Source organism: Paraburkholderia phosphatilytica (assembly GCF_003443895.1).
Lineage (GTDB): Bacteria > Pseudomonadota > Gammaproteobacteria > Burkholderiales > Burkholderiaceae > Paraburkholderia > Paraburkholderia phosphatilytica.
Window position 1 is genome coordinate 171,376 of sequence record NZ_QQOA01000003.1, and the last position, 213,729, is coordinate 385,104.

At 65.2% G+C, this 213,729-nt stretch carries 180 protein-coding genes, 3 tRNA genes, 1 pseudogene and 1 riboswitch (1 of these 185 only partly in view); of the genes and pseudogenes, 81 read left to right on the forward strand and 103 right to left on the reverse strand.

Annotated features, from left to right (window positions below; translation table 11 throughout):
- The 6 genes from DVS29_RS04345 to DVS29_RS04370 all read right to left on the reverse strand — a co-directional run.
- Window positions 1–1,167: the 5' portion of a tryptophan--tRNA ligase gene (locus DVS29_RS04345; protein WP_118179205.1), read on the reverse strand. Its footprint begins 36 nt before the window's first position; 1,167 of the gene's 1,203 nt are visible here — the first part of the coding sequence; it begins with the start codon at window positions 1,165–1,167; its stop codon lies beyond the left edge, outside the window.
- Between the two features lie 9 nt (window positions 1,168–1,176).
- Window positions 1,177–1,839, reverse strand: coding sequence for a site-2 protease family protein (locus DVS29_RS04350; RefSeq protein ID WP_118179206.1), 663 nt, complete (start codon window positions 1,837–1,839; stop codon window positions 1,177–1,179).
- 109 nt (window positions 1,840–1,948) lie between these two features.
- Window positions 1,949–2,584 (reverse strand): L-threonylcarbamoyladenylate synthase, encoded by a 636-nt coding sequence (locus tag DVS29_RS04355; protein ID WP_118179207.1) that lies wholly within the window; start codon window positions 2,582–2,584, stop codon window positions 1,949–1,951.
- 165 nt (window positions 2,585–2,749) lie between these two features.
- Window positions 2,750–3,580: a 3',5'-nucleoside bisphosphate phosphatase gene (locus tag DVS29_RS04360; protein ID WP_118179208.1), complete on the reverse strand. Its 831-nt coding sequence runs from the start codon at window positions 3,578–3,580 to the stop codon at window positions 2,750–2,752.
- A gap of 148 nt (window positions 3,581–3,728) precedes the next feature.
- The gene (locus DVS29_RS04365; RefSeq protein ID WP_118179209.1) at window positions 3,729–4,613 is read right to left on the reverse strand and encodes an alpha/beta fold hydrolase; all 885 of its coding nucleotides are present in this window, start codon (window positions 4,611–4,613) and stop codon (window positions 3,729–3,731) included.
- Window positions 4,614–4,704: 91 nt separating this feature from the next.
- Entirely contained in the window at window positions 4,705–5,598 is an 894-nt protein-coding gene (locus tag DVS29_RS04370) for a ferritin-like domain-containing protein (RefSeq protein WP_118179210.1), read from the reverse strand.
- 167 nt (window positions 5,599–5,765) lie between these two features.
- On the opposite strand from DVS29_RS04370, the gene DVS29_RS04375 reads away from it, so the two are divergent.
- From DVS29_RS04375 to DVS29_RS04385, 3 genes are all read left to right on the forward strand, one after another.
- The gene (locus DVS29_RS04375) at window positions 5,766–6,290 is read left to right on the forward strand and encodes a gamma carbonic anhydrase family protein (RefSeq protein WP_118179211.1); all 525 of its coding nucleotides are present in this window, start codon (window positions 5,766–5,768) and stop codon (window positions 6,288–6,290) included.
- 141 nt (window positions 6,291–6,431) lie between these two features.
- Entirely contained in the window at window positions 6,432–7,385 is a 954-nt protein-coding gene (hslO, locus tag DVS29_RS04380) for an Hsp33 family molecular chaperone HslO (protein ID WP_118179212.1), read from the forward strand.
- A gap of 49 nt (window positions 7,386–7,434) precedes the next feature.
- Window positions 7,435–7,845: a hypothetical protein gene (locus tag DVS29_RS04385; RefSeq protein WP_118179213.1), complete on the forward strand. Its 411-nt coding sequence runs from the start codon at window positions 7,435–7,437 to the stop codon at window positions 7,843–7,845.
- Window positions 7,846–7,952: 107 nt separating this feature from the next.
- Here the strand turns inward: DVS29_RS04385 and ftsB are convergent, their stop codons facing one another.
- The 9 genes from ftsB to DVS29_RS04430 form a co-directional block, all read right to left on the reverse strand.
- Window positions 7,953–8,396: a cell division protein FtsB gene (gene ftsB / locus DVS29_RS04390; RefSeq protein WP_118179214.1), complete on the reverse strand. Its 444-nt coding sequence runs from the start codon at window positions 8,394–8,396 to the stop codon at window positions 7,953–7,955.
- A gap of 97 nt (window positions 8,397–8,493) precedes the next feature.
- Window positions 8,494–9,777 carry a phosphopyruvate hydratase gene (gene eno / locus DVS29_RS04395; protein ID WP_118179215.1) on the reverse strand — a complete coding sequence of 428 codons (1,284 nt, stop codon included), beginning with the start codon at window positions 9,775–9,777 and terminating at the stop codon, window positions 8,494–8,496.
- A gap of 311 nt (window positions 9,778–10,088) precedes the next feature.
- Complete coding sequence (gene kdsA, locus DVS29_RS04400) at window positions 10,089–10,943, reverse strand: 3-deoxy-8-phosphooctulonate synthase (RefSeq protein ID WP_118179216.1); 855 nt, start codon at window positions 10,941–10,943, stop codon at window positions 10,089–10,091.
- Window positions 10,940–12,601 (reverse strand): CTP synthase, encoded by a 1,662-nt coding sequence (locus tag DVS29_RS04405; RefSeq protein ID WP_118179217.1) that lies wholly within the window; start codon window positions 12,599–12,601, stop codon window positions 10,940–10,942. The genes kdsA and DVS29_RS04405 overlap by 4 nt, the downstream gene beginning before the upstream one ends.
- Before the next feature lie 178 nt (window positions 12,602–12,779).
- Window positions 12,780–13,583, reverse strand: coding sequence for an alpha/beta fold hydrolase (locus DVS29_RS04410; RefSeq protein ID WP_118179218.1), 804 nt, complete (start codon window positions 13,581–13,583; stop codon window positions 12,780–12,782).
- Window positions 13,584–13,617: 34 nt separating this feature from the next.
- Entirely contained in the window at window positions 13,618–16,308 is a 2,691-nt protein-coding gene (locus DVS29_RS04415) for a DNA internalization-related competence protein ComEC/Rec2 (RefSeq protein ID WP_118179219.1), read from the reverse strand.
- Between the two features lie 66 nt (window positions 16,309–16,374).
- Window positions 16,375–17,163 carry a TatD family hydrolase gene (locus DVS29_RS04420; RefSeq protein ID WP_118179220.1) on the reverse strand — a complete coding sequence of 263 codons (789 nt, stop codon included), beginning with the start codon at window positions 17,161–17,163 and terminating at the stop codon, window positions 16,375–16,377.
- Between the two features lie 49 nt (window positions 17,164–17,212).
- The gene (gene lolD, locus DVS29_RS04425; protein ID WP_118179221.1) at window positions 17,213–17,953 is read right to left on the reverse strand and encodes a lipoprotein-releasing ABC transporter ATP-binding protein LolD; all 741 of its coding nucleotides are present in this window, start codon (window positions 17,951–17,953) and stop codon (window positions 17,213–17,215) included.
- Complete coding sequence (locus tag DVS29_RS04430; RefSeq protein WP_118179222.1) at window positions 17,946–19,199, reverse strand: lipoprotein-releasing ABC transporter permease subunit; 1,254 nt, start codon at window positions 19,197–19,199, stop codon at window positions 17,946–17,948. Before DVS29_RS04430 ends, lolD begins: the two co-directional genes overlap by 8 nt.
- A 295-nt stretch (window positions 19,200–19,494) precedes the next feature.
- Here DVS29_RS04430 and DVS29_RS04435 point away from each other — a divergent pair, with 295 nt between their 5' ends.
- From DVS29_RS04435 to DVS29_RS04455, 5 genes are all read left to right on the forward strand, one after another.
- Window positions 19,495–20,664: a regulator gene (locus tag DVS29_RS04435; RefSeq protein WP_118179223.1), complete on the forward strand. Its 1,170-nt coding sequence runs from the start codon at window positions 19,495–19,497 to the stop codon at window positions 20,662–20,664.
- Between the two features lie 82 nt (window positions 20,665–20,746).
- Complete coding sequence (gene recJ / locus DVS29_RS04440) at window positions 20,747–22,462, forward strand: single-stranded-DNA-specific exonuclease RecJ (RefSeq protein ID WP_118179224.1); 1,716 nt, start codon at window positions 20,747–20,749, stop codon at window positions 22,460–22,462.
- Between the two features lie 129 nt (window positions 22,463–22,591).
- A protein-coding gene (prfB, locus tag DVS29_RS04445) for a peptide chain release factor 2 (RefSeq protein ID WP_118179225.1) occupies window positions 22,592–23,696 on the forward strand; the annotation gives its coding sequence in 2 pieces (ribosomal slippage) (window positions 22,592–22,672 and window positions 22,674–23,696; 1,104 coding nt in all).
- Between the two features lie 130 nt (window positions 23,697–23,826).
- Window positions 23,827–25,356 (forward strand): lysine--tRNA ligase, encoded by a 1,530-nt coding sequence (lysS, locus tag DVS29_RS04450; RefSeq protein ID WP_118179226.1) that lies wholly within the window; start codon window positions 23,827–23,829, stop codon window positions 25,354–25,356.
- A gap of 346 nt (window positions 25,357–25,702) precedes the next feature.
- On the forward strand, window positions 25,703–26,470 hold the full coding sequence (locus DVS29_RS04455) for an outer membrane lipoprotein (protein WP_118179227.1): 768 nt from the start codon (window positions 25,703–25,705) through the stop codon (window positions 26,468–26,470).
- A gap of 186 nt (window positions 26,471–26,656) precedes the next feature.
- On the opposite strand, the gene iscX is transcribed toward DVS29_RS04455, so the two are convergent.
- The 12 genes from iscX to DVS29_RS04515 all read right to left on the reverse strand — a co-directional run bounded on the left by iscX (window position 26,657) and on the right by DVS29_RS04515 (window position 36,057).
- Window positions 26,657–26,854, reverse strand: coding sequence for a Fe-S cluster assembly protein IscX (gene iscX, locus DVS29_RS04460; protein WP_118179228.1), 198 nt, complete (start codon window positions 26,852–26,854; stop codon window positions 26,657–26,659).
- 15 nt (window positions 26,855–26,869) lie between these two features.
- On the reverse strand, window positions 26,870–27,211 hold the full coding sequence (fdx, locus tag DVS29_RS04465) for an ISC system 2Fe-2S type ferredoxin (protein ID WP_118179229.1): 342 nt from the start codon (window positions 27,209–27,211) through the stop codon (window positions 26,870–26,872).
- A 162-nt stretch (window positions 27,212–27,373) separates the two neighbouring features.
- The gene (gene hscA / locus DVS29_RS04470) at window positions 27,374–29,245 is read right to left on the reverse strand and encodes a Fe-S protein assembly chaperone HscA (RefSeq protein ID WP_118179375.1); all 1,872 of its coding nucleotides are present in this window, start codon (window positions 29,243–29,245) and stop codon (window positions 27,374–27,376) included.
- Window positions 29,246–29,321: 76 nt separating this feature from the next.
- On the reverse strand, window positions 29,322–29,849 hold the full coding sequence (hscB, locus tag DVS29_RS04475; protein ID WP_118179230.1) for a Fe-S protein assembly co-chaperone HscB: 528 nt from the start codon (window positions 29,847–29,849) through the stop codon (window positions 29,322–29,324).
- A gap of 136 nt (window positions 29,850–29,985) precedes the next feature.
- A complete protein-coding gene (iscA, locus tag DVS29_RS04480; protein WP_118179231.1) occupies window positions 29,986–30,309 on the reverse strand; it encodes an iron-sulfur cluster assembly protein IscA in 324 nt (107 codons plus the stop codon).
- A 6-nt stretch (window positions 30,310–30,315) separates the two neighbouring features.
- A complete protein-coding gene (iscU, locus tag DVS29_RS04485; protein WP_118179232.1) occupies window positions 30,316–30,747 on the reverse strand; it encodes a Fe-S cluster assembly scaffold IscU in 432 nt (143 codons plus the stop codon).
- 111 nt (window positions 30,748–30,858) lie between these two features.
- Window positions 30,859–32,082 carry an IscS subfamily cysteine desulfurase gene (locus DVS29_RS04490; RefSeq protein WP_118179233.1) on the reverse strand — a complete coding sequence of 408 codons (1,224 nt, stop codon included), beginning with the start codon at window positions 32,080–32,082 and terminating at the stop codon, window positions 30,859–30,861.
- An 81-nt stretch (window positions 32,083–32,163) separates the two neighbouring features.
- The gene (gene iscR, locus DVS29_RS04495) at window positions 32,164–32,694 is read right to left on the reverse strand and encodes a Fe-S cluster assembly transcriptional regulator IscR (protein ID WP_118179234.1); all 531 of its coding nucleotides are present in this window, start codon (window positions 32,692–32,694) and stop codon (window positions 32,164–32,166) included.
- A gap of 94 nt (window positions 32,695–32,788) precedes the next feature.
- A complete protein-coding gene (locus tag DVS29_RS04500; RefSeq protein ID WP_118179235.1) occupies window positions 32,789–33,190 on the reverse strand; it encodes a low molecular weight protein-tyrosine-phosphatase in 402 nt (133 codons plus the stop codon).
- 168 nt (window positions 33,191–33,358) lie between these two features.
- Window positions 33,359–33,601, reverse strand: coding sequence for a hypothetical protein (locus DVS29_RS04505; protein WP_240655457.1), 243 nt, complete (start codon window positions 33,599–33,601; stop codon window positions 33,359–33,361).
- 204 nt (window positions 33,602–33,805) lie between these two features.
- Window positions 33,806–35,239 carry a lactate utilization protein B gene (locus tag DVS29_RS04510; protein ID WP_118179236.1) on the reverse strand — a complete coding sequence of 478 codons (1,434 nt, stop codon included), beginning with the start codon at window positions 35,237–35,239 and terminating at the stop codon, window positions 33,806–33,808.
- A 95-nt stretch (window positions 35,240–35,334) separates the two neighbouring features.
- Window positions 35,335–36,057 (reverse strand): (Fe-S)-binding protein, encoded by a 723-nt coding sequence (locus DVS29_RS04515; protein ID WP_118179237.1) that lies wholly within the window; start codon window positions 36,055–36,057, stop codon window positions 35,335–35,337.
- Window positions 36,058–36,247: 190 nt separating this feature from the next.
- On the opposite strand from DVS29_RS04515, the gene DVS29_RS04520 reads away from it, so the two are divergent.
- Window positions 36,248–37,069 (forward strand): IclR family transcriptional regulator, encoded by an 822-nt coding sequence (locus DVS29_RS04520; protein ID WP_118179238.1) that lies wholly within the window; start codon window positions 36,248–36,250, stop codon window positions 37,067–37,069.
- A gap of 109 nt (window positions 37,070–37,178) precedes the next feature.
- Here the strand turns inward: DVS29_RS04520 and pbpG are convergent, their stop codons facing one another.
- The gene (gene pbpG, locus DVS29_RS04525) at window positions 37,179–38,354 is read right to left on the reverse strand and encodes a D-alanyl-D-alanine endopeptidase (RefSeq protein WP_118179239.1); all 1,176 of its coding nucleotides are present in this window, start codon (window positions 38,352–38,354) and stop codon (window positions 37,179–37,181) included.
- 779 nt (window positions 38,355–39,133) lie between these two features.
- Here pbpG and DVS29_RS04530 point away from each other — a divergent pair.
- A complete protein-coding gene (locus tag DVS29_RS04530) occupies window positions 39,134–39,697 on the forward strand; it encodes a phasin family protein (RefSeq protein WP_118179240.1) in 564 nt (187 codons plus the stop codon).
- 441 nt (window positions 39,698–40,138) lie between these two features.
- Here the strand turns inward: DVS29_RS04530 and lpdA are convergent, their stop codons facing one another.
- The 3 genes from lpdA to aceE form a co-directional block, all read right to left on the reverse strand.
- On the reverse strand, window positions 40,139–42,190 hold the full coding sequence (gene lpdA / locus DVS29_RS04535) for a dihydrolipoyl dehydrogenase (RefSeq protein ID WP_118179241.1): 2,052 nt from the start codon (window positions 42,188–42,190) through the stop codon (window positions 40,139–40,141).
- Between the two features lie 325 nt (window positions 42,191–42,515).
- Window positions 42,516–44,174: a dihydrolipoyllysine-residue acetyltransferase gene (gene aceF / locus DVS29_RS04545; RefSeq protein WP_118179242.1), complete on the reverse strand. Its 1,659-nt coding sequence runs from the start codon at window positions 44,172–44,174 to the stop codon at window positions 42,516–42,518.
- Window positions 44,175–44,259: 85 nt separating this feature from the next.
- A complete protein-coding gene (aceE, locus tag DVS29_RS04550) occupies window positions 44,260–46,956 on the reverse strand; it encodes a pyruvate dehydrogenase (acetyl-transferring), homodimeric type (protein WP_118179243.1) in 2,697 nt (898 codons plus the stop codon).
- 276 nt (window positions 46,957–47,232) lie between these two features.
- Between aceE and fixL the strand changes: the two genes are divergently transcribed.
- The 4 genes from fixL to DVS29_RS04570 all read left to right on the forward strand — a co-directional run bounded on the left by fixL (window position 47,233) and on the right by DVS29_RS04570 (window position 54,017).
- Entirely contained in the window at window positions 47,233–49,746 is a 2,514-nt protein-coding gene (fixL, locus tag DVS29_RS04555) for an oxygen sensor histidine kinase FixL (RefSeq protein ID WP_118179377.1), read from the forward strand.
- Window positions 49,743–50,390 carry an oxygen response regulator transcription factor FixJ gene (fixJ, locus tag DVS29_RS04560; RefSeq protein WP_118179244.1) on the forward strand — a complete coding sequence of 216 codons (648 nt, stop codon included), beginning with the start codon at window positions 49,743–49,745 and terminating at the stop codon, window positions 50,388–50,390. The genes fixL and fixJ overlap by 4 nt, the downstream gene beginning before the upstream one ends.
- 381 nt (window positions 50,391–50,771) lie before the next feature.
- The gene (gene folD, locus DVS29_RS04565) at window positions 50,772–51,629 is read left to right on the forward strand and encodes a bifunctional methylenetetrahydrofolate dehydrogenase/methenyltetrahydrofolate cyclohydrolase FolD (protein ID WP_118179245.1); all 858 of its coding nucleotides are present in this window, start codon (window positions 50,772–50,774) and stop codon (window positions 51,627–51,629) included.
- Between the two features lie 279 nt (window positions 51,630–51,908).
- A complete protein-coding gene (locus tag DVS29_RS04570) occupies window positions 51,909–54,017 on the forward strand; it encodes a M3 family metallopeptidase (RefSeq protein ID WP_118179246.1) in 2,109 nt (702 codons plus the stop codon).
- A 62-nt stretch (window positions 54,018–54,079) separates the two neighbouring features.
- On the opposite strand, the gene DVS29_RS04575 is transcribed toward DVS29_RS04570, so the two are convergent.
- Window positions 54,080–55,375: an amidohydrolase family protein gene (locus DVS29_RS04575; RefSeq protein WP_118179247.1), complete on the reverse strand. Its 1,296-nt coding sequence runs from the start codon at window positions 55,373–55,375 to the stop codon at window positions 54,080–54,082.
- Between the two features lie 244 nt (window positions 55,376–55,619).
- Between DVS29_RS04575 and DVS29_RS04580 the strand changes: the two genes are divergently transcribed.
- Window positions 55,620–56,315 (forward strand): aspartate/glutamate racemase family protein, encoded by a 696-nt coding sequence (locus DVS29_RS04580; protein ID WP_118179248.1) that lies wholly within the window; start codon window positions 55,620–55,622, stop codon window positions 56,313–56,315.
- A 395-nt stretch (window positions 56,316–56,710) separates the two neighbouring features.
- Here DVS29_RS04580 and DVS29_RS04585 read toward each other — a convergent pair.
- Window positions 56,711–56,787 (reverse strand) — tRNA-Met (locus DVS29_RS04585).
- A gap of 258 nt (window positions 56,788–57,045) precedes the next feature.
- On the opposite strand from DVS29_RS04585, the gene DVS29_RS04590 reads away from it, so the two are divergent.
- Together DVS29_RS04590 and DVS29_RS04595 are read left to right on the forward strand one after the other, a co-directional pair.
- Window positions 57,046–57,291, forward strand: coding sequence for a hypothetical protein (locus DVS29_RS04590; RefSeq protein WP_118179249.1), 246 nt, complete (start codon window positions 57,046–57,048; stop codon window positions 57,289–57,291).
- A gap of 384 nt (window positions 57,292–57,675) precedes the next feature.
- Window positions 57,676–59,214 carry a methyl-accepting chemotaxis protein gene (locus tag DVS29_RS04595; protein ID WP_118179250.1) on the forward strand — a complete coding sequence of 513 codons (1,539 nt, stop codon included), beginning with the start codon at window positions 57,676–57,678 and terminating at the stop codon, window positions 59,212–59,214.
- 37 nt (window positions 59,215–59,251) lie between these two features.
- Here DVS29_RS04595 and DVS29_RS04600 read toward each other — a convergent pair whose 3' ends face one another.
- Complete coding sequence (locus tag DVS29_RS04600; RefSeq protein WP_118179251.1) at window positions 59,252–60,046, reverse strand: CHAD domain-containing protein; 795 nt, start codon at window positions 60,044–60,046, stop codon at window positions 59,252–59,254.
- Window positions 60,047–60,264: 218 nt separating this feature from the next.
- On the opposite strand from DVS29_RS04600, the gene xth reads away from it, so the two are divergent.
- Window positions 60,265–61,041 carry an exodeoxyribonuclease III gene (xth, locus tag DVS29_RS04605; RefSeq protein WP_118179252.1) on the forward strand — a complete coding sequence of 259 codons (777 nt, stop codon included), beginning with the start codon at window positions 60,265–60,267 and terminating at the stop codon, window positions 61,039–61,041.
- Window positions 61,042–61,112: 71 nt separating this feature from the next.
- Here xth and ntrC read toward each other — a convergent pair whose 3' ends face one another.
- The 3 genes from ntrC to glnA form a co-directional block, all read right to left on the reverse strand.
- Window positions 61,113–62,639 (reverse strand): nitrogen regulation protein NR(I), encoded by a 1,527-nt coding sequence (gene ntrC / locus DVS29_RS04610; protein ID WP_118179253.1) that lies wholly within the window; start codon window positions 62,637–62,639, stop codon window positions 61,113–61,115.
- 36 nt (window positions 62,640–62,675) lie between these two features.
- A complete protein-coding gene (gene glnL / locus DVS29_RS04615; RefSeq protein WP_118179254.1) occupies window positions 62,676–63,827 on the reverse strand; it encodes a nitrogen regulation protein NR(II) in 1,152 nt (383 codons plus the stop codon).
- 132 nt (window positions 63,828–63,959) lie between these two features.
- Window positions 63,960–65,375, reverse strand: coding sequence for a type I glutamate--ammonia ligase (gene glnA / locus DVS29_RS04620; RefSeq protein WP_118179255.1), 1,416 nt, complete (start codon window positions 65,373–65,375; stop codon window positions 63,960–63,962).
- A gap of 499 nt (window positions 65,376–65,874) precedes the next feature.
- On the opposite strand from glnA, the gene DVS29_RS04625 reads away from it, so the two are divergent.
- On the forward strand, window positions 65,875–66,339 hold the full coding sequence (locus DVS29_RS04625) for a rhodanese-like domain-containing protein (RefSeq protein WP_118179256.1): 465 nt from the start codon (window positions 65,875–65,877) through the stop codon (window positions 66,337–66,339).
- 149 nt (window positions 66,340–66,488) lie between these two features.
- On the opposite strand, the gene DVS29_RS04630 is transcribed toward DVS29_RS04625, so the two are convergent.
- The 4 genes from DVS29_RS04630 to hrpA form a co-directional block, all read right to left on the reverse strand.
- Window positions 66,489–67,313, reverse strand: coding sequence for a competence/damage-inducible protein A (locus DVS29_RS04630; RefSeq protein WP_118179257.1), 825 nt, complete (start codon window positions 67,311–67,313; stop codon window positions 66,489–66,491).
- A 23-nt stretch (window positions 67,314–67,336) separates the two neighbouring features.
- Complete coding sequence (locus DVS29_RS04635; protein ID WP_118179258.1) at window positions 67,337–68,167, reverse strand: EI24 domain-containing protein; 831 nt, start codon at window positions 68,165–68,167, stop codon at window positions 67,337–67,339.
- A gap of 196 nt (window positions 68,168–68,363) precedes the next feature.
- Window positions 68,364–69,371: a YVTN family beta-propeller repeat protein gene (locus DVS29_RS04640; RefSeq protein ID WP_118179259.1), complete on the reverse strand. Its 1,008-nt coding sequence runs from the start codon at window positions 69,369–69,371 to the stop codon at window positions 68,364–68,366.
- Window positions 69,372–69,499: 128 nt separating this feature from the next.
- A complete protein-coding gene (hrpA, locus tag DVS29_RS04645; RefSeq protein ID WP_118179260.1) occupies window positions 69,500–73,729 on the reverse strand; it encodes an ATP-dependent RNA helicase HrpA in 4,230 nt (1,409 codons plus the stop codon).
- Window positions 73,730–73,751: 22 nt separating this feature from the next.
- Here hrpA and argA point away from each other — a divergent pair, with 22 nt between their 5' ends.
- The 3 genes from argA to DVS29_RS04660 all read left to right on the forward strand — a co-directional run bounded on the left by argA (window position 73,752) and on the right by DVS29_RS04660 (window position 77,732).
- Window positions 73,752–75,155: an amino-acid N-acetyltransferase gene (argA, locus tag DVS29_RS04650; protein WP_118179378.1), complete on the forward strand. Its 1,404-nt coding sequence runs from the start codon at window positions 73,752–73,754 to the stop codon at window positions 75,153–75,155.
- A 119-nt stretch (window positions 75,156–75,274) separates the two neighbouring features.
- The gene (locus DVS29_RS04655) at window positions 75,275–75,550 is read left to right on the forward strand and encodes an oxidative damage protection protein (protein ID WP_118179261.1); all 276 of its coding nucleotides are present in this window, start codon (window positions 75,275–75,277) and stop codon (window positions 75,548–75,550) included.
- A 385-nt stretch (window positions 75,551–75,935) separates the two neighbouring features.
- Window positions 75,936–77,732 (forward strand): tetratricopeptide repeat protein, encoded by a 1,797-nt coding sequence (locus DVS29_RS04660; protein ID WP_118179262.1) that lies wholly within the window; start codon window positions 75,936–75,938, stop codon window positions 77,730–77,732.
- An 84-nt stretch (window positions 77,733–77,816) separates the two neighbouring features.
- Here the strand turns inward: DVS29_RS04660 and DVS29_RS04665 are convergent, their stop codons facing one another.
- Entirely contained in the window at window positions 77,817–78,236 is a 420-nt protein-coding gene (locus tag DVS29_RS04665; RefSeq protein ID WP_118179263.1) for a DUF3597 domain-containing protein, read from the reverse strand.
- A gap of 793 nt (window positions 78,237–79,029) precedes the next feature.
- Between DVS29_RS04665 and proP the strand changes: the two genes are divergently transcribed.
- On the forward strand, window positions 79,030–80,499 hold the full coding sequence (proP, locus tag DVS29_RS04670) for a glycine betaine/L-proline transporter ProP (RefSeq protein WP_118179264.1): 1,470 nt from the start codon (window positions 79,030–79,032) through the stop codon (window positions 80,497–80,499).
- Between the two features lie 94 nt (window positions 80,500–80,593).
- On the opposite strand, the gene DVS29_RS04675 is transcribed toward proP, so the two are convergent.
- The 4 genes from DVS29_RS04675 to DVS29_RS04690 all read right to left on the reverse strand — a co-directional run bounded on the left by DVS29_RS04675 (window position 80,594) and on the right by DVS29_RS04690 (window position 86,193).
- Window positions 80,594–81,100 (reverse strand): metallophosphoesterase family protein, encoded by a 507-nt coding sequence (locus DVS29_RS04675; protein WP_118179265.1) that lies wholly within the window; start codon window positions 81,098–81,100, stop codon window positions 80,594–80,596.
- A gap of 36 nt (window positions 81,101–81,136) precedes the next feature.
- On the reverse strand, window positions 81,137–82,045 hold the full coding sequence (locus DVS29_RS04680) for a hypothetical protein (RefSeq protein ID WP_240655458.1): 909 nt from the start codon (window positions 82,043–82,045) through the stop codon (window positions 81,137–81,139).
- 79 nt (window positions 82,046–82,124) lie between these two features.
- Complete coding sequence (locus DVS29_RS04685) at window positions 82,125–85,289, reverse strand: sensor domain-containing protein (RefSeq protein WP_118179266.1); 3,165 nt, start codon at window positions 85,287–85,289, stop codon at window positions 82,125–82,127.
- A 199-nt stretch (window positions 85,290–85,488) separates the two neighbouring features.
- Entirely contained in the window at window positions 85,489–86,193 is a 705-nt protein-coding gene (locus tag DVS29_RS04690; protein WP_118179267.1) for a hypothetical protein, read from the reverse strand.
- A 245-nt stretch (window positions 86,194–86,438) separates the two neighbouring features.
- Between DVS29_RS04690 and DVS29_RS36805 the strand changes: the two genes are divergently transcribed.
- Window positions 86,439–86,744 (forward strand): hypothetical protein, encoded by a 306-nt coding sequence (locus tag DVS29_RS36805; protein ID WP_124800594.1) that lies wholly within the window; start codon window positions 86,439–86,441, stop codon window positions 86,742–86,744.
- Here DVS29_RS36805 and DVS29_RS38245 read toward each other — a convergent pair.
- The 4 genes from DVS29_RS38245 to DVS29_RS04710 all read right to left on the reverse strand — a co-directional run bounded on the left by DVS29_RS38245 (window position 86,630) and on the right by DVS29_RS04710 (window position 90,053).
- The gene (locus DVS29_RS38245; protein WP_338069321.1) at window positions 86,630–87,097 is read right to left on the reverse strand and encodes a carbohydrate-binding protein; all 468 of its coding nucleotides are present in this window, start codon (window positions 87,095–87,097) and stop codon (window positions 86,630–86,632) included. The two genes, DVS29_RS36805 and DVS29_RS38245, sit on opposite strands and share 115 nt — an antisense overlap.
- Before the next feature lie 348 nt (window positions 87,098–87,445).
- A complete protein-coding gene (locus DVS29_RS04700; RefSeq protein WP_118179268.1) occupies window positions 87,446–88,867 on the reverse strand; it encodes an FAD-containing oxidoreductase in 1,422 nt (473 codons plus the stop codon).
- Window positions 88,868–89,011: 144 nt separating this feature from the next.
- On the reverse strand, window positions 89,012–89,218 hold the full coding sequence (locus tag DVS29_RS04705; RefSeq protein WP_118179379.1) for a hypothetical protein: 207 nt from the start codon (window positions 89,216–89,218) through the stop codon (window positions 89,012–89,014).
- 211 nt (window positions 89,219–89,429) lie between these two features.
- Complete coding sequence (locus tag DVS29_RS04710; protein ID WP_118179269.1) at window positions 89,430–90,053, reverse strand: glutathione S-transferase family protein; 624 nt, start codon at window positions 90,051–90,053, stop codon at window positions 89,430–89,432.
- A 154-nt stretch (window positions 90,054–90,207) separates the two neighbouring features.
- Between DVS29_RS04710 and DVS29_RS04715 the strand changes: the two genes are divergently transcribed.
- On the forward strand, window positions 90,208–92,730 hold the full coding sequence (locus DVS29_RS04715; protein ID WP_118179270.1) for a penicillin acylase family protein: 2,523 nt from the start codon (window positions 90,208–90,210) through the stop codon (window positions 92,728–92,730).
- 138 nt (window positions 92,731–92,868) lie between these two features.
- The gene (locus DVS29_RS37580) at window positions 92,869–93,297 is read left to right on the forward strand and encodes a hypothetical protein (protein ID WP_205962401.1); all 429 of its coding nucleotides are present in this window, start codon (window positions 92,869–92,871) and stop codon (window positions 93,295–93,297) included.
- A gap of 61 nt (window positions 93,298–93,358) precedes the next feature.
- Here DVS29_RS37580 and DVS29_RS04725 read toward each other — a convergent pair whose 3' ends face one another.
- The gene (locus tag DVS29_RS04725) at window positions 93,359–93,880 is read right to left on the reverse strand and encodes a hypothetical protein (RefSeq protein WP_118179271.1); all 522 of its coding nucleotides are present in this window, start codon (window positions 93,878–93,880) and stop codon (window positions 93,359–93,361) included.
- 742 nt (window positions 93,881–94,622) lie between these two features.
- On the opposite strand from DVS29_RS04725, the gene DVS29_RS04730 reads away from it, so the two are divergent.
- The 11 genes from DVS29_RS04730 (at window position 94,623) to DVS29_RS04780 (ending at window position 105,540) form a co-directional block, all read left to right on the forward strand.
- Window positions 94,623–95,051, forward strand: coding sequence for a DUF1810 domain-containing protein (locus DVS29_RS04730; protein WP_118179272.1), 429 nt, complete (start codon window positions 94,623–94,625; stop codon window positions 95,049–95,051).
- 74 nt (window positions 95,052–95,125) lie between these two features.
- Window positions 95,126–95,581 carry a thioesterase family protein gene (locus tag DVS29_RS04735; RefSeq protein WP_118179273.1) on the forward strand — a complete coding sequence of 152 codons (456 nt, stop codon included), beginning with the start codon at window positions 95,126–95,128 and terminating at the stop codon, window positions 95,579–95,581.
- Between the two features lie 190 nt (window positions 95,582–95,771).
- Window positions 95,772–97,001: an AAA family ATPase gene (locus DVS29_RS04740; RefSeq protein WP_118179274.1), complete on the forward strand. Its 1,230-nt coding sequence runs from the start codon at window positions 95,772–95,774 to the stop codon at window positions 96,999–97,001.
- A gap of 8 nt (window positions 97,002–97,009) precedes the next feature.
- Complete coding sequence (locus tag DVS29_RS04745; RefSeq protein ID WP_118179275.1) at window positions 97,010–97,564, forward strand: RloB domain-containing protein; 555 nt, start codon at window positions 97,010–97,012, stop codon at window positions 97,562–97,564.
- A 636-nt stretch (window positions 97,565–98,200) separates the two neighbouring features.
- Window positions 98,201–99,250 carry a LacI family DNA-binding transcriptional regulator gene (locus DVS29_RS04750; protein WP_118179276.1) on the forward strand — a complete coding sequence of 350 codons (1,050 nt, stop codon included), beginning with the start codon at window positions 98,201–98,203 and terminating at the stop codon, window positions 99,248–99,250.
- A gap of 200 nt (window positions 99,251–99,450) precedes the next feature.
- Window positions 99,451–100,503 (forward strand): ABC transporter substrate-binding protein, encoded by a 1,053-nt coding sequence (locus tag DVS29_RS04755; RefSeq protein WP_420816072.1) that lies wholly within the window; start codon window positions 99,451–99,453, stop codon window positions 100,501–100,503.
- The gene (locus tag DVS29_RS04760; RefSeq protein ID WP_118179278.1) at window positions 100,500–101,324 is read left to right on the forward strand and encodes an ABC transporter permease; all 825 of its coding nucleotides are present in this window, start codon (window positions 100,500–100,502) and stop codon (window positions 101,322–101,324) included. The genes DVS29_RS04755 and DVS29_RS04760 overlap by 4 nt, the downstream gene beginning before the upstream one ends.
- A 2-nt stretch (window positions 101,325–101,326) precedes the next feature.
- The gene (locus tag DVS29_RS04765) at window positions 101,327–102,268 is read left to right on the forward strand and encodes an ABC transporter permease (RefSeq protein WP_420816069.1); all 942 of its coding nucleotides are present in this window, start codon (window positions 101,327–101,329) and stop codon (window positions 102,266–102,268) included.
- A gap of 5 nt (window positions 102,269–102,273) precedes the next feature.
- Window positions 102,274–103,320: an ABC transporter ATP-binding protein gene (locus tag DVS29_RS04770; RefSeq protein WP_118179380.1), complete on the forward strand. Its 1,047-nt coding sequence runs from the start codon at window positions 102,274–102,276 to the stop codon at window positions 103,318–103,320.
- A gap of 36 nt (window positions 103,321–103,356) precedes the next feature.
- Entirely contained in the window at window positions 103,357–104,190 is an 834-nt protein-coding gene (locus DVS29_RS04775; protein ID WP_118179279.1) for a phosphodiesterase, read from the forward strand.
- Between the two features lie 138 nt (window positions 104,191–104,328).
- Window positions 104,329–105,540, forward strand: coding sequence for an MFS transporter (locus DVS29_RS04780; protein ID WP_118179280.1), 1,212 nt, complete (start codon window positions 104,329–104,331; stop codon window positions 105,538–105,540).
- 16 nt (window positions 105,541–105,556) lie between these two features.
- On the opposite strand, the gene DVS29_RS04785 is transcribed toward DVS29_RS04780, so the two are convergent.
- The 5 genes from DVS29_RS04785 to DVS29_RS04805 all read right to left on the reverse strand — a co-directional run bounded on the left by DVS29_RS04785 (window position 105,557) and on the right by DVS29_RS04805 (window position 107,794).
- The gene (locus DVS29_RS04785) at window positions 105,557–105,991 is read right to left on the reverse strand and encodes a response regulator (protein WP_118179281.1); all 435 of its coding nucleotides are present in this window, start codon (window positions 105,989–105,991) and stop codon (window positions 105,557–105,559) included.
- A gap of 31 nt (window positions 105,992–106,022) precedes the next feature.
- Window positions 106,023–106,655, reverse strand: coding sequence for a response regulator (locus tag DVS29_RS04790; protein ID WP_118179282.1), 633 nt, complete (start codon window positions 106,653–106,655; stop codon window positions 106,023–106,025).
- A 64-nt stretch (window positions 106,656–106,719) separates the two neighbouring features.
- The gene (locus tag DVS29_RS04795) at window positions 106,720–107,271 is read right to left on the reverse strand and encodes a ferritin-like domain-containing protein (RefSeq protein ID WP_240655459.1); all 552 of its coding nucleotides are present in this window, start codon (window positions 107,269–107,271) and stop codon (window positions 106,720–106,722) included.
- 91 nt (window positions 107,272–107,362) lie between these two features.
- Complete coding sequence (locus DVS29_RS04800; protein ID WP_118179284.1) at window positions 107,363–107,524, reverse strand: DUF1328 family protein; 162 nt, start codon at window positions 107,522–107,524, stop codon at window positions 107,363–107,365.
- A gap of 93 nt (window positions 107,525–107,617) precedes the next feature.
- Window positions 107,618–107,794, reverse strand: a complete 177-nt coding sequence (locus tag DVS29_RS04805) for a DUF1328 domain-containing protein (protein WP_118179285.1) — start codon at window positions 107,792–107,794, stop codon at window positions 107,618–107,620.
- A 292-nt stretch (window positions 107,795–108,086) separates the two neighbouring features.
- Here DVS29_RS04805 and DVS29_RS04810 point away from each other — a divergent pair, with 292 nt between their 5' ends.
- From DVS29_RS04810 to DVS29_RS04820, 3 genes are all read left to right on the forward strand, one after another.
- Window positions 108,087–109,481, forward strand: a complete 1,395-nt coding sequence (locus DVS29_RS04810; RefSeq protein ID WP_118179381.1) for a sensor histidine kinase — start codon at window positions 108,087–108,089, stop codon at window positions 109,479–109,481.
- A gap of 234 nt (window positions 109,482–109,715) precedes the next feature.
- Window positions 109,716–109,853, forward strand: a complete 138-nt coding sequence (locus DVS29_RS04815) for an entericidin A/B family lipoprotein (protein ID WP_118179286.1) — start codon at window positions 109,716–109,718, stop codon at window positions 109,851–109,853.
- A gap of 169 nt (window positions 109,854–110,022) precedes the next feature.
- The gene (locus DVS29_RS04820) at window positions 110,023–112,107 is read left to right on the forward strand and encodes an NADPH-dependent 2,4-dienoyl-CoA reductase (RefSeq protein ID WP_118179287.1); all 2,085 of its coding nucleotides are present in this window, start codon (window positions 110,023–110,025) and stop codon (window positions 112,105–112,107) included.
- Window positions 112,108–112,274: 167 nt separating this feature from the next.
- Here DVS29_RS04820 and DVS29_RS04825 read toward each other — a convergent pair whose 3' ends face one another.
- The 3 genes from DVS29_RS04825 to DVS29_RS04835 form a co-directional block, all read right to left on the reverse strand.
- Complete coding sequence (locus DVS29_RS04825) at window positions 112,275–113,213, reverse strand: EamA family transporter (protein ID WP_118179288.1); 939 nt, start codon at window positions 113,211–113,213, stop codon at window positions 112,275–112,277.
- 321 nt (window positions 113,214–113,534) lie between these two features.
- A complete protein-coding gene (locus tag DVS29_RS04830; protein ID WP_118179289.1) occupies window positions 113,535–114,476 on the reverse strand; it encodes a DUF1223 domain-containing protein in 942 nt (313 codons plus the stop codon).
- A 114-nt stretch (window positions 114,477–114,590) separates the two neighbouring features.
- The gene (locus DVS29_RS04835; protein ID WP_124800595.1) at window positions 114,591–115,160 is read right to left on the reverse strand and encodes a hypothetical protein; all 570 of its coding nucleotides are present in this window, start codon (window positions 115,158–115,160) and stop codon (window positions 114,591–114,593) included.
- Window positions 115,161–115,485: 325 nt separating this feature from the next.
- Window positions 115,486–115,603, forward strand: a riboswitch (TPP riboswitch).
- Window positions 115,604–115,712: 109 nt separating this feature from the next.
- Here DVS29_RS04835 and thiC point away from each other — a divergent pair.
- From thiC to DVS29_RS04855, 3 genes are all read left to right on the forward strand, one after another.
- Window positions 115,713–117,644, forward strand: a complete 1,932-nt coding sequence (gene thiC, locus DVS29_RS04840) for a phosphomethylpyrimidine synthase ThiC (protein WP_118179291.1) — start codon at window positions 115,713–115,715, stop codon at window positions 117,642–117,644.
- Window positions 117,645–117,896: 252 nt separating this feature from the next.
- Window positions 117,897–118,352 (forward strand): hypothetical protein, encoded by a 456-nt coding sequence (locus tag DVS29_RS04850; protein WP_164707842.1) that lies wholly within the window; start codon window positions 117,897–117,899, stop codon window positions 118,350–118,352.
- Window positions 118,353–118,668: 316 nt separating this feature from the next.
- Window positions 118,669–120,267: an L-lactate permease gene (locus DVS29_RS04855; protein ID WP_118179293.1), complete on the forward strand. Its 1,599-nt coding sequence runs from the start codon at window positions 118,669–118,671 to the stop codon at window positions 120,265–120,267.
- Between the two features lie 434 nt (window positions 120,268–120,701).
- On the opposite strand, the gene DVS29_RS37200 is transcribed toward DVS29_RS04855, so the two are convergent.
- Entirely contained in the window at window positions 120,702–120,857 is a 156-nt protein-coding gene (locus DVS29_RS37200; RefSeq protein ID WP_164707843.1) for a hypothetical protein, read from the reverse strand.
- A gap of 180 nt (window positions 120,858–121,037) precedes the next feature.
- Entirely contained in the window at window positions 121,038–122,264 is a 1,227-nt protein-coding gene (gene bamC / locus DVS29_RS04865) for an outer membrane protein assembly factor BamC (protein WP_118179295.1), read from the reverse strand.
- 343 nt (window positions 122,265–122,607) lie between these two features.
- Between bamC and DVS29_RS04870 the strand changes: the two genes are divergently transcribed.
- Together DVS29_RS04870 and DVS29_RS04875 are read left to right on the forward strand one after the other, a co-directional pair.
- Window positions 122,608–123,105: a DUF2844 domain-containing protein gene (locus tag DVS29_RS04870; RefSeq protein WP_118179296.1), complete on the forward strand. Its 498-nt coding sequence runs from the start codon at window positions 122,608–122,610 to the stop codon at window positions 123,103–123,105.
- A 27-nt stretch (window positions 123,106–123,132) separates the two neighbouring features.
- Window positions 123,133–124,446 carry a DUF3443 domain-containing protein gene (locus DVS29_RS04875; protein ID WP_118179297.1) on the forward strand — a complete coding sequence of 438 codons (1,314 nt, stop codon included), beginning with the start codon at window positions 123,133–123,135 and terminating at the stop codon, window positions 124,444–124,446.
- 39 nt (window positions 124,447–124,485) lie between these two features.
- Here the strand turns inward: DVS29_RS04875 and DVS29_RS04880 are convergent, their stop codons facing one another.
- Window positions 124,486–125,085 (reverse strand): hypothetical protein, encoded by a 600-nt coding sequence (locus DVS29_RS04880; protein WP_124800596.1) that lies wholly within the window; start codon window positions 125,083–125,085, stop codon window positions 124,486–124,488.
- Between the two features lie 67 nt (window positions 125,086–125,152).
- Window positions 125,153–126,694 carry a DHA2 family efflux MFS transporter permease subunit gene (locus tag DVS29_RS04885; protein ID WP_118179299.1) on the reverse strand — a complete coding sequence of 514 codons (1,542 nt, stop codon included), beginning with the start codon at window positions 126,692–126,694 and terminating at the stop codon, window positions 125,153–125,155.
- 171 nt (window positions 126,695–126,865) lie between these two features.
- On the opposite strand from DVS29_RS04885, the gene DVS29_RS04890 reads away from it, so the two are divergent.
- On the forward strand, window positions 126,866–127,309 hold the full coding sequence (locus DVS29_RS04890; RefSeq protein ID WP_118179300.1) for a MarR family winged helix-turn-helix transcriptional regulator: 444 nt from the start codon (window positions 126,866–126,868) through the stop codon (window positions 127,307–127,309).
- A 13-nt stretch (window positions 127,310–127,322) separates the two neighbouring features.
- Here DVS29_RS04890 and DVS29_RS04895 read toward each other — a convergent pair whose 3' ends face one another.
- On the reverse strand, window positions 127,323–128,756 hold the full coding sequence (locus DVS29_RS04895) for an MFS transporter (RefSeq protein WP_118179301.1): 1,434 nt from the start codon (window positions 128,754–128,756) through the stop codon (window positions 127,323–127,325).
- 270 nt (window positions 128,757–129,026) lie between these two features.
- Between DVS29_RS04895 and DVS29_RS04900 the strand changes: the two genes are divergently transcribed.
- Window positions 129,027–131,474: a TonB-dependent receptor gene (locus DVS29_RS04900; RefSeq protein WP_118179302.1), complete on the forward strand. Its 2,448-nt coding sequence runs from the start codon at window positions 129,027–129,029 to the stop codon at window positions 131,472–131,474.
- A gap of 50 nt (window positions 131,475–131,524) precedes the next feature.
- On the opposite strand, the gene DVS29_RS04905 is transcribed toward DVS29_RS04900, so the two are convergent.
- Window positions 131,525–132,685: a nickel/cobalt transporter gene (locus tag DVS29_RS04905; RefSeq protein WP_240655460.1), complete on the reverse strand. Its 1,161-nt coding sequence runs from the start codon at window positions 132,683–132,685 to the stop codon at window positions 131,525–131,527.
- Window positions 132,686–132,714: 29 nt separating this feature from the next.
- Window positions 132,715–133,320, reverse strand: coding sequence for a DUF1007 family protein (locus tag DVS29_RS04910; protein ID WP_118179304.1), 606 nt, complete (start codon window positions 133,318–133,320; stop codon window positions 132,715–132,717).
- Between the two features lie 359 nt (window positions 133,321–133,679).
- Between DVS29_RS04910 and DVS29_RS04915 the strand changes: the two genes are divergently transcribed.
- The 3 genes from DVS29_RS04915 (at window position 133,680) to DVS29_RS04925 (ending at window position 136,392) form a co-directional block, all read left to right on the forward strand.
- Window positions 133,680–134,339: a chromate transporter gene (locus DVS29_RS04915; RefSeq protein ID WP_118179305.1), complete on the forward strand. Its 660-nt coding sequence runs from the start codon at window positions 133,680–133,682 to the stop codon at window positions 134,337–134,339.
- Window positions 134,336–134,872 (forward strand): chromate transporter, encoded by a 537-nt coding sequence (locus tag DVS29_RS04920; RefSeq protein WP_118179306.1) that lies wholly within the window; start codon window positions 134,336–134,338, stop codon window positions 134,870–134,872. The genes DVS29_RS04915 and DVS29_RS04920 overlap by 4 nt, the downstream gene beginning before the upstream one ends.
- A 164-nt stretch (window positions 134,873–135,036) precedes the next feature.
- Window positions 135,037–136,392 carry an ATP-binding protein gene (locus tag DVS29_RS04925; protein ID WP_164707844.1) on the forward strand — a complete coding sequence of 452 codons (1,356 nt, stop codon included), beginning with the start codon at window positions 135,037–135,039 and terminating at the stop codon, window positions 136,390–136,392.
- Window positions 136,393–136,434: 42 nt separating this feature from the next.
- Here DVS29_RS04925 and DVS29_RS04930 read toward each other — a convergent pair whose 3' ends face one another.
- Complete coding sequence (locus DVS29_RS04930; protein WP_420816070.1) at window positions 136,435–138,261, reverse strand: S10 family peptidase; 1,827 nt, start codon at window positions 138,259–138,261, stop codon at window positions 136,435–136,437.
- 110 nt (window positions 138,262–138,371) lie between these two features.
- Entirely contained in the window at window positions 138,372–138,770 is a 399-nt protein-coding gene (locus DVS29_RS04935) for a VOC family protein (RefSeq protein WP_118179308.1), read from the reverse strand.
- A gap of 205 nt (window positions 138,771–138,975) precedes the next feature.
- Here DVS29_RS04935 and DVS29_RS36810 point away from each other — a divergent pair, with 205 nt between their 5' ends.
- From DVS29_RS36810 to DVS29_RS04950, 4 genes are all read left to right on the forward strand, one after another.
- On the forward strand, window positions 138,976–139,206 hold the full coding sequence (locus tag DVS29_RS36810; RefSeq protein ID WP_124800597.1) for a hypothetical protein: 231 nt from the start codon (window positions 138,976–138,978) through the stop codon (window positions 139,204–139,206).
- Between the two features lie 122 nt (window positions 139,207–139,328).
- The gene (locus tag DVS29_RS04940) at window positions 139,329–140,852 is read left to right on the forward strand and encodes an efflux transporter outer membrane subunit (protein ID WP_118179309.1); all 1,524 of its coding nucleotides are present in this window, start codon (window positions 139,329–139,331) and stop codon (window positions 140,850–140,852) included.
- Between the two features lie 168 nt (window positions 140,853–141,020).
- On the forward strand, window positions 141,021–142,184 hold the full coding sequence (locus DVS29_RS04945; RefSeq protein ID WP_240655461.1) for an efflux RND transporter periplasmic adaptor subunit: 1,164 nt from the start codon (window positions 141,021–141,023) through the stop codon (window positions 142,182–142,184).
- A 10-nt stretch (window positions 142,185–142,194) separates the two neighbouring features.
- Window positions 142,195–145,281 (forward strand): efflux RND transporter permease subunit, encoded by a 3,087-nt coding sequence (locus tag DVS29_RS04950; RefSeq protein ID WP_118179310.1) that lies wholly within the window; start codon window positions 142,195–142,197, stop codon window positions 145,279–145,281.
- Window positions 145,282–145,411: 130 nt separating this feature from the next.
- Here DVS29_RS04950 and DVS29_RS04955 read toward each other — a convergent pair whose 3' ends face one another.
- A complete protein-coding gene (locus DVS29_RS04955) occupies window positions 145,412–145,720 on the reverse strand; it encodes a hypothetical protein (protein WP_118179385.1) in 309 nt (102 codons plus the stop codon).
- Window positions 145,721–145,818: 98 nt separating this feature from the next.
- On the reverse strand, window positions 145,819–146,325 hold the full coding sequence (locus DVS29_RS04960) for a hypothetical protein (RefSeq protein WP_118179311.1): 507 nt from the start codon (window positions 146,323–146,325) through the stop codon (window positions 145,819–145,821).
- A 472-nt stretch (window positions 146,326–146,797) separates the two neighbouring features.
- On the opposite strand from DVS29_RS04960, the gene DVS29_RS36815 reads away from it, so the two are divergent.
- The 5 genes and pseudogenes from DVS29_RS36815 to DVS29_RS04985 all read left to right on the forward strand — a co-directional run bounded on the left by DVS29_RS36815 (window position 146,798) and on the right by DVS29_RS04985 (window position 151,932).
- On the forward strand, window positions 146,798–147,049 hold the full coding sequence (locus DVS29_RS36815) for a hypothetical protein (RefSeq protein WP_124800598.1): 252 nt from the start codon (window positions 146,798–146,800) through the stop codon (window positions 147,047–147,049).
- Between the two features lie 213 nt (window positions 147,050–147,262).
- Window positions 147,263–148,678, forward strand: a pseudogene (locus DVS29_RS04965) (aldehyde dehydrogenase family protein).
- 1,143 nt (window positions 148,679–149,821) lie between these two features.
- A complete protein-coding gene (locus DVS29_RS04975) occupies window positions 149,822–150,055 on the forward strand; it encodes a hypothetical protein (protein WP_118179312.1) in 234 nt (77 codons plus the stop codon).
- A gap of 132 nt (window positions 150,056–150,187) precedes the next feature.
- Window positions 150,188–151,174 carry an ABC transporter ATP-binding protein gene (locus tag DVS29_RS04980; RefSeq protein WP_118179313.1) on the forward strand — a complete coding sequence of 329 codons (987 nt, stop codon included), beginning with the start codon at window positions 150,188–150,190 and terminating at the stop codon, window positions 151,172–151,174.
- Entirely contained in the window at window positions 151,171–151,932 is a 762-nt protein-coding gene (locus tag DVS29_RS04985; protein WP_118179314.1) for an ABC transporter permease, read from the forward strand. Before DVS29_RS04980 ends, DVS29_RS04985 begins: the two co-directional genes overlap by 4 nt.
- Here the strand turns inward: DVS29_RS04985 and DVS29_RS04990 are convergent.
- Complete coding sequence (locus DVS29_RS04990; protein ID WP_118179315.1) at window positions 151,904–152,830, reverse strand: DMT family transporter; 927 nt, start codon at window positions 152,828–152,830, stop codon at window positions 151,904–151,906. The genes DVS29_RS04985 and DVS29_RS04990 overlap by 29 nt on opposite strands.
- Before the next feature lie 120 nt (window positions 152,831–152,950).
- On the opposite strand from DVS29_RS04990, the gene DVS29_RS04995 reads away from it, so the two are divergent.
- The gene (locus tag DVS29_RS04995; RefSeq protein WP_118179316.1) at window positions 152,951–154,387 is read left to right on the forward strand and encodes an aminotransferase-like domain-containing protein; all 1,437 of its coding nucleotides are present in this window, start codon (window positions 152,951–152,953) and stop codon (window positions 154,385–154,387) included.
- 39 nt (window positions 154,388–154,426) lie between these two features.
- Here the strand turns inward: DVS29_RS04995 and DVS29_RS05000 are convergent, their stop codons facing one another.
- The 3 genes from DVS29_RS05000 to DVS29_RS05010 all read right to left on the reverse strand — a co-directional run bounded on the left by DVS29_RS05000 (window position 154,427) and on the right by DVS29_RS05010 (window position 160,489).
- Window positions 154,427–158,116: a hypothetical protein gene (locus DVS29_RS05000; protein ID WP_118179317.1), complete on the reverse strand. Its 3,690-nt coding sequence runs from the start codon at window positions 158,114–158,116 to the stop codon at window positions 154,427–154,429.
- Between the two features lie 197 nt (window positions 158,117–158,313).
- On the reverse strand, window positions 158,314–159,324 hold the full coding sequence (locus tag DVS29_RS05005; RefSeq protein WP_118179318.1) for a sensor domain-containing diguanylate cyclase: 1,011 nt from the start codon (window positions 159,322–159,324) through the stop codon (window positions 158,314–158,316).
- A gap of 73 nt (window positions 159,325–159,397) precedes the next feature.
- Window positions 159,398–160,489: a hypothetical protein gene (locus tag DVS29_RS05010; protein WP_124800599.1), complete on the reverse strand. Its 1,092-nt coding sequence runs from the start codon at window positions 160,487–160,489 to the stop codon at window positions 159,398–159,400.
- A gap of 168 nt (window positions 160,490–160,657) precedes the next feature.
- Between DVS29_RS05010 and DVS29_RS05015 the strand changes: the two genes are divergently transcribed.
- Entirely contained in the window at window positions 160,658–161,452 is a 795-nt protein-coding gene (locus DVS29_RS05015) for a DUF899 domain-containing protein (RefSeq protein ID WP_118179320.1), read from the forward strand.
- A 28-nt stretch (window positions 161,453–161,480) separates the two neighbouring features.
- Here DVS29_RS05015 and DVS29_RS05020 read toward each other — a convergent pair whose 3' ends face one another.
- Together DVS29_RS05020 and DVS29_RS05025 are read right to left on the reverse strand one after the other, a co-directional pair.
- Window positions 161,481–162,626: a branched-chain amino acid ABC transporter substrate-binding protein gene (locus DVS29_RS05020; protein WP_118179321.1), complete on the reverse strand. Its 1,146-nt coding sequence runs from the start codon at window positions 162,624–162,626 to the stop codon at window positions 161,481–161,483.
- Between the two features lie 60 nt (window positions 162,627–162,686).
- The gene (locus DVS29_RS05025) at window positions 162,687–164,003 is read right to left on the reverse strand and encodes a serine hydroxymethyltransferase (protein WP_118179386.1); all 1,317 of its coding nucleotides are present in this window, start codon (window positions 164,001–164,003) and stop codon (window positions 162,687–162,689) included.
- Window positions 164,004–164,135: 132 nt separating this feature from the next.
- Between DVS29_RS05025 and DVS29_RS05030 the strand changes: the two genes are divergently transcribed.
- The gene (locus tag DVS29_RS05030; protein WP_118179322.1) at window positions 164,136–165,071 is read left to right on the forward strand and encodes a LysR family transcriptional regulator; all 936 of its coding nucleotides are present in this window, start codon (window positions 164,136–164,138) and stop codon (window positions 165,069–165,071) included.
- A gap of 33 nt (window positions 165,072–165,104) precedes the next feature.
- Here DVS29_RS05030 and DVS29_RS05035 read toward each other — a convergent pair whose 3' ends face one another.
- Window positions 165,105–166,673, reverse strand: a complete 1,569-nt coding sequence (locus DVS29_RS05035; RefSeq protein ID WP_118179323.1) for a methyl-accepting chemotaxis protein — start codon at window positions 166,671–166,673, stop codon at window positions 165,105–165,107.
- A gap of 326 nt (window positions 166,674–166,999) precedes the next feature.
- Between DVS29_RS05035 and DVS29_RS05040 the strand changes: the two genes are divergently transcribed.
- The 10 genes from DVS29_RS05040 to DVS29_RS05085 all read left to right on the forward strand — a co-directional run bounded on the left by DVS29_RS05040 (window position 167,000) and on the right by DVS29_RS05085 (window position 178,349).
- Window positions 167,000–167,776, forward strand: coding sequence for a DeoR/GlpR family DNA-binding transcription regulator (locus tag DVS29_RS05040; protein WP_240655462.1), 777 nt, complete (start codon window positions 167,000–167,002; stop codon window positions 167,774–167,776).
- Between the two features lie 194 nt (window positions 167,777–167,970).
- On the forward strand, window positions 167,971–169,128 hold the full coding sequence (locus DVS29_RS05045; RefSeq protein WP_118179325.1) for a 2-aminoethylphosphonate--pyruvate transaminase: 1,158 nt from the start codon (window positions 167,971–167,973) through the stop codon (window positions 169,126–169,128).
- Window positions 169,129–169,139: 11 nt separating this feature from the next.
- Complete coding sequence (phnA, locus tag DVS29_RS05050) at window positions 169,140–170,402, forward strand: phosphonoacetate hydrolase (RefSeq protein ID WP_118179326.1); 1,263 nt, start codon at window positions 169,140–169,142, stop codon at window positions 170,400–170,402.
- A gap of 26 nt (window positions 170,403–170,428) precedes the next feature.
- Window positions 170,429–171,877 carry a phosphonoacetaldehyde dehydrogenase gene (phnY, locus tag DVS29_RS05055; protein ID WP_118179327.1) on the forward strand — a complete coding sequence of 483 codons (1,449 nt, stop codon included), beginning with the start codon at window positions 170,429–170,431 and terminating at the stop codon, window positions 171,875–171,877.
- A 118-nt stretch (window positions 171,878–171,995) separates the two neighbouring features.
- Window positions 171,996–173,027, forward strand: coding sequence for a 2-aminoethylphosphonate ABC transporter substrate-binding protein (locus DVS29_RS05060; RefSeq protein WP_118179328.1), 1,032 nt, complete (start codon window positions 171,996–171,998; stop codon window positions 173,025–173,027).
- Window positions 173,027–174,181, forward strand: a complete 1,155-nt coding sequence (locus DVS29_RS05065) for an ABC transporter ATP-binding protein (protein ID WP_118179329.1) — start codon at window positions 173,027–173,029, stop codon at window positions 174,179–174,181. The genes DVS29_RS05060 and DVS29_RS05065 overlap by 1 nt, the downstream gene beginning before the upstream one ends.
- Window positions 174,174–175,058, forward strand: a complete 885-nt coding sequence (locus tag DVS29_RS05070; RefSeq protein WP_118179330.1) for a 2-aminoethylphosphonate ABC transporter permease subunit — start codon at window positions 174,174–174,176, stop codon at window positions 175,056–175,058. Before DVS29_RS05065 ends, DVS29_RS05070 begins: the two co-directional genes overlap by 8 nt.
- The gene (locus DVS29_RS05075) at window positions 175,042–175,839 is read left to right on the forward strand and encodes an ABC transporter permease subunit (protein WP_118179331.1); all 798 of its coding nucleotides are present in this window, start codon (window positions 175,042–175,044) and stop codon (window positions 175,837–175,839) included. Before DVS29_RS05070 ends, DVS29_RS05075 begins: the two co-directional genes overlap by 17 nt.
- 84 nt (window positions 175,840–175,923) lie before the next feature.
- Complete coding sequence (locus DVS29_RS05080; protein ID WP_118179332.1) at window positions 175,924–177,603, forward strand: Na/Pi cotransporter family protein; 1,680 nt, start codon at window positions 175,924–175,926, stop codon at window positions 177,601–177,603.
- Window positions 177,604–177,614: 11 nt separating this feature from the next.
- On the forward strand, window positions 177,615–178,349 hold the full coding sequence (locus DVS29_RS05085; protein ID WP_118179333.1) for a metallophosphoesterase family protein: 735 nt from the start codon (window positions 177,615–177,617) through the stop codon (window positions 178,347–178,349).
- A gap of 179 nt (window positions 178,350–178,528) precedes the next feature.
- Here the strand turns inward: DVS29_RS05085 and DVS29_RS05090 are convergent, their stop codons facing one another.
- Window positions 178,529–179,677 (reverse strand): GlxA family transcriptional regulator, encoded by a 1,149-nt coding sequence (locus tag DVS29_RS05090; RefSeq protein ID WP_240655463.1) that lies wholly within the window; start codon window positions 179,675–179,677, stop codon window positions 178,529–178,531.
- Between DVS29_RS05090 and DVS29_RS05095 the strand changes: the two genes are divergently transcribed.
- Window positions 179,667–180,776, forward strand: coding sequence for a cis-3-hydroxy-L-proline dehydratase (locus DVS29_RS05095; RefSeq protein ID WP_118179335.1), 1,110 nt, complete (start codon window positions 179,667–179,669; stop codon window positions 180,774–180,776). The two genes, DVS29_RS05090 and DVS29_RS05095, sit on opposite strands and share 11 nt — an antisense overlap.
- Complete coding sequence (locus DVS29_RS05100; RefSeq protein WP_205962403.1) at window positions 180,742–181,839, forward strand: ornithine cyclodeaminase family protein; 1,098 nt, start codon at window positions 180,742–180,744, stop codon at window positions 181,837–181,839. Before DVS29_RS05095 ends, DVS29_RS05100 begins: the two co-directional genes overlap by 35 nt.
- Window positions 181,840–182,026: 187 nt before the next feature.
- On the opposite strand, the gene DVS29_RS05105 is transcribed toward DVS29_RS05100, so the two are convergent.
- From DVS29_RS05105 to DVS29_RS05125, 5 genes are all read right to left on the reverse strand, one after another.
- Window positions 182,027–182,659 (reverse strand): LysE family translocator, encoded by a 633-nt coding sequence (locus DVS29_RS05105; protein WP_118179336.1) that lies wholly within the window; start codon window positions 182,657–182,659, stop codon window positions 182,027–182,029.
- Window positions 182,660–182,923: 264 nt separating this feature from the next.
- Window positions 182,924–184,051: an aminotransferase class V-fold PLP-dependent enzyme gene (locus DVS29_RS05110; RefSeq protein WP_118179337.1), complete on the reverse strand. Its 1,128-nt coding sequence runs from the start codon at window positions 184,049–184,051 to the stop codon at window positions 182,924–182,926.
- A gap of 148 nt (window positions 184,052–184,199) precedes the next feature.
- On the reverse strand, window positions 184,200–185,288 hold the full coding sequence (locus DVS29_RS05115) for a porin (protein WP_118179388.1): 1,089 nt from the start codon (window positions 185,286–185,288) through the stop codon (window positions 184,200–184,202).
- A gap of 169 nt (window positions 185,289–185,457) precedes the next feature.
- Window positions 185,458–186,168 carry a YczE/YyaS/YitT family protein gene (locus tag DVS29_RS05120; RefSeq protein ID WP_118179338.1) on the reverse strand — a complete coding sequence of 237 codons (711 nt, stop codon included), beginning with the start codon at window positions 186,166–186,168 and terminating at the stop codon, window positions 185,458–185,460.
- 189 nt (window positions 186,169–186,357) lie between these two features.
- Complete coding sequence (locus tag DVS29_RS05125; protein WP_118179339.1) at window positions 186,358–188,127, reverse strand: adenine deaminase C-terminal domain-containing protein; 1,770 nt, start codon at window positions 188,125–188,127, stop codon at window positions 186,358–186,360.
- 264 nt (window positions 188,128–188,391) lie between these two features.
- Between DVS29_RS05125 and DVS29_RS05130 the strand changes: the two genes are divergently transcribed.
- A complete protein-coding gene (locus DVS29_RS05130; protein ID WP_118179340.1) occupies window positions 188,392–189,294 on the forward strand; it encodes a LysR family transcriptional regulator in 903 nt (300 codons plus the stop codon).
- Window positions 189,295–189,588: 294 nt separating this feature from the next.
- On the opposite strand, the gene DVS29_RS05135 is transcribed toward DVS29_RS05130, so the two are convergent.
- The 3 genes from DVS29_RS05135 to DVS29_RS05145 form a co-directional block, all read right to left on the reverse strand.
- Window positions 189,589–191,070, reverse strand: a complete 1,482-nt coding sequence (locus DVS29_RS05135) for a hypothetical protein (protein WP_118179341.1) — start codon at window positions 191,068–191,070, stop codon at window positions 189,589–189,591.
- Window positions 191,071–191,298: 228 nt separating this feature from the next.
- Window positions 191,299–192,072: an SDR family oxidoreductase gene (locus DVS29_RS05140; RefSeq protein ID WP_118179342.1), complete on the reverse strand. Its 774-nt coding sequence runs from the start codon at window positions 192,070–192,072 to the stop codon at window positions 191,299–191,301.
- 37 nt (window positions 192,073–192,109) lie between these two features.
- Window positions 192,110–192,523, reverse strand: a complete 414-nt coding sequence (locus tag DVS29_RS05145; RefSeq protein WP_118179343.1) for an acyl-CoA thioesterase — start codon at window positions 192,521–192,523, stop codon at window positions 192,110–192,112.
- A gap of 113 nt (window positions 192,524–192,636) precedes the next feature.
- Here DVS29_RS05145 and DVS29_RS05150 point away from each other — a divergent pair, with 113 nt between their 5' ends.
- The 4 genes from DVS29_RS05150 (at window position 192,637) to DVS29_RS05165 (ending at window position 196,779) form a co-directional block, all read left to right on the forward strand.
- Window positions 192,637–193,341, forward strand: a complete 705-nt coding sequence (locus tag DVS29_RS05150; RefSeq protein ID WP_118179344.1) for a Crp/Fnr family transcriptional regulator — start codon at window positions 192,637–192,639, stop codon at window positions 193,339–193,341.
- Between the two features lie 144 nt (window positions 193,342–193,485).
- Complete coding sequence (locus DVS29_RS05155; protein WP_118179345.1) at window positions 193,486–194,853, forward strand: MFS transporter; 1,368 nt, start codon at window positions 193,486–193,488, stop codon at window positions 194,851–194,853.
- Window positions 194,854–194,914: 61 nt separating this feature from the next.
- Window positions 194,915–195,841, forward strand: a complete 927-nt coding sequence (locus tag DVS29_RS05160) for a beta-keto acid cleavage family enzyme (RefSeq protein ID WP_118179346.1) — start codon at window positions 194,915–194,917, stop codon at window positions 195,839–195,841.
- Window positions 195,838–196,779: a 3-hydroxyacyl-CoA dehydrogenase NAD-binding domain-containing protein gene (locus DVS29_RS05165; protein ID WP_118179347.1), complete on the forward strand. Its 942-nt coding sequence runs from the start codon at window positions 195,838–195,840 to the stop codon at window positions 196,777–196,779. Before DVS29_RS05160 ends, DVS29_RS05165 begins: the two co-directional genes overlap by 4 nt.
- 360 nt (window positions 196,780–197,139) lie before the next feature.
- Here DVS29_RS05165 and DVS29_RS05170 read toward each other — a convergent pair.
- From DVS29_RS05170 to DVS29_RS05245, 15 genes are all read right to left on the reverse strand, one after another.
- Window positions 197,140–197,216: transfer RNA gene (locus DVS29_RS05170), tRNA-Pro, on the reverse strand.
- A 49-nt stretch (window positions 197,217–197,265) separates the two neighbouring features.
- Window positions 197,266–197,703 carry a MerR family transcriptional regulator gene (locus DVS29_RS05175; RefSeq protein WP_118179348.1) on the reverse strand — a complete coding sequence of 146 codons (438 nt, stop codon included), beginning with the start codon at window positions 197,701–197,703 and terminating at the stop codon, window positions 197,266–197,268.
- Window positions 197,704–197,789: 86 nt separating this feature from the next.
- On the reverse strand, window positions 197,790–198,200 hold the full coding sequence (locus tag DVS29_RS05180) for an integration host factor subunit alpha (protein WP_118179349.1): 411 nt from the start codon (window positions 198,198–198,200) through the stop codon (window positions 197,790–197,792).
- Between the two features lie 66 nt (window positions 198,201–198,266).
- Complete coding sequence (gene pheT, locus DVS29_RS05185) at window positions 198,267–200,699, reverse strand: phenylalanine--tRNA ligase subunit beta (RefSeq protein WP_118179350.1); 2,433 nt, start codon at window positions 200,697–200,699, stop codon at window positions 198,267–198,269.
- 139 nt (window positions 200,700–200,838) lie between these two features.
- Window positions 200,839–201,852 carry a phenylalanine--tRNA ligase subunit alpha gene (gene pheS, locus DVS29_RS05190; RefSeq protein WP_164707845.1) on the reverse strand — a complete coding sequence of 338 codons (1,014 nt, stop codon included), beginning with the start codon at window positions 201,850–201,852 and terminating at the stop codon, window positions 200,839–200,841.
- A 232-nt stretch (window positions 201,853–202,084) separates the two neighbouring features.
- The gene (gene rplT / locus DVS29_RS05195; RefSeq protein WP_004192938.1) at window positions 202,085–202,444 is read right to left on the reverse strand and encodes a 50S ribosomal protein L20; all 360 of its coding nucleotides are present in this window, start codon (window positions 202,442–202,444) and stop codon (window positions 202,085–202,087) included.
- A 29-nt stretch (window positions 202,445–202,473) separates the two neighbouring features.
- Complete coding sequence (gene rpmI / locus DVS29_RS05200; RefSeq protein ID WP_004191477.1) at window positions 202,474–202,671, reverse strand: 50S ribosomal protein L35; 198 nt, start codon at window positions 202,669–202,671, stop codon at window positions 202,474–202,476.
- A 370-nt stretch (window positions 202,672–203,041) separates the two neighbouring features.
- Window positions 203,042–203,563: a translation initiation factor IF-3 gene (infC, locus tag DVS29_RS05205; RefSeq protein WP_118179352.1), complete on the reverse strand. Its 522-nt coding sequence runs from the start codon at window positions 203,561–203,563 to the stop codon at window positions 203,042–203,044.
- Window positions 203,564–203,614: 51 nt separating this feature from the next.
- Window positions 203,615–205,522 (reverse strand): threonine--tRNA ligase, encoded by a 1,908-nt coding sequence (gene thrS, locus DVS29_RS05210; RefSeq protein WP_118179353.1) that lies wholly within the window; start codon window positions 205,520–205,522, stop codon window positions 203,615–203,617.
- A gap of 313 nt (window positions 205,523–205,835) precedes the next feature.
- Window positions 205,836–205,912 (reverse strand) — tRNA-Val (locus tag DVS29_RS05220).
- 109 nt (window positions 205,913–206,021) lie between these two features.
- Entirely contained in the window at window positions 206,022–208,277 is a 2,256-nt protein-coding gene (locus tag DVS29_RS05225; protein ID WP_118179354.1) for a RelA/SpoT family protein, read from the reverse strand.
- A 52-nt stretch (window positions 208,278–208,329) separates the two neighbouring features.
- A complete protein-coding gene (locus tag DVS29_RS05230; protein ID WP_118179355.1) occupies window positions 208,330–208,683 on the reverse strand; it encodes a RidA family protein in 354 nt (117 codons plus the stop codon).
- Between the two features lie 115 nt (window positions 208,684–208,798).
- Window positions 208,799–209,677 carry an alpha/beta fold hydrolase gene (locus tag DVS29_RS05235; RefSeq protein ID WP_118179356.1) on the reverse strand — a complete coding sequence of 293 codons (879 nt, stop codon included), beginning with the start codon at window positions 209,675–209,677 and terminating at the stop codon, window positions 208,799–208,801.
- 276 nt (window positions 209,678–209,953) lie between these two features.
- Window positions 209,954–210,595, reverse strand: a complete 642-nt coding sequence (locus DVS29_RS05240; RefSeq protein WP_118179357.1) for a CoA transferase subunit B — start codon at window positions 210,593–210,595, stop codon at window positions 209,954–209,956.
- A gap of 2 nt (window positions 210,596–210,597) precedes the next feature.
- Window positions 210,598–211,302: a CoA transferase subunit A gene (locus tag DVS29_RS05245; protein WP_118179358.1), complete on the reverse strand. Its 705-nt coding sequence runs from the start codon at window positions 211,300–211,302 to the stop codon at window positions 210,598–210,600.
- Between the two features lie 280 nt (window positions 211,303–211,582).
- Between DVS29_RS05245 and DVS29_RS05255 the strand changes: the two genes are divergently transcribed.
- Window positions 211,583–212,158, forward strand: coding sequence for a PAS and helix-turn-helix domain-containing protein (locus DVS29_RS05255; protein WP_118179359.1), 576 nt, complete (start codon window positions 211,583–211,585; stop codon window positions 212,156–212,158).
- A gap of 28 nt (window positions 212,159–212,186) precedes the next feature.
- On the opposite strand, the gene DVS29_RS05260 is transcribed toward DVS29_RS05255, so the two are convergent.
- Window positions 212,187–212,618, reverse strand: a complete 432-nt coding sequence (locus tag DVS29_RS05260) for an acyl-CoA thioesterase (RefSeq protein WP_118179389.1) — start codon at window positions 212,616–212,618, stop codon at window positions 212,187–212,189.
- 14 nt (window positions 212,619–212,632) lie between these two features.
- Window positions 212,633–213,409, reverse strand: a complete 777-nt coding sequence (locus DVS29_RS05265; RefSeq protein WP_118179360.1) for an SDR family oxidoreductase — start codon at window positions 213,407–213,409, stop codon at window positions 212,633–212,635.
- A gap of 200 nt (window positions 213,410–213,609) precedes the next feature.
- Here DVS29_RS05265 and DVS29_RS05270 point away from each other — a divergent pair.
- Window positions 213,610–213,729: FAD-binding protein (locus DVS29_RS05270; RefSeq protein ID WP_118179361.1), on the forward strand; the 120-nt coding region annotated here is incomplete at its 3' end.

Here is a 213,729-nt window from a genome sequence, read left to right on the forward strand (position 1 = left end):
GCGCATCGTCTCGGTCGCGAAGCGGCGCGCCTTGTCGCAGCCGTCGGCAACGATCGCGCGCAGCAGCGACGGATCGTCCATGTACTTCTGTGCGCGCTCGAGCATCGGCTGCTGCTCGCGCAGGATGCCTTCGACCACCGGCTGCTTGCACTCCAGGCAGCCGATGCCCGCCGAACGGCAGCCCTTCTGCACCCATTCGTGAGTGGTCTCGTCGGTGTAGACCTGGTGCAGCTGCCACACCGGGCACTTGTCCGGATCGCCCGGGTCTGTGCGGCGCACGCGCGCCGGATCGGTCGGCATCGTGCGGACTTTCTTCGTGATCGTTTCGGCATCCTCACGGAGCCCGATCGTGTTGCCGTACGACTTCGACATTTTCTGGCCATCGAGGCCCGGCATCCGCGACGCTTCGGTCAGCAGGGCCTGCGGCTCGACCAGAATGATCTTGCGCGCGCCTTCCAGATAGCCGAACAGGCGCTCGCGGTCGCTCATCGAAAGACTCTGCGACTCCTGCAACATCGCGCGAGCCTGTTCGAGCGCTTCGTCGTCGCCTTCCTGCTGGTACGCGTTGCGCAGCTCGTGATACAGCTTCGAGCGCTTACCGCCGAGCTTCTTCGCCGCTTCGAGCGCCTTGTCCTCGAAGCCCGGCTCACGGCCGTACAGGTAGTTGAAGCGGCGCGCGATCTCGCGCGTCATCTCGACGTGCGGCACCTGGTCTTCGCCGACCGGCACGAGCGAGCCGCGATACAGCAGGATGTCCGCCGCCATCAGCACCGGGTAGCCGAGAAAGCCGTACGTAGAGAGGTCCTTGTCCTTCAGCTTCTCCATCTGCTCCTTGTAGGTCGGCACCCGTTCGAGCCAGCCGAGCGGCGTGCTCATGCCGAGCAGCAGCGCGAGTTCCGCGTGCTCCGGCACCCGGCTCTGGATGAAGAGCGTGGCCTGCGCCGGGTCGATGCCCGATGCGAGCCAGTCGATCAGCACGTCCCACACGTTCTTTTCGATCACCTCCGGCGTCTCGTAGTGCGTCGTCAGCGCATGCCAGTCGACGACGCAGAAGAAGCACGGGTATTCCGACTGCAGCTTGACCCAGTTTTTCAGCACGCCGTGATAGTGGCCGAGATGCAGCGACCCGGTCGGGCGCATGCCGGAAAAGATACGGTCTGGGTACATGGTTATGGTCTAGAAAAGCGTAACGAGGGGAGTCAGGATCGCGGTCACCACGCGGTAGCCGAATTCGACGAGCGGGCGCAGCCAGTAATTCGTCAGCACGCCGGACACGACGAGCGCCATCACGATGAAGAAGCCGTACGGTTCGAGGCGCGACAGCGCGATCGACTGGCGCGGCGGCAGCAGCGCCATCAGCACGCGGCCGCCATCGAGCGGCGGCAGCGGAAACAGGTTGAGCACGCCGAGCACGAGGTTCACGCCGACGCCCGCCGCGGCCATTCGTGTGAAGAACGGCTCGTCGACGCCCATCACCGCGAGGATCACGCCGAACACGCCCCACACGAGCGCCTGCACGAAATTGCAGGCCGGCCCGGCGAGCGCGACCCACAGGCTGCCCCAGCGCGGGTTGCGCAGATTGCCGAACGCGACCGGCACCGGCTTCGCGTAGCCGAACATGAACGCACCGCTCGTCGCGAAGTACAGGATGAGTGGAATGACGAAGGTGCCGAGCGGATCGATATGCCGCATCGGGTTGAACGACACGCGGCCGAGCACGTAGGCGGTGTTGTCGCCGAGGGCGCGCGCGACGTAGCCGTGCGCGGCTTCATGCAGCGTGATGGCGAAAATCACCGGCAACGCGTACACGACGATGGTTTGTATCAGGGAGGCATTCATAAGTGACGCTATTGTAGCAACGCGGCCGCGTTGCCCGGACGGCGCGCGAAACCTTCTCCTTGCCGCACGCCTGTGAAGCCTTGAGACGCGTCTGGCAACACCGCGTCCGTCACGCGGTCTCCTCGAGCCCGAACGGCGCGAGACTGCCCCGCCCGGCTCGCACCAGCACCGGTTCTTCGCCCGTCAGGTCGATGACCGTCGACGGCTCGCACACGCACGCGCCGCCGTCGATCACCAGGTCCAGCTGCTTCTCGAGCCGCTCGCGGATCTCCTCCGGGTCGTTCAGCGGCCGCGTCTCGCCGGGCATGATCAGCGTGGTGCCGAGGAGCGGCTGGCCGAGTTCCTCGAGCAGCGCGAGCGTGATCGCGTGATCGGGCACGCGCAGGCCGATGGTCTTGCGCGATGGATGCGACAGGCGGCGCGGCACTTCCTTCGTGGCCTGCAGCACGAACACGTACGGCCCCGGCGTCACCGACTTGACGAGCCGGTACTGTCGGTTGTCGACCATCGCAAAGTTGGCGAGCTCGGACAGGTCGCGCACAAGCAGCGACAGCAGCTGCTTCTCGTCGAGACCGCGGATGCGGCGCAGCCGCTCGACCGCCGTCTTGTCGTCGATCTGGCAGGCGAGCGCGTAGCTCGAATCGGTCGGCAGCGCGACGACGCCGCCGTCCCTGATGATCTGCACCGCCTGCTTGATCAGCCGCGGCTGCGGGTTGTCCGGATGAAGCCGAAAGTATTGAGACATGGCGGATGGAAGTCGCGAATGGGAGTCCAGTACGACGCTGATTTGCCGCTAATTTGCCACCTACCTGCCGACGATTCGCTGGGCACGATCGTGCCGCGTGCGGCGAATCGGCGCAACAGACAGCCGAACCAACCTATGCACGTTGTATGCCGTCACGTGACGGCGTCAAAGCCAGCGTTCCCAGACGGGTTTGAGATCGGACGGCAACGGCGGCAGGCTGCCGAGTTCGATGCGCCCTTCTCCCGGCGCATGGAAGTCGGAGCCGCGCGAAGCCTCGAAGCCGTAGCGGCGCGCGACGTCAGCGTATTCGCGATACTGGTCCGGCGTATGACTGCCGGTGATCACTTCGATCGCCTTGCCGCCCAGGTCGATGAATTCGCTGAAGAGCGCATCGAACTCGACCGGCGTGTACGCGTAACGTCCCGGATGCGCGACGATCGCCTCGCCGCCCGCCGCGTGGATCCACTGCACGGCGTCCGCGAGCTTCGCCCAGCGGTGCGCGATGAAACCCGGCTTGCCTTCGCCGAGATAGCGCGAGAACACGTCCTGGGTCGACTCCGCGTAGCCGCTTTCCACGAGGAAGCGCGCGAAGTGCGTGCGTGAGATCAGGTCCGGGTTCGACACGAACTTCAGCGCGCCTTCGTACGCGTTCGGAATGCCGAGCGCTTCGAGCGCCTCGCCCATCGCTTCGGCCCGCGCGGCGCGGCCGTTGCGGGTGCGCTCGAGGCCGGCGACGAGCGCTTCGCACGCCGGATCGACGTGCAGCCCGACGATGTGCACGGTGCGCGACGCCCACGTGACCGAGATCTCGACGCCGCACAGATAGTCCATGCCGAGTTCGAGGGCGGCCTGACGCGCTTCCACCTGCCCGCCGATCTCGTCATGATCGGTGAGCGACCACAGCGTCACCCCGCCCGCCTGCGCGCGGCGCGCAACGTCCGTTGGCGAGAAATAGCCATCGGAGACAGTGGAGTGGCAGTGAAGGTCGGCGTTCATCGTTGCGCTTAAGAGTTGTCCGACTATTTTACTGCAATGCGCAACAGCTACGCAGGGGTCGCTTAACGTCCTACGAGTGAAAAATATTCATCGGGCTGACCGGGTTAATCGAACGATCCCACCATAAAACGACCGTCACACGGTCACATTACGCGCAAAATGCTTCGATCAGCGCAGCAATCTGCTCAGGCTGATCGTGGTGAACCATGTGACCCGCCTCGTCGACAATTTTCTCGCGCCAGTCCGAAAACGCGGCGAAGCGGGCCTTGTATTCGTCGAGCGGAATTTCTCCGGCCAGATGCGACAGCGTCGGCGAGCCCGCGGCCTCGACGTGCAGCACCTTCGCCGTGACCTTCGACCAGATCGCCATCACCTCGTCGAGCCGGTACAAGAGCGGCCCGCGCTGCTTGTGCGCCGGATCGGCGAGCAGCACGTAGCCGCCGTTGCCGTCGGGCTTCGACCAGTGCTGCGCGAGGAACTTCGCGCGTTGCGGCGCGAGGCGCGGATTGGTCTTGACGAGCCGCGCGGCGACCTCGTCGAGCGACGCATACGGCTTCAGGCGCGGGGGGTCGCGCAGTTCGTCGAGCCATTCGCGCGTCCGGCGCGGCGCCTGCTTTGGATGCGCGGGCGCGAGCCCGAAGCCTTCCAGGTCGACCACGCGCCGCACCCGCTCCGGCCGCAACCCCGCGTACAGGCACACGACGTTCGCGCCCATGCTGTGCCCGACGAGGTTGACCTCGCCTTCGGGCGCGTAGTGGTCGAGCAGCGCCTCCAGATCGCCGAGGTAGTCGTGAAACCAGTAGTGGCCGCCGCCTTGCGCGGCGACCGGCCAGTCGGACAGGCCGAAGCCGCGGGCATCGGGCGCAAGCACCTGCCAGTCGCCGCCCAGCGCATCGACGACGAACTGGAACGACGCCGCGACGTCCATCCAGCCGTGCAGCATGAACAGCTTCGGCGCGTCGGGATTGCCCCAGCGGCGCACGTGCAGCCGCACGCCACGGACGGTAACGAACTCGGATTGGGAAGTGTTCATGGGCGACCCGCAAAAAAAGAATGGTCGTTCGATTATATCGAGATAGCGCCGCGATAGCCGACCAAGGGGTCGAGGCAACCCTCAACCATCCTCAACCATCGCCAGACGGCCTTGCCTGCGGCCCGCCCGCCTCGGCCATCGCGGTCAGCGCCGCGAGTTCCGCCTCGTCGAAGCCGGCATCCCTGCGCGCCTCGAAATTGAACGGCCCACGGAGTTTCGGCGCGCGATACTGGTCCGCGAGGCGCAGATACGTGTCGTGCGGATCGAGGCCACCCTGCTCGCACAGGTAGCGGAACCAGCGGTTGCCGATCAGCACGTGACCGATCTCGTCGCGCAGGATCACGTCGAGAATCGCCGCGGATTCGGGGTCGCCCGCCTGCTGCAGACGCGCGCGGATCGGCGGCGACGCGTCGAGGCCGCGCGCTTCGAGCGTGCGCGGCACGAGCGCCATGCGCGCCAGCACGTCGCCTCGCGTGCGGTCGCACATGTCCCACAGGCCGTCGTGCGCCGGGAAATCGCCGTACGCGTGTCCGAACTGTGCGAGCCGCGCGGTCAGCAGCGTGAAGTGATACGCCTCTTCGGCCGCGACCTTCAGCCAGTCCGCGTAGAACGGCGCGGGCATGCCGGCGAAGCGCCAGACGGCGTCGAGCGCGAGGTTGATCGCGTTGAACTCGATGTGCGACAGCGCGTGCAGCAGCACCGCGCGCCCTTGCGCCGACTGCATGCTGCGCCGGCCCAGACGGCGCGGCTCGACGAGTTCGGGACGCTCGGGCCGGCCGGGCAGCCCGGCGGGTTCGTCGAACGTACGCGCCGGATCGCAGCGCGTCTCCGCCGCCGTGAAGCGCGCGTAAAGCGAGCGCGCCGCGTCGGCTTTTGCAACCGGATCGCGGATCAGCAACGCATCGAGCGCCGCCGCGCGCATGCAGGGCCGCGGCGCCGGAGCGTCCGCGCGCGATGCGCCGCACGAAAGAAAACCGTCACTCATAACCTGCGAGACTTCGATCGAAGAGATTCGCCGTGGTCCCAGCCCTGAACTGAAAAGCACCGCTTGCCGGGACACATCGGGGTTTTTGCACAACCGTTTACAATACTTGATTCGATCAACTGGCGGGGATGCAGGTCATATCGGCCTGCCTGACTTCTGGAGACACTGTGGCAATCTACAAACTCGGCGACGCCGCCCCGACCATCCACGAAACCGTGTTCGTCGCGGACAACGCCGCCATCATCGGCGACGTCACGCTCGAAGCAAACGCGAGCGTCTGGTTCGGCGCATCGATCCGCGGCGACAACGAACCGATCCGCATCGGCGCCGGCACCAACGTGCAGGAAGGCGCGGTGCTGCACGCGGACCCGGGCTTCCCGCTCACGATCGAAGCCAACGTGACCGTCGGTCATCAGGCCATGCTCCATGGCTGCACGATCAAGGAAGGCGCGCTCATAGGTATTCAGGCCGTGGTCTTGAATGGCGCGGTGATCGGCCACAACTGTCTGGTCGGCGCCGGCGCCGTCGTGACCGAAGGCAAGGTGTTCCCCGACAACTCGCTGATCCTCGGCGCGCCCGCGAAAGTGGTGCGCGAGCTGACCGAAGCGGACATCGAAGGTTTGAAGCGCAATGCGGCGGGCTACGTCGAGCGCCGGGACTTTTTCAAGGCGAAACTCGTTCGCATCGGCTAGCAGGCCGGGCGCGTACGGGTGGCGCCGGAGCAATCATCGCATCATCAGGCGCATCGGCGCGCCTGCCCGCACCCCGCTGACACGATCGTCCGGCGTGGCGCCACGGGCCGGCCGCCACGCCATTCGACAGAAGGAAGAGTTGTGAACGACCAGCTGCAAAAATTCATGTTCAACAGCGCGCCGGTGCGCGGCGAGATCGTCTCGCTGCGCGACACGTGGCAGGAAGTGCTCACGCGCCGCGACTATCCGGCCCCGGTGCGCACGATGCTCGGCGAGATGATGGCGGCGTCCGCGCTGCTGTCCGCGAACCTGAAATTCGACGGCACGCTGATCATGCAGATCTTCGGCGACGGCCCGGTGCAGATGCTCGTCGTCCAGTGCAACTCGGACCTGTCGCTGCGCGCCACCGCGAAGTTCGCAGGCGATGCAGCCGCCACGATCGGCGACGACGCAACCCTCGCCGACCTCGTCAACGTGACCGGCCACGGCCGCTGCGTGATCACGCTCGATCCGCGCGACAAGGTGCCGGGCCAGCAGCCGTATCAGGGCATCGTGCCGCTGAACGGCGAGGATGGTCCGCTGAAGTCGATGGCCGAGGTACTCGAGCACTACATGCACCACTCCGAGCAGCTCGACACGCGGCTGTGGCTCGCAGCGGACGCGGACCGCGCGGTCGGCATGCTGCTGCAGAAGCTGCCCGGCGACGGCGGCATCGTCCCGCATCCGCACGAGCTCGACAGCGATACGTGGGAGCGCGTCTGCGTGCTCGGCAGCACGCTGTCGCGCGACGAGCTGCTGGCCGAGGAGCCCGACACGCTGTTCCGCCGCCTGTTCTGGCAGGAAAAGGTGCAGCGCTTCGAACCGGCCGTCGCGCGCTTCGAATGCACGTGTTCGCGCGAGAAGGTCGGCGCGATGCTGAAGATGCTCGGCCGCGGCGAGGTCGACGAGGTGATCGAGGAGCGCGGTCACGTCGAGATTCACTGCGAGTACTGCAACCAGCGCTACGAGTTCGATCCGGTCGACGTCGCGCAACTTTTCGCGGCGAGCGGACTCTCACAGGGCGTGTCGCCGGCGGATTCCTCGCAGCGTCACTGAAGCGGGCTACCCGGGCTACCAGGGCCATCAGGATCATCAGGAGACCGTCATGAATCCGTTCGCTCAGCTGCGGTTCGCTCAGCTGCCGCGGGCCGCACGCAGCGCGCTCGCGCTGGCGCTTGTCGCAGACGGCCTCGCGATGGCCGGCTGCACGCTCGACCCGCCCGGCCCGTCGCCGATCTACAGCCGTCTGCCGCCCGACCAGTCCGGAGTCGCCGCCACCGCGCATCCGCTCACCGAAGCACAGCGCAAGCAGTACGACGCGATCGACAAACAGGTGATGGCCGACCAGAGCCAGCAGATGGCCTGGGACGCCGCCGCGCAAGCCTGGTCGCGCTACTACGCGCAGCCGGTCACCGTGTACGGCGGCTACGGTGGCTACTATGGCGGCGGCTGGGGTCCGGGCTGGACAACGGGCGTCGGCGTGGGATATGGATATGGGCCGATGTGGGGCTGGTGAGCAGCGCTTCGGCACAGGCCGATGAGCGCATCGCCTCGACGCTCTGAAATGCAAAAGGCGCGGTCCTGGAACCGCGCCTTTTCGTATCTGTGGGCACCACGCATGCCCTAACCGGTGTGCTTGTCCTTGCCGGTCTTCTCGTTCGCGGCCTTCTTGCCGTGCTTCTTCTCCGGCTTCGGCATCGGCTGCGGGTTCGGCACGACCTTGACGGGCGCCGCCGACATCACGCCGCGCGTCGACGTGTTGTTCGCCGCCGGATTCGACGTCGGCAGCGGCGCGTTCGGCGACACGAACTGCACGAACACCTCGCTGTCCTTCACCATCCCCATCTCGTAGCGCGCCCGCTCTTCGACCGCGGCCGTGCCGGACTGCAGATCCTGCACTTCGCCCGCGAGACGTTCGTTGCGCAGCTTTTCGTCGTCGTTCTTCTGCTGCTGCGCCGCGAGTTGCTGCTGCAGCTCATGAACGCTCAGCCAGCCGCCATGTCCCCACCAGAGCGGATACTGGATCAACACCAGCAGGACGACCAGAACGACAGTAACGATGCGCATGAAAGACGCCGAGAGAATACGCGCCGCCCTGCGCTATACGCAGGGCGGCGAAGTCAAGCTGGAACGGAAAGGATCGGATGCAATGCCGGGTTGCGTCTTAGCGCAGATTGTAGAACGTCGACTTGCCCGGGTAGCTGGCGATATCGCCGAGGTCTTCCTCGATGCGCAGCAACTGGTTGTACTTCGAGATGCGGTCGCTGCGCGACAGCGAACCGGTCTTGATCTGGCCGGCGTTCAGACCGACGGCGATGTCCGCGATGGTGGAATCTTCGGTTTCGCCCGAGCGGTGCGAGATCACGGCCGTGTAGCCGGCGCGCTTCGCCATCTCGATCGCCGCAAAGGTTTCCGTCAGCGTGCCGATCTGGTTGATCTTGATCAGGATCGAGTTCGCGATGCCCTTCTCGATGCCTTCCTTCAGGATGCGCGTGTTCGTGACGAAGAGGTCGTCGCCGACCAGCTGGATCTTCTTGCCGAGCTTGTCGGTCAGCAGCTTCCAGCCGTCCCAGTCGCTTTCGTGCATGCCGTCTTCGATCGACACGATCGGGAACTTGTCCGCGAGCGTCGCGAGGTAATCCGTGAATTCCGCCGACGACAGCTGCAGGCCTTCGCCCGCCAGCTGGTACTTGCCGTCGTGGTAGAACTCGCTTGCCGCGCAGTCCAGTGCGAGCAGCACGTCTTCGCCGGCGCGGTAGCCGGCCTTTTCGATGGCCTGCAGGATGGTGGACAGGCACTCGTCGTTGCTGCCGAAATTCGGCGCGAAGCCGCCTTCGTCGCCGACGGCCGTGCTCATGCCGCGGTCCGCGAGGATCTTCTTCAGCGCGTGGAACACTTCGGCGCCGCAGCGCAGCGCTTCGCGGAAGGTCGGCTGGCTGACCGGCACGATCATGAATTCCTGGATGTCCAGGCTGTTGTTCGCGTGCGCGCCGCCGTTGACGATGTTCATCATCGGCACCGGCAGCTGCATCGCGCCCGAGCCGCCGAAGTAGCGGTAGAGCGGCAGGCCGGCTTCTTCAGCCGCGGCCTTCGCGACGGCCATCGAAACGGCCAGCATCGCGTTCGCGCCGAGACGCGACTTGTTGTCGGTGCCGTCGAGCTCGAGCAGCGTCTTGTCGAGGAACGCCTGCTCCGATGCGTCGAGGCCCATGATGGCTTCGGAGATTTCGGTGTTGATGTGCTCGACCGCCTTCAGCACCCCCTTGCCGCCGTAGCGGCCGGCTTCGCCGTCGCGCAGCTCGATCGCTTCGCGCGAGCCCGTCGACGCGCCCGACGGCACCGCCGCGCGGCCCATCGTGCCCGATTCCAGCAGCACGTCGCACTCGACGGTGGGGTTGCCTCGCGAATCGAGAATCTCGCGACCGATGATATCTACGATAGCACTCATGGTTTCCTCAACATGACATTGGATTCTGACGGCGACCACGCCCGCCATCCGCGCCGCCATTGCTGCCGGCTTCCGCATGCGCACGATGGCGCGATACGCGGCTGACGTGAGTCGGGTTCTTCTACGATGCGGACCGGCGGAGGGATCCGGTCCGCCGATGCATCGCGCACTATAACGGCCGGCTGTTGCAATCAGGTTGCCTGCTTCCGCATACGGCGCATCACACGCCGGCAACCGCTGGCAACCCTCAGGGCTCTCCTCCACCCGCGTCGCGCCACGATTCGCGGCGCCCGCGTGCATACCATCTGTAATTAGTTGAAATCGCTTTCGAGGAACGGCGTGCGCTTGACCGCCTGGTCCAGCGTTACGAGCGTCTCGAGCAGATCGGCCATGCGATGCAGCGGCACCGCGTTCGGGCCGTCCGACTTCGCTTCGGCGGGCTTCGGGTGCGTCTCCATGAAGAGCCCCGCGACGCCCGTGGCAACCGCGGCGCGCGCCAGCACCGGCACGAACTCGCGCTGGCCGCCCGAACTCGTGCCCTGCCCGCCCGGCAACTGCACCGAGTGGGTGGCGTCGAACACGACCGGCGCGGCCGTCTCGCGCATAATCGCGAGCGAGCGCATGTCCGAGACGAGGTTGTTATAGCCGAACGACACGCCACGCTCGCACGCGAGGAAGCGGTCATCCGACAGGCCGGCTTCGCGGGCCGCGTCGCGCGCCTTGTCGATCACGTTCTTCATGTCGTGCGGCGCGAGAAACTGGCCCTTCTTGATGTTGACCGGCTTGCCCGAGCGCGCGCACGCGTGGATGAAGTCGGTCTGGCGGCACAGGAACGCGGGCGTCTGCAGCACGTCGACCACCGACGCGACCTGCTCGATCTCGGCTTCGCTGTGCACGTCGGTCAGCACCGGCAGGCCGAGCTGACGTTTCACTTCCGACAGGATGCGCAGCCCCTCGTCCATCCCGAGGCCGCGGAACGACTTGCCGCTGCTGCGGTTCGCCTTGTCGTACGAGGACTTGTAGATGAACGGGACGCCGAGCTTCGCGCAGATTTCCTTCAGGCGGCCGGCGGTGTCGATCGTCATCTGCTCCGATTCGACTACACACGTACCCGCGATCAGGAAGAACGGCTGGTCGAGACCGGCCTCGAAACCGCACAGTTTCATGCTTTCTCCTCGACGCGCGCCAGCTGGTTGGCCAGCGCGGCTTCGACGAACGCCTTGAAGAGCGGATGCCCGTCGCGCGGCGTCGACGTGAATTCGGGGTGGAACTGCACGCCGACGAACCACGGGTGCATCTCGCGCGGCAACTCCATCATTTCCGGCAGGTCTTCGCTCGGCGTGCGCGCGCTGATGACGAGGCCGCCCGCTTCGAGCTGCGGCACGTAGCGGTTGTTGACCTCGTAGCGGTGACGGTGGCGCTCGTTCACGTCCTTGCCGTAGATCTCTTCGGCCATCGTGCCGGGCTTGATCGGGCAGCGCTGCGAACCGAGGCGCATCGTGCCGCCGAGATCGGATTCCTCGGTGCGCTTCTCGACCTTGCCTTCGCGGTCGTACCACTCGGTGATCAGCGCGACCACGCGGTCCGGTGTGTTCGGATCGAACTCGGTGCTGTTCGCTTCCTTGAGGCCGACCACGTCGCGCGCGAACTCGATCACCGCGAGCTGCATGCCGAGGCAGATGCCGAGATACGGCACCTTCGCTTCGCGCGCGTACTGGATCGCCTTGATCTTGCCTTCGGTGCCACGGCGGCCGAAGCCGCCCGGCACGAGCACCGCATCGAGATGCGTGAGGCTTTCGACGCCGTTCGCATCGACCTCTTCGGAATCGATGTACTCGATGTTGACCTTCGTCGACGTGTGGATCGACGCATGGCGCAGCGCTTCGATCAGCGACTTGTACGACTCCGTCAGATCGACGTACTTGCCGACCATGCCGATTGTGACTTCGTGCTTCGGATGTTCGAGCCGCTCGACGAGCGAAGCCCACATCGACAGATCCGCCGCCGGCGGCGCGATGCGCAGTTCTTCGCAGACGATCTTGTCGAGGCCCTGATCGTGCAGCATCTGCGGAATCTTGTAGATGCTGTCGACGTCCCACACGGAGATCACCGCGTCTTCCGGCACGTTCGAGAACATCGAGATCTTCGCGCGCTCGTCATCGGGAATGCGGCGATCGGCGCGGCACAGCAGCACGTTCGGATAGATACCGATCTCGCGCAGCTTCTGCACGCTGTGCTGGGTCGGTTTGGTTTTCAGTTCGCCCGCGGTGGCGATGAACGGCACGAGCGTCAGATGCACGAAGCACGCGTTGTTGCGGCCGAGGCGCAGGCTCATCTGGCGCGCGGCTTCGAGGAACGGCAGCGATTCGATGTCACCCACCGTGCCGCCCACTTCCACGATCGCGACGTCCGGCTCGCCGCACGTCGCGGAAGCCGCGCCGCGCTCGACGAACGCCTGGATTTCATTCGTGATGTGGGGAATGACCTGCACGGTCTTGCCGAGATAATCGCCGCGGCGTTCCTTGCGGATCACCGATTCGTAGATCTGGCCGGTCGTGAAGTTGTTGGCCTTGCGCATCTTCGTGCTGATGAAGCGCTCGTAGTGGCCAAGGTCGAGGTCGGTTTCAGCGCCGTCTTCCGTCACGAACACTTCGCCGTGCTGAAACGGGCTCATCGTGCCGGGGTCGACGTTGATGTAGGGATCGAGCTTGAGGAGGGTGACTTTGAGACCGCGCGATTCGAGGATCGCGGCGAGAGAGGCGGCGGCAATACCCTTGCCGAGGGAAGACACTACGCCGCCGGTGACAAAAACATATTTGGTCATCGCTGGATGCTCGCGGGAAAAACGGATTATACCGTAAAGCAAGGCTCCAACCCAGCGGCAGGCGGCCGTGTTGCACGTTTCGTTTTACCTTCGCGGCGCGCCGCCCCGGCCGCTTTGCCAGCGCGATTCGCGTCCCGCTATGTGCGCGGCGAAATGCTTTTTACAGTACGCCGCCCCGTCACGCCAGCTGTTCGAGCTGGTGCAGCATCCGCTGGATCGCGCGCGCCGTTTCGATCGGGCGCTCCATCGGATACAGATGGCTGCCTTCGATGTAATCGATGCGCCCTTCGGCCGCGCGGCGGGTCGCGTCGAGCCCGGCCTGGCGCATCTCCTTCGAGCGCGTGCCGGCGATGAAACCGACCGGCACCGGTGCGCCATGCGCGAGCCGCGCGCCGAGCGTGTGCGGCAGCGTCTTGTAGATCTGGTATTCCGTGCGACGGTCGAACGCGAGCGCGCGGCTGCCGTCCGCGCCCGCCTGCGGAATGCCGAAGTCGATGTAGTCGGACAGCACGCGCTCGTCCCAGCGCGCGAACGCCGGCTTCGCATGAAAATGGCGCCACGCTTCGTCGCGGCTCTTCCACTGCTGGCGGCGAGTGCGCGTCGCGGCCGCGGGCGACAGCCGGTCGTCGAGCCCCGTCCATTGCGACACCTTCAGCATGCTGCTGCGCCAGCCCGCGATCACCGGCGAGTCGAGCATCACGACGCCCCTCACCCACTGCGGTTTCTTCAGCGCCGCCATCAGCGACAGATAACCGCCCAGCGAATGCCCGACCAGATACACCGGCCGCTCGTACGCACGACCAATATCGTCGATCAGCTGGTCGACGAGATGCGGCCAGTCGCGCGTGACGGGAAAGCGCGCGTCATGGCCGATGCGTTCGATGAAGCGCAGCTCGTAGTCGTCGGCGAGTTCCGCGAAGATGGTCCGGTAGGTGGACGCCGGAAAGCCATTTGCATGCGAGAAGTGGATGATGTTTTTCAAATGTTTTTGTCTCCGTGTTGCGGACCGCCGCTCGTCACCGGCCCATCCAGTAGCGCCGGTGCGTGTCGCGATACCGCTCGAGCGACCATGCGGCGCCCTCCTCGCCGATGCGGACCGCGCCGTCCGTATCCGAACGCGCGAGCTCGATGTGCCGTGCTTCGTAGCGCGCCCACACGCCGGGGTTCGGATGATGAAAACGGTTGCGATAGCCTACCTGAAATACCGCGACGCGCGGCTCGACCGAGTCGAGGAAGGGCTCGGTCGACGAGGTCTTGCTGCCGTGATGCGGCACGAGCAGGATGTCGGCGCGCAACGCGTCGCGCATGCGGGCAACCAGCGCGCGTTCCTCGGGCGCTTCGTTGTCGGCCGTGATCAGTGCCGCGTGCGTGGCATCGCCATCTCGGCCCACTCGCCGTACCCGTAGTACGCAGCAGTGCGCGTTGGTCTTGCCGGTCAGCGGACCGGGTTGCGGCCACAGCACCGCGAACTCGACGCCGTCCCACTGCCAGCGCTGGCCGGCCGCGCAACGCACGGTGTCGGCATGGGCAGCCGTTGCGCGCTCCCATAACGGATGCCCAGGCGCCAGCGACGCAAGCAGCTGGCGCACCTCGATCCCGTCGAACACCGCCGACGCGCCGCCCGCGTGATCCGAATCGGCATGGCTGATGATGAGCGCATCCAGCGCGTCGATACCGCCTGCCCGCAGCACCGGCACGACGACCCGTTCGCCCGCATGAGTCGATTCGGGCCCGGGACCCGCGTCGAACAGCAGCCGGTGCTGCGCGGTCTCGACGAGAATCGATGCGCCCTGGCCGATGTCGAGCGCGGTCACGCGAAACGCGCCGGCTGGTGGCGTGTCGGGCAGCGGAAGGAGCAGCGGCAGCCACGCGAACGGCGCCGCGCCGCGCAATGGCCAGCCGCGCGGCGCGAGCGCCCAGATCACACCGAGCGCCGCCGCGGCGAGCGTCCAGCCGTCCGGCGCGCGCAGTTGCCAAACCGCCCACGCAGGCCCCGACACCAGGCGAAGCCCCGACATGAGCAGATCGAGCAAGCTGTGTGCGAGGCGAAACAGCAGCGCATCGAACGGCGCGGGCAGCGCGACACCCGCGAGCACGACCGGCGTCACCGACACGCTCACCCACGGTATCGCGAACGCATTCGCGAGCGGGCCGATCAATGGAATCTGCGCGAACCACAGCGCGGTCAGCGGCGCGAGCGCGATCGTTACCGCGAACTGCACGCGTGCGCCGCTCTCGATTCTTGAACGTATCCGGACGCCTTTGCGGCGCAGCCACGCGATGCAGGCTGTCCATCTCGATGCGCGTCGCGGAAGCCTTTCATCGCGGTCGCGGTCGTCGTACGGATCGACGTCGATGTCGACGTCGTCCACCGCGCGCGAAGCGGGCCGCGAACGCGGCGCCGCCGACGACATCGCGAACGCGATCGCAGCGACCGCGCAGAACGACAGCCAGAACCCGGCCGACAGCACGGCCCACGGATCGACGACGAGCACGAGCCCCAGCGCCCACGCCAGCACCACGGAAGGCGCGACGCTGCGTCCGCTGACGAACGCCAGCGCGACGACGCCGAGCATCCACAGCACACGCTGCGCGGGCACGTTGAAACCGGCGAGGCCCGCATGAATCGCCGCGAACAGCACGCCAGCAAGCGCGGACACATACGGCGCCGGCATGCGCAACGGCCAGTCGCGCCCGACGAAACACGAACGCCGCCACAACGCGCCGGCGAACCAGGCTGCGAGGCCCGTCACGAAACCGATATGCAACCCCGAGATCGCGACCAGATGACTCGTGCCGGTGCGGCGCATCAGTTGCCAGTCCGCATCGCTGACGCCGTCCTGCGCGCCCACCGCAAGCGCCGTGACGATGCCGCGGTGCGCCGAGTCTGGCAGCGCCTTCTCGATGCGCGCGCGGACTTTCGCGCGCCATCGGTCGAACCCTATGGACGGGCCCGTTGCCGAGCCGGGCAAGCGCATCGAGCTTGCCGCGTCGCTCACGTCGCCGGTTGCGCGGATGTTGCGCGCGAAGAGCGCGGCTTCGCCGTCGCGGCCGCCGAAGTTCGCGTAGCCGTGCGGCCGTTTGAGACGCACGCGCAATTGCCAGTGCTCGCCGGGCGTCAGTGAGGGAAGTGCTTGCGATGACGGTTGCGGCAAGCCGTCAGGCGCCTGTTCAGCGCCCGGTCGCACGCGCGGTTGCGACGGCAACGGCGACGCTTGCGAAACCTTCGCCCGCGCCGCAGGCTCGCGCTCCGCCACCCACGTCAATTGCACGAGCGGCGGAAAGCGTTCGGCCGTGGGCTCCGCCGATTCCACCGCAAACAGAAAGCGCACGCCGCTCGAATCGCGCGTGGGCAATCCCTTCACGTAACCGCGCACATCGATATCGCGACCTTCGAGCGCTGCCGGCAATTCGTATGCGATGCGCGCATCCGCCCGCATCGCTGCGTAGAGAAACCCGCAGCACGACGCGGCAAGCAGAACCGCGAGCCAGCCCGCGCCGGAAACTACGCGCGAGCGCCAGATACCATCCAGGGAATATGCTGCTGCAAAAGAAAAACGCGCCGACGAACGCAGACACCAGCGCGCAGCACCCGCCAGTACGCCCGCCATCGCACACACGGCGAGCGGCATCCAGCCACCCGGCAACACACCTTGCTGCTGCAACCACCACACGCCCAACGCAAACCCGCCCCAGACCGCCCGCATGCTCCCTCCGCCGCCCGCTCGCCAGATGCGGCGAACGAATGCTCAGGAATGGCCACCGCGAAACGATTATGCGGACAAAAGCGCGAGCCGCGGCAGCGCTGCGTGAGCGTTAGCCGTTGTGCCTAGTGCGAGCGCTTCGGGATCGAGATTGCGCAGTTCCGCGAGGATCGCGCCGATGCGAGGCACCTGGTCCGGCGTATTGCGTTCGCGATAAAGCCACGCGGGTGAGATATCGGGTGCATCGGTTTCGACGACGATCGCATCGAGCGGCAACTGGGTCGCGAGACGGCGAATCTGCTTCGCGCGTTCGAACGTCAGATTGCCGCCGAAGCCGAGATGCATGCCGTGATCGATGAACGCCTGCGCCTGCTGGAAACTGCCGTTGAACGCATGCGCGATGCCGCGATGCACCTGGTGACGGCGCAGGCCCTTCAACACCTGGTCCTGCGATTTGCGCACGTGGCAGATCGCCGGCAGATCGAACTCGCGGGCGAGCCGCAACTGCTCGTTGAAGAAAAACTGCTGACGCGCGTCGTCGAGCCCAACGACAAAGTAGTCGAGCCCGATCTCACCGATGCCGACGAAGCGCAGATCGTCGAGACTCGCCTCGATCTCCATGCGCAGCGCGTCGAGATCGGCGTCCTCGGCTTGCGGCGTGAAGAGCGGATGGATGCCGAGCGCGTAGGCGCCGCCATCGAGCGAATGGGCGAGCGCGCGAACCCGCTCGAAGTTGAAGCGCGCGACGCCCGGTATCACGATCCGCGCGACGCCCGCGGCACGCGCGGACGCGGCGACCTCATCGCGGTCCGCATCGAACTCGCCGGCATCGAGATGACAGTGCGTATCGATCCACATCGGCGCGCCTCGCCAGTCAGGTTGGCAACGAAAACAGCATGACGTGTGCCTAGACCGGCACCGGCGGCTCCTCGTGCAGCACGCCGTCGCGCAGACGCAGCGTACGGTCGCAGCGCGCGGCGAGATCGGGATCGTGCGTGACGATCACGAAGCTCGTATCGAGCGTCGCCGACAGTTCGAGCATCAGGTTGAACACCGTGTCCGCCGTGCCGCCGTCGAGGTTGCCGGTCGGTTCGTCGGCAAGCACGCAGGCCGGCTTCGTGACGAGCGCCCGCGCGATCGCGACACGCTGCCGCTCGCCGCCCGACAGTTCGCCCGGCCGGTGTTTCGCGCGATGCGCGAGACCGACGCGGTCGAGCGTTTCGAGCGCCGCGGCGCGCGCGGCTTCGGTCGGCATCCGGCGGATGCGCAGCGGCATCGCGACGTTGTCGAGCGCGGTGAATTCGGGCAGCAGATGATGGAACTGATAGACGAAGCCGAGCGCGCGGTTGCGCAGATCGTTGCGCTCGCGCTCGGACAGCTTCGTGAACGGCTTGCCGAGCAGCGACACCGCGCCGGCGCTCGGTTCGTCGAGGCCGCCCAGCACGTGCAGCAGCGTGCTCTTGCCCGAGCCGGACGCACCGACGATCGCGAGCTTCTCGCCTCGCCGCACCGAAAGCTCCGCGTTGTTCAGCACCGGCACGTTGAGGCCGCCCTGCACGAATGCCTTCGAGATATGGGTGGCTTCGAGTACGAACGGATGGAGCGCGGCGGCGTCGGACATGGCTTGCGGAGTGGAACGATCATTCATAGCGCAGCGCCTCCGCCGGGCGGATCTTCGCGCCGCGCCAGCTCGGGTACAAGGTTGCGACGGCCGATAGCGCGAACGCGATCAACCCGATGCGGATCACGTCGCTCGCCACCAGCTCCGACGGCAGCTCGCTGATGAAATACACGGAAGGCGGCAGGAACTGCACGCCGAACAGATGCTCGATCTGCGGCACGAGCCACGGAATGCTCCACGCGATCAGGCAGCCGAGCGCGACGCCGGTGGCCGTGCCGATGAAGCCGATCGTCACGCCCTGCACGACGAAGATTTTCATGATCGAGCGAGGCTGCGCGCCGAGCGTGCGCAGGATCGCGATGTCCGCCTGCTTGTTGGTCACCGTCATCACGAGCGACGACACGAGGTTGAACGCCGCCACCGCGATGATCAGCGTGAGGATGATGAACATCATGCGCTTCTCGATCTGCACGGCTGAGAACCACGTCTTGTTCTGCTGCGTCCAGTCGCGTATGTACAGGTCTCCGGACAGCGTGCCCGCCAGCTGATGCGCGACTTCCGGCGCACGCTGCATGTCTTTCAGGCGCAGCCGCACGCCGGTCGGCGCGGGCAGGCGGAACAGCACTTCGGCGTCGTGGATGTTGATCAGTGCGAGCGTGCTGTCGTACTCGTAGTGGCCGGACTCGAAGAGCCCCACCACGTTGAACTGCTTCAGGCGCGGCAGCATGCCGGCCGGCGTGATCGAGCCTTCCGGCGCGACGAGCGTGATGCGGTCGCCCACCTGCACGCCGAGGTTCGCGGCAAGGTCGGCGCCGAGCACGATGTTGAAGTCGCCCGGCGTCAGCGCGTTCAGGCTGCCTGCTTTCATTTCCTTGCCGATGTCGGACACCTGCGGTTCGAGCGACGGCTCGACGCCGCGCAGCGCGACGCCGCTCACCGAGTCGGCGCGTGTGAGCAGCGCCTGGGCGTCGACGTACGGCGCAGCGCCGATCACTTCCTTGTTCTGCTTCGATTCCTGCGCGGTGAGCTGCCAGTTCGGCATGGAACCCGTCGGCGAGAAGATCTCGACGTGCGCAAGCACCGACAGCATGCGGTCGCGCACTTCCTTCTGGAAGCCGTTCATCACCGACAGCACGACGATCAGCGCCGCGACGCCGAGCGCAATGCCCGACATCGACACGAGCGCGATGAAGGAAATGAAGCCATTGCCGGTCGTGCGTTTGCCGGCGCGCGTGTAGCGCCAGCCAATCTGCCATTCGTAGGGAAATTTCAAGCGAATCCTTTCTGCATTGATCTGCTGACTGCGACTGCAGGTGTCGGTCTGGCGCTTATCGTGCGATCGTCCCGTGGCGCGTGCCTGTCGCGATGATCGTTGGGCGCCCGCGCACACCGAATGGTTCCGGAAAGGCGCCTGGGCGGCCACTGCCAACCGCGTTACCACCTCTTTCGAACCGCGCGATGCGCTCCGATCAAGCGCGAAGTTTGCCACACAATGCCCTGCCGCTCCGGGAACGGGCCGGATGCCGCGAGCGTATACAATGCGGTCCATCACGCCAACGCGCAGCACCATGCCCGCCAACCTGCCTCGCCGTCTGCATCTCCTTCTGCCTTTCGCGCTGCCCGCCGCAGCCGATGCATCCACCGCGCTGCACCATCTCGACAGCCCTGCGCTCGACCGGCTGGTCGCTCGCGCGACGCTCGTCGAACGCGTGATCGGTGAAGACTTCCAGCGCACGCTGCCGCACGAGCGCTGGGTCGCGCGCCAGTTCGGCGCGGTGCCGGCGCATGCGGCAACCAGCGCGGCCGCGAATGCACCTGCCGGCGCGTCATCCGCGCTGAACGGCGGCGGCGCCGACGACGAAGCGCCGCTCGCGCCGTATATGCTGCGCGCGGACGGCGGCGAGCCGGGCGACGCCGTGTGGGCCTGCGTGCAGCCGGTGCACGTGCGGATCGCGCATGACCACCTCGTGCTGATCGATCCCGCCGCGCTCGAACTCGCCGACGACGAAGCCGCCGCGCTGTTCGCCGTCGCGCGTCCGCTGATCGAGGAAATGGGCGTACGGATCGAAGCACCGCAGCCGCGCCGCTGGTATCTGTCGAGCGCGTCGCTCGGCACGCTCGCGGGCGCGTCGCCGCTGCGCGCGAGCGGCCGCAACATCGAGATCTGGCTGCCGCACGAAGCGAAGTCCGGCGAACGCTCGCGCGCGTGGATGAAGCTGCAGAACGAAGTGCAGATGGCCTGGTTCCAGCACCCGGTCAACGAGGCGCGCGAAGCGCGCGGCCTGCCCGCCGTCAACTCGATCTGGTTCCATGCGCAGGGCGCCGCGCAGCCGGTGAAGAGTCCGTTCGCGCGGGTGCTGTCCGACGCGGCCGCGACCCGCGGTCTGGCGCTTGCGGCCAGCACGCCCGCAGGCGCGCCGCCCGCGACGTTCGCCGCATTGAACCAAGCTGGCCATTCAGATGCAACGCGCGCAGATGCAACGGGCGCGACGCTCGTCGAACTCGATCCGTTCTCGGTGCCGTTCATTTCGCAGGACTGGGCAAGCTGGAATGCCGCAGCCCACGCGCTCGAACGCGACTGGTTCGCGCCCGCGCTCGACGCGCTGCAAACAGGCAAGCTCGCGCAACTCGGCATCACGCTGTGCGGCGACACCGGCTCCGTCACGCTCGACATCACGCGCGGCGATCTGCGCAAGTTCTGGCGGCGGCGGATGCTCGCATCGCTGCTGATCGAATGACGCAAATGACGCGAACGATGCAAACGATGCAAACGATGCGCGCGCACTCCATGAACACCCTTCCGCTTTCCGGCCTGACCGCATGACCCGAATCGTTACGCGCCCCGCCTCTCCCGCCGACGCCGAAGCGCTGGTCCGCCACGGCCTGCATCCGGTGCTCGCGCGCCTCTATGCATCGCGCGGCGTCTGCCAGCCCGACGAGATCGAAACGGCGCTCGCGCGCCTCGTGCCGCCGGCCGGCCTGAAGGGCTGCGACGCCGCCGCCGCGCTGCTCGCCGATGCGCTCGAACAGGACCACTCGATGCTGGTCGTCGCGGACTACGACTGCGACGGCGCAACCGCCTGCGCGGTTGCCGTGCGCGGCCTCCGGATGTTCGGCGCGAAAGTCGACTACCTGGTGCCGAACCGCTTCGAGTACGGCTACGGACTCACGCCCGAGATCGTCGAGCTCGCGGCGTCCCGGCCGCTGGGCAAGCCCGACCTGCTGATCACGGTGGACAACGGCATCGCGAGCGTCGAAGGCGTCGAGGCGGCGAACGCGCTCGGCATCGACGTGCTCGTCACCGACCACCACCTGCCCGGCGACACGCTGCCGGTCGCACGCGCGATCGTCAATCCGAACCAGCCGGGCTGCACGTTCCCGAGCAAGTGCCTCGCGGGCGTCGGCGTGATGTTCTACGTGCTGCTCGCACTGCGCGCGGAACTGCGCGCGCGCGGCGCGTTCGGCGACGCGCGTCCCGAGCCGCGGCTCGACGGCCTGCTCGATCTCGTCGCGCTCGGCACCGTCGCCGACGTGGTGAAGCTCGACGGCAACAACCGCGTGCTGGTCGCGCAGGGCCTGCAGCGGATCCGCAACGGACGCATGCAGCCGGGCATCGCGGCGCTCTTTCGCGCGGCCGCCCGGGACGCGCGCGTGGCATCCGCGTTCGATCTCGGCTTCGGGCTCGGGCCGCGCCTGAATGCCGCCGGACGGCTGTCCGACATGTCGCTCGGCATCGAATGCCTGACGACGGACGACGTCGGCCGCGCGTGGGCGCTCGCGCAGCAGCTCGACACGATGAACCGCGAGCGGCGCGAAATCGAGGCGGGCATGCAGCAGCAGGCGCTCGCCGATCTGTCCTCGATCGACGCGACGGATCTCACGTCGCGCACCACCATCACCCTCTTCAACGCGGCGTGGCATCAGGGCGTGATCGGGATCGTCGCGGGCCGGCTGAAGGAGAAATTCAACCGCCCGTCGTTCACGTTCGCGCCCGCCGACGACAGCGGCGAGACCGTCAAGGGTTCGGGCCGCTCGATTCCCGGCTTCCACCTGCGCGACGCGCTCGATCTCGTATCGAAACGCGAGCCGGGCCTGATTCACCGCTTCGGCGGCCATGCGATGGCGGCGGGCCTCACGATCAGCGCCGCGGACGTGCCGCGCTTCACCGCCGCGTTCGAAGCGGTGGGCCGCGAATGGCTGACGGAAGACACGCTCGCGCGTATCGTCGAGACCGACGGCGATCTGGAAGACGCGTACTTCACGCCGCAGTTCGTGCAGCTGATCGACGCGGCCGTGTGGGGCCAGGGCTTTCCGGCGCCGGTATTTTCGGGCGAATTCGACGTGATGTCGCAGGCGCTCGTGAAGGACAAGCACCTGAAGCTGCAGCTGATGCGCGGCCGCCAGCGCTTCAACGCGATCTGGTTCAACCACACGGACACGCTGCCCGCCCGCGCAGTGCTGGCGTATCGCCTGACGAGCGACACATGGAACGGCGTGTCGCGGGTGCAGCTGATCGTCGAGCACGCGGCGCCTTGAGGTGTGAGATTCCGCGCGAAATCCCGTGCAATCCACGCTGTTCCTCGGCTCCGGCCACCCCTTCCCGGCCCGGATTCGCCCCTCGATCGGCTATAATTTCGTCTTTTGACGAAGCCACGAACGATCGACATGGAAGCGGAACGACTCAACGCGCTCGAAAGTACTCTCGCGGACCTGCGCCAGCGCGCGGGCGAGCTACGGGGGTATCTTTGACTACGACGCCAAGGCAGTACGGCTGATCGAAGTCAATCGCGAACTCGAAGACCCTGACGTCTGGAACGACTCGAAGCACGCGCAGGCGCTCGGCAAGGAAAAGAAGCTGCTCGACGGCGTCGTCGGCACGCTGAACGCGCTGGAAGCCGATCTCCAGGACACGCAGGACCTGTTCGAGATGGCGCGCGAGGAAAACGACGACGACACCTTCGTCGCGTGCGAGGAAGACGCGGGCAAACTAGAGGCGCGCGTCGCGGACATGGAATTCCGCCGGATGTTCTCGAACCCGGCCGATCCGAACAACGCGTTCATCGACATCCAGGCGGGCGCGGGCGGCACCGAAGCGTGCGACTGGGCGTCGATGCTGCTGCGCCAGTACCTGCGCTACTGCGAACGCAAGGGCTTCAAGACCGAAGTGCTCGAAGAGTCGGAAGGCGACGTGGCCGGCATCAAGAGCGCGACGATCAAGGTCGAAGGCGAATACGCATACGGCTTCCTGCGCACCGAAACCGGCATTCACCGCCTCGTGCGCAAGTCGCCGTTCGATTCGTCGGGCGGCCGTCATACGTCGTTCTCGTCGGTGTTCGTGTATCCGGAAATCGACGATTCGTTCGAAGTGGAAGTCAACCCGGCGGATCTACGCATCGATACGTTCCGCGCGTCGGGCGCCGGCGGCCAGCACATCAACAAGACCGATTCGGCGGTGCGGATCACGCACATGCCGAGCGGCATCGTCGTGCAGTGCCAGAACGACCGCTCGCAGCACCGTAACCGCGCCGAAGCGATGGCGATGCTGAAATCGCGTCTCTACGAAGCCGAGATGCGCAAGCGCCAGTCCGAGCAGGACAAGCTCGAGTCGAGCAAGTCGGACGTGGGCTGGGGTCACCAGATCCGCTCGTACGTGCTCGACAACAGCCGCATCAAGGATCTGCGCACCAACGTCGAAATCAGCAACACGAAGAGCGTGCTCGACGGCGATCTCGACGCGTTCATCAGCGCCAGTCTCAAGCAGGGCATCTGACGCGTCGACGCGCGGCCGCCTCTCATCACGGGCTGCCGCGCGGTTTCATACTGTCGCAAACCCAAGCACGCAGCATCACCCTGGCTTTCCCGCCGCGCATCGCTCGCGCGGCCACGACTACCGAACCATCATGACCGAACCGACCCAACCGAACGCAGCCGGAGCACCGGAGGACGACAACAAGATCATCGCGGAACGCCGCGAGAAGCTCCGTGCGCTGCGCGAGCAAGGCGTCGCCTACCCGAACGATTTCCGCCCGACCCACCACGCCGCCGATCTGCAGAAGGATTACGCGGAAGCGGATAAAGACGCGCTCGAAGCGAAACCGCTCGACGTCGCGATCGCGGGCCGCATGATGCTGAAGCGCGTGATGGGCAAGGCGAGCTTCGCGACGGTGCGCGACGGCTCGGGCCAGATCCAGTTCTTCATTACGCCGGCCGACGTCGGCGAAACGGCGTACGAGGCCTTCAAGAAGTGGGACATGGGCGACATCGTCGCCGCGCGCGGCCAGCTCTTTCGCACCAACAAGGGCGAGCTGTCGGTGCGCTGCACGGAGCTGCGCCTGCTGTCGAAGTCGCTGCGTCCGCTGCCGGACAAGTTCCATGGCCTCGCCGACCAGGAAACGCGCTACCGCCAGCGCTATGTCGACCTGATCGTCACGCCGGAAGCACGCGCAACCTTCCAGGCGCGCACGAAGGCGATGTCGTCGATCCGCCGCTTCATGTCGGACGCGAACTTCATGGAAGTCGAAACGCCGATGCTGCACCCGATTCCGGGCGGCGCCGCGGCGAAGCCGTTCGTCACGCATCACAACGCGCTCGACATGCAGATGTTCCTGCGCATCGCGCCGGAGCTGTACCTGAAGCGGCTCGTCGTCGGTGGCTTCGAGCGCGTGTTCGAGATCAACCGTAACTTCCGGAACGAAGGCGTGTCGCCGCGCCACAATCCGGAATTCACGATGATGGAGTTCTACGCCGCGTACACCGATTACCGCTGGCTGATGGACTTCACCGAACAGTTGATCCGCCAGGCCGCAGTCGACGCGCTCGGCACCGCGACGATCACCTATCAGGGCCGCGAGCTCGATCTGGGCAAGCCGTTCCATCGCCTGACGATCACCCAGGCGATCCAGAAATACGCGCCGCAATACACGGACGGTCAGCTGTCCGATACCGCATTCCTGCGCAGCGAGCTGAAGAAGTTCGGCGTCGATACGAACCAGCCGGCGTTCCTGAACGCGGGCGTCGGTTCGCTGCAGCTCGCGCTCTTCGAGGAAACGGCGGAATCGCAGCTGTGGGAGCCGACCTTCATCATCGACTACCCGATCGAAGTGTCGCCGCTCGCGCGCGCATCGGACTCGCTCGAGAACATCACCGAGCGTTTCGAACTCTTCATCACCGGCCGCGAGATCGCGAACGGCTTCTCGGAACTGAACGATCCGGAAGACCAGGCCGCGCGCTTCAAGAAGCAGGTCGAGCAGAAAGACGCCGGCGACGAGGAAGCGATGTTCTACGACGCCGACTACATCCGCGCGCTCGAATACGGGATGCCCCCGACGGGTGGCTGCGGTATCGGCATCGACCGCCTCGTGATGCTGCTGACCGACAGCCCCAGCATCCGCGACGTGATCCTGTTCCCGCATCTGCGTCGCGAAGATTAAAGGCGGCGCTCTGAGACGTGTCCGGCGCTGCGCTATGCCGACGCCGGACACCGCCATCGCACGATCGGCGCAGCGCAACGCTGCCTGTCCGTTGGTCGCGTTGATCATTTGTAACTATGGGTAAAAGCTGCACGCGCCATGCCGGTGCGACTTGCATCCGGCATTTGTTGCGACACCATTGAAGGCCGCGCCCATTGGCCGTTCGATACTTCCTGCGGGATCGCCGCGGTGCGCTGGCATAAAGCTTGTTACAAATAGATAAGCTTACATTCGAGGTTTGTCCGACAGTACGGTTTGACGGTCTGCCAGACCGATCGAACCGACTCTGCCAAGACGGAGGCACGAAATGGACAACATCAACGAACCACGCTCACCGAAACGACTTCACCCGCTGATCGCGACCGCCGCAGGCGCCGTGATCGTCGCGAGCCTCGCTGCGACCGCCGCGATCACCGGCGTGTTCCCGAAGGCATCCAGCACCAGCGCTCAATCCGATCAGACCACCGGCGCGCCGATCATCGCGTCGTCGCAACCGGTTGTGGATTCGGCCGCGCCGGCGGGGACGAATGCGCAGCAGCAGGCCCAGTTGCAGCAGCAACAGGCGGCAGCGGCGCAGCAGCAGGCTCAACAGCAACAGGCGCAAGCCCAACCGCAGCAGCCTGAACAGCCCGCGCCGCAGACGGCCCAGCAGGTGCCGGCACAGCCCTACCCGCAGCAGCAACAGCCTAATTACGCACAGCAGCCGCAGTACGCGCAGCAGGCTCCTGCACCCGCGGCGGTGTGTTCGTCGTGCGGCGTCGTCGAGGGCATCTCGGCGCAGCGGCAGGAAGGCCACGGTACCGGCATCGGCGCGGTGGGCGGCGCGCTGGCCGGCGGCGTGGTCGGTAACCAGTTCGGCAGCGGCGGCGGCCGTACCGCGATGACGATTCTCGGCGCGGTCGGCGGCGGCTTTGCCGGTAACGCGGTCGAAAAGCACGTGCGCAGCACGACGGTCTATTCGGTGCGCGTGCATATGGAAAACGGCCGCACGCGCTACTTCACGTATCACGAAGCGCCGCCGTTCCAGCAGGGCGAACGCGTGCGGATCCAGAACGGCACGCTGGTGGCTGGCTGATCGCGTGACCGCTGTGGCGCCTTCGCGAGTGGGCCACACCGACGCTCGCTCGCGAAGCGGCCCACAAACCCAGGCCCGCAAACGAAAAAGGCGACCCGCATGGGTCGCCTTTTTCACGTCACGGACAACGAGCGCCGTCGTACGCGCGGTGGACGTCACCCTCGCGCACCTGCGGCAATCGGAGCATCAATAATCCGCGTCCTCGATCCACGCGGCCTGGATCGCCTCGAGAATCCGTTCGCTCGATTTGTCGGGCGCGTCGTCGAAGCCTTCGAGTTCCGTCACCCAGCGATGCAGGTCCGTGAAACGCACGTATTGCGGATCGACGTCCGGGTGCGTGTCCGTCAGGGCCATCGCGATGTCCTGCGTATCGGTCCACTTCATGGCAGCTCGCTCCTGTTAGTGATTTTCCTTCGCGTGATTGATCGAGTAGCGCGGGATTTCGACGACGAGGTCGGCATCCTCGGGCACCATCGCCTGACAGGATAGACGCGATTCCGGCTCCAGTCCCCATGCCTTGTCGAGCAGATCGTCTTCGTCTTCCTCGGACGGCTCGAGCGCATTGAAGCCCTCGCGCACGATCACGTGGCAGGTCGTGCACGCGCACGACTTCTCGCAGGCATGCTCGATCTCGATGCCGTTGTCGAGCAGGTTGTCGCAGACGCTCTTGCCCGGCACGGCGTCGATTACCGCGCCCTCCGGACACAGTTCGACGTGAGGCAGCACAACGATTTGAGGCATACAGTTTCCGTTAGTCTGGGACCACGGCCGCCGCGTCCATCAGGGCGACGTGCCATGTCATTTTACTGGCGGCTTGCGCGCTGTCGACGCAGTTTTCCCCGCGTTGCGCGACCCTTGCCGTCCATGTTCGATCGAGCTTCGGCGAGCCTTTCAGGATCGCGCTCAGATCTCGTCGAGTTTGCGCCCTGAAAGCGCGCGGCGAATGCCCTTGTCCATGCGGCGCGCGGCGAATTCGTCGGTGCCTTCGGCGAGCGTTTTGGTCGCTGCTTCGATCGCATCCACGTCGTCGCCCTGCACGACGCCTTGCAGTGCCACGACGAGCGTATCGAGCTGCGCGCGTTCCGCGTCGTCGAGCAGTTCGCCGTCGGCGGCGAGCGCCGCATGCGTCGCTTCGATCAGCCGCTGCCCTTCGACCTGCGCCTCGCGCAGCGCACGCGCGCGCATGTCGATCTCGGCGGTCTTGAAGCTGTCTTCGAGCATCCGCGCGACATCGGCGTCGGCGAGTCCATACGACGGCTTCACCACCACCGACGCCTCCACGCCCGACAGCTGCTCGCGCGCGAACACCGACAGCAGGCCATCCGCATCAACCTGATAGGTCACACGAATCCGCGCGGCGCCGGCCGCCATCGGCGGAATGCCGCGCAGCTCGAAGCGCGCGAGCGAACGGCAATCGGAGACGAGCTCGCGCTCGCCCTGCACGACGTGAATCGCCATCGCGGTCTGACCGTCCTTGAAGGTGGTGAAATCCTGCGCGCGCGCGACCGGAATGGTCGAATTGCGCGGCACGATCTTCTCGGTGAGGCCGCCCATCGTTTCCACGCCGAGCGACAGCGGGATCACGTCGAGCAGCAGCCAGTCGTCGCCATCGCCGCCGCGGTTGCCCGCGAGCAGGTCGGCCTGGATCGCTGCGCCGAGCGCGACGACCTGATCCGGGTCGAGATTGGTGAGCGGCGGCTGGCCGAAGAACGCCTCGACCGCGCGCCGGATCACCGGCATCCGCGTCGCGCCGCCAACCAGCACCACGCCCTTGATGTCCGCGGGCGTCACCTTCGCGTCGCGCAGTGCGCGTTTCGTGGGGCCGAGCGTGCGTTGCACGAGCGCTTCAGTCAGCTGCGCGAAGGTCGCTTCGTCGATCGTCTGATCGAGGCGTGTACCGTTCGCGAGCGTGACGGCGAGCGGCGCATGCGGTTCGGCCGACAGCGCTTCTTTCACGTTGCGCACGCTGTCGAGGAGCAGACGCACGTCTTCGGGCGCGAGCGACTGCAGTTCGATGCCAGCTGTGGCGAGCACGTGGCGGAACAGCGCATGATCGAAATCGTCGCCGCCGAGCGCCGAGTCGCCGCCCGCCGCGAGCACTTCGAACACGCCCTTGGTCAGCCTCAGGATCGACAGGTCGAAGGTGCCGCCGCCCAGGTCGTACACCGCGTACAGCCCTTCGGCCGCGTTATCGAGCCCGTAGGCGATCGCGGCCGCGGTCGGTTCGTTGAGCAGACGCAGCACATTGAGGCCCGCGAGCCGTGCGGCGTCTTTCGTCGCCTGACGCTGCGCTTCGTCGAAGTACGCGGGCACCGTGATCACCGCGCCGACGAGTTCGTCGCCGAGCGAGTCTTCCGCGCGCTGACGCAGCGTCGCGAGAATTTCCGCGGACACTTCGACCGGGCTCTTCACGCCGTCGACAGTACGGATCTGCACCATGCCCGGCGCATCGACGAAGTCGTAAGGCGCATTCTCGGCGCCCTCCACTTCGCTCTTGCCGCGGCCCATGAAACGCTTCACCGAAACGATCGTGTTGCGCGGATCGATGACCGCCTCGGCCTTCGCCGCACGGCCGATGCGCCGCCCGCCCTCTTCGAGGTAACGCACGACCGACGGCAGCAGCACGTGGCCATCCTCGTCGGGCAAAACGTCCGGCGAGCCGCTGCGCACCGCGGCGACCAGCGAGTTTGTCGTGCCGAGATCGATGCCGACCGCGAGCCGCCGTTGATGCGGCGCGGGCGCCATGCCGGGTTCGGAGATTTGCAGTAAAGCCATCGTGATCTTCGTAGGGAGTTCGTTCGCCGCGCACGCGCGCGGCTCGTTCATCTGTTCGGTGCTGCGTCTGCTGCCTCTAAACGTCGAGCCTTTCGATCTGCGCGCCCACTTCGTGCGCGACCCGCTCGATGAACATCAGTTGCCGCACCGCTTCGCCGGCAGCCTGATCGGCGCCGCTGTCGAGCAGTTTGCCGAGCCGCTCGAAACGCACGCGTTCTTCGTCGCGCAGTTCGCCGAGCAATGCATCGAGCGCATCGACGTTCTTCGCCGCGGCGGCATCTTCGATGCTCTCGCGCCATTCCATCTGCTGCATCAGGAACGCCGGCTCCATCGCGGTGTTGTTCTCCGCGCCGACGTCGACGCCGCGCAGCGAAAGCAGATAACGCGCGCGCTTCAGCGGATCGCGCAGCGTCTGATAGGCCTCGTTCGCGCGCGTCGCCCATTGCATCGCTATGCGCTTCTGCGCGTCGCCGGCGGCCGCGAAGCGGTCCGGATGCACCTGCGCCTGCACGGTCCGATACGCATCGTTGAGCGCGTCCGCATCGATCGAAAACCGCGCGGGCAGATGAAACAGGTCGAAGTGGCTGTCTTTCAGCGAGGCCATGACAATGTTCGTTGCTGTGTTGCGATTGAAGTGCCGCCGCGGCGATCCGCGATCTCGCGCAGCGAGCCGCAGTTCAATCTACGCCGCACAAACTAAAAAGGCGGCACACGCCGCCTTTTGTCCGCTCGTGGCGGCGTTACACCCGGAACGACTCGCCGCACCCGCACTCGTCTTTCACGTTCGGGTTGTTGAAGCGGAAGCCTTCGTTCAGGCCTTCGCGCGCGAAGTCGAGTTCGGTGCCGTCGATGTACGCAAGGCTCTTCGGGTCGACGATGACCTTCACGCCATTGCTCTCGAACACCTGGTCTTCCGTGGCGAGCTCGTCGACGTACTCCAGCTTGTACGCGAGCCCCGAGCAGCCGGTGGTGCGCACGCCGAGCCGCAGCCCGATACCCTTGCCGCGCCGGGTCAGATACTTTTGCACGTGCTGTGCCGCTTTTTCGGTCAACGTAATGGCCATATCGCGTTACGCCGTTGCTTCGTTCGCGCCCGTGGCGGATGCAGTTGCCGGTGCAGCCGCGCCGTGACGCTGCTTGTAGTCGGCGACCGCTGCCTTGATCGCGTCTTCCGCGAGGATCGAGCAGTGGATCTTCACCGGCGGCAGCGCGAGCTCTTCGGCGATCTGCGTGTTCTTGATCGACAGCGCCTGGTCCAGCGTCTTGCCCTTCACCCACTCGGTGACGAGCGAGCTCGACGCGATCGCCGAACCGCAACCGTAGGTCTTGAACTTCGCGTCTTCGATCACGCCGTCCGCGCCCACGCGGATCTGCAGCTTCATCACGTCGCCGCAGGCCGGCGCGCCGACCATGCCCGTACCGACCGTCTCGTCGTCCTTCGAGAACGAACCGACGTTGCGCGGGTTTTCGTAGTGGTCCAGCACCTTGTCGCTATAAGCCATGATTGCACTCCTTCAATTCTGTTCGGTAGTTCGACGCTCGTGCTTCCGTGCGCGTCGACCGTCAATGCGTGCGTTCGTTTCCTTCGAGCCGTGCGCCCTTGAACGGCGCGATCAGTGCGCGGCCCACTGGATCGTCGTCAGGTCGATGCCGTCCTTGTGCATCTCCCACAGCGGCGACAGGTCGCGCAGCTTCGCGATCTTGCCCTTCAGCAGGTTGATCACGTAGTCGACGTCCTGTTCCGTCGTGAAACGGCCGACCGTGAAGCGGATCGAGCTGTGTGCGAGTTCGTCGTTGCGGCCGAGCGCGCGCAGCACGTACGACGGCTCGAGCGAAGCCGACGTGCACGCCGAACCCGACGACACCGCAACGTCCTTCACCGCCATGATCAGCGACTCGCCTTCGACGAAGTTGAAGCTGATGTTCAGGTTGTGCGGCACACGCTGTTCCATGTCGCCGTTCACATAGGTTTCCTCGATTTCCTGCAGGCCGCGCAGCAGCTTGTCGCGCAGCATGCGGATGCGTTCGTTCTCGGTGGCCATTTCTTCGCGCGCGATACGGAACGCTTCGCCCATGCCGACGATCTGGTGCGTGGCCAGCGTGCCCGAGCGCATGCCGCGCTCGTGGCCGCCGCCGTGCATCTGCGCTTCGATCCGCACACGCGGCTTGCGGCGCACGTACAGCGCGCCGATGCCCTTCGGGCCATAGGTCTTGTGCGCCGAGAACGACATCAGGTCGACCTTCAGCTTCTGCAGGTCGATCTCGACCTTGCCGGTGGCCTGCGCCGCGTCGACGTGGAAAATGATGCCTTTTTCACGGCAGATTTCGCCGATCGTCGCGATGTCCTGGATCACACCGATCTCGTTGTTCACATGCATCACCGACACGACGATCGTGTCCGGGCGCAGCGCCGCCTTGAATGCGTCGAGATCGATCAGGCCATCGGGCTTCACGTCGAGGTACGTGACTTCGAAGCCTTCGCGCTCGAGATCGCGGGTGGTGTCGAGCACGGCCTTGTGCTCGGTCTTCACCGTGATCAGGTGCCGGCCCTTGCTCTTGTAGAAGCGCGCGGCGCCCTTTAGCGCGAGGTTGTCGGATTCGGTCGCGCCCGACGTCCAGATGATTTCGCGCGGGTCCGCGTTCACGAGCGCGGCGACCTGCTCGCGCGCTTCCTCGACCGCGCGTTCCGCGGTCCAGCCGTACGCGTGACTACGCGACGCCGGGTTGCCGAACTGCTCGCGCAGATACGGAATCATCTTGTCCACCACGCGCGGATCGACCGGGGTCGTGGCGCTGTAGTCCATGTAAATGGGCAGGTGGGGAATATCGTTGTTCATCAATTGCTCCGGGGACATCGATGCTCTGGCCGAACTCGTCCGCGTTCTTTGCGCGCCAGCATGACCGGCGCGCCGCGCGGATCAGGAACTCGCCATGTTGAAAACGGAATTCGGACCCTTCGGCGCCACGCGGGTCGGTTCGACCGGCGGCGCCTCGCTGCGGCGATCGCGCAGCACCGCCGGCGCGCCTTCACGCGCCCGCTGCTGATCGACCAGATCCTTCAGCGACACCGAGTCCAGATACTCGACCATCTTCTGGTTCAGCGTGGACCACAGCTCGTGCGTCATGCAGTGGCCGTCGTGCTGCTTGGTGCCCTCGCAGCTGCCCTTGCCGCCGCACTGGGTGGCGTCGAGCGGTTCGTCGACGGCGATGATGATGTCCGCCACCGTGACGTCTTCCGCGCGCCGCGCGAGGTTGTAACCGCCGCCCGGACCGCGTACCGACTCGACGATCTCATGGCGACGCAGCTTGCCGAACAGCTGCTCGAGATAAGACAGCGAGATGTGCTGGCGCTGGCTGATACCTGCCAGCGTCACCGGGCCCTGCTCCTGGCGCAATGCCAGGTCGATCATCGCCGTGACGGCGAACCGGCCTTTCGTGGTGAGTCTCATGATGTTGGGGAACCGCAATTCTCGACAATTTTCGTCAAGTATAAATACATGAGAGTTTTAGTCAAGTATCCACGGTGACAGATGGGTTATCTGCTTAATTCGCGAGCTGGCCGCGCAGCCCCGCGAGCAGTCCGCGGCAGGCCGCCTCGCACTGGTCCAGCACCGCCTCGAACCCGCCATCGTCGCCGAAGTACGGATCCACGACTTCGCGGGCGTCCGCCTGCGGATCGAACTCCATCAGCAGGCGGATCTTGTCGCGATGGGCCGGCGGGCAGATCCGCGTGAGCGCGGCGACGTTCGCATCGTCCATCGCGATCAGCAGGTCGAAGCGCTCGAAATCCGCCGCGCCGATATGCCAGCCGCCGGTGCCCGCCGAATCGATCTCGATGCGGTTACCCAGTTTCGCGGCCGCCACCTGATCGCGCATCACGCCCTCCGCCGTCGGGGAGCGGCAGATATTCCCCAGACAGACAAAACAGATCGCGATGGATTTCATCGGAAAAACCGGCGATGCGCCGCGGTTGTAAAAAAGGGTGCGGCGATTATACAAACGGTTGGAATTTGGCGCCGGAGGGCTTGCAGCGGAGGGTCTCGCGGCCGTGGTCTCACGGCCTGAAGGCGCGTGACGAATCAGCGAGGCACTGAGCGCCCCGCTCGTTGCCGCTTAAAGCGCAGCAGCAGGTGCGCTCATCGAGCCGCTGGAGGGCATCGGCTTCACCGCTGCCTCCGACGCGTCGCTCACGAACCCGTACGACACCGTGCGGGCAAGCTCCGCCGTCAGCGCGTTCGCCGCGAGCGGCATCGGCTGCGCGCGCGACGACAGATCGTCCGCCGATCGCACCCACGCTGCGATACCGAGTACCAGCACAATGGCCACAGGCCACCAGGTCAGGATTTTGGTTTTCATCGTTGTTCTCCGTGCTTGGGATCACGCGGGCACATGACCCACTTTCCCCACGGATAATTTTATGCAATGCAGCAACGCGGAAAAAGCCTGTCCGGCAACACACTGCGTTGCACGAATCGACATAGTCGCTGCGATTGCACATCAACGATGAGCGTCAGGATGGTCGGCGGCGGATGCACGGCAAGATCCGGATCCACCGCCCGTTCAGTGATACCGGCGCGCCGAGCTGTCCGTATGGCTGCGCTGCGCCGCGTAGAGTTCGCGGAAGGTCCGCCCGACCGGCGCCGGCAGGTCGCGCGTATCGGTCCAGCCTCCGCCGAGCGGCAGCTTCGAGATGGCGTGGGCCTTGCCGCCGAGCATCTCGAGCATCCGCACCGCGAGTTTCGTGAAGAGCGCGTAGGCGGCGGGACGCATCGCGAGGAAGCCCCAGGCGGCCAGCGCGGCGCGCTCGGAGAACGGCCGCAGCCGCCGCTCGACCTGCTTCTCGCGCAGCTTGCGCAGCAGGTCCGACAGCGGAATGCCGACCGGGCAGACGCTATTGCACTCGCCGCACAGCGTGGCGGCCTGCGGCAGGTCGAGCGCCTTGTCGAGGCCGACATAGCTCGGCGTCAGCACCGAGCCCATCGGGCCCGGATACACCCAGCCATACGCATGGCCGCCGACCTTCTGGTACACCGGGCAATGGTTCATGCACGCGCCGCAGCGGATACAGCGCAGCATCTCCTGAAACTCGCTGCCGATGAGCCCGGTGCGACCGCCGTCGACCAGCACCACGTACATGTGCTCGGGGCCGTCCTGGTCGTCGGCGCCGCGCGGCCCGGTCAGCAGCGAAAAGTAGTTCGAGGTCGCCTGACCCGTCGCCGAGCGCGGCAGGAGGCGCATCGCGGTGGCCAGGTCCTCGAGCGTCGGTAGCACCTTCTCGATGCCCGTCACCGCGACGTGCACGCGCGGCATCACCGTGCACATGCCCTCGTTGCCTTCGTTCGTGACGAGCACGACGGAGCCCGTCTCGGCAACCAGAAAGTTACCGCCCGTCACGCCCATGTCCGCCGACAGAAAATGCGGCCGCAGCACGAGCCGCGCCTCGCGCGTCATGTCGGGAATTTCGGTCAGCCGCGGGCGCGCGTGGGTGCGGGCGAACAGGTCGGCGATCTCGTCCTTGTCCTTGTGCACGACGGGCGCAATGATGTGGCTAGGCGGCTCGGCATCGTTGATCTGCAGGATGTATTCGCCGAGGTCGGTCTCGATCGACTGCACGCCCATCTCGCCGAGCACTTCGTTCAGACGCATTTCCTCGGTGACCATCGACTTCGTCTTGATCACCTTCTTCACGTCGTGCTGCCGCGCGATGTCCGCGACGAGCCGCGCCGCGTCCTGGGTCGTCTCAGCGAACAGCACCGTCACGCCGCGCCGCGTCGCCTCGCGTTCGAACGCCTCGATCCACACGTCGAGATTCTCGAGCGCGCGGTTGCGGCGCTCCTTCAGCGCGCTGCGGGTCGCTTCGAAATCGATCGCGGTGATCGCGCTCGCGCGGCCCGCGACGAACTTCGACGACAGTTTCTTCAGGTTCTGCTGCAGACGCTGGTCCGCGAGCTTCTGTCCCGCGCGCGGCTTGAACTGCATCGACTGGACTTGCATGGGCTGGCCTGCGAGATGAGTGGCGTGGGGTAACGGAGCGTTTCCGGCTTCTTTCTGTGAGGCGCGGCACGACGGCGCGCCTTGGAGAACGCCGCTCAAACGTCGCCGGCAAGCACCTGCGCGATATGTAGCACGCGCGTGGTCGTGTCGCCGGTGCGGCGCAGCCGCCCTTCGATATTCAGCATGCAGCCGAGGTCGCCAAGCACGACCGCGTTCGCGCCGCTCGCGCGGATGTTGTCGCATTTCTCGTCGACGATCGCGGTCGAGATGTTGCCGTACTTGACCGCGAACGTGCCGCCGAAGCCGCAGCAGTGCTCGCAGCTGGTCATCTCGGTCACGGCGACGCCCGCCTGCGCAAGCAGCGCGCGCGGCTGCGCTTTCACGCCGAGTTCGCGCAGCCCCGAGCAGGCATCGTGATACGTGACGCTGCCTTCGAAGCCGATCGCCTCCAGCGATACCTTCGCGACGTCGGCGAGGAATTCCGTCAGCTCGAACACGCGCGGGCGCAGGCGCGCAAGCCGGCCGGTCAGTTCGGGATCGTCGCGGAACAGGTCGGCGTAGTGCGCGCGGATCATGCCGCCGCACGATCCGGACGGCACGACGACATAGTCGAACTGCTCGAACTCGCGCAGCGTCTTGTCGGCGAGATCGCGGGCGAGCCGGCGGTCGCCGGAGTTGTAGGCGGGTTGCCCGCAGCACGTCTGTGCGGGTGGCACCACCACCTCGAAGCCCGCGCGCTCGATCAGCTTGATCACGGAGAAACCGATTTCCGGGCGCATCAGATCAATCAGGCAGGTGACGAACAATCCGACTCGCATGGCTGCTCCTCCGAAAAAACGTCCCTGATTATCCGCTGTTTGCAGCACAACTCCAACGCCTGGCGCGCCGGGGCGTTCTTGTCTCACAATTCGAGAGAGACCTCAAAGGTGCGCAACCGCCGTTCGCTTTTTTCACTATACGAGATACAATCGCCTATCCTTACGCTCTTTGACGCGTCAAACGATTCCCATGAGCGACACGAACCCGGATCCCAAGACTTCCATCCAGGTGATCGAACGCATGATGCGGCTGCTGGACGCCCTCGCCGCGCATACCGACCCCGTCAGCCTGAAAGAACTCGCGCAGCGCACCGAGCTGCATCCATCCACGGCTCACCGCATCCTGAACGACATGGTCACGTGCCGGCTCGTCGATCGTTCGGATCCGGGCACGTACCGGCTTGGCATGCGCCTGCTCGAACTCGGCAACCTCGTGAAGGCGCGCCTGTCGGTGCGCGACGCGGCGCTCACGCCGATGCGCGAACTGCATCGCGCCACCGGCCAGACGGTGAACCTGTCGGTGCGCCAGGGCGACGAGATCGTCTACATCGAACGTGCGTACTCGGAACGCTCGGGCATGCAGGTCGTCCGCGCGATCGGCGGCCGTGCGCCGCTGCACCTGACCTCGGTCGGCAAGCTCTTCCTCGCCGCCGACGAAGCGAACCGCGTGCGCGCCTACGCCACCCGCACGGGCCTGTCGGGCCACACGCAGAACAGCATCACCGACCTCGCCAAGCTCGAGCGCGAACTTGCGTTCGTGCGGCAGCAGGCGTGCGCGCGCGACAATGAAGAGCTGGAGCTGGGCGTGCGCTGTATCGCGGCCGGCATCTACGACGACACCGGCAAGCTTGTCGCCGGGCTGTCGCTGTCCGCGCCGGCGGACCGTCTGCAGGACTCGTGGCTCGGGCAGTTGAGCCAGACCGCGCTGGTGATTTCGGAGTCGCTCGGTTACCGGCCGGAACTGGCGACGCCGGCGAATGGAAGCGGCGCCGGCGCGGCGCACGCGCATTAGGCGTGCGGTAGCGGCTCGCACGCGGCGCCATCGGGTACCGAATCCGCCAGAAACAAGAAGCCCCGCATTCACGGGGCTTTTCTTATTCCGTTTGCAGCGAGGCGGAGGCTCAGGTGCCCGCGCCGCCCGCATCCGCGCTCGTGATGCGCTGATCGCCGCCATTGTCGAGCCACGTGCGCAGACGCGTGGCGTCGGCGAAGCGCGAGTATTTGCCCGACGAATCGAGCAGCACCATGATCACCGGACGACCGTGGATGGTAGCCTGCATCACGAGGCACTCGCCCGCTTCGTTGATGAAGCCGGTCTTCTGCAGACCGATGTCCCACGTCGGATTGCGCACCAGCGCGTTCGTGCTGTTGTATGCGAGGTTGCGCTTGCCCGTGAACACGTCGTAGCTGTGATCGGTCGAGAACTTGCGGATCATCGGGTACTGGTACGCCGCGTTGACCATCTTCACGAGATCGCGCGCGGTTGAGACGTTTTGGCTCGTCAAACCCGTCGAGTTTTCGAAGTGCGTGTCCGTCATGCCGAGCGCTTTGGCCTTCGCGTTCATCGCTGCGATGAAGGCCGGGCGGCCGCCCGGGTAGTAGCGCGACAGCGCTGCCGCGGCACGGTTTTCCGACGCCATCAGCGCGATGTGCAGCATGTCTTCACGCGACAGCACCGAGCCGACCGACAGACGCGAGCCGGTGTTCTTCTCGTAGTCGCGATCGGCGTCCGTTACTTCGATCATCTCGGTCATCGGCGCCTTCGAATCGAGCACGACCATCGCCATCATCAGCTTGCTGATCGACGCGATCGGCACCACCGCGTGCGAGTTCTTGTCGAAGAGCGGATCGAGCGAATTCTGGTCCACCACGTACGCGACGCTCGAACGCAGCATCAGCTGGTCGGGCGTATCGTGCAGGCCGAACGCCTCGCCGACCGACGGCGACCGCGGTTCGAACGCGACGCGATTGACGGCCGCGCGGTGGTGCGCGCCCATCACATAGCTCACGCGCTTGTGGCGGCTCTTCGCATGGGGGGCATCTTCCGGATCGGCGGCGGCCGTCTTCGCCGCAGCCTTCGACGACTTGGCGGCGACCTTGCCGGTTGCATGCACGGGGGCCTTGCGGACGACTTTGGCGTGCTCGCCCTTCTTCTCCGTTTTCGTCGGAGTAGCGGCGTAAGCATCGACAGGGGCGGCCACCGTCGCGGCGATGATCGCGGACGCGGCGTACGACAGCGCGGTGCCGAAAGCGGCGCCCTGGATCAGTTTCAGCGACGAAAACAGGTCGGTTTTCATTGGTGTTCTGGTGGCAGCGACGGGATTTTCCCGCCCAGTGTAGTAAAACAACGAAAATTTAGCAAATTTAAGCACTTACCCGACCTCGTTAAACCGGAATGTCAGCGGTCATTGCGAGAGCCGATAGACTCGGCAGCTCAATCGAAAAAAACAATCAGCTAGCCGCCTCAACGGCGCCCCTGCCATGCATGAAATGGACCTGCCAATTCGCATAACGGCAAAGTCACCGGGTTCTTGACCGGGGATTACAACCATAGGGTTGGCGCGGAGCGGAGCGCAGCGCAGGCGATCCAGCAAATTCGCCATGCTCGCACGAAACGCCTGAATCGCTCGGCAGACGCGTCTTAAGCGCCCGCTGCGGATTCCGCAAGACGCGCGTTCGACTGCTGTCCTGCATTAACGTTCAATGACAGTTGTCGGTTTACACGCGATGCAAACTGGGTTTTCAGGGCCCGAAAGCCGCATCCAGCTGCCTTCTGTCATCAGCGCGACACCCGCAATGCCGATCATCGGATGGCGGTGCAGCACGCACCGCGACGGTGCAATCCGGGAAAACACGGACCTATGCGCTATGGCGCAACCGCTTCATAAATCGTTGTTTTTGCTCCGCTTTCGAACGATTGTGCGACGCACAAAAAATTCTTGACATTCGCGCGGGCCATCCTAAAATAGCAACCATTGCTGCGACGCACCATGCTTATCGCAGCCTCGTACAGGGCACCTTTCTGCCTTAACCCATCAGTCCGCGAGAGACGGACTGTACTCCAGGAGCGTAAGTCATGACTCTGCTGACCCCCGAGCAAATCGCCGCCGCACAGAAAGCCAACCTCGAAACCCTTTTCGGTCTCACGAACAAGGCGTTCGAAGGCGTCGAAAAGCTCGTCGAGCTGAATCTGCAAGTCGTGAAGTCGACGATCGCGGAATCGCAGGAAAACGCGCAACGCGCGCTGTCCGTGAAGGACGCGCAGGAACTGCTCGCGCTGCAGGCTGGCCTCGTGCAGCCGGTTGCCGAGAAGGTTCTGTCGTACGGCCGTCACCTGTATGAAATCGCGTCGGCCACGCAAGCCGAGTTCTCGCGTGTTGCTGAAGCGCAATACGAAGAGCAGAACCGCAAGGTGCAGGCGCTCGTCGAAAACGTCGCGAAGAACGCACCGGCTGGTTCGGAAACGGCTGTTGCCGTGATGAAGTCGGCGATCACCGCTGCGAACACGACGTACGAAACGGTTCACAAGGCAACGAAGCAAGCTGTCGAAATCGCTGAAAGCAACTTCAACGCAGCTGCTGCCGCTGCAACGAAGGCTGCCGCGCAAGCTTCGCGCGCAACGAAGAAGGCAACGGCCTAAGCCTTCGCTGCACCCCGCGGCGCCGGATCTGCTCCGGTTGCCGCAGCGGAAACGCGAGATCTTTCTCGCGTTTCCGCGCGTCGGAAACACCCCCCATCGCCTGCCCCTTGCTTTTCGACGACCTGACTCGATCAGGCCGTCTGGCAGGCGACGCCGTGGAGCCACAGCGTTGTGCGGCGGACATCCGCCTTGTGCAACCGAACGCTCCGATACGTGGACAGCGTATCGTTCCTCCCGGCTCAGGCCGGGATTTTTTTGGGCGCGGCAACGTAAAAACAGCAACGGCGCATTCTGCTCATCACAGAATGCGCCGTTGTTTTTTGCGGCAGCGGTTATCGCTCGTAGCGGGCGCGATCGCGGCGTCCTGACATCAGCAACGCGAGGCGACCGCTCGATGCAATCGCCTCACGCTCATGGCGCCACGTCACGCCGCCACGCGCGTCACTTCTTCTTTTGCGGCGGCAGGTCCGTACACACGCCTTCGTACAGTTCGGCCGCCATGCCGATCGATTCGCCGAGCGTCGGGTGCGGATGGATCGTCTTGCCGATATCCGTTGCATCCGCGCCCATCTCGACCGCGAGGCACACTTCGCTGATCAGGTCGCCCGCATTCAGACCGACGATGCCGCCGCCGATCACGCGATGCGTCTCTTCGTCGAACAGCAGCTTCGTGAAGCCTTCGTCGCGGCCGTTCGCGATCGCGCGGCCCGACGCGGCCCATGGGAACACCGCCTTGCCGTACTTGATGCCTTCGGCCTTGCACTGGTCCTCGGTCTTGCCGGCCCAGGCCACTTCCGGATCCGTGTACGCCACCGACGGAATCTGCATCGCGTCGAAGTAGGCCTTCTCGCCATGCGCCGCTTCCGCCGCGACGTGCGCCTCGTGCACGGCCTTGTGCGCGAGCATCGGTTGACCGACGATGTCGCCGATCGCGTAGATGTGCGACACGTTCGTGCGCATCTGCTTGTCGACATCGATGAAGCCACGATCCGTGACGGCGACACCCGCCTTCTCGGCGCCGATCTTCTTGCCGTTCGGGCTGCGGCCCACCGCCACCAGCACGAGGTCGTAACGCTGTGCCTCAGCCGGCGCCTTCTCGCCCTCGAAGCTCACGTAGATGCCGTCTTCCTTCGCTTCGGCCTTGGTGGTCTTGGTCTTCAGCATCACGTTCGCGAAACGCTTGCTGTTGTACTTCTCCCAGACCTTCACGAGATCGCGGTCCGCGCCCGTCATCAGGCCATCGAGCATTTCGACGACGTCGATCTGCGCGCCGAGCGTCGAGTACACCGTCGCCATTTCGAGGCCGATGATGCCGCCGCCGATCACGAGCATGCGCTGCGGAATCTGGCGCAGTTCGAGCGCGCCGGTCGAATCGATCACGCGCGGATCGTCGTTCGGCATGAACGGCAGCTTCACCGCTTCCGAACCGGCCGCGATGATCGCCTTCTGGAACTTGACGACCTTCTTGCCGCTTTCCGTTTGCACTTCCATATGGTTCGGACCGACGAACGAGCCGGTGCCCGTCACCACTTCGACCTTGCGCGCCTTCGCCATGCCGGCGAGACCGCCCGTCAGCTTCTTGACGACGCCCGACTTGAAGTCGCGCAGCTTGTCGAGATTGACCTCAGGCTTGCCGAACGTGATGCCGTGATGCGACAGCGCCGCCGCCTCGTCGATCACGAGTGCGGTGTGCAGCAGCGCCTTCGACGGAATGCAGCCGACGTTCAGACACACGCCGCCGAGCGTTGCATAGCGCTCGACGAGCACCGTCTTCATGCCGAGGTCCGCTGAGCGGAACGCCGCCGAGTAGCCGCCCGGGCCCGAGCCCAGCACGATCATTTCGCACTCGATGTCGGCGCTGCCCGAGTAGCTGGCAGCCTGCGGCGCGGGTGCAGCGGACTTCTGCGCAGCCGGAGCCGGCGCGGGCGCCGGTGCGGCCGCGGGTTTCGCCGCAGCGCCTGCGCCTTCGAGCAGCACGATCACCGAACCTTCGGATACGGTATCGCCCACCTTGACCTTCAGTTCCTTGACGACGCCGGCCGCCGGGCTCGGCACATCCATCGTTGCCTTGTCCGATTCGAGCGTGACGAGCGATTGCTCTTTCTCGACCTTGTCGCCAACCTTGACCGCGACTTCGATGACCGGCACGTCCTTGTAGTCGCCGATATCCGGCACCTTCACTTCCTGGACGCCGCCACCGGAAGCAGCCGGAGCAGCAGCCGGCGCCGGTGCGGGCGAAGGCGCAGCCGCGTCGCCGGAGGATTCGACGACAGCGATGACGGAACCTTCGGAAACCTTATCACCGGCTTTGACCTTGACCTCTTTGACGGTGCCGGCGGTATCGCTGGGCACTTCGATGGAGGCTTTATCGGATTCGAGCGTCATGAGGGCTTGTTCTTTCTCGATGACGTCGCCCGGTTTGATGTTGACTTCGATGACATCGACGTCTTTGAAGTCACCGATGTCCGGCACTTTCACTTCGACGAGACTCATTAGTGTCCCCTTCTCTTATTGATCGTGGTGAAGCGAGGAAACGAAGAACCAGTCCACCCAGAGCGGCAAAAAAACTGGCAGCAAATCCACCATCGCTCGGCCAAAAAGCTGGCAGCCAAAGAGGCAGTAGCGACTTTGCCGTCCGCCCAAGGACGCGCCTTTCTTTTGCCTACTTTTCTTTGGAAGACAAAGAAAAGTAGGTGCCGCCCCGCACAGGGGCGACGCAAAAAAACAGACGAGAAAACAGGTTCAACGAAAGCGCTTGAAAACTAAAGCTACGGCCTGCGCAGCAGAAGAACAACAAGCGCCCCGCGCAAACACAAGATCAAAGAATCACACGCCGAAAATCGGCAAGAATCGACCCGAGATACGCATTGAAGCGCGCAGCTTCGGCCCCATCGATCACGCGGTGGTCGTAGGACAGCGACATCGGCAGCGTCAACCGCGGCACGAACTGCTTGCCATCCCACACCGGCTTCATCGCGCCACGCGACAACCCGAGAATCGCGACTTCAGGCGCATTGATGATCGGCGTGAAGTGCGTCCCACCGATCCCGCCCAGCGACGAAATCGAGAAGCAGCCGCCCTGCATCTGATCCGGCTTCAGCTTGCCTTCACGCGCGAGCTTCGACAGGTCGGTCATTTCCTTCGCGATATCGACCAGTCCCTTCTTGTCCGCGTCGCGGATCACCGGCACGACGAGACCGTTCGGCGTGTCCGCGGCGAAACCGACGTGGTAGTACTGCTTGAACACGAGGTTGTCGCCGTCGAGGCTCGCGTTAAAGGTCGGGAACTTCTTCAGCGCCGCGACCACGGCCTTGATCACGAACGCCAGCATCGTGAACTTCACGCCGGCCTTTTCGTTCTCCTTGTTGAGCTTCACGCGCAGTTCTTCGAGCTCGGTGATATCCGCTTCGTCGTTGTTCGTGACGTGCGGGATCATCACCCAGTTGCGGTGCAGGTTCGCACCCGAGATCTTCTTGATGCGCGACAGCGGCTTCGGATCGATCGGACCGAACTTCGTGAAATCGATCTTCGGCCACGGCAGCAGGCCCAGTTCGCCGCCGCCCGCAGCGGCAGGCGCCGCAGCGGCCGGCGCCGCGCCCTGGCCCGTCATCACGCCCTTCACGAACGCGGTGACGTCTTCCTGCGTAATGCGGCCCTTCGGACCCGAGCCCTTCACGCGCGACACTTCGACGCCCAGTTCGCGAGCGAACTTGCGCACCGACGGCGACGCATGGCTGGCGTGACGGCCGCCCGCCTCGGGCGGAATTTCCGGCGCCTGCGCGAGCGCGGACGGCTGCGCCGTCTGCTTCGCGGCTGCCGGCTGCGGCGCATCCGACGGCTTCTCGGCCGCGGCCTTCGGCGCCGGAGCGGGCGCGGCGGCAGCGGGTTGCGCGGCGGCGCCTTCGCTTGCGAGCAGCACGATCACCGAGCCTTCGGATACGGAGTCGCCCACCTTGACCTTCACTTCCTTCACAACGCCGGCGGCCGGGCTCGGCACGTCCATCGTCGCCTTGTCCGATTCGAGCGTGACCAGCGACTGTTCCTTCTCGACCTTGTCGCCGACCTTCACCGCGACCTCGATCACCGGCACGTCCTTATAGTCGCCGATGTCCGGCACCTTCACTTCCTGCACGCCGCCGCCCGCAGCAGCGGGAGCCGGCGCGGGCGCCGCGGCAGGCGCCGGGCTCGGCGCGGGCGCAGCAGCGCCGTTCGACTTGCCTGCGGCCGCGCCACCTTCGGCGCTATCGAGCAGCACGATCAACGTGCCTTCGGACACGGTGTCGCCGTTCTTGACCTTCACTTCCTTGACGGTGCCCGACGCGGGGCTCGGCACGTCCATCGTCGCCTTGTCGGACTCGAGCGTGACGAGCGACTGCTCTTTCTCGACGGAATCGCCCGCCTTCACCAGCACCTCGATTACAGGAACGTCCTTGTAATCGCCGATGTCCGGCACCTTGACTTCGATCGCTTGACTCATTGTTGGTGTCTCCTGGGCCGCACATGCGACTTCCCCTTCGCGAAGGAAGGGGAAGCGCACGCGCGATGCACGCGGGGGCGATGCCTTAGACGGTCATCGGGTTGGGTTTGGCAGGATCGAGGTTGTACTTCTTCAGGGCCTCGGCGACGACCTTGCGTTCGATCGTCCCTTCGTCCGCGAGCGCGTTGAGCGCGGCGACCGTGACCCAGTAGCGGTCCACTTCGAAGAAGTGACGCAGCTTCTCGCGGGTATCCGAGCGGCCGAAACCGTCGGTGCCGAGCACGACGAACTTGCGCGGCACGAAACCGCGGATCTGGTCGACGAGCGCGCGCACGTAGTCGGTCGACGCGATCACCGGACCCAGCGTGTCCTTCAGCTTCGCTTCGACGTGCGACAGCTTGCGCTCTTCGCCCGGATGCAGCAGGTTGTAGCGCTCGACCTCGTGGCCGTCGCGCGCGAGCTCGGTGAAGCTCGGCACGCTCCAGAGGTCGGCCGCGACGCCCCAGTCGTTCTTCAGCAGGTCGGCGGCGGCGATCACTTCGTTGAAGATCGTGCCCGCGCCCAGCAGCTGCACGCGCGGCGCATTGCCTTGCGCTTCGGCCTTGCGGAACGCGTACATGCCCTTGATGATGTCGGCGGCTACGCTGTCGCCCTGCGGAATCGCCGGGTGCTCGTAGTTCTCGTTCATCACCGTGATGTAGTAGTACACGTCCTCCTGCTCCTGCACCATCCGGCGCAGGCCGTCCTGCATGATCACCGCGAGTTCGAAACCGAAGGTCGGGTCGTAGCTCACGCAGTTCGGGACCGATGCCGCCCACAGCAGCGAGTGGCCGTCTTCGTGCTGCAGGCCTTCGCCGTTCAGCGTCGTGCGGCCTGCCGTGCCGCCCAGCAGGAAGCCGCGCGCACGCATGTCGCCCGCGGCCCATGCCAGATCGCCGATACGCTGGAAGCCGAACATCGAGTAGAAGATGTAGAACGGGATCATCGTCTCGCCGTGCGTCGAGTACGACGTCGCAGCCGCGATCCAGTCCGACATGCCGCCCGCTTCGTTGATGCCTTCCTGCAGGATCTGGCCGGTTTCCGATTCCCTGTAAAACATCAGCTGGTCGGAGTCTTCAGGCACGTACTTCTGGCCGTCCTGATTCCAGATGCCGATCTGACGGAAGAGACCTTCCATGCCGAAGGTACGCGACTCGTCCGGCACGATCGGCACGACGCGTTTGCCGAGCGTCTTGTCCTTCAGCAGGATGTTGAGAATCCGCACGAACGCCATCGTCGTGGAGATCTCGCGGCCTTCGCCCGTGCCCTTCAGCAGCGGCTCGAATGCGTCGAGCGCCGGCACCGGCAGCGACTCCGCCTTCTGGCGGCGCGCCGGCAGGTAACCGCCCAGCTCCTGGCGGCGGTTGCGCATGTATTCGAGTTCCTTCGAACCTTCCTCGAACTTGAGGTACGGCACGTTGACGATCTCTTCGTCCGAGATCGGCAGGCGGAACTGGTCGCGGAATTTCTTCAGCTGGTCCACCTGCATCTTCTTCTGCTGGTGGGTGATGTTCATCGCCTGGCCGGCTTCGCCCATGCCGTAGCCCTTGATCGTCTTCGCGAGGATCACGGTGGGGTGGCCCTTCGACTGGCTGGCTTCGCTGAACGCCGCGTAGATCTTGTGCGGGTCGTGGCCGCCGCGGTTCAGGTTCCAGATGTCGTCGTCGGACCAGTCGGCGACGAGCGCCTTCAGTTCGGCCGTGTTGAAGAAATGCTCGCGCACGAACGCGCCCGACTCCGACTTGTACGTCTGGTATTCGCCGTCGACGACTTCCATCATGCGGCGCATCAGCGCGCCCGACTTGTCGCGCGCGAACAGGGCATCCCAGCGGCTGCCCCACACCACCTTGATCACGTTCCAGCCTGCGCCGCGGAACTCGCTTTCGAGTTCCTGGATGATCTTGCCGTTGCCGCGCACCGGGCCGTCGAGACGCTGCAGGTTGCAGTTGATCACGAACACCAGGTTGTCGAGCCGCTCGCGGCCGGCCATGCCGATCGCGCCGAGCGATTCCGGTTCATCCGTTTCGCCGTCGCCGAGGAACGCCCAGACCTTGCGGCCCTGCGTCTGCGCAATGCCGCGCGCCTGCAGGTACTTCATGAAGCGCGCCTGGTAGATCGCCATGATCGGGCCGAGGCCCATCGACACCGTCGGGAACTGCCAGAAGTCCGGCATCAGCCACGGGTGCGGATACGACGAGATGCCCTCGCCGCCCACTTCCTGGCGGAAGTTGTCGAGCTGGCCTTCGGAGAGGCGGCCGAGCAGGAACGCGCGCGAGTACACGCCCGGCGACGAGTGACCCTGCACGAACACGAGGTCGCCGCCATGCTCGGGCGACGGTGCGTGCCAGAAGTGGTTGAAGCCGACGTCATACAGCGTCGCGGCCGATGCGAACGACGCGATGTGGCCGCCGACGTTCGTATGCTTGCCCGCGCGCAGCACCATCGCGATCGCGTTCCAGCGCGTGTACGAGCGGATGCGGTGCTCGATGTCCTGGTCGCCGGGGATCTTCGCCTGGCGCGAAACCGGAATCGTGTTGATGTAGGGGGTGTTGGCGGAGAACGCGAGATGTTCGCCATGCACGCGGGCGAATTCGATCTGCTTCTCGATCAGGTAGTGAGCCCGGTCCGGGCCGACCGCAGAAATCACGCCATGCAGCGCATCCAGCCATTCAGCCGTTTCCTGCGGGTCGTCGTCGTTTTCGGCGGCGACATATTTCATGACTTCATCAGGTACAGCGGACATGCTCGTCTCCTGGATTTGAGGAACGCCACCCGAACAACGGACGCGGACGAAGCCCGGCCGCGGCAGCTTTCGGCCGAATTGTAATGAGTCGTCCACCATCCGCGCAACAAAATTTTCGAATTACGAGATGCGATCTCATAATACGAAAAATTGTTGCGGCGCACCCTGGATTTACTGCCATCCAACGGTCGAGGCGACCAGTTTGCGCCGATTAGCACGACATTCACGTGCTTTTTTGCGCGGTTGGCGTCGGACACGCTGCGTTACAATTCCGCCATGTTGACCGAACGGCTTTTCGCACGCTCGGCGCGACCCGCCAAAACGTCCGCGGACTCGTCGCCGTCCCGCTGGCACCACGGACCGTGGTGGTCCAACTCCTATCTGCTCACGCCGCTCCTGTCGATCGTCGTATTCCTGATCGTGATGAGCCTGATCCTGTGGAGTCTCAACCGCCGGGAACAACAGCAGCAGGAAGACACGCTTTACCGCAACGTCGCGTGGGCGCAGCAGCAGATCCGCCTGTCGCTCACCGGCGCGCAGGAACAGATCCAGGCGCTCGCGCGCGATCTCGCCGCGGGCCACGCCGACCCGCGCTCGTTCCAGGTCACCACGTCGGACATCATGCAGGGGCATCCCGAGATCCTCTACATGAACTGGTACACGGCCGCGCAGCAGCCGCACTGGCCCGACACCAGCCAGCCGCTGCTCGGCCAGCGTCTCGCCCGGCCGAATGACACGCAGATGGACGAAGCCGTGCACGCCGCGTTCGCGGAAGCGCGCGACACGCGCCGCCAGCTGTACTCGGCGCTGATGTACGACGACGTCGGCAACGGCTACATCACGCTGCAGACGCCGGTGTACCGCGACCGCGACTTCATGGGCTCGATCGCGGCGGTGATCTCGATCGAAGGCATCCTCAAGCACGACATCCCGCCCGAGCTGTCGGCAAAGTACAAGATCTCGATTCTCGACGTGAACAACCGCGAGCTCGCGACCACGTCGACCCGCCCGCGCCTGCCGCGCGACGTGTTCTACGACCTGCCGCTCGATCCGCCCGGCCAAGGCGTCGCGGTGCGCGTGTACTCGTACCCGCAGATGACCAACTTCACGAACAACACGCTCGTGTGGCTGGTCGCCGGGCTGTCGTGCTTCGTGCTGTGGAGTTTGTGGAGCCTGTGGAAGCACACGCGCCAACGCTTCGAGGCGCAGCAGGCGTTGTATGCGGAAGCATTCTTCCGCCGCGCGATGGAAAACTCGGTGCTGATCGGCATGCGCGTGCTCGACATGCACGGCCGCATCACGCACGTGAACCCGGCGTTCTGCCGGATGACCGGCTGGGACGAAAGCGATCTCGTCAGCAAGACAGCGCCCTTCCCCTACTGGCCGCGCGACTCGTACCCGGAAATGCAGCGCCAGCTCGACATGACGCTGCGCGGCAAGGCGCCGTCGTCGGGGTTCGAACTGCGCGTGCGGCGCAAGGACGGCTCGCTGTTCCACGCGCGCCTGTACGTGTCGCCGCTCATCGACAGTTCCGGCCGCCAGACCGGCTGGATGTCGTCGATGACCGACATTACCGAGCCGAAGCGCGCGCGCGAGGAGCTCGCCGCCGCACATGAACGCTTCACGACGGTGCTCGAAAGCCTCGACGCCGCGGTGTCCGTGCTCGCCGCCGACGAAGCCGAGCTGCTGTTCGCCAACCGCTATTACCGGCATCTGTTCGGCATACGTCCGGATGGGCACCTGGAACTGGCGGGCGGCGGTTTCGACACCGGCGAGGCGTCGTCCGATTCGATCGACATGGTCGACGCTTACGCGGGCCTGCCCGCCGCGGCGCTGACGGAAAGCACCGCGGATGCGCAGGAAGTCTACGTACAAGGCATCCAGAAGTGGTTCGAGGTGCGGCGCCAGTACATCCAGTGGGTGGACGGCCACCTCGCGCAGATGCAGATCGCGACCGACATCACCACCCGCAAGCAGGCGCAGGAACTGGCGCGCCAGCAGGACGAGAAGCTGCAGTTCACCAGCCGCCTGATGACAATGGGCGAAATGGCGTCGTCGCTCGCCCACGAACTGAACCAGCCGCTCGCCGCGATCAATAACTATTGCTCGGGAACCGTGGCACTGGTTAAATCTGGTCGAACCACTCCGGACAATCTGCTGCCAGTCCTCGAAAAAACCGCGCAGCAGGCCGTCCGGGCCGGCATGATCATCAAGCGGATCCGCGAATTCGTGAAACGTAGCGAACCCAAACGCCAGGCTACCCGTGTCGCCGACATCGTCGCGGACGCGGTCGGGCTCGCCGAAATCGAGGCGCGCAAGCGCCGCATCCGCATCGTCACGGATCTCCGCTCGCGGCTGCCGGTCATCTATGTCGACCCGGTGCTGATCGAACAGGTGCTCGTCAACCTGCTGAAAAACGCCGCCGAGGCGATGCACGACGCACGACCGAATGCCGTCGACCCCGTGATCCGCGTCGTGGTGCGGCTCGATAGCGGGTTCGTCTGCATCAGCGTCGTCGACCAGGGCCCGGGCGTCGACGAAGCCACCGCCGAGCGCCTCTTCGAACCGTTCTACAGCACCAAGTCCGACGGTATGGGCATGGGGCTCAACATTTGCCGTTCGATCATCGAATCGCATCGCGGTCGCCTGTGGGTCGTGAACAACGTCGAAGCCGACGGTCACATCACAGGCGCCACGTTCCACTGCAGTCTGCCCATTGGAGAGCCCGACGGCCCGAGTAACGGCGGGTCCGAGGCATCGATACCACAAACCGTCACGGGAGAGCCATGAACAGCCCCAATCCAGTCATGACACAGGAAACGGTATTCGTCGTCGACGACGACGAAGCCGTGCGAGACTCGCTGCGCTGGCTGCTCGAGGCGAACGGCTACCGCGTGCAGTGCTTCTCGAGCGCGGAGCAGTTCATCGAAGCATGGCAGCCCGCGCAGCATGCGGGACACATCGCGTGCCTGATCCTCGATGTGCGGATGTCCGGCATGAGCGGCCTTGAGCTGCAGGAACGGCTGATCGCCGAGAACGCATCGCTGCCGATCATCTTCGTCACGGGTCACGGCGACGTGCCGATGGCCGTATCGACGATGAAGAAAGGCGCGATGGACTTCATCGAGAAACCGTTCGACGAAGCCGAACTGCGCAAGCTCGTCGAGCGCATGCTCGACAAGGCACGCAGCGAAAGCACCAGCGTGCAGCAGCAGCGCGCCGCGGCCGAGCGCCTCGGCAAGCTGACCGCGCGCGAACATCAGGTGCTCGAGCGCATCATCGCGGGCCGCCTGAACAAGCAGATCGCCGACGACCTCGGCATCAGCATCAAGACGGTCGAAGCGCACCGCGCGAACATCATGGAAAAGCTGAACGTCAACACGGTTGCCGATCTGCTTCGCCTCGCGCTGTCGAACAAGCCGCAACAGCAGTAATCGGACCGCTCCGCTCCATCGCGGGCGGACCCATCACGCTGGCCGGACCCGGACGGGTTCGGCCCCGGCGGTTCTTCCTTTCTCGCTGGGCTTCTCCCTCAGCACCCACGCGCTTTCACCGCGCCGCGGTCTCCCGTTCATACGTACATCAGCCTGATCCGGCGAGACAGGCGACGGTATAATGTCGGACTTCAGCGAGCCGGCCTGAGCACGATTTCCGCACCGCGCGCCTTTCGCCACACGACACGTTCGTGTCGGGTAGCGCCAGCGCAAATGCGCGCCGGCGGCATCTTCTCCGATGCCGCTTAGTGGCCCGTAGACGCCGCTATAGCGCCCCACTCGCACGCACGCATCCGAACCGCCAGCTATTCTCGACCGACCATGACAGCCCAACTGATCGACGGCACTGCCCTCTCCAAGACCCTGCGCGCCGACGTCGCGAAGCGCACCGCCGCCCTGACCGCGCGTGGCCATCAACCGGGTCTCGCGGTCGTGCTGGTGGGCGACAATCCCGCGAGCGAAGTCTACGTGCGCAACAAGGTGAAGGCTTGCGAGGACAACGGTCTGCACTCGTCGTACGACCGCTATCCCGCGTCGCTGCCCGAAGCCGATCTGCTCGCGCGCATCGACGCGCTGAACCGCGACCCGAAGATCCACGGCATCCTCGTGCAGTTGCCGCTGCCGCCACACATCGACAGCCACAAGGTGATCGAGGCGATCGCGCCGGAGAAGGACGTGGACGGCTTTCACGTCGCGAACGCGGGCGCACTGATGACGGGCAAGCCGCTGTTTCGTCCGTGCACGCCGTATGGCGTGATGAAGATGTTCGACGCGTACGGCATCGATCTGGTGGGCAGGAACGCGGTCGTGATCGGCCGCTCGAACATCGTCGGCAAGCCGATGGCGATGCTGCTGCTCGAAGCGGGCGCGACCGTCACGATCTGCAACAGCAAGACGCGCGACCTCGCGGCGCACACGCGTCAAGCTGACGTCGTGGTCGCGGCGACCGGCAAGCGCAACATCCTCACGGCGGAGATGACGAAGCCGGGCGCGGTCGTGATCGACGTCGGCATGAACCGCGACGAAGCGGGCAAGCTGTGCGGCGACGTCGATTTCGCGGGTGTGCGCGAGGTGGCCAGCTACATCACGCCGGTGCCGGGCGGCGTCGGGCCGATGACGATCACGATGCTGCTCGTCAACACGCTTGAAGCAGCTGAGCGCGCCGCAGGCGTCGCGTAACCCATACTCCCCGATCGCCTTGCCACGGCGCCTATCGAATCGATAGGCGCCGTTTGCTTTGCGCGCTCGCCGCGCGCACCTAGAATCGAGGCTATTGGCAAGGACACACGGCGCCCGTCGAGTTCTGATAAGTTGTACCGGTTCCGACTGGAAAAAGGCGCGCCGCGTCTCCATAACAGTCTGGCGGGGCCTCGCAGCGCCACGCCTGCCCACCACCGGCAGGCGGCCGCGCGCGCGGCGCCCTGACCGCCCATCACTTCGCGACAGACAGGAAGCACCATGTCCCAAACATCCCAGGCATCCGGCAATCCGCTCCTCGACTTCACCGATCTGCCGCGCTTCGGCGAGATCCGCCCCGAACACGTGACGCCCGCGCTCGACGTGCTGATCGCCGATGCGGAAGCCGCCGTCGAACGCGCGAGCGCCGACATCACGCCCGCGTCTTGGGCGGACGTCGTCGAGAGTCTCGAACATGCGACCGAGCCGCTATCGCGCGCGTGGGGCGTCGTCGGCCATCTGAACGCGGTCGCCGATACGCCCGAGCTGCGCGCCGTCTATGGCGAGAACCTGCCGCGCGTGACCGAGTTCTGGTCGAGCGTCGGGCAGAACCTGAAGCTGTACGAGAAGTACAAGACGATCGCCGCGAGCCCCGCTTTCGGTGACCTGACCGTCGAGCGCAAAAAGATTCTCAGCAACTCGCTGCGCGACTTCCGGCTGTCCGGCGCCGAACTGCCCGAAGACCAGAAGCCGCGCTTCGCGGAACTGCAGGAGCGTCAGGCCGCGCTGTCGAAGGCGTTTTCCGATCACGTGCTCGACGCGACCAACACCTACGCGTACATCGCAACGGACAAAGCACAGCTGGCGGGCCTGCCCGAAGACGCAGTCGAAGCCGCGCGCGAAGCCGCCGAACGCGATGGCAAGAGCGGCTGGAAATTCTCGCTGCACTTCCCGTCGTACTTCCCCGTGATGCAGTACGCGGAAGACCGCGCGCTGCGCGAAGCGATGTACCGCGCGTACGTGACGCGCGCGTCGGAACTCGGGCCGCAATACGGCAACGGCAAGACCGACTGGGACAACACCAGCGTGCTCGCAGAACAGCTGCAGCTGCGCGCTGAAGAAGCGCACATGCTGGGCTACAACAACTTCGCGGAAGTGTCGCTCGCGCCGAAGATGGCCGAGTCGCCGGCGCAGGTGATTGCGTTCCTCGACGACCTCGCGGTGCGCGCGCGACCGCACGCCGAGAAGGACTGGAACGAACTGCGCCAGTTCGCCGCGACCGAACTGAGGCTCGCCGAACTGCAGCCGTGGGACATCGCCTTCGCCGCCGAGCGGCTGCGCCAGCAGCGCTATGCATTCTCCGAGAACGAGGTAAAGCAGTACTTCCCGGAAGACACCGTGCTGAAGGGTCTCTTCAAGGTGATCGAGACGCTGTTCGGCGTGCGGATCCGCAAGGACGAAGCCGCGTTGTGGCATCCAGACGTGCGCTTCTTCCGCGTCGAGAATCAGGACGGCACGCTCGTCGCGCAGTTCTACCTCGACCTCTATGCGCGAGAAGGCAAGCGCGGCGGTGCGTGGATGGACGACGCGCGCGCCCGTCACCGCACTGCGCGCGGCACGATGCAGACGCCGGTCGCGTACCTCACCTGCAATTTCTCGGCGCCCGTCGGCGGGAAGCCCGCGTGCTTCACGCACGACGAAGTGATCACGCTGTTCCATGAGACTGGCCACGGCTTGCATCACATGCTGACCCAGGTCGAAGAGCTCGGCGTGTCGGGCATCAGCGGCGTCGAGTGGGATGCGGTCGAACTGCCGTCGCAGTTCATGGAGAACTTCTGCTGGGAGTGGGACGTGCTGTCGGACATGACGTCGCACGTCGATACCGCGAAACCGCTGCCGCGCGACCTGTTCGACAAGATGCTCGCCGCGAAGAATTTCCAGAGCGGCCTCGGAACGCTGCGCCAGATCGTGTTCTCGATGTTCGACATGAAGCTGCACACCGACTTCGACGCAAGCGGCAATCTGAACGCGAACGACCTCGCACGCGCGATCAACGAGCGCTATCACGTGATTCCGCAGGCGGCGTTCTCGCGCTGGCCGAACACGTTCAGCCACATCTTCGCAGGCGGCTACGCGGCGGGCTACTACAGCTACAAGTGGGCCGAAGTGCTGTCCGCCGATGCGTACGCGGCGTTCGAGGAAGCCGCGAAAGCATCGAACGGCAGCGTGCTCGACGTGCCGACCGGCATCCGCTATCGCCGCGAGATTCTCGAAGTGGGCGGCAGCCGGCCCGCGATGGAATCGTTCAAGGCGTTCCGCGGCCGCGAGCCGAACATCGATGCGCTGCTGCGGCATAACGGGATGGTGCCGTCGGGTGATGCGGCGCACTGAGCGCTGAGCTGCCGAGGTGGAAGACCGGTACGCGGCGCTCTCTGCGCGTACCCGTTCGTCACTTATCGCGTGGGCCGGAAATCGATGTGTGCCGGGCGCCCTTCCAGCGCTAGCGTTGCATGCGGCGCCGGCATGCGGCTCACGATCCGGCCGCGGCGAATCACCGCCGTACGCGTGGCGCGGAGCCGGATCGCTTCGATCGGGTTGCGCGCGTCGAGCACCACCAGATCCGCGTGACAGCCAGGCTCCGTGCCATAGCCCCCCAGCCCGAGAATGCGCGCTGGCGTCACCGTCACTGCATCGAAGCAGGCGCGCATTGCTTCAGTGCCCGTCATCTGCGCGACGTGCAGCCCCATGTGCGCGACCTCCAGCATATCCCCCGAGCCCAGGCTGTACCACGGGTCCATCACGCAGTCGTGGCCGAACGCGACGTCGACGCCGGCCGCCAGCATCTCCGGCACCCGCGTCATGCCGCGGCGCTTCGGATACGTGTCCGAGCGGCCCTGCAACGTGATGTTGATCAGCGGATTCGCGATCGCCGCGACGCCCGCTTCGCGCATCAGCGGCAAGAGCTTGCTGACGTAATAGTTGTCCATCGAATGCATCGACGTCAGGTGCGAACCCGCGACGCGGCCATGCAGACCGAGCCGGTGTGTTTCTGCCGCGAGCGTCTCGATGTGCCTCGACATCGGGTCGTCGCTCTCATCGCAGTGCATGTCGACACGAAGACCCTTCTCCGCTGCGAACTCGCACAGCAGGCGCACGGACGCCGCGCCGTCCGCCATGGTCCGTTCGAAGTGCGGAATACCGCCCACCACGTCGACGCCCATCGCGATCGCGCGCTTGAGATTGTCGAACGCGCCGGCGCTACGCAGCACGCCGTCCTGCGGGAACGCGACCAGTTGCAGGTCCAGATACGGCGCGACGCGGCGCTTCACGTCGAGCAGCGCCTCGACCGCGAGCAAACGCTCGTCGCAGACATCGACGTGCGAGCGGATTGCCAGCAGGCCGCGCGCCACGGCCCAGTCGCAGTACTGCAACGCGCGCTCGACGAGCGCGTCCTGCGTCAGCTGCGGCTTCAGCTCGCCCCATAGCGCGATGCCTTCGAGCAGCGTGCCCGACGCGTTCACGCGCGGCAGGCCGTAGGACAGCGTCGCGTCCATATGGAAGTGCGCGTCGACGAACGGTGGCGTGACGAGCGCGCCGTTCGCATCGAGTTCTTCGACGGCATTCGCGGCAAGCGTCGGTTCGACCGCGACGATGCGGCCCGCTTCGATGCCGATGTCGACCTGCGGCGACGGACTGCCATCGTTGCTGGCGTTGCGCGCGAGCACGGCACGACGAATGATGAGATCCATACGAGACGCTCCATTCACGGGCGGGGTCTAAGGGATTCTAGCGGTGACAGAAATGGTGGGGGGGTTTGGGTGCGGTGCTGCTTGCGCGAAGCGAGTCTGTGCCGAAGGTGTACAGATCCCGGCACCGGTACGGTCAGGGCCTGCACCCCGTCAGCTGTATCGCGAAGACAGTTGCGTGCCGCCTATACTGCGCTACGCGTGTGTCGAGGTGCGGCACGCACACTCGTTGAAGGGAGAGTCTCACATGAAGACCATCGGCGTCATCGGCGGGATGAGCTGGGAATCGTCGGCCGAGTACTACCGGCTGTTGAACCGCTATGCGAAGACGCGCCTCGGCGGTCATCACAATGCACGTAGCCTGCTGCTGACGGTCGACTTCGCGCCGATCGAAGCCGCGCAACGCGCGGGCGACTGGGATGCGCTGGGTGCGCAGCTCGCGGATGCAGCGACGCAACTCGAACGCGGCGGCGCCGACGTGGTGCTGCTCGCAACCAACACGATGCATCGCGTTGCGCCTGCGATCGCGGCTGCTCTGCGCGTGCCGTTCCTGCATATCGCCGAACCGACCGGCGCGGCGCTGAAGGCTGCGGGAGTGTCGCGAGTCGGCTTGCTTGGGACCCGTTATACGATGGAGCAGGAGTTTTACACGAGTGTGCTGCGCGAACGCTTTGGGCTCGATACGCTCGCGCCGGATGAAGCCGGTCGTGAGGACGTGCATCGGATCATCTATGACGAGTTGTGTCACGGCGTGATTCATGATGCTTCGCGTGCTGTCTATCAGCGGGAAATCGATGCGCTTGCTTCGCGTGGAGCGCAGGCGGTGATTCTCGGGTGTACCGAGATCACGTTGTTGATCAAGCCCGAGGATGCTTCGCTGCCGGTGTTCGATACTACTGCGCTGCATGTGCAGGCGGCGGTGGATTGGGCGTTGGGGGTGTGAGTTGGGTGGGGTTGGGAGTTGGGGGTTGAATGAAGAATCCCCGCTGACGCGGGGCCGTTGCGTCCGTTGCGGGTGTTCAGATCATTGCTTCCGGCAGCGTTCCGAGTATAGCCAGCGCCTGCATGCAACGATCACCCGCCTGTGCGTTTGCCGAATTTTCGCTCACCGCATTAGGAATTCGATCGAAACAAAGCACAGGGGAGCAGTCGCCAGCCAAACGACGTTGAGGTTTGGAAGGAGGCGCAAAACACGCGGACAACAAAAAACCCGCTCGAGGCGGGTTTCGTTTCGCAGCAAGTTCGCACAAAATGCGCCGCGTTTGCCCTCAGCTTGCCCTGACGGACAACTGGGCAACTTTCGCCGGATACATGAACCGGCGCAAGCCTTAAAGAAACTGGTTGCGGGGGTAGGATTTGAACCTACGACCTTCGGGTTATGAGCCCGACGAGCTGCCAAACTGCTCCACCCCGCGTCAGAGGAAACGAATTCTACTGGCATGTTTGCGCTGCGTCAAACGTCTTATGCAATTTTCTGATCGAGCAGACGGACGCGTCTGTCGAAGGTACTCGATGTACGCGATCACGGTCAGCACAAAATTAATCCGGTATCCTGATCAAGTTCCCAACCTGAACCCGATAGACCAACTGGAACATCCGCTCGCACCCCACTTCCCTCGGGAACACCGGTTGCGACTTCCCAACCTGGATACAACACAAACCAGGAGGTCATCGTGACGAACACCCGCAAGACGGACCAACAGGACAATCCGCCCGAGGAATCGCCGCTCGAAACGAACAAGCCGATCGGCGACGCGATCCCCACGCCGACGGAACCAGGACTCGATCAACCGTTGCCGGAGAAGGATGCGATTCCGCCGCAAAAGCGATCTCCAAAGGACGAAGCCAAAGACGAGCCGATCGGCGAAACCGACACGCCGCCAGGCGTGCCGCCACCCGGCCCTTCCGACTTCGCCTGATCGCACGTCAAGAAAAAGTCCACAAACACCAGCAACACAAAGCCGGCGCGGCATACAAACGGTACAAGCGCGAAAGCAAGCGGGTCAGCAACACCACTCGATGTTGTGAACCCGCTCGCCAAAAGAAAAACTGCCGCGCCGCACATCTCGCCATTCCTCCGATAATTCATCACCAACGCGCGCGTAACGAAGCGTAATCAGCACGAATTCCTCACATCATTCGAATCCGCAGCCTTCACACGCAGTCAGCTCTTCATTTTCTCGCTGCAGTGCCGTAAAGCACCGGTGGGAAGTCATGGCCCGGCAAACATCCGCGCCGCGCGACTCCCCATCTAAAAGCGCGCCGCAACGTTCGGCGCGCATCGCCATCCAGCCGAGCCATCGATGAAACTGACTTTGAAGTTGCCTCTCGCTTTCGCTGCGTCACTCGTTCTGATGTTCGCGAGCGCCATGTACGGGCTTCATTCGCTGAACCACGCAATCACCGAATACAACACCACCGTACGCGACGAAGTCGCCAACGAACGCGCGATCTCCAGCGTGCTCGTCACGTTCAAGCTGCAAGTCCAGGAGTGGAAAGACACACTGCTGCGCGGCAAGGACCCTGCCAATCTGACGAAGCACTGGACCGCGTTCGAAACGCAGGAGCGTTCCGTCGAAGACCAGACGCACGCATTGCTCGCGAAGCTGCCTGCAGGCGAAAGCCGTTCGCTCGTCGAGCAGTTCGCCACCGCTCACGTCGCGATGGGCGCGGGTTATCGAAAGGGTTTCGACGCGTTCAAGGCGGCGGACTTCGACCCCACCGCGGGCGATCACGCAGTGGCCGGTGTGGATCGCGAGCCGGCCCGTCTGCTCGAAGAAGCCGCGAAGGACATCGCCGCGAAAAGCGCGACGGTCTCGAGCGACGCCGCGTTGCATGCGGCAAGCGCATCGGTCGTCAGCATGGTGCTGATGCTGGTCGCGTTCGTCGCGGGTCTCGTAGGCGCGATCCTCTTCAGCCGTACGATTACGCGCCCGCTGGTTCACGCGGTCGACGTCGCGCGCACGGTCGCAACGGGTGACCTGTCGACCGAGATTGAATCCGACACGCGCGACGAGATCGGCGATCTGCTGACCGCGTTGCACGACATGCAGACGAGCCTGTCGGACGTCGTCAGCAAGGTGCGCAGCAACGCCGAAGGTGTCGCGACCGCGAGTTCGCAGATCGCCGTGGGCAACCTCAGCCTGTCATCGCGCACCGAAGAGCAGGCGGCTTCGCTCGAAGAAACCGCCGCCAGCATGGAAGAGTTCACGTCGACGGTGCGCCAGAACGCGGGCCACGCGCGCCACGCATCCGAACTCGCGGGCAAGGCGTCCGCGACGGCGAGCCATGGCGGCGACGTGATGAGCCGCGTCGTCGACACGATGGCCGAGATTCACGAGAGCTCGTCGAAGGTCAACGAGATCATCAGCGTGATCGAGGGGATCGCGTTCCAGACCAACATTCTCGCGCTGAACGCTGCCGTGGAAGCGGCGCGCGCCGGCGAACAGGGCCGCGGCTTCGCGGTCGTGGCGGGCGAAGTGCGCGGGCTCGCGCAGCGCAGCGCGAGCGCCGCGAAGGAAATCAAGGCGCTGATCGAACAGTCCGCGGGACGCATCGATACCGGCGCGGAACTGGTGCGCGGCGCGGGCGGCATCATCGGCGATATCGTCGATTCGGTGCAGCAGGTCACGGTGATCGTGAAGGACATCTCGAGCGCATCGGACGAGCAGACGACCGGCATCGAGCAGGTCAACACCGCGATCACGCAGATGGATCAGGTAACGCAGCAGAACGCCGCGCTCGTCGAGGAAGCGTCGGCCGCCGCGCAGGCGATGGCCGAGCAGGCGGCATCGTTGCGTGAAGCGGTCGCGCTGTTTCAGTTGAAGGAATCAGCGTTCTAACGAAAACCCTGCAAGGCGCAGTGACACAGCAAACCGCTCAGCACTTCGCCAGCAACCGCGACGCGGCGCGCATCCGCCGCCTGCGTTCGCGCTGCAGCGACACGAGCGCACGGCGCGCCGCATCGCGATCGGATAGCAGCGCGGGGTTCTCGCGCAGCAGCGCCTCGCAGGCAACCACATCATTCAGTTTTCCGAAGCGTTTCTGGATCCGCTTCAGGTTGCGCGCGACGTCACGCTCGTGACAGGCCAGCACCGGCCGGAAGAAATCGATCAGATAGTCGAGCTTGGTGCCGGCGCGGCGCATGTCGTTGAAGGCCGCGTAGTCCGCGCGCCTGGCGCTGCCCGCTCGCAGCGTGCCGCGCGAGCGTCGGCCGCGCTTGTCCGTCTCATCATGCGCATGGGCCGAAGGGCCGAAGCTTCGCGTGGTCGTTGCATGCCGGAAGCCCGTTTCCGGTTCGAGCCGCGCCGCCTGCACGGCGTCGCGCAGCATCGCGCGAATGTCGGTAGGGGATGACGAAGGTGGAGCTTGCTGCGCATCGGCAGCGCTCCCGGAAGAACCGGCAGTAGAAAGCAACGTGATCAGCACGTCCCAGTCGCGGCTCTTGCCCACCGCGACCGCCAGATAGCGATACAGCGCGCGCTCGCGGGTATTCATGCCTTTGTCGAGCTGCCGCGCGTAAGCCGACCACACGGCGCGCAGCCGCCGCAACGCAATACGCAATCTGTGTAGCACTTCGGGATCGATGTCGCCGGGTGGCGGCATCCCCGTTGCGAGCCCCGTGCTCTCGATATTCCCGTGGCGTTCGAAACGCTGCGCAGTTGCGTCGATCATCGTGATCTCTCCGATCTGGTCGACTTCTTTATCGATGCAGGAAAGATACCTTGCGGGCAAACGATCCGTCGAGCAGAACCCGCTCGCGCACGCCGCGAAACGCCGATTGTGTGGCGCGGACGACGCACTGCCGCCCTGCTCCGCACTACGCGATGCGGATATCGCACGGGATGAAGGGTCGGGTATAGTTCACGCATCCGCTCAACACCGCACGCAACATGAAACTCGCCACCTGGAACGTCAACTCGCTGAAGGTCCGTCAACAGCACGTGATCGACTGGCTCGAAACCAGCCAGGTCGACGTGCTGTGCCTGCAGGAACTGAAGCTTCCCGACGAAAAATTCCCGCGCGCCGACTTCGAGGCGAAGGGCTTTCGCAGCTGGTTCGCGGGCCAGAAGACCTACAACGGCGTCGGCATCCTGGTGCGCAACGGCCTCGCCGTCGACGAGGTCACGGTCGTGCGCAACATTCCCGGCTTCGAGGATCCGCAGCAGCGCGTGATCGCCGCGACCATCGAAGGCGTCCGCGTGATCTCCGCGTACTTCCCGAACGGCCAGGCGCCGGGCACCGAGAAGTTCGAGTACAAGCTGCGCTGGCTCGATGCGCTGCAACAGTGGATCGCGGGCGAACTCGCGCAGCATCCGAAGCTCGCGCTGCTCGGCGACTACAACATCGCGCCCGAAGACCGCGACGTACACGATCCGAAAGCCTGGGAAGGACAGAATCTCGTGTCGCCCGAAGAGCGCGCGCACTTCGCGCGGCTCGTCGAACTCGGGCTCGTCGATGCGTTCCGTCTGTTCGACCAGCCGGAGAAAAGCTTCTCGTGGTGGGATTACCGGATGCTTGCGTTCCGTCGCAACGCGGGGCTGCGCATCGATCACATCCTGCTGTCGCCCGCGCTGAGCAGCGCGTGCACGTTCTGCGACGTCGACAAGACGCCGCGCAAATGGGACCAGCCGTCGGACCACGCGCCGGTCGTCGCGCAGATCGACTGAAGCTTCAACGCCGAAACTGAAAACACGCCCGCGCAAGACCCACCGCGCGGACGCACCAGCACATCACCGCATCACGGCTCCAGATGCAGCTCCTGGATCTTGCGCGTGATCGTATTGCGGCCAATGCCGAGCCGCTCCGCCGCTTCCACTTTTCGGCCGCGCGTGAAGTCGAGCGCCTCGCGAATCACCGCGGCTTCGAAGCGCCGCGCGAGTTCGTCCATCACGTCCGCCGAATTCTCGCGCAACAGCCGTGCGACTTCGGTGCGCAGTCCGCTCTCCCACGCGGCGACGGGCGTCGCGACCGGCATGCCCGGCGCGCCGATCGGCGTCATCGGCAGCACGCCGGCGCCATTCATCGCGGCGCCTGTACCCGCCACGCCCACCGCGCCCACACCTTCGGGCGTGAGCACAGAAGAAGAAGGATCGATCGTCACGCCGGCCTGCGCCGGAACGAGATCCGGCGGCAGATCCTTGACTTCGATCGTCTGCGCGGGCGCCATCACGGTGAGCCAGTTCGCGAGATTCTCGAGCTGCCGGACATTGCCCGGAAACGGCAACGAGCTCAGATACGCGAGCGCCTCGTCCGATACCCGCTTCGGCTCGACGCCGAGGTCGCGCGCGCTCTTCTGCAGGAAATGACGCGTGAGCAGCGGGATGTCGTCGCTGCGTTCGCGCAGCGGCGGCAGACGCAGACGGATCACGTTCAGCCGGTGATACAGGTCTTCGCGGAACAGCCCCTGACGCACGCGCGTCTCGAGATTCTGGTGAGTCGCCGCGATCACGCGCACGTTCGCGCGCAACGGGTTGTGTCCGCCGACACGATAGAACTGCCCGTCCGACAGCACGCGCAACAGACGCGTCTGCAGATCGAACGGCATGTCGCCGATTTCGTCGAGAAACAGCGTGCCGTTCTCGGCCTGCTCGAAGCGGCCCTGACGCATCGCCTGCGCGCCGGTGAACGCGCCGCGCTCGTGACCGAAGAGTTCCGATTCGAGCAGGTCCTTCGGAATCGCCGCGGTGTTGAGCGCGATGAACGGACCGTTCGCGCGCGGGCTATGACGGTGCAAAGCACGCGCGACAAGCTCCTTGCCGGTGCCTGATTCGCCGGTGATGAGCACGGTTGCCGCCGAATGGGACAGCCGCCCGATCGCGCGGAACATGTCCTGCATCGCCGGCGCCTGGCCGAGCATTTCCGGTGCATCGGCAAGACGTTCGTCCCACACGTTCTCGCCGCGCATGCTCTCTTCCACCGCGCGACGGATCAGCTCGACGGCCTTGTCGACGTCGAACGGTTTCGCGAGATATTCGAATGCGCCGCCCTGGAATGCGGCGACCGCGCTATCGAGATCCGAGAACGCCGTCATGATGATGACGGGCAGCCCCGGCACGCGATCGCGCACGGTCTGCAGCAGCTCGAGCCCCGAGCCGCCCGGCATGCGGATGTCCGATACGAGCACCTGCGGACTGTCGTGATCGAGCGCGCTCGCGGCTTCTCGCACGTTCGCGAAGCTGCGGGTCGCGAAGTTCTCGCGGGCGAGTGCTTTCTCGAGCACCCAGCGGATCGATTGGTCGTCGTCTACTATCCAGATCGGCTTCATAGGGTCGGTCAGAAGTCTTTGATGTGCGTGTCGGTATCAGTAGTCGAGCGGCAGCAGAATCTGAAACTCGGTGTGGCCCGGCCGGCTATCCACTTCGATCAGTCCTTCGTGTTGCTGAACAAAGGTCTGCGCGAGCGTGAGGCCGAGTCCGCTGCCATCCTCGCGTCCCGATACGAGCGGATAGAAGATGCGATCGCGGATATCGTCCGGAATGCCCGGGCCGTTATCGACGATATGCAAGTCCAATGCCAGCTTACATAAGCGTTTCGCAATCGTGACCTTGCGCGCGATGCGCGTGCGCAGCTCGATGCGCGCATCGCCCTGCGAGATGCGTTCGCGCAGCGCTTCGGCCGCATTGCGCACGATGTTCAGCACAGCCTGGATCAGCTGCTCCTTGTCGCCGCGCATGTCCGGCACGCTCACGTCGTAGTCGCGTTCCACCGTGAGGCCGCGCGGAAACTCCGCGAGGATCACCGCGCGCACGCGCTCGCACACCTCGTGAATATTCACGTCGCCGACGATATGCGGATGACGGTGCGGCTCGAGCAAACGGTCGACGAGCGTCTGCAGCCGGTCCGATTCCTTGATGACAACCTGCGTGTACTCGCGCAGCTCGTCGCGTTCGCGCGCGGTCAGCTCGAACTCCAGCAGCTGCGCCGCGCCGCGGATTCCGCCAAGCGGGTTCTTGATCTCGTGCGCGAGGTTGCGGATCAACTGCTTGTTGACCGCCGTGAGATCCTGGATGCGCTCTTCGCGATCGGTGCGCAAATGCCGCTCGTTCTCGAACAGCTCCAGCAGCACGTAGTCCTGCGCGATTTCCAGATGACCGACGATCGCATGCACATGCAGCGGCTCGCGGCCCGCGCGTTCCAGCACGGCATCGAGATGGGTCGCATGAAAGCGGTGCTCGGCGATCGACGCGATCGTCGCGACGAGTTCGTCGGCGTTCGTGAAGATGTCGGGCCACGCCATCTGCGCGAGCTGACGCCGCGACATGTCGAGCATCGACTCCGCCGACGGGTTCGCGAACGCAACTCTCAGCGTGCGCTTGTCGAGCACGAGCACGACCGTCGGCAGCGCCTCGAAGCCCGGCAGCAAACCGGACTCGGCTAGCTGGACATCGTCCGTCAATGCGTCCGTATGCGCCGCACCGCCTTTTCTTGCCTTGATCAGATTCTTGAGCACCATCGTTCTTCGGTTGGCCGCAGGCAACGCCCGCCTTCATGAACGAAAAAGGGACGGCGGCGCCGTCCCTTTGATCATCGTGTGCGACGGGCGCGCGCTTCGCCGCCATTCAGCAAGCGAAGCGCCATGTGCCGCTTACAGCGAGTAGTACAGTTCGAACTCGACCGGGTGCGTCGTCATGCGCACGCGTTGCAGTTCGGCTTCCTTCAGCTCGAGGTACGCGTCGATCATGCCATCGGTGAACACGCCACCGCGCGTCAGGAACTCGCGATCCGCGTCGAGCGCGTCCAGCGCCTGATCGAGGCCGGCACACACGGTCGGGATCTTTGCATCCTCTTCCGGCGGCAGGTCGTACAGGTTCTTGTCGGCCGCTTCGCCCGGATGGATCTTGTTCTGCACGCCGTCGAGACCCGCCATCATCAGTGCCGAGAAGCACAGGTACGGATTCGCCATCGGATCCGGGAAGCGCGTTTCGATACGGCGACCCTTCGGATTGCTGACGTGCGGAATACGGATCGAGGCCGAGCGGTTGCGCGCCGAGTAGGCGAGCTTCACCGGTGCTTCGAAGTGCGGCACGAGACGCTTGTACGAGTTCGTCGTCGGGTTCGTGATCGCGTTCAGCGCGCGTGCATGCTTGATGATGCCGCCGATGTAGAACAGCGCGAATTCCGACAGGCCGGCGTAGCCGTTGCCCGCGAACAGGTTCTGGCCGTCCTTCCAGATCGACTGGTGAACGTGCATGCCCGAACCGTTGTCGCCGACCACCGGCTTCGGCATGAACGTTGCCGTCTTGCCGTACGTGTGCGCGACGTTATGGACGATGTACTTCAGTTGCTGCGTCCAGTCGGCGCGCTGCACGAGCGTCGAGAACTTGGTGCCGATTTCGTTCTGGCCTTGACCCGCCACTTCGTGGTGGTGCACTTCGACCGGAATGCCGATCTGCTCGAGCAGCAGACACATTTCCGAGCGGATGTCCTGGAACGAATCCACCGGTGCGACCGGGAAGTAGCCGCCCTTCACGCCCGGACGGTGACCGACGTTGCCGCCTTCGAATTCCTTGCCCGACGACCACGGTGCTTCTTCCGAGCCGATCTTCACGAAGCAGCCCGACATGTCCGTATTCCACTGGACCGAGTCGAAAATGAAGAATTCCGGCTCCGGACCGAAGTACGCCGTGTCGCCCAGACCCGAGCTCTTCAGGTACGCTTCGGCGCGCTTCGCGAGCGAGCGCGGATCGCGTTCGTAACCCTTGCCGTCCGCCGGTTCGACGACGTCGCAGGTCATGACGAGCGTCGACTCTTCGTAGAACGGGTCGATGAAGGCCGTGTCCGCATCCGGCACGAGCAGCATGTCCGATGCTTCGATGCCCTTCCAGCCGGCGATCGAGGAACCGTCGAACGCATGGCCGCTTTCGAATTTGTCTTCGTCGAATGCCGACACCGGCACCGAAACGTGTTGTTCCTTGCCGCGCGTGTCGGTGAAACGGAAGTCGACAAACTTGACGTCCTCGTCCTTGACGAGTTGCACGACGTCGGCCACGGATTTGCTCATAACCTATCTCCTGATTAACGAATTCGGCGATTGATGCCGCCGCCCAATCTAGCTGACCCATTTCCCCGAGTCCATATCGTCTGCACGATATGCAGGGTTCCAGATCGATCCGCACGGTAAAAGCAGCTTCCGTGCCATGAATGCGCCAACCCGGCGCAAACCCGCACCGCCACACGCGTTCGGCGCATTTCTCCATGCGCCGTGCGCGGGCGTGGCCGCTTGCGTCCAACGGTCACCGCACCACATCAGTGCAAACACAGGTCGCACCCCATGTTCGCGCATTGTTTCGGTGCATCACATCTTCATTGCACCGTTATAGGGCATTCGGTCTTCGGCCGCCAGTTGCGCCCAGCTTCGACCACCTTCAACCTTCGTCAGCCCCGTTCGCAGCAGTCGCGCCGCGCCACCGAAGCCGCCCAGCTTCGTCTCCAGCGCTGCGCGCTAGAATGACCGTCTGGCCTGCATCCCTCTACCCACGGACACACGGAGACCCACCGCCATGAGTACGCTCGAACAGCTCTACGCCCAGGCCGACAAACGGCGCGTCGACAGCCAGTTGCCCTATGCGGGCGCGATCTCGCCCGCCGAAGGATTCGAGCTGCTGCAGCTCGATCCGGGCGCGCGTCTCGTCGACGTCCGGACCCGCGCGGAGCTCGACTGGGTCGGCCGGCCGGTGATCGGCGACGGCCAGTACGCGCATGTCGAATGGACCCGCTACCCCGGCGGCGTGCCGAACCCCGAATTCCTCGATCAGCTGCGTGCGATCGCGGGCACCGACGCACCGGTCCTGTTCCTGTGCCGCAGCGCCGCCCGCTCGAAGCTCGCCGCGATCGCCGCGACCCAGGCCGGCTTCACGCGCGCGTTCGACCTGCTGGAAGGCTTCGAAGGCGACAAGGACGGCCAGGGGCATCGCAAAACGGTCTCCGGCTGGTGCTTCCGCGGCCTGCCGTGGATCGGCGCGTAATAGCACAATGCGCGCGTATCGACGGCGGTGTTACATCAAGCCCGACGCATCGTGCGATGCTCGCCGCGCGATGTGACACCGCCGTGATCGAAACCTCAACAGCGGGCGCTATGCCGCGTTGACATCGCGCGGCGCATCGCCCAACCCGGTCAACCTGCCTTCTGCCCACCCGTCGCATCCGGCTCGACGATATCGCCGCCCAGCAGGTGCACGCCTTCGCGCAGCTTCACGAACGCCGCCTGCACCGCTTCCGGCTCGCCTTTCACGCCCAGATCGATATGCCGGCGCGCATAGACGCCGCCGCGCTCCGCATCGCCGACGCTCGGCAGGCTGAACACCCGCACGCCCGGGAAGTCGTGCTCGATCTTCTCCATCAGCGGCGTGAGCGTCGACTCGGGCAGCTCGAACACCAGCAGCGACTTCTCCGCATGCGGCGTGGCGTGATGCAGATGCTCGTACTTCGTATCCAGCACCCATTCGATCATCGGCCACGCCATCACTGGAAAGCCCGGCACGAAGTGGTGATCGCCGAGCGAGAAGCCCGGAATCGTGTTGTAGCCGTTCGGAATGATCGTGGCGCCGCGCGGGAACGTGCCCATGTTCAGCCGATGCCGGTTCTCCGGCGAATCGAGGTCGACCGGGCCGTCGCCCTGATGCATGTCGCTGATGCGCTGCTGGATCAGCACCTTCGCGTCCGGATGCAGTTCGAGCGGCACGCCGAGCGCCGCCGCCGCGCACTGCCGCGTGTGGTCGTCGGGCGTCGCGCCGATGCCGCCCGTCGAAAACACGATGTCGCCCGACGCGAGCGTGCGGCGCAGCGTCGCCGTGATGCGCGCGGGATCGTCGCCGACGTATTCGGCCCAGTCGAGCGACAGGCCGCGCGCGGTCAGGAGTTCGATGACCTTGGCGAGATGCTTGTCGGTACGGCGGCCCGACAGGATTTCATCGCCGATGATGATGACGCCGAATGCCATGACGGTCTCTCGTTCGAAGATGGTCAATAAGGAAGTGTCGCCGAAGTCTGCGGATGCTGCGCTTCGGCGCGCATGCGCTGCAGCGCGCGCAGGCAGTACCACGCGAACCACAGCGCCGTGAACACGAGAATCAGCGAGTAGATCCAGATCGTGATCGCGGTAATGACCGGGAACAGCGGAATCAGCCACACCGACGACGCCCACAGCAAGGTCGGCAGCGAGCCGATCATCCCGCTCGCGACGCCGATCAGCAGCAGCGGCAAACGGTAGCGCTTCACGAGCGCGCGCCGCTCGTCACGCGAAGCATGCAGCGCGAGCGCATCGTAGGTCATCACGCGATAGGTCAGCCAGCCCCACAGCAGCGGCGGCACCAGCGCGAAGAACGGCGGCCAGATCCACAGCGGGATCGTCACGACGAGCAGCACGAGACACACGATCGTGGTCCACAGCGAATGCAGGATGCTGCCGTACCACGTGCCGCCGCGCCGCATATCGAGATTCGCGAACTGCCGCGCCGACAGGTGCCGCACGACCGCCGGCATCGACAGCGTCGCGATCAGCAGCAGCACGCTGACGACGATCAGCGGAATCATCATCATGATCACGATGAACGGCGCGATGAACGCATGCGCCGACGAGAAGCCGAGCCAGTCGAACAGGTGATAGAGCCACGTCGTCAGCGACCAGCTCTCGAGCCAGCCGCTCGTCGTGCCGACCAGCCACTGCCACGACAGATACAGGACGGCGCCCCACACGATGGCGGCCACCGCGAACGGCTTGAACGTCAGCCAGAGCATGCGCGGATGAAGCGCGCTCGACAGCGCGCGTCCAAATGAGCGCAACAGATCGTTCATGCGGACCTGATGAGTGTGCTGTTGAAGGAAAATCGCGGACCGTGCGAAACGCGAACAGGATAAACCAGGCGCGCGCCGGTCGCTCGGTTCGCGTGCCGGCGCGTAACAGATGGGACGGAATGGGCGCCGCGGCTGCGAGCGCAGCCCGCGGCAAAGGGTGAAGTCAAGCGGTGCTCATGTGGCGCTCAGGTGCCACTCAAGCGCCGTTCGGCGCGGTCACCGGCGCGCGGTTGTAGAAGTAGATGCCGTGCGGCGAGCGGCCCACCGCGATGGTCTGGATCAGCTTGCGGGTGGTGAGGTCGATCACGCCGACGTGCTTCGCGAAACGGAACGTGACCCACAGGTAGCGCTTGTCCGCGGACAGCTCCATGTCGTCGGGGCCTGGCAGCAGGCCCGTGATATCGCCGACGTTGGTGAGCGTGTCTTCGTCGATGATGCTGATGGTGCTCGCCACGCGGTTCGACACCGCGACATGCTTGCCGTCCACCAGCGAACGGAAGTTGTGCGCGCCCGCGCCGGTGTGGATCGTCTTCACGACCTGCTGCCTGCGCCAGTCGACCACGGCCACGTAATCGGCGCCCGTCATGCCAACCAGCAGATATTTGTCGCCGGGCGTCATCCACAGCCCCGCCGGCACCTTGCCGACCTTCATCTTCCACTTGAGCGTCTGCGTGGGCAGATCGATTGCCGCGAGTTCGCCCGACACCTGCAGCGAGATGAACACCGTGCTGCTGTCGTTCGAAAACACAATGTGGCTCGGCATCACCGCGAGCGGCAGGCGCTTCGCGAGCGTGATGTTCTGGCCGTCATAGTGGTAAATATCCAGGCGGTCGAGCCGCAGGCCGGTGGTGACGAGCCACTTGCGGTCCGGCGAGAAACCGATCTGGTACGGGTCCTCGATGTTCTCCACCCAGCGTTGCGGCTTGCCCGTCTTCGGGTCGACGAACATCAGGTTGTTCGACACCGAGTTCGCGACGATCAGCGACGTGTTGTCCGGCGTCGGCATCAGGTGATGCGGCTCCTTGCCGGTGGGCACCGTGCCCACCACCTGATGCGACGCTTCATCGATGAGGCTCAGCGTCGCCTCGCCCGAGTTCAGCACGATCACGTTGTTCGCGTGCGCGGCGGTTGAAAAGAGGCTTGCGGCCGTCAGTAGCGTGGCGGCAACGGCGCGGGTGAAACGGGAAGAGAAAAGTAGGCGCATGAACAGTCACATCGAAGAGCAGGCGCCATTGTAAAACGTTTGCAAGGCTACGCGGCCTGCGGCGAATCGCGGCAGCGCGCGCCTGTTTTTCGAACGCACGGGCGCAGACGCCACCGCAACGGCCAGCGTTAGCGCTGCATCGACTCCCACACCTTGTGCAGCCGCTTCACCGACACCGGCATCGGCGTGCGCAATTCCTGCGCGAACAGCGACACCCGCAGCTCTTCGAGCAGCCAGCGGAACTCCGCGAGCCGCGGATCGGCGACGCCGCCGCGCTGCGACACCGAGCGCTGGAAATGCTGGAACAGCGGCTGGAACTCGGCGAACTGCCGGGCATCGCGCGCCGGGTCGGCCTTCAGCTTGTCGATGCGCAGCGCGGTCGCCTTCAGATAGCGCGGGAAATGCACGAGCTGCGCATACGGCGTATCGACGACGAAGCGCTTGCCGATCAGCGTGTCGAGCTGCTGCTGCATGTCGGCATACGCGGCGCCGAACGACTTCGCCTGCGCGAGCTTCTTCGTCACCGTCGCGTACTCGGCGAGGATCTGGCCGGCGAGCCGCGCGATCTCCTGCGCGAGCAGCGTCAGACGGCTGCGGCCTTCGTCGCGACGCGTGTGGAAGCTCGCGTCGTCGTCGGGCAGCGGGTCCTGCAGGCAAGCGCGGTCGAGCGTCGTATCGATCAGCTGATCGCGCAGCTCGTCCTGGGTTGCCTTCGACATCAACTGCATCGCCATCTCGCGCAGCCTGGGCAGGTTCTTCTCGAGATAGCGGATCGGCTCGCGCAGCTGCAGCGCGAACAGGCGCCGCAGTCCCGCGCGATGGATACGCGCGGCTTCGTCGGGCGCATCGAACACTTCGACATCGCAGTGCGTGCCGCGATCGACGAGCGCCGGATAGCCGTACAGCGTCTGGCCGCCACGGCGGATTTCGAGCAGCTCGGGCAGCTTGCCGAAATTCCAGGTGGACAGGTTTTCGTAGAGCGCGGTGGCTTGAGTGTCACCGCCTGCGCTTCTTGTGCCCGTGCCCGTGCCGGCGGCTGCGGCAGCCGGCGTATGCGGCGCATTCACAGGCCGCGCCGCGACCTGCCCGCGCGCACCCGCCGCAGCCGGCGTACCCCCAGCACCCACACCAAGCGCCGCACCCGCAGCCCCCGACACGATCTTCTGGAACTGCTGCTGCGCTTCGCCGCCCAGTTCCGCGCGCAGCTGCGCGAGGTTGCGGCCCATCGCGAGCTGCCGTCCGTGCTCGTCGATCACCTTGAAGTTCATGAACAGGTGCTTCGGCAGCGTCTCGAGCTTGAAGTCGGTCTGCTTCATCGCGACCTGGGTCTGCTCACGCACATCGGCGATCAGCGAGTCGACGAGACTGCCCGCGCCGAACCGCTCCGCGCCATGACGGTCGACGAAACCGGCCGCGTACTCGGGCATTGGCACGCAGTGACGCCGCAGCTTCTGCGGCAACGACTTGATCAGCAGCTGCACCTTCTCCTTCAGCATGCCCGGCACGAGCCATTCGCAGCGGCGCGCGTCGACCTGATTCAACGCGTAGAGCGGCACCGCGAGCGTCACGCCGTCGCGCGGTGTGCCGGGCTCGAAGTGATACGACAGCGCCATCTCGACGCCCGCCATCGTCATGCGCTTCGGGAACAGCTCGGTCGTGATGCCGGCCGCTTCGTGGCGCATCAGATCGTCGCGCGACAGGAACAGGAGGCGCGTCTTGCCGTCCTGCTCGCCGCGCCTTTTCAGCTCGTCGCGATACCAGCGCTCGAACGCGGCGCCGGTGTGAATGCCGGCGGGCAGTGCGTCGTCGTAGAACGCGAAGATCAGCTCGTCGTCGACCAGCACGTCCTGACGCCGCGACTTGTGTTCGAGCTGCTCGATCTCCGCGAGCAGCTTGCGGTTGTGCGCGAAGAACGGCAGCTTCGTGTCGAACTCGCCTTCGACGAGCGCGCCGCGAATGAAGAGCTCGCGCGCACGCGCCGGATCCTGCCTGCCGAACGCAACCCGGCGACGGTTATAGATGGTGAGCCCATGCAGCACGCCGCGCTCGAATGCGCTCACCTGCGCCGCGCGCTTTTCCCAGTGCGGCTCGGACAGCGACTTCTTCAGCAGATGCGCACCCACGCGCTCGATCCATTCGGGCTCGATCTTCGCGATGCAGCGCGCGTACAGCCGGCTCGTCTCGACGAGTTCCGCGGCCATCACCCAGCGCCCCGCCTTCTTCACGAGCGCGGAGCCGGGCCACAAGTGGAACTTGATGCCGCGCGCGCCTAGGTAATACGGTTCGTCGTCGGCCTTGAGGCCGAGGTTGCCGAGCAGGCCCGTCAGCAGCGCGAGATGCACCTGCTCGAAGGTTGCGTCCGCTTCGTTCAGCCGCCAGCCATGTTCGCGCACCACGGTGAGCAGCTGCGAATGCACGTCGCGCCATTCGCGCAGACGCAGATGCGACAGGAAATTCGCGCGGCACGCATCCACCAGCTGCCGGTTCGACTTCTTGTGCGCGACCGCTTCCTCGAACCACGTCCAGATCTTCAGCCATTGCAAAAATTCGGAGCGCTCGTCGGCGAACCTGCGGTGCGCCTGGTCGGCCTGCTCCTGCGCTTCGATCGGACGGTCGCGCGGGTCCTGCACGGACAACGCGCTGGCGATGATCAGCACTTCGCGCAGCGACTGGTGATCGCGCGCGGCGAGAATCATCCGGCCGACGCGCGGGTCGAGCGGCAACCGCGCGAGTTCGCGGCCGGTCGGCGTGAGCGCGTTGTCGTCGTCGACCGCGCCGAGTTCGTTCAGCAGCTGATAGCCGTCCGCGATCGCGCGGCCCGGCGGCGGCTCGATGAACGGGAACGTTTCGATCGCCGTCAGATGCAGCGACTTCATCCGCAGAATGACCGCCGCGAGCGACGACCGCAGAATCTCCGGATCGGTGAAGCGCGGCCGCGCGATGAAATCGCTTTCTTCGTAGAGGCGGATGCACACGCCATCCGCGACCCGGCCGCAGCGGCCCGCGCGCTGGTTCGCCGCCGCCTGCGAGATCGCTTCGACCTGCAGCTGCTCGACCTTGTTGCGATACGAATAACGCTTCACGCGCGCGAGGCCCGTGTCCACCACGTAGCGAATGCCCGGCACCGTCAGCGACGTTTCCGCGACGTTGGTTGCGAGCACGATACGGCGCGCATTCGACGGCCGGAACACGCGCTCCTGCTCCTGCGCGGACAGGCGCGCGAACAGCGGCAGAATCTCGGTGTGCGGCGGATGGTGCTTGCGCAACGCCTCCGCGGCATCGCGGATCTCGCGCTCGCCGGGCAGGAACACGAGCACGTCGCCCGAGCCTTCGCGCGACAGTTCATCGACCGCATCGACGATCGCGTCCATCAGATCGCGGTCGCGCTCCTTCGCATCGCGCAGCGACTTCGGGCGTTCGCCCTTCTCGCGCAGCGACGCTCCTTCGGCGGACTTCACCGCGACCCTGTCTTCGGCAACCGGCCGGTAGCGCACTTCCACCGGGTACAGCCGGCCGCTCACCTCGATCACCGGCGCGGGCTTCTCGTCGCTGCCGAAGTGACGCGCGAAGCGATCGGCATCGATCGTCGCGGATGTGACGATCAGCTTCAGGTCCGGGCGCCGCGGCAGGATTTCCTTCAGATAGCCGAGCAGGAAGTCGATGTTGAGGCTACGTTCGTGCGCCTCGTCGATGATCAGCGTGTCGTACGCTTTCAGCAGCGGATCGGTCTGCGTCTCGGCGAGCAGGATGCCGTCCGTCATCAGCTTGACCGATGCGCCGGCCGCGAGATTGTCGGTGAAGCGCACCTTGTAGCCGACCACTTCGCCGAACGGCGTGCCGAGCTCTTCGGCAATCCGCCGGCCGGTCGCCGACGCCGCGATCCGGCGCGGCTGCGTGTGGCCGATCAGCCCGCTGCCGCCCGCGCCGAGACCCCGACCAAGCGCGAGACAGATCTTCGGCAACTGCGTGGTCTTGCCCGAGCCCGTTTCGCCGCTGACGATGACAACCTGATGACCAGCGATCGCCTTCGCGATCTCGTCGCGGCGCGCGGAGACCGGCAGCGCCTCGGGGAACGTGATGGGCGGAACCGGATTCGGTTCGACGATGCGCGGCGGTTTCTGGGGTTTGGCTTCGCGCTGAGGTTTCGTATCGCGATGCGGGTTCGCTTCACGCGCGGGTTGTGCGGGTTTCGCTTCGCGCGGCGGCTTCGGCTCGCGCGCGGGCTGGCCGCCCGCTTGCTTCGCGACATCGCGCGAATGTGGGCGCTCTACGCCACGCTGCGCTTCATGACCCGGCTGGGCAGGTTGCTGCGCGCCGGGAGCCCCGGAAGATGCAGGACTTTTGGGTACATTAGACATGGGGGCGCATTATAATCCCGGGATGAATTCGCAAACCGACCTCGTCCCCGCCCCCGACACCGCCTCGCAGCCTGGAGCACCCGCTCCCGCGCCTGCCGACGAAGCCGCGGATATCATCGCCCAGCACGCCCAGTTCGTCGACTGGATGCGATCGGTCGCACCGTACATCCACGCGTTCCGCAACAAGACCTTCGTCGTCGGTTTCGGCGGCGAGGTCGTGCAGCAGAACCTGCTGAATGCGCTCGTCTCCGACATCGCGCTGCTGCAGGCCATGGGCATCCAGATCGTGCTCGTGCACGGCTCGCGGCCGCAGGTCGAAGAGCAGATGAACCTGCACGGTGTCGAATCCGAGTTCTCGCACGGCATGCGCATTACCGATGCGCGCGCGCTCGAATCGGCGAAGGAAGCGGCCGGCGAAGTGCGTCTCGACATCGAGGCCGCGATCAGCCAGGGTCTGCCGAACACGCCGATGGCGCACGCGCACATCAGCGTCGTGTCCGGCAACTTCGTCACCGCGCGGCCGGTCGGCATTCTCGACGGCGTCGATTTCCAGCATACGGGCGTGGTGCGCAAGATCGATGCCGACTCGATCCGTCACTCGCTCGCCAGCCGCAAGCTCGTGCTGCTGTCGCCGCTTGGCTTCTCGCCCACCGGCGAAGCGTTCAACCTGTCGATGGAAGACGTCGCATCGGCCGCGGCCATTGCGCTGCGCGCGGACAAGATCGTGTTCCTCACGGAAACAGCCGGCCTGCTCGACGAAGCGGGCGAGCTGATCCGCGAACTGTCGCTCGACGAAGCGTACAAGCTGCACGAGAGCGGCACGATGCTCGGCGACGACGGCTTCTACCTGAAGCATGCAATCCGCGCGTGCCGCGGCGGCGTGGCGCGGGCGCACCTGATCCCCACCTCGCTCGACGGCAGCCTGCTGCTCGAACTGTTCCTGCACGACGGCGTCGGCACGATGATCTCGTACGAGAACCTCGAGAGCCTGCGCGAAGCCACGCCGGACGACGTCGGCGGCATCCTCACGCTGATCGAGCCGCTCGAGACGGACGGCACGCTGGTGCGGCGCGGCCGTCACCAGATCGAACGCGACATCGACCACTTCTCGGTGATCGAGCACGATGGCGTGCTGTTCGGCTGCGTCGCGCTGTATCCGTACGCGCAGGAGCGCATCGGCGAGATGGCGTGCCTCACGGTCTCGCCGGAAGCGCAGGGCACGGGCGACGGCGAGCGGCTGCTCAAGCGCGTCGAGCAGCGGGCGCGCGCACGCGGCCTCACGCGCATCTTCGTGCTCACCACGCGCACCGAACACTGGTTCCTCAAACGCGGCTTCGTGAAGGCAACGGTCGACGACCTGCCGGAAGATCGCCGCCGGCTCTATAACTGGCAGCGCAAATCGCTCGTGCTGATGAAACAGCTCTGAGCGAACGCGCATCGTCCACCCGGCCGGCCGCTGGCAAAGCGAATTTTGCCCGCGTATCGTGCCGGGGAAGATCGACGCAGCGCGGCGCCGCCCTCACACGATCACAGGAGAATCACAGCATGGCTCGTATGGTTCAATGCGCGAAGCTCGGCAAGGAAGCCGAAGGCCTCGATTTCCCGCCGCTGCCCGGCGAACTCGGCAAGCGGATCTACGAAAGCATCTCGAAGGAAGCCTGGCAGGCGTGGCTCAAGCAGCAGACCATGCTGATCAACGAGAACCGTCTGAACATGGCCGACCCGCGCGCCCGCCAGTACCTGATGAAGCAGACTGAGAAGTTCTTCTTCGGCGAAGGTGCCGACCAGGCGTCGGGTTATGTGCCGCCTGCGGCTGGCTAAGCCTGAGTGGGCCGATTAGCGGCCTCACTGAGCGGCCTGAACCCGGCGGTGCGCGCGTAGCGGCGCGACCGGCCGATAGCCGACATCGCTGAACACGCCATACGGCGCCCTCCGGGGCGCCGTTTCTTTTTCTGCAACAGCCACGCAGCAGCCCGCGTCATTTCTCCTGGCCAGATTCGGACTCCTCCGATATCGACCGCGCCGCCCCTATCTCAAAATTGCGCCCAACGTCCGCTAACGACGTTGCGCCGCGCCTCTTCCCGGGTCTCTGCCTTTCCAGCACTTCACGTGCTTCACGGCACTCCAGCGCGGCCGGTCGGCCGTCGCGTCTGTCGCGGCATGTCTCGTTCACTCTCGCCGGAAGCCGCTTCCGCTCGTAACCGCCATGACCACACACAACCGTTCCGCTGAAGCCAACCCCGACGTCCCGGCGTCTCCGCAGCATCTGCTCGACCATGCGCTCGCCGCGCATCGCGATGGCGAACTCGCCATCGCCGACGAACGCTACCGGCAGATTCCGAAGTCGAGTCCCTTCTACGCCGACGCGTGTTACTACCGCGGCTTCATCCACTTCCAGTTGCAGAACCTGCCGGCCGCGATTGCGCTGTTCGACGAAGCGCTCGCGCTCAAGCCCGAACAGCCGGCGTGGCTGAACGACCGCGGCATCGCGGCGGCGTCGCTCGGCGAGCATGACGATGCCGCCGTCTTTCTGCAGCGTGCAGTCGATCTCGCGCCGCAGTTCGCGCTCGCGCACTGCAACCTGGCGAAGTCGCTGCGCGCGCTGGGCCAGCTCGGCGATGCGCTGCGCCACTTCGATGCCGCGCTCAAACTCGACGCCTCGCTCGTCGACGCTGCGCTCAATCTTGGCGGGCTCTTCGAAGTGATCAGCCGGCCGCTCGACGCCGTCGAGTCGTACCGGCACGCCGCGGCAGCCGCGCCCGATCATCCGTTGCCGCAGATGCTGCTGGGCACCGTGCTCAACCACGTGCAGCGCTACCGTGAAGTGGCTGCCTGTTTCGAGCGTGCCGCAACGCTCGCGCCCGACAGCGCCGACGCGCGCTTCGGTGTCGGCTATGCGTACGACGGCCAACGCGACTTCGACAACGCGATCGCGTCGTATCGGGCCGCGCTCGCGCTGCAGCCCGACGCGCCAGCGCTGCACAACAATCTCGCGTACTCGCTGACCTGCGTCGCACGCTACGACGAAGCGAAAGCGCACTACCAGCGCGCGATCGAACTCGCGCCGTCGCTGTCCGAAGCGCATCATCAGCTCGCGATGATCGCGCTGCGCGACGGCGCGTTTCGCGAAGGCTGGCGCGGCTTCGAGCATCGCAGAACGACGCAGCGCGGCGCGCACGATCACGGCACGCTCGAGTCGGCGGAATGGCGCGGCGAAGCGCTGAACGGCCGGCGCGTCCTGCTCACGCACGACCAGGGCGCCGGCGACCAGATCCAGTTCGTGCGCTATGCGGCGCTGCTCGATGCGCGCGGTGCAAAGGTCGATGTGTGGACGTCGCCGGAACTCGCGGCGCTGTTTTCGCGCGCGGCAGGCGTGAGCAACGTGCTGACCGTGGCGCCCGCGGTTCCGTGCGCGTACGACTACTGGTGTCCGATGATGAGCGTGCCGGGCCGTCTCGACGACGACACGATTCCCGCGGACGTGCCCTACCTGTCCGCCGATGTGAACGCCGCCGCGGCCTGGCGCGAGCGCCTCGCACCGCTCGCGGATGCGCGCAGGAAGATCGGCCTCGTGTGGGCCGGCAACCCGCGTCATCACCTCGACGCATTCCGGTCCGGTCAGCTCGCGGAACTGCTGCCGCTCGCCGATGCGCCCAATGCCGAATGGTTCGCGCTGCAAAAGGGCGCGGCCGCGCAGCAGCGCGACGATCTGCACGAACGCTGGACGATTCACCCGCTCGAAGCGGAACTGCGCGACTTCGACGCCACCGCGGCCGCGATCGATGCGCTCGATCTCGTGATCACCGTCGATACTTCGGTCGCGCATCTCGCGGGCGCGCTCGGCAAGCCCGTGTGGGTGCTGCTGCCCGCGCAGTCGGACTGGCGCTGGATGCACGCGCGCGACGACAGCCCGTGGTACCCCACCGCGCGGCTCTTCCGTCAAACCACGCCCGGCGACTGGTCCGCCGTGGTCGCAGATGTGCGCGCGGCGCTGGCGTCCTGACCACGCCTCGCGCCAGATAAAACCCTTCTCTCACGGAGTCCGCGCATCGCACCACGCGCGCGGACTCCGCTTCCATCAAACGTCTCAGCCCAGCAGATCAGCCGGCAGCTTGCCGCCGTTCGCCGCCAGCGCCTGCATCAGCTGCTTGTGCAGCCAGATGTTCATCGACGCCGAGTCGTTCGTATCGCCGTCGTATTTCAGCTCCGCCGCGAGCTGCTTGCGATGCTCGAGACTGCTGTCGACGTCGAGCAGCTTCATCGTGTCGACGATCGAATGACGCCAGTCGAGCTTCTGGCTGTTGCTCGCCGCGAGCTGGTCGAGCACGGCCGCGACGTCGACGTCGGACAGCACGGCGGCGGCGGCCGGTGCGGCTGCGGCAGTTGCGTCGGCCGTCGCGGCGTCCGCGGTGGCGGCCGGGGTCGGCACCGCTTCGGGAGCGGGCGGCGTCTCGTCTGGTTTCGCGTGACCGAAGAGCTTGCTGACGATGGTTCCGAAGATACTCATGATGGGTGTCCTTTTTCAGGGTGGAAACGGAATGCGAAGTGGGTCCGGCACGCCGGACGCACGCGCATAACGATGAGTAAAGCGAATCGTTGACACCCCGATGGCGTTCTCGACAATTCTTGACGCAACCGCATGACGCGCAGTCGGGATTGACAAACTTCTGTCGAATCGCCGAAAGCCATGCCGCCGAAACGGCGAAAACGCGTCGCGCCGCCGTGCCGCCCGATTCCTCTTAAACGCCCGCCACATAAGCGATCGAGCGATTTCGCGGGCCTCTCGCCGGAAGCCGGTTTGCTCGATCGTCTGCGATCGTGCTAATATGTGCATCGTTCCAACAGCAATTCACCTTCATTCGCGCTCGCGCAATCATCGGTCATCGTTACGGCCGGTGGGGTTGCGGGTAGTTTTTACACAAGAAGGCTTGTCGGTCTTTTCGGTACGTGACCGGCCTTTTTCGTATCAAGCCTTTCAGTGGCGTCGCTTGACCGGCTCTGCTTCGCGAGCGCATCTCGCATCACAGCAGCGCGGCAATCAACGTCCTCACGCATTTGCAGCCTCGGCGGCCGAAGTCAGCAAGCCCCGCCGCATGGCCATGCAGATGCACTGATCACAATTCGAACGAGTGCCATTTCGCGACGAGCATCGCGACGCACCGGCGTTGTCTTTCGAATCGCCGCTGCACGGCAAAGCGCCCCAGCGGCGACACGCCATCGCCGTCTTCACGAAACCGCACTCATCCAGCAACCGTGGCAGAGCGTTTTTGCGTTCGGCCGCAGTCATCGGAGCTTTTACCTTGACCGCATCCAGCAACGGCTTCTGGCGACACAACGATAACGACAAACGCCTCACCCGCGACGACATCACCGTCGTCGATCACAGTCTCCTCAAACGGGCCGTCGGCGCCATGGCGCTCGGCAACGCGATGGAGTGGTTCGACTTCGGCGTGTACAGCTACATCGCCGTCACGCTCGGCAAAGTGTTCTTCCCGTCGAGCAACCCGTCCGCGCAGCTGATCGCCACCTTCGGCACGTTCGCGGCCGCGTTCCTCGTGCGGCCGGTCGGCGGCATGGTGTTCGGCCCGCTTGGCGACCGCATCGGCCGCCAGCGCGTACTCGCGATGACGATGATCATGATGGCGTGCGGCACCTTCGCGATCGGCCTGATTCCGAGCTACGGCTCGATCGGTATCCTCGCGCCGGTGCTGCTGCTCGTCGCGCGTCTCGTGCAGGGCTTTTCGACGGGCGGCGAATACGGCGGCGCGGCCACCTTCATCGCCGAGTTCTCCACCGACCGCCGCCGCGGCTTCATGGGCAGCTTCCTCGAGTTCGGCACGCTGATCGGCTACGTGCTCGGCGCGGGCACGGTCGCGGTGCTGACCGCGACGCTGTCGCAGGAGCAGCTGCTGTCCTGGGGCTGGCGCGTACCGTTCTTCATCGCCGGGCCGCTCGGGCTGATGGGTCTGTACATCCGGCTCAAGCTCGAGGAAACGCCGGCGTTCAAGAAGGAAGCCGAACTGCGCGAGGCCGAAGAGAAGGCGCGCGAAAAGCACACGTTCGCGCAGCTGCTCGCCGGGCAATGGAAGGCGCTCCTCACCTGCGTGGGTCTGGTGCTGATCTTCAACGTCACCGACTACATGGCCCTGTCGTATCTGCCGAGCTATCTGTCGGCAACGCTGCACTTCAACGAAACGCACGGCCTCTTCCTCGTGCTGCTCGTGATGGTACTGATGATGCCGATGACGCTCTACGCCGGCCGTCTGTCCGACCGGCTCGGCCGTCGCCCGGTGATGCTGGCGGGCTGCGTGGGCCTGTTTGTGCTGTCCATTCCCGCGCTCCTGATGATCCGCACGGGCGCGGTGCTGCCGGTGTTCGGCGGCCTGCTGATACTCGGCGCGCTGCTGTCGTGCTTCTGCGGCGTGATGCCGTCCGCGCTGCCGGCGCTGTTCCCGACGCGCATCCGCTACGGCGCGCTCGCGATCGGCTTCAACGTGTCGGTGTCGCTGTTCGGGGGCACGACGCCGCTCGTCACTGCGTGGCTCGTCGAGCGCAGCGGCAACCTGATGATGCCGGCGTACTACCTGATGGCCGCATCGCTGATCGGCGTCGTGTCGGTGCTCGCCGCACGCGAAAGCGCGCGCCGTCCGCTGCCGGGCTCGGGCCCGTGCGTCGCGACGCATGCGGAAGCGCACGCAGTGCTGCGCGGCGAACACGAGGCCGCGGCCTTCATCGACGAGTACGAAACCGCGCAGGCAGTACGCGCGTAACTGGCAACGCGCCGTACGTGTGAGCGCGCGGAACACGGCTCGCACGCACGGCAAAGCGCTGCGCAGATCAACCGCAAGCGCCGCTGCAGCAGCGTCACTCCACCAGCGTCTTCAACGACGCCCGCACATCGGCGCCGTCGATCTCCAGCTTCCCCGCGGAGATCGGCAGCGTGAACCGGCGGCGCCCCGCGCTGCCCGGGTTCACGTAGAGCACGCCGTCGCGCGTTTCGACGGACGGCTTGTGCGAATGTCCGCTCACGACGACGCCGATCCCCTCCGCCCGCAAGTCGAGATCGAGCCTGCGCAGATCGTGCAGGTCGTGAATCACGAGGATCGTCACCTGCTGCACGCGTAGCGTCGTGTAGTGCGGCAGCGCGTCCGCCCAGTCGCCGACGTCGTTGTTGCCGCGCACGACGGTGAGCGGCGTGCCCGGCGTGACGCTCGACAGTTCGTCGAGCACGCTGGCTTTGCAGATATCGCCGGCATGGATCAGCGCATCGCAGCCTTCGAGCCACGCCAGTGCTTCGGGACGCACGAGATCGTGCGTATCGGAGATCAAGCCGATCCGCGACGCCGATGGAAGTTCGGGCTGACGGTGCATGAGCGATGGAGACGCGAGGTGCGGGACGAACTCCCGTTATACGGGATCATCGCGGCCGGAATCAACCTCGCAGGCAGTCTGTTGTGACGCTTCGGCGCCAGCGTCATCGCTTTCGATCACGCCCAGCGCACCCGTGTCCGCCGCCCCGGCCTGCACCTCCACCGCGTCCGGCAACGCGTGCGTACCGTGAGACGCCAGCCTCAACACGTACCGGCTCACGCCCTGCACCGCGACCGACACCACGGCCGCCGCCGCGAACGCACCCACGATGCCGAGCGACGGCAGCAGCCACACCACCGCGACGAAGAACGCGGCGAACGATGCGCGCCCGACCACCATCCCGCGCATCAGCAGCGCAACCGGATCGGCGCCGTGCGCGCGCTGCGTCGACACGGCGAGCACGATGCCGAGCAGCGGAAACACCGACAGCACGCCGCTCCACGCAGCACCCAGCGACGCCGACAACGCCGTCACCGCAAGCGTCAGCGCCGCGCCCGCGACCATGCGCAGCACGAGGTCGACGTTCGTGCCCTTCGCGCCCGCGGGCGCATGCTTCACGCGCGGCAGGAACGTCTGTGAAATCGCGACCGCGATGCACGCAATGACGACCGAACCGCCGACGCCCGCCGGCCAGCGCGCAAGCCCCACCGCGACGCACGACCAGCCCGCGCAACCCGCGACCAGCGCGAGCGGCCACGCGCGTCGGCGCGACGCCCATGCGTAGCTGAGATTGAACGCTTCCGATGCGGCGATCGCCGCGATCGACGCCGCCGACGCATGCGCGGCGAACGCCGGTCCGCGATCGAGCGCGAGCAGCAGCACGATCGGGCCGGACACGACCGGCAGCCCCGCGAGCCAGCCCGCCACCGACGGCCCCCAGATGCGGCCGGCAAAGGTCAGCATCGCGAGGAACGCGGGGACGAGCGCAAGCTTCAGGATCAGCATCGACGGGGCTCCGGCGGCGAAAGGAACGGCAGCGGGAAGAAAGAGAGGATGGGCACGGCGGCCCATTATCCGCGATGCGTCAGGTCCGCGCGAGCGTCTTCACGGGCGGGCGCGCCGGCGTGTGCTGCTCGAAGTGCGAGATGAACACCTGCGCCTGCTCGCCCGGCATCGGCTTCGCGAAGTAGTAGCCCTGGATCAGGTTGCAGCGATGCGCGACGAGGAACTCGATCTGCTCGGGCGTCTCGACGCCTTCCGCAACGACCGTGAAATCCAGCGTGCGCGCGAGCGCGAGAATCGCGCGGATGATCGCTTCGTCCGCGCGGCTCTTGCCGATGCCGCGCACGAACGAGATGTCCACCTTCAGGCGGTCCGCCTTGAAGTTGCGGATATAGGCAAGGCTCGAATAGCCGGTGCCGAAGTCGTCGATCGCGATGCCGACGCCGATGTCGCGCAGCGCATGCAGCGCGTCGATCGCGCCATGTGCGACGAGCGCGCTTTCGGTGATCTCGAGCTCGAGCCGCTCCGGGTTCAGCGCGGTGTGCTTCAGCACGCGCCGCACCACGTCGCAGAAGTCGCCGCCGCCGAACTGCCGCGCCGACACGTTGACCGACATGCGCAGCTGCGGGAACGTGCTCTCCCACGCCTTCGCCTGCGTGCAGGCCTCGTAGAGCACCCATTCGCCGAGCGCCGAGATCAGGCCGTTCTCCTCCGCGACCGGGATGAAGAGCGCCGGGCTGATCGAGCCCAGCTCCGGGTCGATCCAGCGCAACAGCGCCTCGACGCCCGTCACGGTGCCCGAGCGCAGATCGATCTGCGGCTGGTAGTACAGATGGAACTCGCCGTTGCGCAGCGCGAGCCGCATCCGGCGCGACATCGCGATCCGCTCTTCCGCCGCATACGCGAGTGCCGGTTCGAAGCGGTGTACGCCGTTGCGGCCATTCGTCTTCGCGCGGTACATCGCGAAATCGGCGTTCTTCAGCAGCGTCTCGGCATCGCGGCCATCGCGCGGGAACATCGCGACGCCGACGCTCGATTCGACATGCAGCTCGATGCCGTCGATCCGGAACGGGTCGTCGAGTTCGTTGCGGATGCGCGCGAGCACGTCGTCGACGCGCCGGTCCATGCCGCGGCCGCCGGCGTCGCTGATCAGCATCACGAACTCGTCGCCGCCATAGCGCGCCAGCATGTCGCGCGGACCGATGCAGCCGACGAGCCGTTGCGCGACGTCGCGCAGCAGCCGGTCGCCGGCGCTGTGCCCGAGGCTGTCGTTGACGTCCTTGAAGTGGTCGACGTCCATGAACAGCACCGCGAGCTCCGTCTCCGCATGCGGCCCCGCCCTGCGCTCGACGAGCGCCGCGTCGAGCCGGTCATGCAGCATCGTACGGTTCGGCAGCGAGGTCAGCGCGTCGTAATGCGCCTGCGTATGCAGCTGGTCCCGCGACTGCACGAGCTCGGTCACGTCGTTGACCACGCTGATGTGATGCGTGACGACGCCATGCTCATCGCGCACCGGCGCGATATACAGCTGGTTCCAGAACAGCGACCCGTCCTTGCGGTAGTTGCGCACGAGCGTCGTCACTTCGCGCTCCGCGACGAGCGCGCGGCGGATCTCGGCGATGCCGGTCTGATCGCGGTCGTCGTTCTGCAGGAAGCGGCAGTCGCAGCCGACCACATCGCCCCATGCATAGCCGGTGATCCGCTCGAACGCCGGGTTCGCATAGCGGATCATGTTGCCGGACGGTCCCGGCTCGGTGATCAGCACCGCGTTGACGATCGCGTCGAGCGCCCGGCTGCGCAACCGCAGCGCGAGCTCGGCGTCCTTCTGGTCGGAGATGTCGTCGTAGCAGGTCAGCACGCCGGTCGTGCGGCCGTGCGAGTCGCGCAGCGGCGTCTTGGTCTTGCGCAGCCAGTGGCCGCGCTGGTCGCCGAGCGTGCGGCGCTCTTCGTAACGCAGCACCTTGCCGGTCGCGAGCACCTGTTCGTCGAGCATCCGCGTTTCCGGCGCGTTCTCGTGCCACGGCATGTCGTGGTCGGTGAGTCCTGCCACCGCATCGACGTTGGCAATGCCCGCGTCGTCCGCGAAGGCCTGGTTGCAGCCCACGTAGCGCAGCGCCGCGTCTTTCCAGAAGATCCGGTGCGGCACGCTGTCGAGCACGGTTTCGAGCATGCGGTTCGATTGCTGCAATGCGTCTTTCGCCTGCTCGTGGCCGGTCACGTCGATCGCGGTGATGAAGCACGCGTCGTGACGGCCATAGCGCAGCAGGTGATACGTCACCTGCGCGAAGAGCTGCGTGCCGTCGCGGCGAATGTGCGGGACCACGCCGGCCGAGCCGCTGCCCGTCGGCATTTCGACGAACGACTTCAGCCGCTCCTGCAGCTTGAGCACCAGTTCAGGCGCGACGATCGCCGTGGCGGCCAGCCGCTCGAACTCGCTGCGCGTATAGCCATACTGCTGGCAGGCCGCGTCGTTCACGGCGAGCACCCGCAGCGTGCGGACGTCATGGATCAGCATCGCGAGCGGATGCTGTTCGAAGTACTCGCGAAAGCGCGCTTCCGCCTCTTCAGCGACGATCCGCACGCGCTCGCGCGACAGCGCGGCGCGATGGCTCGCGAAAAAGCCGTAGATCAGGAACACCACTGCGGCGGTGGCCGCGATCGCGAGCCCGGTGCGTTCCGTCGCGAGGTGCTGCGCGGTCGTTTCCGCGTTGCGGCCAATGATGCGGTCCTCGTTCGCGCGCAGCGTCATCAGCCCGGTCAGGATGCCGTTCAGCGTCTGGTTCGCGACCAGCAGTTCGCCGCCATCCACGACGATCCGTTCGCCGTTGCGTTGCGCGGATTGGGTCACGCCCTCGAGCTGCCGCTCCCACTGCGCGGTGGCAGTTCGCAGCGAGCGCACCGTCACGAGGCTGTCGGGCCGGTTCCGGTACGCGACTTCGAGGCCGTCGTAGAAGCGCGCCGCCATGCCGGCGCGTGCGATCGGCCACGCATACGACTCCCAGCGCGTCGTGCCGAGGCCTTTCAGGAAGTCGGCGTTCGCGGCGACATGGAGCGCCTGGAGCTTCTGGACCTGGTCCTTGATGCTGAGCGCGTGCATGAGCTCGAGGTCGGCCCGCGCGCGCGCCGCGAATACCTCGAAGGTCGCCGTGACGATAACGCCCACGGCGATGACGCTCACCAGTGCGGTGATGAACAGGGTCCGGAAGCGCGCCGCGAAGCGGCGCGCTTCACTCGATACTTGCAGCATGAGTACTCGCGCGCCGGCGGCCTGGGTAAAGGCTCATGGTGCCGGCAAAGAAAGGGATAATCTCCGCCCGGTTTAACGGCATCCGGCGGCAGGTTCTTGAGTTGACGGCGCGGGTTCGGAAACGGGTGTTCTGCGGCCGAAATTCGGGGCAGAAATTCGGGCCGGGAATGCGGACCGGAGCGGGCGCGGCGGCGTGGCGTTATCGGGTCGCCGTCAACACGCTGGCAGCGGCATGCTGCGTCGCGGCGGGCGCGGCAAGCCCGCAGGCGCCCGCGATCAGCGTCGCGTAGCCGCCGTCGCGGTGTACATCCAGCGCTCGGGGCCGCGACAGGTGCGCGAGCGGGCGGCCGGTCTCGTCGTAGGAGGTGGTGTCGTCGGTGACGATCGGCGAGGCGAGCGAGCAATCGGCCGTGCCGTGCTGCAGCAACGACGCGACGCCGCCCGACCGGTGTGCGTCGGGCAGATAGACGCGATACCAGAACGACACCCGTTCGCCGTCGCGCTTGAGCGTGTGCGACTGCACGTAGCCGCGAAAGCCGCGCTCGCTCATCACTTGGACCCACCCGTCCGCTGCCGCCGGCACCGTCGGTTCGCGCCACGCCCATTCGCGCAGCGCCACCGACCAGTCCGGCGCACACAGCATCAACACCGACAGCACGAACAGGCCCACGGCGGCCGTGCAGAACACGCCCGTCTGCACGCGTGCGGCGAGCGGCGTGCGCCGCACCGCGAACGGATCGAAGCTCGCGAGCGCATGGATCGCGACGCAGCTGACGAACACCAGCGCGAAAAATACGTAGAACGCCGAACGCTGCTGCACGACGACCGTCGCCAGCGCGCCGAGCGCACCGAGCACCTGCGTCGCGTAGAGCGCTTCCGCCGTCGTTCTGTTGATCGAACCCATGCCGTGACGTCTGTCGCGCGCAAAATCGCGCGCCTCCCGCCCCGGTTAACGGCGCAGTGCGCCGCGACCTTTAGGGACCGGCGCGCTGCGCAGCGTGCGATGCAGGCACGCGCCACTGAGCCGGACGGTTTCGTCCACATCGGTCCGCTGAACGTCACCGCCGATTGGGCCGGTCGTGGCAATGCGCGCTCGCCGCGTGCGCGCACCAAAGTGGATGGCGGACGACGCCACGTGGAAACCGACCTATGCTTGATCGACAGGCGGTCTTCATCGCGGATCGCGCCGGGGAGTCGAGTCGTGCCACGTGCGAGCGCAGCTTCGTCGACGGCAGGTTGTATTGGGCACCGCCCGGTTGCGATCGTCGTCGCGTGTGCTGCGCTCACCATGCCGGCCTGCGCGGTGGCCATGTTCCGATGCGAAGCCATCGATCGTTCCGTCAGCTACGCGAGCAGCTTGGTGGCGGGCGCGAAGTGCAGCCGCGTGGACACGCGCTGGACCGCGCCGTCTCCGGTCGCGACTCCATCATCGATCGGCGCGAGGCCACGCTATGAAGCAAGCTCAGCCGCGACGCAACCGGCACAGCCCGGCGCGTCGATTTCAGCCCTTCCTCCCGTTCGCCGCACAGGCCCGGTCCGGCGCGGTGTCGGTGTCGGTGTCGGTGAGCCGGTGTCGCAGGCCTCATGTCGCGCCAGAGCGTCGGCGTCGTTGACGGCGTCCAGCCCGCGCCGGGATACGCGGTATGCGTCCGCAACGCCTGATAGGTTCGGCCCTGATACGTGACGGTCGTCCCGGCCGTATAGGTCGAACCCTCCTGCCACTCGGCACCCGATGCATACATCGACCAGGCCGTCAGCAGGACGAGCGCGAGCGCCGTTTTTCTTGAATGCGTTTTCAGGCTGCGCATGATATTGCGCCTCCTCAACGAGCCTATTCAGCAATGTTTCAGTTACTTCCTTTCACATCGCCGACCGTACTGGAACGAAAATAATTTATATAGGTATCCGTATGAGATTGATAAACCACCGTACCGCTTTGCACAAGCCAAACCATTTTTTACATTAGACATCCTATTTAAACATCGAATCCGTTTCCAGACAGGCATTCAATCCTGATCGCCAGTGCAGAATTCAACCCGTCGTTTACGGAATCGAATCGACATGACGAAGCCGGTACGGCACGTCGTTCATTCACGACGCGCCGTACCGCTTCTGGCAAGTGGAAGAGATCGGGCCGCTTCGCTCGCAGGCAGGCGTTACGAAACGCACAACGGTTTGAGGCCTTCGAGCAGTGTTGGGATCAGCTCGCTGATGGTGGGGTGGATGTGCATCGCACGCATCAGCGTCGTATACGGTACGCCGGCCGTCATCGTATCGATGAACGTGTGAATGGCCTCGTCGCCCTCGATGCCGAGAATCGTCGCGCCAAGAATCTGATGGTTATCGGCGTCGACGAGCACCTTCATGAAGCCGTCGGTCTCGCCGCGCTCACGCGCGCGGCCCACCCGCGACATCGGCATGGTCGCGATCAGCGCGTCTCGACCGCCCTGACGCACCTCGCTCTCGGACAGCCCGACGCGCGCAAGCGGCGGATCGACGAACACCGCATACGCGGGAATGCGCGTGTCGACGCTGCGCCGCTCAGTGTGGCCGTCGCCGCTCAGCAGATTGGCCGCCACGATCTGGAAATCGTCGTACGACGTGTGCGTGAATGCGCCTCGTCCGTTCACATCTCCGATCGCCCACACGCCGGGCGCGTTGGTTCTGAGCTCGCCATCCACTGCAATGATGCCGTGCCGGTCTACCGTGATGCCCGCCGTTTCGAGGCCGAGATCGTCGGTGTTCGGACGGCGGCCCGTCGCAAACAGCAGATGCGATGCGTCGAGCGGCGCGCAGCCATCCGCAAAGGCGATGTGAACGCCGCCGCTGCCACTTTGATCAGCCGACTCCAGCCGAGAAGGCTCAACGCCAAAGCGAAATTCGACGCCATCTTTCGTCAGCACGTCCTGCACGCCTTTTGCGAAATCCGCGTCCTCGCGCGTCAGCACGCGCTCGCCGCGCACGAGCACCGTCACGCGGCTGCCAAAGCGGCGAAACACCTGCGCGAATTCAAGCGCGATATAACTGCTGCCGACGATCGCGAGGTGCTCGGGCAGCGTCGTCAGCTCGAGCAGCGAAGCATTGGTGTGATATTGAATCCGGTCGATGCCATCGATCGTCGGCACCACCGCGCGCGTGCCGGTGTTGATGAAAATTTCGTCTGCTTCTAGCGTTTCGAACACGCGCCCGTCGCGGTCCGTCAAGCTGAGCGTATGCGGACCCGTGAAGCGCGCGTGCCCGGTGAAGACCGTCACGTTGTCCGCATGACGCAGCCAGGCTTCCACGCCGTCGCGCGACGCGCCGATGATCTCGTCCTTGCGCGCTTTCACCTTCGCAAGATCCACCGAAATTTCACCAGAGACGAGCACGCCATACTCCGCCGCGTGCCGGGCCACATGGGCCGTCCGCGCGCTGGCAACGTAGCTCTTGGTTGGCGTGCAGCCGAAGTTCACACAGGTACCGCCGAACGCACCGCGTTCGATCACCGCGGTTTTGCGCCCGCTCTTGCCGAGCCGCACCGCGAGCGGTGCACCGCCCTGTCCGGTACCGATGACGACTGCGTCGAAACGCTGTGACATAAGGTGCCTCCGAAGCCGCGTTGCGGGTTCGAGCATCTTACGCCTGCCTTAAACGATGCGTTGTGATCGGTCGCCTTTACCTGTCGGCACGATGATCTGGAAAGAAATGCGATCTGGAATTGGGCTCGTCAACTTCGCGTGGGGTCACGCGTGGCAGCCGCCACAAGGGGACCCCCGTCCGACGCCCAGCACACCGCGCGCGCGATGCAGCGCAGCCTGCGCGCCGCGGGTCAGCAGCACGAAGCCGAACTGGCTCAGGTTGAAGTCCAGTGCTACGAGCAGCTGGACAAGCGCGAGCAACGGCAACACCACGGCTGGGTGATAGAGCTGACGTTCGATCAAGGCTTTCATGGCGGCTCCCCTCTCGCGCTGGCTGCTGCGCATGAGCGCCGCAACGGAATTTCGATAGGTGTAATTCTAGGGAGCCGCCTGCAATGGATAAATGCGTGGAACGCGAAGTCACTTGTCGTGCAAACAGAACAATCGGCGCGATGCGGACAGCCAGCTGACGCGAGGCTGTCCGCACGGTCATCGGCCGCCGCCCGATGTGGCGCCAGCCGTCTCAATCCCGCTCGAGCGGCGCCGCGAGAAACCCCGGCAACGCCTCCGCGCGCGCGGAGAACGCTGCCAGCGCCGGATAGCGCGCCGGGTCGACGAGGCCCGGCATCAGAAACTGCGTGCAGCGCCATGCCACCGCCACGGTGACGTCCGGCTGCATCACGCGCCCGTCGCAGAGCCACGTGTCGCCGCGCGCCGCCACGATCTCCTCGACGACGGCGAATGCCGCGTGCATCTGCCCGCGCAGACGCTCTGTCCACGGCTCGTGCCGCCGCTCGGGCGGCCGCTGGGTACGCTCGTACACCTGCTGGATCACTTTCTCGGTGGCCGCGAGCGCGAAGCCGATCACCCGCAGCGCATCGCGCCGCGTGGCCGGCGCCTCCGGCATCAACCGGTGCGCGGCGGGCACCTTGCTGTCGAGATAGTCGAGAATCAGCGTCGAGTCGATCAGTTGCGTGCCGTCGTCGTCGATCAGCGTCGGCGCCTTCACAACCGGATTGATCGCGACGAAGCAATCGAAATCGCGAAACACGGACACGCTGCGATGCTCGAACGGCATCCCGAGCAGTTCCAGCGAAATCGCCACGCGCCGCACATACGGCGAATCCAGCATGCCGATCAGTTGCATTCCCACCTCCGCGGTTAGCTGCGTCTGCAAAAAGCGTTAGTGTGCACCGCCCACGGACCAGCCGGCCAGCGATCGCTTCCGTAGGACGGACGCGTGCCGTAGCGCGGAGACCCGTGCTATGGTCTGAAGCCTTCGACCCGCTCGCCACGACGCCATGCCCCCACGGCCCGCCCGCCTGCTTCGCAAAGTGTCCGCCTGGTTCGTTGCGCTCGTCGTACTGATCGCCATCCTGCTCGCGATGGCCGCGGCCGGCGTCTGGATCACGATGCGCGAGAGTTTGCCGCAGCTCGACGGCACCTGGCGATTGCGTCCGCAAGACACACCGGCGGGACTCACGCTGAGCGCGCCCGTCACGATCGAACGCGATGCGCAGGGCGTGCCGACCGTGCGCGGCGCGAACCGGATGGACGTCGCTTACGCCACCGGCTTCGCGCACGCGCAGGACCGCTTCTTCCAGATGGATCTGCTGCGCCGCGTGGCCGCGGGCGGGATGTCGGCGCTCGTCGGCGCGGCTGCGTTGCCGCTCGACCGTGCGAACCGGCTGCATCGCTTCCGCGCGCGTGCGCTGGCCGCGCTGGCCGCGCTGCCGCCCAGCCAGCGCGAACTGCTGGAGCGATACGCGGCCGGCGTCAATGCGGGGCTTGCGTCGTTGAAGACGAAACCGTTCGAATACTGGCTGCTACGCACCGATCCGGCAGCGTGGCACGCCGAAGATTCGCTGCTCGTGGTCTACGCGATGTACTTCGATCTGCAGGCTGGCGAAGCGCGTCGCATCGTGTCGCGCGCCGCGCTGCGGGAGCGCGTGCCGGCCGCGCTCTTCGCGTTCCTGACGCCCGATGCGAGCCATTGGGACGCACCGCTCGACGGCAATGTCGCGTTGAATCGCGTGCTGCCTCCGCCACCGATGCGCCCCGAATGGCTGCGCGGTGCGCCTTCCGATGCCGCCGCGCTCGACGAACGCGCGCCGATGGACTCGGCCGTCGGCAGCAACGGCTGGGCGGTCGATGCCGCGCACAGCGCGCACGGCGGCGCGCTGCTTTCCTGCGACATGCATCTCGGCCTGTCGCTGCCGAACATCTGGTATCGCGTGTCGTTCAGCTGGCCCGGTGCGAACGGCGCCGCCGAGCGCGTGACCGGCGTGAGCCTGCCGGGCACGCCGCTCGTGATCGCGGGCAGCAACGGGCACGTCGCATGGGGCTTCACGAACAGCTACGGTCATTTCATCGACCTGATCGAGCTGCAGCGCAATCCGTCCGATCCGCTGCAATACCATTTCGGCGCTGCCCCTGCCGATGCGTCCGCTACACCCGATGCCAGCGCGGCGGACAGCTGGGAGAAGGCCACGGTCGTGCACGAGCGCATCGACGTGCATGGCGAGCCGAGCGTCGACCTGCCGGTCGTCGAAACGCGCTGGGGCCCGGAGATCACGGTGGGCTCGCACGTGTACGCGTATCGCTGGGTCGCGCACGACCCGCAGGCCGTCAACGTGAATCTGCAGCAGCTCGAGGACGCCGGCAACGTCGCCGATGCACTGCATATCGCGCAGACCGCCGGCATCCCCACGCAGAACATCATGGTGGCCGACGCGTCGGGCGACATCGGCTGGACGCTCGCCGGTCCGCTGCCGAAGCACGATGACAACGACGATCCGCAGATCACGTCGGCCAGCGCCGGCGACATGCCGGTCAAGGCAATCGACTATCACGGCTGGAACGGCTATCTCGCGCCCGATGCGTACCCGAAGCGGATCGCGCCCGCATCCGGTCGGCTCTGGACCGCGAACAACCGCACGTTGCCGCCCGACGAAGCGAAGCTCGTCGGCGATGCCGGCAGCGACCTCGGCGCGCGCGCCACGCAGATCCGCGACGACCTGTTCGCGCTGCCGCACGCGAGCGAACGCGATCTGCTCGCGGTGCAGACCGACGATCGCGCGTTGTGGATCACGCCGTGGCGCCGCATCGTGCTCGATGCGCTCGACGACGACGCGGTGAGCGGCCATCCGCAGCGCGCCGCGTTCCGCCGCCTCGTCACGCAGTGGAACGGGCGCGCGGATGCGGACGCGGTCGGCTACCGGCTGGTGCGCGGCTTCTATTTCTCGATGTACGACGCGTGGTTCGGCGCGCTCGATGCGCAACTGTCCGCAAGCGCCGGCGATTCGCCGCTGAAACCGGACTTCGCGTTCGCAAGCTCGCGCCGCGAGGCGGTGATGGAGTCGCTCGCGAAGCATCATGCGTGGGTGCCCGACGCCTTTCCCGACTGGCGTGCGTTCGTGCTCGCCCGCATCGACCACACGATCGACTCGCTGCCCAAAGGCGTGACGCTCGATGCCGCGCGCTGGGGCGACCACAACCGCGCCGCGATCGCGCATCCGTTCGCGCGGCTGATTCCCGCATGGCTGCCATGGCTTCGCGATGCGATGAGCGCGCCGCACGATCCGCTGCCCGGCGACATCAACATGCCGCGCGTGCAGTCGCCCGCGTTCGGCGCGTCGGAGCGGATGGACGTGTCGCCGGGTCACGAAGAGGACGGCATCTTCGAGATGCCGGGCGGCCAGTCGGGCCATCCCCTTTCACCGTATTTCCTCGCGGGACACGAAGCGTGGGTGCGCGGCGACGCCACGCCGTTCCTGCCAGGCAAGACAGTGCACCGTCTGCGGCTCGTCGCCGCGTCGCGCTGACAGGCTGACGAACTGAAAGCCGTGCGCAACGCGGTAAGACGCTGTCAGATGGCGCCCCTCCTCGCGCGCGAGGCGCGTTGCTATCGTGTCAGCGTTCTTCTCACGACACGGTCGGGATAATCCGACCCACCGACAGCCATGATTCCGTTCAAAAGATTCACGCTTGCCGCGGTCTTCGTTACCGCCTCCACCGTCGTCGCGCCCGGTTTCGCCGATGCGCCCAATGCACCCGAAGGTCTGCCCGGCGGCATGCCTGGCGAGATGCCGCATCCGCCGATGGGCGAGCACATGCCGCACGGCCCGGGCTTCACCGTGATCAACGATCTCGAACATCTGCAACGGCTCTACGACCTGTCAGGTCGCGAAACGGAGATGAACGCGATCTACCATGAGGTGCTCGCGAAGACGAACGATCCGATGATCCGCCACTACGTGTACGATGCGCTCGCGCGCAACGAACTGAAGCCTTCGAACGTGGACGAGGCGATCGGCACGATCCGCACGAGCCTCAACGAGGACCTCGACACGCTGGCGAAGCATCCGGAGAAGGCGCCCAAGGCGCCGTGATGGAAGAAGCGAGGCGGCACTGCAGTGTCGCCTCGCGTTGTACTGCAACTCGTGCGCGACGCTAGACGAACAGCGACACAAGCCCGCCGATCATCAGGCCCGCGGCCACCCAGCGGCCGGCCGAGTACGACTGGTTTTCGTCCTGCTTCGGTTGATCGGGCCGTTCGAGGCCCAGCACGCCATAGGTGAACGATTTCGCGCCGGATGGCGTGGTGGCGCCATCGGCGCTGTCCGTGGCATCCGGGTCGTCGCTGCCGTCAGTTGAAGCTGAAGCTGAGGCGGCATCGGCAGTAGCGGGATCGGTTGACGTGTCGTCGAAGTCGCTGCCGTCGTCGGGCGCATCCGCGGCGGTGGATGGGCTGTTGGCCGCGGTATCCCGCGCCGCGGCCGCCGCCCCTTCCGGCGAGATGCTGACCGACACGCCGGGCGCAGTGGAGCCGGCCTGCGCACTTCCCTGCAAGTCCTGATCCGCGACAGCCGCACTGCCGGCGGCGGACGACGCGGCGCTCGACGAGCCGTCGGACACCTGATCACGGTACATCGACGGCAAGTTCGCCGCTCCGTATCCGACACTGCTGACCATCGCACGCCTCCTGGAAATCCCCGTATTCAGACGCGCTAACGACCTGCCGGCGCGTGCCCTTTAGGGTTCGTAAGTCTGGGTAAGCAGTTCCTTTGCGACGCCAGCAATGCCGCGCAAAAAAATGCCCGCGCAGCGCGCGGGCGGAAGGGGCAAAGCAAGGACAACAAGGGCACTACAACGACAGAATCACCGTGGCTCGTCTCAAGTCGACGCAAGCCGCCGACGATGGTCCGTGGAAAGAGCGGCCCGCTCCTTCGAACGGGCCGAACCCACACGCCTACGGGGCGCGTTCTCACGCGCTTACCGTCAGCAAGATGCCCGACATTGATTCGGTTGACTAACTAAATTGTCCGGTTCGTCTCTCTATTGAGAAGCGGAAGGCCAGGTTCGTCAGCGCGATTCGCTTTGTTGAACGTTTGCGCGCATCGTCGCGCGAATCCGAATAAGCACGGTTATCCTAACTATCTGGAGCCAAGCGTAGACTAAAGATTTGTCTCATACAACCGTTTCAAGGTGACCCGGCAAGGTCGTCGCAAACCGTGTGAGAAGGCGATTCGGCCCGCTTCCCCGCCCAGCAACGCGGACCGCCAATCCGCGCCTCTCACCACCTGGGGTAAGTACCGGTGAACGTTGCACGACGGGGCTTCCACGGGCATTGCGGCGAGTGAAATGCGCGGCACGGCGAGCTCGATCGTGCGTAACGATGTAGCCTCGTAACGTGAGACGACCGAAAGGAGCCGACATGGCAGACCCATTCAATCTGCAGCGGTTCGTGGATGCGCAGCGGCCGGTATACGACCAGGTCGTGCACGAACTCAGGCAGGGCGACAAGCGCACTCACTGGATGTGGTTTATCTTTCCGCAGATCCAGGGGATAGGCAGCAGTCCGACCGCGCAGCACTACGCCATCTCGGGCATCGACGAAGCGCGCAGCTATCTGTTGCATCCGGTGCTGGGGCAGCGCCTGCGCGAATGCACGGAGATCGTCAACGGCCTCGAAGGGCGTTCGCTCGACGACATCTTCGGGTATCCGGACAACCTGAAGTTCCGGTCGTCGATGACGCTGTTTCAGGCCGCGGCGGAAGACGGTGCCGTATTCGAAAGCGCGCTGCGGAAGTTTTGCGGTGGAGAGATGGATCCGCTCACGCTGGCGCGGCTTGGTGAGCAGTAAAAGAACAGTGGAAGCCGCATAGGCGATCTTCACGAGGCTCATGCGCAACTGCGCGACCCATCGAAAGGACACTCATGTTCGAGATCGAACACTTCGCGGGCTGGAGCGATATGGATTTCAACGGCCATATGCGCAATACCGCCTACCTCGACAAGTCGGTCGATGCGCGGATGCATTTCTTCGCGAAACAGGGCTTTCCGGTGTCGGAGTTCATGAGGCTGCGCATCGGGCCGGTCGTGATGAAAGACGAGATCGAATACTTCCGCGAGATCCATCTGCTCGACCGGCTGAAGGTGGGCTTTGCACTCGCCGGGTTGTCTCTTGATGGCAGCCGGATGCTGTTGCGAAACGAGTTCATGCGCGAAGGCAGGCAGATCGCCCGCGTCACTTCGACGGGCGGTTGGCTCGATCTGGAGAAACGCAAGCTGATCTGCCCGCCTCCCCCGCTGCTCGACGTAATGAACGCGCTTGGGAAGACCGAGGATTTTGTCGAGTTGCCGAGCAGCGTGAACCGGGGGCAGGCGAGCTGAACGCGGCCCATGGCTCAGTGCTGCCTGCTCGCCTCACGCCGCTGGCCGGCATCAAACCCGGGACCTCGAATTTCGATATTCAACATATTTTTGACGAATTTTGCAAAATAATGCACATCAAATCTGATTTAACATATAAAAACAACAATTTTTTGTTGTATCATGCCATTCAGACAAACTGAGGAAGGCCATGATACATGCCCTCACGCTAGAGAACTTTATGTCCGTCCGTGACCGGCAGACTATCGACCTCGCCGTCGGAGCTGGCGTAGTCGACCGTGCCGAGCGTTACGCAGAGACATGGTCTGGTTCGGGACAACGCGTACCCAAGGTGGTCTGCCTCTTCGGCCCGAACGCGTCCGGAAAATCGACGGTGCTGCGGGCCATTCAGCACATCGCCGTGTTCGTTCGCGAAAGCTTCCAGTTTGCAGCTGGAAGTTCGTTGCTCATCGAGCCGTTCTGGGGCGGCGGACATGAATCCGCGCCGACAACGTTAGCGGTCGAATTTGCGGGCCCAGAACACATTCTTGCCGGCTCGGCCGAAGAGACAGTTCAGGCTGACGCACAATGCCGATACCAATACGAATTGCGCCTGCAACTAGTGAATGGCCGTCGAATCGTTCTTGGCGAATCGCTTGTCTTTTGGCCCAGTTATGCAAAGCGGCGAGTCCGGCTTTTTGAGCGCGACGCAACCGGGAAGGTTTCTGCGGGTTCCGAGTTTGGCCTGCTGTCCGCCCAAAACTCGGTGCTTGGGAAAATCCTGCGCGACAACGCAAGCGTCATCGCAACTTTGGCTCAGCTCGATCACGGACCATCGAAAGCGCTACAGGACGCGACAAGAAAAATCTGGTCGAACATCCTGATCGAGAAAGTCAGCGTCAATGAAAACGCGATGGTTCAGTTTTATCAGGCCAACCCCAACGTTCTGGAGGCGGTGAACCGTGATATCCCGAGGATCGACCTGGGGATTCGCTCAATGTCGATCGAGCACGGCAATGCTGGCCCCGTGGCGTCGTTCAAGCATCAAGGACTGTCGAGAGACGTCCCGCTCGTTCTGGAAAGTCATGGAACCCGCCAGTTTCTGCAGGTGTACCCGTATCTCGCCAGCGTGCTTCACAACGGTGGAATCGCTGTGATTGATGAGCTGGATCTGGCTATTCATCCGTTGGTGCTACCCGAGATCATGCGGTGGTTCTATTCGACGGAACGAAATCCTCATCACGCTCAACTGTGGATGACGTGCCAGAGTGCGTCGCTTCTGGAGGAGCTCACGAAGGAGGAAGTGTATTTTTGCGAGAAGGACGCCAGTGGCGGTAGCACCGTCTATGGACTGAAGGATATTCAGGGCGTGCGGCGTATCGACAACTTTTATCGAAAATATATGGGTGGCGTATACGGTGCCGTGCCGACCATAGGATAAGACGCGCCATGCCACCACCGGTCAAACCACGAAAGCGCGTCTTCGTAGGGTGCGAAGGCGAAAGCGAGCAAAGTTACGTCGCACTGCTTCAGCAGTTTATGGGCGTTCGAGCAGAGTTCCACCTCGTCAACGATCTGCTCAATGGCGGAGACCCTCTTGCAACCGTCGACTCCGCGATCAAGGCGATGCGGCGCGATGCCATGAAAAACCGTGGTCCGTTCATTGCAAAGTTCGTGTTGCTGGACTCGGATCTTCTCGGTCGAAATGCGGCGCGGGACGAGCAATGTCTTGCGCTCGCAAAACAGCATAGCTTGCAGTTGATCTGGCAATCACCTTGCCATGAAGCGATGATTCTGCGGCACCTTGAGAACTGTCACGACAAAAGACCACCAACTACGCTGGTCAGCGAACAGCAGCTCCGGCAGGAGTGGCCGGAATACACAAAGAACTGTGGCAAAGCGAGGCTAAGTCAACGCATCACGGCTGCATCGCTTGCAAGGGTAGCGCGACAGGAACCCGAACTCGCCGCACGTCTGATCTGTATTGGCTTGATACCGGCATAGCCGGAAAGTGCGAACCGCAATAGACAGTCGATTGTGCAGCCAGCGCGGCGGGCTTATACGCTGGATCGAACCCACGTCGACCTGTTGCTCGCGTAGCCCTCGCGAAACAGCTGGTGCCGGGGACCGGACTCGAACCGGCAAGCTGTTAAGCGGCGGATTTTCGTCACACCACGTCTTTCGACGCCGGGCCTGCTCGTTCGAAGAACAGCAGAGAGAAAACCCGTTCGTGCGCTGGACTATGCCTTCGCCATCCCGCCGCCGCATCGTGCGATGCGCGCCGGCTTAGGCGCCCCCCGTCTAGTCTCTACACCTTCCGCGCCAATGCCCTCGCGGCACCGGCGGGCTTGGCTCGGCGTTGCCTCGGCGCGCGTTCGGCACGCTGACGCCAGGGGGTTCGCCGAGTTTGAGGGGTTCTGCACCGGCCGTTTCCGGCCGGGCACTCAATGCTTCAAGTCCGCTATGTTTACCAATTTCATCACCCCGGCAAGGGCGGACGCGATTCTACCATCGGCCCGCCGATGCACCAAACCCGCCTCGGCGCGTCATGCCGCCGTCACACACCGCCTCGATAATCCGCCCCACGTAAACGTTTTCAGTGCATCATTGGCAACGTCGCCAGCTGCCCAGCAGAGGACCATGACGCCCACCATCAAGGATGTCGCAGCGTACGCCGGCTTTTCGATCGCCACGGTCTCCCGCGCGATCAACGCGCCGCACACGGTCAATCCGGTCACGCTGGAAAAGGTCCGCCAGGCGATCAACGCGCTGGGCTTCCGCCCGAGCCCGCTCGGCCGGCAACTGCGCGGCGAGCGCACGCGGCTGATCGGCGTGGTGCTGCCCACGCTCGCGAACCCGGTCTTCGCCGAATGCCTGCAGGGCATCGACGAACTCGCGGCGGCCGAAGGCTACCGCCTGATGCTGATGACGACGCAATACGACGCCGACCGCGAACGCCACGCGATCGAAACGCTGCGCGCGCAACGCGTCGAAGGGCTGATCCTCACCGTCGCCGATGCCGACACCCATCCGCTGCTCGACGAACTCGACCAGGCAGGCCTCACCTACGTGCTGATGCACAACGACACGGTGCGCCGCCCGTCGGTGTCCGTCGACAACCGTCAGGCTGCCTACGACGGCGTCCGCACGCTGATCGCGCATGGCCATCGTCGCATCCTGATGCTGGCCGGCACGCTCGCCGCGTCGGACCGCGCGCGGCTGCGCTACGCCGGTTACAGCCAGGCGATGCAGCAGGCGGGTCTCGAGCCCGCGCCGGCGCTCGAAATCGATTTCAATGCGGACGAGCTCGTGCCGTCCGTGCTCGCGCATCTCGCGCACGGCGCATCGCGGCCTACCGCCCTCTTCTGCAGCAACGATCTGCTCGCGATGGTGGTGATGCGCGGCCTGCGCCGCGCACAGCTCGATATTCCGCGCGACATGTCGATCCTCGGCTTCGACGGCCTCGCGATGGGCGAACTGCTGTCGCCGCCGCTCGCGTCCGTGTCGGCGCCGAACCGCGAAATCGGCTGTGCCGCGTGGCGGCGCCTCGTCGCATATCTCGACGGCACCTACGCGGACGCCTCGCTGTCGCAGACGCTGCCGCACAGGATTCGCGAAGGCGCGACGATTGCAGCGATTCCCGACGCAAGCGGCGGCCGCTTCATGAACACGATCCGCACGCCCGCCTGAAGCAAGCAACATAACAAACGCAGCACCTCGAGCACTACCACCCGCAGCACCGCAGTCAACACACACGCAACACGCTGTCAGCAAGAACATCAGCCAGAACGACAGGCGACGCACTCACCGCGCCGCCCTTCCTCGCATGACGGTTCGATCCGCTACTCATCTGGAGAAGGAGTCTCATCGTGTTCCGCCATTCCGCTGTTTTGTCCGCCATCCGTCAAGGTCGACGCCGCGCACTGCGCGCGATCGCCGCGCTGCTGACGGTTGCCGGCGCATCCGTCGCAGTCCTCGCCGCCGGCACGCTGCCCGCCCACGCACAGCAAACCGCGATCTGCTATAACTGCCCGCCCGAATGGGCCGACTGGGCGAGCCAGATCAAGGCGATCCAGGAAAAGACCGGCATTCGCGTGCCGTTCGACAACAAGAACTCCGGCCAGGCGATCGCGCAGCTGATGGCCGAACAGAAGAGCCCGGTCGCCGACGTCGTGTATCTCGGCGTGTCGTCCGCGTTCCAGGCGAAGGACAAGGGCGTGATCCAGCCGTACAAGCCCGCGCACTGGGACGACATTCCCGCGGGCCTGAAAGACCCGCAGGGCTACTGGTTCGCGATCCACTCGGGCACGCTCGGCTTCTTCGTCAACAAGGACGCGCTCGAAGGCAAGCCCGTGCCGCGTTCGTGGGCCGACCTGCTGAAACCTGAATACAAAGGGATGATCGGCTACCTCGATCCGTCGAGCGCATTCGTCGGTTATGCGGGCGCGGTCGCGGTGAACCAGGCGCTTGGCGGCTCGTTCGACAATTTCAAGCCCGCGCTCGACTGGTTCGCGAAACTGAAAGCGAACCAGCCGATCGTGCCGAAGCAGACCGCTTACGCGCGCGTGCTGTCGGGCGAGATCCCGATCCTGCTCGACTACGACTTCGACGCGTACCGCGCGAAGTACAAGGATCACGCGAACGTCGAGTTCGTGATTCCGCAGGAAGGCACGATTTCGGTGCCCTACGTGATGAGCCTCGTGAAGGGCGCGCCGCATCAGGCGAACGGCGAGAAGGTGCTGGATTTCGTGCTGTCCGACGAAGGCCAGAAGCTGTGGGCGAACGCGTATCTGCGTCCGGTGCGCGCGAACGCGATGAGCCCGGAGCTCGCGGCGAAGTTCCTGCCGGCAAGCGACTACGCCCGCGCGAAAACCATCGACTTCGCGAAGATGGCTGGCAGCCAGCAGGCGTTCGGCGAGCAGTATCTGCAGGTGATGCATTGAACGACGTGACCTTCCCGCTGCGCTGGCGGGTCGCGCTGATCGCGCCGGCGCTCGCGCTCTTCTGCGCGTTCTGGCTGCTGCCGATGGGTGCACTCGTCGGCGTCAGCGCGAACGGTCACCCGTTCGATACTTACCGCGCGCTGCTCGCGAATCCGCGCTACATGACGAGCCTGTTCGCGACCGTCGTGCTGTCTGCGGCGGTCACCGCGGCGACGCTCATGCTCTCGCTGATCGCGGGCCTGCTGCTCGCGCGCCGCGAATTTCCCGGCAAGCGTCTGCTGCTCGCGCTGCTGACGTTTCCGCTCGCGTTTCCGGGCGTCGTGGTCGGCTTCATGGTGATCATGCTCGCGGGGCGTCAGGGGCTGATCGGCGCGCTGTCGCTGAAGCTCACCGGCGACAAGTGGGTGTTCGCGTATTCGATGGCGGGCCTCTTCATCGGCTACCTGTACTTCTCGATTCCGCGCGTGATCGTTACGGTGATGGCGTCCGCGAGCAAGCTCGACCTCTCGCTGGAAGAAGCGGCGCGTTCGCTCGGCGCGTCGCCGTGGCAGATCCTGCGCGACATCGTGCTGCCGGCGCTATCGCCGGGGCTGATCGCGGCCGGCGCGATCTGCTTCGCGACCTCGATGGGCGCATTCGGCACCGCATTCACGCTCGCCACCGACATCGACGTCCTGCCGATGACCATCTACACCGAATTCACGCTGAACGCGAACATGGTCACGGCCGCGGGCCTCTCCATCGTGCTCGGCATCGTCACCTGGGCCGTGCTCGCGTTCGCGCGCAGCGTCACCGGTTCCGCCGTTGCCGCGAGCGCCTGACGATGAACCGCCTCGCCTCTCCTTCCAACGGCACGAGCGATCCGCACGAACCGCACGCTGCGCCGCTGCAACCCACGCGGCGAGCGCCGTTCGCGCCGGGCCGCACGCTGCTCGTCGCGGGCCAGTGGTTCGTGACGCTGCTGCTATGCGCGTTCCTGATCGTGCCGGTCGTGATGTCGATACTCGCGGGCCTCACAGTCAACTACTTCCGCGGCATCGCGAGCGGCCTCACGCTGCGCTGGCTCGTCGAAGTGTGGACGCAGTATCACGACTCCGTGTTCCTGTCGCTCGAAGTCGCCGCGTTGACGCTCGCGATCACGCTCGTCACCGGCGTGCCGGCGGGCTACGTGCTCGCGCGCAGCAAGACGCGCCTGTCGCGCATCGTCGAAGAATTTCTCGTGCTGCCGATCGCGCTGCCCGGTCTCGCATCGGCGCTCGCGCTGCTCGTCGTGTACGACGGCTTCACGTGGTTCCGGATGAGCGTGCTGTTCATCGTCGTGGGCCACGTGGTGTTCACGCTGCCGTTCATGGTGCGCGCGGTCGCCGCCGTGTGCGCGAGCGTCGACCTGCGCACGCTCGAAGAAGGCGCAGCGAGCCTCGGTGCGGGCTTCTTCAAGCGCTTCGTCACGATCGTGCTGCCGAACGTGCGCCCCGGCATCGTCGCGGGCGCGCTCGCCGTGGTGACGTTATCGATCGGCGAGTTCAACCTGACGTGGATGCTGCACACGCCCGACACGAAGACGCTGCCCGTCGGTCTCGCCGACACCTACGCGTCGCTGCGCATCGAAGTGGGCAGCGCATACACGATCCTATTCTTCATCATGACGATGCCGCTCCTCGTCGCGATGCAATGGCTCGGCGTCGATGCGACGGGCCAGCGCCGCGTCGCCTCCGCAGGCAAAACCGCATCGCCAGTGAAACAACAGCTGAAGCAGAAACCATGACCGTCATTCATCTCGCATCCGTACCCGTCACGCTCACGCGCTGCGCGAAGACGTTTCGCGGCACCCGCGTGCTCGAACCGCTCGACCTCACGATCGGCGCGGGCGAAACGCTCGTGCTGCTCGGCCCGTCCGGCTGCGGCAAGACCACCACGCTGCGCATGATCGCGGGACTCGAATCGCCGGATGCGGGCGGCCGCATCGCATTCGGCGACGAGGACGTCACCCTGCTTCCGATCGAGCGACGCGAAGTCGGCATGGTGTTCCAGAGCTACGCGCTGTTTCCGAACCTCACCGTGCGCGGCAACGTCGGCTATGGCTTGAAGATCCGCAAGATCGCGCCGAACGTTGCGCGCGAACGCGTCGACGAACTGCTCGCGATGATGCGGCTCACCGAGCACGCCGACAAACCCATCGACCAGCTCTCCGGCGGTCAACGTCAACGCGTCGCGCTCGCGCGCGCCCTCGCGCCGCAACCGCGCGTACTGCTGCTCGACGAACCGCTGACCGCGCTCGACGCACGTCTGCGCGACACGTTGCGCAGCGAAATGAATACGCTGCTGCGCGGGCTCGGCGTGACGACCGTCTACGTGACGCACGACCAGGCGGAAGCGATGGAGCTTGGCGACCGCATCGTCGTGATGAGCGCGGGGCGCATCGAGCAGATCGGCACGCCGCGCGACATCTACTACCGACCCGCGAACCGCACCGTCGCGCAGTTCGTCGGCACGCTGAACCGGATCGTGGGAGACTGGCGCGAAGGCCGCTTCACGACGCTCGGCGGCGCGGTCGCAACATCCGCGAGCGAAGCGCATCTGCGCGGCGCAGGCGAACTGTTCTTCCGTCCCGAGGACGCGTCGCTCGTCGATCCGGCCAACGCGCAACTGCGCGGCACCGTCGAGCACGCAGCGTTTCTCGGCGAGCGTACGCGGCTCACGATCGGCGGCGCGGCGCCCGATGCGCTCTTCATCGACGTGGCCGGCCGGGTCGAACTCGCGCGCGGCACGCCCGTCGGCATGTCGATCGCGCCGGATGCGCTGATCGCACTCGCGTGACCCATTGCTGACCTATCGCACGACCAAGGACCCCCGATGCTGCTAGCCCAGATCAGCGACCTGCATATCAAGCGCCCCGGCGCGCTCGCGTATCGTCGCGTCGACACCGCCGCGTTTCTTGCGCGCTGCGTTGCTCGGCTCAATGCGCTCGATCCGCGCCCGGACGCGGTGCTCGTCACCGGCGACCTCGTCGATCACGGCGCGCCCGAGGAATACGAGCACCTGAAGTCACTGCTCGCGCCGCTCGAAATTCCCGCGTACCTGATGGTCGGCAATCACGATGCACGCGATGCATTGCGCCACGTGTTCAGCGAGCGCGCGGAACTGGCCGCCGGCGGCGACTTCGTGAACTACACCGCGGACATCGGCCCCGTGCGGCTGATCGCGCTCGATTCGATGGTGCCGGGCGCAAGCGGCGGCACCCTGTGCGACGCGCGGCTCGCATGGCTCGCGGAAGAACTGCAGGCCACCGCCGCCAGCCAGCAACCCGTCGTCATCGGGCTGCATCATCCGCCGTTCGTGTCGGGCATCGGGCATATGGACGCGGCGCGCCTCGATCCCCGCGCATCGGCGAAGTTCGCGGCGCTGCTCGCGCAGTATCCGAACGTGGAGCGCGTGATCTGCGGGCACGTGCATCGCACGATGTTCGTGCGCTTCGGCGGCACGATTGCGACCGCCGCGCCGTCGCCCGCGCATCAGGTCGCGCTCGATCTGCGCGACGATGCGCCCTCCGCGTTCCGCATGGAGCCGCCCGGTTTCCTGCTGCATCGCTACACGCCGGAGGAAGGCTTCGTTACGCACCATGCGTATGTCGACGAAGCGGACGGCCCGTATCCGTTCTACGAGCCGGAAGGCAAGCTGATCGATTGAGCGATTGAGCGTGTGATCACGCGCGGGCGCCGGCTGCAAAACCAGGCGCCCGCCGCCCCGCCAGCAGGAACGGACCGCCTCCGGTATCATCGGCACGCTCAACGCCACTTCGCGTCGGCGCGTCCGACCCACGTTTCCATGTCTTCATCCGATGCCGCAACGACCGCCGAATCCGGCCAGTCGCTGCGCGGGCTTTTGCTGTTGCTCGCGACGATTGCCGGTGTCGCCGTCGCCAACATCTACTACAACCAGCCGCTGCTCGACGCGTTCCGCCAGTCGTTTCCGCAGAGCGCGCAGTGGATCGGCGCGGTGCCCGCCTCCACGCAGCTCGGCTACGCGGTCGGCATGCTGCTGCTCGCGCCGCTCGGCGACCGCTTCGACCGGCGCCGGCTGATTCTGCTGCAGATCGTCGGCATCTGCATCGCGCTCGTGTTCGCCGCGAGCGCGCAGTCGCTCGCCGTGCTGGCCATCGCGAGTCTTGCGATCGGCATTCTCGCGACCATCGCGCAGCAAGCGGTGCCGTTCGCGGCGGAACTCGCGCCACCCGCGCAGCGCGGTCACGCGGTCGGCACCGTGATGAGCGGCCTGCTGCTCGGCATCCTGCTCGCGCGAACCGCCGCGGGTTTCGTCGCGCAGTATTTCGGCTGGCGTTCGGTGTTCGCCGCGTCCGTCGTCGCGCTGCTCGCGATGGCGGTCGTCGTGATCATGCGGCTGCCGCGCAGCAAGCCGACCTCGACGCTGCCGTACACGCAGCTGCTCGGCTCGATGTGGCATCTCGCGGTCGAATTGCGCGGGCTGCGCGAAGCGTCGATGACGGGCGCCGCGTTGTTCGCCGCGTTCAGCCTGTTCTGGTCGGTGCTGACGCTGCTGCTTGCGGGCGCGCCGTTTCATCTCGGGCCGCAGGCGGCAGGCCTGTTCGGTATCGTCGGCGCGGCGGGCGCGCTCGCGGCGCCCCTTGCCGGCAAGTCCGCCGACCGCCGCGGGCCACGCGCGGTGATCACGCTGTCCGTTGCGCTGGTGGCGATCGCGTTCGTGGTGTTCGCACTGTCGGGCCGCAGCATTGCGGGTCTCGTGATCGGCGTGATCGTGCTCGACATCGGCGTGCAGGCCGCGCAGATCTCGAACCAGTCGCGCATCTACGCGCTGAAGCCCGAAGCGCGCAGCCGCGTGAACACAGTGTTCATGGTGTGCTATTTCATCGGCGGCGCGCTGGGTTCCGCGGTCGGTGCGATCACGTGGCACGCGTTCGGCTGGATCGGCGCCTGCGTGGCCGGCCTGCTGTTCGCGCTGCTGGCGGGATGGGTGCACTGGCGCCAACGTCCGCACGCCGCGGCCGCCGCCACCTCGTAACGGTTTCAACGCGCATTCAGCGCAGCGCCCCGCGCTGCTGCGCGTAGTCGTGCAGCGCATCGATCACGCGGTCGAACTCGAACGATTTGTCGTAGAAGTGGCGCACGCCGTACTGCGCGCAACGCTCGCGATACGCGGGCAGTGCGTGATTGGTCAGCACCGCGGCGAACATCGATTCGGTCAGGCCGCGCTGCTGCAGATACGCGAGCACGGGCACCGACGAGCCGCGCTTCAGCTGCAGATCGACGATCACCGCGTCGAACGCTTCGGCCGCGAGCAGCGCGATCGCTTCGTCGGCCGTTTCCGTTTGCGCCGCCACCCGCAGCGCGCCCGATGCATCGATCGCATCGACGAGACTGCGGCGGATCAACGCCGAATCCTCGATCAACAGCACCCGCAATGGCGCGAGTGCCGCTGAGTCATGCACTGGATTCGGGTTCGGCTCGCTCATCGGACTTCCGTCGCTCTCCGTGCGTTACGTCTCACTGGATCAGGCCGTTCTTGATCGCGTAGTACGTCAGATCGGCATTGTTCGCGAGCCGCATTTTCTCCAGCACGCGCGCGCGATAGGTGCTCACGGTCTTCACGGACAGATGCAGCTCGTCCGCGATGTCGGTCGGAATCTGCCCGGCCGCGAGCTTGCAGAAGATCTGGAACTCGCGCCCGGACAACTGCTCGTGCGGCTTGCCGGCGTCGGGGCGGTCGAGGCCGTCGGCGAGCGCATCCACCACCGTCTCCGACAGATACCGGTGGCCGCGCGCGACCGCGCGAATGGCACGGATGATGTCCTCCGGCTCGCAATCCTTGTTCAGATAGCCGCTAGCGCCCGCGCGCAGCAGGTTGATCGCGTACTGGCTTTCGGGAAAGCCCGACAGGATCAGCACGTTCTGCCCGGGACGCACCTGCTTGATCACGCGCAGCGTATCGACGCCGTTCTTGTCGGGCATCGCGATGTCGAGCATCACGACGTCGAACGCCTGCTCGCGCACGAGCCGGATCGTTTCGTCGCCGGTCGATGCTTCGGCGGCCACGCACATGTCGGGCTCGTCGGCGACGAACTGCCTGAAGCCGCCCCGCACGATCGCGTGGTCGTCCACTATCAGCACTCGGATCATCGGCTTCGTTCGCCTCGCAAGTGAAAGCGCCGAACGCGCGGGCGGTGTGCGCAGCGCGAGCCGCTCACTCACGGCCCTGCATCAGGTCCGCCATGTCGTCCGCGTGCTCTTCCTCCACCTCCAGAATCTCTTCGAAGAGGCGGCGGGTCGTGACGTCCTTGTCGCCCAGGTAACGGATGATCTCGCGATACGTGTCGATCGCGATGCGCTCCGCGATCAGGTTCTCGCGAATCATGCCCGTGAGGTCGCCGCCCTCCTTGTATTCGGAGTGCGAGCGCGTGGCGAGGCCCTTCGGCTCGAAGTCCGGCTCGCCGCCCAGCTGCACGATGCGCTCGGCGAGACGGTCGGCGTGATCCTGCTCTTCGGCCGCGTGCTGCGCGAACTCCTGCGCGACCGCTTCCGAATTGATGCCTTTCGCCATGTAGAAATGTCGCTTGTAGCGCAGCACGCAGACGATCTCGGTCGCGAGCGAATCGTTCAGGAGCTTGATGACCGTTTCGCGGTCCGCGCCGTACGACTCGGTGACCGGACCGTCCTGCATATGCTGGCGCGCCTGCGCGCGAATCTTTTCGACGTCCATCACGAACGAACCGGACGAATGGGATGATTTCGACATTGAGGGGCTCCTTGTTTGCATGGCGATCCACCGATCGCGGAAAAATCGTGCGACGCGCCGGCAGACGCCGCGCGTCGCATGCTCGTCTTCGCTAGGTGCGGAACACGCCGAGCAGCAGCGTCACCACGAACACGACCAGGAACAGATAGAACAGGATCTTCGCGATTTCGGCCGCGCCGGCCGCGATGCCGGTAAAGCCGAACACCGCCGCGATGATCGCGATCACGAAGAACACCAGTGCGTAGTGCAGCATGACCCTTCCTCCCTGACAGGTTGATCGAGCCGTCGAACCCGCGCCCGTGGCCCATCGCCTGCATTTCGCATGACGAATGGACGCGCCGAACCGCTAGTCGACGATCTTTTTCGTGACGAAGAAACCGATCGCAAGGAACACGATGCACAGGATCAGGAACAGCACGAACAGGAACTTCGCGATCGCCGCTGCGCCCGCCGCGACGCCGGTAAAGCCGAGCAGGCCGGCAATGACGGCGACCACGGCAAAGAAGAGTGCCCATTTCAGCATGACCGTTACCTCCACGTATCGGGTTCGTCTGCTCACATCGTAGTGAGACGGTTGTGTGCCGGCATTCCGGCGCGCTCCGGTTTTCGTGTGGGAATCCACCGACAGGCGCTTACAGCAGGGCTACGCGCCCGGCTGCGCGCCCGGGCTGCGCGCCGTCTTTGCGGTGTCGCAAACGGCGCGCCAGGGCTCGCACCAGCATTCGCGAACCCTGAACGGGCGCTACACTGGGGCCCATGACAGGGAGACGCGAGGAGACGCGCGCGTGAAAATCGCGGCACGGATCAACGACTGGATGCATACCCGAAGCTGGGCGATCGCGATGACCGTCGCGATCGTGATCACGGTCGGCGGTCTGGTGATTCTCGAGACGGCGCGCGAACGTGTCGCCGCGGAATACGAAGCGGCGCTTGGCGCGCGCGGCGTCGCGACGCGGCTCGCGGCAATCGCCGCGAATCTCGCGCAGCTCGACGCGCTGGAAAGCGCGTTCATGCTGCACCAGCAGGACACCACCGCGAACGCTTACTGCAGCGCCGCGGCGCGCATCCGCGCCGCGCTGCCATCGCTCGATGCGTACTACCGGCGCGAAGCCGACAGCGCAACGCTCGCGAGCTTCGCGCAGGTCGAGGCGCAGCTCGACGCGCGCATTGCCACCGGCCGCAGCGCGCTGCAGCTCGCGGCACCGCATCCGCTCGACCTCGCCGCGTGCGGCGCCGGCTCGTCGGTGCAGCCGGCCGATACCGCGCTGATCGACAGCATGCTCGCGCTGTTGCGCGACACCGAGGAGCGCCGCGCGCAGACCGCGCTCGACGCGAGCCGCAACGACCAGCACATCGCCACGTTCTGCGCACTGGCGCTGTCGGCGCTCAACATCGTGCTGTTCATCCTGCTGTTCCGCAATCTCGGCATCCAGATCGAGCGGCAGGCGCGCGTGCAACGACAATTGATTACACAGCAGGAAGAGCTCGATCAACTCGTGGACGAACGCACGCGCCAGCTCGAAGCGCTCGGCTGGCACCTGCAGGCAGTCAGCGAAAACGAGAAGACGCAACTGGCGCGCGAACTGCACGACGAACTCGGCGCGATCCTGACCGCGAGCCGGATGGATGTTGCGTGGGCGAACCGGCGGCTGCGCGAACGCGAGCCGGAGATCGCGGACAAGCTCGCCCGCGCGCTCGCGACCCTTGACGAAGGGATCGCGCTCAAACGCCGCATTATCGAAGACATGCGCCCGACGGTGCTGTCGAACTTTGGGCTCGTCACCGCGCTGCGCACGCTCGCGGACGAAGCCGCGCAGCGCAACGGCTGGACGCTCGACCTGCATCTGCCCGACGACGACGTGAAGCTCGACGAGCAGATCGAGATCGCGCTCTTTCGCGTCGCGCAGGAGTCGCTGACGAATGCGGCGAAATACGCGTGCGCATCGCGGCTCACGATCCGCCTGGACGTGGGCGAGCAGCACGTCGAACTCGATCTCGCGGACAACGGCATCGGCATCCTGCCCGGCGACCTGAAGCGCACCCACACGCATGGCCTGCTCGGCATGCGGCAACGCGTGGCCGCGCGCGGCGGCCGCTTCGACATCCGTCGCGGCGAGCACGGCGGCACGACAATCCGCGTCGCGATGCCGAACCTGCGGCCTGCCACGCCCGCCACGCCCGCGCCGGACGCGGAGTCGCTCGAAGGCTGAATGCGGCTTGCCGCGTTGCATGCCGCGAGCGCGCGATGCGCCATTGCGTATGCCACCTGTAGGAGCCCGCCGACACGCCGGCACGCGCGCCGCCTACAGCAGAATCGCGCGCCCTCCGACAGCCCCGCGCCGCGCCGCTGGCTACGATGGAACCAGACCGGCGCGACTGTGTTCACGGCCAGCCGGACACCCCCGGCAGCGCGCCGGGACGTGACAGATCAAGGGAGAACAGCCATGACCCGAATCATCGCTCTGCTGTTGCTGGCGAGCACCACGTTGCTCGTTGCCTGCAATACCGTCGCAGGCGCAGGCCAGGATATCTCGAAGGGCGGCAACGCGATCACCAACTCGGCGGAGAAGCATTCCGACTAAGTTTCGCTGGGTAGCAGCACCCGCCCCTCGCACAACGAACGGCCGCATCGCGTGGCCGTTTTGCGTGGCGCGCGCAGCACACAGCCGCCCGACTAGAACGATTCCTCAGCGTAGGCGCCGCGCATCGCGGTGTATCGTTCCAGGCGTCCCGACATCACAAGGCGGCTGCATGGCTTACCCCAACCTGCTCGCGGAGCTGGACCTGGGCTTCACCAAACTCAGGAACCGCGTCGTCATGGGTTCGATGCATACCGGCATGGAAGACCGGTTCTGGCATTACCCGAAGCTCGCGACCTACTTCCGCGAGCGGGCGCGCGGCGGCGTCGGCCTGATCGTCACGGGCGGCATTTCGCCGAACCGCGAAGGATGGCTGTTGCCGTTCGGCGGCACGCTGAACTCGGTCTTCGATCTGCGCAATCACCGGCTCGTCACCGATGCGGTTCATGACGAAGGCGGCAAGATCGCGCTGCAGATCCTGCATGCGGGCCGCTATGGGTACCAGCCGTTCGTCGTCTCGGCGTCCGCGATCCGCTCGCCGATCTCGCGCTTCAAGCCGCGCGAACTCACCGTCGCCGGCATTGCCCGGACGGTGCGCGCGTACGCCCGCTGCGCACGGCTCGCGCAGCGCGCCGATTACGACGGCGTCGAGATCATGGGCAGCGAAGGCTATCTGATCAACCAGTTCCTGTGCCCGCGCACGAACCGCCACACCGATGGCTACGGCGGCAGCATCGACAACCGGCTACGCTTCGCGCGCGAGATCGTCGAAGCGGTGCGCGCCGCGTGCGGCGAGCACTTCATCATCGTGTACCGGATGTCGCTGATCGATCTCGTCGACGGCGGCAATACCTGGGACGAAACACTGCAGCTCGCGCATGCGCTCGAAGCGGCCGGCGTCACGATGTTCAACACCGGCATCGGCTGGCACGAGGCGCGCGTGCCGACCATCGTCACGTCGGTGCCGCGCGCGGCATTCGCGCCGCTCGCCGCGCGCCTGAAGGCGGCCGTGAAGGTGCCGGTGATCGTGTCGAACCGCATCAACACGCCGGAGGTCGCCGAGCAGTTGCTGGCCGAAGGCATGGGCGATCTCGTTTCGATGGCCCGACCATTGCTCGCCGATCCCGACTTCGTCGTGAAGGCCGCCGCGAATCGCGCGGACGAAATCAACACCTGCATCGCGTGCAACCAGGCGTGTCTCGACCACACGTTTCAGAACCAGCGCGCAACCTGCCTCGTCAATCCGCGCGCAGGGCGCGAAACCGAGCTCGTCTATCGCCCGCTCGCAGCCGGCGCCGCACCGCGCTCGGTCGCGGTGATCGGCGCGGGACCGGCGGGACTGTCGGCGGCGAGCGTCGCCGCGGCGCGCGGCCATCGCGTGACGCTGTTCGATGCGGCCGACACGATCGGCGGGCAGTTCAACCTCGCGATGCGGATCCCGGGCAAGGAAGAATTCAGCGAGACGATCCGCTACTTCGGCAGCCAGCTCGCGCGGCATGACGTCGAGCTGCGGCTCGGCACGCGCGTCGACGCGGCGCTGCTCGACGGCGGCGCGTACCACGACGTGATCGTCGCGACCGGCATCGTGCCGCGCCGGCCGCGCATCGACGGCATCGACGGGCCCAACGTGCTGTCGTACGTCGACGTGCTGCGCGGCGCGCCGGTCGGGCGACGGGTCGCGGTAATCGGCGCGGGCGGCATCGGCTTCGACGTCAGCGAGTTCCTGCTGCATCGCGCGGGCGATCCGCTGCCGCAGCCGCGCGACGTATGGCTCGACGAATGGGGCGTCGATCTCGACGTGCGCGAGCGCGGCGGATTGAAGCCGCCGCATATCGAGCCAGCGCCGCGCGAAATCTGGCTGCTGCAGCGCAAAGCCGGCAAACCCGGCGCCGGGCTCGGCAAGACTTCGGGCTGGGTTCATCGCAGCGTGCTCGCGCGTCATGGCGTGAAGATGCTCGGCGGCGTGACCTATCGCGAGGTCAGCGCCCGCGGTCTCAGGATCGAGCGCGGCGGCGTGGAGGAATGGCTGGAAGTGGACACCGTCGTGGTGTGCGCCGGGCAGGAGTCGCTGCGCGACCTGTATCCGCAGGCGCCTCGCGCGGATGCGGGCAAGGCTGCGGCGGCTGCCGCGGTGTCGCGGGTATCGTCGGGTGGCGTGGAGACGCGATATCACGTGATTGGCGGCGCGGCGCTTGCCACCGAACTCGATGCGAAACGCGCGATACGTGAAGGCGCGGAGTTGGCGGCAAGGTTGTAGCTTGAGCTGCGTGGTGCGCGGCGTGAGCTGCTTGAGCACGTCAGCGTTCGATGCCTTGAAGCCTGCAACTAGCACGGCAAGCTGCGCGGCAACCCAAGCGGCCATCGGCACGCGCAGGTTCAGCGCACCGAACGCGCAAGCTCAACGTGCAGACCCAACCCGCGCGTTCAATCCGCCCGGGCCGCCACGCGCCGCCGGTCGAAATAGAACGACAGCCCGACGCTCGCGAGGATCAGCCCGGTGGCGATCACCGTCCATCGCGTGACCGGCTCGCCGAGCAGCAGCGCGCCGATCGCGACCGCGACGATCGGATTCACGTACATGCAGCTGCTCGCGATGATCGGGCTCGTGTGACGAATCAGGTAACCGTACGCGACGTACGCGGCCATCGTGCCGATCAGCACGAGATACAGGAACGCGAACGCGGGGCCGAACGCCAGATCGCTCATCCGCTCGCCGAGCAGCCACGCGAGCAGGGTCGAAAGGCCGCCGCCCAGCCCGACCTGCAGCGATGTCGACATGAACAGGTCGGACGGCATTCTGAGCCGCCCGGCCAGATGCGCGCCGCCCGCCCAGAACAGCGCGCCGCCGAGAATCGCGAGCGTGCCGCCCGCCGAACTCGCGGACGAATCGCCGTGATTGAGCGCGACGATGCCGACCAGCCCCAGCGCAACGGCGCTCCACTCCGCCTTCGTGATCTGCCGCCCCGCCACCGCCGCGATCACGGTCGCGAACAGCGGCACGGTGGCCACCATCACCGCGGCCATGCCGGTGCCGACGGTCCGCATGCCGAACGCGAGCAGGCCGCTCGACAGCCCGACCAGCATCGTGCCGACCATCGCCGCGTTGCGCACTTCGAGCAGCGTCGGCCATGCGTTGGGCTTGCGGCGAACCGCGAACACGAAGAGGCCGATGCCCGCGAAAAGGTTGCGCAAGCCGGACAGCAACAGCGGCGGAAACGAGCCGAGCGCGACGTGCACGCCCATGTAGGTCGAGCCCCACACGAAATACACGACCGCGAGCGACAGCGCGACGCGGCCGCTGCGGGTCTTCGGCAGACGGATCGGGAACCGGCGCGGCAGACGGTCGAAAAACGGCGAGTTCATCGGCGCGGCCCGCCTGCAACGACAGGAGCCGCGGAGAAACCGGTGGCGGGAAAGCGGGTGGCAGGGATGCGGCGCGGGCGCAGCAAACGGACTGCACGCAGGCGAGCGAAGCGGAACGACATGATGATGCGGGGAGCAGGAAGAAACGGAGTGCCGGGCGCCCCGCGCGGCGGGACGAAGCGCGGCGGCTGACCGGCTCTCGCCGGCGCCTGTTTCGCGCTTCGCAGCATTATGCAGGAAGGAGACCGAAAGCTTGTGGAACCGCGCGCTCCGATGCGCGATGGTGTTGTGTTTCCGTCAGTGCTTGCGGCGGTGTTTCTGTCAGTGGCAGGCGCCTGGTTCGATGGGAAGCTCGGCGGCCTGCTCGACCTCGCCGGTCGACGCGCGTTCCACGAACGCGACGACACCGAAGCGCGCGGCCTCGCCGGCAGCGGGCGCGCTGGCGTTGGCGTTGGCATTGGCACCAGCGTCCGCGGCGAGCTTCACCGCCTGTGCGATGCGCGCCTGACCGTCGACAATCGGCACCGGCCCGATCCATTGCCGCACCACCCGCTCGTGATGCAGCGTCGCGCCCCGGTTCTCGCCGGCCTTCACCTGCGACACGAGCGCGTTCTCGTATACCGCGACATAGGCCTGCCAGTCGCGCGGTGTCGGTGCCTGGGTTTGCGTCGACGTCTGCACCGGTCTGCGGCTCACGAAGCGCGCGTCGATCACGAGATCTCCGGCGCCTTGCGGAGCAAGCGTGATCGTAATGTCTGCCGGTGAAGGCTCGGCGACGATCTCCCGCACGCGCGCCGCGAAGCTCGCGGGGTTCGACCAGCTGCGCATCTCGCGGCCACCGACGAACACTTCGGGCGTGTACACGACGTGGCCGCCCGCGAGCTCGGTCAGCGTCTGCTGGCGCTCGGTGAAGCGGTGCTGCGCGAAGCGGTCGGTCCAGCCGAGGCCATCCCAGTAGTCGACGTGCAGCGCGAGCGGCACGATCCCCTGCTGCAGCGCGCCGTGTTTCCACTGGCCGAGCCAGTCGTCGGCGGGTGGGCAGTCGTTGCAGCCTTCGCTGCTGTAAAGCTCGACGAGCGCGACGCGATGGTCCGTGCTGTGCGCCGTGCACTGCGGCGCGGCCTGCGCGACTGCGGCCTGGCCGATACAGACGAACGCGGCCAGCAGCGCGAACGTGCCGCCTGCGCGGCGGCTCAAATTGCGCAGGCGGCCGGACACCACGACCCAGGGTGAGCCACAAAACAGACAAAACGGCTTCGGCATGACGAACTCCCGGCAGGACACTGCACGTTGGTCGCAATGCGGCCGCGGCAATGACAGTGTGAGCCGGAATTTTTCGCGACGCCTGCCCGGGTTGCTCCGGTGGACGAGCGCCGGTCAGTTGTAGCTGACCACCACCGTGACGGGCGCCGTCGGCCGCACCGCGCCGGTCGCGGGTCCGAGCGACAGCACGCCGCCCCGCGCGCCGACGTGATACGCGCCGGTACGGTCGGCAGCCACTGCACGACCGGTCGCATCGGCAAAGCGTCCCGCAACCTCGTGCTGCGCGAGCCCCGCGGGCGAAGTCACTGCGACTGTAGCCTGCGGCTCGCCGCCCGGCGGCGTCGCGAACGTGACGGACGCGCTCGGACCCGACGCATTCGCGCGCGTCGCGAACGCGCCGCCCACCGGCGTCGCCGCGCCCGACTGCACGCCGATGTCGAACGGCGGCGCGACGATCGCGCCCGTGAACGTGATCGTGCCGCCGATCGGCGCCGCAACCGCGCCGCTGCTGGCCGCGAGGACTCTGCCCGAGGTGAACGCGCTGCTACACGCGATGGCCGCGAACGCGAGCCCGACGGCCAACCTCGACGCGACGCCGCCGCGCAAAGTGCCAATGACGCCGAACGATGCTTCCGGCGAACCGAACGATGCTTCCTGCGAAAGCTGAATGCGTTTTGAAATCAAGATGGTCTCCTCCGTGCGACTGAACCCGACCGCCGCGCTGTCACGCTGACACGGCGTCGGCTTGCCGGCCCGCCAGCGGGCCGCCCAGACCACGCAACGCGGACTGTCGCGACGGGTGCCATCGCCTCAAGGAGCGAGAAACCACCGCAATACGACAATTCGCAAAATGCGCGATTCGCAATTGAATATAGCCACAGTCGCGTGCGGAAAATTCAGATTTTGCGGCAGGCTCCATCGATCATTGACGGTTTCGTCGTCAATCCGGCGGTTCGATCCTATTTTCGAGATAAGTTGCCAGACGGCGTCGCGCCGGTGTATCGTGTCGCTGCTAACGCGGGGGTCCTGCGTGGCATGGCGTCAACAGCGCCGTGCGCGTGGGTGAGAAATACCCTTTGAACCTGATCTGGATAATGCCAGCGCAGGGAAGCGTACGGGCTTCGCCACCTGCCACACCTCTTCCGAAGCCCGACTCACTTCCATTTCATCTCCTGCTTAGTCGCCGTCTCGCCGAGAAGACGCGCGGATCTGTCGCCCCATATCTGGAGATGCCGTATGAATGCCAATCCGAAGTTCATTTCCGCCAACGCGCACGTCGACGCGGCCGCGGTCGCACCGCTGCCGAATTCCCGCAAGGTCTACGTGACGGGATCGCAGCCCGACCTCCGCGTGCCGATGCGTGAGATCACGCAGGCCGACACGCCGACCGGCTTCGGAGGCGAAACGAATCCGCCGGTCTACGTGTACGACACGTCCGGCCCGTACACCGATCCGGAAGCAAACATCGACATCCGCTCGGGCCTGCCGGCGCTGCGCCAGCGCTGGATCGAGGCGCGCGGCGACACGCAGTCGCTCGACGGTCTGTCGAGCCAGTTCGGCCGCGAGCGCGCCGCCGACGCGGCCACCGCCGAGCTGCGCTTCCCCGGCCTGCACCGCACGCCGCGCCGCGCGGTCGCCGGGCGCAACGTCACGCAGATGCACTACGCGCGTCAGGGCATCATCACGCCGGAGATGGAGTTCATCGCGATCCGCGAAAACCAGCGTCGCGCCGAGTACCTCGAGAGCCTCAAAGCGAGCGGTCCGAACGGCGCGAAGCTCGCGACGATGATGGGCCGCCAGCACCCGGGCCAGGCGTTCGGCGCCGCCGCGTTCGGTGGAAATGCCGCGAAGGAGATCACGCCCGAATTCGTGCGCGAGGAAGTGGCGCGCGGCCGCGCGATCATCCCCGCGAACATCAATCACCCGGAATCGGAGCCGATGATCATCGGCCGCAACTTCCTCGTGAAGGTGAACGCGAACATCGGCAACTCGGCGGTGACCTCCTCCATCGGCGAAGAGGTCGACAAGATGACGTGGGCGATCCGCTGGGGCGGCGACACGGTGATGGATCTGTCCACCGGCAAGCACATTCATGAAACGCGGGAATGGATCATCCGCAATTCGCCGGTGCCGATCGGCACGGTGCCGATCTACCAGGCGCTCGAAAAGGTGAACGGCCGTGCCGAAGACCTGACGTGGGAGATCTTCCGCGACACGCTGATCGAGCAGGCCGAACAGGGCGTCGACTACTTCACGATCCACGCGGGCGTGCTGCTGCGCTACGTGCCGCTGACCGCGAACCGGATGACGGGCATCGTGTCGCGCGGCGGCTCGATCATGGCGAAGTGGTGTCTCGCGCATCACAAGGAAAGCTTCCTGTACGAGCATTTCGAAGAGATCTGCGAAATCATGAAGGCCTACGACGTGAGCTTCTCGCTCGGCGACGGCCTGCGCCCCGGCTCGATCTACGACGCGAACGACGAAGCGCAGCTGGGCGAGCTGAAGACGCTCGGCGAGCTCACGCAGATCGCGTGGAAGCACGACGTGCAGACGATGATCGAAGGTCCGGGCCACGTGCCGATGCAGCTGATCAAGGAAAACATGGACCTGCAGCTGCAATGGTGCGACGAGGCGCCGTTCTACACGCTCGGGCCGCTCACCACCGACATCGCGCCGGGCTACGATCACATCACGTCGGGTATCGGCGCGGCGATGATCGGCTGGTTCGGCACCGCGATGCTCTGCTACGTGACGCCGAAGGAGCACCTCGGCCTGCCGAACAAGGACGACGTGAAGGAAGGCATCATCACGTACAAGCTCGCGGCGCACGCGGCCGATCTGGCGAAGGGTCATCCGGGCGCGCAGGTGCGCGACAACGCGTTGAGCAAGGCGCGCTTCGAGTTCCGCTGGGAAGACCAGTTCAACCTCGGTCTCGACCCGGACAAGGCACGCGAATTCCACGACGAAACGCTGCCGAAGGATTCGGCGAAGGTCGCGCACTTCTGCTCGATGTGCGGCCCGCACTTCTGCTCGATGAAGATCACCCAGGACGTACGCGACTTCGCAGCGAAGCAGGGCGTGACCGACGACGAAGCGCTGAAGAAAGGCATGGAAGTGAAGGCCGTCGAGTTCGTGAAGCAAGGCTCGGAGATCTATCAGCGGCAGTAAGCCGCCACGACCGGCTGGGTGGCCGGCGTTCGCGCCGGCCGCGTGGCGCCGCACCGCTCGATCGCTTCGAAGCCCGTCCGCCGGTCCCCCGGCGCGGCGGGCTTTTTCACGTGGGCAGCCAGCTGCAACAGACGGAAACATCGAAGCCCGCGAAGCGCGTCCGCCTGTAACCTGGCGCGCCGCGCTTCGGCGTATGCTGGTTCGATCCACACCGCGCCCATCGCCGCGCGGGGCAAGACTGGAGAGCGAGCCATGAAGATCCGCCTGACCGATCGAAACGCGCCGCCGCGCATCGCCCTTCCCCGTGCGTCATGGACGGCCGCGGCCGTCGCGCTGCTGGCGCTGTCGGGGTGCTATTACTATCCGTACGGCTACTACCCGTACGGTTATTCGCCGTACACCACGACGACCGTTGCGGCGTCATCGACTCGCGTCGTCACCCCGGTCGACAACGCATCGCCTTATGCGCCGCCGCGCGGCGTGCAACCGCCCCCGCCCGTTGCGACGCAGACTTACGTCGCGCCAGCGCAGGCTCCGGTCTACGCGATGTCGAACTACTACAACTATCCGGCCTACTCCGCGTGGCCCGCGTATTACGACGCCTGGCCCGGCTGGTGGGGCGGCTGGGGCTGGGGCGGCGGCTGGTGCTGCGGCGCCGTAGGCGTCGGCTTCCATTGGGGCGGCGGCCACGGTCACTGGCATCGCTGAGCAGCACCCGTCGCGCCTGTCCCGCCCGGTCCGTCCCGCGTAGTTTCCCCGCTTGACGCCGGGCGCGGTCCCTCTATGCTGACGAATGTCATAAACGCTGAAATCAGCCCGTCTCGACAGCTGTACGTTGTCCGCGCGGTCAGCTTTATCGGACGCCTCGTCCCGCCTCCGCGCATGCCGTTCGCCGCACCACCGGCGCATCCGGGTCCATCGGGGCAGCAAGACATCGGGCTCCTGCGCCGTTTCGAATCATCGGGTCGACCCGCCTCATGGCGAGTGCGCCGTTTCGAACAATAAACGCATCGCAGGAGACACCATGTTCCATCAGCTACTCACGCCGATCGGCAATTCCCTGTTGCTATCTTTCATCGTGGCCGCGCTGCCGATCATCACCGTGCTCGCGCTGCTCGGCTGGCTGCGACGGCCCGCGTGGCAGGCGTCGCTCGCCGGCCTCGTGGTCGGGCTCGTCGTCGCGATCGTCGGCTGGCAGTTTCCGGTCGGCCTCGCGATCGACTCGGTCGCCGCGGGCGTCGTCTTCGCGATCTGGCCGGTCATGTGGATCGTGTTCACCGCGATCCTGCTCTACAACATCGCGCAGCGCACCGAGCGCTTCGCCGCGTTCCGCATGTGGATGGTCGACAATCTGCCGAACGACCGCCGTATCGTGCTGGTGGTGGTCGGCTTCTCGTTCGGCGCGCTGCTCGAAGGCATTTCCGGCTTCGGCACACCAGTCGCGATCACCAGTTCGCTTCTGATCCTGCTCGGCTTCCCGACGCTCGAGGCGCTCACCTTCACGCTGATCTTCAACACGGCGCCGGTGGCCTTCGGCGCATTGGGCGTGCCGATCACCGTGCTCGGCGCGGTCACCCACCTGCCGCCCGACGCGCTCGCGAAGATGGTCGGCCGGCAGCTGCCGTTCTTTGCGTTCGCGCTGCCGTTCTACGTGATCGCGGTGTACGCGGGCGTGCGCAACATGCTGAAGATCTGGCCGGTGCTGCTCGTCGCCGGTTTGAGCTTCGCGCTCACGCAGTTCGTCGCGTCCAACTACGTGAACTACAGCCTCACCGACGTGCTGTCGTCGCTCGTGTCGCTGATCGTGACGATCGGCTTCCTGCGCGTGTGGAAGCCCGTGGCGGACCCGGCGTTCGCGATCAACATCGATCGCGTGAACGAGGTGCGCGGCAAGATCGGCGGCGGCCAGGGCTGGTACCCGTGGCTGATCGTGTCGGTGGTCGTGATCGTGTGGACCGTCGCGAAGATCTTCGCGATCGGCGACGTCAAGGTGCCGTGGCCGGGTCTCGACAAGGCCGTGTACATCACGCTGTACAACACGCCGTACGGCGCGATCTGGGACTTCCAGCCGCTCGCGACGGGCACTGCGATCCTCGTCGCGTGCATCATCACGGGCTTCGTCACGCGCATCAGCGTCCGCGAGTTCGGCTGCGCGATCGTCGACACGTGGGTGCAGACGCGCATCGCGATCCTGACCGTCGCGACGATCGTCGGTCTCGCGTACCTGATGAACTACTCGGGCCTCAACTACACGCTGGGCCTCGGGGTCGCGTCGGTCGGCTCGGTCTTTCCGCTGGTGTCGGCGTTCCTCGGCTGGGTCGCGGTGTTCCTGTCGGGCAGCGATACGTCGGGCAATGCGCTGTTCGGCAACCTGCAGGTGGTCGCCGCGAAGCAGCTGAACCTGAACCCGGTGCTGATGGCCGCGACCAATTCGTCGGGCGGCGTGATGGGCAAGATGATCTCGCCGCAGAACATCTCGACCGGCGTCGCGACGACCGAGCTCAAGGGCAAGGAAGGTTACGTGTTCGCGAAGACCTTCAAGCACTCGATCCTGCTGACCGTGGTGCTCGGCGTGCTCGTGTGGCTGCAGCAGCACGTGCTGACGGGGATGATCCCGCACTGAGCGCGCGGTTTGAGCGCGCACAAAAAATAGCCCGCGCTCCACTTGGGGAGCGCGGGCGAAACCGTCGCCCTACGAGGATAGGCGACGGGGCCACCGGAACCCGCGGCGGGCTGCCTGCTGCTGCGTCTCAACCGGCCGCGGGCGTGCTTCGGGCATGACGCCGCCTCACTCGAGGCGGCGCCCGTCATCGTCGATCAGGAACATGCGAGTAGTCGGCCGGGAGGCTGCGCCAGGCTTGATCTGGCGTGCCTTCCCCGCGTTGACGGCCTGTTCGGTGCACGGTTTAAAGCACCGAACATGCCAAGGTCGAAAATTGCGGACGATGCCCCGCAACTCGTTGATCTCAATGGAATCAGCTGATTCGCCAGGCAGTTCGAAGCGCTGCTGGCCGAAACGTTACGGGTAACGTCACGGGCGACGTCACGTTACGTCGGTCACCGGCGGACCGGCCAGCCGCGGCGGCGCTCGAAACGCTGGCGGCGCGGCGCGCGCCGTTCGTCGTTCTGCGTGGACAGGACCGCGCCGCACAGCAACGCCAGCACGATCAAGCTCACGGCCCACATCCAGTAAGGAATCATCAGGTCGGACACGGTCGCCTCCGTCGCGAACGGGCGTTTGAGCCCTGTATTCGCAAAGTAGCAAGACATGCGCCCGGCCCAGGCGCGATGGATGGGTCCGATGGTTGCGGCGCACCATGAAAAAAACCCGCCTGTCGCGACCGACAGGCGGGTTTCAGAGGAAGCAGCGAAGCGGCTCGCGGCCGCCCGCGATCAGTGCAGCTGGTCGATCACGAGCGCCATGATTTCGCGCGCCGGACGCGACGTGTCGACCTTGCCGCTGTCGTCGACCACCGCGATGCGGGTCTGCTGCTGCGTCACCGCGCGCACGTTCACACGATAGGTCTTCGCGACCTTCTCCTTGCGGCCGTGGAACACCTGGTTCCAGAAGCCCTGCTCGGCCGAGGTCATGTCCTGCGGGTCCACGTAGCGCACGAAGTAGATGCCGCGCTGGCGGTCGCGGTCGTCCACCGTGAAGTTGCTGCGATCGAGCGCGATGCCCACGCGCACCCACGCGCGGTCGTACGGCTCGCCGAGCGTGAGTTCGTCCTGCGTGTATTGCGCCGACGTGTTGCCGCCCGGGCCGGACGGCGGCGGCGTCTGCGCGCTGAGCACGACGTTCTGCGCGGCCGTTGCGGCCGCAGCCGATTTCTGGCTCGCGCTCGCGGCTGCCGCCGGAGCCGTCTGCGCGCCGGCAGGCGACAGGCCGGCCGCGTCGGCCGTCATGTCGCCACGCGACTGCGCGGTCCCGATCGACACTTCGAGGCGCTTCAGGTATTCGGTTTCGAGTGCCGGATCGTTCGGCTTCGGCACCCACGTGCTGCTGTCGTTGTTCGTGCCGTTCAGCTGTTCGGTCAGGCCTTTCTGGCTGATGAACACGTACGTGCCGCCGTTCGGCGCCGCTTCCAGACGCGTGCGGTACTTGTTGCGTTCGGCCGTGGTGTACGAATTGCCCATCGCCTTCTGCAGCGTGTTGCGGATCAGGCCTTCGTTGATCTGCGGGTGGGTTTCGTTCCAGTCGGTTTCCATCACGTGCTGGTCGCGCTGGTCGACCACCAGCAGGAAGCCCTGCTCCTGCCAGAAGCGGCGCACCTGGGGCCAGACATCGTCCGGCGAACGGTTGTCGATCACGAGCCAGCTTTCGGTGCCGTCGCGCTGGATGTGCATGCCTGCCACGGCTGGCAGCACCGGATTGCCGGCGGGCGCGGCCTGCTGCGTCTGTTGCAGCGTGGACAGCGAGGCCTGGCCGCCCTGCGGCGGCAGCGAACGCTGATCCGACGCTTCATCGAGCAGGTTCGGCGGCACGGCCAGCGAGGCCTGCTTGGACTTCTGGTCGCTCCGGTAGTCGATTTTGGTGGGCGACGACGTACCGCAGCCGGCGACCAGGCCGCCTGCCAACAGCATGACGGCAAGCCGCGAGGTGAGACGAAGATCAGTCATGTTCGGGGAATCCTTCCACTAGGCCACGGCAGTTTCCATGGATCAACCCGCTATTTTACCGATGCCGGGAGGCGCTGTGCAAAAACCGCGGAGTCGGGTTACGGCGCGCGTAAGGACCCGCGGCGTCCGTCGCGCGTGGATTTAACTATTCGCCACCAAGTGCGGAACGCGCGCGGTCCGCGGGAAGTGCGCACAAACGGCTGATTCACAACGACATTTCTATTCACTACCAAGATCTTTCTTAAGCTTGAACGGAAAGTACGGAAGCCTCCGGAGGCATCGGCGCACGCTCCGGTGATATCTTGAAAAACATTCGAATCGCTCCAGCCACCTGCTCCCATCGATGAAAACCGTCCGTCTTTTCGCGTCCTGGGTTTCCGTATTTTATTTCGGCATACTGATTAATCAGGCGTGCGCGCAGCTCGGCGGTTTGGCGCTGCCATCCGCGCCCTATTCGTCAATCCAGTCTGCATCCGCGTCGATACCCGGCGTCGTGCGGCACGCGGCGTTCAACGGCGCCGCCGTCGTCCGCAACGTGATCGATGACGGCGGCACGTCGATCGCCGAGTACGCCGACAGCACGGGCCGCATCTTCGCGTACACGTGGCACGGCCCGACGATGCCCGATCTGCGTGCGCTTCTTGGCGACTATCTCGGCGCGTATCGCGCGGGTGCCAGCGAACAGGCGAGCGCCGCGCCGCTGACGGCGAGCCTGCATGCATCGCGCGTCCAGGCAGGCGACGTGATCGTCGAAACCGGCGGACGGATGCGCGCGTATACCGGCCGCGCGTGGCTGCCCGCCGCGCTGCCGCCCGGCATCACGCCAGCCGACCTGCGCTGAGCCATCCGCACCGACAGGAGAAAGACGATGCAACCGGGACACGCAACACACCGCGCGGCGCCGAAATTTATCGCCGCACGGGCGCTCGCGCTACTGCTCGCATTGGCGCTCGCGGGCTGCGGCGGCGGTAGCGGAGGAAGCAGCACGACCGCGTCGACACCCGCCGCCCCTTCCCCTGCGGCTTCAGGCACGGGCAGCGGCAGCACCGTCGGCAGCACGGCCCCGGCAGCCGGCGCATCGACGCCGATCGTCCCGCAATCGACGACCGCCAACGTCCAGCCCATCACCGTCACCACCGCGTCGGGCAGCACGCCGAACATGCTGATGACGAGCGTCACGATCTGCGCGCCCGGCACGTCGAACTGCGCGACCATCGGCAACGTGCAGGTCGACACCGGCTCGCAGGGGTTGCGCATCCTCGCGTCCGCGCTGCCGTCCTCACTCGCGTTGCCCACCGTCGCGGCCGGCAGTTCGGGCGCGCCGGCCGGCGAATGCGCGGTGTTCGCGGGCGGCTACGCATGGGGCGCCGTGCGCGCGGCCGACGTCAAACTCGCCGGCGAACTCGCGGCCGCGACGCCGGTGCAGGTGATCGCCGACGCAACGCTGCCCACCGTGCCGTCCGACTGCGCGGCTTCCGGACGCGCGATGCAGACCGCGTCGGGACTGCGTGCGAACGGCATTCTCGGCATCGGGCTCTTCAGCGCGGATTGCGGCGGCGGCTGCATCGTGTCCGCGCTGCCGCGCTGGTACTACAGCTGCCCGTCCGGCGGAGCCTGCACGGCGACGGCGCAGCCGCTCGCGCAGCAGGTGACCAATCCGGTCAGCGCGTTCGCGTCCCACAACAACGGCGTGGTGATCGATCTCCCCGCGATTGGCGACAACGGCGCGGCGACCGTGAACGGCTCGCTGATCTTCGGCATCGGCACCCAGGCCGACAACGCGATGGGCAGCGCGACCGTGCTGACCACCAACAGCAGCGGCTACGTGACGACGGTCACGAACGGTGCAACGTACTCGCAAAGCTTCATCGACAGCGGCTCGAACGGCCTCTTCTTCGGCAGCGGCGTGATGCCGGCCTGCGGCGTCTGGTACTGCCCGACTTCGCCGCAGACCTTCGCGTCCACGCTCACGGGCGTGAACCGCGCGAGCGCGTCGCTGTCGTTCGACGTGACCAGTTCGACGACGCTCTTCGCGACCTCGAACGCCGCGTTCGACAACCTCGCGGGCTCGGGCGGCAACACATTCGATTGGGGGTTGCCGTTCTTCTTCGGCCGGCCGGTCTACGCCGCCATCGAGGCGAGCGTCACCCCGGCCGGGAACGGCCCGTTCTACGCGTTCTGACTGGATTGGCACGGCCGGCGGGCAAACCCGCCACCGCGCTTACTGGTCGGCGTCCGAAGCCGGAGCCGCCGGCGCCTTGGCATACTCGGCAGGCGCGAGCCAATGGAAGGACGACAGCGTCTTGCCATCGAACTCGCATTCGCCCGCGACGGCGGTCGTCACTTTCTTCTTTTTCTTGAGGAACGACAGCAGACCCGTGTTCGCGCCCGAATCCGCGGCCGCCGCGGCGTTCATCTCCGACGCGGAGTTCGCGGTGAGTCCCGAACTGCTGTAACCGCCCGCCGGCGCGTTGAACGCCGGCGCCGCGGGAGCGGCCGCGGTTGCCGCCGGCGCCGATGCCGCGTGCGGCGCGGAAGCCGACGTGGCCGTGGCCGCGCTCGCGCCTGCCGGATGCGCCGCCGTGACCAGTTGCCCTTCGACGAGCCCCTCGACGACGACGCGCGACCCGTCGATGCCCGCGCCGGTATGCGTGACCTTCAGCGGCAGCTCGGTCTTTTCCGCGAGCGCGTCGCGCAACGCGTGCTCGCAGCTCGACGTATTGCTCAACGGGTTGACGACGGCGGCGCAACCCGCCGCGAGCAGGGCCGCGAGGCCGGCCGCGGCGGTCAGACCGCCGGCGCGAAGCGTACGAATGTTCATGACGAAGCCCGAATCCAGATCGACGGGCATTGTAGCCCAGCGCCCGCGCGAACTGCGGCACGGTAGCTCAATCCACTGCGGCGTGCGTGAGCGTCTTGTCGTCCGGCATCGAGCGCGCGGGACGAATCAACAGGAGCAGCGGCATCACGCAGAGCGTCGCGACGAACATCAGCTTGAAATCATTCAGGTACGCGATCATCGACGCCTGCGCGGTAATCGACTGGTTCAGCAGCGCGACGTCGACGCGCGTGCCCGCGGCCAGCACCTGCTGCACCGCCGGATTGAACGGCGTGACGTTCGCCGCCAGATCCGCGTGCGCGATCTGCGTGCCGCGCGTCATCATCGTCTGCACGATCGAGATGCCGATACTGCTGCCGATATTGCGCATCAGGCTGTAGGTCGCGGTGCCGTCCGCGCGCAACGCGGGCGTCAAGGTAGAGAACGTCAGCGCGCTCAACGGCACGAACACGAGCCCGAGCCCGAAACCCTGCACGAGCCCGGGCCACACGATGTCCGACTCCTTCAGCACGATCGTGTACTGCATCATCTGCCAGAGCGCGAACGCGGAGATCACGAAGCCCATCAATAGCAGCAGCCGCGCGTCGGTACGCTTCAGCATCCTGCCCGCGATCAACATCGCGATCATCGTGCCGGCGCCGCTCGGCGCGGTGACGAGGCCCGTCGTGGCGACCGGATAACCCATCAGGTTCTGCAGCATCGGCGGCAGCAGCGCGCGCGTCGCGTACATCACCGCGCCGACGACGAAGATGAAGCACACGCCGGTCGCGAAATTGCGGTCCTTCAGGAGCTGATAGCGGAAGAACGTGTTCGGCCCCGACGTCGCGGTATGCACGATGAAGAACAGGAAGCTCAGCACCGCGACCAGCATCTCGATGCGGATTTCGAGCGAGCCGAACCAGTCGAGCTGCTCGCCGCGATCGAGCAGCGCCTGCAGCGCGCCGATCGCGAGGCCGAGCGTGACGAAGCCGAATACGTCGAACTTCGCGTCGTGCTTCGTCTCGCGCTTCGGCAGGAACGTGAGCACGCCGAAGAGCGCAAACGCGCCGATCGGCACGTTGATGAAGAACACCCAGCGCCAGTTGTAGCTGTCGGTGAGCCAGCCGCCCAGCGTCGGCCCGAGAATCGGCCCGACCATCACGCCCATGCCCCACACCGCCATCGCCTGCCCCTGCTTCTCGCGCGGGTTGATGTCGAGCAGGATGGATTGCGACAGCGGCACGAGCGCCGCGCCGAACACGCCTTGCAACAAGCGCGAGCCGATGATCTGCACGAGCGTTTCCGACAGGCCGCACAACGCCGACGCGATCGTGAAGCCCGCGATCGAAATGGCCAGCAGCTTCTTCACCGTGAGACGGTCGGACAGCCAGCCGGTGAGCGGCGTCGCGATCGCCGCGGCGACGATGTACGACGTGAGCACCCAGGTGATTTCATCCTGCGACGCGGACAGCGTGCCCTGCATATGCGGCAGCGCGACGTTGGCGATCGTGCTGTCGAGCGTCTGGATCAGCGTGGCGAGCATGATCGAGACCGTGATCATGCCGCGATTGAGCGGTGCGGCAGAACCACCCGGCGTCGGGGCTGCGGACATGGCGAGAAGAGTGGGAGACGAAATTAGTAAGCATGCTTATTATACGGACGGCGTAAGCTGTGGCAAGAAAACTGCGCACAGGCCGACGCGAAATCGGCATCTTTGCCACGCCTGTCCAACGCGTGCGACCTGCTGGTATGCTCCGGCGCACGCTCCTGACCGTTATCCGCGATGAACTACGACCTCGAAAAACGCTTCGGCTTCTTGATCTCCGACGTCGGCCGGCTGTCCGGCAAACGCTTCGACGATCTCGCCCGCGCGTCGCTCGAACTCACGCGCGCGCAATGCCGCGTGCTCGCGTATCTGTCCCACTTCGGCAACGTGAACCAGGCGCGGCTCGCGGAAATGCTCGAGATCGCGCCGATCTCGGCGGGGCGGCTGCTGGACCGGATGGAGGAAGGCGGCTGGGTGGAGCGCCCGGCGAATCCGGACGACCGGCGCGAACGGCGCGTGACGCTCACGCAGAAAGCCGAACAGGCGCTCGGCGCCGCGCGACGAGTGGGTGACGAAGTCGCGGCCGAAGCGCTGGAGGGTTTCAGCGCCGAAGAGGCGGATCAGCTGATCGACATGCTGCGGCGGGTGCGCGGCAATCTGGGCAAGCTGGTGGACCGCTAAACCGCACGGCCCGTCACGCTCCTGCCGGCTCCTCTTCCGTTTCGCCCGTCTTGCCGCGCTTGCCGCGCGAAATCTCTTCGCCCGCGTGCGGCGACAGACGCCGCGTGATCGGGATCGATGCGAACGAACACAGCCCCACGACGAGAAACGCCGGCCAGAAGTCGGACCACCTGACGATCGTATGGCCGTTCAGGTCGCGCGTGATCTGCAGCACGATGCCCGCGATCGTCACGCCAAGACCCAGCGAAATCTGCTGCACGACGCTGCCGAGACTCGTCGCGCGGCCGACGTCGCGCGATTCGATGTCCGCGTAGATCATCGAGTTGAGGCTCGTGAACTGCAGCGCCGGGAAAAAGCCGCCGAGCAGCACGACGAGCCAGATCACCCAGGTCGGCGTGCCGGGAAAGAACAGCCCGCACGCGGCAATCGCGATGCCCGAGAACGCGGCGTTCCACATCAGCACCGCGCGAAAGCCGAAGCGATGCAGCACGCGCGATGCGAGCGTACGCATGAACATGCCGCCGAACGCGGACGCGCAGGTGATCAGGCCGGACTGGAACGCGCTCATCCCATGCCCCTCCTGCAGCACGAGCGGCAGCAGGAACGGCACCGCGCCCAGCCCGATGCGAAACAGCGAGCCGCCCATCACACTGGCCTGGAACGTCGGCACTTTCAGAAAGCGCAGGTCGAGCAGCGGCCGTTCGGCGCGCTGCGCGTACAGCGTGTAGACCGCGAGCATCACGAGACCGGCGAGCGTCATCACGGCCGCGGTTTCGCCCGATGCCAGTTCGCCCCCGACGAGCGACAGCCCGAGCAGGAACAGCGACGCGCCGCCCGCGGACAGCACGAAGCCGGTCCAGTCGAGCGGACCGGGATACGGTTCGCGCGTGTTGCGGATGTGCTTGTTGGTGAGCCAGATGCCGAGGATGCCGATCGGGATGTTGATGAAGAAGATCAGCCGCCAGTGCAGATAGGTCGTGATGAAGCCGCCGAGCAGCGGCCCCGCGGCCGGCCCGAGCATCGCGGGTACGCTCAGGTAGTTCATCGCGCGGATGAAGTCCGCGCGCTCGACCACGCGAAAGATGATGATGCGGCCGACCGGCACCATCATCGCACCGCCCACGCCCTGGATGAAACGCGCGACCGTGAAGGTGGCGAGCGACGTGGACGCCGCGCACAGCAGCGAGCCGCCGATGAAGATGCCGATTGCCGTGCGGAAGATGGTGCGGGCGCCGAAGCGGTCGGCGAACCAGCCGCACACCGGAATGAACACGCCGAGGCCGAGCACGTAGCTCGTGACCGCGATCTTCAGCGTGACCGGATCGCGGCCGAATGCGCGCGCCATTTCGGGGAGTGCCGTGACGATCACGTTGGCATCCACGGCCTCCATGAACATCGCGCAGGCGACGATGACGGGGGCGATGAAAGCCTTCAGATCACGCAGCATGGGGCGGCACGCGCTCGCTATTCGAAATGGGCGAGCCGCGATTATCGCACCGATGCCGTGCGTCGCGCAGTCACGATTGCAGTTTCATTGGCCGGCCACATGCGCTGACGGATGTCGCCGACCAGCCGCTCGACCCCTCACCCGCCTGCGTCGCGGCCACCCTCTCGATCACGAAAACGTCGTTGCGAAAACTTTCTTGCCGGCTTGAAATGTTATGTTATAACATTTCCGAAGACCACCCTCCCGCATCCAGCAAAGACAACGACAACGATGAACCACCGCACGCTTTTGTCCCGCGCCGCGGCGCTGCTGTTCGCCCAGGCGCTTTCGAGCCACGCTTTCGCCGCCGACGGTGCGTCCGTCGATACACCCGTCCACCCCGCCGTCAGCCCGACCGTGGCGTCCGCTCCCGCCGGCACGGTGCGCGGCCTCGTCACGGGACGAGACGGCAAACCGGTTGCCCATGCAGACGTGACGCTGCGCGATACGCGAACCAGCACGAGCCGCAGCACGACGACCGCCGAAGACGGCCGCTTCTCGTTCGACGGCGTGCCGCGCGGCGCCTACATGACCGAAATCGCCGCGCCCGGCTACGCGAACAACGACACCGCGACGACGCTCGACGCGACCCACGGCGTCGCGCTCGACGTCACGCTGTCGTCGGCGTCGAGCGCGAGCACCAGCACGACGGCCGACGGCACGCTCAACGTGACGGTCACCGCGCAGCGCCTCGACCGCGCGCGCAACGGGCTGTCGCCGGAGACCGGCAGCAGCGTGTACCGCATCGGCGAAAAGGACATCGAGGCGATGCCGCAAGGCGAGAACACGCCGCTCAACCAGGTGCTGCTGCAGGCGCCCGGCGTCGCGAACGACTCGTACGGTCAGCTGCACGTGCGCGGCGACCACGCGGACCTGCAGTACCGGATCAACGGCATCATCGTGCCGGAGCCGATCAGCGGCTTCGGCCAGTCGTTCGATACGCGGATCATCGATCAGGTGAGCCTGATCACGGGCGCGCTGCCCGCCGAGTACGGCTACCGCACCGCGGGTATCGTCGATATCCGCACGAAATCCGGCGATGCGAGCAACGGCCAGAGCGGCGGCTCCATCGACGTGTACGGCGGCTCGCATCAAACCATCCAGACGAGCGCCGACGTGTTCGGTTCGAGCGGCGCGCTCAGCTACTACTTCACCGGCTCGCTCGGCGAGAACAACCTCGGCATCGAAGCGCCGACGAGCGACGGCAGCCCGCTGCACGATCACACGCGCCAGGGCGACGGCTTCGGCTACCTGTCGTATCTGCTGAACCCGTTCACGCGCGTGAGCGTGATGTTCGGCGCGACCTCGAATCAGTTCGAGCTGCCGAACACACCCGGCCTGCCGACGAACTTCACGCTGAACGGCAGCTCGACGTTCAACTCGGCGAACCTGAACGAAACGCAGTCGGAGCTGAACAACTTCGCGCTCGTCGCGCTGCAGGGCACGAACGGCGATGCGCTCGACTATCAGGTGGCGTTCTTCACGCGCTACACGCGCACACAGTTCAATCCGGATCCGGTCGGCGACCTGATGTTCAACGGCGTCGCGTCGACCGACTTCCACAGCAACCAGGCGAACGGCGTGCAGGCCGACACCACCTGGCGCCTGGGCGACAACCACACGTTGCGCGCGGGCATCTGGTTCCAGCAGGAGCACGCGGTGTTCGACGACAGCGTCGCGGTGTTCCCCGCCGATGCCGACGGGAATCAACTTTCAGACGTGCCGTTCAACATCAACGACGCGGCCAGCAAGACCGGCTATCTGACGAGCGCGTACGTGCAGGACGAATGGAAGCTCTCGGACAAGCTGACGCTGAACTACGGCGTGCGCTACGACAAGATGAACGAGTACGTGAGCGTGAGCCAGCTGAGCCCGCGCATCGGCATCGTCTGGCAGCCGACCAGTGCGACCACCTTCCACGCCGGCTACGCGCGCTACTTCACGCCGCCCGCGTTCGAGCTCGTGTCGGATTCCACGATCAGCCGCTTCAACGGCACGACCAACCAGAGCGCCGTCACGCAGAACGACCCGGTGCAGCCGGAGCGCGATCACTACTTCGACATCGGCGTATCGCAGCGGCTCACGCCGGCGCTCACCGTGGGGCTCGACGCGTATTACAAGAAGGCCACGCAACTGCTCGACGAAGGCCAGTTCGGCGCCGCGCTGATCTACACGCCGTTCAACTATGCGGAAGGACACGTATACGGCGTGGAGTTCACGACCAACTACCGGCAGGGCAACGTGTCCGCGTATCTGAACGTTGCATACAGCCGCGCGGAAGGCACGAACGTCGACTCGGCGCAGTTCAATTTCTCGCCGGACGAGCTCGCGTACATCGCGAACCACTACGTCTATCTCGATCACGACCAGCGCATCACCGCGTCGTTCGGCGGTTCATATACGCTTGGGCGAACGTTGTTCAGCCTCGATGGCATTGTCGGCAGCGGGCTGCGCGCGGGCTTCGCGAATACCGACAAGCTGCCGTGGTACGCGCAGATCAACCTCGGCGTGACGCAGCATTTCCAGGAGCCGCTGATCGGGAAGTTCGATGCGCGCGTGGTGTTCGTCAACGCGTTCGACCGCGTATACGAGTTGCGCGACGGTTCGGGGATCGGCGTGGGCGCGCCGCAGTATGGCCCGCAGCGCGCGATCTACGCGGGGCTCACGAAGCACTTCTGAGTTTTGCGTGTGCTCCGTTCGATGCGGAGCACGACACGCGAAAGCAATAATCAGGTAAGCGTAGGTTCGACATACCCGCCGAGCAGCAACGCAAGCTGCGCGAGCGCGAACAGCACGATCAGCGTCGCGCCCGCAATCGCGACGAAGCGCTGCGCGCTGCGCACACGCGAGCGATAGCGCAGCGAACGCGCGACCAGCAGCCGGTTCGCGCCGACGCTGCCGAGCCCGACGAGCGTCACCGTCAGCGCGACGCCCGCCGCCATCGCGAAGGTCGCGGCAATGCCGATCGATGGCACGTGCGCGCCCACCGACGCAACCAGCACGAAGATCGCGCCCGCGCAGGGCCGCACGCCGGCGGCGAAACCCGTCGCGAGCAGCTGCGTCCAGGGCGAGCTGTTTGCGCTTGCGCCATCCGCCGTAACCGGAACGGAGCGCGATAGCAGGCCGCGCCGCTGGTTGCGCGTACGCTGCTGGCTCAGCTTCGCGCCGAGGTAACTGATCTCGCCCGACTCACGCGGCAGTGGCCCCTTCGGCACCAGTTCGATCGCGGTCGGATCGAAGCAGCAGTCGCGGCGCGTGAGCGACGTCCACAGCGTCCAGCCGCCCGCGATGCACAAGAGCGCATAGCTGACGATCTCGAGCGATTCCGCCTGCGCCAGCACCCCGCCGACGCCCGCGCGCGCGAGCCACACCGCGCCGATCACCAGCACGATCGCGCTCAGCGCCTGCACGGCGGCGGTCCAGCCGGACAGCATCAACGCCTGCGCGATACGCGCGTTGCGCGAGCCGAGCCAGGTGCCGACCACGAGCTTGCCGTGCCCCGGCCCGACCGCATGCAGCACCCCATAGCCGAACGACATCAGAAGCAGCGTGAGCCACTCGCCGGCATTCGCGTCGTGACGGCGTAGTTGTTCCGCTGCATCTTCGATGCGCGCGTTGAGCCGGCCCTGCCACACGATCGCGGCGAACAGCACCTGGCGCACCGGCTCGGGCAGCACGAATGCGGGCTTCGTTTGAACCGGCGCGGGTGCCTCAGCTGCTGCGCCGGCTCCGCCTGGTGTCACTGCGGGACGGCCGAACACGTCGACGGCAGGCGCCGCGTTCGTACTGGATGCTGCTGCAGGCGCCACTGGTCGGCCGAACACGTCCACCACAGAGGTTGCGGCCAGGGCGACGCCCGATGTCGTTGCAAGTGCGAGTGCGAAGATCACGGCGCACCACCGGCACGATTGAAGAATCGCTAGCATGAAAGCGCCGTTGCCTGAGGGATCACGATGCCGCCGAAGATCGGATGCGCGCGGTCCGCGAACGGTTTCGCGGTGCAGCTGGCCGCCGGATGCCCGGCCAGCGTAATCGCGTTTGCCGTATCGGGTTCGTAGTCGACGAAGAACGAATCGTCCCAGATGCCGAGCTCGACCTGATGGCCGGTCACCGTAACGGGCGCGGCGAGCGTCAGCGTGAACGCGTACTGGATCTTGCCTCCGACAACCGACACGCGGAAGTCGCCCGGATCGCGAAACGTCTGCGGCTTGCCGTCGACGAACAGATGACTGAAGTAGCCCGCGCCCGCGAGCGACTGGAACGCCTGGTCGTGGAAAATCTTTGTCTGCGCGGGGCCGACGGGCCCGTTGTCCGGCAGCGAATCGATGCCCGCGAGCTGCACCGGGAAGCCTTCGGTGAACAGCCAGGTCTCGCTCACCGCGACAATCGCCGCGCCGTGCATCTGCACCGCCGCCGAGTACTTGATCCAGACGTGCGGATGCGCGCTCGCGGCGGTCGCGACGCACCACGCAGCGGCGGCGGCGAGCCGCGCAACGCGTGCGGTCAGGCGGAAAACGGACTTCATCTGGATGCCATGCGTAGGGTCGGTCGTAGCGCGCGGCCAGCCAGCGTGCGGGACAGGCGCAAGATGTCGCGATGGGCGGGACGCTCATGCGCCGCAAGCCACGTGAAAGCGGCAGGCCGGGGCCGCCGCGCGACGGCACGCATTGTCCCACGCGCTGTGCATTCGATGCAGCGCAGCCGGGACAATTTTTTGCCCCCTTCGCCCGCCCGTGACTCGTCCTTGCCCGCGCCACAGCGTGCCGCCCGGCGCACAGGCTAGAATCGGCGATCGCGCGGCACCGGCGCCCGCCGCCCTTCATTTCCCCTTCATTTCCACTTTATTTATCAAACTCGCGCCGCCCCCGGACCACCGTCGCCACCATGCCCGCCCCCACCCCGGCTTCCGCGCCGACGCCGTCGCCCGCCTCATCCACGCCGCCCGCGCCGAGCGCGCTGCAGCTGTTCCTGATCTTCGCCCGCATCGGGTTGACGAGCTTCGGCGGCGGCCTCTCCGGGTGGCTGCTGCGCGAGTTCGTGCAGCAGCGCAACTGGCTCAGCGAAGAGGAGTTCCTCAACGGGCTGTCGCTGTCGCAGGCGCTGCCGGGCGTGAACGTGAAGAACATGGCGATCTGGATCGGCTACCGGATGCGCGGCCGCGCCGGTGCGATCGCGGGCTTCAGCGGCATCATCTTCCCGCCGGCGATCGTGATCGTCGTGCTCGGCGTGCTGTTCGCGTCGCTGTCGCGCTTCCCGGTCACACATATCGCGCTGGCCGGCGCGGCCGCCGGCGCGATCGGGCTGTCGCTCGCGATGGCGCTGACCGCGATCCGCCGGCTGCCGCGGCGGGTGTTGCCGCTCGTCTTCACGGCCGTCACGTTCGTGACGATCGGCCTGCTGCACTGGCCGACGGTCTGGGTCGTGCTGGCGGTCGCGGCGCTCAGCATCGGCGTCGAATACCGGCGGCTCGCGCACGCGAACGGCGCCGGCGATCGCGGCGAGACGGCCGGCGCGAACGACACCACGCAGGACGACGACGCATGAACGGCCGCCTCCTCGCCCTCCTCGGCGTGTTCGCGCCGCTGTCGATCGTGACGATCGGCGGCGGCCAGACGGTGATCGCCGACATGCAGCGCCAGGTGGTCGACGTCCATCACTGGATGACCACCGCGCAGTTCGTCAACGACTTCGCGATCGCGAGGATGGCGCCGGGCCCGGGTTCGCTGCTCGCGACGCTGATCGGCTGGCAGGTGGCCGGCTTCTGGGGCGCGCTCGCCGCGACGCTCGGCCTGTTCGGTCCGACCGCGTTCCTGATGTACGGCGTCGCGCATCTGTGGAAGCGGCACCGCGGCGCGCGCTGGCTGACGGCGCTCGAAAGCGGGCTGCGGCCGGTCGCGGCCGGCATGATCGCGGCGGCCGTCTACGTGCTGCTGAAAGGGCTCGACGGCGGCTGGCTCGCGCGCGCCATCGCGATCGTCTCGACGGTGCTCGTGATGACGACGCGCATCCACGCGCTCGTGCTCGTGGTGGGCGGCGCGGCGGCATTCCTCGCGCTGCACGCGGCCGGCTTCGTCTGAGTGCCGCGCACGATCCTTACCGTCCAGGTAAGACTTGGTAAGCACTCGCGAAGGCGCTCGGGTATTCTGCGTGTCGCGCGAGGACGGCTGCCGCGATCATCATCGGCGCAAACGTCACGTTCCCGCTTTCCGTCCTCGTCATGCTTACGGTCATCGCACACAGAATGCTCGCCCGGTCGCTCGACACGCTCTTCGCCAGGATGCTGCTGCTCTCGGCAGCGGTGCTGTTCGCGCTCCATGCGGGCTGGATGATGATCGCGTGGAGCGAGTCGGCCCTCCTGGACGACGCCGCGCAACGCGCGACCGCCGAGACGCTGCGCACCGTCGACGACGCACTCGGCGCGACGCCTGCCGATGCGCGTTCGGCCGGGCCCATGACCGTGGATTTCACCACGTCCGCGCCGGTCGCGCTGCCGGCGCGCCGCGCGATCGACGCGCGGCCGCGCCTCGTCGATCTGCGCCCGCGTTTCGTCGCCGCGAGCTATCGCGCCGACGGCGCCGACAGCAACGCCGACGCCGACAACGCGGGCATGAACTCCGCTCCGCCCCGCGCACCGCTCCTGCGCGCCGCGAACCCGGACGATCCGTCGTGGATCGTCGCGCCGGTCGACGTGCGCTCGGTACCGCGCGCGATCGTCGTGATGCTGTCGATGGGCAGCGCGGTGATCGCGCTGTCGTTGCTCGCGCTGTCGCAGTGGCGCGCGCTCGGCGGGCTGACCTGCGGGCTGCGCGAGACGGGCGCCGAAAAACGTAGCGCCTCCCGCTCGCAGGCCTGCGAAGCACTTCATCGTGACGCCCGCAGCGTCCGCGGGCCGAGCGAGCTGCGCCGTCTGCACGCCGCGCTCGACGAGATGCAGGCGCGCCGCCGCCACGCGAATCGCGATGAAGCCGAGACGCTCGCCGCCGTCGCGGCCAGGCTCAGCGAGCCGCTCGATCGGCTCGCGCAACGCGTGCGCGCGATCGACGAAACCGCGATGCGCGACGCGTTCATCGGCGATATCGATGCGTTCGGCGCGTTCGTGGGCAAGCTGCACGAATACGCGGGCGAAGCCGCCGCCGACGATCCGCCGGTCTCCGTCGATGCGTTCCTGCGCGAGCACGCGGTGCGCTACGACGCGGCGCTGATCGCGCTGAACCTGCACGCCGGGAATGGTTTCGCGTTGCCGCGCGCGACGCTCGACCGGCTCGTCACGAACCTGATCGACAACGCGCTCGAACACGGCGCGCCCCCGGCGCACATCCTCACGACGCGCACGCAGGACACGTGGCGCATCGAGGTCCGGGATTGCGGCGCGGGCATCGCGCCGGACGATCTGCCGCGCGCGCTGCAGCCGTTCGTCCGCCTGAATGCGAACGACGACACGCGCAAAGACCACTGCGGGCTGGGGCTCGCGATCGTCGCGCGGCTCGCGCGCAGCATCGGCGGTACGTGCGGGCTGAACAATCACCCCGAAGGCGGGCTGCGGGTAACGATCGACGTACCGGTTGCGGCTTCTTCAGAGCGGCTGGCGGATCGATGAACGCATCCTGCGCACGCAGCCCTTCAGCAAGAAAACCGCCGCTCAACCACCCGGCCTGACCGCACCGCCGCCCGTATTGGCGCTGTCACTGCCGTTGCTCTTCTGCGCGTAGAACCGCTCGAGGTCCACACGCATCGCATGCAGCGACGCATCGTCGAGATAGATCATGTGCCCCGAGTCGTAGTAGCGGATCTGCACGTTGCCGCGCAGCGTCCGGTCCAGCGACATGTGCGCGAGCGCGTACTCGGTCGCGAAGAACGGCGTCGCGAGATCGTAGTAGCCGTTCAGCGACAGCACGCGCAGCCGCGGATTCTCGCGCATCGCCTGAGCCAGATCGCCTGCGGCATACGGCAGCGTCAGATGCTCGCCCCACGGCGCGCGGTGCTTCGAATCCCATTGGCGCAGCGCGTCGTCGTTGAACACACGGTAGCGGTCCTGCGGCGCGTAATGCAGGTCGTTCGCGAGCAGCTCGTGCAGCGCCGCGTTGAACGCGTCAGACACGCCCGGCACCGACGCATCGAAGTCCGGCTCCTCGCCTGCATCGTCGTGATCGATGCCTTCGAAACGCGCGTCGTAGCGGCCGAGCTGCCGCGACTGATCGCGCAGCAGTTCCTTGCGGAAACGCGACGGCCAGATCCTCAGGTTCGCCTCCTTCACATAGCGCGCGTCGAGCCCCGTGAAGGCGGCCACACGCGCGGCGATCTCGTCGCGCTGCGCGTCCGGCAACGCGTCGCCTTGCGCCAGCGCCTGCGCGTACGGGCCGCGCGCGAACGCACGCACTTCGTCCACGTAGGCCGGCAGATCGGGCGGCATCGGGTTCAGCTTGTGGTGATACCACGCGATCGCGGCGTAGCTCGGCAGATAGCTTTCGTACCTGAAGTCGAGGCCAGGATCCGACGAGCCCGGATCGAGCACCGACGACATCAGGATCACGCCGTTCAGCGCGACGTTGTGCTGGCTCAGGTGGTACGCGAGCATCGCGGCGCGCGTGGTGCCGTACGACTCGCCGAGCAGATACTTCGGCGAGTTCCAGCGGTGATTGACGGTCAGGTAGCGCTCGATGAACTGGTCGAACGCGTCGAGATCGCCGTCGACGCCGTAGAAGTTCTTGCCGCTCGCATGGCCGACGATGCGCGAAAAGCCGGTGCCGACCGCATCGACGAATACGAGGTCGGTGCTGGCGAGCAGCGTGTCCGGATTGTCGGCGAGCGTGTACGGCGCGGGGCCGGTGGGCGTGGGGCTCGCGGTACGCGCGCGCTTCGGCGCGAACGAGCCCATCATCAGGAACACGCTGCCGGCGCCGGGGCCGCCGTTGAACAGGAACGTGACGGGACGCGTCGCGGTGTCCTTCGCGTCGAGCGTGTAGGCGAGGTAGAACACGCTCGCCTGCGCGTCGCCGGCGCTGTTGCGCAACAGCAGGTTGCCGGCCGTCGCGGTGTAGTCGAGCCGGCGTCCGTCGGCCTTCATCGAATGATGCGTGACCGACGTGGCTTCCGGCGGAACCGGAATGCCCGCGCCAGTGTGCGGCGAGGCGTGCTGCGCATCGTCGGCGCTTTCGTGCTCGTCTTGTTCGTCGGGCGCTTCGCTCGATGACGCTTCGTGCGCGCTGGCGCGCGATGCGCGACTAGCGTGTGACCGATCGGGTGCATTGGCGGTTGCCGCGGCGGGCGCAGCCGTTGCGGCTGACGCCGAAGACGCCGACGATGCCGCCGGCGTCGTCGAAGACGATGCTGCGTCGCTCGCCATTGCGCGCTCCGGCAGCACGCCGCAAGCGAACGTCAGCATGCATGCCAGCAGCGCCGGCAGCACGCCGAGAGAGCGCTGCCGCCCATCGCCCGATACCCGTCGCCCCGCGATTCGATCGCCCATGAATGTCCCCGGCAAGAAGCCGCAAGTATCTATAACGTCGTTCAGTATGCCGCTCGAAGTGCGGCTCGGTATCCAGCTCGTTGCCCGGCTCAGCGCCCAGCCCGGCAACCTCAATAAGTCGCGACCTCGATCAGGTTGCCGTCCGGATCGCGGCAGTACACCGAGGTCATCGCACCGCGCGCGCCTTCGCGCGGCACCGGTCCCGCTTCTATCCCGACGCCCAGCGCGCGCCAGTGCACGGCGACGTCTTCGGGACGCGAGCGCGTGACGAAGCACAGATCCGCGCTGCCCGGCACCGGCGCCACGCCGGTGAACCACGCGACCGGATCGCCGTCGCTCGGCCGCAGATTGATCTTCTGGTTGCCATAACGCATCGCGACACGCTTGCCGGTGCGCGCATCGAAGTCGATGCGCTCCATGCCGAGCACCCGCGCGTACCACGCGGCACTCGCTTCGACGTCGGCGACATTGAGGACGAGATGGTCGAGGCTGTCGATCGTGAAAGACATGATGCGAAGTCCTGTGCAGGCGAAACGGCCAGTGTAGGCAAATCGCGCGCGGCGCGCTCGCAGTGTGACCGTGGCGCGCCGCGCCGGACGCGGAGGCACGCAGACATCGCCACGTTTCAGCGAATACTTAAATATCCGTATGGTTGCACGCGCAGCGAATGTCGCTCACTTCGCGCTCACCAGACACTCACCCAAGCCGCCCTGCATGTCCGATGCCAGCTGGGTCGATGCCATCGAATTGTCAAACGAAAAGCCGTTGCGCGCCCATGTTTTACGCGTCCGCTTTGTACATCGATTCGCGCTCCTGTCAATGGACGCGGCCCGTCGTAGATCGCCGCTGACGCAATTACGCGACTCTACGCATTTTCTCTACGCGCGAACAAAAACTCCCGGTAAGCTCGTGCCGGCATTGCCAGTTTTATTCCAACTGGAATAAAGTGTGATCCGGCGTCGTTTCGCCTGTCTTCCGTTCGTCATGTTGTGTGTCACGTTTTTGCGCGCTTCGCCGTCATGCCTGTGACTTCCACTGCCCAAGTTACCCAATCCGAATCTCGATCGATGACGCCACTCTCCCGACGTGCCGCATGGCGCCTCGCCGGTGCCTTGTGCGGATGCGCGGCGCTCGCCGGCTGCATGGTGGGCCCGAACTACCGGACGCCGGACGCGCCCACGACCGACAGCTTCACCGCCCAGCCGATGCCGGATCAGACGGCATCCGCGCCGGGCGCATCGGGTGCCGCGCAGCGCTTCGCGCCGGGCGCCGACATCCCGGCCGAATGGTGGTCGCTCTATCACTGCGCGCCACTCGACACGTTGATCCGCGAGGCGCTCGCGAACAGCCCGAACCTCGCCGCCGCGCAGGCGGCGCTGCGCCAGGCGCACCAGACCTACCTCGCGCAGGTCGGCGGGTCGCTGCTGCCGCAGGTCGACGGGAAACTCGGCGCCACGCGCGAGAAGATCAACGGCGTCACGTTCGGCGAGCCGGGCCTGACCGAAGACCTCAACCTGTACAACACCGGCATCGACGTGTCGTACAACCTCGACGTGTTCGGCGCGTCGCGCCGTTCCGTCGAAGCGTCGCGCGCTCAGGAGGAGTACGAGCGCTGGCAGCTGCAGGCCACCTGGCTCACGCTCACGTCGAACATCGTCACCGCGGCGATCAAGGAAGCGTCGCTGCGCGCGCAGATCGAGGCCACCGAGCAGATCGCGGACGCCGAAGCGCAGCAGCTGCACGTGCTCGAACAGCAGTTCGCGCTCGGCGGCGTCGCGCGCACGTCGGTGCTGTCGCAGGAAACGCTCGTCGCGCAGACCCGCGCGACGCTGCCGCCGCTGCGCCAGTCGCTCGACCAGACCCGCGACCAGCTCGCGATGCTCGCGGGCCGGCTGCCGAGCGAGGCTTCGCTGCCCGAATTCCGGCTCGACATGTTCACGCTGCCCGACACGGTGCCGGTGAGCGTGCCGTCGTCGATCGTGCACCAGCGGCCCGATATCCTCGCCGCGGACGCGACGCTGCATCAGGCGAGCGCGCAGGTCGGCGTCGCGACCGCCGCGATGTACCCGCAGCTGAACCTCACGGCAAGCTGGGGCACCGAGGCGCTGACTCCGGCCGGCGCGTTCCAGGCAGGCAATACGATCTGGAGCATCGGCGCCGGGCTGACCGCGCCGCTGTTCCACGGCGGCCAGCTGCTCGCGAAGAAGCGCGCGGCGGAGGCCGCGTACGACGAAGCGGCCGCGCAGTACCGGCAGACGGTGCTGCAGGCGTTCCAGAACGTCGCCGACTCGCTGCGCGCGCTCGATCACGACGCGACCGGGCTCAAGGCGCAGGACGACGCGTGGCGGGCCGCGAGCGATTCGCTCCAGCTCACCCAGGGGCAGTACAAGATCGGCGGCGTGAGCTACCTGTCGCTGCTCGACGCGCAGCGGCAGTACCAGCAGGCGGTGGTGAATCTCGCGCAGGCGCGTGCAGCGCGCTATTCGGACACAGCGGCGCTGATCCAGTCGCTCGGCGGCGGATGGTGGAACGAAGCCGCCGCGACACCGGCCGCCGGCACGCCCGCCTCCGCGACGGGTACGACGCAATGAGCGGCGCGATGAGCACAACCGGGCGCATGGCCTGATCGACACGCACGACCGGCGCGAATCATCACGCCGGTCGACCGAAACGCAACGACGCGCGCCGGCGGACGCCAACGTCTTACGCGCACAACAAGAAACCGGGCAACCTGCCCCAAGCCGTGGAAGGACCTGACGATGAGCGACAAACCCCGCAAGAAGCCCTCGATGACGAAGCGGATGATCATCATGCTGATCTGTGTCGGCGTGCTGCTCGCCGGCCTGGTCGGCTTCAACCTGTTCAAGGCGCACATGATCGCGAAGTTCATGGCGTCGAACGCCGCGCCGCCCGCCACCGTGACGGCGGTCAACGCGAGCTACCAGACCTGGCAGCCGCAGCTCTCCGCGGTGGGCAGCCTGCGCGCGGTGCGCGGCGTGGACGTGACCACTGAAGTCGCCGGGCTCGTGCGGCAGATCAACTTCAAGTCTGGCGAAGACGTGAAGGCCGGCGAGGTGCTCGTGCAGCTGAACGCCGATACCGACGTCGCGCAGCTGCATTCGCTGCAGGCCACAGCCGATCTGGCCAAGACCGTCTACAACCGCGACAAGGCGCAGTACGACATCAAGGCGATCGCGAAGGCGCAGCTCGATTCCGACGAAGCCGATCTGCGCAGCAAGCTCGCCCAGGTCGCGCAGCAGGCCGCGCTGGTCGACAAGAAGACGATCCGCGCGCCGTTCGCGGGGCGCCTCGGCATCACCACCGTCAACCCGGGCCAGTACATCAACCCGGGCGACGCGATCGTCACGCTGCAGGCGGTGGACCCGATCTACGCCGACTTCTTCCTGCCGCAGCAGCAGCTCGGCCAGATCGCGATCGGCCAGGTGATCAGCGTGGACACCAACGCGTTCGGCGGCAAGCTCTTCCAGGGCAAGATCCTGTCGGTCAATCCGAAGGTGGACAGCAACACGCGCAACGTGCAGATCGAAGCCGCGGTCGACAACCACGACCGCAAGCTGCTGCCCGGCATGTACGCGAACGTGAAGATCGACGCGGGCACCGAACAGCGCTATCTGACGCTGCCGCAGACCGCGATCACCTACAACCCGTACGGCGCCACCGTATTCGTCGCGAAGCCCGGCACGACGCCGGACAAGAACGGCAAAGTGATGCCAATCGCGCAGCAGGTGTTCGTGACGCCGGGCCCGACGCGCGGCGACCAGGTCGCCGTGCTGAAGGGCATCACCGAAGGCACACAGGTCGTGACGAGCGGCCAGCTGAAGCTGAAGAACGGCACGCCGCTCGTGATCAACAACAGCGTGCAGCCCACCGACAGCCCGAACCCGACGCCCCAGGAACAATAGGCACGTAACGATGAATTTCACCGATATCTTCATCAAGCGGCCGGTGCTCGCATCGGTCGTCAGTATGCTGATTCTCGTGCTTGGCATGCGCGCGCTGTTCGCGCTCAAGGTCGGCGAGTATCCGCAGACGGAAAACGCCGTCGTCACGATCTCCACCGCGTACTACGGCGCGAACGCCGACACGGTGGCGGGCTTCATCACGCAGCCGCTCGAAGCCGCGATCGCGCAGGCGCAGGGCATCGACTACATGTCGTCGACCAGCACGACCGGCGTGTCGACGATCACCGCGACGCTGCGCCTCAACTACGACGCGAACCGCGCGCTCACCGAGATCAACACGCAGATCGGCTCGGTGAAGAACCAGCTGCCGCCCGAAGCGCAGCAGCCGGTGCTCACGGTGCAGACGGGACAGACGACGGACGCGATGTACATGGGCTTCTACAGCGACGTGCTGCCCAGCAACAACGTGACGGACTACCTGCTGCGCGTCGTGAAGCCGAAGCTCGATTCGGTGGAAGGCGTGCAGACCGCCGAAATTCTCGGCGGCCGGCAGTTCGCGCTGCGCGCGTGGCTCGACTCCACCCGCATGGCCGCGCATGGCGTGACCGCGCAGGACGTGTACACGGCGCTCGGCAATAACAACTACCTGGCCACGCTCGGCACGACCAAAGGCCAGATGGTGAGCGTCGACCTGAACGCCGGCACGGATCTGCATACCGTCGACGACTTCAAGCAGCTCGTCGTCAAGCAGAAGGGCGGCGCGATCGTCCGCCTCGAAGACGTCGCGAACGTCACGCTCGGCGCGGACAACTACGACTTCAACGTCGCGTTCTCGGGCAAGCGCTCGGTGTTCATCGGTATCAAGGTCGCGCCGGACGCGAACATTCTCGACGTCGCGAAGCGCGTGCGCACGCTGTTCCCGTCGCTGCAGCAGCAGCTGCCCACCGGCATGACGGGCGACATCGTGTATGACGCGACGGACTTCGTGAACACCGCGATCAGCGAGGTCGTGAAGACGCTCGTCGAAGCGCTCGTGATCGTGACGATCGTGATCTTCCTGTTCCTCGGCAGCCTGCGCGCGGTGATCATCCCGATCGTCGCGATGCCGCTGTCGCTGATCGGCACGTTCTTCGTGATGCAGATGCTCGGCTACTCGATCAATCTGCTGACACTGCTCGCGCTGGTCTTAGCGATCGGCCTCGTGGTGGACGACGCGATCATCGTGGTGGAGAACGTCGACCGGCATATGAAGGAGGAAGGCAAAACGCCGCTCGAAGCGTCGATCATGGCGGCGCGCGAACTGGGCGGCCCGATTCTCGCGATGACCGTCGTGCTGATCGCGGTGTACGTGCCGATCGGCTTCCAGGGCGGCCTGACGGGTGCCCTCTTTACCGAGTTCGCGTTCTCGCTCGCCGGTTCGGTCGCGGTGTCGGGCATCATCGCGCTGACGCTGTCGCCGATGATGTGCTCGCGCTTCTTCCGCGCGGAACAGGAGTCCGGGCGCTTCGTGCAGTTCATCGACCGTCAGTTCGACCGCGTGCACCGCGGCTACGGGCGTCTGCTGAGCGGCACGCTGGACACGTGGCCGGTGTTCGTCACGATGGGCGCGCTGCTGCTCGCGGGCACCGTGTACCTGTTCATGACGTCGAACTCGGAGCTCGCGCCGCAGGAGGACCAGGGCATCGTGCTGTCGCAGATCCAGGGGCCGCCCGACGCGACGATCCAGCAGATGCAGACGTACGCGGACCAGGTGTTCAACATCTCGAAGGCGATTCCCGAGTACTCGCAGATGTTCCAGCTGACCGGCCAGCCGACGCTCAACCAGGGTATCGGCGGCGTGCTGCTGAAGACGTGGGACCAGCGCAAGAAGAGCGCGACGCAGCTGCAGCAGGAGCTGCAGCAGAAGTGGAACGGCATTGCCGGCGCGCGCGTCGCGGCGTTCCAGTTCCCGCCGCTGCCGGGCTCGCAAGGTCTGCCGGTGCAGTTCGTGATCACGTCGACGGAGCCGTTCGAGAACCTGAATGAAGTGTCGCAGGCGGTGCTGCAGAAGGCGCGCGAAAGCGGCATGTTCTTCTTCGTCGACAGCGACCTGAAGATCGACAAGCCGCAGGCCACCGTGATGGTGGACCGCGACAAGCTCGCGTCGCTCGGCCTGTCGCAGAGCGATATCGGCCAGACGCTCGGCGCGGCGCTCGGCGGCAACTACGTGAACTACTTCTCGATCGCGGGCCGTTCGTACAAGGTGATTCCGCAGGTGCTGCAGATCGACCGGCTGAATCCGTCGCAGGTGCTCGACTACTACCTGCGCACGCCGGACGGCAGCGTGATTCCCGCGTCCACGGTCTCGCACCTCGTGAACACCGTCGTGCCGGAATCGATCAACCACTTCCAGCAGCTCAACTCGGCCACCATCTCCGGCGTCACGGTGCCGGGCGTGTCGCAAAGCCAGGTGCTCGAGTTCCTGCGCAAGGCGACCGCGCAGGCGGCACCGAGCGGCTACACGGTGGACTACTCGGGACCGTCGCGGCAGTTCATCCAGGAATCGGGCGGCTTCGTGATCACGCTGATGTTCGCGACGATCATCGTGTTCCTCGCGCTCGCCGCGCAGTTCGAGAGCTTCCGCGATCCGGTCGTGATCCTGGTGTCGGTGCCGATGGCCCTCTTCGGCGCGCTGATCTTCATCAACGTCGGGCTGACGACGCTCAACATCTACACGCAGGTGGGGCTCGTCACGCTGATGGGGCTCGTGTCCAAGCACGGCATCCTGATCGTGCAGTTCGCGAACGAGCTGCAGCGCGCGGGACGCACGAAACGTCAGGCGCTGGAGGAAGCGGCCGGCGTGCGGCTGCGGCCTATCCTGATGACGACCGCGTCGATGGTGCTGGGCGTGCTGCCGCTCGTGATCGCATCGGGCGCCGGCGCCGCGGGCCGCAACGCGATGGGTCTCGTGATCTTCACGGGTCTGTCGATCGGCACGCTGTTCACCCTGTTCGTCGTGCCGGCGATGTACATGCTGCTCGCCGCCGACCACCACAAGGAAGCGCGCGCGGCAGGCCATGCGCCGCATTCGCCGGAAGCGGGTCTGAACAATACCTGACGCGCAACGATGGACCGGCGCGGGCGATCGAAGCCCGCCCGGTCAATCGAGCACGAGCAAACCGGCAGGGACGTACGAAATGCCCGGTGCAGTCATGCACCGGGCATTTTCTTATGGGGATTCGGGAAAACTAGACGCGGGGTAGATCGTCGATGCATTTCTCGACGTGGCCGTCGGGCACGTCGGTGTCGATGCCGTCGAGACCTGCCATGTGCGCGACGGCCTTGATCTTCGGCCCGAGGTAGCGTCGCCCGCCAAGCGTGTAGACGGACCAGACGATTTCGCCGGCATGGATCGCCTGCACGACCGCGTCGATATCGGATATCTGCGGCGGGGAGAGCCAGTCATGCGATTTCGCGTCGATCGGGCCCCATCGGACATGGGTAACGCGATCCGTTGACGGGCTGATGCGTACGCCATCGATAGCAAAAGTAGCCATGTCGACCTCCATCGTCCACATCGAACCATGCTAGCAGAACGCGATCCGGCTTGGTCGGGCCCTTTTCTGAAGCAATGCGACGGATTGGCGCGCCGGCGTCAGCTATCGCCCTGCCCCGCGCGGCGGCGTGGCGCGCGCGTGCGTCGACGGTCGGGTTCGGTCTCGCCCGTGCCTGACGCGCTTTTTGCGGCCTTCGGTTTGCGCGTCTGGGCGGTCTGCGCTTCGTGCCAGGCCATCGTGAGCTGCAGCACCTTCAGCGCGAGTTCGCACGCGGCTTCGGGCGTGCCCGGCTCGTCGTCCACGGCGACCTCGAAGCGGCACCAGCGCAGCAGCCGCGCGATCGCGACGGCTTCGTCGTCCGGCAGGTCGATGACGAGCAGCGCGCCATCGACGAGCTTGCGCTGCGGGTGTCCGGTCGGCGCGAGTTCCTGCTGCTGCGCGGTCGCGATGTCGATGCAGCACAGGTAGATCGCCTCGAACGCGCGCGTCAGCCGTTCGTAGCGATGCAGCGCGGCGCTGCGCGCCTCGACCAGCAGATCGTTCGCACGACGGCAGCGTGGCGTGAGGACCGACGCGCGCCGACTTTGCGCGGATCGTCTCACCACCCTCGTGCTCCGAAGCTCGTCATGAATTTTCCTTCTCCCACCGCGCATGCGCGTGACCGTTACCGCGACACCACGTCTGGACGCAACGAGCGAATCCGCGCAAATCGATCGAGGATCGTCGCGGCCGGAATTCGCCGTGGATAGCTCACTGGGGAAACGCTGCGCGCACGGGACCGGAGTCACGTGTGGAGCTGGCGAGACCCGCCGCCCAGTGGAGCGATGCAGCGCAGTTTAGAAGCGGTGCCGGGACACATGTGCAACAGCACCCCGAGTTTCGTAACTGGGAGTTACCGCGGCACACCGGTCCGCGTCGAACCGCGCCGCCGACGACCGCTCCCACCGCCGCAACGGATTATCTGATCCAGATAGCCAGGATTAGACCGCACCCGATATTGATCGATGATTTTCACGCTCTCTCACCTTTTATCTCAATATTAAGTCGATCAAAAGAAAAACATTTATGGGAAGATGCATGACGCGAAAACGAAACAAATCCAATTATGCAAAATCGTTTTATCGAATCACCCTGCCCCTTCCGAGAAAACACAACTGTCCGATATCGGGCATCACCCTGCACACCACCGTTTCATCACGTTTTCCGCGCAATTCTCAATGGCTGGCGACCACGCGTCGCATCGCCACAGCAAACGAATTCTCAAAGCCGGATATTCAAATCGACCCGTCTGACACCCGCAAATTCGCCCGTGAAATCCGTTCGCAATGACGAATCATCCCGAGTGCCAATGGAAATGGCTATTTCGCGCGCGGAATATTCTGAATCGGCTCAGGGAAACAATCCAATCGAATCATCGGCCGTTGAATACCGAATCGCGCGACTCATGACCGCATCGCCCGGTTCGCGCGCCGGCCGCGCCGAGGTGCACCGCGCAGTCACCAGGCTCACCCGTTTCACCAGGCTCACGGAGGAAACACCAGCATGACGAAGATACTGCACAGCTTCTACATTAACGGCCGCTGGGTCGAGCCGTGTTCCGGCAACACCATGATCGACCTGATCGATCCCGCTACGGAAACCCGCTACGCCCAGCTCGCGATGGGTACCGCGAAGGACGCGGACCGCGCGGTCGCCGCCGCTTCGGCCGCGTTTCCATCGTGGTCCGAAACGAGCCGCGACGAGCGGATCGCGCTCCTCGAACGGGTGATCGAACTGTACCGCGCGCGCGTCGACGAGCTGGCCGATGCGGTGCGCGGCGAGATCGGCGCGCCAGTCACGCTCTGTAAAACCCTGCAGGTGCCGATCGGCCTCGCGCAGCTGCAGGCGGCCGTCGAAACGCTGCGCAGCTTCCAGTTCGAGACGCAGCACGTGAAGAGCACCGTCTGCCGCGAGCCAGTCGGCGTCGCGGCGCTCATTACGACGTGGAACTGGCCGCTCAATCAGATTGCGGCCAAGCGCGCGCCCGCGCTCGCGGCCGGCTGCACCGTCGTGCTCAAGCCGTCTGAAATCGCGCCGCTCGACGCGGTGCTGTTCGCGCAGATCATGCATGACGCGGGCACGCCGCCCGGCGTGTTCAACCTGGTGTTCGGCGAAGGACGCGAGGTCGGTGCGCGCCTTGCGTCGCATCCCGATGTCGACATGGTGTCCATCACCGGGTCGATGCGCACCGGCGTCGACGTCGCGATCCATGCGGCGCCCACCGTCAAGCGCATCACGCAGGAGCTCGGCGGCAAGTCCGCGCTGCTGATTCTCGACGACGCCGATCTGCAGACCGCCGTGATGACGGGTATCGGCCAATGCATGGCGAACAGCGGGCAGACCTGCATCGCGCCGACGCGCATGCTGGTGCCGGCGGCATCGTATGCGCGGGCGGTCGAGATCGCCGCGGCAACGGCCAATGCGATCACCGTCGGCAACCCGGCCGATCCGGACACGAAGATGGGACCGATCGCGAGCCGCCTGCACTATCAGCGCGTGCAGCAGGTGATCCGCGCGGCGATCGAGCATGGCGCGCACGTCGTGGCGGGTGGCCCCGGACGGCCGCCATCGATCGAGCGCGGTTACTACGCGCGGCCCTACGGTATTCGCCGACGTGCACAACGGCATGGCGGTCGCGCGCGAAGAAATCTTCGGCCCGGTCCTCGCGATGATTCCGTACGAAGGCGAAGAGGAAGCGGTCGCGATCGCGAACGATTCGGAACACGGTCTCGCAGCCTACGTCGCGTCCGCAGACACAGCGCGCGCGAGGCGCGTCTGCGGGTGGGCACCGTGCGGATCAACGGCGCGATGCTCGACATCATGGTGCCGTTCGGCGGCTACAGGCGCTCCGGCAACGGCCGCGAATACGGCCCGGCGGGCCTCGCGGAATTCCTCGAGTACAAGTCGATCACGCTTTGAACGGGTGACACCGGCGGGCAATAAAAAAGCCCTGGTCCCAACGGGACAGGGCTTTTAGCGGGCAGACGAGGCTGCCCGGGTACCGCTGCTGCTTGTTGACTGCGTGTTACGGGTCAACCGCGACGCTGGTACGGCCACTGCTGGCGTCGCTGCTTCGAGATGCTGTTACGGGTTACGGCTACCGCGTGCTGCGTTGATGCGTTCTGACAGGGGGTATGGCTTACCGGTACTGCTGCGAGACTTGAACCTTGAACCGCGAATTCAACTTCAACTGCGACTGCGACTTCGAATACAAACCTGCGAATACGACTGCGCTGCTGCCACTTCAACCGCGATGCTGCGTACTGCGACTTCCGGTCCTGATACGACGACTGCACCCAACCCCTTCCGGACTGCTGTTCATCGGCCGCCTGACCTGGCGCGGCTCGTTGGAGATGGCGCTCCTGCACTGCCAGCGCTGTTGCCATCCCTGCTGCGGGTACTTCGACTGCAACTGCTACCGCTACTGCTACTGCTACTTCAACCGCTACTGCTACTTCAACCGCTACTGCTACTGCAAACCACTACTTCAACCAGCCTCATCCCTTCCACTGCTTACCGCGTATTGCGCACTGCGACCAACCTCAACACCTGATGCTGACTACAACTGCATTTACGACCGCTACCACGACTTCTTTAATCCACCTGCCGATGTTGCCAGTACGACCACTTCGACTACGACCGAGATTACGACCACTACTGCGACTGCGTGCATCCTGACTGCGTGAACGGCGACTTCGACCACGACTTCCACTCCCACGTCTGACTACGACCTGCGACCTGCAAACCACGAATCACAAACCACAAACGACAACTGCCCGACTCCAACTGCCAGCGACTTCCGACTACCTGCTACGAGGTTGTCTACAGCGCGACGCGGGGGGATGACCGCGGCGATGGGCTCACAACCGTCTGCACCATGGAAAGCAGTGTAGCGGCACGTGCGCCGATCCAATCGGTCGAAACAACGGGGATTGCGGGCGCAGTTCGGCGAATCGGGCCCGAAGCCGCACCGCGGCAGCGCGCCGCAACCCGCCCCGGATGGCGCGGAGCGCAAGCGAACGCATCTATACTGGTCGTTCGCAAGATGGGAGCCGACAGCAGATGAATGTGATCGAACAGCTGGAAGAACTGCAGAAGACCGATCAGCAGATGGCCGACGCCGAGCGCAGGCTGCACCGCGAGATCGCCGAGATCCGTCGCCGCCAGGTGGAGGGCCGCGACGTCGAGAACGGCGATGCGCTGATCGCGAAAATGGACAAGACCCTCCAGGACCTGCATACGCATCGCGAGACGATCCTGCGCGAAGTCGACCGGCTGCGACGGCCGGTGAACTGAGCCTGCCTGATAACTCGCGAAGATCGCGCGAAGCAGGCCGCGCGATACGCGCCAAGTGAACCCCCCGCCCCACACCTGAAACTACGCGGCGTCAGCCGATGCAGGTTGCGGGCTTCTGGTATCGTCTCGCACATGCAAACCATCCTGTCCGTCGAGAACCTCTCGAAAGTCTATGCATCGGGGTTCCGTGCGCTCAAGCACATCAATCTGGAGATCCGCCGCGGCGAGATTTTCGCGCTGCTCGGGCCGAACGGCGCGGGCAAGACGACGCTGATCAGCATCATCTGCGGCATCGTCAACGCGAGCGAAGGCAGCGTGCACGTCGCGGGTCACGACATCCTCACGGACTACCGCGCCGCGCGCTCGCTGATCGGGCTCGTGCCGCAGGAACTGACCACCGACGCGTTCGAAACCGTGTGGGCCACCGTGTCGTTCAGCCGCGGCCTGTTCGGCAAGCCGAAGAATCCCGCATACGTGGAGCGCGTGCTGCGCGATCTGTCGCTGTGGGAGAAGCGCGACAGCAAGATCATCACGCTGTCGGGCGGCATGAAGCGCCGCGTGCTGATCGCGAAGGCGCTCGCGCATGAACCGCAGATCCTGTTTCTCGACGAACCGACGGCGGGCGTCGACGTCGAACTGCGACGCGACATGTGGCGCCTCGTGCGCGGGCTGCAGTCGAGCGGCGTGACGATCATCCTGACCACCCACTACATCGACGAAGCGGAAGAGATGGCGGACCGGATCGGCGTGATCAACGGTGGCGAGATCATGCTGGTCGAAGACAAGGCCGTGCTGATGCACAAGCTCGGCCGCAAGCAGCTGACGCTGCAGCTCGAAGCGCCGCTCGCGGCGATTCCGCCCGCGCTCGCCGGCTGGAATCTGGAGCTGGCGAAAGGCGGCAACGAGCTCACGTACACGTACGACGCCGAAAGCGAACACAACGACATCATCACGCTGCTCAAGGATCTGAACGACGCCGGGATCGGCTTCAAGGATCTGCAGACCACGCAGAGCTCGCTCGAAGACATCTTCGTGAGTCTCGTCGGCAAGGAATCCGCGGCAGCAGCAAACACAGCGGCAAGCGCCGAAGAACGCAAAGGACAGGTGGCCGGGCGATGAATCTCTACGCGATCCGCGCGATCTACCGCTTCGAGATGGCGCGCACGTGGCGCACGCTGATGCAGAGCATCATCGCGCCGGTGATCTCCACTTCGCTCTACTTCGTCGTGTTCGGTTCCGCGATCGGCTCGCGCATCCGCGAAGTGAACGGCGTCAGCTACGGCGCGTTCATCGTGCCGGGGCTGATCATGCTGTCGCTGCTGTCGCAGAGCATCTCGAACGCGTCGTTCGGCATCTACTTTCCGCGCTTCACGGGCACGATCTACGAGCTGCTGTCCGCGCCCGTGTCGTATCTCGAGATCGTGGTCAGCTATGTCGGTGCGGCGGCAACCAAATCGGTGCTGCTCGGGCTCATCATTCTCGCCACGGCCGCGCTGTTCGTGCCGCTGCAGATCCAGCATCCGGTGTGGATGATCCTGTTCCTGCTGCTCACCGCGGTCACGTTCAGCCTGCTCGGCTTCATCATCGGCATCTGGGCCAACAGCTTCGAGAAGCTGCAGCTGGTGCCGCTCTTGATCATCACGCCGCTCACGTTCCTCGGCGGCAGTTTCTATTCGGTCGAAATGCTGCCGCCCGTGTGGAAGATCGTCACGCTGTTCAATCCGATTGTCTATCTCGTCAGCGGCTTTCGCTGGAGTTTCTACGGTCAAGCCGACGTCGACGTGTCGGTGAGCATCGGCATGACGGCGCTGTTCCTCGCGGTGTTCCTCGCGATCACCGCGTGGATCTTCAAGACCGGCTACCGGCTGAAGAACTGAGCACGGTCGTCGCCCGCGGCGCGGGCGGCTTCGCAAAGCGGCGCCCGAGCGCCACGCAGCCCACCACCACCGTCGTCACGACGATCATCGAAGGCGGGATCCGCTCGCCTAGCAACAGCGCCGACAGCAGCAGGCCGAAGAACGGCTGCAGCAGCTGCAGCTGCCCGACGCTCGCAATGCCGCCGAGCGCCAGGCCGCGATACCAGAACACGAAGCCGATCAGCATGCTGAAGAGCGACACGTACGCGAGCCCGCCCCACGCGGCCACGCCAATCTGCGCGAACGACGCCGGCCGCGCCCACACCGCGAGCGGCACCATCACCGGCAGCGACAGCACCAGCGCCCACGAGATCACCTGCCAGCCGCCGAGCTGGCGCGACAGCCGCGCGCCCTCCGCATAACCGAGCCCGCACACGACGATCGCCGCGACCATCAGCGCGTCGCCCAGCGGCGATGCGCTGACGCCGTTGCGCATCGCGAACGCGACCACCGCCGCGCTGCCGAGCGCCGCGAACAGCCAGAACGCGGGACGCGGCCGCTCGCCGCCGCGGATCACGCCGAAGATCGCCGTCGACATCGGCAGCAAGCCGATGAACACGACCGCGTGCGCGGACGTGATGTGCCGCAGCGCGAGCGCGGTGAGCAGCGGAAAGCCGACCACCACGCCCAGCGCGACGACGACGAGCGGCGCCACATCGCGCCTCGCCGGCCGTGCTTCGCGAAACGCGACGAGCAGCAGCAGGCCTAAAAGCCCCGCGATGGTGGCGCGGGCGACGGTCAGAAACAGCGGATCGAAGCCGTGCATGCCCTGCACGGCGAGGCGGGTGGCCGGGAGCGACGCGCTGAAGATCAGCACGCCGGCGAAGCCGGAAAGCCAGCCGTTGGTGGTTCGGTTCATCTCGGGGTCTTGAACGACGGATTGAAGAAACAGATCGACAGTGTCCACCCATCGCCCGAAAAAGGTAAGCTACAAACCAGTACGATTCACACAAACTGTACTTATCCTGGAGCAGTACAGATGGCCGAAGACAACCTCGATCTGCCGTCGCCGCGCGCGGCGGCGGGCACCCGGGTCGCGCGGGTGATGAACACGCTGCGGCAGCGCATCGCGAGCCGCGCGCTGACGCCAGGCGCGCGCGTGCCGTCGATCCGCTCGATGACGGACAGCCTCGGCGTGTCGAAATCGACGGTCGTCGATGCGTACGACCGGCTGGTGGCCGAAGGCGTGATCGAGGCGCGACGCGGCTCCGGTTTCTTCGTGTCGGGTCACGCGCCGCCGCTTGCACTCGCGGATCTCGGGCCGCGGCTCGATCGCGAGATCGATCCGCTGTGGCTCACGCGGCAATCGCTCGACAGCGGCAGCGACGCGCTGAAGCCCGGCTGCGGCTGGTTGCCGGCATCGTGGCTGCCGGCCGACGAAATCCGCCGCGCGATGCGCGCGCAGGCCCGCGATGCCGACGCACTGCTGACCGACTACGCGTCGCCGCACGGCCTGCCCGCGTTGCGCCAGCAGCTCGCGTGGCGCGTCGGGCAGCACGGCATCGAGGTCACGCCGGAACAGCTGATGCTGACCGACGGCGGCACGCATTCGCTCGACCTGGTCTGCCGTTTTCTGCTGGAGCCGGGCGATACCGTCGTGATCGACGATCCGTGCTACTTCAATTTTCGCGCGTTGCTGCGCGCGCATCGGGCGAACGTGGTCAGCGTGCCGTATACGCCGAACGGGCCCGATCTCGCGCAGTTCGAGCGCGTGCTGACCGAGCATCGTCCGCGGCTCTACGTGACGAACTCGGTGCTGCACAATCCGACCGGCGCGAGTCTCGCGCCGGCGGTCGCGCACCGGTTGCTGAAGCTCGCGAGCGAGCACGATCTGCTGATCGTCGAAGACGACATCTTCGCCGACTTCGACAGCGATCCCGCGCCGCGCCTCGCCGCGTTCGACGGACTCGAACGCGTGATCCTCGTCGGCAGCTATTCGAAGACGCTGTCCGCCGCGGTGCGTTGCGGCTATATCGCCGCGCGCGGCGACTGGCTCGAACCGCTGGTCGACCTGAAGCTCGCGACGTCGTTCGGCAACGGGCAACTGGCGGCGTCGGTCGTGCACCGGCTGCTCGTCGACGGCACCTACCGGCGGCATCTGGAAGCGCTGCGCGCGAAGCTCGCCGACGCGATGAGCGGCATGACGCGCCGGTTGCTGTCCGCGGGTCTCGACGTGTGGACACCGCCGCGCGCCGGGATGTTCGTGTGGGCGATGCTGCCTGACGGACTCGACGCGGCCCACGTCGCGCGCAAGGCGCTCGCGGACGACGGCGTGGTGTTCGCGCCGGGCAACGTGTTCAGCGCGTCGCAGTCGGCGAGCGGATATCTGCGCTTCAATGCTTCGCAGTGCGCACAACCGAAAGTGTTCGACGCGCTGGCGAGCGCGATGAACGCGGCGCGACGCGAACGCGGCTGACGCAGCGAAGCAACCCAAAGCAAAGCGCGCTGCGAAACGTCAATGCGCGCCGCGCGGTATCGGGTGCAAGGTCGCCTCCTGTTCGTCAGGCGATTCGGTGAGGAACTGCCTGAACGCCTGAATCTGCGCCTGCGTGATCGTCGAGCTGCCGTTCGGCCCCTGTCCAACCGACTGTTCCTTCGCATACGTCGCGATACGATCGGCTTCGTCGCCGTCGCTCAGCGACTTCATCCACGCGATCATGTCCGCGTTGGTCTTGCCCTGCTCGCGGAAATACGCGGTGATGAAGCCGCCGGCGCTGGTGCCGCCTTCGATCGTCGTCATGTGGCGCGTCATCGGGTCGGAGATGCTGTCCGGCACGCCCTGCGCATCGAGCCACGCGCGATCCACGTCGAGCGAATGCGCGGCCTGATGCAGGCTGACGCCGAACTGCACGAGCGCCGCGAGAAAATTGACCACGACACCCACGCCGGTCCACGCATCGGCAGACAGCCCGAGCAAGGTTTTGCCCGCCAGCTCGGCAATGGTTTCGGTGCCGAATTCGCCGGCCATCTGCGACCCGGCCTTGCCGAGGAACGTCAGCGCGGCAAACGCGCCGCCGCCATAGGCAATCTGGCTGCCGAGATTGTCGCCGGGCGCATTGGCGAGCGCACCGATGCCAAACACCGTGGACACGAAATACGCGAAATCCGCGGTGTCGCCGAGCACGCTGCCCACCGCGAACTTGAGTGACGTGCTCAATCCCGAAGGCAGATCCGATTCGTCGAGACTGGTCCTGATCGAATTCAACAGCGCGCGCGTCGGCGTGTCGGCCACGGGCGCCTCGGCGGGATGCTCGACGATCGATCCGAAGAACGCCTGCTTCCAGTTCGGATTGATGAAATCGGCCAGCTCCGTCGCGGCGAAATAGAGCTGGTTCACGCCGAACGCAACGTTGTCGTATTCGAGCGGCTTCGTCGTGCTCTGCGGCGCCGTGCCGATCAGATAGGCGGCATTGAACGACCACAGCGCGGCCATCGCACCGCTCGCGCCGCGCAAGCCCGCCGCATCGAACGTCGACTTCGGTACGGGCGCCGGATCGTCGGGTGTTGCCGAGGGCTGGCCCACCAGGAAGTTGAGAATGCTTTGCACACCTTTGGAAAGGTTGCCGTCCCGCTGCGACGCGTGACCCATTTCCTCGGCCGCGTACGCCGAGCCTGACACGATGGTCCGCGACAGCCACCAGAACTGCGTGAACGGCACCTTGCTGGCCATCTGCTCCGCGTTGCCGTTCGTCGCGGTACTGATCGCCGAGTTCCATGCTTTCTGGAAGTTGCTCGACGCCGTGACCGGATAGAACGAGAGGTCGGGCTCATCCGACGTGTAGCCCGACGCACCCCGGATCTGCGGATACGCGTCGAGCACGTTCTGCATCGAACGCAGCGTGAGGAGTGCCTGCGTCTGGTCGCCGATGTCCTTCAGCACGGTAGGCGTCATCAGCTTCTTCTGGATGCCCTGCAGCGTGGCCGTGTTCGCCTGCTGCTGCGATTTGCTCGCGCCTGACGGAGGGGTGGTCAGCAGACTGCCCCACTCGCTCTGGCCTGCCGCAAGCGGAATATCGTCGCCCTGGATCCGGCTCTCCAGCGGATCCAGAACGTTCTTCGTGTAGTTGTCGAGGCCGAAGCGCAGCGCATCGATGACCGAGTCGTCGGAGAGGCTGTTACCCCGCGAACCGGGATCGCGTCCCGCGTGGACATCGGCTGCCGCTATCGCGACCGGCAAAGCGACGTTGCCCAGTGCGACGTCCGAAGTCGTCGCGCCGCCAATCGCCTGCGAGCCGCCCGGCTTGTTGCTGATGTACGTCGCGATCGCATCGACCGCCGATTTTCCCGTCAGCCCTTGACCTCGAGACTGCGGGCTGTTCGCGGGCGCGAGCGCATCGCTCGTGAACGCGTCCTGGCAGGCCGCGCCCAACGCGGAGAGCCCCGACGAGAAATCCGCCTCCGACATCAGCGGCGCGTTCGAGTTCACGTCGCTGCCGTCGCCGCCGAGGTCCTGCATGTCGTACGCGCCATCGACGAAATGCTTCATCGCCGCCATCACGCGCGGATCGTTCATGATCGCCGCAATCTGCCCCGAGGTCCTGTACGGCGCATTGGTCGTCGGATCGATCGCGAGGTTGACCTCTTTCTGCAACTGCACCATGCCGGCGGCAGGACTGCGCTGCGAAGCCGCGACGATGCGATCGACAGGCTCGTCGACCAGCACGGTCTGCAGCACGTTGTCGACCACCTGCTTCATGACGGGCGCAGCAGCAGCGTTCAGATAACTCACATAGCAACCGCCGCGCGCCGCGACGGCCGCACGCACCGCGTTCGCATCGCCGCCCGACTGCTGCCATGCCGCCTCCGCGACCGCATGCAGCTGGCTGGTCGCATCGCGCGTGAGCGCCGCCGTGTCGCCGCTCGCCTGATCGTGCACGAGCGTGCCGAGCGCATTCGGCGCGCGGCCCTGCGCGGTCCATTGCGCAGTGACGTCCTGCTCCGCGCCACTCAACGCCTCCTGGAAGACGTGACTCTCCGGTGCGCGCGCCGCGATCGGCGCGGCCAGCGCGCTGAGCTGCGACACCGGATCGGGCATGTTCTGCGCCGCATAGTTCAGCTCGCTCGCAATGGACTGCCGCAGCGGCGCGAGCATGCTCGTCACCTGATCGCCGTCGTACTTGTTGCGCCATTCGCTGGTGGGCATCGCATCGAGCGAGGCCAGCGACGCCAGGTCCTGGCGCTGCTGCTGAAGCATCCCGAGACGGGTCGAATCCAGCACCGTGACGGTTGCGTTGATCTGCAGATGATGCGCCGCGTCCGGCGAATTCGCGGGCCGGCTGTCGAACGGTTGCGGATCGAGCGAATTCGAAGCCGCGAGCTCCTGCAGAAACTGCGAGGGGTTGTGCGGATCGACGAGCGGCGACTGCTCGTACACCTGCCATGGCGTCTCGCCCGGCGCCAACTGCGTCTGCGAGATCCCCACGGGCGCGTCGTTGCCCGCGACGGTGCCCGCGAACGGCGCACTGGTTTGTGTGGATGTACCGTTGCTGCTACCCGCTGTGGCAGGCGCCAGACCGAGCGCCTTCAGGTCCGCATCGGTGCCGCCGTACAGGATCGCGACCGCGCCGGCCGCCGCCTTCGCGGAGAGCCCCGCGTGCACGAACGCATCGATCTGCGGTTGCGCTTCGCTTTGCGTGGGCACACCGGATGGCGCAGTCATCGGAGCGGGCGTCGGGCCGGAGGTGGACGGCGCGGCATCGTAGTTCGACACCGCTTGCCCGGGTGCGGCGCTCAGCTCGCCGCCGTCCATCGCGCTCTGCGCGCTGGTCATCACGCGGGCATCGAACACCGGCTGCCTGTTGCCCTGCCGGTAGGACAGCAGCTCCGATGCCGCGCGCGTGTACGCGTTACCTGTCGACGTCGACGCCGATGCGCCGCCCGGCGCGGGGTGCTTCAGATCGTACTGCGCCTGGATCAGCAGCGCGGCTTCGGCGATCGCCTGCTGGCTGATCTTGCTGTAGCGCGACGCATTCGTCACCGCATCGCGCATCGTGCCGGCATTGACGTCCTTGCCGTGGAGGCTCTGCTGCAGCGCCTGGTACGCGGCGCTGACCTCCGTCGCGCTGGGCGGGGGCGGGAGCGACTGCTGCGTGGGTGGCAGATCCGTTTGTTGAACGGGACGTCCTCCTACCAGCATGATGCTCATCGTTGCCTCCTTGTCGGGACGACGCCGCGAACGGCGCGTCGCGCGGTATCGATCAGTGGGCCGATAAATCGCCAACGTTCACGATACCTCCGACAAATCGGGACACCCATGTCCTAGAACGATGAAAAGGGTCGGGTTTTTCCTGACCGGCGACGCTGCGCCGCCGCATTTCCCCGCCACCAGCGCGGCCAGGCAGGTCAGCTGCCAGCCCCCTGCTGACGCTCGCGCTTCGCCTGGTACATGGCTTCGTCGGCGAGGCCGAGCGCCTGTTCCACCGACAGAAAACGCACCGCCACCACGCCGGCGCTCGCACCCGCGAACGGCAACTGGACCGTGCGGAGCGAATAGTTTCCAGCCGTTGCCGCGGCGACCCGCGCGGCAAGGTCCACCGCCGCCAGGTTGGCTTCCGCTTCGTCCGCGGGTCCAGGCGCCACGATCGCGAACTCGTCGCCGCCGACGCGGGCCAGCATGTCCGTATCCCGTATCGTTCCTGAAAGGCGCCTGGCGCACTGCTCCAGCAACTGGTCGCCGGCGGGATGGCCGTACTGGTCGTTGACCTGCTTGAAGCCGTCGAGATCGATCATGCCCACCAGCACATAGGAGCCGTCGCGCGCGGCTCGCGCGAGCAACCGGCCGAGCTCGTCGCGCAGCGCGCGCCGGTTCGGCAGCTCCGTCAGCGAATCGGTCAGCGCGTATTTCGTCAGATACTCGTTCGACCGACGCAGCTGCTCCAGCAAGCGCTCGCGTTCGATATGCCCGGCGATCAGCTTCGAAAACAGGTTGAGCGCGCTGCGCGCGCGGGGCCCGAGTTTCCGGCTGGTTTTGCCGGCCGCGCACAGCGTGCCAATCACTTCGCCATTGCTGCCGCAGACGGGCGCGCTGGCGTAGGTCTCGATGCCGAGCGCGGCGGCGGCCTGCGAGTCCGCCCACACCTCGCTGACATTCGACACGACGCGCCGCCCCTGTTCGAGGCAGCGCTTGCACAGCGTATCGGACCAGGGAACGGTCAATCCTTCGGGGATCGACAGCTCGCCCGTATTGCGGGCGATGGTGATCGACTGCACCGCGTTTTCCTGATCGATCGACGTCAGGTAGGTCGACTCGAGGCCGGTCACGACCTCGAGCATTTCCAGCAGAGGCCGGGTCAGCGCCTCCAGGCTGTTCGCTGCCATGACCGAAGCCGACAGCTTCTCCAGCATTTCCTCCATCAGTCCTTCCTCGCCAGTAGATCGACCGACGAATGGTGCCAGAGCTATGCGCGCGATACCAGCATCACGCGCGTCAGTGCCCGGCGACCTGCCACGCGAGCACGGGATACGTGGCGCCGGCCGGCATCGCCCACGCACCGTTCGCGCTGAAATCCCAGCCGGCGAAGCTCGCGGGGTCGCTCATCTGCGCGGTCGTGAGCCCGTTCGACGCCGGCAGCTTGCTGCCGCTCCACGATGTGCCCGTGGTCTGCGCGTTCCAGTAGACGTCGGTTGAAACGCCATTGCAATTCACGCAGATGGCGCCCGCCTGCCCCGGCACGCCGGGCGGCGTGCCCGCCGACCTGGCCGCCCCCGACACGAACGACTGCGCGATGGTGCCTTCGTTGCTCAGCACGAGCCCGCCCGCGACACCGGTCAGGAACATGCCGTACACCGAGCCGGTGAAGTACGACTCGACGATGGTCCCCTGGTTATCGAGCACCAGCCCGGCCGCGTTGCTCGCGTTCACGCTGGCGCTGCTGCCCGAGCGCGCGATCAGGCCGCGGTTGGTGCCGACCAGCCCGGCGAGCGAAGAGACGCCCTGCTCGCCCAGCGTGTCCGTGTTCGAGCCGGACACGAACGCGTTCGCGATCGTGCCGTCGTTGGCATTCGCGAGAATGCCCGCGCCATTCGCCCCATAGCCGAATCCGACGCCCGTGTTCGCGTTGACGTTCACGTCGCGCACCACACCCGTTGCGCCGATGTCGCCGAACATGCCGCCGGCATCCGGCCCGACGCTGACCGTATGCCACATGCCGTCGAACTGCCCCGTGAATGGCGTGGCTGATGCGAGCGTGTGAAAGCGGATATTGCCCGTGCCGATGTCGGTGCCGAGCGCGTAGTTGCCGGCCAGATTGTTGGCAACGTTCTGCAGATCCGCGACCGTGTTGACCAGTTGATAAGCGGTGATCTGCGTGACGAGACCGCTATAGACCGCCGCGGTCCAGGCTGCGTTGCCGAGCAGCGTGCCAGGGCTATAGCTGCCGTTCATGTCGTAAAGCGCGCTGACGATGCCCGTGCTCTTCGACCAGTCGACGGTGCCGCAGCTGGCGATGCTGCCGCCGTTGTCGACCGCATTCGAATCGGCGCGCAGCGTCAGGTTGCCTGTGCCGTGGTCAGTGCGCATAGCGGAATGGCCTGACCTCCCTGAAATGCCGCCACACTTGTTACTCCCAGCGTGCGCTTTCCAGGTTCAGACTGATTCACGTCGAACCACACGCGACGTGTAGCGGATCGCATCGCGCTTCAGCCACGCGGCGCACCAACGTACCCACATCAGGAGGTCGCAGAAGCCATGACTACTTCAGCCGAGAACGGAACGAAAGGCGCACAGCCGGCGATGCACACCCCGCCGGTCGTGTCATCGCAGGCGTGGAAGGCCGCGCTTGAAGAGATGCTCGTGAAGGAAAAGGCGTTCACGCGTGCCCGCGATGCGCTGGCCGCCGAGCGCCGCCGCATGCCGTGGATGGCCGTGGAGCAGACCTATGCATTCGAAGGCCCCGCAGGCAAGCTCAGTCTGCTGGATCTCTTCGACGGCCGGCGTCAGCTGATCGTCTACCGCGCGTTCTTCGAGCCGGGCGTGTTCGGCTGGCCGGAGCACGCGTGCCGCGGCTGCTCGATGGTGGCCGACCAGGTCGCGCACGTCTCGCATCTGAACGCCCGCGACACCACCCTCGTCTTCGTCTCTCGCGCGCCCCAGGCGGACATCGCGCGGCTGAAGGCGAGCATGGGCTGGGAGATTCCGTGGTTCACCGTCACCGACAGCTTCGACGCTGATTTCGGCGTGGAGGAGTGGCACGGCACGAATGTGTTCTACCGTGACGGCGACCGCATCTTCCGCACCTACTTCATCAACAACCGCGGCGACGAACAGATGGGGGGCACCTGGAACTACCTCGACATCACGCCGCTCGGCCGCCAGGAGGTGTGGGAGGACTCGCCCGCAGGCTATCCGCAGACCCCGCCGTACAAGTGGTGGAACTGGCACGACAGCTATGTCGCGGACGCACCGCCCGACAAAAAATGGGTCGAGGTGTCGGACGCCGGCGAGGCGGCGTTCCGGAACCAGCAAACGGACGAAAAACCGTAAAGCGAAGCGCGCGTGACGCGGTGGTGACTCAGTGCTGCACGCCGAGGCTTTCGCGTTTTCCGTCGTTGAACGTGTAGAGCGTCAGCGTCGCATTCTGCAGGTCGCCTTTCGAATCGAAACGCGTCTCGCCGATGATGCCCTTGTAGTCCGTCTTCTTCAGCCAGGGCAGATATTTCGCCGGGTCGGACGAACCGGCCCGCTTCATCGCGTCCACCAGAATCATGACGGCATCGTAGGCGTAGGGCGCGTAGATCACGACGTCCTCGCCATACTTCGCCTTGAAACGCGTCCGGAAGTTCTCCATGCCCGCCGCGTATTCCGACGTGATGCCGCCGGCTTCCGCGCAGATCACCTGGCGGTCGGACAGCGACGCGCCAGCAAGGCTCGGCAGCTCGCCGGTACAGATGCCGTCGCCGCCCATGAATTTCGCGGTCATGCCGAGCTGCTGCATCTGCTTGATCATCGGGCCGCCCTGCGCATCCATGCCGCCGTAGAAGACGACGTCCGGATTGGCGCCTTTGACTTCGGTCAGGATGCCGTGAAAATCGGTCGCCTTGTCGTTCGTGTACTGGCGGGACACGACCTTGGCGCCGGCCGCCGTCGCCGCCTTGACGAACTCTTCGGCAATCCCCTCGCCGTACGCCGTGCGGTCGTCGATCACGGCCACGCTCTTTGCGTTCCACTTCTGCACTGCATAGCGGCCCAGCACCGAACCCAGCTGGCCGTCGTTCGCGACGAGGCGGAACGCGGTGTCGAAACCCTGCTGCGTGTACTTCGGATTCGTCGACGACTGCGAGATCTCGGGGATGTGCGCATCGTAGTAGATCTTCGATGCGGGAATCGTCGCACCGGAATTGAAGTGGCCCACCACGCCCTTCACACCGGCATCAACGAGACGTTGCGCGACCTGCGTCGCCTGACGCGGATCGCCGGCGTCGTCTTCGACGTCGAGCGCGATCCTGACTTTCTTCCCGCCGATCACCGGAGGATTGGCGTTCAGATCGTCGACCGCCATCTGCGCGCCACGTTCAACGTCCTTGCCGAGGTTTGCATTCTGGCCGGTCAGCGGGCCAGCGAAGCCGAGCTTGACCGTGTCTTCCTGCGCATGCGCGACGCCCGTTGCGAGCGACATGACAGCACTGCCGACCGCGATGACCGATTTGAAGCGTTTCATTGCCGTTCCTCCAACCTTCAATGGATGTCTCAAAGGCACGCGCCGCTCGCACGTTCCCGTTCAGCGCAGATAGTGCAGTCGCGAAAACTGCCGGCGATACTCGCTGACGGCAGGCGCGACCTCTTCGGGCGACTTGCGGCGCAGCAGAACGTCCGCGATGAAGCCCGCCAGCCGCGGCATGTCGTCGGCACCCATACCCCAGCGAACGAGTTCCGGCGTGCCCATCCGCAGGCCATTGACGTCGCCGTCGATATCACGCAGCGGCAGACCGATGCCGCACGAAAGAATGTTGGCTCTCCTGAGCAGCTTCGCCATCGTCTGCCCGCCGCCGAACTCGTGCGCCTCGATCGCGAACTGGTGCGACGTGGTCATGCCGCGGTCGCGCGCAAACACGGGCAGACCGGCTTCCACGAGCGCGGTCGCGAGCACGCTCGCGGTCTTCACCATCTCCGCGGCATATGGGCCACCAAACGCCTGCCAGTCGAGCATCGTCATCGCGATCGACGCCGACTTGCCCGCATCGAAATTGGCGGTCAGGCCAGGATAGGCAATGGCGTCGAGCTTGCGGGCCAGCTCCGCGTCGTTGGTCACGATCAGTCCGCCCGCCGCGCCCGCGAGGCTCTTGTACGTGCTCATGGTCATCAGATGGGCGCCCTGCGTGAGCGGCTGCTGCCACGCGTGACCCGCGATCAGACCGCACAGGTGCGCGGCATCGTAGAGCAGCACCGAACCGGTTTCGTCGGCGATCGCGCGCACCTCCTCGACCGGATGAGGAAACAGGTTGAGGCTCTGGCCAAGCGTGATGACTTTCGGCCGCAGCCGCAGCGCGTCCTCGCGCAACGCATTCAGATCGACCGTGTAGCGTGTCGCGTCGAATGCCATCAGATGCGGCTTGACGCCGTACATGCCGGCGGCGCCGTTGGCGTGATGACTGAAGTGACCGCCCACGGTGGCAGACGGCACGAAAACCGTGTCGCCCGGTTTCGCCGCCGCGACGTACGTGTAGAGATTCGCGAGCGCGCCGGACGCTACGCGAATCTCCGCGAAGCGCGCGCCGAATACCTGCGCAACCAGTTCGGCAGCGAGCACCTCGATCTTCTCGACACCCTCCAGACCCATTTCGTACTTGTCGCCGGGATAACCCAGCGATGGGCGCGAACCAACGCCAGCCGCCAGCAACGCTTCCGCCTTCGGGTTGATCGCGTTCGTCGCGGGATTGAGGTTGAAACAGTCGCGCTCGTGGATCGCACGATTTTCTTCGACGAATGCGAGCAGGTCCCGCTCGTTCTGCTCGGCACTCTGTGCGGCGAAGCGTGTCACCAGCGATTGAACGTAGTTTTCGGGGCCGCGCGGGACCCACGGGCGAGCTTCCAGCATGATGATGTCCTTGCGTTCACAGCGATGAAACCCATCGTAGGCTGCGAATTTGCTCACGTATACTTATCGTTTTTTGCGTTATACATTAGCGAATCTGTTGAATTGATCGCTAGCGGACGGAGGGTCGGGACCATGGACGTGAGCCGGCTGCGCGCGCTGCTCGAACTGTCGAGGCGTGGCACGATCGCCGCCGCCGCCGAGGCGCTGTTCCTCACACCGTCCGCCGTATCGCAGCAGATCGCGCAGCTCGAAGAGGAGGCCGGCGTCGAACTGACGGAGCGCGTCGGACGCGGTGTGCGGCTCACAGCCGCCGGGCAGGCGCTGGTCGGTCACGCGGAACGCGTGATGGTCGTACTCGACGAAGCGCGCTCCGAACTGGCCGTGCTGCGCCGGGAAATCGCAGGCGAACTGCGGGTCGCTGCGTTTCCGTCGGTCGCGTCGGCCGTGCTGCCGGACACGGTCACGGCATTGCGGCAGGTCTTTCCTCGCCTCGACATCATCCTGGAAGAGATGGAGCCGGCCGACGGGCTCGCGGCGCTGCGGTCCTGGCGAGCAGACATTGCGCTGATCGACGATCTGTCGATCGTGATCGGCGACAAACAGGACAGCGTCGGCGTCGTACCGCTGGCCGAAGACGTTCTGTCGGTGGCGCTCGCCGCGACTCACCCGCTGGCCGGCAAGCCGTCGCTGAGCGTGGCCGAACTCCGGCATGAAGCCTGGGCGATCGATTCGACCACGAGCGTGTTTGGCGACTTCATCGCCAATCTATGCCGGCGCGCCGGGTACGAACCGAGGATCAACGCGCGATGCCGCGGCTTCGAAATGGTCGGCGCGATGGTGGCGTCCGGCTGCTCCGTGTCGATCGTCCCGGGGCTGAGGATGGTGCGCCCGCCTGCGGGTGTCGCATGGGTGAAGCTGAGACCGGAGGTGCGCCGGAAGATCTACGTGGCGTTCCGGCGCGGCGAACGCAACCACCCGGCGATCAACGCATTCGTCGAGGAGGTGGTACGGAGTGCCGCGCGTCTGCTCGCCCCGGGACAACACGAGGTCCGGAAAGACGTGCGGTGAATGGAAGAACCTCGCTCAACCCGTTCGTGATCCTCAGGCCGCCCCGGTTATCTGGCCGCGGCGGTCCGCTGTGTTGCGCAGACGGAAAAACGCGACGACGTCGCTCAACTGCCGCCCCTGATCCTGCAGCGACGCCGACGCAGCCGCAGCCTGCTCGACCAGCGCCGCGTTCTGCTGGGTCACCTGGTCCATCTGCGCGACGGCGAGATTGACCTGTTCGATCCCACGGCTCTGTTCGCTCGACGCCGCCGCGATTTCGCCCATGATGTCGCTCACCCTTGCGACCGCGCGCGTCACGTCGGACATGGTGTCGCCCGCCTCGGACGCGAGGTGCGTTCCGTCCTGAACCTTCTGCGCGGACGTCGCGATCAGTTCCTTGATTTCCTTCGCCGCGCTCGCCGAACGCTGGGCCAGGCTGCGCACTTCGCCTGCCACGACCGCGAAGCCGCGGCCCTGCTCGCCGGCTCGCGCCGCTTCGACCGCGGCGTTGAGCGCGAGAATGTTGGTCTGGAACGCGATGCCTTCGATGATGCCTGTGATCTCCGCGATCCTGCCGGAGCTCGCGCTGATGTCCGTCATCGTGCTCACCACCTTGCCGACGACCGCACTGCCCTTCTGCGCAACGTCGGCCGCGTTGCCTGCCAGCGCGCTGCCCTGCCGCGCGTTGTCGGCGTTCTGCCGGACCGTCGTCGTGAGCTCCTCCATGCTCGATGCGGTTTGCTGGAGCGAACTCGCCTGCTCTTCGGTACGTGAAGAGAGATCCTGATTGCCCGCGGCGATCTGGCTCGTCGCCGTCGCCATGCTGTCCGCGCCGCTGCGCACCCGCCCCACAACCTTCAGCAGGCTCTCGTTCATGTCCCGCAGCGCATGCAGCAAGCGGCCGGTTTCGTCGGCACGATCGGCGACGATGTTCTGGGTGAGATCGCCGCGGGCCACGGCTTCCGCGGCCGATACCGCGACACCGATCGGTACGGTGATGCTGCGCGTGATGAAGAACGCCAGCAGCACGGCCGAAGCGAGCGCCGCGACCGTGACGACGACGATGGTCCATTCCGCGATCACCGCGAGGTGCGTGACGGTTGCGCCCTGTTCGCGGGTGCACTGCATGCCGATCGCGACGAGGGCATCCAGCGCCTTGCCGATCGGCTTGTCCGCACCGGCGACCCCATGATCGCGCGCGTCGATCGATGCGCCCGAAGCGACGAGCGCGTCCAGGCTTTTCAGCGATGCACGATAGCCGGCTGTCGCCGTGGTGAGCGCGTCGACAGCGTCGGACTCGCCCGGCCCGAACGTGCCCATCCGCAACGACGCATGCGCGGCCTGATCGATGTCGTCCAGATTGGCGAGCACCTTCGCACGATAGTCGCCGCCGCGCAGTACGTAGTCCTTGTAGTTGTGAACCGCATCGCCGAACGCATCCTTCGCGTGCTGAAGCAGTTGCAGTTTGGCCAGCGTGACGGATTCGTATTGCTGCCATTCCGTGGTGATGGCGGAGAGTCGGGCATAGGCCACGGCACCGAGCAACGCGGTCAGCAAGGCGGCAATGAGAAAAGCGATGACGAGACGAACGCCGATGCGCAGGTCGCGGAAATTGGGCAGCATGAAGTTCTATCCTTCTGTTGACGCTGGGCCTCTGAAGCGTTCGTTGTCGGCTCAACGTCTGGAGCAGTAAAAATTTCGTTGTGTTACCCATGCTAAACGGCAGCTTACGGATTTTCTGAACCTCGGCGCCTGGGCGCCGTGGGAAATGTGCGACGCTTTTCGCTCCCGGCGCCACTCGGCGCGTTCGCAACCAACCCCGCAAGCACCCGCGATCTTTTGTGGCGTTTTGTGCCATCATTCGATGACCCGAGTCCCACGCCCGCTTCCCTGAGAACCCCTCCATGCCGGATTCCCGCCCAGCGACTCCGATTGCGATGGCCGCCCCCGTGAACCGCCTGCTTGCCGTCGGTCGGCTCGACTACATCCTGCACAACCTCGACCTCGCGGGTTCGGTCAGCATCGCGGACCTCGCGGAGAAGCTCGGCGTTTCGCGCGAAACGATCCGCCGCGACCTGAAGACGCTCGCCGAGCAGGGGCGCGTGCATCTCGTTCATGGCGGCGGGGTCAAGCGCTCCGTGATCGAACCGTCGCTGGCCGCGCGCGAAGCGGCGAACGCGCTGGGCAAAGCCGCGATCGGCACCGCCGCGGCGCGCTTCGTCACCGACGGCATGGTCGTGCTGATCGACTCGGGCTCGACCACGCTGAGCCTCGCGGCCGCGCTCACGAACCAGTCGAACCTCACGGTCATCACGAACAGCCTGCCGATCGGGATGCTGTTGTGCCGCACGCCGGGCGTGAAGGTGGTGATGCTCGGCGGCGACATCGATTCGACCGACGAAGCCACGTTCGGCATCGAAACGATGGCGGCCCTCGCCCACTTCCGCGTCGACATCGTGTTCCTCGGCGTGGGCGGCATCTCGCCCGAGGGCGAATTCACCGATTACACGCGGCTCGCCGCCGAACAGCGCCACGTGATGATGAAATCGGGCAAGGCCGTGTACGTGCTGGCCGATCACAACAAGTTCGACAAGGGCACCCCGGTGCGGATCGCGCCCGTCCCGCAGATCGCGGGACTGATCGTAGACCGCGTGCCGCCCGCGCCGCTCGCCCGCGCATTCGCGCAGCAGCAGTGGCCCGTGATCGTCGCCAACGGCCAGGGCTAACCCGCACCCCCGCGCGCCACCGCTTCCCCGCTCTCCCTCCGAAAGCCCCACGCCCCTTGCGGGAAGGCCGCCGCACGCCTTTCTTGCGACCCCGAATGTGGCATTTTTTTGCATCTTGACGTTATTTGTTGCGTGGCCTAGAGTGCCCTCCATGCAGTTGACCGGCGTCACAGCGCCCCCTACGGAGACATTCCATGACGGCTTCCCCGTATTCCTTTCCCGCAACTTCCGAGACCGGCGATCCGCTTCTGCTGACGCCCGGCCCGCTCACCACGTCGCGCACGGTCAAGGCGGCGATGGTTCACGACTGGGGCTCGCGCGATGCCAACTTCATCGAGATCAACCGCTCGGTGCTCACGCGGCTCGCGGGCATCGCGAACGGCGCCGGCGACTGGGTTACCGTGCCGATGCAAGGCTCCGGCACGTTCGCGGTCGAGGCGATGCTCACCACGTTCGTGCCGGCCGACGGCGAAGTGCTGCTGCTGATCAACGGCGCGTACGGCAAGCGCGCGAAGCGCATCCTCGAGATCGCCGGGCGCAGGACCGTGGTGCACGAAACAGCCGAAGACACGCCGCCGGATCTCGCGGAAGTCGAGGCGTTGCTCGCGAGCCAGCCGTCGATCACGCATCTGTTCACGGTTCACTGCGAGACCACGTCGGGCATCCTGAATCCGATCGCGCAGATCGGCGCGCTCGCGGCCCGTTACGGCAAGCGCTATCTCGTCGATTCGATGAGCGCGTTCGGCGCGCTGCCGATCGACGTCCGCGCGATGCACATCGATGCGGTCGCCGCATCGTCCAACAAGTGCATCGAGGGTGTGCCGGGCCTCGGCTTCGTGATCTGCCGGCGCGATGCGCTCGCGCGCTGCGCGGGCAATGCCACGACGCTGGTACTCGATCTGCACGACCAGTGCACCAACCTCGAAAAGACCAGCCAGTACCGCTTCACGCCGCCCACGCACGTGATCGTCGCGTTCCACCAGGCACTCGACGAGTTCGACGCGGAAGGCGGCGTGGCCGGCCGCGGCGGCCGCTACCGCAGGAACTGCCGGATCCTGCTGGACGGCATGCGCGCGCTCGGCTTTCGGCCGCTGCTCGCAGCGGATCTGCAGGCGCCGATCATTGTCACGTTCCACATGCCGGACGATCCGCACTTCGTGTTCTCGCGCTTCTACGAGAGCTTGAAGGCGCGCGGCTTCGTGATCTACCCCGGCAAGCTGACGGTCGCGGATTCGTTCCGGATCGGCTGCATCGGCCGCATCGGCGAGACGGAGATGCGCGCGGCGCTCGCGGCGATCGCCGAGGTGCTCGAAGAAATGGGCGTGGCTGGCCTCGTCGAAAAAACCGCGTAAAGGAGAACACCATGAGCACGTTGCATGACAGCGCCGTCACGGTGAACGAGCGCGAATACCGCTTCCCGAACGCGCCCGTCGTCGTGATCTGTCTCGACGGGTCGGAGCCGGCCTATATCGAAGAGGCGATCAAGGCCGGATGCGCGCCCCATCTCGCGAAACTGCTGCGCACGGGCACGAGCCGCATCGCGCAGTGTGTGATCCCGAGCTTCACGAACCCGAACAACCTGTCTATCCTCACGGGCCGTCCGCCGAGCGTGCATGGGATCGCGGGCAACTACTTCTACGATCCGGCGAGCGGCGAAGAAGTGATGATGAACGACGCGCGCTTCCTGCGCGCACCGACCATCTTCGGCGCGTTTCACGCGGCCGGCGCGAAGGTCGCCGTGGTGACCGCAAAAGACAAGCTGCGCACGCTACTCGCGAAGGGGCTCGACTTCGCCGAAGGTCGCGCGATCGCGTTCTCCGCGGAAAAAGCCGATCAGGCCACGCTCGCCGGCAACGGCATCGGCAACGTGCTGTCGTTCGTCGGCATGCCGCTGCCCGACGTGTATTCGGCGGATCTGTCGGAGTTCGTGTTCGCCGCCGGCGTGAAGCTGCTGGAGACGTTCCAGCCGGACCTGATGTACCTGTCGACCACCGACTACGTGCAGCACAAGGCCGCGCCCGGCACACCGAAGGCGAACGACTTCTACGCAATGTTCGACCGCTACGTGGGCCAGCTCGACGCGGCCGGCTGCGTGCTCGCGATCACGGCCGACCACGGCATGAACGGCAAGCACGGCGCGAGCGGCGAACCCGACGTGCTGTATCTGCAGGACCTGTTCGACGCGTGGCTCGGCGCGCACCAGGCGCGCGTGATCCTGCCCATCACCGATCCGTACGTCGCGCATCACGGCGCGCTCGGCTCGTTCGCGACCATCTATCTGCACGAAGACGCCGATGCCGCGGCGCTGCTCAAACGCCTGCGCAAGACCGAAGGCATCGAACTCGCGCTCAGCCGCGGCGATGCATGCAAGCGCTTCGAGCTGCCGCCCGACCGGATCGGCGACATCGTCGTGATCGGCACGCGCGGCAAGGTGTTCGGCACGAGCGCGGCGCGCCACGACCTGTCCGGCCTCACCGAGCCGCTGCGCTCGCACGGCGGCCTGTCCGAACAGAACGTGCCGCTGCTCGTGAACCGGACCACCAGCTGGCCTGCAAAGCGCGAGCTGCGCAATTTCGACATCTTCGACGTCGCGCTCAATCACGTCGTGCTGACCGCGATCGCATAACAACGGACTCTTGAACGAGGTACGTAATGAACGTCATGACCCAATCCCCCGTCAGGCAGGAGTCGATGCGCATCGCCGGTCGGCACGTGAGCACCGACGATGTGATCGAAGTCTTCAATCCGTACACGAACGAGGTGGTCGGCACCGTGCCCACGGGCCGTCCCGAACATGTTCAGGAAGCCTTCGCAAAAGCGCACGCCGCGCGGCCGAAGCTGACGCGTTTCGAGCGTCAGCGTATCCTGCAGACCGCCGCCGAGACGCTGCGCGATCGCAAGGAAGACTTCGCGCGCCTGATTACCGCGGAGGCCGGTTTGTGCTGGAAGGACGCGCTGTACGAAGCGAGCCGCGCGTACGACGTGTGGTCGTTCGCCGCGCAGCTGACCATCAAGGACGACGGCGAAGTGTATGCATGCGACGTCAGCCCGAACGGCAAGAACCGCAAGATCTTCACGATGCGCACGCCGCTGCTCGGCGTGATTTCCGCGATCACGCCGTTCAACCATCCGCTGAACATGGTGAGCCACAAGCTCGCGCCGGCGATCGCGACCAACAACCGCGTCGTGCTGAAGCCGACCGAACTCACGCCGCTCACCGCGCTCGCGCTCGCCGACGTACTCTATGAAGCGGGGCTGCCGCCGGAGATGCTGAGCGTCGTCACCGGCAATCCGCGCACCCTCGGCGACGCGATGATCACCGATCCGCACTGCGACCTGATTACGTTCACGGGTTCGGTGCGGGTGGGCAAGTACATCGCGCAGAACGCCGGTTATCGCCGCACCGTGCTCGAACTCGGCGGCAACGATCCGCTGATCGTGATGGAAGACGTCGACCTCGATCGCGCCGCGCAGCTCGCCGTTGCGGGCGCCACGAAAAACTCGGGACAGCGCTGCACGGCGGTCAAGCGGATCCTCGTCGTCGAGAGCGTCGCGGATGCGTTCGTCGAACGCGTGCTGGTGCATGCGAAGAAGCTCAAATGCGGCGACCCGATGGACCCGACGGTCGACGTCGGCACCGTGATCAACGAGGCAGCCGCTGCACTGTTCGAGCGGCGCGTGGAAGACGCGGTCTCGCACGGCGCGCGCGTGCTGTACGGCGCACCGCGGCGCGGCGCGCTGTTCGCGCCGACCGTCGTCGATCACGTGCCGTACGACTGCGAGCTGGTGCACGAGGAAACCTTCGGGCCGGTGATTCCGATCGTCCGCGTGCCGGATCGCATCGACGACGTGATCCGCATCTCCAACTCGACCGCCTACGGCCTGTCTTCAGGAGTCTGCACGAACCGGCTCGACTACACGACGCGCTTCGTCCAGGAACTCGAGGTCGGCACCGTGAACGTGTGGGAAGTGCCGGGCTACCGCACCGAGATGTCGCCGTTCGGCGGCATCAAGGACTCGGGCAACGGCTACAAGGAAGGCATGGTCGAGGCGATGAAGAGCTACACGAACGTCAGGACCTGGTCGCTGCCCTGGGAGTAAGCCGCTTCATCTGAAAAAGAGACTTCAGGCGCCCGCGCACGCGCGGGACGCGCGCCGCCTGTGCGCGGCCACACGGGATTTTTCCGGCATCCGAACTCAACGAGAAGGAAGGTTGGACATGAAGACTCCATTGATCGCCGCGCTGACATGCGCAATCGCCGTCGTATCGACGCCCGTCCACGCAGAGTCCGACGTCGTGACCGTCTACAGCGCCGACGGTCTGCACGACGGCTCGCCGAGCTGGTTCGGCGAAGAGTTCGCCGCCTTCACGAAGGCGACGGGCATCAAGGTGCAATACATCGAGGCCGGTTCGAGCGGCGTCGTGGACCGCCTCGGCAAGGAAAAATCGAACGTCCAGGCCGACGTGCTCGTCACCATGCCGCCGTTCATGCAGAAGGCTGAGGCCGATGGTCTGCTGCAGCCGTACACGCCCGCCGGCGCCGACCGGATCGATCCGCGCAACAAGGACCCGAAAGGCGACTTCGTCGCGATGGTCGACAACTATCCGGGCTTCATCTACAACTCGGCGGCGCTGAAAACGCCGCCGAAGACCTACGCGGATCTGCTCGCGCCGCAGTACAAACAGAAAGTGCAGTACTCCACGCCGGGCCAGGCGGGCGACGGTACCGCGATGATGCTGCAGACCTTCCACGCGTTCGGCAGCAAGCGCGACGGCTTCGACTATCTGCGCAAACTGCAGGTGAATTCGCTCGGACCGTCGGCGTCGACCGGCAAGCTCACCGCGCTCGTCAACAAGGGCGAGCTCTACGTCGCCAATGGCGATCTGCAGATGAACCTCGCGCAGATGCGCGACAACCCGAACATCTCGGTGTTTTTCCCCGCGGGTCCCGACGGCCGCCGCGCGACCTTCTCGCTGCCCTACTACATCGGCCTCGTCGCCGGCGCGCCGCACACGGCCAACGGCCGGAAGCTGATCGACTTCCTGATCAGCGCGGACGCCCAGCAGGCGATCAGCAAGACGGCCTACGGTCTGCCGACGCGCACGGACGTGCACCCGACCGACAGCAACTTCAAGACGCTGAACGCGGCGCTGCAGGGCGTCGACATCTGGGAGCCCAACTGGAACCAGGTCATGCACGATCTGAAGGCCGACGTGGCGGCATACAACGACGCGATCGCGAGCAACTAATGGCCAATACCATCATCATGGAACCGGGGCCGCAGCAACGGGCCTCCGCGGCGCCGGCCGCCGTCGCGCACGGCGCGAGCGGCATCGGCTTCGAGAACGTGTCGGTGGCGTACGGCGGCCAGACGATCCTCGAGTCGCTGAACCTGAACGTGCGGCCGGGCGAAATCGTCGCGCTGATCGGGCCGTCCGGGTCGGGCAAGACCACCGCGTTGCGAGCGGTCGCGGGCTTCGTGCAGCCGCGCACCGGACGCATCCTGATCGGCGACCGCGACGTGACGCGACTGCCGCCGTACTCGCGCAACATCGGCATGGTCGTGCAGAACTACGCGCTGTTCCCGCACATGCGCGTGGAGGACAACGTCGCATTCGGATTGCGCGCACGCGGCGCGGGCGCCGACGTGATCCGGCAGCGCGTGCCGGAGTGTCTCGGACTCGTCGGCATGTCGAAGTACGCGACGCGCTATCCGCGCGAACTCTCCGGCGGCCAGCAGCAACGCGTCGCGATTGCCCGCGCGCTCGCGATCCGTCCGCAGGTGCTGCTGCTCGACGAACCGCTGTCGGCACTCGACGCGCAGATCCGCCGCTCGATGCTCGACGAACTCGCGAGACTGCATCGCAGCCTGCCGTCGCTGACGGTGCTGTACGTGACGCACGACCAGACGGAAGCGCTCACGCTCGCGAACCACATCGGCATCATGCGCGACGGCAAGCTGATCGCATATGGCGACACCCAGGGGCTGTACCGGCATCCGCCAAACCGCTTCGCCGCCGAATTCCTCGGGCGTGCGAACGTGCTGGCGGCGCAGCAGCTCGAACCGCTTGCGGACGGTTTCGCACGCGTGCGCTGCGGCGACGGCTTCATCTCCGGGCGCAACCATCACGGTCTCACGGCCGGCAGCGCGTGCTATGTGTGCGTGCGGCCGCACGACCTGCACTTCGAGCCGCGCTCGCCGGACGCGAACCGCGTAACGGGCGTCGTGCGCAGCGTGCAATGGCTCGGCGAACTGCATGATGTCGTGCTCGACGTCGGCGGCAAAACCGTGCGTCTGACGCGCGCGCAGCTGGCCCGCCCGCCCGAGCCGGGCACCGCGTTGTCGGCGCACTTCGATGCGGCCGACGTGACGCTCGTCCCGGAGGGAGAAGGCCATGGCTGATCTCGTCATTGCCCCGCCGGCTTCATCCGGCGGCTCGCGCGCGCACTGGCGCGGCCTCTGGATCGCGCCGCCGCTCGTCGTGCTCGCGGGCCTGTTCTTCTACCCGCTGTGCCTGATCGCGTTGCAGGCGTTCGCGAGCGACACCCACACGCTGACGCTCGCGAACTTCGAAACGGTACTGCGTTCCCGCCAGTTCATCAGCGGCCTGTATCACACGATCGCGATCGCGGTCAGCGCATCGGCGGGTTGCCTCGTGCTCGGCTTCGTGTTCTCGCTCGTGATCGCGTTCGTGCCGTTTCCCGGCGCGCGCTTCGTCGGACGCCTGATCGATACGTTCATCGCACTGCCCACCTTCCTCGTCGCGCTCGCGTTCACGTTCGTGTATGGGTCGGCGGGGATCCTGAACCAGTCGCTGATGTCGGCGTTTCATCTGCAGATGCCGCCCGTCGATTTCCTGTATACGCAATGGGGCGTCGTGCTGTCGGAGATCACCGTCTATACGCCGTTCATCATGCGGCCGCTGCTCGCCTGCTTCTCGCAGATCGAGAACTCGCAGATCGAAGTGGCCAGCAGTCTGGGCGCGCGGCCGCTCGGCATCGTCCGCAAGATCATCCTGCCGGCCGCGCTGCCCGCGTTGCTCGCAGGCGGCAGCCTGTGCCTGCTGTTGACGGTCAATGAGTTCGGCATCGTGCTGTTCATCGGCGCGAAAGACGTGATCACGCTGCCGCTGCTGATCTACGACAAGGCCATCCAGGAGTTCGACTACCCGACCGCGTGCGTGATCGCCGTCATCAATATCGCGCTGTCGCTCGGGCTCTATGCCTGCTACCAGGCCGTGATGTCACTGTGCGGAGGTCGCCGTGCTTCTGTGGACTAGATGGGCCCGCGTCTCGACGTGGAGCTTCGCCGCGCTGCTGTTCGTCGCCATCTATGGCCTGCCGGTCGCGATGATCGCGCTGGCGAGCGTGAGCGGACAATGGAACGGTATCCTGCCGAGTCATCTGACGCTCTCGCACTACACTCGGATCCTGCACTCCGAATCGCTGGACCAGTTGCGCGTAAGCGTGACGACCGGCGCGGTGGCGAGCGCCGCGGCGCTCGTCGCCGGTACGTGGTCGGCGCTTGCGCTGCGTCAGTTCAAGGGCACGCCATCGCGGATCCTGAACGTGGTGTTCTTCCTGCCGAGCGCGGTGCCGTCGGTCTCGATCGGTCTCGGGCTGCTGGTTGCGTTCAGCCAGCGTCCGCTGCTGCTCAACGGCACAGCGACGATCGTATTCGTCGCGCACTTCCTGCTGATCTCCGCGTTCACGTACGGCAATGTGTCCGCCGGGCTCGCACGGTTCGCACCGGAATACGGCGAGGTGGCCGAAAGCCTTGGCGCGCGTCCGCTCTACAAGCTGACGCGCGTGACGCTGCCGCTCGTCGCGCCCTATCTGCTGGCCGCGTTCAGTCTGAGCTTCGCGCTGTCGATGGGCGAGCTCGGCGCGACGCTGATGATCTACCCGCCCGGCTGGGTCACGCTGCCGGTCGGCATCTTCGCGCTCTCCGACCGCGGCGCGATCTTCGATGCGGCGACACTGACGATGGTGCTCGGCGGCGGCACGCTGCTCGTGCTGCTCGCTTTGTCTCGTGTGTCGAGCCGCGCAGCGGTGCGATGAGAAGCAGCACTATGAAAGACGGGCGACCCGTTCCGCGCGCAACGAACGAGGTCCGATAACGACAACGCAACAGGGAGCGTTCCGGTGATCCTGATCGCGCTGCATCTGGCAGGAGGCGTCGCGTTACTGACGTGGGGCTTGCACATGGTCGAGTCGGGACTGATGCGGGCCTTCGGCGCGTCGCTCAGGCGCTTCATGGCGCGCAGTCTCGGCAACCGCTTCAACGCATTCTGCGCGGGCCTCGCGATCACCGGCGCGCTGCAAAGCAGCACGGCCACCGGCATGATCGCGTCGTCGTTCGCCGCGCGCGGGATGATGGCCCCGGTGACCGGACTCGCGGTGATGCTCGGCGCGAATGTCGGCTCGACGCTGATCGTGCAGGCGTTCTCGCTGGACCTGAGCTGGATCTCGCCCGCCTGCCTGTTGATCGGCATGGCGATGTTCGAGAAAGGCAAGGGCTCGCGCAACCGCGACATCGGCCGTGCGTCGATCGGCCTCGGCCTGATGCTGCTCGCACTTACGCTGCTCGTATCGACGGTGCAGCCAGCCGAATCGGCACCCGCGCTGCGCACGGTGCTCGGCGCGCTCGCCGACGAACCGGTGCTGAACGCGGTGCTTGCGTGCGTGCTGACATGGGCTGCGCATTCGAGCATTCCGGTCGTGCTGTTCGTGATGTCGCTCGCGAAAGTGCATACCGTATCGATGGCGACCGCGATCGCGATGGTGCTGGGCGCGAACGTGGGCAGCGCGCTCAACCCGTGGTTCGAAGCCGCGAAGGGCGACGATCTGAGCCGCCGCCGTCTGCCGGGTGGCAATCTGCTGCTGCGCGGCGGTGCCTGCCTGGTGTTGCTGCCGTTCTGCTCGCTGCTCGCGGGGTGGCTCGATTCGCTGCCCGGCGATCCGAGCCGCGCGATCGCGAATTTTCACACCGGCCTGAACGTGACGATCGCGGTCGTGTTCATCGGCGTACTCGAGCCGGTTGCGCGTCTGCTCGAACGGTTGATGCCGGCGCAGCCTTCGGGTGCTGACGCGGACGCCCCGCGTCACCTCGATGAAACGGCCTTGCTAACGCCATCGCAGGGACTGGCGTGCGCGGCCCGCGAGGTGCTGCGGATGAGCGAGATCGTCGAGATCATGTTGCGCGAATGCGTGCCGGCGCTGCTCTCGAACGATCGACGCACGGTCAACGAAGTGGCCGACCGCGACGACGCCGTCGATGCTTTCCACGACGCGATCAAGCACTACGTGACCGAACTGACGCGCAAGCCGCTCGGCGAGCAGGATCAACGATGGGCGTCGGCTATCATGACGGCGGTGATCAACCTCGAACACATCGGCGATATCGTCGACAAGAACCTGCTCGAGCTCGCGCAGAAAAAGATCCGGTCGCAGCTGAGCTTTTCGGCGGAAGGCGCCGAAGATCTGCGCCTGATGCACGATGCGGTGGTCGCCAGCTTTCACCGTGCACAGGCGCTGCTCGTATCGGGGCGCAGGCAAACGGCCGAAGCGGTGCTCGCCGACAAGCAGACATTGCGGCATCTGGAGCGGACCGCTCGCGAGCGTCACCTCGAACGGCTGCGCGAGCGCCAGCCGGATAGTCTGACATCGAGTGCGCTGCATCTCGACGTGCTGCGCGACCTCGTGCGCATTCAGTCGCATATCTGCGCGCTGGCCTACCCGCTGCTGGAGCGACAGGAGAACGACGAGGCCGCGCTGGAACGTGCCGACTCCAACGTCGTCGACCCAGGCTGGCGAGGAAACTGAACTTACCGACCATGAAGATCGCTGCGCTATCCGATATCCACGGCAACTTCGGCGCACTGGACGCCGTGCTGGACGACATCCGCCGCCAGGGCGCGGACGTCATCGTCAATCTCGGCGACATCGTGTCGGGGCCGCTGTATCCAGCGGAGACCGTTGACCGACTCATACCGTTGGCATTCCCGACGATCAAGGGCAATCACGAACGGCAGCTGCTGGCTGCCGACCTTTCCCGCATGCGGGCCTCGGACCGGTTTGCGCGCGGCGCGCTGCGCACCGGGCATCTGGCGTGGATCGAAGCGCTGCCCGCCACGCTGCGACTCGACGGAAACGTGCTGCTCGTGCACGGAACACCGCAGGACGATCTCACGTTTTTCCTCGAAACCATCACGCCCGATGGATGCCGCCCCGCGACGCCCGATGAGGTCAGCCTGCGGGCCGCCGGTGTCGACGCCAGCTTGATCCTGTGCGGCCATACCCATATCGCACGATCGGTGAAGCTCGCGGACGGCAGGCTGATCGTGAATCCCGGCAGCGTGGGGTTGCAGGCTTATACGGATACCGAACCGTTTCCGCATCGCATCGAGACGGGCTCTCCGCATGCACGCTATGCGATGGTGACCAGCACGCCGCGTGGGTGGGAAACGGAATTCCGGCAGGTTGAATACGACTGGAACAGCGCCGCGGACCGGGCCGCCGCGAATGGCCGGCCGGAATGGGAGACTGCGTTGCGCAGCGGGTATTGCTGACGCTGACCAATCGGTCGCCGATAGTTGGAACGCGCCACTCAACCCCGCTCCCGCGCTGGCAAATGACTGGGCCGTACGAATCGTACTGACGCTTCCCGAACTTGAGCTGCCGTTCAGGCTCGCGACACCGCAACGTCCGTTCCCAATGCGCGAGCGCCGCTCGCCGTACGGGAGTTGCCTCAATGCACTCCAAAATCTGACTGAAGCCTTCTCAGTTTCGACGGGGTGACGTTGAATTCGCGCTTGAACCAATGTATGAGATGTGAGCTGTCTGTAAAGCCGCACTCGTATGCGATCTGCGTGATCGACCGGTCGCTGTTGACCACCATCCATTTTGCGGCATTGAGGCGCATGCCCCTCCAATACTGAAGGGGAGCCACACGTAGATGTTTCCTGAAGAGTCGGGTCAGCTCGCGCTCGGTCGTTCCGATCGCTTGCGCGATGCCTGCAATCGAGCCCGGCTCAAACGTTCGTTGCCTCATCAGGCCAACTGCGTTTACAACCCGACGGTCCGGGCAATGCAGGCCGATTTCGGAGTCATCCTTCATAGCCTGTATCTCTTCGAAACCCCGATCGGCCATCAAATAGTGAAGCGCCTTGTGCGATCGCGTGTTTCCGCAGTTGGTCGTGACCAGATGCATCGCGAGATTGATCGCCGCAAGTCCGCCCGGGCAGGTAATGAATCCGCCGTCCACGACGACCGGGGCATCCGTCACAGCGATGACGTCCGGAAAATTGCTCTGCATCGCCTGCGCCAGCGAGAAATGAACAGCACATCGTTTTCCGGCCAAATATCCCAGTTCAGCAAGAATGAATTGACCGGTGCATAGCCCGACGACAGGAACGCGTGCTTCGACGCACGATTGTATGAATCGGTAAAGCTCGTCTGGGATCGGCTCGGCACTATGAAGCAGACCGCCGTGCACCACAACATAGTCAAATTCGGATGGATCGCCGAAGCGTTTCGTCGGCAACATCGGGAATCCGCAACTTGATCGAATGGGCGACATCTCGTGAGACAGAAGATCCCACGAGCAGTAGATTTGCCTGCTAAAGTCCGCCTCGTCGGCCGACAGTCGCAGAAACTCGACGAAGCACGAAAGCGACATCAGGGTGAAATCCGGAGTCGGTGCGATGCCGATTCTGAGCGGCACCTCCACCTCCGGCGCAGACTTGACCGGCCGCAGAAAGGAATAGTCGCCCCGCATTTGTTGCCTCCAGTGCCGTGCCATCAATTGTCCGAAACGTACAATTTTTTTGAACAGCGGGCAATTATAGTTTTCGGCATCAACACGCAAACGGCACGGAGGCGCCACCTTGAAGATCACGAAGATCTCTCTCTATCAGATCGACCTACCCCTCAAAGAGGGTTCTTATAGCTGGTCCACGTTTTCGTTTGCGTCGTTCGACTCAACTGTGATCGTTGTAGAAACGGACGCTGGACTCACCGGCGTCGGCGAAATCTGCCCGCTCGGACCGTCGTATCTGCCCGCCTACGCTGAAGGCGCCCGCGCGGGCCTCATCAAGATTGCCGGAGGCCTGATCGGGGAAGACCCGTGCCAGATTGGTCGAATCAATGTCCGTATGGACGAGCTTCTCAAAGGTCATCCGTATGTGAAGTCCGCGTTGGATATGGCTTGCTGGGACATCCTGGGCAAGGCGACCAGCCAGCCGGTCTACAACCTGCTCGGCGGGCGTCTGCAAGACGCGGTCAAGCTGTTCAAGGTGGTGAGTCGGCAAGATCCCGACGCCATGGCGAAGAAAATTCGGGAGTATCAAGACCAGGGCTTCAAACAGTTCCAGATGAAGGTCGGCGCGGGCGCGGATTCCGATATCGAGCGGATCCGCAAGGTGTCCGCGGAACTACACCCCGGCAATGTCCTGGCAGCAGATGCGAACACCGGATGGAAGCAGCACGAAGCGCTGCGGGTGGTCAAAGCAGTTCGGGACGTCGATATCTACATCGAACAGCCGTGCCTCAGCTACGAGGAATGCCTCACGGTCAGGCAGCATTCGGATCATCCAATGATCCTCGACGAATGCATGGAAGACATTCGCTTGCTGATGCGTGGCTATCAGGACCGTGCGATGGACGTGGTCAATCTCAAGGTGAGTCGTGTAGGCGGTCTGACGAAGGCCAGGCAATTCCGGGATCTCGCCGTGACGCTGGGAATTTCGCTCACCATTGAAGACTCGTGGGGCGGAGAAATTGCGACTGCCGCGCTTTGCCACCTCGCGCACTCGACACCATCCAGTTTCCACTTCCAGTCGTCGGCGTTCCATGAGTACCACAACGTCACTGTCGCTTCAGGGGGGCCGGAACTGAACGACGGCTACATGTCAGTTTCGGCCCAGCCGGGTCTTGGTGTCACGCCAAACACGGACGTTCTCGGTGACCCTGCCGCCGTCATCGGTCAATCGGCTTGATACGGACCGCGCACGTAGTGAAGCATTCGATTGTCTTCGCAATCGGGTGCTCCTCCTTGCCGATGGTGTGCAGCAGCTAACGTTAGTTCAAGATCCGGATTTTTGCGAAGACGAGGGAAATAACCCGATGAGCGCTGTGATGTTGTCCGTTCGAGATATTCGTTCCGTCATGACGTGGGAACGCGCTATTCAGGCACTTCGCGAGGGTCACCTTGGGGCACGGCCGAGCACTAAAGACCTGCTGCTGCAAAACGGTTCCTTCAGCCTTTTTTCAAGGGGCGTCATCCTCCCCGGCTATGGGGCAGGCGTCAAGATCGCTTCCATTTTTCCGCCAAATGTACATAGAGAAGTACCGCTGCCGACCGAGGACGCTGTCTTCGTTGTAATCGACGAAGACGGGAAGTCCATCTCGTACATACTCGATGGCCCGGAAATCACACGCTGGAAGACCGCTGCAGACTCGGCGCTTGCATCCGCGATATTGTCGGCCAATGACAGCAAGACATTGCTCGTAATTGGAGCAGGGCCTATCGCACTCGCGTTGGCGCAGGCGCATATCCACGTCAGGCCATCCATCGAGCGGATCATGCTATGGAACCGTACTCCGCAGAAGCTTGGCAGCGTCGCCCAGACATTGGTGCAACCAGGCCGGACGATTGATGTGGTCACGGATGTTAACGACGCTGTATCACAAGCCGACATCGTCTCCGCGGCCACAGGCTCCGTCATTCCGATCATCAAGGGCCGGTATTTGAAGCCCGGCGCACATGTCGATCTCGTCGGCGGATACCGGCCCGACATGCGCGAGGCTGACGACGACGTGATTGCACAAGCCGACGTTTTTGTCGACTTCAGAGACACAGCCGTCGAAGCTGGAGACATCACACAAGCCATTGCCAACGGCTCGCTGGCCCGAAGCGATATCAAGAGCGATCTTTTCGAAATGGTTCGGGCTGCACCAACACGAAGCGGGAAGACGACCGTGTTTAAGAACGCAGGCGGAGCGCACTTAGACCTTCTCATCGCGCTAGCGGCTGCCAGAGAATTGGGCGCCAGCGTATAAGAGCGGAGCCGAGGGCCCGCTTCGCTCGCCAGAGGAAGTTCAGCAAGGCTGGTGCGGAGCGGTCGTCCTGATGTCCGATCGACGTTGCGGGCGTATGGCGCTTGATGCGCCGACCGCCGCCGGACGCAGATGGCTGTGCTCGACACGTTAGAGCCACTCAAAATTGTCCGCCTGCGCGGAGGATCCGCTAAGCAGTGTGACGTCGGTATAGAGCCAGAGAGCCTGCGAGCAAAACCAGCATAGCGCCGCAAGACCGTTCGAGCCATAGCGCTCCCGACGCTTTCAGCAGGCGAATTGCACGTGCGCCGAGCAGCGCGTAGCCGAACATGATCGAGCAATCCAGCATCGCGAACGTTATCGCGAGTGCCACATACTGCGACGCAAGTGGTGCGGACGGTGTGATGAACTGAGGCAGAAACGCGGAGAAGAACAGATATCCTTTTGGATTCGTGACTGCGGTAAGGAAACTCTTGAGGAAAATCGCGGAGTTGCTATCGTGGTCCACGTCGCCATGCCCGCTTGCGACGTTAAACGAACCCTTTGACATCAATAATCTAACGCCAATATACGCGAGGTAGGCCGCGCCCAACCACTTAACGACATTAAACCAGAACGCCGACGCGGCCAGCAGCGCACCAAGGCCAAGCGCCACGGCGAAAATCAACACGAAGTCGGAGGTGACCGCCCCAGCGAACCCGTAAGCGGCGCGGCGAAGGCCATAGCGCGAGCCATTGGTTAAAGGAAGCAGAACTGTCGGTCCGGGAGTTACGATACCCATAAAGGCTACTGCGGCAAAAATGAGCAAAGTGCTTTCGCGCACGATGATCTTCTCCGTTTTGAGTGAGCGAGACAGGTCAAACGGTCACCAGGTATAGTCCGCATTCTCATCTCCAACTCACACATGGCCCCAGCGGCCTCGCATGCGCGGAAACGCCAAGTGTCTATCGCAAGCGCGACGTTAGCACGATGATCAATGACGGCGGCTCCTGGCCGTTCGTCGCCCGTCGTGCCAGGTATGACGAGCGGGACCCGCTTGCCCGGCAGGATAGGGAACCTTCCTGCCGGTTGGTCGCAAAAAATCGCGCTACAGAATCCTGTCCAGCGCTGTGGCGAATCTGGCGACAGCGCTTTCGACGTCCTGCAGTTTGTCCAGACCGAATAACCCGACGCGGAAAGTCTTGAAATCGTCGGGCTCATCGCATTGGAGTGGAACGCCGGGCGCGATCTGCAGGCCGGCATCGGCGAATTTCTTGCCGGATCGTATGCCGTCGTCGTCCGTATAGCAGACCACAACCCCCGGCGCCTCAAAACCTGCGGCGGACACGCTTTTGAAACCTTTGTCGCTCAAGAGCGAGCGAATGCGCTTGCCAAGTTCGAGTTGATCCGCTCTTGCCTTCTTGAAGCCGTATGCCTCGGTTTCCTTCAGAACGTCGCGCAGCGTCGCGAGACTGTCCGTGGGCATCGTGGCGTGATACGCGAAGCCGCCATTCTCGTACGCTTCCATGATTTGAAGCCATTTGCGAAGGTCGCATGCGAAACTGGTGCTGGTTGTCTCGTCGATTCTTTCGCGAGCGAGCGGGCCAAGCATAACCAGTGCACAGCATGGTGGTGCGCTCCATCCTTTTTGCGGCGCGCTGATCAGAACATCCACGCCGCACGCCTGCATGTCGACCCAGACGGTACCCGAGGCGATGCAGTCGAGTACGAACATGCCGCCGGCGGCATGAACGGCGTCAGACACCGCTCGCAAATAGTCGTCCGGCAGCATCATTCCGGATGCGGTTTCGACATGAGGCGCGAAGACCAGATCCGGCTTCTTATCCCTGATCGCAGCGACCACTTCCTCGATTGGTGCTGGTGCAAATGCGGCCTGCCTTCCTTGTTCGATCGGGCGCGCCTTCAACACCATCGCTTCAGACGGGATGTCTCCCATGTCGAAAATCTGTGACCAGCGAAAACTGAACCACCCGTTACGGATGATCAGGCACTTCCTGTCCGTCGCGAACTGCCGGGCAACGGCTTCCATGCCGAAAGTCCCGCTGCCAGGCACGACAACGGCCGACTTCGCGTTGTAGACTTTTTTAAGGTTGTCGGAAATGTCGCGCATGACGCCCTGAAAGAGCTGCGACATGTGATTGATCGATCGATCCGTGTAAACGACGGAATATTCAAGCAGCCCCTCGCGATCGACGTCGGGAAGTAATCCTGGCATGTTCGCCTCCGAAAATGGACGAATAAGAGAATCGAAACCAGATTCTAACGAAAGCGACCGCCAGCGGCACCGATTGAGACACCCTCGTACCGAGCCAGCCGCCGGCGACACGATAGCGCCGCCGGCATCCCTCAACGCTCAGGCGCCCTCAAAAGCGCGTCCGTACACCAGCGCCCACAGTACTTCCGGTCGAAAGCCCCGAGAACCGATCGTACATATAGCCCGCATAGACATCTGTGCGCCTGGACAGCGGATAGTCATAGCTCAGCGAAGCCGTCCGGCGCATCTGGTTCAACATACTGTCATCTCGCGAATACGCGTACGACACCAGGACTCGCCCCAGTCCCAACGCGATCGCCGCACCGCCTTGCAGCATGTTCACGTGATAGCTGCTGCCGAGGAGCTGGTTGTCCGCATACGTGTACTCGCCGAACAGCTTGACGACATGCGCATCATAGGACGCACCCAGCTGCGCCGCAGTCTGGCTGCGCACAGCAAAGCCACGCAGCAGACTGCCGAGATCGCCGGGCGCGGAACTGAAGTTCAGATACTGCCAGGTCGCCCCGACAGCCAGCGCGCCTCGCGTGAACGTCGCCTGCGCAGCAACTTTTTTTGACCGGTCGTCGCCGGCCTGATCACCGAACGCGTACATGACGCGCCCGACCAGACCGTTGAAACTGGTCGTCGCATATTGAACGGCATTGCCCCACGAAGTACCGCCGGGAATACCCTGCGCGGTTCGATAGCTCGGGTACGTGCCCAGACCGGCGTAGAGCTGATTGATCGTCGGCGAAAAAGTGAACGACGCGTAGAACGGATTGAACTGTGCCGACTGAAGATAAAGCAGACTGCTCTGCTGCCCAAGCGTCAGCGTGCCATAGGGAGATGCGACACCCACGAAAGCATTGCGGGAGAAAAATGAATCGCCGTTGAACGAACCGTACTGGCCGCTTTGCGGCCGGAAGAACCCTTCCACGGCAAACAGCGTTTGATATCCTCCACCGAGATCTTCGTGCCCGCCCAGTCCCCAGAACGACGTCGACAAGCCGCCCCCACCCATTTCAGCGGCGCCGGTTTTACCAGGTAAGCGCAGATAACCGACCCAGGCGTCCACGATCCCATACAACTGAACGCTCGATTGCGCATGAGCGGGAATTGCGATTGCCACCACCCCGATAGCCGCGACAAAACGGCAGAGGTCTTTCACTCTGGTGTTGCAGATAGTTTTGATCAGCATGATGTCGACTCTTGATTCGTTCGAATGACGCGCGCACGCCGCCGGCGCGATCGGGTCGACCCAGATCGCGACGCGATACGCGGACGACTTCGGCGTTATCAGGGCAAACACTGCCCCAACGGCAGCCGCTAGTCGTGGCGCAAGGAAGCCTTGATGAGATGAACCGGCGCTAGTTGGGCCGGTGTTCGAGCGATCTTCGGCAATACCAGGTCGTGGCGACCTTCAGTTTCCCGAACAGGAAGAAGTACAGCTTGATGTATTGCCCCACCAGAATGGCATTCATGAAGGTGCCTTCACGAATGAATTCCGGCTTGCCGAGAAACAGCAAGCCGATCGTTGCGCTGACCACCAGCAGTGTGCAGTCGAACGTCGTCTTGATGTTCCCCCACTTCCAGCCCATGCGGTTGAACAGCGTATTCACGAACATATCGATCGGCATCAGTACGAGATTGGCGCGGATCATCAGAAAGAGGCCGAACGCGAGCAAGGCATCTGCGCAAGCCAGCAGAGCCAGCTTGTGCCAGTACTCATCGATCACGATCGGCCGCGTCAGCATGAGGTTCAGGTCGAGGCACGACGCCAGCACGAACGCCGGAATCAACGAAGCGAACTGCTTCAACCGGAAGTCCTTCCTGAGCACCAGAAACGTCAGGAACAACATGAACAGCTCGAGCATGAAGTTGTATGTGCCCTGGCTTAGAGGCCTGTAGACGAGCGTCATCGTCCGGGTCAGGCTGCTTTGCGGCGAAATGCCGATCCCCGCGCGGATCGCGAGGCTGATGCCCAGCGTCAGAACATAGATGCCGACGATGTAGGTGATCCAGCGCCGTGTCAGGCTGCCGGTGTCGATGACTTCCGCTTCCCTTGCGTGGTGCGCCATTGCTGTCTCCAGGTCTTGCTTCGCGCTTCTTGTATGAGGCGGTAGCCTACCGCGATGATGAGGCACCGCTTGCTGCCGGGAAATCCGGCGTGGTCCGGAGTGTCTCCGCCTGTACAATCCCCGGCTCCGAGAGCCGGCGAGCAGGACGGCACTCGCCGGCGTTCGGGTTCTCCGGTGCCAGGACCGGGATCAGGCCATGAAGCCGAACCGGTCGAGAGAAATGAACAGGGTCAGCAGCTTGTTCACTACCGGTTCGCCTTCGTTGCGGTTGCCGAGTTCCTCCAGCGCCGCATCGATGTCACGGGTTGCCGTGAGCAGGTCGGTCAGGTTCATGTTGGCCATCACGCCGTAGATGTCGAGCGGCAGCACCGCCCTCACCTCCTTGTTCTCCATCACCGCGCAGCCACCGACGTAGCTGTCCACGTGCTGCAGGCAATCGCACATCTCGGTGCTGTCCTGGCCGACCGCGACGAAGTAGGCCTTCGGCGCCGGCCAGAATGTCGCCACCGCGCCGCGATCCACATACACGCCCTTGAACAGCCCGTTGACCACGTGACGCTTGCCGTTCGCGTGGCGCTGCACGACCGAGATCCGGTTCAAACGTGTTCCGCCCAGTTCCGGAACCACCTTGCCGTCCTGCAACGGCACCCAGACCTCCTGGAAGAACTTTTCATGGCCGCGGCCATAGACGTCGAACAGGTAAACCTTGGCCTGCTTGCCATCGGGCGAGACTTCCAGCGGCACGAGGTCCAGTTGATCCGGGCTCAGATCGTCGAGTCCCCGCACCGGCTGTTTCACCATGCCCGAGTAGTCGATATCGGCCTGCTTCAGCAATCTGCGATCTCGAGCGACCAGTTCGCCGTCCTTGAACACGAAGCGCGGATTGATTTTCGACAGGCTGTCGGTCAGCACGATATCGGCGAAGCGTCCCGGCGTCAGCGACCCGAACCGGTTGTCCATCCTGAACGCGCGCGCCGTGTACAGCGTCGCCATCTTGATCGCCTTGATCGGATCGATGCCCATTTCGGCACACAGCGACACGACCCAGTCCATGTGGCCTTTGGTCAGCAGCCGGTCGACCGAAATATTGTCCGCGCACAGCTGGAAGTTCTCGGCGGGCCACTTACGCTTGACGATCGCGCGCAGCATGATCTTGATGACCTCGGCGCTGCCCACGCCGAACTTGATCTGCGTCTGCAGACCGTAGCGCACGCTTTTTTCGATGTCATCTTCCTTCCAGACATCGTGGTTCGCGAATGCGCCGATGGCGGGCATGTAGTTCAGCATCATGTCCGACAGCGTCGTCACGCCCCAGTGGGTATTCATGAAGCCGCCCTTCGCACGGCCCAGCGCGGACTTGCGGAAGTCGTCGTCGTTGCCCACGCTGTAGGTGAGGTGCGCGAGCTCGCCGAGACCAATAACCGGATCCATCTTCAGCAGCGCGTCCGTCACCTCGACTGAGGTCTTCTTGCCGGGCGCGAACGCAAACACCCGATACGGCAGCCGGTCGCGATGTTCGAACAGCTGCTCGGTGGCGCGCACGGCTTCAGGGCCGGCCGCGCTCACGAAGTCGAGGCATTCGGAGAAGATCGTGGTCGTGCCGCACGGCACGATCGCCTCCGCAAATGCCGCCGGATGGGCCAGCTGCGCATCGAAGTGAATGTGCGCGTCAATCAGGCCGGGAATGGCGTACAGGCCCTCGCCGTCGAACACCTGCCGCACCTTGATCGCCGTTTCGTCGGGATTCAAGGCGACGATGCACCTGTCGTAGACGAGGATCGATCCTTGATAGACGGTTTCGCTGTGCACATCGAGGATCTGCAGGTTCTTCAGCAGAAGATCCGCTTCCTTCCTGCCGTTCAGTATTTCGAAAATGGCCCGCACCTGATCGTAGTGGGCGTGAACCTGATCGGGCTGGCCACCTGTCCTGGCGTTTCTCTCGCTAACTTCCTGGTACATGACTGATCTCGCTTTCGTCGAATAGTTAAAGCATGCGGGTTCGCTTCGCGGGTCCGCGGATGCGCCGGTGCAATGGCGTCGCGCGATGCGAACGTTGCGTCAAAGCCGGTCGATGGCCTGTTCGACCGGACCGCTAAGGACCCGATCGCCAGCGAGCGCGACTGATGCAATGAAAACGGAATCGACCGTTTCTAAAAAGCAGTGTTTTTCGAACGGAGCGTGCGCTTTTCGAGTACGATGAGCCGTCCGGGGAGGCGGGCAACCATGCTCCATTCAAGACTGCTGCGCTATATCGACGAGGTCGCACGTTGCGGTTCGATTCGCGCGGCCGGCGAGAAACTGCATGTCGCGCCTTCAGCGATCAACAAGCATCTGCTGTTACTGGAAGAAGAGATCGGCGAGCCGCTGTTCGAACGCCTGCCGCGCGGGCTGCGGCTCACACAGGCAGGGGAAATCCTCGTCGCGCACGTGCGCAGGACCATGTCGGAATACCGGCAGGCGGAAGCGGAGATCCGCAATCTCAAGACGCTGCAGAAGGGTGAAGTGATCATTGCCACCGTGACCGGGCTGGCGAGCGGCGTCGCGTCCACCGCGGCGGCGGACTTTTGCGTTCAACATCCGCACATCAAGATTTCGATCCGCGCGATGTCGGTGCGAGAAATTCTCGACGCGTTGACGAGTGGCGAAGCGGACCTCGGCCTGGGCTTCAATCTGCCGGCGTCGTCGCAACTCGAAATTCTGTGGGAAATGGACACGAGCCTTGGCGCAGTGATCGCGCCACACCACGCGCTGGCGCGCATGGAGTCGATTCCGCTCGCGCATTGCACGGCGTATCCGCTGATCTTCGCGGACCGCTCGATGCTGATCCACGGCATCGTCGCCGACAGTTTCGCGGAAGCCGGGCTCAACGTGGAGCCGGCATTCCGGACCAATTCGATCGAGACGATGAAGCGCCTCGCCGCGGCGACGGAGGCCATCGCCTTTCTCAGCAAGTACGACATCGCGGACGAGTATCGTCACGAGGTGCTGACGTACCGGCAGATTCGCGACCGCGCGTTCGGCCGGAACGCGCTCTCGCTCGTGAGACGCGAAAAACAGGGGCGCGGACTCGCGAGCCTGCTTTTCGCCGAGCAGATCATGAGCGTGCTGGGCGCGATCAGCGGGTAGGACGACATGTCGTTGCGCAACGGCGAAACCGTCAGCGCGTGCGTCGACTTTTAACCGACGCGTGACCGGCATGGTCGCCACGCTGGTCGTCATGTCGTTTTCGTATGTAGTACTACCTGCCCGCATCAAACATCGTTGACGGTCAAACTCTTCTGCATACGGCCCTTTACCTGACGGAAGCGGAAGCGGAAGCGGCAGCGAATGCTTCAAGTCCCTGTCGCTCACCTTCGTCCGGAAGGGCGGTCGATGCGGAAAGCTCACGGACATCGTCTCTCGTCGGTTCTCCGTGCGCCACTATAAAGCCGTAATCTCGCCAGGGAATCCGGACTGCGCCAACTGAAAGTTGGGAGGCGCGCCCGCGATCTGGAGTTTCACAATGACCGTGTTCCCCAGCCCGTTAACAGTCAGCACACTGCCGGCGAGCGCGATCGAGGTGACGTCGGCTTCCACTACGATCCTGTCGGTCTGTTTGAAGCCGCTGATCTTGCCCGCAAACACGCCTGGACTACGCAGCACGAGCTTTGCGTGCTTGCCGTCGAACGAGATGGTCTGCCCAGCCTCGACCGCTTCCAGCGACGCGACACTGTGGGCCTGCAGCGAGAGCGTGCCGTTATCGGTCAACGCACCGAAGCACTGCAGTTCGCCTTTGGTTGCGACGATCATCATGGGGACATCGGGGTTGGCGGCATTGGCTGGATTATCGACGCCGCCGACAAGGATCAGTTTCCCGTTGGCGGTGATCGCTCCGCCGTTGTTGGCGATTCCCTGCGTGGCGATCACGGTTCCGCTCCCCGACAGCGTGCCACCGCCGTTGATGCCCACTGCCAGCGTATCGACCGTTCCGTTCGTCAGCGATAGCGAGCCGTTCACGACGAGCCCGACGCCTGCCGACACGAAGCCATGATCCTCGACCGCCATCGAGCCGATTCCCATGTGCTGGACTTCCAGCTGGTTATCGACGATCAGGCGTGCGTTCCGCCCTTTGACCGTCACGGTGCCAATGCCCTCGGTCGTTACAACGGGGCCGCTCTGTGCCGCCTGTTCGCTTTTCGGTTCCCAGCCAATCGAGAGATTCTCTGCCACAACCAGACCGCCCGCGTCCACGTTCAGCACACCTGTCGAATTGCGGCCGACGATGATCTGACCGCGCGCAATGAGCGCCGCCTGCTGCACCTCGACTACGCCGCTGGACCCCTGATGGTTTCCGATCACCAGACACCACGGGTAGATGAGCGGATCGTCGTTTCCGACGTTCACCACGCCGCCGTCCCTGATCTTCAGCGTGGCTGCGCCGGCCTGTCCCACTGACATCGGCAGATTGCCTCCGTTGACGATCGCCTCGGGTCCTTCAACGACAAGCTTCGACGTCGAGCCGGCGAGTTCGGACATCAGGATCGCGTAGTTATCGGGCGTATGACTACCGGCGATCGCGACCGTCCCGCCGGCGTCGACCTTCATGTTGCCAATCAAAGGCGCCGCGGCACCATCGATACCGACGACGAAGTGAACCATAGGTGTGGTCAGCACTGCGCCCGGAAGCAACGTCAGCTGCTTCGCGTTAACGGGGTTGCCATACGCGGCGGTGAAGTGTCCTGCGAACTTGACCGTCTTCGTCGTGTACAGGATGTTCGGGTTACCCGTTCCCGTGATCGGCACGCCGGCGCCGTCAATCCTCGCCAGATCTTCAGGTCCTGGCGGCGCACCTGCTGAAGGCTGCCAGTTTTGAGCCGTGGAGAAATCGCCTGTGCCGGCACTTCCAGTCCATTCAAAGGCCATGATGATCTCCAATGCGCGCGTAACGCGCCGACGTGCAACCGCACCAATGCGATCAGCCGGTGGTTAGCTTGCATTGTCATCGCGAAGAATTCGACTGAACCATCGAGACAACCTGAAGAAATCGTGAATTGATCGTTATCGCGTGGAGGCGGGAGTGCAGGTGCCAGGCCGTGCCCTGGTTTCATTGCTTCGGGCTCGGATGAATTGCTCTCAAACGGGACCCGGAGATCACGACGCGCTTTGCGAATCTCCGTCGATGGGAAGCAGTTGACCAGAGATCGACCGCCCAGCATCGGATGCGAGAAAGACCGCGAGCGCCGCAATATCGACCGGATCGACGAAACGCTTGATGGACTGGTTGCCGAGCGCCGCAGCTGTTTCCTGTTCGATCGTGCGACCGCTTGCCGACGCGCGTCCCGCCAGAACCTGCTGGATGCGCGGCCCTTCGACGGCGCCGGGCAAGATCGCGTTGACCCGGATACCGAATTCACCGAGCTCGCGCGACAACGTCTTGGTGAAGCCTATGAGGCCCCATTTCGTGGTCGCATAGGGGCTTCGATTCGGATAACCGAATCGTCCGGCAAGCGACGACATGATGAGAATGACGCCCGCTCCCGATCGCTTCAGAAACGGAATGGCTTTCTGCGTCACCGTGAACGTTCCGGTGAGGTTCACGCGAAGCACGGCTTCCCACGCATCGTGGTCCATCTCTTCGACACTGGCAGTCGGTCCGGCGATGCCGGCATTGTTGACCAGCACATCCAGACCGCCAAGCGCGGAAGTGGCATCCGCGAGCATCTGTGCAACCGCTGCGCGATCCGCGACGTCGCATATCGCCGTCCTGATGCCGGGCAACTGCGCCTGCATGTGCGACAGCGCCGTCGCGTCGATATCGCAGACAAAAACGTTCGCGCCGTCCGCGACGAATGCTTCCGCAATGGCGCGCCCGATTCCGCCTGCACCGGCAGTCACCAGCACGCGCTTGCCTTTCGATGTGGTCATGAAAATCCTCGGTTCCGGTCAGGACTGCGTTCGCCGCTCAGTCGCAGGCGGCACGTACGAACGCGGGTACAGGGACAGCCTTCGGGCGTCCGTCGGTCGCCCTGATGCACAATGCGCGTGTCGCCCGGCCTTCGCAGATCAGGGTCTCACCGCGCATGATCCGGTGGCTTTGAATAAAAACCTTGCCTCGCCATTCGTCGACGCGCGTATGTATCGCCAGGCGTTCGCCGTAGGTCGCGGAGGTGACGAAGCGCGTGTGAAACTCCAGCAACGGCGCCCCGATGCAGTCGGGAAGTGCGTCCAGCTCTCGCCAGGGTGGGAGGCCGCACTGTATAAAATAATCGTGCGATGCAGCGTCCATCCAGCGCGAGAAGTTTGGGAAAAAGACAATTCCGGCCGGGTCGCAATCGCCGAATTGAACGTCAACGGAATAGACAGATTCTTTGCTCACGGATCGATGCTCCGGGTTCCAGTGCACACATTGTGCAGGTTCGACTGTCGCCACACTGTCAGCGCTGCGACAGTTCAGGTTCGGTGTGGCACGTATGGCTTCAGGGGAAAGCGATGATCAGACAGACCAAAGTCGAGACTATCGCGCTGTCGATCGACGGACTGCTTGCGCAGTCGCCATGGTTCGACACGCTGGATGAAGCCGCGAGGTCCCGCGTACGCGCCAATGCATCCGAGCGCAGCGTCGCGGCCGGCCAGTCGCTGGGCCATCATGGCGAGCGGCAGCAGATGTGGTTCGGGATGCTCGAGGGCCTCATCAAGTGGTCGATCACAGCGCGCGACGGGCACACCGTCACGCTGGGCGGCCAATCGGTCGGCAGCTGGTTCGGCGAAGGCACGCTGATTCGAAACGCGCCACGCGAATCCGATCTGATCGCACTGCGTGACAGCCGCGTCGCGCAGATTCCGCGCGCAACCTTCACCTGGCTTCGCGAGCATCAGCCTTCATTCAACGAATTTCTGCTGTTGCAGGTGAACGAGCGTCTGCACTGGTTCATGGCGGACGCGGCGGCGCATGGACTGCTCGATACCGACGGTCTCGTTGCCCGGGCACTGGTCGGCATGGTGCAACCGTTGTCCAATCCGAGCGGCGCCGGCCATTTGCCGCTGTCTCAGGAAGAGCTGGCCAACCTCGCAGCGGTCTCGCGTCAAACCTGCAACAAGGCGATGACCCGCTTCAAGAACGCCGGCCTCGTGCGCACCGAATACGGTGGAATCGTGGTGCTGGACTTGCCGGGGCTCACGGCGCTGATCCGGTAGCGTCGCGCAATTTTCCTTCGCGATCGGCAACGGGCGTCCCGGCGATCACCTGGCGTATACGCTGACGCCAACTGTCGCGGCAGCGACAGTCGCGAATGGGGCTGCCCGAAATAATGCGTGTCATACAAGACCCGGAGACACGCAATGAATCGCGCCCGTTCGCTGCCCATCGCAGCCGCGCCTGTCGGAAACCCGTCAGACCGGACGATGGAAGATGCCGTCTTTCGCACCGTCACCTGGCGCGTCATGCCGTTGGTGTTGCTCGCTTATGTCTTCGCGTTTCTCGATCGAATCAACATCGGATATGCGCAGTTGCAGATGAAGCACGATCTTGCTTTCTCCGATGCCGTCTACGGATTCGGTGCGGGCATTTTCTTCGTCACCTATCTGCTGTTCGAGGTGCCGAGCAATCTGCTGCTCGAAAAGATCGGTGCGCGACTGACGTTCCTGCGCATCATGGTGCTCTGGGGTCTCGCATCCGCCGCCACCGCTTTCGTCAAGGCTCCGTGGCAGTTCTACGGCATCCGGCTGCTGCTCGGCGTGTTCGAGGCAGGCTTCTTTCCCGGCATCATCCTGTATCTGACGTATTGGTATCCAAGCCAGCGCCGCGGTCGTGTGACGGGCCTGTTCCTGTTCGGCATGCCGATCACGGGCGTGCTTGGCGGTCCGCTGTCAGGAACCGTCATGAGCGGCATGGAAGGCGTCGGCGGCATGCATGGCTGGCAGTGGCTCTTTCTTGTCGAAGGATTGCCGACCGTCCTGCTTGGACTCCTGCTGTACTGCATGCTTCCGGACAAGCCGGCCCGCGCGCCCTGGCTCACTGATAACGGGAAAGCGCTGGTGCAATCGGTCCTGGATGCCGACCATCGGGGCGACGCGAACGCCGGACATCATGGCAGGCTCGCCGCGGCGCTCGCCGCCCCCAGAACCTACCTGCTCGCCTTCGTCTATTTCTGCTGCGCCTGCGCGGTCTATACGCTGACGTTCTGGCTGCCGACGATGATCAAAGGCCTTGGCATCGCACCGATCGCCACGATCGGCTGGTACACGGCCGTGCCGTATGTCTTTGGCGCGCTCGGCGTCATTGTCGTCAGCCGCAGCTCGGACCGGTTCAAGGAGCGTCGCTGGCACGTCGGGGGAACCTTGACACTCGGCGCCGTTGCTCTCGCGTCGACGTCCTTTCTGCACGCCGAAATCGTTCCGGTGATGACGCTCCTGTGCGTCGCCTCGTTTTTCATTTTCGGTGGCGGCTCACTGTTCTGGTCGATTCCTCCAACCTACCTCGGACGCGATGCGGCGGCCGCCGGCATCGCGGTGATCAGCTCACTCGGCATCCTGGGCGGTTTCGTCAGCCCGACGCTGATCGGCTGGATCAAGGCCGCGACCGGCAGCATTCAACTGGGTCTCTTTGCCTTGACCGCGCTCGTCATTTTCGGCGGCTTGACGATCCTGCTGGGTCTGCCGAAGAGCGCTGTCCGCGTGGGCGCAGACCACGACGCAAGCTCCCGCTAGCCACGCCCCGCGCCATGGTCGATCGTGTGACAGGCGCATTTCTTTTCCGGAGTACACCAGCATGAGCAAGCCCAAAGTCATCGTCACCGTCGCGCCGACGGGCGGTATGGCCAGCAGGAAGATGAACCCTGCCCTGCCGACGCAACCGCAGGAAATCGCCGACGACACCTACCGCTGCTTCAACGCGGGCGCAAGCGTAGTAGCCGTGCATGCGCGGCGCCCCGATGACGAGGCCACCTGCGATCCCGCCATTTACAGCCACATCAACCGGCTGATTCGCGACCGATGCGACATCGTTCTGAACAACTCCACCGGCGGCGGCATCAACGGCGACATGGTGCGCGAGCTCGACAACGGTCTGTGGGAGATTCAATGGGAAGAACGCCTGAAAGGCATGCAGGGCGATGGCGTCGAGATGTGCACGCTCGATGCGCAGACGGTGATCGCGAGCTTCGGTGGCAAGGAAATCCTGGTGGCGACGCCGCCTTCGCGTATCCGCCAGATTGCCGGGATGATGAAGGAGCGCGGCATCAAGCCTGAATGGGAGGTGTTCGGCCTCGCCGATATCGTTCAGGACGTTCAGCGCGCCATCAGCGAGGGCCTCGACGACGCCCCGCACTTCATCAATATCGTGATCGGCGCCAATGCGTTCCAGGGCGCATTGCCCTACACGCCGCGCCTGTTGCAGACCATGGTCGATCACCTGCCCCGCAACACGGTCTTCAACGTGAGCGCCATCGGCGCGGCGCAGTTGCCCGCCGCGATGAATTCGCTGCTGCTGGGCGGGCACGTGCGCGTCGGGCTGGAAGACAACCTGTACTATCGTCACGGCGAGCTGGCCACCAACGTGCAACTGGTCGAGCGGCTTGTGCGCCTGGTTCGCGAAATGGGCTATGAGCCTGCCACCCCGGCCGAGGCACGCGAGATCATCGGGCTGCGACCGTTGCGCGAACCCATCCGCGCGGCCTGCCTGGAAGCGCAGCAATGAACGGGCACGCCGGCAACGTAGCGATCGTCGGCACGGGCGTAATCGGCGCGGGCTGGGCGACGCATTTCCTCGCGCAGGGTTTCGCGGTTGCGGCGACGGACCCAGGAGAGGAAGCCGAATCACGTCTGCGTGAATGGGTCGACAACAGTTGGCCGGCGGTTGAGCGGCTGGGTCTGGCAAATGGCGCTTCGCGGCAAAATCTGACGTTCACGACCGATATTGGCGCCGCGGTCCGGCATGCCGACTTCATCCAGGAGAGCGGCCCCGAACGCATGGACGTCAAGCGTGCGTTGATCGCGGACATGGAATCGGCTGCGAACGCAGACACGATCATCGCGTCGTCGTCGTCGGGGCTATCGGTCAGCGAGATGCAAGCGGGCGCTCGACATCCGGAACGAATCGTCCTCGGACATCCGTTCAATCCTTCCCACATCATTCCGTTGGTGGAAGTTGGCGGCGGTCGCCTGACATCGCCGGAAAGCGTCGCCAGGACGATGGCGTTCTACGCAGCGACCGGCAAGAAGCCCATCAGGATCGACAAGGAAGTCAAAGGCCATATTGCCAACCGGCTCCAGGTAGCGCTTTGGCAGGAAGCCATCAGCCTGGTACGGCAGGGGATCGCGTCGGTTGAGGCCATCGACACAGCCATTGCCTACGGTCCGGGTCTTCGCTGGGCATTGCTCGGACCGTTTCTCAACCTGCATGCTTCCGGAGGTGTTGGCGGCATCGTGCATCTGCTGCAGCATCTAGGGCCTTCACAGCGTGAGTGGGCCAGAGACCTGGGCACCTATCCTGAGAACGACGACTACATCGAGATCATTGCGAAAGGCGTCGATGCGGAACTCATGCCGTACGATTTCCCCGAGATGCTCCGCCAGCGCGATCGATTGCTGATTCAGCTACTGGAGGACAAGCGCAGTCTCGCCCAGATTCCGTAAAGCTGACCAGGATCGGATCGGGCACGACGATTTCGGGTGCCGGCCTTCCGTACAATCAGATCCGCTGGATGGAGCTGTTCGATTTTCATAGTTATCCTAACTGGTCTGGCTGGATGACAAGCTGGTTGGGGAATTCGGAAGGACTGCTGCCGAGTGAATGGCTGCTGCGCGATCTTCCATTCGGGGCCGGCCGTGTCGACGGACGAGACGAACGAACGCTGCCTGATGACACGTCGCCTCGCGTCGCAGGCAGAGACGGGACCACGGTTGCAGCACGCGCGGTTTCGGGTCAATTTCGGGTAAGGGTGCCGGAAATGAACAAGGGGTCACAGATACGAATCTGTGACCCCTTGATTTTCCTGGTCGGGGCGAGAGGATTTGAACCTCCGACCACCTGCACCCCATGCAGGTACGCTACCAGGCTGCGCTACGCCCCGAAAGCACAAAAGTATAACAGACAGTTGATCCGTTTAGAACCGCCGCGGTTCACCGTTTCAGCAGATCGATGACCTTCTGCAGGTCCTTGCGCAGCTGGTCGACGTCGACCGCACTACCTGCTGCACCAGCGGCACCGCTTTTCGGTTTCGCCGCCGCGACCGCTGCCGGTGCCGGCGCCGCTTCGCGCTCGGCTGGTGCGGGCTCGTCGATCACTGCGCCGTGCGAATCGAGCCGGTTACGCGCGCCGTTGATCGTGAAGCCCTGCTCGTACAGCAGCTCGCGAATCCGGCGGATCAGCAGCACCTCGTGATGCTGGTAATAGCGGCGATTGCCCCGGCGCTTGACCGGCCGCAACTGCGTGAACTCCTGCTCCCAATAGCGCAGCACATGTGGCTTCACGCCGCATAGCTCGCTCACCTCACCGATCGTGAAATAACGCTTCGCCGGAATTGGAGGCAAGACGACTTTTTCGATCGTCGCTGTCATCGTCGGTCAGCAGTCGGGTTGATTGCGCAGGGAACAGACGAACCGCGGACGAACCGCGGCAAAAACGCTCAGCGCGAATGATACGCTCAGCGCGTGAAGCTTGCCTCCGCTCCACTTTCGACGAGCGCCTTCAGCTTCTGGCTCGCATGGAACGTGACGACGCGGCGCGCGGCGATCGGAATCGCTTCGCCGGTCTTGGGATTACGGCCGGGACGCTGCGGCTTGTCGCGCAACTGGAAGTTGCCGAAGCCGGACAGCTTCACGCTGTCGCCACTCTCGAGCGCGTCGCGGATCACTTCGAAGAATGCCTCGACCATGTCCTTCGCTTCGCGCTTGTTCAGGCCGACGTTATCGAACAGCAGCTCGGCGAGTTCGGCCTTGGTCAGCGTCGGCGTCTCGGGGGACGTCGCCACGGGCGGTGTCGGAATTTCGCGAATCATGGCGCTACGCTGCGCCGTAAGAAGGGCTTCGAAATCACTCGAGTTCATTTCATTCATATCTGTTAAATGACGCGCCGCCTCAAACGGAGGATGCCGGCGTGCCGTTTAAAGGTGAATCACGGGTTAGCCGCGCAACCGTGCGCCATAGACTCGAGCCAGGCGTTCCACCAGAACCTGGATGGCCTGATCGACCGTCTCGTCCTGAAGGGTTCCGCCAGTATCTTGCAAGGTCACACGGAACGCAAGGCTTTTCTCATGAGGTGCGAGGCTCCCGGAAGTATTTGATTTTGGACGAAATTCGTCGAAAATTGCAACCCTCTGGACGGTCCTGCAGGCGTCGTCCGACAGGGCCTTCTGGAGCTCGTCGAGCAGTGCCTGCGCCTCGATTTTCTGGTCCACGACGACCGCGATATCGCGTCGCACCGGCGGGAATTTCGATACCTCGGTCGGGTTCGGCAATGCGCGGCGAATCAGCGCGTCAGCTTCGATTTCAAACAGGATCGGCGCGTGCGGCAGATCGTATTTCTGCATCCAGCGCGGATGCAGTTCGCCGATCCAGCCCACGGCACGGCCGTCCACTTCGATGCGCGCGCTGCGTCCCGGATGCAGCGCCGGGTGCTCCGCCTTCACGTAGCGCGCCTGTAGTGGCGCGAGCAGCGCGTCGAGATCGCCCTTCACGTCGAAGAAATCGACCGCGCGCGACGCCGCGCCCCACTGCTCGTCGAGCACCGGACCATACGCGAGCGCGCCGACCATCTTCGGTTGTGCGAAGCCTTCGACCGTCAGTTCGCCCGCCTTCACCGCCGCGTCGCGCACGAACACGCGACCCGTCTCGAACACGCGCACGCGGTCCGCGCGACGGTTCAGGTTGAAGCGCAGCACGTTGATCAGGCTGCCGAACAGCGACGTGCGCATCACCGAATACTGGCTCGCGATCGGGTTCACGACGCGCACCGGATCGCTGTTGCCGGCGAAGTCCGCTTCCCACTCGGCATCGACGAAACTGAAGTTGACGGTCTCCGCGTAGTCGCGCGCGGCCAGCTCGTGGCGGATCGTGTGGATCGAGCGCTGCGTCTCGTTCGTCGCGCGCATCTCGCTCGTCGCGACCGGCGGATTCGCAGGAATCTTTTCGAAGCCGTAGATGCGCGCGACTTCCTCGATCAGGTCTTCCTCGATCTCGATGTCGAAGCGGTACGACGGCGGCATCACCGAGAACGTATCGCCGTCGCGGTCGAACGTGAGACCGAGCCGCGTGAAGATCTGCGCGATCTCGTCGGCGGAAATCTTCACGCCGATGATGCGGTTCGCGCGCTCGACGCGCATCTTCACCGGCGCGCGCTTCGGCACGTTGACGGTCTGGTCGTCGATCGGGCCGGCCGAGCCGCCGCAGATGTCGAGGATCAGCTGCGAGATCCGTTCGATGTGCTCAACGGTGGTCGCCCAGTCGACGCCGCGCTCGAAGCGGTGGCCCGCGTCCGTCGAGAAGTTGTAGCGGCGCGAGCGGCCGCGAATGCTGTCGGGCCACCAGAACGCGGCTTCGAGATAGATGTTCTGCGTGTCGAGCGAGACGGCCGTGCTGTCGCCGCCCATGATGCCCGCGAGGCTTTCGAGGTGGTGATCGTCGGCGATCACGCCGACCGTGCCGTCCACTTCCACCGTGTTGCCGTTCAGGAGCTTCAGCGACTCGCCGGGCTGACCCCAGCGCACGTCCATCGCGCCGTGGATCTTGTCGAGATCGAACACGTGAGACGGCCGGCCGAGCTCGAGCATCACGTAGTTCGAAATGTCGACGAGCGCCGAGATGCTGCGCTGTCCCGAACGTTCGAGACGCTGCACCATCCACTGCGGGGACTTCGCGCGCGCGTTCACGCCGCGGATCACGCGGCCCGAGAAGCGGCCGCAGAGATCAGGCGCGGAGATCTTCACCGGCAGCTTTTCATCGAGCGTGACCGCGACCGGCTCGAACACCGGCGACTTCAGCGGTGCGCCGGTGATGGCCGCGGTTTCGCGCGCGACGCCGAACACCGACAGACAGTCGGCCTTGTTCGGCGTCAGCTTGATCTCAAACACCGTGTCGTCGAGCGTGAGCGTCTTGCGGATGTCTTCGCCGATCGGCGTGTCTTCCGGCAGGATCAGGAGGCCGCTGTGATCTTCGGAGAGCTTCAGTTCGCGCGCGGAGCACAGCATGCCCTGGCTCTCGACGCCACGCAGCTTCGACAGCTTGATCCGGAACGGTTCGCCGCCCTCTTCGGCCGGCGGCAGTTCGGCGCCCACCAGCGCGACCGGCACCTTGATGCCGGGCGCCACGTTCGGCGCGCCGCAGACGATGTTGAGCGTCGCACCCGTGCCCGCGTCGACCTGACACACGTTGAGCTTGTCCGCGTCGGGGTGCTTGACGACTTCCAGCACGCGTCCGACGACGATCTTCGACGTGGCCGGCGCGGCGGGACGCAGATCTTCGACTTCGAGGCCCGCCATCGTCAACGCATGCGCGAGCTCGTCGGTGGAGAGCTGCGGATCGACAAACGTTCTCAGCCAGGATTCCGGGAATTGCATGGTTCAGTACGCTCTAAACAGGTTGTGGTCCACGTCGGACCGATGTCTGTGCGTGACCTCCGTCACGCGGGCGCTGCTTGCGGCCGGTCCGGTTTCGGGATGCGCTCGATGCATCGACGGTTCCGGCCGCTCTGTCCGGTCAGGCGAATTGCCGCAAGAATCGCAGATCGTTTTCGAAGAACAGACGCAGATCCTGCACGCCGTAACGCAGCATCGTCAGCCGCTCGAGGCCGCTGCCGAATGCGAAGCCGATATAGCGCTCAGGGTCCAGACCCATGTTGCGGATCACCGTCGGATGCACCTGACCCGAGCCCGAAATCTCGAGCCAGCGGCCTGCGTTCTTGCCGTGCTCGAACATCATGTCGATCTCGGCCGACGGCTCTGTGAACGGGAAATACGACGGACGGAAGCGCACGAGGATGTCGTCGCGCTCGAAGAATTTCTTCAGGAAATCGGTGTAGACGCCCTTCAGGTCCGCGAAGCTGATGTTCTCGTCGATCCACAGGCCTTCGACCTGGTTGAACATCGGCGAGTGGGTCGCATCGCTGTCGACGCGATACGTGCGGCCCGGCGCGATCACCTTGATGGGCGGCTGGTTCATCCGCGCATAGCGGACCTGCATCGGGCTTGTGTGCGTGCGCAGGAGCAGCGGGCGACCTTCGGCATCGTTGCCGTCCACGTAGAAGGTGTCCTGCATCGAACGCGCCGGATGGTTCTCGGGGCTGTTCAGCGACGTGAAGTTGTACCAGTCCGTCTCGATCTCGGGACCGTCGGCCACGTCGAAACCGATCGAGCGGAACACCTGTTCGACGCGCTCCCACGTGCGCATCACCGGGTGCAGGCTGCCGGCGCCGGGGCCGCGGCCAGGCAGCGTGACGTCGATCGCTTCGGCGGCGAGGCGCTGGTTCAGCAGCGCGTCGGCGAGCGCCTGGCGGCGCGCGGTGAGCGCGCCCTCGACCTGCTGCTTCGCGACGTTGATGCGCGCGCCTTCAGTCTTGCGCGCTTCGGGATCGAGCTTGCCCAGTGCTTTCAGGAGCTCGGTCAACGCGCCCGACTTGCCGAGGAAGCGCGCCTTCTCGTTTTCGAGCGTGGTGTTGTCCGCGGCACCGGCGAAGGCCTGCTTTGCGTCGGCGACAATCTGGTCAAGATCCATGGATGCCATATTTCAGCGTCTTTGTGCTTGTGTCAGTGGGTCAGTCGAGATGAATCGATACGTGGTGCAAAGCGTTCGGTGCGTTCCGCGCAGTGCTTTCCGCTCAGTGCAATCCGTTCTACCAACAAAAACGGGGCTCGGTGAGGAGCCCCGTTTTTGTTGCAGCGTCACCGAGACTACCGGAGTATTCGCTGCAACGAACCACGCAATACCTGCGATCGTCAGATCTCAATCAGGCTGCAACGGCGGCTTTCACCTGCTTCACGATCGCAGCAAAAGCAGCCTTGTCGAACACCGCCATGTCGGCCAGCACCTTGCGGTCGAGTTCGATCGAAGCCTTCTTCAGGCCGTTGATGAACACGCTGTACGTCATGTCGTGCTGACGCACCGCCGCGTTGATACGCGTGATCCACAGTGCGCGGAACACACGCTTCTTGTTGCGGCGATCGCGGTAGGCGTACTGGCCAGCGCGCATGACCGCCTGCTTGGCGATGCGGTAGACGTTGTTGCGGCGGCCGCGGTAACCCTTGGCCAGATTGATGATCTTCTTATGGCGGGCCCGTGCGGTAACCCCACGTTTGACTCGAGGCATGTTTCGCTCCTATGAGTGTCGGTTAAGGGTTAGGCGAACGGCAGCATCGCGCGTACGGAGTTCAGATCGGAATCATGAACTGCCGTGGCGCCGCGCAGGTGACGCTTGTTCTTGGTGGTCTTCTTGGTAAGAATGTGGCGCTTGAAGGCTTGACCGCGCTTGACGGTACCGCCCGGACGAACCACGAAGCGCTTCGCAGCGCTCTTCTTGGTCTTCATCTTCGGCATGGCAACTACTCCATTATTTGATGGACATGGGTGTGCGGCTGACTCCGCGGTTGCCCCGGCTCGCGCCGCGGCAGACTGCTTCGTCCTGAACCCGCCCTTCGAAACCCACTCCACTTGGTATGCAGCCAGTCGCGACATCCGACCGCTGCGCTTCAAAAGAACCACCTGCTCTCGCGGTGCTTCCCTGAAACCTGTGCTGCCCCGCATTCAGCTTTGGCGCCGGTGGTTCGCGGTGGTTCGACAGGAACCCTGCAACCGGCACCGCACGCGTGCGAACGACAGCTTCAATCCTCGACATACAACACACCACCCCGCACGCGAGCCGTCTTTCGACCGGCCGCCGCGCGCTGTCCCGATGAGACGGGCGGCTTTACTTCTTCTTTTTCGGCGCGAGCACCATGATCATCTGGCGCCCTTCCATCTTCGGCATCTGCTCGACCTGACCGAATTCGTCGAGGTCGGTACGCAGACGCTCCAGCATGCGCATGCCGATTTCCTGGTGGGCCATTTCGCGGCCGCGGAAACGCAACGTGATCTTCGTCTTGTCGCCCTCTTCCAGGAAGCGAGTCAGATTGCGCAGCTTGACGTTGTAGTCACCGTCGTCGGTACCCGGGCGGAATTTGACTTCCTTGACCTGGATGACCTTCTGCTTCAGCTTCGCCTCGTGCTGCTTCTTCGCTTCCTGATACTTGAACTTGCCGTAATCCATCAGGCGGCACACGGGGGGCACGGCCTGCGGGGCAATTTCAACCAGATCGACGTCCTGCTGTTCCGACATGCGGAACGCATCGGCCAGTTTCACGATGCCGAGCGGCTCATTGTCGATTCCGACGAGGCGCACTTCGGGCGCAGAGATTTCGCCGTTGATGCGATGCGACTTATCCGTAGCGATGTTGTGTTTCCTCTAAAAATTGAAAAAAACGAGCCGCGCTGCCGAAGTGGCTCACCGGAACGACTGCACGTCTTCCTGCAGACGCTCGACGAAGGCATCGACCGGCATCACACCCAGATCGACACCGCCACGGGCACGCACGGCTACCGTTTGTGCTTCACGCTCCTTGTCGCCGACCACAAGCAGATACGGCACCTTTTCGAGCGTGTGCTCACGTATTTTATAGCTAATCTTCTCGTTGCGCAAATCAGTCGCCACTCTAAGCCCTTGTTTTTGCAACGTTTGAGCGACAAGATGCGCGTATTCGGCCTGATTTTCCGCGATATTCATCACCACGGCCTGCGTCGGGGCGAGCCATGACGGCATTGCACCAGCGTGGTGCTCGATCAGGATCCCGAGGAAGCGCTCCATTGATCCGACGATTGCCCGGTGCAGCATGATGGGCCGGCGACGGCTGTTGTCTTCCGCCACGTATTCCGCGCCGAGACGCTCCGGCAGCACCATGTCGAGCTGCAGCGTGCCGCACTGCCACGAGCGGCCGAGCGCGTCCTTGATGTGGTACTCGACCTTCGGGCCGTAGAACGCGCCCTCGCCGGCCAGCTCTTCCCACGTCACGCCGCACGCGCGCAGCGCCTCGCGCAGGCCTTCTTCCGCGCGATCCCACGTTTCGTCGGTGCCGGCGCGCGAATCCGGGCGCAGCGACAGCTTGATGTCGATGTGCTCGAAGCCGAAGTCCTTGTACACGCTCATCGCGAGCGTGTTGAACGCGATCGATTCGCTGATGAACTGGTCTTCGGTACAGAAGATGTGCGCGTCGTCCTGCACGAAGCCGCGCACGCGCATCAGCCCGTGCAGCGCGCCCGATGCCTCGTTGCGATGGCACGAGCCGAACTCCGCGTAACGTAGCGGCAGATCGCGGTACGAGCGCAGCCCGTGGTTGAACACCTGCACGTGCCCCGGACAGTTCATCGGCTTGATCGCATAGTCGCGCTTCTCCGATTCCGTCGTGAACATGTTCTCGCGATAGTTCTGCCAGTGGCCCGACGCTTCCCACAGCGACCGGTCCATGATCATCGGCGTCTTGATCTCGAGATAGCCCGCCGCGTTCACGCGACGGCGCATGTACTGCTCGACCTGCTGCCACAGCGTCCAGCCCTTCGGGTGCCAGAACACCATGCCGGGCGACTCGTCCTGCATATGGAACAGGTCGAGCTGCTTGCCGAGCTTGCGATGGTCGCGCTTCTCGGCTTCTTCCAGCATGTGCAGGTACGCGTCCTGATCTTCCTTCTTCGTCCACGCGGTGCCGTAGATGCGCTGCAGCTGCTCGTTCTTCGCGTCGCCGCGCCAGTACGCGCCCGCGAGCTTCATCAGCTTGAAGACCTTCAGCTTGCCCGTGGACGGCACATGCGGACCGCGGCAAAGGTCCGTGAAAGCGCCGTGCGAGTACAGCTTGATTTCGTCGCTGGCGGGAATCGATTCGATGATCTCGGCCTTGTACTTCTCGCCGATGCTCTTGAAGTAGTCGACGGCTTCGTCGCGCGACACCACGCGGCGCGATACCGGCTCGTCTTTCTTCGCGAGCTCCTGCATGCGCTTCTCGATCTTCTCGAGGTCTTCCGGCGTGAAGGGACGGCTGTACGCGAAGTCGTAGTAGAAGCCGTTGTCGATCACCGGACCGATCGTGACCTGCGCGTCGGGATACAGGTCCTTCACCGCGTACGCGAGCAGGTGCGCCGTGGAGTGGCGGATGATGTCGAGGCCGTCCGCGTCCTTCTCCGTCACGATCGCGAGCGACGCGTCGCGATCGATCAGCGCCGACGTGTCGACCAGCTCGCCGTCGATCTTGCCGCCGAGCGCCGCCTTCGCGAGGCCGGGGCCGATCGATGCCGCCACTTCGGCGACGGTCACCGGATGTTCGTACTGTCGAACTGAACCGTCAGGCAGACGTATCGATACCATTTCGTTCTCCGTGGTGCCGGCGGCGGCACCTGCTTAACTGGTTGACCAAGCTGGTTGAGAAAAGCCGCGAGTAAAAAAAATGCGGCCCCGCTTTCGAGGGGCCGCATTCACATTTTCAACACACCGCCGGTACTGCTGTGGCGGACAAGGCGAAAGAGGTCCTCGACTAGCGTCGCTCCGAAGTGGTTTCGGTCAACGTTCGCGGTGTCATAACCTGTCTTTGCCTCGCGCTGCGCGCCTCTCGACGAACAGCAAGTACAGCTTGCGAAACCCCGGCACCTGCACATACCACCACCGGGTTTTCAGTTTTCGTTGGTAGGCTCGATTGGACTCGAACCAACGACCCCCACCATGTCAAGGTGGTGCTCTAACCAGCTGAGCTACGAGCCTGCGAAGAAACGAGATTATATGGAGCCCTCGAATGCTTGGCAAGTGTTTTTATGCACGGACATGATGAATAGCGAGCGATGCGAAACGCTGCGTCCACGCGTGTCCCACATCACGCCTTGCGCGTCGCGCGCACGACGCCCGTCACTTCGCCGAGCAGCGTGCACGCGCGCTGGATCTGCGCCGAGCTCGACACCTCGACGGTGAACTGCATGAACGCCGCGTTGCGCCGGCTCTGCGTCTTCACGCCGATCACGTTCATCTTCTCGCGCGCGAACACTTCGGAGATGTCGCGCAAGAGGCCCTGACGGTCGCTCGCCTCGATCGCCAGATCGACCGGATACACCGAGTGCCCGCGCCCGCTCATCACGTCCGCGGACCACGTGGTCTGCAGCACGCGCTCCGGCGCGCGCTCGGCCATCCGCCTGAACGTCGGGCAGTCCGCGCGATGGACCGACATGCCCTTGCCACGCGTGACGAAACCGCGGATGTCGTCCGGCGGCGCGGGACGGCAGCAGCGCGCGAGCTGCGTGAGAAGCGCATCGACACCGACGACCAGCACGCCCGTCGACGCGCCCTGCGCGACGCTCGCACCGCTGCTGCGCTTCTCGAATTGCTCCGGCGCCTCGACGTCCGCTTCCGCGGGCGGCGGCGCGTCGTGCAGCGCCTGCTCCACCAGCCGCAGGCTGAACTCTTCCTTGCCGACGACGAGGAACAGGTCGTCGGGCGACTTGAAGCCGAGCTTCGCCGCGAGCTGGTCGAGATTGACCGACGTTTTGCCCTCGCGCTGCAGCGTCTTTTCGACCATCGAGCGGCCGGCACCGATGGTGGCTTCGAGATCGACCGCGTTGAACCACGCGCGCACTTTCTGACGCGCGCGTGCGCTGTGCAGATAGCCGAGCTGCGGGTTGAGCCAGTCGCGCGATGGGCCGCCCTCCTTCACCGCGACGATCTCGACCGTCTGGCCGTTCTGCAACGGCGTATCGAGCGGCACCATCGCGCCGTCGACGCGCGCGCCGCGGCACCGGTGCCCGAGCTCGCTGTGCAGGTGATACGCGAAATCGAGCGGCGTCGCGCCGACCGGCAGCGCGATCACGCGCGCCTGCGGCGTCAGCACGTAGATGTGGTCGTCGTCGAGCGTCGCCTGGCGCAGTTGCTCCCACGGCTGGCCCCGCTGCGACGGGTCGCCGCGCTCCGACACGTCGTCCTTCCACGCAAGCAGTTGCCGCAGCCACGCGATCTTCTCGTCGTACTTCTCGTTCGCGGCGAAGTTGCCGCCGTAGCCGCGCACGCCGGCTTCCTTGTAGCGCCAGTGCGCGGCCACGCCGTACTCCGCGAACTGATGCATCTCCTGCGTGCGGATCTGCACCTCGAACGCGCGCCCGTCGTCGCCGATCACGACCGTATGCAGCGACTTGTAGCCATTCGGCTTGGGCCGCGAGATGTAGTCGTCGAACTCCTTCGGCACCGGTTGCCACAGGTGATGGACGATGCCCAGCACTGCGTAGCAATCCTTGATGTCCTGCACGATCACGCGGAATGCGCGCACGTCGTAGAGCTCGGCGAAGTCGAGATCCTTGCCGTGCATCTTGCGCCAGATGCTGTAGATATGCTTCGGGCGCCCGCTCACTTCCGCCGGGATATGCGCGGCGGCCAGTTCGCGCTCGAGCCGCGCGATCGCTTCGGCCACGTAGGTTTCGCGCTCGACGCGCTTCTCGTCGAGCAACTTCGCGATGCGCTTGTAGGTGACCGGCTCCTGGAAGCGGAACGCGAGGTCTTCGAGTTCCCACTTCAGCTGCCAGATGCCGAGCCGGTTCGCGAGCGGCGCGTAGATGTCGAGCGTCTCGCGCGCGACATCGGGCGAAGGCGTCACTTTCGCCGCGGCGTAGTAGCGCATCGACTGCAGGCGCGACGCGAGCCGGATCAGCACCACGCGAATGTCCTGCGCGAACGCGAGCAGCATCTTGCGCAGCGCCTCGACCTGCGCGCGGCGCGCGGCCTCCGCATCGCGGCCCGCTTCGGGCAGCGCGTTCTGCGCGGCGCGCAGGCTGACCGAGCCGAGCCGGAGCAGCTTGCGCACATTCGCGACAAGTTGCTCGACCTCTTCGCCGAAACGCTCGGCAATGACCCGCTCGGGCTCTTCGAGATGCGGCGTCAGCGCGAACAGCGCGGCGGCGACCACCGCCGGCGGATCGACGTTGAGCGTGCTCACGATCGCGGCCGTGCCCGCCGCGTGATCGGCCAGCAGTTCGCCCGACGCGAGCCGCGCGTCGCCCGCGTGCTCGCGCACGAACGCCAGCACGTCGTCGAACGACTGCGTGGGGGGTGGATTCGCTTCAGGCGCGGCAGTGACGGAATCGATGCTCATGACATGCTTCGCCCGCCGGCAGACGGACGAGGTGCGACGTGAAACGGAAAAATCAGCTCTTCTGCGCGGCCACGACGACGATCTCGACGAGGCACGCCGGGTTCGCGAGCTTCGATTCGACGGTTGCGCGCGGCGGCGTCGCACCCTGCGCGACCCACGTATCCCACACCGCGTTCATGCCGGCGAAGTGCACCATGTCCGAGATGTAGATCTGCACGGACAGCAGATGCGCCTTGTCGCTGTTCGCTTCCGCGAGCAGGCGGTCGATGTGGCCGAGCACTTCCTGGGTCTGGCCGGTGATGTCCTGGTTCGTGTCTTCGGCGATCTGCCCGGCGAGGTAGACCGTGCCGTTATGCACGGCGATTTCCGAAAGACGCGCGCCGACGTGATGACGGGTGACTGCCATGGTGTGTCCTGTTCGTTGAGTTCGTGGATGCAAGTTCGCTGATGCAATGACGGGCATCGCGCAAGCCTTCGCCGCGCGCAGCTTTCTATTATGACGCGTTCGGATGGCGGATCGCTTACCCGATGAAGAAACGCCGGGCGATGCCGATCTGATAGTCGTCGAGGAATGCGGGCGCGTGCCCGACGCCGGGAATCTCGACGCTCGACACCGCGTTGCCGCGCGCCACCATCTGCTGGACCGTATCGCGCGACAGCAGATCCGACTGCTCGCCACGCACCACCAGCAGCGGCCCTTCGATCGATTCGACCGAACGCCACAGCGCCGCTTCGCCGAGCGCCGCGAGTTCGGGCGTGGTCGCGGAGAACGGCTGCGCGATGCGCGGATCGTAGCGGAACTGCCATGCGCCATCGCGCTCGCACAGCAGCGGCGTGTTGATCTCGCGCCATTCGTCCGCGGAGAGCGGACCGAACGTCGCAGCGAGCGCCGCCGCGTGATCGACACCTTCCTGCAGCGAAGCGAACCGCGCGGGTTTGCCGAGATATTCGCCGATCCGCTTCACGGCCTCGGGCTCCAGATGCGGACCGACGTCGTTCAGCAGCATCCGGCGGACCGGCGAATGCTGCAGGCCACCGAGCGCGAGCCCGATCAATCCGCCCATCGACGTGCCGAACCAGTCCACTTCATCCACCCCGAGCCGCGCGATCAGCGCGACCATGTCGGCCACGTATTGCGGCACCGCGTAGAAATTCGGATCGGCGAGCCAGGACGACTGCCCGCGCCCGACCACATCCGGGCACACCACGCGGTAGGTATCGGCGAATTCGGCAGCGAGCCGGTCGAAATCGCGGCCCGAGCGCGTGAGCCCATGCACGCACACCAGCACGCGCGGATTCGACGGATCGCCCCACTCGGTGTACGCAACGCGATGCAGGCCGGCGGGACTCGCGCATTGCACGAAGCGTTGGCGCGGCAGACGGGCGGCTGGGCTGGTCATCGGAGGTCCTCGCTTGAGAAGTGCACTGCGTACGGTGAATATCGCCGGTCGATTGTAAACGCTTTGACGCAGCGCGCAGATCGGCCGAATGGCCTGGGCGCGGCTTCGATCGAGCGCGAGCGCAGGCGCAAGCGCATGCTCACGCGAGAAGCATCCACAAAAACAAAGCGGGCGAGGTCATCGCTGCCTCGCCCGCCCGTTAGCGCATCATCTCAGCGCTCGACGCGACCCTGCGCAGCCAGCGCCGCGCTACGCCGCATCAATCGCCGTTACAGCTCACTTCACCCCGCTCGCATCCAGCGGCGCCCCCGTCTTCGCCTGGATCTCGTCGACGCTCACGCCCGGCGCCAGCTCGGCGAGCTTCAGTCCGTGTTCCGTCACGTCGATCACGCCGAGATCGGTGATGATCCGGTCGACGACGCCCACGCCCGTCAGCGGCAGTGTGCATTCGCCGAGAATCTTGTGCTGGTCGCCCTTCGCGACATGCTCCATCAGCACGACGACGCGCTTCACGCCCGCGACCAGATCCATCGCGCCGCCCATGCCCTTGATCATCTTGCCCGGGATCATCCAGTTCGCGAGGTCGCCCTTCTGGCTCACCTGCATCGCGCCGAGAATGGCGAGATTGATGTGGCCGCCGCGGATCATCGCGAACGAATCCGCCGACGAGAAGATCGACGAACCCGGCAGCGTCGTCACCGTCTGTTTGCCGGCGTTGATCATGTCGGCGTCGACCTCGTCTTCCGTCGGGAACGGGCCGATGCCGAGCAGGCCGTTCTCCGACTGCAGCCACACTTCGACGCCCTTCGGCACGTGATTCGCCACCAGCGTCGGCAGGCCGATGCCGAGGTTCACATAGAAGCCGTCCTGCAGTTCCTTCGCCGCGCGCGCGGCCATTTCGTCACGATTCCAGGCCATGGTCACTCTCCTTTTGCGCGGACGGTGCGTTGTTCGATGCGCTTTTCCGGATGCGCGTTCAGCACAAGCCGTTGCACGAAGATGCCGGGCGTATGGATCGCATCCGGGTCGAGCTCGCCGACTTCCACGATCTCTTCGACTTCCGCGACCGTGATCTTGCCGGCCATCGCGCACACCGGATTGAAGTTGCGCGCGGTGCGGCGATACACCAGATTGCCGGCCTTGTCGGCCTTCCATGCCTTGACGAGCGCGACGTCCGCCGTCAGCGAGTGTTCGAGCACGTAGTGGTTCTCGCCGAACTGGCGGGTTTCCTTGCCTTCGGCGATCAGCGTGCCGAAGCCGGTGTTCGTGAAGAACGCGGGGATGCCCGCGCCGCCCGCGCGCAGCTTCTCGGCGAGCGTGCCTTGCGGCGTGAATTCGAGCTCGAGTTCGCCGGCCAGGTACTGGCGCTCGAACTCCTTGTTCTCGCCGACGTACGACGAGATCATCTTCTTGACCTGGCGCGTCGCGAGCAGCTGGCCGAGACCGAAGCCGTCCACGCCCGCGTTGTTGCTGATGCAGGTGATGCCCTTCACGCCCGAGTCGCGCAGCGCCGCGATCAGCGCTTCGGGAATGCCGCACAGGCCGAAACCGCCGACCGCGAAGGTCTGGCCGTCCTTGACGATGCCTTCGAGCGCGGCAGCCGCGCCTCCATAGACTTTGTTCATCAGTTGTCCCTTCCTCGACTGGAATTCCGCGGCGAGAACCGCTGCGCGCGCCCACTGCCGGCGCGGCCGCCCTGCGCGGTGCGAATTGTCATTCTAGTCACCTGCGCGCGGCGCTGCGGTGACGGTGCACCGCGACGCCGCCGCGCCCGGCGCACCCCACCTGCCGGACTGGCGATCTGACCGAAAGGGTACGATGCGCGGATGTTGCGGCACAATACGCAAAACTACATACAGGCGGACCCGCATTGCCGCGCTGCACTCGCCGCCAACCTGAACCGCCATGTCTGCCAAAAGCGCCGTCAAACCCGAGCCGCCCGCGCTCGACTACCGCACCGCGTTCCATCTCGCGCCGATCGGGCTCGTGCTCGCGCGCGACCGCATCATGGAAGACTGCAACGACGCGCTCGCGGCCATCTTCCGCTGCACGCGCGAGTCGTTGCTGGGCAAGTCGTTTCAGGTGCTGTATCCGTCGCCGGACGAATTCGAGCGCATCGGCGCACGCATCCGCACCACGATGACCGCGCAAGGCAGCTACGCCGACGACCGCATCATGAAGCGCGCGGACGGCGAGCTGTTCTGGTGTCACGTGACCGGCCGTTCGCTCGATCGCACCGAGCCTCACGCGGCGGGCGTATGGACCTTCGAGGATTTGAGCGCGACACGGCGCGTCGCGGTTGAACTGACGCCGCGCGAACGCGAGATCGCCGCGCAGCTCGTCACCGGCAAGACCAGCAAGCAGATCGGCCGGATTCTCGCGATCAGCTCACGCACGGTGGACGTCTACCGCGCGCGGCTGATGCGCAAGTACGACACGGGTAATGCGACCGAGCTGCTGCAACGGCTGCTCGGGCAGTAAGCGGTAAGCCCCGCAAGTCCCAGCACGCTCAGCCGTTCTTGACGAGCGCCGCGTTCTCGATGGTGGAGCGCAGCAGGTCGGGCATCGCCACCGATTTGCCGGCCGCGTAATCGATCCACACGCAGCGCGCGTTGCCGCGAGCATACAAGGTGTCCGGATCGTCCGCGCGGCGCAGCTCGAAGCCCGTATCGAAGCTGCTGCGCCCGAGCGGGCCGATCGTCATCCTGCCGATCACATCCCCCGGATAGTGCAGCTGCTTCAGAAACTCCATCGACGCATTCACGATCACCGGGCCCTGCCCTTCGTCGTTGCCGCCCAGGATGCCCAGCTGCTCGAACCAAGAGATCCGCACCTGCTCCATGTAGCGGAAATAGACCGTGTTGTTCACATGGCCGAACGCGTCCATGTCACCCCAACGGATCGGCATGCACATCTCGAGAACAGCGTGATACTCGCCCATCACCGCACTCTCGCTCACGACAGCCCGAAACCGTCATCGGCCGCGATGATCGAGCCATTGATGAACTGCGATTCATCGGCGGCGAGCAGCAGCAGCAGGCCGTCGAGATCTTCCGGCCGGCCGACGCGATGGCGCGGCAGCATCGCGACCAGCTTCTGCCCGTGATCCGTCGACCAGTGGTGATGGTTGATCTCAGTATCGATGTAGCCCGGGCAGATCGCGTTCACGTTGATGCCGTGCCTGCCCCATTCCTGCGCCATCGCCTTCGTCATGTGCACGACCGCGGCCTTGCTCATCGAGTACAGGCCGATCTGCGGCAGCACGCGCAGGCCGGCCATGGACGCGATGTTGATGATCCGGTACGGCGGCTTCTGGCCGCCGTTGCCGCGCATCATCATGCGCTTCGCGACTTCCTGCGCGACGAAGAAGGCGCCGCGCGTGTTCGTGTCGAACACGTATTCGAAATCCGCGGGGGTGACTTCGGAGAGCTTCTGCGTGGTGGACACGCCCGAGTTGTTCACGAGGATGTCGATCGTGCCGGCCTCGGTCTCCGCGTGCGCGACAGCCGAGCGGATGCTCTGGTAGTCCGTCACGTCCAGCGACACGACGTGCGCCGCGCCGCCCGATGCCTCGATTTCCGCGCGCAGTTCCTTCAGGCGCTCGGTGCGGCGGCTCGCGAGCACCACCTTCGCGCCCGCCTGCGACAGCACCTGGGCAAAGCGCTTGCCCAGTCCGCTCGACGCGCCCGTGATCAGCGCGACCTTGCCTTCCAGATTGATCGAACGGCCCATTGTCGTTCCTTTGTTCGGTGTTGGTGACAGATGCGGCGATGCCCGCCCGACGCGCCCGGTCGCGCGTTCATCATCAGGGACGATACCGTATCATAAAATAGAACGATCGTGCTAATCGTGTCGCTTCCGGTTGCAGCACCTGTATCGTTCGCTGACAATACGATCCCGAAAAAAGCATTCTAACGGTAAGAGGAGCATCGATGACCCCCGCAAGTCTCATTGAGCAGTACGGCCCGCGCGAATCGATGGAGTACGACGTCGTGATCGTCGGCGGTGGCCCGGCGGGCCTCGCGGCCGCGATCCGCCTGAAGCAGCGCGCG

Excerpts from the sequence above, each read along its gene's own strand:
- DVS29_RS04350 (WP_118179206.1), bottom strand. The coding sequence starts at position 1,839 with ATGAATGCCTCCCTGATACAAACCATCGTCGTGTACGCGTTGCCGGTG.
- DVS29_RS04355 (WP_118179207.1), bottom strand. The coding sequence starts at position 2,584 with ATGTCTCAATACTTTCGGCTTCATCCGGACAACCCGCAGCCGCGGCTG.
- DVS29_RS04360 (WP_118179208.1), bottom strand. The coding sequence starts at position 3,580 with ATGAACGCCGACCTTCACTGCCACTCCACTGTCTCCGATGGCTATTTC.
- DVS29_RS04365 (WP_118179209.1), bottom strand. The coding sequence starts at position 4,613 with ATGAACACTTCCCAATCCGAGTTCGTTACCGTCCGTGGCGTGCGGCTG.
- DVS29_RS04370 (WP_118179210.1), bottom strand. The coding sequence starts at position 5,598 with ATGAGTGACGGTTTTCTTTCGTGCGGCGCATCGCGCGCGGACGCTCCG.
- DVS29_RS04385 (WP_118179213.1), top strand. The coding sequence starts at position 7,435 with ATGAATCCGTTCGCTCAGCTGCGGTTCGCTCAGCTGCCGCGGGCCGCA.
- ftsB (WP_118179214.1), bottom strand. The coding sequence starts at position 8,396 with ATGCGCATCGTTACTGTCGTTCTGGTCGTCCTGCTGGTGTTGATCCAG.
- eno (WP_118179215.1), bottom strand. The coding sequence starts at position 9,777 with ATGAGTGCTATCGTAGATATCATCGGTCGCGAGATTCTCGATTCGCGA.
- kdsA (WP_118179216.1), bottom strand. The coding sequence starts at position 10,943 with ATGAAACTGTGCGGTTTCGAGGCCGGTCTCGACCAGCCGTTCTTCCTG.
- DVS29_RS04405 (WP_118179217.1), bottom strand. The coding sequence starts at position 12,601 with ATGACCAAATATGTTTTTGTCACCGGCGGCGTAGTGTCTTCCCTCGGC.
- DVS29_RS04415 (WP_118179219.1), bottom strand. The coding sequence starts at position 16,308 with ATGCGGGCGGTCTGGGGCGGGTTTGCGTTGGGCGTGTGGTGGTTGCAG.
- DVS29_RS04420 (WP_118179220.1), bottom strand. The coding sequence starts at position 17,163 with ATGTGGATCGATACGCACTGTCATCTCGATGCCGGCGAGTTCGATGCG.
- lolD (WP_118179221.1), bottom strand. The coding sequence starts at position 17,953 with ATGAATGATCGTTCCACTCCGCAAGCCATGTCCGACGCCGCCGCGCTC.
- DVS29_RS04435 (WP_118179223.1), top strand. The coding sequence starts at position 19,495 with ATGCCCGCCAACCTGCCTCGCCGTCTGCATCTCCTTCTGCCTTTCGCG.
- recJ (WP_118179224.1), top strand. The coding sequence starts at position 20,747 with ATGACCCGAATCGTTACGCGCCCCGCCTCTCCCGCCGACGCCGAAGCG.
- lysS (WP_118179226.1), top strand. The coding sequence starts at position 23,827 with ATGACCGAACCGACCCAACCGAACGCAGCCGGAGCACCGGAGGACGAC.
- DVS29_RS04455 (WP_118179227.1), top strand. The coding sequence starts at position 25,703 with ATGGACAACATCAACGAACCACGCTCACCGAAACGACTTCACCCGCTG.
- iscX (WP_118179228.1), bottom strand. The coding sequence starts at position 26,854 with ATGAAGTGGACCGATACGCAGGACATCGCGATGGCCCTGACGGACACG.
- fdx (WP_118179229.1), bottom strand. The coding sequence starts at position 27,211 with ATGCCTCAAATCGTTGTGCTGCCTCACGTCGAACTGTGTCCGGAGGGC.
- hscA (WP_118179375.1), bottom strand. The coding sequence starts at position 29,245 with ATGGCTTTACTGCAAATCTCCGAACCCGGCATGGCGCCCGCGCCGCAT.
- hscB (WP_118179230.1), bottom strand. The coding sequence starts at position 29,849 with ATGGCCTCGCTGAAAGACAGCCACTTCGACCTGTTTCATCTGCCCGCG.
- iscA (WP_118179231.1), bottom strand. The coding sequence starts at position 30,309 with ATGGCCATTACGTTGACCGAAAAAGCGGCACAGCACGTGCAAAAGTAT.
- iscU (WP_118179232.1), bottom strand. The coding sequence starts at position 30,747 with ATGGCTTATAGCGACAAGGTGCTGGACCACTACGAAAACCCGCGCAAC.
- DVS29_RS04490 (WP_118179233.1), bottom strand. The coding sequence starts at position 32,082 with ATGAACAACGATATTCCCCACCTGCCCATTTACATGGACTACAGCGCC.
- iscR (WP_118179234.1), bottom strand. The coding sequence starts at position 32,694 with ATGAGACTCACCACGAAAGGCCGGTTCGCCGTCACGGCGATGATCGAC.
- DVS29_RS04500 (WP_118179235.1), bottom strand. The coding sequence starts at position 33,190 with ATGAAATCCATCGCGATCTGTTTTGTCTGTCTGGGGAATATCTGCCGC.
- DVS29_RS04505 (WP_240655457.1), bottom strand. The coding sequence starts at position 33,601 with ATGAAAACCAAAATCCTGACCTGGTGGCCTGTGGCCATTGTGCTGGTA.
- DVS29_RS04510 (WP_118179236.1), bottom strand. The coding sequence starts at position 35,239 with ATGCAAGTCCAGTCGATGCAGTTCAAGCCGCGCGCGGGACAGAAGCTC.
- DVS29_RS04515 (WP_118179237.1), bottom strand. The coding sequence starts at position 36,057 with ATGCGAGTCGGATTGTTCGTCACCTGCCTGATTGATCTGATGCGCCCG.
- DVS29_RS04520 (WP_118179238.1), top strand. The coding sequence starts at position 36,248 with ATGAGCGACACGAACCCGGATCCCAAGACTTCCATCCAGGTGATCGAA.
- pbpG (WP_118179239.1), bottom strand. The coding sequence starts at position 38,354 with ATGAAAACCGACCTGTTTTCGTCGCTGAAACTGATCCAGGGCGCCGCT.
- DVS29_RS04530 (WP_118179240.1), top strand. The coding sequence starts at position 39,134 with ATGACTCTGCTGACCCCCGAGCAAATCGCCGCCGCACAGAAAGCCAAC.
- lpdA (WP_118179241.1), bottom strand. The coding sequence starts at position 42,190 with ATGAGTCTCGTCGAAGTGAAAGTGCCGGACATCGGTGACTTCAAAGAC.
- aceF (WP_118179242.1), bottom strand. The coding sequence starts at position 44,174 with ATGAGTCAAGCGATCGAAGTCAAGGTGCCGGACATCGGCGATTACAAG.
- aceE (WP_118179243.1), bottom strand. The coding sequence starts at position 46,956 with ATGTCCGCTGTACCTGATGAAGTCATGAAATATGTCGCCGCCGAAAAC.
- fixL (WP_118179377.1), top strand. The coding sequence starts at position 47,233 with ATGTTGACCGAACGGCTTTTCGCACGCTCGGCGCGACCCGCCAAAACG.
- fixJ (WP_118179244.1), top strand. The coding sequence starts at position 49,743 with ATGAACAGCCCCAATCCAGTCATGACACAGGAAACGGTATTCGTCGTC.
- folD (WP_118179245.1), top strand. The coding sequence starts at position 50,772 with ATGACAGCCCAACTGATCGACGGCACTGCCCTCTCCAAGACCCTGCGC.
- DVS29_RS04570 (WP_118179246.1), top strand. The coding sequence starts at position 51,909 with ATGTCCCAAACATCCCAGGCATCCGGCAATCCGCTCCTCGACTTCACC.
- DVS29_RS04575 (WP_118179247.1), bottom strand. The coding sequence starts at position 55,375 with ATGGATCTCATCATTCGTCGTGCCGTGCTCGCGCGCAACGCCAGCAAC.
- DVS29_RS04580 (WP_118179248.1), top strand. The coding sequence starts at position 55,620 with ATGAAGACCATCGGCGTCATCGGCGGGATGAGCTGGGAATCGTCGGCC.
- DVS29_RS04595 (WP_118179250.1), top strand. The coding sequence starts at position 57,676 with ATGAAACTGACTTTGAAGTTGCCTCTCGCTTTCGCTGCGTCACTCGTT.
- DVS29_RS04600 (WP_118179251.1), bottom strand. The coding sequence starts at position 60,046 with ATGATCGACGCAACTGCGCAGCGTTTCGAACGCCACGGGAATATCGAG.
- xth (WP_118179252.1), top strand. The coding sequence starts at position 60,265 with ATGAAACTCGCCACCTGGAACGTCAACTCGCTGAAGGTCCGTCAACAG.
- ntrC (WP_118179253.1), bottom strand. The coding sequence starts at position 62,639 with ATGAAGCCGATCTGGATAGTAGACGACGACCAATCGATCCGCTGGGTG.
- glnL (WP_118179254.1), bottom strand. The coding sequence starts at position 63,827 with ATGGTGCTCAAGAATCTGATCAAGGCAAGAAAAGGCGGTGCGGCGCAT.
- glnA (WP_118179255.1), bottom strand. The coding sequence starts at position 65,375 with ATGAGCAAATCCGTGGCCGACGTCGTGCAACTCGTCAAGGACGAGGAC.
- DVS29_RS04625 (WP_118179256.1), top strand. The coding sequence starts at position 65,875 with ATGAGTACGCTCGAACAGCTCTACGCCCAGGCCGACAAACGGCGCGTC.
- DVS29_RS04630 (WP_118179257.1), bottom strand. The coding sequence starts at position 67,313 with ATGGCATTCGGCGTCATCATCATCGGCGATGAAATCCTGTCGGGCCGC.
- DVS29_RS04635 (WP_118179258.1), bottom strand. The coding sequence starts at position 68,167 with ATGAACGATCTGTTGCGCTCATTTGGACGCGCGCTGTCGAGCGCGCTT.
- DVS29_RS04640 (WP_118179259.1), bottom strand. The coding sequence starts at position 69,371 with ATGCGCCTACTTTTCTCTTCCCGTTTCACCCGCGCCGTTGCCGCCACG.
- hrpA (WP_118179260.1), bottom strand. The coding sequence starts at position 73,729 with ATGTCTAATGTACCCAAAAGTCCTGCATCTTCCGGGGCTCCCGGCGCG.
- argA (WP_118179378.1), top strand. The coding sequence starts at position 73,752 with ATGAATTCGCAAACCGACCTCGTCCCCGCCCCCGACACCGCCTCGCAG.
- DVS29_RS04655 (WP_118179261.1), top strand. The coding sequence starts at position 75,275 with ATGGCTCGTATGGTTCAATGCGCGAAGCTCGGCAAGGAAGCCGAAGGC.
- DVS29_RS04660 (WP_118179262.1), top strand. The coding sequence starts at position 75,936 with ATGACCACACACAACCGTTCCGCTGAAGCCAACCCCGACGTCCCGGCG.
- DVS29_RS04665 (WP_118179263.1), bottom strand. The coding sequence starts at position 78,236 with ATGAGTATCTTCGGAACCATCGTCAGCAAGCTCTTCGGTCACGCGAAA.
- DVS29_RS04675 (WP_118179265.1), bottom strand. The coding sequence starts at position 81,100 with ATGCACCGTCAGCCCGAACTTCCATCGGCGTCGCGGATCGGCTTGATC.
- DVS29_RS04680 (WP_240655458.1), bottom strand. The coding sequence starts at position 82,045 with ATGCTGATCCTGAAGCTTGCGCTCGTCCCCGCGTTCCTCGCGATGCTG.
- DVS29_RS04685 (WP_118179266.1), bottom strand. The coding sequence starts at position 85,289 with ATGCTGCAAGTATCGAGTGAAGCGCGCCGCTTCGCGGCGCGCTTCCGG.
- DVS29_RS04690 (WP_118179267.1), bottom strand. The coding sequence starts at position 86,193 with ATGGGTTCGATCAACAGAACGACGGCGGAAGCGCTCTACGCGACGCAG.
- DVS29_RS36805 (WP_124800594.1), top strand. The coding sequence starts at position 86,439 with ATGCTTGATCGACAGGCGGTCTTCATCGCGGATCGCGCCGGGGAGTCG.
- DVS29_RS38245 (WP_338069321.1), bottom strand. The coding sequence starts at position 87,097 with ATGCGCAGCCTGAAAACGCATTCAAGAAAAACGGCGCTCGCGCTCGTC.
- DVS29_RS04700 (WP_118179268.1), bottom strand. The coding sequence starts at position 88,867 with ATGTCACAGCGTTTCGACGCAGTCGTCATCGGTACCGGACAGGGCGGT.
- DVS29_RS04705 (WP_118179379.1), bottom strand. The coding sequence starts at position 89,218 with ATGAAAGCCTTGATCGAACGTCAGCTCTATCACCCAGCCGTGGTGTTG.
- DVS29_RS04710 (WP_118179269.1), bottom strand. The coding sequence starts at position 90,053 with ATGCAACTGATCGGCATGCTGGATTCGCCGTATGTGCGGCGCGTGGCG.
- DVS29_RS04715 (WP_118179270.1), top strand. The coding sequence starts at position 90,208 with ATGCCCCCACGGCCCGCCCGCCTGCTTCGCAAAGTGTCCGCCTGGTTC.
- DVS29_RS37580 (WP_205962401.1), top strand. The coding sequence starts at position 92,869 with ATGATTCCGTTCAAAAGATTCACGCTTGCCGCGGTCTTCGTTACCGCC.
- DVS29_RS04725 (WP_118179271.1), bottom strand. The coding sequence starts at position 93,880 with ATGGTCAGCAGTGTCGGATACGGAGCGGCGAACTTGCCGTCGATGTAC.
- DVS29_RS04730 (WP_118179272.1), top strand. The coding sequence starts at position 94,623 with ATGGCAGACCCATTCAATCTGCAGCGGTTCGTGGATGCGCAGCGGCCG.
- DVS29_RS04735 (WP_118179273.1), top strand. The coding sequence starts at position 95,126 with ATGTTCGAGATCGAACACTTCGCGGGCTGGAGCGATATGGATTTCAAC.
- DVS29_RS04740 (WP_118179274.1), top strand. The coding sequence starts at position 95,772 with ATGATACATGCCCTCACGCTAGAGAACTTTATGTCCGTCCGTGACCGG.
- DVS29_RS04745 (WP_118179275.1), top strand. The coding sequence starts at position 97,010 with ATGCCACCACCGGTCAAACCACGAAAGCGCGTCTTCGTAGGGTGCGAA.
- DVS29_RS04750 (WP_118179276.1), top strand. The coding sequence starts at position 98,201 with ATGACGCCCACCATCAAGGATGTCGCAGCGTACGCCGGCTTTTCGATC.
- DVS29_RS04765 (WP_420816069.1), top strand. The coding sequence starts at position 101,327 with ATGAACCGCCTCGCCTCTCCTTCCAACGGCACGAGCGATCCGCACGAA.
- DVS29_RS04775 (WP_118179279.1), top strand. The coding sequence starts at position 103,357 with ATGCTGCTAGCCCAGATCAGCGACCTGCATATCAAGCGCCCCGGCGCG.
- DVS29_RS04780 (WP_118179280.1), top strand. The coding sequence starts at position 104,329 with ATGTCTTCATCCGATGCCGCAACGACCGCCGAATCCGGCCAGTCGCTG.
- DVS29_RS04785 (WP_118179281.1), bottom strand. The coding sequence starts at position 105,991 with ATGAGCGAGCCGAACCCGAATCCAGTGCATGACTCAGCGGCACTCGCG.
- DVS29_RS04790 (WP_118179282.1), bottom strand. The coding sequence starts at position 106,655 with ATGATCCGAGTGCTGATAGTGGACGACCACGCGATCGTGCGGGGCGGC.
- DVS29_RS04795 (WP_240655459.1), bottom strand. The coding sequence starts at position 107,271 with ATGTCGAAATCATCCCATTCGTCCGGTTCGTTCGTGATGGACGTCGAA.
- DVS29_RS04800 (WP_118179284.1), bottom strand. The coding sequence starts at position 107,524 with ATGCTGCACTACGCACTGGTGTTCTTCGTGATCGCGATCATCGCGGCG.
- DVS29_RS04805 (WP_118179285.1), bottom strand. The coding sequence starts at position 107,794 with ATGCTGAAATGGGCACTCTTCTTTGCCGTGGTCGCCGTCATTGCCGGC.
- DVS29_RS04810 (WP_118179381.1), top strand. The coding sequence starts at position 108,087 with ATGCATACCCGAAGCTGGGCGATCGCGATGACCGTCGCGATCGTGATC.
- DVS29_RS04815 (WP_118179286.1), top strand. The coding sequence starts at position 109,716 with ATGACCCGAATCATCGCTCTGCTGTTGCTGGCGAGCACCACGTTGCTC.
- DVS29_RS04820 (WP_118179287.1), top strand. The coding sequence starts at position 110,023 with ATGGCTTACCCCAACCTGCTCGCGGAGCTGGACCTGGGCTTCACCAAA.
- DVS29_RS04825 (WP_118179288.1), bottom strand. The coding sequence starts at position 113,213 with ATGAACTCGCCGTTTTTCGACCGTCTGCCGCGCCGGTTCCCGATCCGT.
- DVS29_RS04830 (WP_118179289.1), bottom strand. The coding sequence starts at position 114,476 with ATGCCGAAGCCGTTTTGTCTGTTTTGTGGCTCACCCTGGGTCGTGGTG.
- thiC (WP_118179291.1), top strand. The coding sequence starts at position 115,713 with ATGAATGCCAATCCGAAGTTCATTTCCGCCAACGCGCACGTCGACGCG.
- DVS29_RS04850 (WP_164707842.1), top strand. The coding sequence starts at position 117,897 with ATGAAGATCCGCCTGACCGATCGAAACGCGCCGCCGCGCATCGCCCTT.
- DVS29_RS04855 (WP_118179293.1), top strand. The coding sequence starts at position 118,669 with ATGTTCCATCAGCTACTCACGCCGATCGGCAATTCCCTGTTGCTATCT.
- bamC (WP_118179295.1), bottom strand. The coding sequence starts at position 122,264 with ATGACTGATCTTCGTCTCACCTCGCGGCTTGCCGTCATGCTGTTGGCA.
- DVS29_RS04870 (WP_118179296.1), top strand. The coding sequence starts at position 122,608 with ATGAAAACCGTCCGTCTTTTCGCGTCCTGGGTTTCCGTATTTTATTTC.
- DVS29_RS04875 (WP_118179297.1), top strand. The coding sequence starts at position 123,133 with ATGCAACCGGGACACGCAACACACCGCGCGGCGCCGAAATTTATCGCC.
- DVS29_RS04880 (WP_124800596.1), bottom strand. The coding sequence starts at position 125,085 with ATGAACATTCGTACGCTTCGCGCCGGCGGTCTGACCGCCGCGGCCGGC.
- DVS29_RS04885 (WP_118179299.1), bottom strand. The coding sequence starts at position 126,694 with ATGTCCGCAGCCCCGACGCCGGGTGGTTCTGCCGCACCGCTCAATCGC.
- DVS29_RS04890 (WP_118179300.1), top strand. The coding sequence starts at position 126,866 with ATGAACTACGACCTCGAAAAACGCTTCGGCTTCTTGATCTCCGACGTC.
- DVS29_RS04895 (WP_118179301.1), bottom strand. The coding sequence starts at position 128,756 with ATGCTGCGTGATCTGAAGGCTTTCATCGCCCCCGTCATCGTCGCCTGC.
- DVS29_RS04900 (WP_118179302.1), top strand. The coding sequence starts at position 129,027 with ATGAACCACCGCACGCTTTTGTCCCGCGCCGCGGCGCTGCTGTTCGCC.
- DVS29_RS04910 (WP_118179304.1), bottom strand. The coding sequence starts at position 133,320 with ATGAAGTCCGTTTTCCGCCTGACCGCACGCGTTGCGCGGCTCGCCGCC.
- DVS29_RS04915 (WP_118179305.1), top strand. The coding sequence starts at position 133,680 with ATGCCCGCCCCCACCCCGGCTTCCGCGCCGACGCCGTCGCCCGCCTCA.
- DVS29_RS04920 (WP_118179306.1), top strand. The coding sequence starts at position 134,336 with ATGAACGGCCGCCTCCTCGCCCTCCTCGGCGTGTTCGCGCCGCTGTCG.
- DVS29_RS04925 (WP_164707844.1), top strand. The coding sequence starts at position 135,037 with ATGCTCGCCCGGTCGCTCGACACGCTCTTCGCCAGGATGCTGCTGCTC.
- DVS29_RS04930 (WP_420816070.1), bottom strand. The coding sequence starts at position 138,261 with ATGGGCGATCGAATCGCGGGGCGACGGGTATCGGGCGATGGGCGGCAG.
- DVS29_RS04935 (WP_118179308.1), bottom strand. The coding sequence starts at position 138,770 with ATGTCTTTCACGATCGACAGCCTCGACCATCTCGTCCTCAATGTCGCC.
- DVS29_RS36810 (WP_124800597.1), top strand. The coding sequence starts at position 138,976 with ATGTCCGATGCCAGCTGGGTCGATGCCATCGAATTGTCAAACGAAAAG.
- DVS29_RS04940 (WP_118179309.1), top strand. The coding sequence starts at position 139,329 with ATGACGCCACTCTCCCGACGTGCCGCATGGCGCCTCGCCGGTGCCTTG.
- DVS29_RS04945 (WP_240655461.1), top strand. The coding sequence starts at position 141,021 with ATGAGCGACAAACCCCGCAAGAAGCCCTCGATGACGAAGCGGATGATC.
- DVS29_RS04950 (WP_118179310.1), top strand. The coding sequence starts at position 142,195 with ATGAATTTCACCGATATCTTCATCAAGCGGCCGGTGCTCGCATCGGTC.
- DVS29_RS04955 (WP_118179385.1), bottom strand. The coding sequence starts at position 145,720 with ATGGCTACTTTTGCTATCGATGGCGTACGCATCAGCCCGTCAACGGAT.
- DVS29_RS36815 (WP_124800598.1), top strand. The coding sequence starts at position 146,798 with ATGACGCGAAAACGAAACAAATCCAATTATGCAAAATCGTTTTATCGA.
- DVS29_RS04975 (WP_118179312.1), top strand. The coding sequence starts at position 149,822 with ATGAATGTGATCGAACAGCTGGAAGAACTGCAGAAGACCGATCAGCAG.
- DVS29_RS04980 (WP_118179313.1), top strand. The coding sequence starts at position 150,188 with ATGCAAACCATCCTGTCCGTCGAGAACCTCTCGAAAGTCTATGCATCG.
- DVS29_RS04985 (WP_118179314.1), top strand. The coding sequence starts at position 151,171 with ATGAATCTCTACGCGATCCGCGCGATCTACCGCTTCGAGATGGCGCGC.
- DVS29_RS04990 (WP_118179315.1), bottom strand. The coding sequence starts at position 152,830 with ATGAACCGAACCACCAACGGCTGGCTTTCCGGCTTCGCCGGCGTGCTG.
- DVS29_RS04995 (WP_118179316.1), top strand. The coding sequence starts at position 152,951 with ATGGCCGAAGACAACCTCGATCTGCCGTCGCCGCGCGCGGCGGCGGGC.
- DVS29_RS05000 (WP_118179317.1), bottom strand. The coding sequence starts at position 158,116 with ATGAGCATCATGCTGGTAGGAGGACGTCCCGTTCAACAAACGGATCTG.
- DVS29_RS05005 (WP_118179318.1), bottom strand. The coding sequence starts at position 159,324 with ATGGAGGAAATGCTGGAGAAGCTGTCGGCTTCGGTCATGGCAGCGAAC.
- DVS29_RS05010 (WP_124800599.1), bottom strand. The coding sequence starts at position 160,489 with ATGCGCACTGACCACGGCACAGGCAACCTGACGCTGCGCGCCGATTCG.
- DVS29_RS05015 (WP_118179320.1), top strand. The coding sequence starts at position 160,658 with ATGACTACTTCAGCCGAGAACGGAACGAAAGGCGCACAGCCGGCGATG.
- DVS29_RS05020 (WP_118179321.1), bottom strand. The coding sequence starts at position 162,626 with ATGAAACGCTTCAAATCGGTCATCGCGGTCGGCAGTGCTGTCATGTCG.
- DVS29_RS05025 (WP_118179386.1), bottom strand. The coding sequence starts at position 164,003 with ATGCTGGAAGCTCGCCCGTGGGTCCCGCGCGGCCCCGAAAACTACGTT.
- DVS29_RS05030 (WP_118179322.1), top strand. The coding sequence starts at position 164,136 with ATGGACGTGAGCCGGCTGCGCGCGCTGCTCGAACTGTCGAGGCGTGGC.
- DVS29_RS05035 (WP_118179323.1), bottom strand. The coding sequence starts at position 166,673 with ATGCTGCCCAATTTCCGCGACCTGCGCATCGGCGTTCGTCTCGTCATC.
- DVS29_RS05045 (WP_118179325.1), top strand. The coding sequence starts at position 167,971 with ATGACGGCTTCCCCGTATTCCTTTCCCGCAACTTCCGAGACCGGCGAT.
- phnA (WP_118179326.1), top strand. The coding sequence starts at position 169,140 with ATGAGCACGTTGCATGACAGCGCCGTCACGGTGAACGAGCGCGAATAC.
- phnY (WP_118179327.1), top strand. The coding sequence starts at position 170,429 with ATGAACGTCATGACCCAATCCCCCGTCAGGCAGGAGTCGATGCGCATC.
- DVS29_RS05060 (WP_118179328.1), top strand. The coding sequence starts at position 171,996 with ATGAAGACTCCATTGATCGCCGCGCTGACATGCGCAATCGCCGTCGTA.
- DVS29_RS05065 (WP_118179329.1), top strand. The coding sequence starts at position 173,027 with ATGGCCAATACCATCATCATGGAACCGGGGCCGCAGCAACGGGCCTCC.
- DVS29_RS05070 (WP_118179330.1), top strand. The coding sequence starts at position 174,174 with ATGGCTGATCTCGTCATTGCCCCGCCGGCTTCATCCGGCGGCTCGCGC.
- DVS29_RS05085 (WP_118179333.1), top strand. The coding sequence starts at position 177,615 with ATGAAGATCGCTGCGCTATCCGATATCCACGGCAACTTCGGCGCACTG.
- DVS29_RS05110 (WP_118179337.1), bottom strand. The coding sequence starts at position 184,051 with ATGCCAGGATTACTTCCCGACGTCGATCGCGAGGGGCTGCTTGAATAT.
- DVS29_RS05115 (WP_118179388.1), bottom strand. The coding sequence starts at position 185,288 with ATGCTGATCAAAACTATCTGCAACACCAGAGTGAAAGACCTCTGCCGT.
- DVS29_RS05120 (WP_118179338.1), bottom strand. The coding sequence starts at position 186,168 with ATGGCGCACCACGCAAGGGAAGCGGAAGTCATCGACACCGGCAGCCTG.
- DVS29_RS05125 (WP_118179339.1), bottom strand. The coding sequence starts at position 188,127 with ATGTACCAGGAAGTTAGCGAGAGAAACGCCAGGACAGGTGGCCAGCCC.
- DVS29_RS05130 (WP_118179340.1), top strand. The coding sequence starts at position 188,392 with ATGCTCCATTCAAGACTGCTGCGCTATATCGACGAGGTCGCACGTTGC.
- DVS29_RS05135 (WP_118179341.1), bottom strand. The coding sequence starts at position 191,070 with ATGGCCTTTGAATGGACTGGAAGTGCCGGCACAGGCGATTTCTCCACG.
- DVS29_RS05140 (WP_118179342.1), bottom strand. The coding sequence starts at position 192,072 with ATGACCACATCGAAAGGCAAGCGCGTGCTGGTGACTGCCGGTGCAGGC.
- DVS29_RS05150 (WP_118179344.1), top strand. The coding sequence starts at position 192,637 with ATGATCAGACAGACCAAAGTCGAGACTATCGCGCTGTCGATCGACGGA.
- DVS29_RS05155 (WP_118179345.1), top strand. The coding sequence starts at position 193,486 with ATGAATCGCGCCCGTTCGCTGCCCATCGCAGCCGCGCCTGTCGGAAAC.
- DVS29_RS05160 (WP_118179346.1), top strand. The coding sequence starts at position 194,915 with ATGAGCAAGCCCAAAGTCATCGTCACCGTCGCGCCGACGGGCGGTATG.
- DVS29_RS05165 (WP_118179347.1), top strand. The coding sequence starts at position 195,838 with ATGAACGGGCACGCCGGCAACGTAGCGATCGTCGGCACGGGCGTAATC.
- DVS29_RS05175 (WP_118179348.1), bottom strand. The coding sequence starts at position 197,703 with ATGACAGCGACGATCGAAAAAGTCGTCTTGCCTCCAATTCCGGCGAAG.
- DVS29_RS05180 (WP_118179349.1), bottom strand. The coding sequence starts at position 198,200 with ATGAATGAAATGAACTCGAGTGATTTCGAAGCCCTTCTTACGGCGCAG.
- pheT (WP_118179350.1), bottom strand. The coding sequence starts at position 200,699 with ATGCAATTCCCGGAATCCTGGCTGAGAACGTTTGTCGATCCGCAGCTC.
- pheS (WP_164707845.1), bottom strand. The coding sequence starts at position 201,852 with ATGGATCTTGACCAGATTGTCGCCGACGCAAAGCAGGCCTTCGCCGGT.
- rplT (WP_004192938.1), bottom strand. The coding sequence starts at position 202,444 with ATGCCTCGAGTCAAACGTGGGGTTACCGCACGGGCCCGCCATAAGAAG.
- rpmI (WP_004191477.1), bottom strand. The coding sequence starts at position 202,671 with ATGCCGAAGATGAAGACCAAGAAGAGCGCTGCGAAGCGCTTCGTGGTT.
- thrS (WP_118179353.1), bottom strand. The coding sequence starts at position 205,522 with ATGGTATCGATACGTCTGCCTGACGGTTCAGTTCGACAGTACGAACAT.
- DVS29_RS05225 (WP_118179354.1), bottom strand. The coding sequence starts at position 208,277 with ATGAGCATCGATTCCGTCACTGCCGCGCCTGAAGCGAATCCACCCCCC.
- DVS29_RS05230 (WP_118179355.1), bottom strand. The coding sequence starts at position 208,683 with ATGGCAGTCACCCGTCATCACGTCGGCGCGCGTCTTTCGGAAATCGCC.
- DVS29_RS05235 (WP_118179356.1), bottom strand. The coding sequence starts at position 209,677 with ATGACCAGCCCAGCCGCCCGTCTGCCGCGCCAACGCTTCGTGCAATGC.
- DVS29_RS05240 (WP_118179357.1), bottom strand. The coding sequence starts at position 210,595 with ATGGCCTGGAATCGTGACGAAATGGCCGCGCGCGCGGCGAAGGAACTG.
- DVS29_RS05245 (WP_118179358.1), bottom strand. The coding sequence starts at position 211,302 with ATGAACAAAGTCTATGGAGGCGCGGCTGCCGCGCTCGAAGGCATCGTC.
- DVS29_RS05255 (WP_118179359.1), top strand. The coding sequence starts at position 211,583 with ATGTCTGCCAAAAGCGCCGTCAAACCCGAGCCGCCCGCGCTCGACTAC.
- DVS29_RS05260 (WP_118179389.1), bottom strand. The coding sequence starts at position 212,618 with ATGGGCGAGTATCACGCTGTTCTCGAGATGTGCATGCCGATCCGTTGG.
- DVS29_RS05265 (WP_118179360.1), bottom strand. The coding sequence starts at position 213,409 with ATGGGCCGTTCGATCAATCTGGAAGGCAAGGTCGCGCTGATCACGGGC.